Below are 228,812 nucleotides of genomic sequence, written 5' to 3'. Positions count from 1 at the left end.
CCGCGCCACGGTTCGTAGCGCCAGCCGGAAATACCGATGTGAATCGTTGCCATGCCACCCTCCCGTCGAAAGTCCTCGTGTTGCCGGTATCTTTTGATGACTGCGCGCGGTTCGGGAAAGTTTCGATGGCATTACGGACGGTCACACGTCTTTAAGGCAAAGATCAAAAGCGCTCCCCCTCACCCCAACCCTCTCCCCCAGAGGGGGCGAGGGGGAAGGGAGCAGATCTTCAGGGTTTTCAGGGTTTGAGTTCGAAAAACAAGGGGGAAGGGAGCTGGTTTTTATGGTTTTCAGGGTCTGAGTTCGACTCCGGACTTTCAGATCGGTGCAGCCGGATCAGGCAACTCGGTCAGTTCCCTCTCCCTCTGGGAGAGGGCTAGGGTGAGGGGCTCTTGAACTTGCCACACAAAACTTGATCAGTTCCTTACAGGTTCAGCCAAGGGAGATCGGAGTTTTGGGCAAGTTCAGGATCGCTATTCTGCTGGGAGCACTGTTGTTTCTCGGCGCCAGTGAAATCGACGCCGCCGCATTGCCGGGCGTCCCGGCCGCCACCGAAGAAGCGGCTAAACCCGAACCGATTGTGCAGGGCGGGCTGCTCGGTGCGATCAGTTCGAGCATCGATGATGTACAAGACAAACTCGATCTCAACGAACACCTGGTCGATGCCTGGCGCCTGCGCGCTGATCGCGCCGCCGATGAAGTGGACAAACTGGTCAACCAGCCGTCGAATCGCTCGGGCTGGAGCGTCGCCGGGGATTTCCTCTCTTTGTCCGGCACTTGGCTCGGCAGTTTCGCGCTGCTCACCGTGCTCGGCAGCTTGTTGACCAAACGCCTGCGCGAGGGTCGCTGGTTGCGCACCCGTCAGCGTAGTCAGGATCTGATTGGTTACTTGCTGCCTTACACCATTCCAGCGCTGATCTGCCTGCCGCTGACCCTCTACGTCAGCCATTTTCTGCAAGCCTCGGTGGGACGCGCGCTGGCGCTGTGTCTGGCCTACGCCACCAGCAGCGGCATCTTTTCCACCTCGATGTTGTTGTGCGTGGTGGTGATGTTCAACGTCGGCCACAAACGCCCGGCGGCGCGGATCATCCGTAATTACTGCCCGCGACCGCTGTTCCTGATCGGCTTTCTCGCCGCCCTCAGCGATGCGCTGACCAGCCCGCAGATCGCCCGCCAACTGGGCGGCAATATCACCAGCAGCGTCGCGGTATTTACCGGCCTGATCGCCTCGGTGATTTTCGGTCTGCTGGTGATTCGCCTGCGTCGCCCGGTGGCGCATCTGATCCGCAATCGTTCGCTGAGCCAGCGCTTGAAACAACCCTCGTTGCAGGAATCGCTGCGAATCTTTTCCGGGCTGTGGTATTGGCCGATCGTGTTGATGGTGCTGGTCTCGGCGGTCAATCTGATCGGCATCGGCGAGGACAATCAGAAAGCCCTGCGCTGCGCGCTGTTCACCACGGTTTTGTTAATCGGCACGGTATTCCTCAGCACGATCCTGCAGCACTTGTTCAAGTCACGAAAGGCCGAAGCGATCCAGCGCAGCAGCGCCTACAAGGAACGTTTTCTCAGTCTGCTTCACGCGTTGCTGCGTATCGTCATCGCCATTGCCTTCATCGATATCCTCGGACGGATCTGGGGCGTGTCGTTGCTCGATTTTGCCCAGAGCAGCACGGTCGGAAGAGCAATCAGCAACGCGTTAAGCAGCATTGGTTTGATCTTCCTGGTGACGTGGTTGTTGTGGGTGGTACTCGACACGGCGATCCAGGAAGCGCTGAAGCCGCCGCTCAGCAAACGCGCGGCGCGCCAGCCGAGTACGCGGGTAAAAACCATTTTGCCGCTGCTGCGTAACGCGATCAAAATCATCCTCGTGGTGATCTGTGCGATCACCACCATGGCCAATCTGGGGATCAACGTCGCGCCATTGCTGGCCGGTGCCGGGGTGGTCGGTCTGGCCATCGGTTTCGGCTCGCAGCAACTGGTGCAGGACGTGATCACCGGGCTGTTCATCATCATCGAAGACACCCTGTCGATTGGCGATTGGGTGGTGCTCGATTCCGGGCACGCCGGTACAGTCGAAGGGCTGACCATTCGCACGCTGCGCCTGCGTGACGGTAAAGGTTTTGTGCACTCGGTGCCATTTGGTCAGATCAAGGCAGTGACCAACCAATCGCGGCAGTTTGCCTTTGCGTTTTTCTCGGTGCAGTTCACTTATGACACGGATGTGGATAAAGCCATCGAGCTGATTCGAGAAACCGGTGATTCGATCCGCGAAGACCCCTTCCTCAAGTACAACCTGCAAGGGCCGCTGGATGTGTTTGGCGTGGACAGGATGGATTTGAATGGCGTGGTGCTGACGGCGCAGTTCCGCACGGTGTCGGGCGGGCAGTATGCGGTGAGCCGGGCGTTCAACCAGCGGTTGAAGAAACTTGTGGATAACACCGCGACCGTGCATTTCGCGCAGACTTATCCACAGCAGGTTTTGTTGCCGAAACGTCAGCAGGAGGGGACTGTGGTGGCGAGCGAGGTGCCGCAGGAGTCGCGGACTTAACCGGTGGATTTTTTGGTGTTAGTGCTGACCTCATCGCTGGCAAGCCAGCTCCCACAGGGTTTTGGGTGATGCTGGAATAGAAGGCATACCACAAATCACTGTGGGAGCTGGCTTGCCAGCGATGAGGCCAGAACAGTCACCCTCAATGCCGGATCAGCTTGCTGCGCACCTGCTCCATATCAATCTGATCCAGCTCCAGCCAGAATTGTTGCTTGCCGGCAATCTCCGCCGCTACTGGCAAACCATCCCGATACACCAGCCGATTACTCACCAGCGCCGGCACTTTCATCCCCGGCAATAACGTTCCGGCCAGATTCAGCGGATCAACCCCACACACTGCCACCAGACTGCCGTCATGCGGCCGCCGACGGACTTCGCGCAACAACGGAATCGCCTCAGGCAAGGCAAACTGTTCCCCCGCCAAACCACTAACAAACCGCCCGCCACGAATCTCGCCCCGCGCTTCCAGCCGATGAAAGGTACGCAGCAATTCTCGCCAACTCGGCAACCAGTCCGCTTCGCGCTCCAGCAAGCGCCAGAACACCACGCCATAGCGCCGCAACAACGTCATCGCGACGTGCTCCAGCGTCTCGCTGTTATCCACAGCCGCGCCACGCCGCAACAACGCCCAGCGCCCGGCATCGTCCATCCCACCGATAAACGCCCCGCGCCCACGCCTACTGCTGCGCTGCTGGCGCTTGCTTGCCGGGGTGATCAACGCGCGCAGGCCGGCGAAGCTGTCGGCGTTCACCAGGCCGGCGCCGACCAGCTCCTGCAAGGCGATCTCCAGCTCGGTGCGCAGCAGGTGCGCTTCATGAATCAGCTCATCGAAAAACAGCGCACCGTGCTGACTCAAAGCTTCAAATACCTTCTGGGTTTTCGGCGAGAGTTCGCTCACTGGGGTCTGTTCGGCCAACGCGCTCCACAAACCGACCTGACTGCGTGGCAGCAACACGATCGGCGTGCTGCGCAATGCCGTGCCACTGACTTTTTGCCGGGCACTGAGGCGCATCCACACCAGTTTGCCGTTGCGGCACAGGTCATCCAGCCAGCTCGGTGAATAATCCTTGAGACGGGCCGGGAGAAGGTCGCTGTCCCACGCCGAAGCCGCCGCCGCGTAACCTTCGAACTGGCCGACAATCGCAGGCAATACGGCGCTGCCCTGACCGCGAATCGCGGGCGAAAGATGCTGCCAGTCGAACAGAAAGCGCATGAAATCCTGCAACGCCACCGGCTCGATTTCCCGGCGCAGGCGCTTGACCGTGTAGCGATGAATGCGCGCGAGCAGATGCCGTTCGCACCATTCTTCAACGTTGACCTTGGGCGTAAACTGACCGCGCAGCACATAACCTTCGCGTTCCAGTTGCGCGAGGGTTTGATGGACTTGGGCGGTCGGCAGCGCGAGCGGTTCGGCAATCGCGGATAACGGCAGCGGTCCGAAGGCACCGAGGCGTGCGCGGATCACCTCGACCAGCGCCGCATCGAACGTCCAGATTTCAGCGAATCCCGGCAACGCCTCCAGCTCGGGTTGCAGAATCGCCTGTGGATAAAGCGTTTGCAGGCAGGTCAGGCGTTCGCGGGCCAGCCACAAGCCATGCTCGGAGTCGATCTGCAAACGGCAGGCGCGCCCGCTGCGGGCCAGGGTTTCCAGCCATGCGCGCCAGCCTTCGTTCGCTTGCACTTCCTCATCGCTGATGCACGCCAGGCTCATCAGCGCCTCATGCATTTCGTCCACAGCGTTCGGCGTCGGCCAGGCTTCTTCACGCACGGCGGCAATCGCGTCCGCATCCAGTGCACCGAGATCATCGGTCGATTGCGGATCGCTCCAGCGCCGGTTGATCACCGCCTGAGTACGGCGTTCTTCCAGCGGTGCGTCGTCGAGAAAGGTGTACGGCCGCGCACTGAGAATTTCAGCGGCGAGCGGCGAGGGCGCCGGCAGGTCGCGGCTGATCAAACGCACCTCGCCACGCTCCATGCGCCGCAGCAGATTGAGCCAGCCTTCGCTGTCCATCGCCTCATGCAGGCAATCGTCCAGTGTCTGCTCGATCAACGGATGCTCGGGAATTTCGCGTTCACCGGCGAGGTTTTCCAGGCAGGCAATCTGATCGGGAAACACGCTGGCAATCAGGTCTTCGCTTTTCATCCGCTGCAACTGCGGCGCAACTTTGCGCCCGCCGGTGAAACGCGGCAGCGCCAGCGCCACCCCGGCGTTCCAGCGCCAGCGCACGCCGAACAGCGGCGCATCAAGCACCGCTTGAATGAGGATGTGCTCGGCGCTGTTGCTGTGCAGGTAACGCCAGATATCGTCGAGTTCAAAGCTGTGGCTGGTGGACAGCGACAGCACGATGGCGTCCTCGCTGGCGGCGGCCTGCAATTCGAAGTTGAAGGTGCGACAGAAACGCTTGCGCAGGGCCAGGCCCCAGGCGCGGTTGATGCGGCTGCCGAACGGTGAATGGATGATCAATTGCGTGCCGCCGGACTCGTCGAAAAACCGCTCCATCAGCAGCGTGTCCTGCGAAGGCAGGGCGCCGAGGGTTTGCCGGGCGCGAGCGAGGTATTCGACCAGTTGTTCGGCGCTGGCGCGGTTGAGGCCGAGGGTCTGCGTCAGCCAGTCGAGCGCCGGTTGCAGATCGCCGGGGCTGGCACCGAGTAGTTCGTCGAGTTGTGCTTGCAGACGTGCGACAGCGGATGACAATTCATCGCTGCGCCCCGGCGCTTCGCCGAGCCAGAATGGAATGGTCGGCGGCTGGCCGTGGGCATCTTCGACACGCACCTTGCCGGTTTCCACGCGCAGGATCCGGTAGGAGGTATTGCCAAGCTGGAACACATCGCCGGCGATGCTTTCCACGGCGAAGTCTTCGTTGACGCTGCCGATGTTCAGGCCTTGCGGTTCGAGCATGACGCTGTAGTCGGCGTTATCGGGAATGGTGCCGCCGCTGGTAACGGCGGTCAGTTGTGAACCGCGACGGCCACGCAAGGTGCGACTGACGGCGTCGCGGTGCAGGTACGCGCTGCGAATGCCTTGGCGACCGTTGTAGCCTTCGGCGAGCATGCTCAGCAGGGCCTGATAATGTTTTTCGTCGAGGTCGCGATAAGGCGAGGCTTGGCGGAACATCGCCAGTAAGGCGTCCTCCGGCCATTCCTGACAACTGACTTCGGCGATGATCTGCTGCGCCAGCACATCCAGCGGCGCTTCGGGGATGTGCAGGGTATCGAGCTCGCCACGGCGCACGCAGTCGAGCAGGGCGGCGCATTCGATCAGGTCGTCGCGGGTGGTGGCGAACAATCGGCCCTTGGGTGTGCCGCCCACCTGGTGCCCGGAACGGCCAACCCTTTGCAGAAACCCGGCGATGGAGCGCGGCGAAGCAATCTGGCAGACCAGATCGACTTCACCGATATCGATGCCCAGTTCCAGCGAGGCGGTAGCGATCAATACCTGCAGTTCGCCGCGCTTGAGGCGTTGTTCGGCGTCGAGGCGAAACTCCTTGGCCAGACTGCCGTGATGCGCGGCCACCGCGTGCTTGCCGAGGCGTTCGCTGAGGTGCCGGCTCAGGCGCTCGGCGAGGCGCCGGGTGTTGACGAAAATCAGCGTGGTGCGGTGCTCGCGAGCGAGTTCAGCGAGGCGGTCGTAGACCAATTCCCAGACGTCGTTGGCCATCACTGCCGACAACGGCACCGGCGGCACCTCAATACCAAGGTCCCGTGGCCGGGCGTGGCCGATATCGATGATCTCGCAGGGACGCTCATGGCCGACAAGAAATTGCGCCACGGCTTCGACCGGTTTCTGCGTAGCGGACAGACCGATACGGGTCAGCGGTTCGGCGCACAACGCCTGCAGGCGTTCAAGACTGAGGGCCAGATGACTGCCGCGTTTGCCAGCGGCCATCGCGTGGATTTCATCGATGATCACTGTCCGTGTGGTGCCGAGCATTTTCCGTCCGGATTCGGATCCGAGCAGCACGTAGAGTGATTCCGGCGTGGTCACCAGAATGTGCGGCGCCGATTTGCGCATGGCCGCACGTTCTTTCTGCGGGGTGTCACCGGTGCGCACGGCGGTGGTGATTTGCAGCTCGGGCAGACTCATCTGCCGCAGTTGTCCGGTGATCCCTGCCAGCGGGTTTTGCAGGTTGATGCGAATGTCGTTGGACAGCGCCTTCAGTGGCGAGACGTAGACCACCAGCGTTTCGTCGGGTAGACCGTCGGGATTGTCCAGGCCTCGGTGGACGAGGTCGTCGAGCACGGCGAGAAACGCGGTGAGGGTTTTGCCGGAGCCAGTGGGCGCGGCGATCAGCGTCGAACGGCGCTGGCGGATCAACGGCCATGCGCGCGCCTGGGCGGCGGTGACCGTCGGGAACGTGTTGCTGAACCAGGCGCTGACGGCGGGGTGAAAGCCTGCCAGGGCCGCGTCCGTGGGGATGGGCAGATTCATGGCTTAAGTTATGCGGGCGCGGGTGGGAAGATGCAAGTACCGCTGGGATCTTCAGCGTCTGGTAGGGCCTCTTCGCTGGCAAGCCAGCTCCCACACGGATTGATGTCGTTCACAGAATTTGTAATCAGCGCTGGACCCTGTGGGAGCTGGCTTGCCAGCGATGGTGCCAGTTGCCACGACACAAATCCCGGCGATCTACACTTTACGGATGACGGTTGCGCACTAAACCCGCAAAATGCAACGATTCCGGTAATTATCGACGACGGTTCCACGAGATCCGTCGCTAAAGCCATCGTTCCAATCAGACTGGGCCTGCTGACTCTATGCGAATGCGCCTTATGTTACTGGGCGGCGGAAATGCCCTTGGGCAGGCGCTGATTCGCCTCGGTGCAGAGGAAGACATCGGTTTCCTCGCCCCCCGCCCGCCCGAAAACGGCTGGGATGCCGCGAGCCTGACCCAACTGCTCGACGACACCCGTCCCGATGCGTTGATCAACCTCGCCTACTATTTCGACTGGTTCCAGGCCGAGGCCGTCAGCGAAAGCCGCATGGCCGGGCAGGAACGTGCGATCGAGCGTCTGGCCGAACTGTGCCAGCACCACAACATCGTCCTCGTCCAGCCTTCCAGTTATCGGGTGTTCGATGGTTCGCGTGCCACGGCGTACAGCGAAAAAGACGAACCGGTGCCGCTGGGTCTGCGCGGTCAGGCATTGTGGCGCATCGAACAAAGCGTTCGCGCCACGTGCCCGCAACATGTACTGCTGCGCTTCGGCTGGCTGCTTGATGACAGCCCGGACGGCACCCTCGGGCGTTTCCTCGCTCGTGCCGAGCAGCCAGAAGAATTGCTCCTGGCCGATGACCGCCGTGGCAATCCGACCCCGGTCGACGATGCCGCGCGCGTGATCATTTCGGTGCTCAAGCAACTCGATTGCGCCGCGCCGCTGTGGGGCACTTACCATTACGCAGGCCACGAGGCGACCACGCCGCTGGCGCTGGGCCAGGCGATTCTGACCGAAGCGCGCAGCCTGCACGCTCTGGCCATCGAAGCGCCGACCGCCCAGGCTCACGCCGCGCGGCCGGACGCTAGCGAAGAGCCGCAACACGCCGTGCTGGCCTGCAAAAAAATTCTGCACACTTTCGGGATCAAGCCGCGCGCCTGGCGTGCCGCACTCCCGGGCTTACTGGATAGGTTCTACCGTCATGGCTGAAGGGACTGTTTTAATCACCGGCGGAGCCGGTTTCATTGGCTCGCACCTGACCGATGCCTTGCTTGCTCAAGGCCATTCGGTGCGCATCCTCGACGATTTGTCGACGGGCAAGCGCAGCAACCTGCCGCTGGACAATCCAAAGGTCGAGCTAATTGTCGGTGATGTCGCCGATGCGGCGCTGGTGGCCAAGGCCATGCAGGGCTGCAGCGCGGTCGCTCACCTGGCGGCGGTGGCGTCGGTGCAGGCGTCGGTGGATGACCCGGTGAAGACACACCAGAGCAATTTCATTGGCACGCTGAATGTCTGCGAAGCCATGCGTCTGGCCGGGGTCAAACGTGTGTTGTATGCCTCCAGTGCAGCGGTGTACGGCAACAATGGCGAGGGCGAGTCGATTGATGAAGACACGCCCAAAGCGCCGCTGACGCCCTATGCCTCGGACAAACTGGCGGGCGAGCATTATTTCGATTTCTATCGCCGCCAGCATGGCCTGGAGCCGGTGATTTTCCGCTTCTTCAACATCTTCGGCCCGCGTCAGGATCCGTCCTCGCCGTATTCCGGGGTGATCAGCATTTTCAGCGAACGTGCGCAGAAAGGTTTGCCGATTACCGTGTTCGGTGATGGTGAGCAGACGCGCGATTTCCTGTACGTCGAAGATCTGGTCGATCTGCTGGTGCAGGCGATCGAAAAGTCTGAGGTCGAAGTCGGTGCGGTGAACGTCGGCTGGAATCAGTCGATGAGTCTCAAGCAGATGCTTCAGGCGCTTGAATCGGTAGTCGGTGAGCTGCCGCCGATCAGCTATGGCCCGGCGCGTTCCGGTGATATCCGGCATTCGCGGGCGAACAACGCTCGTCTGCTGGAACGCTTCAAGCTGCCACAGCAGACGCCGATGAGTGTGGGTTTGGCGCGGTTGCTTGGTCGCTCCTGAAAAGAGCCCCTCACCCTAGCCCTCTCCCAGAGGGAGAGGGGACTGACCGTAGCGTTTGTGAGAAATGCGCCGACGTGAGATACCGGGTTGAGCTCAGATTTTGAAGAGCACACAAATCGGCTCCCTTTCCCCCTCTCCCTGAGGGAGAGGGCTGGGGTGAGGGGGATGATCCAACTCACGCTACACTTTGCGGCAGACATGAAAAAGGCGCCCTTTGACAGGCGCCTTTTTCACGGCCGGAATATGTCGCTACTCCTGTGGCAAGGGGATGTTATCCCCCGATCAACTGCGTACGGTCGCCGTCAGTTCTATGCCTGCTCACCACCAAGCCTCATCCACCACCACGTGAACGTTCGATAACTCGACTTAGAACTTATAGCCCAAACCAACCATGTAGATGAACGGATCCACATCGACGTTGACCCGTGCGCGAGTGCCCGGTGCAACCGCGTTGTTCTCGACGGTGGCGCGGGTGTCGATGTCGATGTAACGCACTTGGGCGTTGAGCATGATGTTGTCGGTCAGCATGTAGTCGGCACCGACCTGCCAGGCCAGACCCCAGGAGTTTTTCGCCTTGAAGTTGCTGAAACCGTTGGCACTCGCTTCGCTGCCGACGTGTTCGTCATAGATCCAGGTGTAGTTGATACCGCCACCGACATACGGCTGGAACGGCGACTTCGAGTCCAGCGGGTAGTACACAACGCTGAGGGTTGGCGGCAGGTGTTTCAGGGTGCCGAGCTTGCCATTGGCCGCTGGCAGGGCAGTGCCCTTGAGCTTGACGTCATGCTCGAACGGCGTCGCCGCGAGCAATTCGAGGCCGACGTGGTCGGTGAGCATGTAGGCGAAGTTGAGACCCAGTTGTGTGTCGCTGCTCATGGTCGCCTTGCCGCCCAGATTGGTGCCGCTCAACGGACCCTGATCGACCTTGACGCTGGAACTGTCGGCCTTCGGGTTGACGGTGATCGCACCGGCGCGGATGAGGATGTCACCGGCTTCGTGGGCGTGGGCGAGCGGGGCTGCGAGCGCGAGGGCAAACAGCGAGGCGCTGAGCAAGGACTTGTTCATGGGGGCTCCGAAAGGACGTTAGAAATGTCTGATGTCCTATGGTACGAAGCCAACTGATACGGTCTTTTGACTCAGCTCAATGAAACAGTGAAGGGGCGGGTTTCTGTGCAACCTTGAGGGCCCCATCGCTGGCAAGCCAGCTCCCACAGGTTCCGTTGGTGTTCACGAAATATGTGAACGATCCCCGTGGGAGCTGGCTTGCCAGCGATGGGGCCCTTACAAACAGCATAAAATTATCGGGATTCACTCCGGCAGCTCATACACATAAATCTTGTCGGCATCCATCTGATACCCGGCATCCGCCAGTTCGCTGCTCGACGCCTTGACCTGCAACGGTCCCTCGACCCAATACGGCTGATACAGCTCATCGAGCTTCACGCCCAACTCGCTTTTCACATGCACAATCTGGTTCGACGGCGGTGGCGGCACGTGGATGCAGGCGCCGAAATACGGCACCAGCAAAAAGTCCGTGGTGCGTCCTTCTTCATTGACTTCCAGTGGCACGATATAACCCGGCAAACGAATGTTCTGCCCGTCGAGTGCCTGCACCACTGGCGCGTCCGGCAGGTCCTGCTTCGCCGCTGGCGCGGACTCGGCAGACAACGCATCGCCCATCTTCGACAGGTCGTGCAGCGGCGTCATGTTCGGCACTTCCGGCGCGGCGTCCGGTGGAATCATTTCCGACCACGTCAGGTCTTTCGGCGCTGCTGCCCACACGGGCAGGGCGATCAGCAACAGCAGCGCGAGTGCAGCGCGGGGCATGGTGAACATCCTCATAAACGGATCGACAGGCCATCGGCCAGGGATTGGCGATAAGCGCGCCAGGCCGGCACGCTGCCCATCAGCAGCGCGGCCGCCAGAATGCCACCGAGCAGCGTCCATTCATACTCGCTCGGCCACGCCAGCGGCAGGTACAAACCGTAATTGGCCTGTACATAACCCTGCGCAGCGGCGATACCGATGTACAACAACGCAACGCCGGCAATCACCCCGGTCAGCGCCAGGGCAAACGCCTCTAGCACCAGCAGACTCGCGATATGCCACGGCCGCGCCCCGACCGAACGCAGAATCGCCATCTCGCGGCGACGCTCGTTGAGGCTGGTGAGAATCGCTGTGAGCATGCCGATCAACCCGGTCAACACCACAAACAACGAGACCACGAACAGCGCTTTTTCAGCGGTACTCATCAGGCTCCACAACTCTTGCAACGCCACGCCCGGCAGAATCGCCAGCATCGGTTCGCCACGGAATTCATTGATCTCGCGTTGCAGCGCAAACGTGGAAATCTTGCTGTTGAGGCCGAGCATAAACGCGGTGATTGCTTGCGGCGTCAGGTCCATGTTGCGTGCCTGATCGGCGCTGATTCGGCCGTTACCTCGCGCCGGTACGCCGTTATGCCAGTCGATGTGAATCGCCTCCATGCCGCCGAGGCTGATGTGCAGCGTGCGATCGACCGGGGTGCCGGTGCGCTTGAGAATGCCGACCACGGTGAACGGTTTGTCGTCGTGCTTGACCAGACTGATCGCGGCCACGCCGTGGGCCAGCACCAGTTTGTCACCGAGCTTGTAATGCAGCGCATCTGCGACCTCGGCACCCAGCACCACTTCAAACGGGTCCGTCGCAAACGCGCGGCCGTCGGCCAGTGCCAGGTGTTGCTGGCGACCGTACTGGTAATGCTCGAAATAGGCTTCGGTGGTGCCCATCACGCGATAACCGCGATGGGAGTCGCCGAGGGACATCGGAATCGCCCACTTCACTTTCGGGTTACTGGCGAAGTGTTCGAAGCTGTCCCAGCGGATGTTGTTGGTGGCGTTGCCGATACGGAACACCGAGTACAGCAGCAGATTTACCGAGCCGGAGCGTGCGCCGACGATCAGGTCGGTGCCACTGATGGTGCTGGCAAAACTGGCTTTGGCTTCGGTGCGCACTCGTTCAACGGCAAGCAGCAAACAGACCGACAGAGCGATCGCAAATGCGGTGAGCAGAGCAGTAAAGCGGCGGTTGGCCAGGCTGGCCATGGCCAGACGAAACAGATACATCTCAGACCTCGGCAGACGTGGCGGCGCGATTGAGTTCGGCCAGGGACAGGTGACGGTCGAACAGTGGCGCCAGGCTCTGGTCATGGCTGACGAACAGCAGACTGGAACCGGCCTCGCGGCATTCGGCGAACAGCAGGCGGATGAAGTTTTCCCGGGCGTCGTAATCCAGCGCCGAGGTCGGTTCGTCGGCGATCACCAATTCAGGCTGGCCGATCAATGCGCGTGCGGCAGCGACCCGTTGTTGCTGGCCGATCGACAGCGAGTCGGCGCGGCGGCTGAGGATGCTTTCATCTTTCAATCCCAAGTGGGCGAGCAGGGTAGCGGCGGCTTGATCGACGCTGCCGTGGCGCTGTTTCGCTCGTTGCGCACGCAGTTTCGAGAAGTGGCACGGCAGCTCAACGTTCTCGCGCACCGAGAGAAACGGTAGCAAGTTGAACTGCTGGAAAATGTAGCCGGTGTGATCGACACGGAAGGTATCGCGAGCGCCGGCGGAGAGTTCGGTGAGTTCCTGGCCGAGCAGACGAATGCTGCCGCGACCGGGTTTCTGCACGCCACCGAGCAGGCCGAGCAGGGTGGTCTTGCCGCTGCCGCTGGGGCCTTTGAGGAACAGGGTTTCACCAGCTTCCAGACGAAACGCCGGGATGTCCAGCAACGGCGGATGACCGGGCCAGTTGAAGCCCAGGTCGGACAGTTCGATGAGTGCTTGGGTCATGGCACCAGTTTCATGAGGTGAACACATTTCCCCCTGTAGGAGCTGCCGAAGGCTGCGATCTTTTGATCTTGGTTTTTTACAATCAAAAGATCGCAGCCTCGTTTCACTCGACAGCTCCTACAGGGGATTTACGGTGTGATCAGAATTTCAGCGCGGCAGCCTTGGCCGTCACTTCGGTACCTTGCTGGCCGCTGGCGCTGATCAGTTGTACCTGAATTTTCTGCGTCGCCGGGAAGGTCTTGAAGACGTTCGCCAGATCGAGGGTCTTCAGCGCGCCCGGTGTGGCGCAGTTGAACTGATAGTGCGCGTGGATTTCGCTGTGGTCGTGGTGATGCTCGTGGCCGTCCTTGTCCGCTTCATCGTCGTCATGATCATCGGCATCCGGCTTGTCGCCGAACAACGGGCTTTCCAGTTCCTGACTGACCACTTTGCAACCGGCAGCGGCGGGCAGGCTGAACAGGGCCAGCGGTTTTTCCAGTTGCGCGCGGGCGGCAGCGACTTTGGCCTTGTCGGCATCGCTGGTGGCGACGTGTTCGAAACCGACGAGGTTCATCGCCGGGCTTTCCAGCTCAAGCTCCAGGGTTTGACCATCGAGCGCCGCGTTCAATCGACCGACGCCGTGTTCATGCGCGCCGAGGCTGCCGTGTTCATGGTCGTGATCGTGGTCATGCTCATCGGCAGCATGGGCGATGGCCAGCGGCAACAGGGCAAACGGCAAAGCGAGCAGCAGACGACGCATGGCGGTCTCCGGGAAGTAAAGTGAAGAGTTTGTTATGTAATCTTATAACGAAAGTGCGCAGAGTTTGCCCGTGCGCTTGGCGTTGCACAAGTCCCGTGGGAGCATGCAGGTCAGAAAAGTGCAGGAGCGAACTCAATGTTGCGGATACGCGGAACCGTCGGCGAAGTGCCGGTCGACTTGACGGTGGAATTGGATGACGGCGATTGGGCGAAGCTCGGTTCAGCGCTGAATGGGCAGGCGCCGGTCGCTCAATCTGAGGCGGCCGCATCAGCCCCGGCGGCGAAACCGCTGAATCAGGACGATGCCTTGTGGCAGGTCGCCAAGGACCTGTTGCGCAAGGCCGGGCAACTGAGCGGGCCGGATCTGCTCGATCAGCTGGAAGGGCTGACCGGCAGCGCGGCAGCGGGCAAGCGCTTGCTGGTGCGTTTGCGCCATAGCTCGGACGTGAAAGTGGTGAGCGGCGGGGATACACCGCTCTACAGCTGGATCGAGTGAGTTGCAAAAGATCGCAGCCTGCGGCAGCTCCTACAAGGGTGTACACGATCCCAATGTAGGAGCTGCCGCAGGCTGCGATCTTTTGATCTTAATAAAGCGCAGCAAACATCTTGCGGCGGTACACCGTCACCAGCGGATGATCATTGCCCAGCAACTCGAATACCTGCAGCAAGGTTTTGTGCGGCAGACCTTCGCCATAGTTGCGGTTGCGGATGAACAGCTTCAGTAGTGCATCCAGCGCCGCCTCGTATTGCTGACGCGCCAGTTGCTGGATCGCCAGTTGATACACCGCTTCATCGTCCTGCGGATCTTTCGCCAGGCGCGCTTTCAGGTCGGCGGCATCCGGCAGATCACGCGCCAGGCCAAGGAATTTGATCTGCGCCTTGGCGCCGGCCAGTGCGGCTTTGTGCTCATCACTCTTGACCGCATCCAGCACGGTTTGCGCTTCGTCCAGCTCGCCGCGTTCAGTCAGGCAGCGCGCGTAGAGGATTAGCGCCTTGGCGTTAGTGTTGTCTTCGGTGAGCATCACCACCAGCGCCGCTTCGGCGTCGGCGTAACGACCGTCATCGAACAATGCCTGAGCCTGCTCGAACGGATCGGCCGCGGCCGGTGGCGGCATTTGCACGTGCGGCTCAAGCAAGGCACGCACGGCGGATTCCGGTTGCGCACCGGCAAAACCGTCGACCGGTTGACCGTCCTTGAACAGCACCACGGTTGGCAGGCTGCGAATACCGAAACGGGCGACGATGTCCTGCTCGATATCGCAGTTGACCTTGGCCAGCAGCAACTCGCCCTGATAGCTCTCGGCAATGCTTTGCAGCATCGGCATCAGCGCCTTGCACGGCGCACACCATTCGGCCCAGAAATCCACCAGCACCGGTTTGTTGAAGGAAGCCTCGATCACCGACTGGTCGAAATCGGCCGTCGTGGCGTCGAAGATGTATGGCGTTTGCTCGCTCATGGGGGATCTCGTCAAAGCGTGGATGGGGCAACTCTACGGCTTGGCGGGGTGTGGCCGGAAGCGGGGCAGATTTGAGAGGTGTATCGCTAGGCAGGACGCCATCGCTGGCAAGCCAGCTCCCACAGGGTTCTGTGTCGTATACGAAATGTTGGTTCGACTCGGTCACTGTGGGAGCTGGCTTGCCAGCGATGCTTTTGGCTAGCGCCGCGCGTGGTACAGGCTGACATGCCTAAATTCCTCAGGCTCCGCCAGATCCGGCAAGGTCAACGCCTCAAGCATTTCAATGCGCTCATACAACGGATGGCGAAAATCCCTGACCCGCGAATCCGCCACCAACGCCTCTCGCCCACGGCTCAAAAACGCATCGAGCAACGGCAGATTCGCCCGGTCATACAACACATCCGCCACCAGAATCAGATCAAACCGATCGGCTTCGGCAAAGAAATCCGTCGAATAACTCATCTGCACATCATTCAGCTCGGCATTCGCCCGGCAGGCGGAAATCGCCAGCGGATCGAGATCGCACGCCACCACCTCCAGAGCCCCGGCTTTCACCGCCGCAATCCCGGCAATCCCGGAACCTGCGCCGAAATCCAGCACGCGTTTTCCGCGCACCCACTCGGGAAACTCCGCCAGATAGCGCGCCACCGCCAGACCGCTGGCCCAGCAGAAACCCCAATACGGTGGCTCGTGCAGAATTCGCTGAATTTCTTCCTGACTGAATTCGCGATCCATGTTGTCGCCATCGATCAGCCACAACTGCAAATCAGTGTCGGGCAAGGCACAGACCTTGAGTCTGGCGTCGCCGAGCAATTCACCCAGCGCCTGTTGCAGGTCGAGCGGTGCATTCATGGTGCTTTGACAAATTGCAGTTGGCCCAACGCCTGAGTGGTTGGCTGGCTGATGGTTTGCGACGGCAAATGCAGGATCAGCTGGCCGGACTGGCTGGCGCGGCCACGCAGCTCGACCCGCGCACCGGCCGGAAAAGCATCCGGGTTGAAGCGCAGGCGGAATGGCAGGATCTGGTTGTTGCCGATCAGGCTGGAACTGGCGAGCAATTGTTGCGGGCGATCCTTTTCGTCGATCACCAGCAGCGCCAATTCCACTTCGGCACCGGCCGGCACGCCTTGCAGGGTGCCGCTCAGTTCGCGTTGATAGGCCGGCAGCGGACCGAGGTCGGCGGCTTCCTTGGCTTTTTTCTGTGCCTGTTGCGGCGCAGGGCCCGGCGTTGGCGGCTGAGGCTTGGGTGCATCGCTGCCACAGGCCACCAGCAGGCTGAAAAGACTGAGCAAAACGAGCGGACGTAACGGCATTGGATGCTCCGGCAAAATGAAATCCATAGATCAAACGATCATGCCGTTCTGTATACCGCAAAGCCTATGGCTTGTCTTGCCACCGGGATGCGCTACCATGGCCCTCCCTTTTTTTGTTGCCAGCCACCATGCACTGTCCCTTCTGCGGTGCCAACGACACCAAGGTCATCGACTCGCGTCTGGTCGCCGAGGGCGAACAGGTGCGCCGCCGGCGTGAATGCCTGGCCTGCGGCGAACGTTTCACGACGTTCGAGACGGCCGAACTGGTGTTGCCGCGCCTGATCAAAACCGATGGCAGCCGCCAACCGTTCGACGAAGAAAAACTCCGCGCCGGCATGCAACGCGCGCTGGAGAAACGTCCGGTGAGCGTCGAGCGCCTCGAATCCTCTCTGGTTCACATCAAGCACAAGCTGCGCGCCACCGGCGAGCGCGAGGTCAAATCCCTCGTGGTCGGCGAACTGGTCATGGCCGAGCTGCAAAAGCTTGATGAAGTTGCCTACATCCGTTTCGCTTCGGTGTACAAGCGCTTCCAGGACCTCAACGAGTTCCGCGAAGAAATCGACCGCCTCGCCCGCGAACCGGTGAAAGAATGACCACCGCCGCCGAGCAGGCCATCCTCGACGCCCACTTCATGGCGCGCGCGCTGGAACTGGCGCGCAAAGGTCACTACACCACCCATCCCAATCCTCGGGTTGGCTGCGTGGTGGTGCGTGACGGGCAGATTGTCGGCGAAGGCTGGCATGAACGCGCCGGCGAACCGCACGCCGAAGTCCATGCCCTGCGCGCCGCCGGTGAGCTTGCCCGGGGCGCGACCGCTTATGTAACTCTCGAACCGTGCAGCCACCATGGCCGCACACCGCCGTGTGCCGATGCGCTGGTGAATGCCGGTGTTGCTCGTGTGGTGGCAGCGATGCGAGATCCCAATCCGCAAGTCGCCGGACGTGGTTTGCAGCGCTTGACCGATGCCGGCATCGCCACTGAAAGCGGTGTGCTCGAAGCCGAAGCGCGCAAGCTCAATCAAGGTTTTCTGAAACGCATGGAACACGGCTTGCCGTTCGTGCGGGTCAAGTTGGCCATGAGCCTCGATGGTCGCACGGCAATGGAGAGCGGCGAGAGTCAATGGATCACCGGTCCCGCTGCTCGTTCGGCAGTCCAGCGTTTGCGCGCTCAGGCCGCCGTGGTGCTGACCGGCGCCGACACAGTGCTGGCCGATGGCGCGCGGTTGACTGTGCGGGCCGACGAGTTGGGTCTGGATGCCGAACAAACCGCATTGGCCATGAGCCGTCCACCACTGCGCGTGCTGATCGATGGACGCCTGCGGGTGCCGCTCGATGCGCCGTTCTTCAAGGCCGGCCCGGCGTTGGTCGCCACCTGTGTCGCGATCGAAGAGCAATACGCTCACGGCCCCGAGTGCCTGATCGTGCCGGGTGATGACGGTCAGGTCGATCTGCATCAGTTGCTGATTGAACTGGCCAACCGTGGCGTCAATGAGGTGCTGGTTGAAGCCGGCCCGCGTCTGGCCGGCGCTTTTGCTCAGCTCGGTCTGGTCGACGAGTTCGTGATCTTCATCGCCGGCAAGTTCCTCGGTTCCACGGCGCGTCCATTGCTGGACTGGCCGCTGGCCTATATGAAGGACGCTCCCGAGTTGAAAATCACTGAAATTCGCGCGGTGGGCGATGACTGGCGAGTCACTGCCATCCCTGCTCGACCGGCGAGCGTATAATTCCCGGCCATCGCGTTAGCGCTGGCTCAGTTCTCAAGGAGAACCCCATGTTTACCGGCATCATCGAATCCATCGGCAGTATCCGCGCACTGACCCCAAAGGGCGGTGATGTGCGGGTCCACGTCGCGACCGGCAAGCTCGACCTGAGCGACGTCAAACTCGGCGACAGCATCGCAGTCAACGGCGTTTGCCTGACTGCCGTTGAGCTGCCGGGCGACGGCTTTGCCGCCGACGTCAGCCGTGAAACACTTGACTGCACCGCCATGAATGACCTGAAAAGCGGCAGCCCGGTCAATCTGGAAAAAGCCCTGACCCCGACCACCCGTCTCGGCGGGCATCTGGTCAGCGGTCACGTCGACGGCGTCGGCGAAATCGTCTCGCGCAGCGACAACGCCCGCGCCGTGGAATTTCGCATCCGCGCGCCGAAAGAATTAGCCAAGTACATCGCCCATAAAGGCTCGATCACCGTCGACGGCACCAGCCTGACCGTGAACGCCGTCGATGGCGCCGAGTTCATGCTGACGATCATTCCGCACACCCTGAGCGAAACCATTATGGCGTCGTACACGCCGGGTCGCCGGGTGAATCTGGAGGTCGATTTGCTGGCGCGCTATCTGGAGCGCCTTCTGCTTGGCGACAAGGCTGCAGAATCGGGCTCGTCACAAAAGCCTGGCGGCACCATCACCGAAAGCTTTCTGGCCGCCAACGGCTACCTCAAATCCTGACTGAAGGGGGTGCCTTGTGGCGCTCAATAGCATCGAAGAACTGGTTGAAGACATCCGCCAAGGCAAGATGGTCATCCTCATGGATGACGAAGACCGCGAGAACGAAGGCGACCTGATCATGGCCGCCGAATGCTGCCAGGCCGAGCACATCAATTTCATGGCCAAGCACGCCCGTGGCCTGATCTGCATGCCGATGAGCCGCGAGCGCTGCGAACTGTTGAAGCTGCCACTGATGGCGCCACGCAACGGTTCCGGTTTCGGTACCAAGTTCACCGTTTCGATCGAAGCCGCCGAGGGCGTGACCACCGGCATCTCCGCCGCTGATCGTGCGCGCACCGTGCAAGCGGCTGCCGCCAAGGATGCCAAGGCTGAAGACATCGTCAGCCCGGGCCACATCTTCCCGCTGATGGCGCAGGCCGGCGGCACCCTCGCTCGCGCCGGCCATACCGAAGCCGCTTGCGACCTGGCGCGCATGGCCGGTTTCGAGCCAAGTGGCGTGATCTGCGAAGTGATGAACGACGACGGCACCATGTCTCGTCGTGCCGAACTCGAAGAGTTTGCCGCTGAACACAACATCAAGATCGGCACCATCGCCGACCTGATTCACTACCGGATGATCCACGAACGTACCGTTCAGCGGATTGCCGAGCAGCCACTGGACAGCGAACTGGGCCAATTCAACCTGGTGACCTATCGTGATTCCGTGGAGGGCGACGTGCACATGGCGCTGACCCTGGGCACTGTTTGCGCCGAAGAACCAACGCTGGTTCGCGTGCACAACATGGATCCGCTGCGCGACCTGTTGATGGTCAAGCAACCGGGCCGCTGGAGCCTGCGCGCCGCCATGGCTGCGGTTGCCGAGGCGGGCAGCGGTGTGGTGCTGTTGCTCGGTCACCCGCTCGACGGCGACGTGCTGCTGGCACATATCCGTGAAACCGGCGATCAGGCCGCGCCGAAAAAACCGACGACTTACAGCATCGTCGGTGCCGGTTCGCAGATCCTGCGCGACCTCGGTGTGCGCAAAATGCGTTTGATGTCTGCACCAATGAAATTTAATGCGATATCCGGTTTCGATCTGGAAGTTGTAGAATACGTGCCCTCCGAATAATGACCGGTTGTTTCCGGACCCGAATTCGCGGCAAATAAATCACTGAGGGACGCGTAGCAGACGCGTCCCGGCTCTTTAAGAGAACTGACGAATGACCCTGAAGACCATCGAAGGTACCTTCATCGCCCCTAAAGGCCGCTACGCTTTGGTAGTGGGCCGCTTCAACAGCTTCGTCGTTGAAAGCCTGGTCAGCGGTGCAGTTGATGCCCTGGTTCGCCACGGCGTGAGCGAAAGCGACATCACCATCATCCGCGCACCTGGCGCCTTCGAAATCCCGCTGGTTGCGCAGAAAGTCGCCCAGAAAGGCGAGTTCGCTGCAATCATTGCGCTGGGCGCGGTCATTCGTGGCGGCACCCCGCACTTCGAATACGTGGCAGGCGAGTGCACCAAGGGTCTGGCCCAGGTCTCCATGGAGTTCGGCGTTCCGGTTGCTTTCGGCGTCCTGACCGTTGATTCCATCGAGCAAGCCATCGAACGTTCCGGCACCAAGGCCGGTAACAAAGGTGCCGAAGCTGCCCTGTCCGCTCTGGAAATGGTCAGCCTGCTGGCGCAGTTGGAGGCCAAGTGATTAGCGACGAAAGCGATCGTTTCAACCCGCGCGATCCGAAACCTGCGGATGCCGGCAAGCCCTCGAAAAGCGTCAAGCGTCGCGAAGCCCGTCAGCTCGCGACTCAAGCGCTGTACCAGTGGCACATGGCCCGGCAATCGCTGAACGAGATCGAAGCGCAGTTTCGCGTTGATAACGATTTCACCGATGTCGACGGTGCTTACTTCCGCGAAATCCTCCACGGGGTTCCGCAGTTCAAGACTGAAATCGACACCGCTCTGACGCCTTGCCTGGATCTGGCGATCGAAGAGCTCGACCCGGTTGAACTGGCCGTTCTGCGCCTGTCGACCTGGGAGCTGCTCAAGCGCGTTGATGTGCCGTACCGCGTGGTGATCAACGAAGGTATCGAGCTGGCGAAAGTCTTCGGTTCGACCGACGGCCACAAGTTCGTCAACGGCGTACTCGACAAGCTGGCCCCGCGCCTGCGTGAAGCTGAAGTGAAGGCGTTCAAGCGCTGATCGGCGCTTGAATCCTTTGTCTCAGCCATGGGCGAGTTTGAGCTGATCCGCAATTTCTTCGCCGCCGCGCCTTGTGCGCAGGGCGGCGAAGGCGTTGCTCTGGGAATCGGCGATGACTGCGCCTTGCTCGCTGTTCCCCCTGGGGAACAGCTGGCGATCTCCACCGATACGCTGGTGGCCGGCGTGCATTTTGCCGACCCCTGCGATCCGTTTCTGCTCGGTCAGCGCTCGCTGGCCGTTGCGGTCAGCGATCTGGCCGCCATGGGCGCCGCGCCCGTTGCCTTTACCCTTGCCCTGACTGTACCGACGGTGACCGCCGATTGGCTGCAAGCCTATGCCCACGGTTTGAACCGCATGGCGCAGAGCTGCGGCATTGCGCTGGTGGGCGGCGATACCACGCGTGGACCGTTGAGCCTGACGCTAACCGTGTTTGGTCGTGTGCCTGCGGGTCAGGCGCTGACTCGCAGCGGCGCGCAACCGGGTGACTTGTTATGTGTCGGTGGTGAGCTGGGCAATGCGGCCGGCGCCTTGCCACTGGTGCTCGGTCAGCGTGAGGCCGAAGCACACATCGCCCAACCGCTGCTTGATCATTACTGGTCGCCACAACCGCAACTGGCCCTCGGCCAGACCCTGCGTGGCAAAGCCACCTCGGCGCTGGACATCTCCGACGGCTTGCTCGCCGACTGTGGCCACATTGCGCTGGCGTCGCAGGTGCGACTTGAGATTGAACGCGAGCGCGTACCGCTGTCGGATGCATTAGTAGCGTTTCTCGGTCAGCGCGGCGCCGAGCGTGCCGCGCTGAGCGGTGGCGATGATTACGTGCTGGCGTTTACGCTACCGTCCGTCGAGTTGCCGTCGCTGCTGGCCAATGGCTGGCCGATCCATGTGATCGGTCGCGTATCAGAAGGTCAGGGCGTGGTTCTGCTGGATCGCGAAGGGCACGACATCACCCCGCAAATTCGGGGTTATCAACATTTTCAGGAGACACCGTGACAGATCACCCGAAACAGGTTCCGGCCGAATTCGTTCCGCCGTCGGTCTGGCGCAATCCCTGGCATTTTCTTGCGTTCGGCTTCGGTTCCGGCACCTTGCCCAAGGCGCCGGGCACGTGGGGCTCGCTGGTTGCGCTACCCTTTATCCCGTTGTGGCAGATGCTGCCCGACTGGGGTTACTGGCTGATGCTCGGGATCACCATGCTGTTCGGCTTCTGGCTGTGCGGCAAAGTGGCTGACGATCTGCGGGTCCACGACCACGAAGGCATCGTCTGGGACGAAATGGTCGGCATGTGGATCACCCTGTGGCTGGTGCCGGAAGGCTGGTACTGGTTGCTCGCGGGTTTTCTGGTGTTCCGTTTCTTCGACATTCTCAAGCCATGGCCGATTCGCTGGATCGACCGGCATGTCCACGGTGGTGTAGGGATCATGCTCGACGACGTACTGGCCGGTGTGTTCGCCTGGCTGGCGATGCAGGGTCTGGTGTGGATTTTCGCCTGATTCCAAGGGATATCAGGGGCAAGTGAGGGGACTAGGGATGGCTCGACGCTGGTTGGCGCTAGTGGTTTTGGCTTTGCTGAGCACCGTGGCCGGTGCGCAGGACGCCGCGCCGACGCCGACGGTCATCCATCTGGCCAGCGAAGACTGGGAAGACTACACCGCCGCCGACGGCCATGGCCTAGGCTGGGACGTGCTACGCAAGGTGTTCGAGCCGGCTGGGGTCAAGCTCGATATCCGCAGCGTGCCTTACACCCGTTCGGTCGGGCTGGTGCAGTTGAAGGAAGTCGACGCGCTGGTCGGTTCCTATCGCGACGAAGCCGAGCAGGTGTTGTATCCGCGCTGGAATTTCGATTCCGACCACATCTACGCGTTGGGCCTGGCGAGCAATCCGGTGCCGACCCAGGCGACGCTGGGCAAGTATCGACTGGCCTGGGTGCGCGGTTATCGCTACGAAAACTACTTGCCCAACATCAAGCGCTACAACCAGATCGAGCGTCGCACCGGGATTCTGTCGATGCTCAAGCAGGGGCGGGCGGATTACTACATCGATGCGCTGACCGAGATTGAAGCGGTGGTGAAAACCGCAGCCGATCCGGCACAGTATCGCTATTCGCACCTGGCCGAGCTGCCGTTGTTCCTCGGCTTTGCCGACACGCCACAGGCACGGGCGCTGATGGCGCTGTTTGACCAGCGTATGGAGCAGTTGGTGAAGAGCGGCGAGTTGAAGCCGATCTTTGAGAAGTGGCAGCAGCCGTATCCCTTCACTAGGGGCGCGACGAATCCCCTGTAGGAGCTGCGGCACGCTGCGATCTTTTGATCTTGATTCTAAAACCAGATCAAAAGATCGCAGCCTCGTTTCACTCGACAGCTCCTACAGGGATCCATGTCGACCGGGTAGTTATCAAACTTTTTGATCGTTATGCCCGATAATTCAGCCTAAGCGCCGGTAGGAACCTGCTGTTACAATGCCGGCCTGCGAATTTTCAGACTCTTTAGATCAGGAGCACACCGGTGCCTGTCGTCTTTGTCGCCGCTTCCAAGCTGCCAACGCCTTTTGCGCAATTCACCATGCACGGTTTTCTCGATGAAGCCACCGGCCGTGAGCACGTCGTGCTGAGCCTGGGTGAAATTGCCGACGGTGCCCCGGTACTCGGCCGTTTGCACTCCGAATGCCTGACCGGCGACGCCTTGTTCAGCCAGCGCTGCGACTGCGGCTCGCAACTCGAAGGCGCCCTCAAAGCCATCGCCCGTGAAGGCCGTGGCGTGTTGCTCTACCTGCGTCAGGAAGGTCGCGGCATTGGTCTGCTGAACAAGATCCGTGCTTACGAGTTGCAGGACGGCGGCGCCGACACCGTTGAAGCCAACGAACGTCTGGGCTTTGCCGCCGACCAGCGCGACTACGCCATGTGCCTGCCGATGCTCGAGCATCTGGGCGTGAAATCCCTGCGCCTGATGACCAACAACCCGCGCAAGGTCAAAGCCTTGACCGACATGGGCATCACCGTCGCCGAGCGCGTGCCGCTGCACACCGGCCACAACCCGCACAACAAGCTCTACCTGGCGACCAAGGCCAGCAAGCTCGACCACATGATGGGCAATGAGCATCAGGGCGAGGTTGATCGCGCGTGACTCGCGGTCAGGTGCGGCGCCGATTGTCGGTCGATTGGTGGAAATACCTCGCGCTGGCGCTGGTGCCGTTGTTCGTGCTCAACGCGCTGTTTGGTCAGGGCGAAGGGATTCTGCCAGTACTGGCGATGCCGTTTTTCATTGCCGGCGTCGCGTCGATGTTTGTCAGCCTGAAGTTTTTCGGTCGCTATAAACATGCGCTGATCGCCACGCAAAAAGCCCTCGATACCCCGGATGAACCGGCCGCGTGGATCGCCCTCGCAGCCCGTCGTCGTGCGGCTTTTCTCGCGGCAGCTTTGCCGGCGTGGATCGGCGCACTGGCGGTGTTTGTTGGTCTTGAAGCCGTACCGTTGATGTTGCTGGCGTTGTCCACGGCGGTGCTGTTCTACCTCTACCGTATTCCGCGTCAACTCGGCTGATGCGTCGTCTGTGGCTGGCGCTTCTGCTGCTGGCCGTCAGTGGCCCTGCGCTGGCGCAACTGCGGGTGGTCAGCCTCGCACCGTCGCTTTCTGAAATTGTCGTTGAGCTGGATTCGGCTGACCTGCTGGTCGGTGTGCTCGATGCCGGGGAGCGTCCTGCTGAAATTGCCAACGTCCCCTCTGTCGGCCGCTATGGCCAACTCGATATGGAACAGCTGCTGAGCCTCCAGCCTGATTTGTTGTTGCTGTGGCCCGGGAGTGTCGGCCCGGCGCAGCGCGATCAATTGAACCGTCTGGGTATCCCGACCTTCGTCGCCGAGCCGCATTCCTTCGAGCAACTCACTACCCAGATAGAAGCCATAGCCACGCAATTGGGGCGACCTGAACGTGGGGTGATACGGGCGGCGGCGTTGCGCCAACAACTCGCGGAGTTGCGCCAGCGCTATCGCCGGGACGTGCCGTTGCGGGTCTTCTATCAGGTCTGGGACAAACCGCTGTACACCGTCGGTGGCGGGCAAATCATCAGTGATGCGCTTGAGGTATGCGGGGCGAGTAATGTGTTCGCTGATTTGAGTCTGCCGGCGCCGCAGGTGAGTATTGAGGCGGTGTTGCAGCGCGATCCAGAGGTGATTCTGGTGAGTGATCAGGCGCAGTTGGATGCGTGGAAGGCCTGGCCTCAAGTAGCAGCGGTGAAGCAGGGGACATTACTGTTGGTCACCGACAAAGGCCTTGAGCGCCCAAGCGGCCAAATGATCGATGCCACCGCCAAGCTCTGCCAAGTCATCCAGCCGCACCGATAACTTGTGGCGAGGGAGCTTGCTCCCGCTGGGCTGCGAAGCGGCCCCAAATCCTGTCGATTCAATTCTATTTTTGTATCGCACAGGTCGGTTTGCGACTGCTGCGCAGCCGAGCGGGAGCAAGCTCCCTCGCCACAGTTGATTGAGGCTAATCGTCAGAGTTGCGGGGTCCAGGTCAGCCCAAACATCCACACCCGACCTTCCTCACGATACCCATACTGGCTGCCGTCATAGCTGTAATTCGCCCGGCTGTAGCCTTTGTCGAAAACGTTATCGACCTTCAGATCCAGCTTGATCTCGCGGTTCAACGCCCAACTGCTGCGCAAGCCGAACAACGCGTAGCCACCCAGCGGGTTTTCATTTTTCAGATCGTCATAACTGCTGCTCACCGCCTGCCAACTGGCACCGAGGCCGATCTGGTCAAACTGCCGATCCAGATCCCAACTCAACGTCCGCCGCGCACGCCGTGCCAAGGTGTGTCCGGTATCGCGATCGCGCGGATCGATGATCGAAACGCCAAGATTGCTCTGCCAGCCGAACAGTTCCTGCTTCAGTGCCGCTTCGAAACCGTTGATCCGCGCGGAAGCGACGTTCTCGGGAGGCCTGCCGTCGGCGGAGATAATCGCGTCCTTCAAATCCGTTTGATAGAGGGACGCCTCCAGACGACTACTGTCGCTTAACTGACTGCGCCATTGCAGTTCGTAGCTTTTCGAGGTTTCCGGTTTCAGATCCGGGTTGCTGTATTCGGGGTAATACAGGTCATTGAAGGTTGGGGCGCGGAAACCTTCGCTGTAGCTCAGCAACAGATCGTTATCCGGGTTCAGCGGCAGGGTGAAGGTGCCGCTCCAGGTGTTCTGGCTGCCGAATTGCTGGTTGTCGTCGCGACGCAGGCCCAGTTCAGTAAAGAAACTGTCGGCCTGATAACGATGCTGGATGAATGCGGCGCGGTTCCAGCGGCTGTCCTCGTCCAAGGAATTACGGCTACCGAAATCGTCAAAATCACTGTTAATTCGATCTTCGTACCAGTCTCCACCCAAAATCAGGCTGTTGCGCGAATTCAGGGACACATCGTTCTGCCAGTTCACCGAGTCGCGGTATGTATTAAATACGCTGTGCTCGTCACTGAGTCTGTCTTTGACTTGCTCGCGGTTTTCGCTGTGACCGAGTTCGAGGCGGGTTTTCCAGCGTTCGTTGATCCGAGCATCCATGTAGCCGCTGAAGCTGCTGATATTGAAGTCGCTATATGGCTGCTGTTGGTAGGTGCCGAACGGACTGTCGAACTGGCTCCTGCCCCGGTTATCCAGCAGATTGGCGCCGACTTCGATGTCATCGGTCAGCGCATGGCTGAGGCTCAGGCTTACGGATTTATTGCGGTAGGCGTCATGATCGCCATCACTTGGATACGACTCGTGAGTGCGGTCAATTCCGGCGGTTTCATCCAGGCTGGCGCCGAGGTTGAAGCGGGTTTTGTCATCGCCCCCGGACAAGCCGAGACTACGCTCCCACGTCTGGTTGCTGCCGAAACCAACGTGCATCCGTGGCTGCAAACCCTGCTCGGTACCGCGTCGGGTGAAGATCTGAATCACCCCGCCAATCGCGTCGCTGCCGTAAATCACCGAACGCGAACCGCGCAGCACTTCCACCCGCTCGATCTGCTCGATGTTCAGATGCTGCAGGTTGCTGTCGCCGGACGTCGAACTGCCAATGCGCTGGCCGTCGACCAGCACCAGACTCTGCGCCGACTGCGTGCCGCGAATGTAGATCCCTGGCAGACTGCCGCGCCCGCCGGCCTGCGCCACTTGCACACCGGGAACGCGCCGCAGCAGGTCCGGCACATCGCTCGGTTGCAGGCGGTCGATGTCTTCACGGGTGAATACCGTGTTGGCGGCGCTGCTGTCGTTGCGGGCTTCGACCTGGCGGTTGGCGGAGATCAGCATGTCCGGCAGTTTCAGTGCCTGATCACGCTCGAAGGTGTCGGCGAGGGTGTTGGCGGTTGGCAGCAGGAGGAAGGGCAGGGCGAGGCGCGAGAGTTTCATGGACAGTCCACTGGTGTTTCAGGTGTACACAAATCAAATGTGGGAGCGAGCCTGCTCGCGAATGCGGTGTATCAGTCAGCAATGTATTGACTGACAGTCCGCTTTCGCGAGCAGGCTCGCTCCCACAAGGGTAATGCGTTTATTTGTCGAGTAAGGCCAGACGCTCACGAATCGACGCTTCGATCCCGGCCTCATCCAGCCCGCACTCGGCCAGCATCTGCGCTGGCTTGGCGTGCTCGACGTAGATATCCGGCAAGCCCAGATGCAGCATCGACTTGAGAATGTTCTCGCGCGCGAGGAACTCGCTGACCGCGCCACCGGCGCCGCCCATGATCGCGTTCTCCTCGATGGTCACCAGCAATTCGTGGCTGTCGGCAATCTCGCGCACCAGCGCTTCATCCAGCGGTTTGACGAAACGCATGTCGACCACTGTCGCATCAAGCTTCTCAGCAACTTTCAGCGCCTCGGCCAGTTGTACACCGAACACCAGCAAAGCCACTTTGCTGCCCTGACGACGTACGATGCCTTTACCGATTTCAATCGGCTCAAGATCTTTGTCGATGGCCGCATTCGGGCCGCTGCCGCGCGGGTAACGCACCGCCGCCGGGCCGTGGTACAGGTGGCCGGTGGTGAGCATCTTGCGCAGCTCGTTTTCATCGCTCGGGGTCATGATGACCATGCCCGGGATGCAGCGCAGGTACGACAGATCGAAGCTGCCAGCGTGTGTCGGGCCGTCTTCGCCGACCAGACCGGCGCGGTCGATGGCGAACAGCACGTCGAGGTTCTGCACCGCGACGTCATGTACCAACTGGTCGTAACCACGTTGCAGGAATGTCGAGTAGATCGCCACCACCGGTTTTGCGCCTTCGCAGGCCATACCGGCAGCGAACGTCACGGCGTGTTGTTCGGCAATCGCCACGTCGAAATAGCGCAGCGGAAAACGTTCGCTGAACGCCACCAAATCCGAGCCTTCCTTCATCGCCGGGGTAATCCCGACCAGGCGTGGATCGACGGCAGCCATGTCGCACAGCCACTCGCCAAACACCGCTGAGTATTTCGGCCCGCTGGCCTTCTTCGGCGCGGCGGCCGGAGCGTCCAGTGGTTCGAGTTTGGTGATGGCGTGGTAACCGATCGGGTCGACTTCCGCCGGGGCGAAGCCTTTGCCTTTCTTGGTGACGATGTGCAGGAACTGCGGGCCTTTGAGGTCACGCATGTTGCGCAGCGTGGCGATCAGCGTTGGCAGGTCGTGGCCGTCGATCGGGCCGATGTAGTTCCAGCCCAGCTCTTCGAATAGCGTGCCGGGGACCAGCATGCCCTTGGCGTATTCTTCGGTGCGACGAGCGATTTCCCAAGCGCCGGGCAGGCGCGACAGGACTTTCTTGCTGCCCTCACGCATGCTCGCGTAAGTGCGGCTGGAAAGGATCTTCGCCAGATAATTCGACAGACCGCCGACATTGCGCGAGATCGACATATCGTTGTCGTTGAGGATCACCAGCATGTTGGCGTTGACTTCCGGCGCGTGGTTCAGCGCCTCGAAAGCCATGCCGGCGGTCAGTGCGCCGTCGCCAATCACCGCGATTGCCTTGCGATCACTGTTCTGCAGGCGGGCGGCGATGGCCATGCCCAGTGCAGCGCTGATCGAAGTGCTGGAGTGGCCGACGCCGAAGGTGTCGTACTCGCTCTCGGCGCGACGCGGGAAGGCTGCAATGCCGTCCTTCTGGCGCAGCGATTCCATGCGCTCACGGCGACCGGTAAGGATCTTGTGCGGATACGCCTGATGACCCACGTCCCACACCAACCGGTCGTCCGGCGTGTCGAAGACGTAATGCAACGCGATGGTCAGCTCGATCACGCCCAGGCCTGCACCGAAATGCCCACCGGTCTGGCCGACCGTGTAGAGCAATTCCAGGCGCAACTCATCGGCCAGGGTTTCCAGCTCGGCTTCGCCTAACCGGCGCAGGCCGTCCGGCGTGTTAGCGCGGTCGAGCAGGGGCGTGGTCGGGCGCTTGCGGGGAATCTCATGAAACGTCGTGGGCATCAGGCGAATCGTTATAGGTATAGAAGATGCGGCAGTTTACCTGATGCATCGCCCCCTGCCCACGCGTTGGTCTTTTTTGACCGATTGCTGATCAGTGACGCCGCTCGACGATATACCGGGCCAGCTCGCGCAACGGCTCGGCGGCCGCGTCAAACGGTCGCAGGGCGTGCAGGGCCTGATCGCGCAGTTCCAGCGCGTAGGCCTTGGCGGCGTCGAGACCGAGCAGCGCCGGGTAGGTCGGCTTGTCACGGGCAATGTCGGCGCCCTGGCGTTTGCCGAGGGTGACGGTATCGCTTTCGACGTCGAGGATGTCGTCCTGCACCTGAAAGGCCAGGCCGATGGCCTGTGCATAAGTCTGCAGGGCACGGAGTTCATCCTGCTCGGCACGGCCGCTGGCCAGAGCACCGAGTTTGACGCTGACTTCGATCAGCGCGCCGGTCTTGTGCCGGTGCATCTGCTCGAGGGCTTTCTGATCGAGCTTGAGGCCGACCGATCCAAGGTCGATCGCCTGACCGCCGACCATGCCTGCCGGGCCCGCAGCCTGGGCGAGTGCGGTGACCATTTGCAGGCGGATGTCGCTGCTGCAATCGCTCAGGCGCGGGTCGAGCAGGGCGCTGAACGCCAGACTCTGCAAACCGTCACCGGCCAGGATCGCGCAGGCTTCATCGAATTTTTTGTGAGTGGTCGGCTGGCCGCGACGCAGATCGTCGTCGTCCATCGCCGGCAAATCATCGTGAACCAGCGAGTAGGCGTGGATCAGCTCAACCGCGCAGGCCGCACCGTTGGCTTGCTCAGCCTTGCCACCGAGCGCTTCGCACGCCGCGTAGGCCAGCAACGGTCGCACGCGTTTGCCGCCGTTCATCACGCTGTAGCGCATGGCTTCGTAAAGCCGCGCCAACTCCGGCAACGGTGCGTTGAACAGGGTTTCCAGCGCTGCGTTAACCCGGGTCTGACTGGTCGCCGTATACGCTGCAATCATTCTGGCTGTTCCGCGTCGAAGGGTTCCTCGGCGAGTTCGCCATCGCGCTCCAGCAGCACCTGCACCTTCTGCTCGGCTTGCGCCAGCGCTGCCTGGCAGTCACGGGTCAGACCGATGCCCTGCTCGAAAGCGGTCAGCGAGTCTTCCAGCGACAATTCACCGTTCTCCAGACGCTCGACCAATGTTTGCAGGTCGGCGAGGGACTGTTCGAAATCCAGTGCAGCTTTTTTGCGGGCCATGGCGGCGATTTCCGGTTGACGTTAAACCGGCGCGACACTAGCAGATAGGGGGGTTATGGGCAAATGAGCGGGCCGGCTCCCAAGGACAGAAATGGCTCTGTGCTGGGTGAGATTAATGTGTAGCTCTGTCGGGATAGTTGATCTGATAGCGGGTGCTACGACCCCCACCCGGCAAGCGTTGCAGGCAACCTTTCTCCAGCAACTCCGCAAGGTGTCGGGTTGCTGTGGCCTTCGACACTTTCGCCACCGCTTGATATTGCCCGGCACTGATGCCGTGCTCAAAGCCCCGCTCGCCGCCGTCGAGCAGACGATTGAGCGCTTTGACCTGCTCCGCCGAAAGTTCGGACTCGCGGTGTGCCTGCCAGAAACGCGTCTTGCCCAGCACGCTTTCAATGCGGGTGATGGCTTGTTGCAGACTGCGTAGCAAGGTTTGCAGGAACCATGTAAGCCATTCAGTGATGTCCAGTGTGGCTTTTTGACTCGATTCCAGAATCCGATAGTAGCCGGACCGATCATCCAGAATGCTCGCCGACATGGCGTAGAAACGGATGGCTTGCGCTTCGCCCTGTGCCAGCGCCAGATCAGTGATGGTGCGGGTCAGACGGCCGTTGCCATCGTCGAACGGATGCAAGGTGACGAACCAGAAATGGGCGATGCCCGCACGAAGCATCGGGTCCAGTGCTGTCTGATGCTGGCTGGCCTCGAACCATTGGAGAAATTGGTCGAGCTGCTGCTCAATACCTTGGCGAGGTGGCGCCTCGAAATGAACCGTTGGACGATCAATGCGACCCGATACCACCTGCATAGGCTCGTCACCGCGTAGTGCACCCACATGCATGCGGCGTGCAGTAAGGTCAGCCTCTTGATCGGGAAACAGCCATTGGTGCCATTCCAGAAGGCGTTCCAGCGTCAACGGTTCGGCAAATCGACGGGTGACATCCAGCATAAGCTGCGCCAGACCTTCACTGCGTTGGCTGACTTTATCGCCGTCGATCAACTCCAGGCCCAAACGTCGCGCCAACGATGACCGCACGGAGCCGACATTCAGTTGCTCTCCTTCGATGGCCGAAGACGTCACGATATTCTGCAAAAGGGCGTCCAGTTCGGTCTGAGCCCCCAAAGAGTCACCTACTGAACCGGCCATCCCCATCAACTGACCTTGGGCCTGTACACACTCGCGCAACAACGGTGCCAGGCGTTCCGCCTGCCAGTTGAAGTCGGGCCAATCGGGCTGCTGCCAGATCCAGTAAGTTGCCATTCGTTGCCTGCCTTGCGTCCGTGAGCCGAATAGAAATGCCATTCGGCTCATTTTGTGAGCCGAATATGACGCCTATTCGGCTCACCGTCCACCGGATTGGCTTGATTCCTACAGCAATAGCACATGTATCCGATTGTTAAAAAACCGCCGAATCGCTAATCTTCGCGCCTTCTACGACCCCTTAGTCACGGGTCTTTCAGACGAAACGCAGTTTTCACCGCTGTGAAGTACCGAGGATCGGGTGCAAGGTTTCGTTCAGGCATGGCAGGAGGCATTACATGCGTTCATTTCTTTGGCTGCTGATCGGCCTGGCCTGCGCGCCCGCGCTGCTGGCGGCGCCGACGGCCGAGGTATCGGAGCCGGTGGGTGGCTGGCGCTATCACGGCTTGCTCGATCGCACGGAAAACCCGCAAGTCGCCTACCCGACGCCGCCGATCGATCGCGGCATCCAGCGCAATCGCACGATGATCCAGGGCCAGCTCAAGGCCATCGGCCATATGCGCCCGCCGCACAGTCTCGCGGTGAATGGCAATCCACTGAATCTGTACACCGACGACCAGGGCCGTTTTGCCCGGCCGTACGCGTTCGGCGCCGGCTCCAACAGTGTCGAAGTGATCAGCGCCGAAGGCCAGTCGCTCAAGCGTGTGCAATTTTATGAAGCAAACAATTTGCGCCCGCCGGCGCGAATTCGTCTTGTCTTGGGCTGGGACGATCCGAAAGCCGAACTCGATCTGCACATTGTCACGCCCGACGGTCAGCATGCGTTCTGGGCGCGTCCGGCGCTGAGCAATGGCGGCGGTCTTGACCCGGATGGCGTTGATGGCCCCGGCCCGGAAATGTTCACCATGACCGCGCCGCTGCACGGCACCTACCTGGTTTACGTCAACTATTGGGGCAACTTCGGCAACGGCGGCTATAACTTCGAGGAGACCAGCAACCAGAACGAGGTGATCACCTCGCAAATCACGCTGGTGCTCAACGAAAACACCGTCGACGAAAAACGCGAAACGTTCATCGTGCCCCTGCGGGCAATCGGTGATCTGCTGCTGGTCAAGACTTTCAACTATTAAGCATCCCGCCACGGATGAAATCGGGTTTTGTTAACGATGAGTGATAACACTGTGACTCCAGCTGCCGATACGCCAGCGACTCAACCTTCCCGGAAATGGCCGTTGCTGCTGGCCGGGCTGTGCCTGGTGGCCGGTGTAGCGGGTGGTTTTGGCTGGCTGCTGCTCAAGCCCAAGGCACCGCCGGCGGAATTGGCCAGTGACAAACTTGGCCTGAGCCGCCCCGATGCACTGCTGGAAACCCGCTCGCTGAGCCAGTTGCCCAAGGACTTGCTGACGGTGCCGTTCCTCAAGGCCACGCTCACCGAAGATTTCGTCTTCTATTACGAGACCCATGCGGATCGCCTCGGCTTGATCGGCAGTCTGCGCCGGATCATCTACGAGCATGATCTGAAGTTGCAGGACAGCCTGATCGAGCAACTTTTCGATCAGCCAGCCGATGTCGCGCTGTGGCGTGGCGCGGATGGTCGCTTGAAGGATTTCCTGCTGGTGATGGATCGCGGCGGGCTGGCGAAACTGCTGGAGCCGCTGGCGAAAGTCGCGCTGGATGACACGCAGCTCAGTCAGATGGGCGAACTCAAAGTCGGCGGCGATAGCGTACCGCTGTTCCAACTGACTTATAACGCCAGCAAAGCCCTGTTGTTCGCCTCCCACGGCGACAAACTGGTGGTGCTGTCGAACCCAGCCAAGTATTACGACCCGGAAAGCGGCGTGTCCGAAGAGTCCGGCCACGTTTCACCGCAAGCGCTGGCGGCGCTGCTCAATGGCGAAAAACTGTTCCCTGAAGCCTTCGGTCTGCCGGCGAAAACTGCGGAAACCAAGCAACGCCTGTCGGTCAACTCCAGCGTTCTCGCCATGGGCTATCAGCGCTTCATTCCGAACTTCGCCGGGCTGCGCTTCGATATGGATGACAAGGGTTGGCACAGCTACCTCGCCATGGACGAACTGGAAAACCAGCCCGACTTCGATTTCAAACCGGTCTGGCAAGCCATGCCACTCGGCGCCAGTGCCTGCGTAACCCTGCCGGTCGCGGCCGAACCGCAAAAACCACTGCTGGTAAAACTCGGCGCCGAAGAAGCCGTGGCGCAAACCCTCACCGAACACGTGGCCGGCGCGGCGGGCCTTTGCTGGTACGCCGATTCGCGTTTGTACACGCCGCTGTTGGTCGCCAGCCTTAAAGACGAAGACAGCAGCAAGCTCGACGGTGATCTTGGCAAACTGTTCGGTTCGATGGTCGGTGCATTCGAAGCCAACGTTGACGAAAACGTCTTCCCTGTGGTCGAGAAACAAGAAGGCCAGAAACATGTCTGGCAGCGTCAGGTCAGCTCCAATTTCGGCGCGTATGCGGCGAAGACTGCCGAGAATCCAGATGCGATTTCCGGCAAGGCGTTCATGAAAGTCAGCCTCGCCCGTCACGGTTCGACGCTGCTGTTTTCCCTCGACGACAAACTGGTCGACAAGGCCCTCGGCACCCTCGACAAACGCTTCCCGCCGATGGCTGACGTGCTGCCCAAAGACGTGCTGATGCCGATCTACTTCGGCCCGGACTCGATGGCGCAACTGATGCAGCAGGAAACCCTCGACAGCCTGCCGCAGGACATGGAACCGGTGTTTTACAACGCCGCGCAAACCTATCTGATCCCGAAATTGCGCACCCTTGGTGGCTACGGCAAATACGCGCTGACCCTGCCGGAAGGCAGCGAGCCTGACGGCCACTGGCAGTGGTTGCCGCTGGAATGGAAAGCGCTGTGACCACACTGATCCGCAGCCTCGGCCTGCTCGCGCTGTTACTGAGCGCGGGCGCCCGAGCCGTTGAAGCGCCGGCGCTGGATCCGGCGCAATCCCAGGTGTTCCGCGCCTGGTTCGTGCGCATCGCCCAAGAGCAACTGAGCCAAGGGCCGAGCCCGCGCTGGTATCAGCAGGACTGTGCCGGGCTGGTGCGTTTCGCCGCCAACGAAGCGCTGAAAGTCCATGACGACAAATGGCTGCGCAGCAATGGCCTGTCCAATCGCTATTTGCCGCCGGAGCTGTCGCTCAGCGATGACCAGCGCAAGTTCGCCCAGCAATGGCAGCAGGGTGGCGGCAAGGTCGGGCCGTACGTCAACGCGATCAAACTGATTCAGTTCAACAGCCATCTGGTCAGCCGCGACGTGTCGCAGGCGCGGCCCGGTGATCTGATGTTTTTCGATCAGGGCGACGACCAGCACCTGATGATCTGGATGGGCCGTTACATCGCCTATCACACCGGCACCACTACCCCGACTGACAACGGCATGCGTTCGGCAAGCCTGCAGCAACTCATGACATGGAAGGACACCCGATGGATACCCGACGCAGCCAACCCCAACTTCATCGGCGTCTATCGACTGAACTTTCTCTCCCAATGACCGGTGCCCGCATGTTGCGACTCTGTTCCCGAATTCCTTTGCTGCTGGCGCTGTTGCTGCCAGTGGCTACCGTCAGCGCCGAAGATTCGGTCGAGCCGAGCGGCTACACGCCGGTCTCCGGTGAAAGCTTCTTCCTGCTCGCCGATAGCAGTTTCGCTGCCGACGAACAGGCGATGGTGCGCCTCGAAGCGCCGGGCCGTGATTACCGTCGTTTCCGCATGGAACCGTATGGCGGCGCCGACATTCGTGTGTACCGCATCGACAAGCCGCTGGATTTCCTCAAGCGCCAGAAGAACCTGCACCGCGTGGTCAGCGATGGCCAGTTCAAGGGCGAAGGCCTGTCCAACACCCTCGCGTACCTGTGGGACAACTGGTACCGCAAATCCCGGCGGGTGATGCAGCGCGCGTTCTCCTATGAATCGCGCAAACAGGTCACCGAAGAAGTGCCGGAACTGAAGATGGGCAACGCCATCGCCGCGCCGACGCCGTACGACGCGCAGCCGCAATTTGCGCTGATCCCGGGTCTGCCGGTGGTCAGCCAGTTCCGTTATCCGCTGTGGCAGGCCAAGCCGATTCAACCGCCGGCCGGGGTCAATCTGGCCGGGTCTTCGAGCGATTTCGTCAGTGTCGCGCCGGGTAACGTTTACATCCCGCTGGGCAATCTGAAGCCGGGTCTGTATCTGGTTGAAGCGCTGATCGGTAAATACCGCGCGACCACCATGGTTTTCGTTTCCAACACTGTGGCGGTGAGCAAGATTGCCGGCGATGAATTGCTGGTCTGGGCCGCACGCAAACACGAAGGCAGCTCGGTGCCGAAGGTCAATGTGCTGTGGACTGACGGCCTCGGCGTGATGAGCAGCGGTGCGACTGATACCGATGGTTTGCTGCGTCTGAAACACGTCAGTCCGGAGCGTTCGTTCGTGATTGGCGAGGATGAAGAGGGCGGCGTCTTCGTCTCGGAAAACTTCTATTACGACAGCGAAATCTACGACACCAAACTCTATGCCTTCACCGACCGGCCGCTGTATCGCCCAGGTGATTGGGTATCGCTGAAGATCGTCGGTCGCGAATTCAAGAATGCGCGGGATTCGGTGTTGCCGGGCGCTGCAGATGTCACGGTCAGCGTGCTCGATGCCACCGGTACCGAGTTGCAGCATCTCGACCTGAAACTCGATTCGAAGGCTGGCACTCAGGGCCGCTTCCAGTTGCCGGACAACGCCGTCGCGGGCGGTTACGAGATTCGTTTCAACTACAAGGATCAGGCTTACAGCAGCGCCTTCCGTGTAGCCGAGTACATCAAGCCGCACTTCGAGATTTCGCTGAATCTGGCCAAGCAGGATTACCGCACCGGCGAACCGGTGAAGGGCAGTCTGGTGCTGCTCTACCCTGACGGCAAACCGGTGGCTAACGCCAAACTGACCCTGAGCCTGCGTGCCCAGCAACTGTCGATGGTCGACAACGAGCTGCAATACCTCGGGCAATTCCCGGTGGAGCTGACCAGCACCGAACTGACCACCGACAGCAAAGGCAACGCGAGCCTCGACCTGCCGGCCGCCGACAAACCGAGCCGCTACATGCTCACCGTGTTCGCCAGCGATGGCGCGGCGTATCGGGTCAAGACCACCAAGGAAATCCTCATCGACCGTGGCGCGGCGAGCTTTCGTTTGAGCGCGCCGCAACGCTTCAGCGCGGTCGGCGACAAGGTTGCGTTCAGCTACGCCAATGAGGGCGGCAGCGAGCCAGGCAAAGCGGTGACGCCGAGCACGTATGGCTGGGTGCGTCTGGAAGACCAGAGCACGGGCGAAGGCAAACTTGCGGCGACTGATAAAGGCTTCAGTCTGGCTTTCGAGCGTCCAGGCACTTACAACCTGACCTTGAAAGATCAACACGGTCGCGTACTCGGTGCCACCGGGCATTCGGTCACTGGTGACGGTGTGAAAGCGGTGCCGGGCACTGTGGAAATCGTCCTCGACAAGCCTGAGTACAAGGCCGGTGATGAAGCGCTGGCGCTGATCACCTTCCCGGAACCTGTCAGCGATGCGCTGCTCTCGCTGGAACGTGACAAGGTCGAAGCCACCGCGCTGCTGGCCAAGGGCGCCGACTGGCTGAAACTGGAAAAACTCAGCGACACCCAATACCGCGCACGCATCCCGGTGAAGGACAACTTTGCGCCGAACCTTACGTTCTCGGTGCTGTACACCAAGGGCGGTCAGTACAGCTTCCAGAACGCCGGGATCAAAGTGACCGCGCCGCAAATCGACGTGGCGATCAGCACCGACAAAGCGGTGTATCTGCCGGGCGATACGGTCACGGTTGACCTGAGCACGCAGTTCGCCGGCAAAGCCGTTCCGGCGCATCTGACGGTCAGCGTCGTCGACGAAATGGTCTACGCGCTGCAACCCGAAGTTGCGCCGACCATCGACCAGTTCTTCTATCACCCGCGCCGTAACAACGTGCGCACCAGTGCGAGCCTGTCGTTCATCAGTTACGACGTGGCGTTGCCGGGCAGCCCCGGCGCACCGGGCAAAGCCAACCGCAGCGAGCGCGGGGTGAAAGTGCTGGAGCGGCCGCGTCGTGAAGACGTCGACACCGCTGCGTGGCAGCCGGAGTTGTTGACCGGTGCCGACGGCAAAACCCGCTTCACCTTCAAGATGCCGGACTCGCTGACCCGCTGGCGCATTACCGCCCGCGCCATCGCCGATGACGGTCAGGTCGGGCAGAAGAAGCAGTTCGTGCGTTCGGAAAAACCGCTGTACCTGAAGTGGAGCGGGCCGAGCAAATTCCGCAAGGGCGATCAGCCGCAACTCGGTGTGTTTGCGTTCAGTCAGGCCGAAAAGCCGGTCAAGGCTGAACTGGTCACTCACTATGCGGGCGCCGAACAGCGTCTGCTGGTGACCCTGAACAACGGCATCAACTACCTGCCGCTGCCGGCGTTCGCCTTGGCCTCCGGTGAGTGGACGGCGGAGCTGGTTCAGGACGGCAAAACCGCGGACTCTCTGGCCGTGCGCCTGAGTGCGACCGGTGATGGCTGGCAGGTGACGCAGACGCAAAGCCTTGATGTCGCCAGCGGTGACACACCGTTGAGTCTGCCGACCGATGCCACCGATATTCGTCTGCGTCTGGATGACAGTCCGCAAGCGTTGTTCCGCTCAGCCCTCGACGATCTGCTCAGCTATCCGTATGGAGGCGTCGAGCAGACTGCCAGCCGTTTGCTGCCGTTGAGCATTGCCTATCCATCGCTGGCATCGAATCCGCAGATTCGTGATCGCTTGCGCCTGATCATGCAGAACAGCCGGTTGCGGCTGGTGCAAATGGCCGGACCTTCGGCGAGCTTCACCTGGTGGGGTTACGACGGTGAGCCGGATGCGTTCCTCACCGCTTACGCCTACTACGCCGACTGGAATGCCAGCCAAGTGTTGGGGCTGACCTTGCCGCCGGAGCACTGGCAGCGGGTGCTGGAGGTGTACGCCAAGCAAGCGCCGAACACGCCATTGCTGCAACGGGCGCTGATTCTGTCGTTTGCCAAGCAGATGCATTTGCCGGTGAACACCTTGCTCAGCGGGTTGATGGAGGATCTGGCCAAGGCCGGTGAAGGTAACGCCGAAACGCTGATGGACGATGGCGAAGACAGTCTGGTGATGAGCGATCCGGATTCGGCACTCGGTCTGGCGGCGGCGCGGGTGTTGACCGCTTCGTTGGCCACTCAATCGAAAGTGGCCTTGCCTGACGCGTTCAATCGTCAGCTGGCTGCGGCGCAACAGCGTCTGTCGGTCAGCTCGCAGCCGTTTGCCGAAGCGCTGAACCTGTCGCTGCAACCGTTCGATCAGGCCCGTGCGCAAGCGCTGTTGCAACGACTGTTGCCGCAGCAATCGACCCTCGAACGTGCGCTGGCGCTGACCTGGCTGCAACGCAGCATCGCCCAGGCTTCGCCAACTATTGCCCTGGCGCCGGGTGAAGGCTGGAAGAAAAACTACGGTGCTACCGGTGAGATGTACTGGACTTGGCAAGGCGCCACTCCGGTGCCGAGCGTGTTGACGGTGTCCGGTACGCAAGAGCGTCCGCTGCGCGCGGCGTTGAGCTTCCAGACCCAGCAACCGGCGGTCGATCCGATGGCCGTGACCATCACTCGTCGCCTGTCGCGACTGGTGCCGGGCGATGAAGCCTTCACCTTCAAACTGGAGCCGGTCGGGTCCAAGCCGTTGTCCAGTGACAGTCTGTATCTGGACGAAGTAATCCTCACCAGCAAAGCGCCGAAACCACTGCGCTACGGCATGCTTGAAGTGCCGCTGCCACCGGGCGCCGATGTCGAGCGCACCACCTGGGGCATCAAGTTACAAGGCAAGGACGGCACCGAGCCGACCGCGCTGGAGAAGGCGCGATTCGAACCGGGCCAGTTGGCCTACGCCGTGCCGGTCGATGCGCTGAGCGGCGAGTTGCGCCTGCGCCATCTGGTGCGCTTCTCGCAGAAGGGCCAGTTCAGCCTGCCGCCGGTGCGTTTCAAGCAAGTCTACGCACCGCAGCATCAGGCCCAGGAAGCGAAAGCCGCCCTCGGTCAGGTCACGGTCAACTGACATGAGCCGGCCGCTGCTGTGGCTGCTGATGTGTGTGATCCCTGCGCTGGCAACGGCGCAGGACGAGCCGTTGCGCGTGGCCTACAAGGGCGAATTGTTGTCGTTGAGTCAGACGCAACTGATCAAGCGTGAACCGTTGCCGTCATCGCTGGATACGCCGCTGGGCAGTCTGTGGAAGTTGTTTGTCTACGCATGGCTGGTGGATACCGGAGCGCGGGAGCCGGCGTATGAATGTCGCGGGCAATCGAAAGACGAGATTTATTGCTGCTCGGCGGGTGGCAAGATCGAGCGTGATCAGGCGTTGGTGAAATCCTGCGGGTTGTATTTCGAGCCTGCGCGGTTAGGGATTTCGGCGGCGGATTGGCGAACCTATTGGCAGGCGCGGAGGGCGCCGTCCTGGTTGCTGGATCTGCCTTCGGTGCAACCGGCTCAACGGGTTTCCGTGGTTGAACTGCTGAAGGTTATGGCCTCGTTGCCGGCGCAGGATCAGGCGCGTCGAGTGCTACTCGACGTGGTGCTGAACGCGGCGGACGGCAATGTCGTTGGTGAACTGGGCGGGCGCTTGCGGGTGAAAACCTGGAGCTGGCTCGGTGATCAGGACCCACAATCGCGGCAGGGCGGGTTTGCTGGTTGGACGGCGGATGATGCTCCGATCTGGGCGGGCGGACGTGGCACCAGCCAGATGGTCTTGCGCCATTATGGACAGGCATTGGCGACGGTGTTGCCAGCGGCATGGCCAGCAGAGGCGGGGCGTTGTGTTGAAGTCAGATTGTTCTCGCGCTATCCGGTTTCGCGGGTTTTGACTGGCGAGCGGGTGGTCACTTCCGGCCCGTTGCAGGGCGACTACCGCGTCGAATTCGCCAACGGCAACGCGCTGGATATCCACAGCGACGGCGAACTGTTTCTGCTCAACGACAAACTCGTCGCAAGGCTTGATCGCGAAGAATACGTCGCGAGAGTACTGGAACGTGAAGCCAAACCCGAACCTGCCGAAGCCGCCAAGGCGTTGGCCGTGGCGATTCGCACGTATCTGCTGCAAAACGCCACGCGCAACGGCGACTGCCTGAGTATCGACGACAGCAGCAATCGCCAGCGCGTTGCACCGCGCCCGGCCTCTGCTGAATCCCGAAGCATCGCCGCATGGACCGCGGATCTGGTTTTGGCCGGCAGCACCGTCACCTATCACTCCGATCAACCCGGCCCGGACAAACTCGCCTGGCAAAAAGCTGTCGAGCAAGCCAAGGCCGGTCAACGTTACGACGCGATTCTGCTGCACGCCTATCCGCGCGCCAGCCTCAGCCGTTGGGACAACCCCGTCGCTTCCTGCGAAGCGCTGCCCGCCGCACAAGACTGGCTGCAGAAACAGCGACGCGGCTGGCGTCCGAAGCTGGAAAGCGAAACCGGCTACAACGAAGTCAGCACATTCGCCGTGTGCAAACTGGCGTTCGGTCGCCCGTTTGTCGACCGTGAACGACAACGCATCTACGTGCGCGGCGTGCTGACTCTGCAGGATCGCCTCGATCTGACCCACGAATATCTGCACCTGGCTTTTGAAGCACATCCCAACGGCCAGGATGAAACCTACATCGAAGGGCTCGCCCGTCACCTTTTGCTGGAATAGACCATGACACTCCGTTATCCACAGGTCTTGCTGCTGCTCTGCACGTTGACCGCGCTCTCGCCGGCCATCGCCGCCGGTGGCGTCAAACTCGACACCCCGGTCGGCGGCTGGCGCAGTGGCGCTCCCGAAGGCGAGGGCGAAAGCTTCCGTCAGACCGTCAACTACCCGGCCTCATCGGTCAACACCCCGATCGGCCAGTCCTACACCGCGCGCATCAGCGGCGAGATAAAAGCTGCGCGGAAGGACAACGAACCCGGTCGTTTGATCGTCAACGGCGTGAGCATGCCGCTGAAAATCGACGACAGTGGCCGCTTCGACCGCCCGTTTTCCTTCCCCAACGGCAGCAACAGCGTCGAAGTGCGCAGCCCCGACGGCCAGCAACGTCACCGCACGCAATTCCTCAACACCAGCGGCGGCGCCACCCCAGCGAAATTGCGCGTACTGCTGGCATGGGACAGCGACGGCACCGACCTCGATCTGCACCTCGTCACCCCCGACGGCGCGCACATCTGGTACGGCAACCGCAGCGCCGCCAACGGCGCGGCGCTCGACGTCGACGTCACCACCGGCTACGGCCCGGAAATCTTCGCCATGCCGGCGCCGATCAAGGGCCAGTATCTGGTGTATGTGAATTACTACGGCGGTGGCTATCGCGGGGATGAGGATGGCGGCGATGAGGCGGTGCAGCCGCTGACCACGGCGCAGGTGACGGTGATTACTGAAGAAGGTACGCCGAGCGAGAAGATGGAGACGTTTCTGATCCCTATGCGCGCGGTGGGAGAGCTGACGCTGGTGAAGTCATTCAGTTATCCCTGAGCAGTTACTCGCTCAGGGATAGCACTAGAAACCGGGCGGAATGTAACCGGGTACGAACGGAACGTTGATGCATTTGCCATGAATGATTTTTCCGTCCTCGATCCTGAACAGTACGATCTTTTTGGCTTTATTGACGGTCGCTTCCAGTTTGCAGTCAGAGCTATGCCCGACCGTCTCGTAGTACTCGGTGTACACCATGCCGTTGCCGGTGTGATTCATTGAAGTGCCGGCCGCTTCGGTGGTGGTCCAGCTGGAGGATTTGAACCAGGTCAGGACGGCCAGATTTTCGCCGTTGGCACCGGTCTGTTTTTTCATTGAGTCAGGTTTACCGAACAGATCGAGTGCTTCCTGAACATCCCGTCCTTCCCAGCGCGACTGTGCAATCAGGTGGCAGCCATTAATCATTGAGACTGTGGCTGTTATCAGCAACGTCAGTAACGTTTTAGTCCATTGATTCATCATGACTCCCGGTGTCATGTGAGAGACGAAATAGCGCGCTGCAGCGCCCAGAAATCAGGCTGTTACTTGTTGCCCAGTATCGAGTCGAGGTTGTCCATCATCTGGCCTTTCTCTTGAATCGGTGCAAGTTTGAAGAACATCTGCTGCATGCCCTGAATCATCTGCAAGTGCTCCATCTTGCCCAATGCAATCATGTCTTTTTTCTCTGGAGTGCAAACGAAAGCCAAAGCGCGCTGGACCCAGAATTCTTTCGGCTGTTGCCATTGCTCGTTTACTTTCAGGTGCCGCAGCATGTAGGCAATTCGATCCACCGACTGGCCATTAACAAACCGCACCTTGTTGGTCTTGCACTGAACTTCCAGGTTGTAGGCATCGATCATTGGCTTGCCCGGCTCTTCATACACCAGCGTCACCGCCAGCATTTGCGCACCCTTGGTAAGCGTCGACGGCACAACTGATGTGCTGTCGGCGACATACATGATGTTCTTGTGCGGAACGCCGTTGCCGTAAATGATCCACCAGTCGCCGACGGGGTTCGGCTCTTCCGCTGACGCTGAGGTGGCAGTCAAGAGTGCAGTCAGTAGAGCGAGGGATTTACTCAATCTGAAAAATGATGACATGGTGTTGCTCCATTCCTTGGCGCTTTTGTAATGCACAAAAACAGAATGGAAATTTAGTGGCGGGTGCCGGCTGGGGCAATTAGGGCGGATGTGCTAATGGCTTATTGAAATGGCCGTTTGTTGGGCATTAATTATCGGCAAGGCTCAAGTACAGCGAACGCAAAGTCTGTACACGATTACGCCCCTTGTCTTTGGCGCCGTACAGCGCCTGATCCGCTTCCGATAGCAGGCGTGACAAGTCGTAGCCGGATTCACGGGTAGTCACAACTCCGATGCTGACGCTGAGCAGCCCCGGCTCAAGAATCGACAATTGCGAGAACGAACGGCGGATCCGTTCGGCAATTTCCAGTGCAGTCTGCTCATCGCAATCGTTAAGCAGGCAGGCAAACTCCTCACCGCCAATCCGCCCGCAAACATCGTCCTTGCGCAGGCTCTCGGCCACGATCCGGCCGAACGCGATCAACGCCTGATCCCCAACGGGATGGCCATAGGTGTCATTCAGACGCTTGAAGTTATCCAGATCACAAAGCAGCAACGCCGCCGGTTCTGCGTGTTGCTGGCTTTCAGTAAGCAACTGGCCGGCGTTCATCATGAACGCGCGACGATTGCCAATGCCCGTCAGCGGATCGCTGAACGCCGCCGCTTTGAGCTTGAGCTCTGCACGTTCCTTGACCATCGCTAGGGTGATGTAGGCAATGCCGATGACATACAGCATCGACTCGAACAGCATGAACGAGAAAAACGGCACACCCTCGCCAGTGCCCAGCAGCGCCTTTGTCACCGGCAGCCCTTCATCGGTCGCACTGCGAACGGCGTAGAACACAGTGTGCAGAACGGTCAACACCAGCGCCGGCATAAACGCGACGTCCAGAGTGTGGCGGCTGCGCCAGAGCTCCAGCGTTGTCAGCACGCCGTAACCGAATGCCAGCAAGGAGTAGATCAGAACCCGATTTGGCATCGACTCGTAGAAGGCGGGAATCAGACACAAGGTCAGCCAGGCGAACGCGCCTGCCAGAATGCCGGACACTGACGGTCTGCGCCCGACCAGCGTGCGCATGGCCGTCCAGTTCATCGCTGCACTGAGTAACAGAACAACATTGCCGAACACAATGGGAATGAAGTCGACCCCTCGATCACGCCAACTGACCAATACCACGCCCAAGGCGCCCAGCAGCATCATGCTTCCGAGGTACGCCAGTGGCGGCTCGCGGGTTTCGCGATACCAGGCGTGCAGCGTCAAAAGCCCCATCAAAAAGAAGACGAAGACCGAAACGACCAGCAGGGTCGGGATATGCAGGACCATTCCATGGATTCCCGTGAGGCTCAATACCGGAATCCGGCCGGTGGCGGGAATGCGGGTAAAAACAGAGGGGGTGGTTATAAGGCGGGATTTAGCACTGTGGGGGTTGGGTTTTGCAAGTGTTGGCGCATTGACCTGAGGATTGCCTAAGCCATCGCGAAAGGCAGCGGGGCAATTGTGCAGCAGCAATTGCCCTGTTTCGCTCCGGCGTCAGGCCGCTATGTTTGGACTGAAACTGCTGGAAGTAAGGCGCTCAATTGCGATAGTCAGAGCTTGATCGTCGAACAGCTTGTTTTTCCGCGCTGCAGCGCTGGAGCCACCATCCCATTTCATCAGTGCTTCGCGTAAAGCCGGAACGGTTGGCGCAACACCATCATGAATCAGCAACCAGTCGACCGTCGCTAGCAGCTCCATGCCAAAAGGAGATTCAAAACCATCGATCAATTCGGCCGTGCGCTCCAAAGCCTGGGAGTATTCCTTGGCTTCAGTCTTGAGGTAGGTCTGCAAAAAGGCTTTGCGATCCTGGTCAAACCAAATCACATCGGTGATTCCCGCATCACTGATGCGCTTGTCGCAATGCAGATAGCTGCCATCCAGATTGTTGAGCAGATGTTCCAATCGATTAGCGTACGGTCCGAATTTATGGGCGACGAATTTAAGATTCAGCGGGTTCTCAGTACTAGGAAGTTTTTCGATTGCACGCTCAAGAAACCACGCCAGTTTCTGAATCTCGAGCAGGCTGCATTCCATCCCCAGAACCCAATAACGTCGTACCAACTCTGCAATCAGCGCCCGTGCCGGAGTGAGTTGCTCAACTCCGTTGCGTTTAGCGACATTCAGATACTGATTGGAGGGTTCGAACACCAATACATCCACGTCCAGATCGTCCAGTACTTCAACAATTTGCTCACGCACTTCAGGCCACTTCAGCCCACCGTTACCAACACCTAGCGGCGGGACAGCGACAGACTTCACATCGTTTTCTATCAAGAAACGACGCAGATCATGCAAACCCTCGGTAATCCACGCCATTTGCGAGGGAGAGCGCCAGTGGCGTTTGGTAGGGAAGTTCACGATCCAGCGCGGGCCATCGAGTTCATTGGTGGCCGTCACGTGCATTTTGCCGGTTTCTACTTCACCGGCCTTGCACGCTGCTGCATACAGACGGTAATTCTGCGCAAAGCGTTCTTTGAACATCAACGCGATGCCTTTACCCATCACACCCACGGTGTTCACCGTGTTGACGAGGGCTTCGGTTTTGGCTTCCAGCAGGTTGCCCTGGGTGAATCTGATCATTGGAAATACTATTTGGGGCGCGCATGGACTAGCAGAGCAAGAGCCAGATCAGAGAGCGGCAAACCTTATTCCTCATCAAAGTAATCGCGATCCAGCGTCGGCAACCGCAACAAGCGCGATGTCACGCCAACCTCATGATCCATCATCAGATGCACCAGTCGCGTTCCGTCTACCAACACAATGCCATCCACCGATTTAGCGAAGTCAACAGCGTGCGCGGTAAAGCCAGACGTGGTGATGAATACGCCGCGCTTAGCTTTTTGCCCGGCGAGTGCTCCGTAGAACGCCTGCAGTTCAGGCCGGCCAACCGTGTTTTGCCAGCGTTTGGCCTGAACATAAACCTTCTCCAGCCCTAATTTATCGAGCGAGATAATGCCGTCGATACCCGCATCACCGGAACCGCCGACACGTTGCAGATCATTGCGACTGGCGCCATACCCCAGTCGATGAAGCACATCCAGCACGATCACTTCGAAACGGTTGGGGCTAACTTGCAGCAAGTTGTCCAAAAGGTCCGCCGCCGTGGCATCGCGCAATTCCTTTAGCGCTCGCTCCAGTCGGTCGTCAGGGCTTTCGGTGGCGGAGGTCAGGTCTGGCTCAATGTTTGGTTGGTCGTCTAGTGGTTCAGCATCAGGCGCGACCTTCAGCTTCACATTCATGTAGCCGATTGCCAAATGCTCCACGTCCTTGGCCGACAATGGAAATGCATGCTCCTTGGCGTACTGCGCGCCTGCATCAGTCAATTTCCAGTAACCGCGTTTGGCACTGCTGGAAAGACCGGCACGTTTGAGTCGATCGTGCGCCCAACCTGAACGGTTTTTGTAGGTAGCCTGACCACTGGCGATCAATTCTTCGCGCTGTGCTTCGGTCAATTGCAGTGTTTTTGCTGCCGCTTCGTGAGCGTCCCGAGCAATCGCACCCTCGGGTTTTGTGGCGAGAAAACGAAGGATCGGTTCGATGAACTGATCGTAGGTTGGAACGGACATAGGCGCATCCCTGTGCTGAAGGTTTTTTAACTAACCGGCGGGCGAGTATAAATTAACGCTCGCTGAGGATGCCTTGGAGAGTAAGCACTGTTTGCGTGAAAACGTAAGTCGCTATGTCTCGGTTCGCACATATGTCGAATATCTGGCTGGTTCACTTTCTCACAGGCATTAAAAAGCCGGCTTGTGGCCGGCTTCTCGGGGACTGGCTTGGCCTATTTTTGGTAAGCCTTGCCAGCCTTCAAAACGTACATCCGGATCTGCGTCCGGCTGTGGGACTTGGTCAGACGTTGGTCTGCCGCGTCGGGCGCTGTCTGAGCCGCGGGGCGGGTCGATGCGCAAATGTGGGGCGCAGGATACTGAGTTTTGCTGTGGATTCCCAGCCTGAAGTGCGGTTTAGAGCGACCGCAGTCGAACAAATTCGAGATTTGTACCGATTATCAGGGCCTCATCGCGAGCAGGCTCACTCCTACAGGGGGCTTTGCGGGCCGTGAGATCAAAGAAACGGCACCACCGGCCGCCGCTTGCTCACCGTCGACCACCAGAACACCCAGCCCAATATGTGAATCCGTTGCTCTTCAATCTGCGCCGGGTGGAACACTTCGTCCGGGTATTCGGCGCTGTTGTGGCTGCGCAGGCGCAGGCCGTTGCCGGGCATACGGTGCAGGTATTTGATGCGCAGCATGCCGTCGTGTTCGATGGCGTAGATTTCGCCGTCCACCACTTTTGTCAGGCCGCGGTCGATGGCGACGATGGAGCCGTCTTCGATGCGTTCGGCCATGCTGTTGCCGATCATGTGCGCGCAGATGGCGTCGGCGTGGCGGATTTCCAGTTGATCCAGTGGTGCACGCAGCAGGCGGATGGACAGGTCCGGGTCCTGAATGACGTGGGTTTTGTCGGAGCCGTTGGTCAGGGGTGTTTCCTTGAAGAAGGCCAGTTCAATGTCGTTGGGATGGATAAAACGGTAGGCGCCCTGGGGATCGTGGGCGTCGAAGCTGTCGCCGTTGCTGGCAGGCGGAGTCAGGCTTGGCAGCTCTTTTGTGCCTTCGCCGGTTTTCAGCCATTCGCTGTTGACGGACAGCAGGCGTGAGACTTCTTCCATGCGATACGCCGGGACGCCCCGGGTGTACCAGTTGTGGACATTTTGGGCTTCCGTGCCCCAGAACTTTGCGAAACCCGTCGTCGAGATGTTCGCAGCTTCCAGGAGTGCCTTGAATCTTGGACCGCTAGTGTTCTTTCTCATAAACACGGAGTCTACGGCCGTGCCAGAGCGGTTTGAATAAACCGGACGTTCAAAAACGGGCTGAATTTTGCGACGGGATGTAAGACGATCTTGTGGGAAATTACACAGGCTAAAACTTTTCTGTAGTCCGCCATAAACACTCTGTTTAAGACGGCTTTTGCCGAGCACAAAAAACCCCGGATCAACCGGGGTTTTCTTCAAGCCTCGCGCGTAGCGCAGGTGCTTAGCCTTTGTAGGCGGCAACCGACTTGGTGATCGCTTCGCGGGCGGCGTCTGCACCGGCCCAGCCTTCGATCTTGACCCATTTGCCTTTTTCGAGATCTTTGTAGTTCGCGAAGAAGTGCTCGATCTGCTGGATCAGCAGTGGCGGCAGGTCGGTGTATTCCTTCACATCGACGTACAGCTGGGACAGCTTGTCGTGTGGCACTGCGATGACTTTGGCATCGCCGCCGCCGTCGTCAGTCATGTTCAGGATGCCGACTGGACGCGCGCGGATCACCGAGCCTGGCGCAACCGGATAAGGGGTCACAACCAGCACGTCGAGGGGATCACCGTCGTCAGCCAGGGTGTTCGGGATGTAACCGTAGTTGGCCGGGTAGAACATTGGGGTGGCCATGAAACGGTCAACGAACAGGCAATCGCTGTCTTTGTCGATTTCGTATTTGATCGGCGCGTGGTTGGCCGGAATCTCGATCGCGACGTAGATGTCGTTCGGCAGGTCTTTGCCAGCCGGAATCTTGCTGTAGCTCATTGGGCGTTGCCCCCGTAGTTGACCAAAAACACTTGGCCGGATTGACCAAAAAGTGGCGGCGATTATAGGCATATTCTGCCGTCGGCGCCATGTACCGAAAGTCGTGCAGAGCTTAGTCGTGCGCCTGATAGACCGGGTCTGTGGCCTGAAGTTGCCGTAACCGGCTCAACGGGTCCTGACGGTAGAAAAGCTGTAGCTGCGCATAGACCTGTGGATAAGCCTCGTGCAGCAGATCCGGGGCGCTGAAAAAGTACTCGCTGGTAACGGCAAAGAATTCGGCCGGGTTCTCGGCGGCGTAGGGATCTATGGCGGTTTCGGCGTCAGGATTGCGATCGAGCTGACGGTTGAGATCGTCGTAGGCGTGTTGCATCACTTCGGCCCAGTCGCTGACGCGCATGTCAGCATGCAGCGGCGGCAGGCCGTTGGCGTCGCCATTGAGCATGTCGAGTTTGTGCGCCAGTTCGTGGATCACCAGGTTATAGCCTTCCCAGCCACCACTGGCCATCACGCCCGGCCAGGCGAGGATGATTGGCCCCTGTTGCCAGGCTTCGCCGCTGTGTTCACCGTCCCATTCGTGCTCGATACCGCTGGCGTCGCGATGACGTTGCGGGCTGAGAAAGTCGTCGGGGTAGAGGACGATTTCGTGGAAACCCTGATACCAGTTCAGATCGCCAAGGTTGAGCAGCGGCAATTGCGCCTGGGCCGCGAGCAACAGGCGTTGTTCCTGATGCAGTTCGACGCCGGGCAGGGCGCTCAGGTGTTTGTCTTCGAGGAACAGCACGCAGGCTTCGCGCAGCCACTGGTCTTCGGTAGCGCTGATACCGTCAAGGAAACTCAGGTGATGGCGCACCCGCTGCCACATCTCGTCGGCAATCGGGTGCCTGGCCAGAATGCGCCGGCGACGCCAGGCGCTCAGCGACCACATCGGCTTAGTGCGATTGGGCTTTGGTGCCGCCGAAACGGCTGCGAACCACGCCGAGGATCATCGGCACCAGCGACAACAGAATGATCGCTACCACCAGCAACGACAGGTTTTTCTTGATGAACGGTACGTTGCCGAAGAAGTAGCCCAGCGTCACCAGACCGCCGACCCAGAGGATGGTGCCCAGCACGCTGAAACCGAAGAAGCGCGGGTATGGCATCTTCGCTACGCCGGCGACGAACGGCGCAAAGGTACGGATGATCGGCAGGAAGCGCGCCAGCGTTACGGTCTTGCCGCCATGCTTGTCGTAGAAGTCGTGGGTTTTTTGCAGGTAATCGCGACGGAAGATTTTCGAGTTCGGGTTGCTGAACAGTTTCTCGCCAGCCGTTCGTCCGATCACGTAGTTGGTGCTGTCGCCAAGGATCGCCGCGAGCATCAGCAGGCCGCCCAACAGCACCGGATCCATGCCACCGCCAGCCGCAACGGCACCGGCAATGAACAGCAACGAGTCACCCGGCAGGAAGGGCATCACTACCAGACCGGTTTCACAGAAGATCACCAGAAACAGGATGGCGTAGATCCATGGCCCATAGTTGTTCACCAGCAAATCGAGGTACACATCGAGATGCAGGATAAGGTCGAGCGGGTTGAAATCCATGGGGGCACCTGTGTGACGGCCCGACTCGGCAGGCCTGTGCGGATGACTTCGTGTAAGCCTACAGCGGGGTGTAGTTTTTCTTACAAGCCGGAAAGCTCGGGATTATACGGTCTGAAGGATGAAAAGCGCGTTGGTTTTGTAGCGGGGGATGTCGGGATGTGAGGATTTGTCAGACAGATAATCATTGTGGCGAGGGAGCTTGCTCCCTCATCACAGGCAAACCGCGCGATCAGAGTTCTTCGCTGATCGGCAGCACGTAGTTCTTGAACTCGGTGTCTTCCTTGAACCCGATGGACTCGTAGGTTTTCTGCGCGACTTCATTGTTGCTGCTGGTGGAGACGCGCATACGCACGGCCTGGGTTTCCTTGGCCATTTTTTTTGCGGTGCGGATCAGGTTATCGGCGACCAGTTGGCGGCGGGCGTCTTCGGCGACATAGATGTCGTTGAGGATCCAGACGCGCTTGAGTGACAGCGAAGAAAAGCTTGGGTACAGCTGACAAAACCCCATCAGCTTCTTGTCGTCATCATCGGCCAGCGCCAGATAGATCACCGACTCCTTGCGGCGCAGGCGTTTTTCGAGGAAGGCGCGGGAGGAATCCGGGTAAGGCAGGGAACCGTAGAACTCGCGATATTTGACGAACAACGGGGTCAACAAATCCAGATGTTCGAGGGTCGCTTGAATAATCCGCATGATAGGTCTCGTCTTCAAGTGGCTGTCTTCAACTGCTCTGACGGCGATGGGAAACCCGTGCGGCCGTGCATCGATCCTGCCTGAAACCTGCGCAGAAACGCAATGCGGAAACGGTTCAGGCAGGGGGCGGGCTGAGTAGGAAGTTTCCTTTCATGTCCGCACCGGCGTCCGACTCCAGCGTCTGAACCTGTGCTTCGTCCTTCAGATTCACGCCCGACAGCTGTCTGCGACAAGCTTCCCGCATCAAGTACAGCAAGCGATGCGCCGCCATGCCGTAGCTCAAGCCTTCGAGCCGTACATTGGAAATGCAGTTGCGGTAGGCGTCGGTCAGACCGATCTTTGGATTGTAGGTGAAATATAAACCGAGGCTGTCTGGCGAACTGAGGCCCGGGCGTTCGCCGATCAGCATCACCAGCATTTTTGCGCCGAGCAGTTGGCCGATCTCATCACCGACGGCAACGCGGCCCTGTTCCACCAGGACAACGGGCGCCATCGACCAGCCGTCGTCGCTCATTTGCTCTTCCAGTCGCGTGAGAAACGGCAAGGTATGCCGATGTACCGCCAGTGCCGACAAACCGTCAGCCACGACAATTGCCAGATCGACACCGCCCGGATGCGCCACTGCGTACTCGCGCAAGGCCTGCGCCGATTCTTCGCTGAGCTTGCGCCCCAGATCCGGGCGTTGCAGGTAGCTGTTGCGATCCACGGCGGCGCTGTGCAGCAACAAGGATTCGCGTCCGCGCTCGTTCAGTTGCGCGCTGAGTCCGGCATGATCAAATGGCAGATGCACGGCATCACGTGCCTGGGCATGGGCAAATTGGAAATCCAGTTGCGCGCTGGTCGGCAGGCTGGTGCCGGTGCGGCCGAGAGCGATGCGTGCCGGGGTCAGGCGGCGCAGTTCCAGCCACGGGTTTTGCGGGTCGATGGGCGGTTTTTCCATGTGACTCATCCCAGTTGCGCCAGCGCCTGGCGGAAGGCCGGCGGCAAGTTGTTGCCAAAGCGAACCTTGCCGTCCGCTTGCGTGAAGATGCCCATGTTGGCCAGCCATTGCTCGAACTCCGGCGCCGGTTTCAGGCCCAGGGTCTGCCGGGCGTAGAGCGCGTCATGAAACGAAGTGGTCTGGTAATTGAGCATGATGTCGTCGGAGCCGGGGATGCCCATGATGAAGTTGATCCCGGCGACCCCAAGCAACGTCAGCAAGGTGTCCATGTCGTCCTGATCGGCTTCGGCGTGGTTGGTGTAGCAGATGTCGCAACCCATCGGCACGCCGAGCAGCTTGCCGCAGAAGTGGTCTTCGAGGCCGGCGCGGATGATCTGTTTGCCGTTGTAGAGGTATTCCGGGCCGATAAATCCTACGACGGTGTTCACCAGAAACGGCTTGAAATGTCGTGCTACGGCGTAGGCCCGCGTCTCGCAGGTTTGTTGATCGACGCCGTGGTGGGCGTTGGCCGACAGTGCGCTGCCCTGACCGGTTTCGAAATACATCAGGTTCTGCCCGAGAGTGCCGCGGTTCAGGCTCAGACCGGCGTCGTAGCCTTCCTGCAACACGTTGAGGTTGATGCCGAAACTGGCGTTGGCCGCTTCGGTGCCGGCGATGGACTGGAACACCAGATCCAGCGGCACGCCACGGTTGATCGCCTCTATGGAGGTGGTGACGTGGGTGAGCACGCAGGCCTGAGTCGGGATGTCGTAGCGCTGGATGATTGCGTCGAGCATCTCCAGCATCGCGCAGATCGAGGCGATGCTGTCGGTGGCCGGGTTGATGCCGATCATCGCGTCGCCATTGCCGTAGAGCAGACCGTCGAGAATGCTCGCGGCGATGCCGGACGGTTCGTCGGTCGGGTGATTGGGTTGCAGGCGCGTCGACAGCCGTCCGCGCAGGCCGAGAGTGCCGCGAAACTTGGTTACCACGCGAATCTTCTGCGCCACCAGCACCAGATCCTGCACGCGCATGATCTTTGATACCGCCGCGACCATTTCCGGGGTCAGGCCGGGGGCGAGGTTGCGCAGGCTGGTTTCGTCGGCGGCGTCGCTGAGCAACCAGTCGCGGAAACCACCCACGGTGAGGTGGCTGACCACGGCGAAGGCTTGCTTGTCGTGGGTGTCGATGATCAGCCGGGTGACTTCATCGGACTCGTAAGGAATCAGCGCTTCTTGCAGGAAATGCGTAAGCGGAATGTCGGCCAGCGCCATTTGCGCAGCCACGCGCTCGCCGTCATTGAGCGCGGCGACGCCAGCGAGGAAGTCCCCGGAGCGCGCCGGGCTGGCCTTGGCCATGACGTCCTTGAGACTGTCGAAGCGATAGGTCTGGGCGCCGACCGTGTGAGCGAAACTGGCCATACACAATTCTCCGTGACGGCGCAGACCGAGCCTGCGCCGGGATTGTCGGCACTCAGTGCAAGGCTTGTTCAGCCTTCTGGATCGCCGCGAATTCTTCTTCCGGCGTGCCTGCTACCAAGTGATGTCGACTGTAGAACGCAAAGTAAGCAATTAACACTCCATAGATGACGGCGGCACCGATTACCACCCGTGGATCGACCAGGAAACCCGCGACCACGGCGATGCACGCCAGCACCAAGGCCACGCCGGAGGTGAAGATGCCGCCCGGTGTGCGGTACGGCCGGTCCATTTTGGGGCGGCGAATCCGCAAGGTGATGTGCGCGGCCATCATCAGCACGTAGGAAATGGTTGCGCCGAACACCGCCACCAGAATCAGCAGATCGCCCTGGCCGGTCAGCGACAGCCCAAAACCGATGATGCCGGGAATCACCAGCGCCAGGACCGGTGCCTTGCTTTTATTGGTTTCGGACAGTTTGCGTGGCAGGTAGCCGGCCCGTGACAGCGCGAAAATCTGCCGCGAGTACGCGTAGATGATCGAGAAGAAACTCGCGATCAGTCCGGCCAGCCCCACAAGGTTGACGAAACTGCCCATCCACGTCGAGCCGCCATAGGCTTTGCTCAACGCTTCGACCAACGGGTTACCGGAGGTCAGCAGCGAGTTGGCGCCCGCACCGCCGGGGCCGACGATCAGAATCAACAGGGCAAACATGAGCAGCACCAACATGGCGCCGATCAAGCCGCGCGGCAGATCACGTTTGGGGTTCTTGGTTTCCTCGGCGGCCAGCGGCACGCCTTCAACGGCAAGGAAGAACCAGATCGCATAGGGGATCGCCGCCCAGACGCCGACATAGCCGAATGGTAGAAACGGACTGGCACCCGCTGCGGCAGTCACCGGAATGTCGAGCAGGTTGGCGACGTCGAAGTGCGGCACCATGGCCACCAGAAACACCCCCAGCGCCAACGCGGCGACGGCGGTGATGACAAACATCAGCTTGAGCGCTTCGCCGACCCCGAATATGTGGATGGCAATGAAAATGATGTAGAAGGCCAGATAGATCATCCAGCCGCCGATGCCGAACAGCGATTCGCAGTAGGCACCGATAAACACCGCGATAGCCGCAGGGGCAATGGCGTATTCGATGAGAATTGCGGTGCCGGTGAGAAAACCGCCCCACGGCCCGAATGCACTGCGGGCAAAACCGTAGCCACCGCCAGCGGTGGGGATCATCGAAGACAACTCGGCCAGAGAAAAGCACATGCACAGGTACATGGTGGCCATCAGCAGCGTCGCCAGGAACATGCCGCCCCAGCCACCCTGAGCGAGGCCGAAGTTCCAACCGGCATAGTCACCGGAAATCACGTAGGCAACGCCCAGACCCACCAGCAGTACCCAGCCGGCGGCACCTTTTTTCAGTTCGCGTTGTTGAAAGTAATCCGATCCGACTTTTTCAAAGTCGACGGAGGCGCCGGTCGCCGGAGCGCCAGCCGGGGATTCGCTAGGCATAGGGTTTACCTTTCTTATTGTTGTATTGGCCCGGCTTTTTTGCCGGTGGGTAGCATGATCGTCCCCACGCTCTGCGTGGGGATGCCTCAACGGACGCTCTGCGTTCGACTTTGGTAGGACGCGGAGCGTCCCGGGCGGCATTCCCACGCAGAGCGTGGGAACGATCAGTGCTGCAGGTTTAGAAGAAGCCCAACGGATTGATGTCGTAGCTCACCAGCAGGTTTTTCGTCTGCTGATAATGATCGAGCATCATCTTGTGCGTCTCACGGCCAACGCCGGACTTCTTGTACCCGCCAAACGCGGCATGCGCCGGATACAGGTGGTAGCAGTTGGTCCACACGCGACCGGCCTTGATCGCGCGGCCCATGCGGTAGGCGCGGTTGATGTCGCGGGTCCACAGACCGGCGCCGAGGCCGAACTCGGTGTCGTTGGCGATGGCCAGGGCTTCGGCTTCGTCCTTGAATGTGGTGATGCTCACCACCGGGCCGAAGATTTCTTCCTGGAACACGCGCATCTTGTTGGTGCCCTTGAGCAGGGTCGGCTGGATGTAATAGCCGGTCGACAGGTTGCCCTCGAGTTTTTCCACCTTGCCGCCAGTCAGCAGCTCGGCGCCTTCGCCCTTGGCGATTTCCAGGTACGAAAGAATCTTGTCGAATTGCTGCTCGGACGCCTGCGCGCCGACCATGGTGTCGGTGTCCAGCGGATCGCCACGTTTGATTTGCAGGACTTTCTTCATCACGACAGCCATGAACTCGTCGTAGATCGATTCCTGTACCAGTGCGCGGGAAGGGCAGGTGCACACCTCGCCCTGGTTGAAGAACGCCAGCACCAGACCTTCGGCGGCTTTCTCAATGAACGTCGGTTCGGCCTGCATGATGTCTTCGAAGAAGATGTTCGGCGATTTGCCGCCCAGTTCCACGGTGGACGGGATGATGTTCTCGGCGGCGCATTTCATGATGTGCGAGCCGACCGGCGTCGAGCCGGTGAAGGCAATCTTGGCGATACGTTTGCTGGTCGCCAGCGCTTCCCCGGCCTCTTTGCCATAGCCCTGAACAATGTTCAGCACGCCCGGTGGCAGCAGGTCACCGATCAGTTCCAGCAACACGGTGATGCCCAGCGGGGTTTGCTCGGCGGGTTTGAGTACTACGCAGTTGCCGGCGGCCAGCGCTGGTGCAAGTTTCCACGCGGCCATCAGGATCGGGAAGTTCCACGGGATGATCTGGCCAACCACGCCCAGCGGTTCATGAATGTGGTACGCCACGGTGTTGCCGTCGATTTCGGCAGCGCTGCCCTCCTGCGCGCGCAGGCAGCCGGCGAAGTAACGGAAATGGTCGGCCGCCAGCGGGATGTCGGCGTTGAGGGTTTCGCGGATGGCTTTGCCGTTGTCCCAGGTTTCGGTGATCGCCAGCAATTCGAGGTTGGCTTCGATGCGGTCGGCGATTTTCAGCAGGATCAGCGAGCGCGCCTGCACGGAGGTCGCGCCCCACGCATCGGCAGCGGCGTGGGCGGCGTCCAGTGCCTTGTCGATGTCTTCGGCAGTGGAGCGTGGGAATTCGGCAATTGGCTGGCCATTCACTGGCGAGGTGTTGGTGAAGTACTGACCTTTGACAGGCGCGACGAACTCGCCGCCGATGTAGTTACCGTACTTGCTCTTGAACGAGACTTTGGCGCCTTCAGTACCGGGGTGAGCGTAACGCATGATGATGTTCTCCTTGGCTTTGTACTTATTAGAGAAACGCGCAAGTGCGCTTGCTATAAGCGTAGAGCAAAGGTCGGGCCACTGCCGTGCAGGGCAGGTAAATCAAGGTGTTGCGTGATTTCTGTCGGACGAGTGGATCGCGCCTGTGATGGTTTCGGTACAGAGGGGGTGACAGTTTGTACCGCTTTCGGCACAGCCGGTGACCGGGCAGTCTTGCCAGCATTGCAATGCGGCGGTGGCTGGAGGATGCTGGGCGTCACCTCAGCATTGGGCCGTCGAGCCTCGGGGAGAACAATAAGAAATGCACGACAACCATTTGAGTCGCCATGCCCAACAGGTTCTCACCGCTACCCAGGGCAAACCGCACCTGCACGGTCCCGGTGCCGATCCATCAATTGCCCGTTCGTGGCTGCGCTGCCTGGAGGACTATCACCTCGACCCGGCGCTGAGCATGGCGCCGACCGTGCTCGAACATGGCCGCGTTCTCGAAAGTCGCGAACGGCTGCAACAGGTGTTGCAGATCGCCGGCAATGAAATGAGCAGCCTGCATCAACAACTTTCCGGCGCCGGCCATGCTGTGCTGTTGACCGACGCGCGCGGGGTGATCCTCAACTGCGTCACCGCGCCGGCCGAACGCAAGATCTTCGAACGCGCCGGCCTCTGGCTCGGTGCAGACTGGAGTGAGGCTTGCGAAGGCACCAACGGCATCGGCACCTGTCTGGTCGAACGGCAGGCGCTGACCATTCATCAGGATGAGCACTTTCGCGGTCGCCACACCGGCCTGACCTGTTCGGCGAGCCCGGTGTTCGACCCGCATGGCGAACTGCTCGCGGTGCTCGACGTGTCGTCGGCGCGCCACGATGTCTCGCGACAGAGCCAGTTTCACACCATGGCGCTGGTCAATCTGTCGGCGAAGATGATCGAGAGTTGCTACTTCCTGCGCTGTTTCGATAACCAATGGTTGTTGCGTTTTCATTTGCAGGCCGAATCGGTCGGGTTGTTCAGCGAAGGTTTGCTGGCGTTTGACGGCGAAGGGCGGATCAGCGCAGTCAACCAGAGTGCACTGAATTTGCTTGGGCATATTCGTGGCGGCTTGCTCGGTAAACCGGTCGAGGCGTTTTTCGATTGTTCGCTGGATGAATTGCTTGGCCGCGCCAGTGCCCATGCCAGCGCCAGTTGGCCGCTGCGCACCCGTGACGGCCGACATTTGTTTGCGGTGTTGCGCGGGGAATCGCGCAAGCCTTTACCGATGGTATCGGCGCCAGTCGTGGCTGAAGCGCCGCGCCTGTCGGGCATCTGCCTCGGTGATGAGGCGCTGCAGGCAGACTTCCGTAAAGCCTTGCGCGTATTCGAGCGGGATGTGCCCTTATTGATCAATGGCGAAACCGGTTCCGGCAAGGAGGCCTTCGCCAAGGCTGTGCATCAGGCCAGTCAACGCTCGAGCAAAGCCTTCGTTGCGCTCAACTGCGCGGCAATCCCCGAGAGCCTGATCGAGAGCGAACTGTTCGGCTATCGCGGTGGCAGTTTCACCGGCGCACGCAAGGAGGGCATGCGCGGCAAGTTGCAGCAGGCTGATGGCGGGACGTTGTTCCTCGATGAAATTGGCGATATGCCGCTGGCCTTGCAGACTCGTCTGTTGCGCGTGTTGGAGGATCGTCAGGTGGTGCCAATTGGTGGCGAGCCGGAGTCGGTCAACGTGCGGATCATCAGTGCCACCCACCGTAATCTGCTGGAGCGGGTCGCGGACGGCAGCTTCCGTGAGGATTTGTATTACCGGCTCAACGGGCTGGAAGTGGCGTTGCCGGCATTACGCGCGCGCAGTGATAAATCGCAGTTGCTGGATTTTCTGCTGGCCGAAGAGGCGGGTGGTGAAACGATCCTGATCGATGAGCCGGCGCGTCAGGCTTTGCTGGCGTTCAACTGGCCGGGGAATGTGCGGCAGTTGCGCAATGTCCTGCGCACGTTGGCGGCGTTGTGTGATGAGGGGCGGATCGGGGTGGAGGATTTGCCGGTGATGATTCGGCAGGGGCGGGTGCCGATTTTTCAGCCTGATTCATCTGAACATCCACTGGAAGACGCCGAGCGGATTGCGCTGCTTAAAACGCTGGAGCAGACGCGGTGGCACATGACGCATACGGCGGAACAGCTTGGGGTCAGCCGTAATACGCTCTATAGAAAACTGCGTAAGCATGGCATTGAGCGGCGAGTCAGTTAGAAGGCCCTCACCCTAGCCCTCTCCCAGGGGGAGAGGGGACTGACCGGGTCGCTCACTGATTTACGCCGACCTGAAATATCGAGCCGAACTCAGAATTTGAAAGCGACCGAGATCGGCTCCCTCTCCCGGGAGGCGAGGGGACTGATCGAGGTGTTTTGGCGATTTACGCCGACCTGAGTTATCGAGCCGAACTGCGGATTTGAAAGCAACGTAGATCGGCTCCCTCTCCCTCGGGAGAGGGCTGGGGTGAGGGGCCGCAATCTACAGCGGAGCCTGAACCCCAAGCCCAACCATCCCCGCCCCTCACCTAAAGAGTGCGATTTCCCCCTCCCTACGCTAACCTGCGGCCATGTTTTACGAGGTCGACTATGCACATTCATATTCTGGGTATCTGCGGCACTTTCATGGGCTCGATGGCGGTGTTGGCCAAAGAGCTGGGCCATCACGTGACCGGCTCCGACGCCAACGTCTATCCACCGATGAGCACGCAGCTGGAAGCCCAAGGCATTCAACTGACGCAGGGCTATGACCCGGCGCAGCTCGATCCGGCACCGGATCTGGTGGTGATCGGCAACGCCATGTCGCGCGGTAACCCGGCGGTGGAATATGTCCTGAACAAAGGCCTGCCGTACGTCTCCGGCCCGCAGTGGCTGGCTGACCACGTGCTGCAAGGTCGCTGGGTACTGGCGGTAGCTGGTACGCACGGCAAAACCACCACCAGCAGCATGCTCGCCTGGGTCCTGGAACATGCCGGCATGAGCCCGGGCTTCCTGATCGGCGGCGTGCCGCAAAACTTCTCGGTCTCTGCTCGCTTGGGCGGTACACCGTTCTTCGTGATCGAGGCTGACGAATACGACAGCGCCTTCTTCGACAAGCGCTCGAAGTTTGTTCATTACCGCCCACGCACCGCGATCCTCAATAACCTTGAGTTCGATCACGCCGACATCTTCCCGGATCTGCCGGCGATCGAGCGGCAATTCCATCACTTGGTGCGCACCATCCCAAGTGAAGGTCTGGTCATCCACCCGACCACCGAGCCGGCCTTGCAACGTGTGATCGAAATGGGCTGCTGGACCCCGGTGCAAACCACCGGTGCCGGCGGTCAGTGGCAGGTCAAACTGCTGAGCGAAGACGGCTCGGCGTTCGAAGTGATGTTCGAAGGCGTGTCGCAGGGCACCGTCGAATGGGAGCTGACCGGTCAGCACAACGTCGCCAACGCCTTGGCTGCTTTGGCGGCTGCGCGTCATGTTGGCGTGGTGCCATCGATGGGCATTGCCGGGTTGAGCGCATTCAAGAACGTCAAGCGCCGCATGGAGAAAGTCGCCGAAGTGCGCGGCATCACCATCTACGACGATTTCGCTCACCACCCGACGGCGATTGCCACCACTCTCGACGGTTTGCGCAAACGCATCGGCGACGCACCGCTGATCGCGATCATCGAACCGCGCTCCAACTCGATGAAGCTCGGCGCGCACCGTGATGGTTTGCCCGACAGCGTGGTCGATGCCGATCAGGTGATCTGGTACGCCCCGGCCAACCTCGGCTGGGACCTCGCCGGCACCGCCGCACTGTGCACCGTGCCGTCGATTGTCAGCGATTCGCTGGAAGGCATCATCGAGCGCGTGAAGAGCCAGGCCCAGCCCGGCAAGACTCACGTGGTGATCATGAGCAACGGCGGCTTCGGCGGCCTGCACGGCAAACTCGCCGAGGCGCTGCAATGAACACTCGTTTTGAGAGCAATGGCCCGGAACGCATCACACTGGCCATGACCGGTGCCTCCGGCGCTCAGTACGGCTTGCGCCTGCTCGATTGTCTGGTGCGGGAAGATCGCGAAGTGCACTTCCTGATCTCCAAGGCTGCACAACTGGTGATGGCCACCGAGACCGATGTGACGCTGCCGCCGAAGCCGCAGATGATGCAGGCCTTCCTGACCGAATACACCGGGGCCGCCGCCGGGCAGATCCGCGTATACGGCAAGGAAGACTGGATGTCGCCGGTAGCTTCGGGCTCCGGCGCACCGGCAGCAATGGTCGTGGTGCCGTGCTCTACCGGGACGTTGTCGGCGATTGCCACCGGCGCCTGCAATAACCTGATCGAGCGCGCCGCCGACGTCACTTTGAAAGAGCGTCGCCAGTTGATTCTGGTGCCGCGCGAGGCGCCGTATTCGAGCATTCATCTGGAGCATATGCTCAAGCTGTCGAACATGGGCGTGACGATTCTGCCGGCCTCGCCGGGTTTCTATCACCAGCCGCAGACCATCGATGACCTGATCGATTTCGTTGTGGCGCGGATTCTCAATCTGCTCGGCATTCCTCAGGACATGCTGCCGCGTTGGGGTGAGCATCATCTGAGCAGTGATGAATAAGCTGCTGGCGATTTTGCTGGCGCTGCAACTGACCGGTTGCGCCACTGCGCGCACCCTCGACGCCGCCAAACCGGGCGCGCCTGTGGTGTACTCCGGGACGCGGCTGGATTTGTATGCATTGAATGGCGGGTGTTGCGCGATGGATCGGTTCGGGGCTGAGGCGCCGAGCTATCCGGGGGTGGACCTGCCAGCGAGTGCGTTGCTCGATACGCTGCTGTTGCCATTGTCATTGCTGACGGTGATCGGTGTGAGCTTCCAGGCAACGGGCGGATTGTAGTTAGACAGATCGTTGCCACGCTCTGCGTGGTAACGCCTCCGGCGACGCTCTGCGTCATGCTTTGGGATGCAGAGCGTCCGTGGCTGCATTCCCACGCAGAGCGTGGGAACGATCATGCGGCGGAAGATTATTTGCCGAGCTTGCGCAGCTCATCCGACTCGATCACCCGCACCCCATCCTGCTCTTCCAGGGCCAGGCGCCACATCGCCCGCGCCAAATGGCAAGCTTCGATGCCTCGGTATTTACCCGGAATCAGCTTCGACAACGGTCCGGCCAGTTGTTCGGCAAGACGCGGTTCAGTTCGCTCACCCAACAACAGCGATGGCCGGCAAATGGTCAGTTGCGGCCAGTCCTGCGCACGCAATGCCTGCTCCATTTCGCCTTTGACCCGATTGTAGAAGACCGACGATTTCGGATCGGCGCCAATCGCGCTGATCACAATCAGATGCCGCGCGCCCATCTCTCGCGCGCGTTTGGCGAAGGCCACGACCATGTCCAGATCCACCGCGCGAAACGCCGCTTCCGAGCCGGCCTGTTTGATGGTGGTGCCGAGGCAGCAATAGGCGATATCGACGCGACCACTGAGCTGCGGCAGAAATGCCTGCGGATCGCCCACCGGATTTTCCAGGTGCGGATGTTCCGCCAAGGGTCGACGCGAAGGGGCGAGCACGCGTGAAATCGTTGGCTCGTTGAGCAAACGGTCGAGTAGATGTTCACCGGTCAAACCGGTGGCTCCGGCAAGCAATACGTGCTGAGGCGTCAAGTACATAGTGTCTCTCCCTTGATACTGTTCAGCTTAGTTGCTCTTTATCGCTCCGTCGTTCAACGCAGCACTTTGCAATGCTTTTCTGGCTTGCTGTTTGCGCAGCAGTTGCCAGTGCGAGAGCACGGTTTTCGGCGCCCAGATCTGCGGCTCCGACGCTTCGAAATTGTCCGCCAGTTCACGCTCGGCGACGGTGGCTTTGGCCAGTTTGAAGGCCTGCTCCAGATCGTCGGTCTGATTCAGAGCCTGGGCGAACAGCGCGTCGCCGAAGTAGGTGAAGTTAGCTTCTTCCGAGCAGCCGAAGGACACCCGGTCAGCGCGCGAGGCGGTCATGATCAGCGTGCGTTCGTCTTTCAGCGCGGGGATGAAACCGCCGGAGTAGCAGGCCGAGATCACGATGATCTTGTCGCGATTCTTCAGCGGCGCGAGTACGGCGGCGAGTTCGTCGGCGGGCAGGTCGGCCAGTTCCATACGCGGCTGGTCGAGCACCAGTTCATGTTCGGCGGTGCCGTGGCTGGTCAGGTAGATGAACAGCAGATCTTCCGGGCCACTGCGTTCGGCAAGGGTTTGCGCGGCGCGACGCAGGTTCTCGCGGGTAGCCATCGGCCGGTCGCCGAGGTGGTCACGGTGGTTGACCAGACGGATCTGGCCATAAGCGCCGAAGCGCGTGTTGAGCATGTTGGCAACATAGTCGGATTCGCGCAGGAACACGCTTTGCTTGCCATCACCGCCGAGGGTCAGGGTGTACAGCTCGACTGCCGGGGTCGACGCGGGAATGGCGGCCAGTGCGTCCTCGAGCAGGCGACCCTGAGCGAGCAAACCGAGTTCGAGCGTATCGGGCAGCAACTTGCCGTCGGCGTCGCGCACGCGCTGGCCGTTGATCCAGGTGCCGCTCATGACGCTGCCATCGGTGAGCACCAGGGTGCCGCGTCCGGAGTAACTGTCGTTGTCGAAACCGCCGATGTAGAAACTGCCATCAGGCAGGTTCAAACGACCCTGACCGCTGAAGCGCCAGTCGCTGAACACGCCGATGTAATGGCTGCCATCGGCGCCGATCAGTTCGCCCTTGCCGGTCAGCGCGCCTTCCTTGAACTGGCCGAGCCAGACATCGCCGTCGGCGTTTTCGTAGCGACCTTTGCCGTGCAGTTGATTGTTCTTGAAGCCGCCGACGTAGATATCGCCGTCCGCGCTGTTGAAGGTGCCGTTGCCTTCCAGCTGACCGTTGACGAAATGCCCGCTGAACGAGTTTCCGCTGGCGTCGCCGCGCTGACCCTCGCCGTTCGGTTTACCGTGGGCGAACTGGCCTTGATAGGAGCTGCCGTCGTCCATTTCCAGGCGACCGAGCCCGGAGTACTGGTCAGCCTTGAACTCGCCACGGTAGGTCATGGCGTTTTCTTTCAGGGTGCCTTCGCCTTCGCGGCGGCCCTGCTTGAAGCCGCCGGTGTAACTGCTGGCGTTGGTGGCCAGGCTGCCCTGACCGTCGAACAGACCTTGCTGAAACTGCCCGCGATAAACCTCGCCATTGCTGCCATGCCATTCGCCCTGACCATGCCACTGGCCCTTGTCGAACTGCCCGGCATACCAACTGCCGTTGGGGTAGTCGACGCGGCCCTGACCTTGCAGCAAGCCATCGACCAGTTCACCGCGATAGCGTCCGCCGTCGGGCAGGCGCGCATCCGGCGGCAACAGCGATTCGCCGTCGCCGCACGCGGTGAGCATCAGGGTCAAGGCAAGGGGTGCAAGACGAGCGAGTGAGCGCATAGCGGGATCCGGGCAATTAGGCGACCGAGTATGCCGCAGCTATGCGTCGCATATATAGAGACGTGACGCGAAACAGCGTGCGCTGCTTCGCATCCGGAACCATCAGACGAAGCAGAGCGACAGTGGTTCGGCGATATAGGCCGGTTTGTCCGAGCCTTCTATCTCCAGGGTCGCGGTGGCTTTGAGCAGCCACTGCCCGGGTTTTTTCTCGGTGACTTCACCCAGATCGACCTTCAGGCGAACTTTGGAATTGACCTTCACTGGCTGGATGAAACGCACGCTGTCCAGACCGTAGTTGACGACCATCTTCACGCCTTGCGGCAGGATCAGGATGTCTTCCATCAATTTCGGGATCAGCGACAACGACAGGAAACCGTGGGCAATGGTGCTGCCAAATGGCGTTTGCGCGGCTTTGACCGGGTCGACGTGAATGAACTGATAATCACCGGTGGCTTCGGCGAACAGGTTGATGCGTTCCTGATCGATGGTGAGCCATTCGGAACGTCCGAGTTCCTTGCCGACATAATCTTTGAGCTCTGCAACGGGAACATAGGGCATTGAGACTCTCCTTGGGTTCATCGGTTTTATAGTTTTTCAGGTGGGGGGATTTGACCTCCCTGCGAACCACTGTAGATCATCATGGCGATTTGCTCCGGTCAACCGACCATGCTTTTGGCGAATGCCGATCCATAGCGCAGGCGTGCTTATAATGCCGAGCCCCTGCTGGGCAAAAAGTAAGACGGAGATGTCGGATGTTGCTACGTGGCCTGACCTTGCTGGTGCTGTTTCAATTGCTCGGCACGGCGCTCAATCATTTGCTGTTGCCGGTGCTGCCGGGGCCGATCATCGGCCTGCTGCTGTTGCTGGTCTTCCTGATCATTCGCGGTGAAGTCGGCGAACCGCTGAACCTTGCGGCCGGCAGTCTGCTGCGTTATCTGCCATTGCTGTTGGTGCCGCCAGCCGTCGGCGTGATGGTTTACGCCACAGCCATTGCCGCCGATTTCTGGGCGATTGTCGGCGCACTGGTGCTGTCGCTGCTGCTGTCGATGGCGTTCGCCGGGGTATTGATGCAGCGCCTGGTTAAACGGCACGCGCCAGCGTCGGAGGAATCCTGATGCTTTTCGATTGGCAGGGCGCCTGGGCTTCGGTCATTCATCATCCGCTGTTCGGCATCGGCATCACCCTCGGTGCCTATCAACTGGTGCTGGCGGCGTTCGAGAAAACCCGCTGGATCTTTCTGCAACCGGTGCTGGTCTCCATGCTGTTGGTGATTGGCATTCTGGTCGGCTGCGGCCTGACCTACGCCGAGTATCGCAAGAGCACCGAGATCCTCAGCATTCTGCTTGGCCCGGCGACCGTGGCGCTGGCGGTGCCGCTGTATCTCAATCTGCGGCGTATTCGCCAATTGTTCTGGCCGATTTTTACTACGCTGGTGATAGGCGGGGTGGTGGCGACGGGCATGGGCGTGTTGCTGGGCTGGTGGTTCGGTGCCGAGCACATGATCCTGATGACCATGGCGCCGAAGTCGGTGACTTCACCGATCGCCATGCTGGTGGCCGAGCAGATCGGTGGCGTTGCGGCGCTGGCGGCGGTGTTCGTGCTGATCACCGGGGTAATCGGTGCGATCTTCGGTCCGGCACTGCTGACCCGCCTCGGTGTGCACAGCCCCGAAGCGCGCGGCATGGCGCTGGGCATGACCGCGCATGCGGTCGGCACGGCGGTGGCCATGCAGGAGAGTGATGAGTGCGGTGCCTTCGCGGCGCTGGCAATGAGTCTGATGGGCGTGGCCACGGCAGTCTTCCTGCCGTTGGCGGTGTCGATGGTGGTGTAAGGAAATGTCTATGAGTCTGCCGCTTTTCCCGCTGAACACAGTGCTGTTTCCCGGCTGCAACCTCGACTTGCAGATCTTCGAAGCGCGCTACCTGGACATGATCGGCCGCTGCATGAAACAGGGCGGCGGTTTCGGCGTGGTGTGCATCCTCGACGGCCAAGAAGTCGGCGTCGCACCACAAGGTTTTGCCTTGGTCGGCTGCGAAGCACGCATCACCGACTTCCAGCAGCAGGACAACGGCTTGTTGGGCATTCGTGTCCAAGGTGGGCGGCGTTTCACGGTGTCGCGTACCGAGGTGCAGCGCGACCAGTTGATCCTCGCCGATGTCGACTGGCTGGATGACGAGCCCGAGCAACCGCTTCAGGACGAAGACGCTGACCTGGTGGCGCTGCTCAAGGCGTTGGCCGAGCATCCGATGGTCGAAGCGCTGAACATGGGCACCGATGCGCTGGGTCAGCAATCGCTGGCTAATCAATTGGCCTATCTGCTGCCGTTCGCAGAAGAAGACAAGATCGACCTGCTGCAACTTGACGATCCCCAGCAACGGCTGGATGCGATTCAGGCATTGCTTGACGAGCTACAGGGTGAATTGTTCGCCTAGTTGCACTTTGAATTAACTCATTGCATCTGCCAGCATTGTTTGCTTTCGTCTTTGTCTTGATTTCAAGTTGCCCGCAGGAGACGGGCGACTTGAATAAAAATAAGGATGAAATCATGACTGTATATGAAGACGAGTGGGAGTTTTGGGATAACATTGCCGGCAAGTATATTCTGAAGCATGCCGAAACGGATCATTCCTCAATGTCGACCCTCATCTGACGGGGCATAACGCGTTCAATAGCAAACCGGCAACATTCGTGATCAAGGTGATCAAATAACGTCCAGCCGCTGATTAATACAAAGGCGCCATTCATTTTTAAATGAATGGCGCCTTTTGTCAGGCTCGGTAATGTTCGGCCACTGGCCAGGTCACATCGTTAGAGTAGGTGCTTTCGCCTTTTGGCAACTTCAACACGACACCGCCGGAGTTGGCTATTTGATCTATCAATTTGTCGTAAGCAGTGAGTCCATAAGAATAGACATCGTGCCCGTCGGTACCTGCCCATGTGGCTTTCTCGATAGCCTCAGCTTTGTCACCGGCCTGCCGCAAGATATCCTCGACTCTGGCTGCCTGGCTCAGGTCCGATCTCACCAGCCAGATTCTTTCTGCGCTGATACCTCGCGTCGGCATTGATATCCGGCCTTCCAATGGATCACCGTCAAAATCCATGTCGTTCAGGTAAATGTTTTCATCTCGGGGGACCACTTCGATGCCGCGGGTGTCGATGACGTAACGGAAGCCAAGAAGTTGTTTGCGCCGCAGCAATGGATAGTCACGCGAGTTGTCCATTTCAAACGATGTATCAGAATCGTTAGCTGAGCTGTGTCGATTCCCGCTCGACGAATCGCTGTCAGAGAAATGCCCCGGATAACGGTTAGCCTGGCTGTTGTAATGCCGAGGGTTGGAGTAGTAATCAAAAAACATGTAGGACTTGAGCTTGGCCGCAGAGAATGTCGCACTGAAAGCCGATTTGTTCGTGGAGTCTGAAGGGTTGCCCCTCAATTTCACCAGTCGTTTGTCCCGCGCCAGTTCGAAAGGCGTGCGCAAATCGGCGCGGAACATGGCCGGGATGTCCGTTCTGAAAAGGTAGCCATGCCTGGTGAACTGGTAGCCGGCATATTCCAGATAACTTTTCAGAAAACTTTCTTCATAGCGTTGTTCAACGGGATGTGAGTCGAAATCAGGCAGCTCGCCTTCTTCTCTTATTCTTAGAATCAATGGCTGCATTTCCTCTGCAATCTGATCGAAGCGGCGTTCGTCCAGCGTGTTCTGAGTTAATCGTTTGTGCTGTTCGGTCCATTCGGGAAAGCCGTTATCCATGTCCGGGAGCAAGCGTTTTTGCTGGGCGATGGTCAAGTTGTAGCTGCGCAGAAGTTCGGCGCATTCGCTCCGGGATTTCTGCGGATAGGACCATCTCATGGAGTTCATGAGGGATTTGTGGTGATCGTCATTATCGGTGCGTCTTGCCCAGTCCGGTGCTCTGCCGCTGGCTTGGGCCTCGGCTCGGAAGGCCACAACTTCTGCACCGTGGATGTTGTAAACGTCCCATATTTCGCGATCGGTCCAGTGCGCGAGCTTCAAGGGTACGGATGCATCTCCGCGAGCCTCGCTCGGGTCGACTTTAACCAGCTGGCCGTGTCGATCCTTGAAGGCAAAGCCGACATCACGGCGCATGATAAAGTCGCCGTGATGCGGCACATGTTTCCATTCGTGTACCGCGTAGTAGCCCTGTGCATCTGGCACATATACAGAGTAGGTATTACCCTTTTCATGCACGGTGTAGCGATCAAGAGGGTAATACGCAATGGGCTTTTTCAAGCTCCAGAGGTTGCTGTCAGCGACTCGATAAAGCGGAGGTCCGGATGGCATCCGCTCACTCGGCAACCTGGCCCGGTAGGCTTTCATCAGATCGTGGAACGCCACCATCACCGTCAGCCCGGCGGCTGATCCATCTTCCTGGGCGATGTCCGCGAACGTGCGACCCTTGTGAATCTTCATCCCGTCTGCGTCGTGGCTCAAAGACGCATCGACGTTCTGCAAATAGGGCTCGAGGGGCGAGGTTGTTGTATAAGGCAGGGGCGTTTGCGTTTCGAGCATCTGCGTAATCGAAATGGCGGATTCCACTTTTGAGGTGCTGCTGTGAGGGCCGTCGGCGTTAATGCCCGGTGATTCGTTTGTCCCGTCCGGTCTGATGCGGCCAGGCAAACGGGGATCCAGATCGACTGGACGATCGGAGGGCGCAGGACGGGGTGTCGAGGTGGCGGGTGTCTCTGTGGTTGGGGATGGGCGCAGTGGCCCGGGTTTTTGGCGCATAAAAGTCACTCCATGTGATTAGTCAGCCATCCATTGGCTGAATGAGTCAGGGCCGGTCATGCTCGGGAGCCGGCCAGACGATGTCGTCGGCGAACGTCTTGTCGCCCTTGGGGAGTTCAAGAATCAGGCCGCCTGAACCGGCGATTCCATCGATCAGGCTGTCATAAGCGTTGCTGCCAAAATAGTTGCCTGTTTGACTGTCGGTTCCTGCCCAGGTGGCCTGTTCGATTGCCGCGACTCGGTCAGCGGCCTGCTCCAGCACATCCTTGACCCGGGCGGCGCGCGTCAGATCGGAACGAACCAGCCAGATACGCTCGGCACTGATGCCGCGTGTGGGTGTCGAGATATGCCCCTCCAGTTCGTCGAAGAAGAATTTACTGTTGCCGGGGTTAAATGCCTTGTTCTCCGCCCCCGGCACCACTTCCAGACCGCGTGTGTCGATGACATACACAAAGGACGTGTTTTGCTGGCGGCGAGTGGATTCATAACCTTTCGAGTCATCGAAAACGAAGGAGCTGTCGGAGTCGGCTTCGTCGCCGGTCCGTTTACCGTCCGACACTGAACTGTCGCCGGAATCCGAGATTTCGCCGCTACGTCCTTTGGAACTCTGTAGATTTACGCCGGGAAAGCGATTGGCCTGCGAGTTGTAATGCAGCTCGTGATAGAAGCCGCCCCTGGTTGCCGCATAAGCAGTGGCGTCATGCAGCCCGAACGTTGCACTCAGCGCACGCTTGTTCGTGGTGCCCGTGGGATTGCCTTTGCGGTACATCATCCGCCCGTCCCTGGCCAATTCGAAGGGTAATCGGGTTTCGCCCCGGAACATCGCCGGAATGTCCGTGCGGTAGAGCATGTTGTGTCGGGTTCGCTGGTAGCCAAGGTGGGTCGCGTAATCGGCTAAAAAAACATCGCTGTACCGGGTGGCGGGCCAGTGATGGTCGAAGGCCAGCCCTTGGGTTCTCAAGTCTTGAACGTAGTTTTCCAGTTCGTCGGCGATCAGTTTGAAGCGCTGGTCATTGCTCGGGTCAAGGCTCAGACGTTTATGCTGTTCAGCCCATTCCGGTATCTGGCCGTCGCCCGATTCTGTACGCAGACGACACAGTTGGTCCTGGGTCAGGTTATAGCTGCGCTGTAATTCCAGACGCTGGGCAAGAGGCAGTTGTGGATGCAGCCACTTCAATGACTCGGCGACAAACAGATAGTCTTCGCTGTTCTGCGCCCGGGGTGCCCAGTCCGGTGCCTTGCCGGAGGCTTGCGCTTCAGTGCGGAAGGCGGCAATCCGGGTGTCATCCAGAATGTACATTCGCTGGATGTCTTGATCCGACCATTGCACCAGCGGCCTGTCGGCCAGTCTCTCGTGTTTTGCTTGCGCCGGATCGATGGCAATCCAGTGATGCTCCGGGTGATTGATGGCATAGCCGAGAATGGCTGAATCACTGCTCGATCCGAGTGCGCGGAATGCGTAGTGGCCATCAGCGTTTGCGGTCGCGGAGAACGCATAATCATCGCCATTCAGGAACGTGCGGTGACGATTCAGGCTCCACAGATTGTCCTGCGTGGTTCGGTATATCGGTGGGCCAGGGGCCAGGCGTCTGAAGGACATCACTCGATATGCCTTGAGGTCGGCATCGTATTTAACGCAAACGTGCTGCCGGCCTTGCGTGCCTGGAAGCTGGACATCGACCCACTCTTTGGTGAGATAACGCCTGATACCGGTTGCATTGGGTGCAGGCAGATCGCCGAAGTAGGGTTGCACGAAATCTTCGAGTGAGGTTGCCGAAAAAAATGGCATGTCGGCACGGTCGGGCGACATGACGCTGACTTCGATTGGCGAGGTTTCTTGTCGGGAGCTGCCTGGCTCATCCACACGGGGCCGCTTGGAGGAAGAAGGCGATTGGAGTGGAAAATGGCCGGGAATGTTTTCCAGTGTGGGAGTTGCCGATTTGTTCGCCGAGTGATCTGCAGACGCGGGTGTTGTGGTGGCCGGCGTGTCGACTGTCGGTGAGGGGGGACGTGACCCCTGCTTTTGTCGCATGCAGTGAATCTCCTTTATGTTTGACACAGCCTTTCCTTGGCTGAGTGATGCACGCACCCGGACAATGAGTGGCATCGTCCGGGCTTGTTGATCATTGGCTGAAAATGTTCAGAGAGTGACGGCCGCTTCGATCAGCAGGTCTTCGGGTTTGATTCGCGCTGCCGGATCGCCAACACGCCCCCAATACTTCCTCTTCGAGTTGTATAGCACTGTGCCGCTTTCTCCAGACGTCGGAGCGATGTGGGTGACATAAACGACTGCCGCCAGTTCGTTCCGTTGCTGATGTGCAGTGATCTCGGCCAGGAGCGCCTCGACGCTGGCATGACTGCGGGCGTCTATGACGTAAAGCTGAAACACTTCAAACAGCAGGGAAACCTCATAAATGTTGCCGGATGAAGTTGCTACGCTGATGAACTCCACCGGCACGTCGTCTTCGATATCGGGCAATTCAATTGTGACGCTGGCGACTCGCAAGTGGTTGGCGTTCAACTGAATGTCGTTGCGTGACACGGTTTCTTTCAGCGTATGGCTGAAAAGATTCCAGGTAGACGCATTGCTTGTTTTTGCCGTTGCGCCGGGAGTGGAGAGGCGAATGATCGAGTTGCTCGCAAGGTGGATGTCGTAAGTGGCACCTTTTCCTTCGAGCAGATAAATGCCGGTATGAGGCCTGGCGTCGATCACAACGGTGCTGTTATACGCCGGAAGCGGAGTCTTCTCGCCGGGTTGTGGTCGGGTAAACAGATATCTGCCATTGCGCTTTATCAGGCAACTGCGGGTGCGACGTACCCTGCGGCCGGGATTTTTTACATCGTCTTCGTAGTCCAGGTCGGGCACTTGAAGTCGGTATGAAACTTCATCCTGCAGGATCAGGGCGATGTTTTGTGCAAGGTGTGCAGTGGTGACTTTCAGGCTGTTTCTCCCGCCGTAGCCCGTAGCGGCAGCGATTGGCTGGATCACCCCTTTGAATGCCACGACTTTTTCCGGCAGCCGGATTGAAAGATCGATGTCTTTATAAATCAGGTAGGTGTAACCCGAAACGCCTTTGCGCACTTCAACCTCATAGCTGACGACGACGTCGACAATTTCCGAATCCGTGAAATCCAGGTAAACGTTTCTGGAGGTTTCAGGTGTATTGCGCTTGGCCACAAAATCGACATTGCGCTCAGTGCGTGACACGAAATGCCGCTTCAACCCTTCTGCGGCAATGATGACGGTGCCGTCGTTGACGATTTGGGGGAGCAGGGCGGCCTGACCACTGACGGTTATTGCCATCTCGATGCGTTGATTCACCGTGTCGTCCGGTTGCGCTGGCAGCAGCGCCATCAGCTCATAACCGTCCTCCGTCATGAATCGCCACTGGCCGTTCCTCAGGTGGCGTTTGTTCTCGATCCATTGGTAGACATTTTCGATGGTCAGGACATGTTCGGGATCTCTGCCATCTTCGTCGCGCAAGGAGCGCACGATCAACGAGGTGCCGACGATCTCCCATTGCTGAATGACCTCCATTGGCCAACCGAACTCGATCAGGCTCGACTGCTCGCCATCCTCGACAATCGTCGTCCGTGCATTGGTGTTGGCAATGTAGTACCGATCTGTGCCGGCCCCGCCCTCAACCCGGCAGTCAGTTCCGTAGATGGCAATGGTGTCGTCACCGGCGCCGGTGCTGATGCGGTCGTAACCGTTGGCGACAATCCGGTTGGCCTCATCAGTCCCGATGACCCGGCTCGTCCCCTTGTGCAATGTCGAGACGTTTTCAAACGAGGTGAGGTGTGCGACTTCCATCGCATCAGCAGCGAGATCAATTCCTCGCAAAGCCACTCGGCCCGTTTGCAGATTGATGTCGTGGCCAATGTGACGAGTATCAGAACGCGGGCGAATGCCTTCAAAGGCCAAGGTGTCTGAGCCGCCGCCACCATCCAGCACATTGAGATGAGCCGGTGGTGTAGCAAGATTCAAAGCCTGTTCGTTGATCTCCTGATGAAACGCATCGTTCCTGTCACCCCCGGTCAGCGCTTTGTGTCCTTCGCGGTAGGTGAAGAGGTTGGTTTTGGCCTTGACGCCGACGACCCGGTCATTTCCATCCCCGAGGCGCCAGAACACACCTTTGTCATCGCCTGCACTACCACTGACCTTGCCTTTGAGATCGGCGGGCAAGCCATTACTGGCATCCACGATGTCGTCACCGCCGACGATGACCGCCTGACTGTCGAGTTTGAACGGCTTCTCGCCGGTGCTTTCATTCCATTGATAGCGCCACAGTTCAACCGGCTTCAATTCGACGCTGAAAATGCCATTCACTACGTGCTCGATGGCGTTTTTGTAGGCGCCTTCAAGCAGGTCCTTAGCCGACAGTTCCAGCTGCTTCTCGTGATCAATAAAGCCTTTGGAAAGTTTGAAGCGATCCATGACTTGCGTGTCCAGGTCCTGGCGGGTGAAGGCGAACCAGCCAGAGCGCAAGCGTTCGTGGAAAGTCAGTTCAATGTAATCATCAATGTCATCCACCACCCTTGCGGCCTGGTAAATCACCGAGGCGGCGATGAGCAAACCGGCGGCGGCAAGGCCGAGCGGCCCGGCGGTACTGCCGAAGCCTGCCAGTGCAGCGATGCCCAGCACCAGGCTGATACCTGCGCCGGCGACGCTCAGGCCACCACTGACATAGTGATCCTGAGCTTCTTTACCTTGCGCTGCAGCGGCGGCGTTGAACGATTTGACCGCATCGATGATGTCGAACGGAAGGGTGATCACGCTGGCGAACAATCCGGCGCCCCGGCTCATGTATTTGCCTACCGAAGTCAGCGGGAAATACTTGAACGCGGTCGCGCCATTCGTGAGCATCGCCTCACCGGTCTTGGTCAGGCCTCGTTCGATGATCAATGAGCCGAATTCGGCAGCGATCGAACCTCCCTGGAAAATCGCTTCCAGCGCATCGCCTTGTCTGATCGCGTCGATCATTGCCCTGTAGCCGCTGTAGATGCCGAATGCCTGCATGCCTACGCCTGCGCCGCTCATCAGATAGCTTTTGTTTTTACTGATCCAGCCAGGGGCGTTTTCGAAAGAGTCGGCACGGTGGATATCCAGTTTCTGCGCGGCCTTGCCCAACTGATTCATGCGATCCATCGCGCTGCCTGGAGCCTGCGGTGTATCGCTGATGAACAGAGGAGGGGCGTCTACCGAACGCATCAAGGCGATCTCGAAGAACAGCATGGCCGGGGTGTCGCTGTCCGGGGTATGCGCCGAACGCAGTCGGTCCTTGACTCTGGTCTCCTCGAAATTGAGCCCGTCGAGAAATGTTTGATCCGGTGTTTGCATGCCTGCGTTCGCAGGGCTGATGGGCTGGCCATGGACCGTCGCGCCCAATGCCTGAAGTTCGACGCGGCTGGTCAGTATTTCGCCGAAACGTAGCCGCCCGAAATGCTTGTCGAGGGATTTGAGCGTGCGTCGATAGGGGGCGTCAGCGTCGTCTGACGGCGTGACGTCGTGGAGCGTGCTCGCCAGCGGTGTATGAGGATTGGCCGAAACGTCGAGAGGCACGACCTGAACGGGGCTGACGTTGGCAATCTGCATAGGTGGGGAGATGATTTTTGACATGTCATTAATCCTTTAATGTAAAGCCCATGGATCCGGTGTCCTTACCGGCGTATCACTGGCCTTGAGTTGGCGGTTTGTCCGTTTCGGGCCAAGTGATGTCGTAGGCGAATTCGTTGCCGTTGCCGGACAGTCTGAGCACGGGCTTGCCTGCGGCCTCGACCTGGTCGATCAGCAGGTCGTATTCGAATTTGTTGGCGTGCCCGGCATGGGTGGCGGCCTCGATCCGTTCAGCGCGATCTCCGGCCTGGTACCTGATGTCGTCGACTTTCACCCCTTTGGTCAGGGCGGTGTTCAATAGCCAGACGCGGTCGGCATTCAGCCCGCTTCGGGTGACCGAAATCAGCCCTTCGAAATCATCGGAGGGAAACCAAGTCGTGGAGGTATCGCGGGCCGCTGAGTTGAAGCGAATGTTTTCTTCATGGGGGACCACCTCAAGACGGCGGGTGTCGAGCGCATACAGAAACATGACTGTCTGGCGCGTACGTGTGGACTCGTAGTGACGATCGTGATCCCACGGGATCGGGCTTGTGGCTTCGGACCACTCGGAAGACGAGGTACTTGGCGTGTCACTGGCATCGCTGTCTGTGGCCTGGCCGTCAACGTCCCCTCCCGGGTGCTTGTTGGTCTGGCTGTTGAAGCGCAAGTACTCGGGGTCGGGTGCCCGGGCATACACCTGACCTTCATTCAGGCTGAAGGTGGCGCTCATCGGTTTGTGAGTCGTCGCGCCGGGTTCGTGGTGGTAGCGCGGGAGCATCGCCTCGTCATTGGCGAGTTCGAAAGGCGTACGATCATCACCGCGGAACAGGGCCGGCACGTCCGTGCGGTACAGGCAATTGTTCTGGTTGCGCTGATAACCGAGTTTATTCAGCAGTGCTTCGAGCACTTCAGGGGTCATGCTGGCTTTGGGGTTGTACCAGTCATGTTGAGCACCGCGTTTGAGATTGAGTTCTTCGCTCGCATCCCGACTCAGTTGCTCCAGACGCTGCGGGTTATCGAGGTTCTCTGTCAGGTGCTTGTGTTTCTGAGCCCATTGCGGGATGGCCAGTTCGCTGAGCAGGTCATCTCGCAAGCGCGTCAATTGACTCGGCAGCAAGTTGTAGGACTGCAGTAGGGTTTCGCGCTGCTGGAGATTCATGTCGGGATGTAGCCAGCGCAGGGAGTCGCCCAGCAAATCGGTGAGCGGATTGTTCGTGGCCACGGATTCGACCCACTGCGGCGGTTTGCCAAGTGCTTGGGCTTCAGTTCGAAATCGCACGATCTCCTGACCATGAATGCCGTATGTCTGCCAGATCTCGTGATCGGTCCAGTGCTTTAACAGGGCGTGTTGTGCGCCGAATCCGGCGGCGGGTGGATCGACTTGAACCCAGTTGCCGAATTGATCCCTGAAGGCAAATTGTATGTCGGCGCTGTGGCGATCGAGAGACGGTTTGAGTTCGTAATAGCCCTGAGGGTCCGGTGAGCGCGGTGTTGCCGCGTAATGGCTTTGGTTGAGATAGGCGGGGGCGGGGCGCGGTCGCTTGGCAACGGGAGCAAGACCGGAGTGCTCGGCCGTTGGCAGGGCGGGGCGCTTTGTCGATAGCGCGGGCTCTGAGGGGCGTTCTGTCAGGCGCCAGGTCGCCTGGCCTTCGTTTTTGTAAAGCCGCGGGCCGGACGGCACGCGTTCGAACAGCGACTTGCTTCGATAGTGGCCCGCTTCATCAAGGCCGACGTGGGTGGTTTGCAGGCCACCTGCATATTCGACGTCGACAAACTGGCGATTGACGATCCAGCGGAAACCGTTGTCGTCAGCCGGTCGCATGCCTACCAGAAATTCATCGGAAAGCCAGTAGCTTTCCACCGAACCGTCATTCGCGAGATGGGCCGGATTTTGCGTCGGCATGGCATGAATGACCACGGAGGGGGGAGTGATGCTCTGCGAAGTTGAATGCGTGCCGGTGGGGCGAGCGGGATCCGATGGGTGCGCAAAACCCGGCAATCGGTAGGCTGGCGGAATGCCCGGAGCAACGTGCTGATGGTGTAGGGAGACCGGATCAGGTTGTTGCGAGGAAGACAGGGGCGGTTTGCGGGGAATCTTCGGACTCATGGAATGCTCGAAATAATATTAAAGAGTTTAAAAGCCTGATGTAAGTGGTGAAATTTTTGTAACAGCAATGCGGCCCGTCGAATTGAAGTTGAAGGGGTGAGTTTGACGGATTTTAATGTTTGTGAATTTAATCTAGCGCATTTTCGGCGTGGCGAAAGTTATTGTTGTTCTGATTCTTGTTGGAAGTGTAACTTTTGTTATAGCGTCTTTTAAATGTAAGAAGTTGTCGGTTGGTCAGGCGGGAAGTTTTACCGGCTGCGAGAAAGTTTGAATGGGAGAAGTGCGCCGCTCATGTCGGAAGTTTCTTAAAAGAGCAGCGCGAAGGAAATAAGCCTTGTGTATTGCCTCGTTCAATAGGCGTAACGCAACAGCGTATGAGGCAGATGCCTGAGGACGAAAAAGCCAAACAGCGCCAACATGGCCGGCAAGATCAACCACCAGATCTTGTACGGCATGGGATTGAGTGCGGTTTTGCGTTGACTCAGCCACAGGGCGGCAGCGCAGACACAGGCGGCGAGCATAGCGCCGGCCAATACGTCGGTTGGCCAGTGAGCCCCCAGATAGACCCGCGACAGTGCGATGGAAAGAGCCGGAATACAGGCGATCAGCAACCAGGTCAGGCGCATGCGTGGCGGCTGGCCACGGCCGGCGAGTACTGCCAGGGTCAGAAACAGCGCGAACGAACCTGAGGCATGGCCACTGGGCATGCTGTAGGTGGTCAATGGATCGGTCAGCACTTCCGGGCGCACCCGGGCAAAGAAATATTTGGTTCCGGTGTTGGCCAGTGCGGTCACCAGGAGCGTGCCGCCGACGAAGATCGCCTGGCGCCATTGCCGGCACAGCAGCAACAGACCGGTCAGCAGGGCGCTGAACAACAGCATGTTGCGGAACTCGCCGACCAGGGTCAGCGTGACCGCAATTTCATCCAGCATTGGCTGGCGATGTTCCTGCACCAGCGTCATTACGCCTTGATCGAGCGCGGTCAGGTACGGGTAGCCGATGAACAGGCCAATCAGAATCAACAGGCTCATGCTGCTGATCCAGATCGTCGCGCGGCGGTGCCGGCGCAGGCTGCTGTTGACGCTGAGGCCGACCATCACGGCGATGCTGCCGACGACAATCCCGGCTTCCAGCCAGAACCCTTCTGGCAATGGCAGGCGGAAGGCCGCGCCGGTGGCCCAGCCCGGCAGCAAATAGGCCAGACTCCAGCCGGCAGCCGCCAGCAGGCTGACAGCGGCGAAACGCGGGAAGGGCATGTCGCACATGCCGGCGACCATGGGCAGCATTGGCCGCAACGGCCCGATGAAGCGGCCGACCAATAGACTGGCGATGCCGTAGCGCTGGAAATACGACTCGGCACCGGCCATCCATTCCGGATGATGCCGTAACCCCGGCAGGCGTCGAATGTTCTGGTGGAAATGGCGGCCGAGGAAGTATGAAACGGCATCGCCGAGAATCCCGCCGAGGAAACCCAGCAACAGCGTCTCGCTCAGCGAAAGAGCGCCGCTCCCGGCCAGTACGGCGACGGCAAACAGCAGCACGGTGCCCGGCACGATCAAACCGGCAATCGCCAGGCACTCCACAAAGGCAACAATGAACACCGCCACAGCCAGCCATTGTGGATTCGCCGCCAGCCACCCGGTAACGCTATCGAGCCATGGGCCCATACAGAAAAACTCCAATCGTTGATTAACCCTGTGGGGGTTACAGCAAGAAATAATCCCGGCCTTCGACCTGACCGCGTCGCAGCGGGTTCCGCGTGCACCATTGCGCATGGTTTGCGTCGACAAAGCGGTACATCAGGTGTTCGTCGCGGCCGCGGGGAATGCCCAGGCGGGTGGTTTGAATGATGTGCGAAGGTGCCGGCCCGGTGTCTTCTACCAGAAGGACTTCATGATCGAAACGCTTGGCGTCCCACACTGGCACTTTCAGTCCCAACGCTTTGCACAAGAGGGTTTGCCCGGCGCAGAGTTTTTGCGAAGGACGCGCACGTCCCTGTGCGTCGGGATTGTTCAGCAGCATTTGCGCCAGACTCGCCGGCCCGCTGACTTCATCGACCCACGGATAGGCGGATTTGATCAGTACCGCATTGCCCGGCCCCTGCGCGCTGAAGTTCAGCGAATCACCGCCTCGGGCGTAATACATATAGATGTGACCGCCATCCAGAAACAAAGCCTTACGTTTTTCTGTGTAGCCCAACGAGGCATGGCTGCCTTTTTCGGCACAGTAATAGGCTTCGGTTTCGATGATTCGCGCGCTCAGCCACAGATCGCCGACCCGGTGCCGGATGACTTTGCCGAGCAGGTCCTGCGCCAGCACTTGCGCATCTCGGTCGAAAAAGGCGTCGGGCAGCCCCAGCGGCAGGCGTTCGGCGCGGTTGCGAACGGTCAGATCGGACATGGCAGGCAATGATTATCCAGGCTCAGGAGGTCGTGATGATAACAACGCGTGGCTTAATTGGGCCTGAACACCGGCGAATCCGCGTTCATTTCGACCATCCGCCCGTCACCGCTGTTAGTCCCGGGACGCGACAGCTATAATCTGCCGCTTTCCTCTTTGCCAAGACCCCAGCAGACCATGACTGAGTCCGTTCTTGACTACATGACCCGATTGGGTCGCGCCGCCCGTGAAGCCTCCCGGGTCATCGGCCGTGCCAGCACCGCGCAGAAAAACCGCGCCTTGCAGGCTGCTGCCAATGCCCTGGACGCCGCGCGTGCCGAGCTTGCCGCCGCCAATGAGCAGGATCTGGCTACCGGCCGCGCCAATGGTCTGGAACCGGCATTGCTGGAGCGTCTGGAACTGACCCCGGCGCGTATCGACGGCATGATCGTCGGTCTGCGTCAGGTCGCTGCACTGCCGGACCCGGTTGGTGCGATCCGCGACATGAGCTTCCGTCCGTCGGGGATTCAGGTCGGCAAAATGCGTGTGCCGCTGGGCGTGATCGGGATCATCTACGAATCCCGGCCAAACGTGACCATCGATGCCGCGAGCCTGTGCCTGAAGTCCGGCAACGCGACCATCCTGCGCGGCGGCTCCGAGGCGATTCATTCCAACCGGGCGATTGCCGCGTGCATTCAACGCGGTCTGGCCGAGGCCGAATTGCCCGCCGCCGTGGTGCAAGTGGTCGAAACCACTGACCGTGCCGCCGTTGGCGCGATGATCACCATGCCCGAGTACGTCGATGTGATCGTGCCGCGCGGTGGCCGTGGCCTGATCGAACGCATCAGTCGCGATGCCCGTGTGCCGGTGATCAAGCATCTGGACGGCATCTGCCACGTTTACGTCAGTGCCCATGCCGACTTGCCGAAAGCCCAACGCATTGCGTTCAATGCCAAGACTTATCGCTACGGTATTTGCGGTGCGATGGAGACGTTGCTGGTCGATCAAACTGTTGCCAAGGATTTCCTGCCGTCGATGGCCGCCCAGTTCCGCGAAAAAGGCGTCGAACTGCGTGGTTGCGAACGTACGCGGGCGATCATCGACGCCGTTGCCGCCAGCGAAGACGACTGGAGCACCGAGTATCTGGCGCCGATTTTGTCGATTCGCGTGGTCGACGGTCTGGATCAGGCCATTGAACACATCAACCATTACGGCTCCCATCACACCGACTCGATTGTCAGCGAAAACCTCGCCGACACCCGTCGGTTTGTCGCGGAAGTCGACTCGGCGTCGGTGATGATCAACACCCCGACCTGTTTCGCCGATGGATTTGAATACGGATTGGGTGCCGAGATCGGCATTTCTACTGATAAGCTGCACGCCCGCGGCCCGGTGGGCCTCGAAGGACTGACTTGCGAGAAGTACGTCGTGGTCGGTGATGGCCAGTTGCGCGGCCAGGCGACGGTCTGACTTGACCGACCTCGACCTGACAGCGCCGGCACCCGGCAGCGAGTCCCGCCCTCGGCGCATTGGCGTTCTGGGCGGCACGTTCGATCCGGTGCACATCGGTCATCTGCGCGGTGGGCTGGAAGTCGCCGAAGCGCTGGCGCTCGACGAGTTGCGCCTGATGCCGAACGCGCGCCCGCCCCATCGCGGTACGCCGCAGGTGTCGGCGCAGGATCGGCTGGCGATGGTCGAGTGTGCGGTGGCCGGAATGCCGCCGCTGGTGGTGGACGCCCGCGAATTGCAGCGGGACAAACCGTCCTGGACCATTGATACCCTGGAGTCGATGCGGGCTGAAATGCCCGCCGAGACCCAGGTTTTTCTGCTTTTGGGCTGGGACGCATTTTGCGGCCTGCCCACTTGGCATCGCTGGGAGGAGTTGCTCCAGCATTGCCACATCCTGGTGCTACAGCGCCCGGACGCCGACAGCGAACCGCCGGATGCCTTGCGCAACCTGCTGGCAGCGCGTTCGGTGAGCGACCCGCTGGCCCTGAAAGGGCCGAGCGGACAGATTGCATTCGTCTGGCAGACACCGCTCGCGGTTTCCGCCACCCAGATCCGTCAACTGCTGGCCAGCGGTAAGTCGGTACGTTTCCTGGTGCCCGACGCGGTCCTGGCCTACATCGATGCGCACGGTCTGTACCGTGCGTCGAACTGAGCAAGGCGTGCTTCACTGATACGAATCCACGTATCGCCAAGCCGCCGAATATATGAGCAAAACGAGTTTTATATGACTGACAACGAAAAGAAAGTTAAGCGCAAAGGTACATTCAAGAGCGCTCCGCTGCCTGAGCCGATCAACACCAATGAGCCACTGACTGGCGATCAGCTGGTCAAGCTTGCCGAAGCGGCACTGGAAGACGTCAAGGCGCAAGATATCCAGATCATTGATGTCCGCGACAAGCAGAGCATCACTGACTACATGATCATCGCTACCGGTACGTCCAACCGCCAGATCAACGCGATGCTCGACAAGGTTCGCGAAGAAGTCAAAAAGCAGGGCGCCAAGCCGCTGGGCGAAGAAGGCAAGGGCGACAGCGACTGGGTGCTGTTGGACCTGGACCTGGTGATCGTGCACATGATGACCGCCTCGGCACGTCAGTTCTACGACCTGGAGCGCCTGTGGGCCGGTGCCGAGCAAAGCCGTGCGGCCGACGCCAAGCACCACAGCCCGGAAAACACCCACGAGCACTTCACCAAGCTCAACAAAGACCAGCTGTAAGGGATTGCTGTGCGACTGCGCCTGATCGCCGTCGGTTCACGCATGCCCAAGTGGGTGGAAGAAGGCTGGCATGAATATGCCAAGCGTCTTCCGTCCGAGCTGGCGCTGGAACTGGTGGAAATACCGCTCAATACCCGTGGCAAGAATGCCGACGTGGCCCGTTTCATCCGCCAGGAAGGCGAAGCCATGCTGGCCAAGGTCGGGCCGAACGAGCGGATTGTCACGCTGGAAGTCCATGGCAAACCCTGGAGCACCGAGCAGTTGGCGGTCGAACTTGATCGCTGGCGGCTGGATTCGCGCACGGTCAATTTCATGGTTGGTGGCCCGGAAGGGCTGGCGCCGGAAGTCTGTGCCCGGGCCGATCAGCGTTGGTCGTTGTCGCCGCTGACGTTGCCGCACCCACTGGTGCGGATCCTGATCGGCGAACAGTTGTATCGTGCCTGGACCGTGCTGTCCGGTCACCCTTACCACAAGTAATCCAGCCCTCATGTCTCAGCCGATCCGCATCAAGGACCACGAAAAGGACGCACGCCTGGTGCGTAGCCGCGTCGTGTTCGGGGCCATTGCGATCATGTTGCTGATCGGCGTGCTGATCGCGCGCCTGTATTACTTGCAGGTGATCCAGTACGAGTACCACTCGACGCTCTCGGAAAACAACCGCGTCCACGTGCAGCCGATTCCGCCGACCCGTGGGTTGATTTTCGACCGCAACGGCGTGGTGGTGGCGGACAACCGTCCGAGCTTCAGCCTGAGCATGACCCGCGAGCGCTCCGGCGACTGGCAGCAAGTGCTCGACGTTATCGTCGAAGTGCTGGAGCTGACGCCTGAAGACCGGGTTATCTTCGAAAAACGCATGCGTCAGGGGCGCCGGCCGTTCGAGCCGGTGCCGATCCTGTTCGAGCTGAGCGAAGAGCAGATTGCCCGAATCGCGGTGAATCAGTTCCGCCTGCCGGGCGTGGAAGTGGTTGCACAATTGGTTCGTCACTATCCGCAGGGCGCGCATTTCGCGCATTCGGTGGGATACATGGGGCGGATCAACGAGAAAGAGCTGAAGAGCCTCGATCCGGTCAATTACAGCGGCACCCATCACATCGGCAAAACCGGCATCGAGCGTTTCTACGAGCCGGAATTGCACGGTCAGGTCGGTTACGAAGAAGTCGAGACCAACGCCCGTGGCCGCGTACTGCGAGTGCTCAAGCGCACCGATCCGATTCCCGGCAAGGACATCGTCCTGAGTCTGGACATCAAGTTGCAGGAAGCGGCCGAGGCAGCGTTGGGCGGGCGTCGTGGCGCGGTGGTTGCGCTGGATCCGAAGACCGGCGAGGTGCTGGCGATGGTCAGTCAGCCGAGCTTTGACCCGAACCTGTTCGTCACCGGCATCAGCTTCAAGGCCTACGCCGAGTTGCGTGATTCCATCGACCGGCCATTGTTCAACCGCGTGCTGCGCGGTCTGTATCCGCCGGGTTCGACGATCAAGCCTGCGGTGGCGATTGCCGGTCTTGATTCCGGTGTGGTGACGGCGTCCAGTCGAGTGTTCGACCCGGGCTACTACATGCTGCCCAACTACGATCACAAATACCGTAACTGGAACCGCACGGGCGACGGCTTTGTCGACCTCGACACGGCGATCATGCGGTCCAACGACACCTACTTCTATGACCTGGCGCACAAGCTCGGCATTGATCGGCTGTCGGCCTACATGAACAAGTTCGGCATCGGCCAGAAGGTCTCGCTGGACATGTTCGAAGAATCCCCCGGCCTGATGCCGTCCCGTGAATGGAAGCGGGCGACGCGCAAGCAGGCGTGGTTCCCCGGCGAAACCCTGATCCTCGGAATCGGCCAGGGCTACATGCAATCGACTCCGCTGCAACTCGCCCAGGCGACTGCGCTGGTCGCCAACAAAGGCATCTGGAATCGCCCGCACCTGGCCAAATCCCTCGAAGGGGTGAAGCCGGTGGACGAGAATCCGATGCCGGACATTGTCCTGCGTGATCCGTCGGACTGGACCAAGGTCAATCACGGCATGCAGCAAGTGATGCACGGCGCTCGCGGTACCGCGCGCAAAGCGGCCATCGGCGCGCAATACCGTATCGCCGGCAAATCGGGTACGGCGCAGGTCGTCGCGATCAAGCAGGGCGAGAAGTACGACCGCTCCAAGGTTCAGGAGCGTCACCGCGACCACGCTTTGTTCGTCGGATTCGCTCCGGCCGATGACCCGCGCATCGTCGTGTCGGTGATGGTCGAGAACGGTGAGTCCGGTTCCGGCGTTGCCGCACCCGTGGTGCGTCAGGTCATGGACGCCTGGCTGCTCGATCAGGACGGACGTTTGAAGGCCGAATACGCCAGCCCAATCAGTGCGGAGGCTACGGCCCGTGATGAATAACTTTGATCGCATGCTCTCCAGTGAGGATGTGATGCGTCGCCGCGCGACGCTGCTGCAAAGGCTGCATATCGATGGCCCGTTGCTGATCCTGCTGCTGATCCTCGCCGCCGGCAGCCTGTTCGTGCTGTATTCGGCGAGCGGCAAGAGCTGGGACCTGCTGGCCAAACAGGCGACCTCGTTCGGCATCGGTCTGGTGTCGATGATCGTCATCGCCCAGTTCGAGCCGCGTTTCATGGCGCGCTGGGTGCCGCTTGGTTATGTGATCGGCGTGGTGCTGCTGTTGGTGGTGGACATCATGGGCCACAACGCCATGGGCGCCACACGCTGGATCAACATCCCCGGAGTGATCCGCTTCCAGCCCTCGGAGTTCATGAAAATCCTGATGCCGGCGACCATCGCCTGGTATCTGTCCAAACGCACGTTGCCGCCGCAACTCAAGCACGTCGGCATCAGTTTGATGCTGATCGGCGTGCCGTTCATCCTGATCGTCCGCCAGCCTGATCTCGGTACTTCGCTGCTGATTCTCGCGGGCGGTGCGTTCGTGCTGTTCATGGGCGGGCTGCGCTGGCGCTGGATTCTCAGCGTGCTGGCGGCGGCGATTCCAGTGTCGGTGGCGATGTGGTTTTTCATCATGCACGACTACCAGAAGCAGCGAATCCTGACCTTCCTCGACCCGGAAAGTGATCCGCTCGGCACGGGCTGGAACATCATTCAGTCGAAAGCCGCGATCGGTTCCGGCGGCGTGTTCGGCAAAGGCTGGCTACTCGGCACCCAGTCACACCTGGATTTTCTGCCGGAAAGCCACACCGACTTCATCATTGCCGTACTCGGCGAAGAGTTCGGCCTGGTGGGCATCTGTGCGCTGTTGCTGATCTATCTATTGCTGATCGGCCGAGGACTGGTGATCACCGCTCAGGCCCAGACGCTGTTCGGCAAATTGCTCGCCGGTGCGCTGACCATGACGTTTTTTGTTTACGTTTTCGTCAACATCGGTATGGTCAGTGGCCTGTTGCCGGTCGTAGGGGTGCCGTTGCCGTTCATTAGCTACGGAGGAACTTCGCTGGTGACGCTGCTGTCAGCGTTTGGGGTTTTGATGTCGATCCATACCCATCGCAAGTGGATCGCACAGGTTTGAATAAGGTGAAGAGTTCAATGCAAGTAATGCGTGGCTGGGCGACTCGATGCGCGCCGCTGGTTGGCCTGATGGGCCTGCTGGGCAGTGTGCAGGAAGCGCTGGCTGGCGAATACGAAGGCTCGCCTCAGGTGGCCGAGTTCGTCGGTGAAATGACCCGCGACTATGGTTTCGCCGGTGAGCAATTGATGGCGGTGTTCCGCGAGGCTCAGCGTAAACAGGCGATTCTCGACGCCATTTCCAGACCTGCCGAGCGCGTGAAGCAGTGGAAAGAATACCGCCCGATGTTCATCACCGACGCGCGTATCGCCCGTGGTGTGGATTTCTGGCGTCAGCACGAGGCCACGCTGGCCCGTGCCGAGCAGGAATACGGCGTACCGGCACAAGTCATCGTGTCGATCATCGGCGTTGAAACCTTTTTCGGACGTAATACCGGTAATTACCGGGTGATCGATGCCTTGTCGACGCTCGGTTTCGACTATCCTCCCCGTGCCGAATTTTTCCGCAAGGAACTGCGTGAGTTCCTGCTGCTGGCGCGTGAAGAACAGGTCGATCCATTGACCCTCAAAGGCTCGTACGCCGGGGCCATGGGCCTGCCGCAGTTCATGCCGAGCAGCTTTCGTGCGTATGCGGTGGATTTCGACGGTGACGGCCACATCAATATCTGGAACAACCCGGATGATGCGATTGGCAGCGTAGCGAGCTATTTCAAACGTCATGGCTGGGTTGCCGGTGAGCCGGTAGTCAGCCGTGCCGATGTGCGTGGCGAGCAGGTTGATGAAGGCCTGACCACCGGCATCGAGCCGACGAAAACCGTTGGAGAGTTGCGGGTGCTGGGCTGGTCAAGTCATGATGCGCTGCGCGATGATATGCCGGTGACTGCATTTCGCCTCGAAGGCGACAACGGCCCTGAATACTGGATGGGCCTGAAGAATTTCTACGCGATCACGCGTTATAACCGCAGCGTGATGTACGCCATGGCCGTACATCAACTGTCTGAACAGCTGGTACAAGCACGGGGCGTCAAGTAATGCGGGCATTGCCTAACAATAAACCCCTGAAGCTGGTGGCATTCGCTGCGTTGGCGGTATTGGTCGCCAGTTGCACGACCAGCCGTTCCCCGACGCCGAAAACCTCCAATACCGCTGTGCGAGCGCAGCCGGGTCTGGATATCAACCGCGCGCACAAAGATGGCGCGCCGTGGTGGGACGTCGATGTTTCGCGCATTCCTGATGCCACGCCAACCCTGCACACCGGTCCGTACAAGGCCAACCCGTACACCGTACTGGGCAAAACCTACTTCCCGTTGCAGGAATCCAAGACCTACGTCGCCTCCGGCACGGCGTCCTGGTATGGCACCAAGTTTCACGGCCAGAACACCGCCAATGGCGAGGTTTACGACCTGTACGGCATGAGTGCCGCGCACAAGACATTGCCACTGCCAAGTTACGTTCGGGTGACCAACCTGGACAACAACCGCACGGTGATCCTGCGCGTCAACGACCGTGGGCCGTTCTATTCCGATCGCATCATCGACTTGTCGTACGCCGCCGCGAAAAAACTCGGTTACGCCGAAACCGGTACTGCGCGCGTCAAGGTTGAAGGCATCGATCCGCAGCAATACTGGGCCGCCAAGGGCCGTCCGGCACCGTTGATGCTCAACGAGCCACAGGTCGCGCAGAACAGCGCTCCGGTGATCACGGCTTCGGCTGGCACCGTCGAGCAATGGACGCCACCGCCGCAGCAACATGCCTCCGACACCGTCCCCGTGCCGATGAGTGCAAAAAAAAACGCTTCTGCAACAGCAACTGGCCAGTATCTGCAGGTGGGCGCGTTCGCCAACCCGGACGCTGCAGAACTCCTGAGGTCGAAGCTCAGCGGGATGGTGAGCGCTCCGGTGTTCATCAGTTCGATCGTGCGCAATCAGCAGACCCTGCACAGGGTGCGACTGGGGCCGATCGGCTCGCCGGGTGAAATTGCCCAGGTGCAGAACAGCGTGCGCCTGGCCAACCTTGGTTCGCCAAGTGTGGTCACCGAGTAATACGTAGAACTTGATTGACGGTTCACTTGCAGTATTGGGGGGTGAACCAGGTTGTTGGCTCGTCGAAGAACAAAAGCCCGGCAAGGGTGACTGGAGTGAGCAACTGAACACGCGATGGCTCGTTAGAAAGTCATCTGATTAAATTTTGTCCGCAAGGACAGTTTCCATTAGCGATTTCGAGAGACGGATGAACATCACCACCTTTGCCAAACGCCTGTGTCTGCTAGTCCCGCTGCTCCTCTCGCCAGCCGCCTTCGCGGCCGAGATGATGCCGTCGCCACCGCAACTGGCCGCCAAAGCCTACGTCCTGATGGATGCCAGCAGCGGCAACGTGCTGGTCGAGAACAATGGCGACCAGCGTCTGCCACCGGCCAGCCTGACCAAGCTGATGACCGCGTACATCGCGACCCTGGAAATCCGTCGTGGCCAGATCGGTGAAAACGATCCGGTGACCGTCAGCGAAAACGCCTGGCGTACCGGCGGTTCGCGGATGTTCATCAAAGTCGGCTCGCAGGTCACTGTCAGCGACCTGCTGCACGGCATCATCATCCAGTCCGGCAACGACGCCAGCGTCGCGCTGTCCGAGCACATCGCTGGCAGCGAAGACGCGTTCGCCGACCTGATGAACAAGACTGTCGCTGATCTGGGCATGACCAATTCCCACTTCATGAACCCGACCGGTCTGCCAAACCCTGAGCACTACTCGTCGGCTCACGACATGGCGATCCTGGCCCGTGCGATCATCCACGAAGACCCGGCTCACTATGCGATCTACTCGCAGAAAGAGTTCTTCTGGAACGGCATCAAGCAGCCTAACCGCAACCTGCTGCTGTGGCGCGACAAGACCGTCGACGGTCTGAAAACCGGTCACACCGACGAAGCCGGCTACTGCATGGTGTCCTCGGCTGTACGTGACGGCCAGCGCCTGATCGCCGTGGTGTTCGGCACCAACAGCGAGGTGGCTCGCGCCGCTGAAACCCAGAAGCTGCTGACTTACGGCTTCCGCTTCTTCGAAACCCAGACCTTCTATCAGAAGGGCACCGAACTGGCTCAGGCCCCGGTGTGGAAAGGCACCACCAATCAAGTCAAGGCCGGCCTGGCTGAAGACCTGACCATGACCCTGCCAAAAGGCCAGCTGAAAAAGCTTGCTGCGAGCATGACCATGAACCCGCAACTGACCGCGCCAATCGCCAAGGGCGACGTGATCGGTAAAGTCGAAGTCAAACTGGAAGACAAGGTCGTGCACAGCGCCGACCTGATCGCTCTGGATGGCGTCGAGGAGGGTGGTATCTTCCGCCGCATGTGGGATAGCATCCGTCTATTCTTCTACGGCTTGTTCAACTGATTTGTGTTGACCTGCATGGCCCCGCCCCGATCCGGTGCGGGGCCATGTGCGTTACCACGGCTTGCGCTCTAGAGGCCGTTACGCCATGACCGATACCGAAGTAAAGGCGCCAAAGATCGAATTTCCCCAGGTTGATTATCCCGTTAAGGTGATCAGCGATACCGGCGTTGGCAACAAAGACAAGATCATCGACATCGTCAAGAAACACGCGACCATCAATGATGAACGCATCGACGAGCGTCAAAGCACCAACGGCAAATACACCACCATTCAGTTGCACATCGTCGCGACCGATCAGGATCAGCTGTACAACATCAACAGCGAACTGCGGGCGACCGGCTTCGTGCACATGGTGTTGTGATGCCGGGCACGCTGGGCTTTCGTGAGCTCGGCCAGATGGCTTACGAGCCGGTCTGGCATGCCATGCAACGTTTTACCAACGAACGCGGCAGCGATGCCGCCGACGAAATCTGGCTCGTCGAACACCCGCCGGTGTTCACTCAGGGCCAGGCCGGCAAGGCCGAACACCTGTTGCTACCGGGCGATATCCCGGTAGTGCAGGTCGATCGCGGCGGGCAGGTGACTTATCATGGTCCCGGCCAGTTGGTGGCCTACCTGCTGCTGGATGTACGCAAGCTGGGTTTCGGCGTGCGTGATCTGGTCAGCCGCATGGAGCTTTGCCTGATCGAACTGCTGGCCAGCTACGGGGTAACCGCAGCGGCCAAGCCAGACGCTCCCGGCGTGTACGTCGATGGAGCGAAAATCGCTTCTCTGGGTTTGCGGATTCGCCACGGTTGTTCCTTTCATGGCCTGGCCCTGAACGTGGATATGAACCTGGAACCGTTTCGACGGATTAATCCCTGCGGCTACGCCGGGCTGGCGATGACCCAGCTGAGCGACCACGCAGGATCGATTGAATTTGCCGAGGTAAGTGCCCGGCTGCGTGCGCAGCTCGTCAAACACCTCGACTATGCTGAGCAGACGACCCTGACGGGCGGAATCGACTGATATGACTACTGATGCAGTGCAAACCATGATCCCGACGCTCGACGTGACCGAGCGCCCGGCCCCGCGTCCCAAGGTAGAAGCCGGCGTCAAGCTGCGCGGCGCCGAGAAGGTTGCACGCATTCCGGTAAAGATCATTCCGACCACCGAGCTGCCGAAGAAACCTGACTGGATTCGTGTGCGCATCCCGGTTTCCCCGGAAGTCGACCGGATCAAGAGCCTGCTGCGCAAACACAAGCTGCACAGTGTTTGCGAAGAAGCGTCCTGCCCGAACCTCGGCGAGTGCTTCTCCGGCGGCACCGCGACCTTCATGATCATGGGTGACATCTGCACCCGTCGCTGCCCGTTCTGCGACGTTGGCCACGGTCGTCCGAAGCCACTGGACGTCAACGAGCCGGAAAGCCTGGCCATCGCCATCGCCGACCTCAAGCTCAAGTACGTGGTGATCACCTCGGTTGACCGCGACGACCTGCGTGACGGCGGTGCCCAGCACTTTGCCGACTGCATCCGCGAAATCCGCAAATTGTCGCCGAACGTGCAGCTCGAGACTCTGGTTCCGGATTACCGTGGACGTATGGACGTCGCGCTGGAAATCACCGCCGCCGAGCCGCCGGATGTGTTCAACCACAACCTGGAAACCGTGCCGCGCCTGTACAAGGCTGCGCGTCCGGGTTCGGATTACCAGTGGTCGCTGACCCTGCTGCAACGCTTCAAGCAGATGATGCCGCACATTCCGACCAAATCCGGCTTGATGCTGGGTCTGGGCGAGACCGACGAAGAAGTCATCGAAGTGATGAAGCGCATGCGCGAACACGACATCGACATGCTGACCCTGGGCCAGTACCTGCAGCCCTCGCGCAGCCACTTGCCGGTGCAGCGTTTCGTGCACCCGGACACCTTCGCCTGGTTCGCCGAGGAAGGTTACAAGATGGGCTTCAAGAACGTTGCCTCGGGCCCGCTGGTACGATCTTCGTACCATGCCGACGAGCAAGCGAAGTTGGTCAAGGCTGAGCTGCTGGGTTCCTGATCCGGCGCTGAATGAAAAACTGCCCGCCGAGGTTTAACGCCCGGCGGGCATTTTTTTGCCCGTCTTACATTCGATGCTGATTTTTCCTGCAACCTGCGGCGTGGCCGACCCTCTTCTGTTTGCCGCCGTTCCTGACTACTGTGTGTGCATGACTCACAGGGAGATCCAAGGATGACCGTTCGACCGACCCATACTCTTTGCCCACACAGAGCCGTGCCTGCACTGCCCTCGGAAGGGTTGATCGGCGTGATTGCGCCGGCGGGCCCCGGAGCTCTGGACACCGAGAAAGCGCTGCAATGGATGCGCGCCCGTGGTTATGGGCTGAAGGTGTTTCCCGGTGTTTATGAAAAGGACGGCTATCTGGCCGGCAGTGACGATATACGCCTGCGTGACCTGCACGCAGCGTTCGCTGATCCCGAGGTCGATGCGATCATTTGCTTGCGCGGCGGTTACGGTACGCCGCGCTTGCTCGACCGCATCGACTATGACCTGCTGAGCCGCAACGCCAAGCCGTTCATCGGCTACAGCGATATCACCGCGCTGCACCTGGCTATCAGTCGATACGCAGGATTTGTGACCTTTCACGGGCCACTGCTCAACGCCGACTTGTTGGGTGACAAGGAGCCGCCGACCGTTACTTCGTTCTTCGCCATGCTGCGTGGGCAGTTGAAGGCGGGGAGTGTGTTCAGCCATCCGGTGGCGTATCCGTTGACCACTGTCGAGCCTGGTATCGCGCACGGCCGATTGCTCGGCGGTAATCTGGCGATGATCGCTGCGACGTTGGGTACGCCTTACGAAATCGATGTCGAGGGGGTAATTCTGCTGATCGAGGACATCAACGAGCCGCTGTATCGCATTGATCGCTTGCTGACCCAGATGCGCCTGGCCGGCAAGTTGGCGAAGTTGCGGGGGGTGTTGGTCGGGGACATTGCCGGCGTGGATGTCGCAGCGCTGAACCGCCTGCTCAAGCAGACGTTCGAGCCTTTACGAATTCCGGTGTTGTCGGGGTGGCGCAGCGGGCATTGCGATCCGAACCTGACGTTGCCAATGGGCGCGCTGGTGCGGCTGGATGCGGGGAAGCAGGAGTTGATGCTGGAGCAGGATGTCGTCACCCGATAGTGTGTGGGTGAAGCAAAAAGATCGCAGCCTTCGGCTGCTCTTACAGGGGATTGATATTTGCCCTGTAGGAGCTGCCGAAGGCTGCGATCTTTTGATTTTTACTTTATTGGTTGCGCAGGCTTTCCAGCAACTTGTGCGTCGGATACCCATCCGCCGGCCAGCCAAACGACTGCTGGGCACTGCGAATCGCTTTGCGCGTATTGGCGCCGATGATCCCGTCCGCTGTGCCGGCATCGTAATTGCGAGCGCTCAGCAATGTCTGCAATTCCATACGCTCGGTGCGGCTCAGCGGCAGGTCATCTTTCGGCCAACTGCCGTTGATCAAACCGCCACCGCTGAAACGCTCGGACAACAGGCTCACTGCCAGCGCGTACGACGAGGAGTTGTTGTACTTGAGGATCGCGCGGAAGTTGTCGAGGATCAGGAACGCCGGCCCACGATAACCAGCCGGCAGCAGCAGTGCGGCAGAAAGCTGTTCAGAACCTGCTGGCACCTGACCGCCATTCGGCAGAGTCACGCCCAACTGACGCCATTCGGCGACGCTCTTGCGAATCGCACCATCAGCCAGTGTGTAGTTGAAGCTGCTCGGCAACTGCACTTCAAACCCCCACGGCTGACCACGCTGCCAGCCGGAGCTTTGCAGGTAGTGCGCGGTCGATGCCAGTGCGTCAGCAGGGCTGCCCCAGATATCGCGGCGACCGTCACCGTCGAAGTCCACGGCATGAGTGTTGTAGGTGGTCGGAATGAACTGGGTCTGACCCATCGCGCCAGCCCAGGAACCGAGCATCTTCTCCGGCGTGATATCGCCTTGTTGCAGGATCTGCAGGGCGGCGATCAGCTGTGCATGAGCAAAGCCCGGGCGGCGGCCTTCGTAGGCGAGGGTGGCCAGCGAGTTGATCACCGACTTGCTGCCCTGAAACTGGCCGAAGTTGCTTTCCATGCCCCACACCGACACTAGCGCCTGGCGGTCGACGCCATATCGCTGTTCGATGCTTTGCAGAATATCGGCGTACTGACTGATCAGTGCCTGGCCTCTACGCACACGCAGTGGCGACAGGGCGCCGTCGAGGTATTCCCACACCGGGCGGGAGAACTCCGGCTGACTGCGATCGGCACGAATCACACTGGCGTCGAAGCTGACATTGGCAAACGCCTGATCAAACAGCTCGGCACGAATCCCGGCGGCCAGGGCATCTTTGCGAAAGCTCGCCTGCCATTCGGCAAAGGTCTGCGTTGGCTGCAGATCGAGAGGGTCGGCGGACGGCACTACCGGCGGGATGATCGCTGGGGCCGTGGCGACAGGAGCGGCTTGAAGAGGTTGCGCATCGGCTGCGGTCGGTTTTTCCGCACAAGCGACAAGCAGAATGAAGCTGGAGGCAGCGATCAGTTGGCGAACAGGCCAACGACGGGAAAGACTTAGGGGCATGCACAGTTCCAGGAAAACGAATCAGGTGCAGACCTTAACATGACCGGGGGGTACTGCGCTTTAAGCGGCCAGAAAGTAAGAAGCCTCCCAGCTGTCAGACTGGAAGGCTTCGCGGCGGTAGCTGCCTTTACCCTTGATTGGTCGTTCCTGGCGGCTGCGGAACAGGGGTTGGGCGACAATGGATTTGGCCTTGTTGGGGCCATGTTTCGATGGCTTTTTGCTCATGAGGGTTCTCTCGAGTGAGTGGGTTTTGCGGGGGAAATAATCTGCCGATGTTGGGCATCTGTCTATAGTGCAAATGCAGGCGTGCATTGTAGGAAACAAGATCAAAAGATTGCAGCGTGCCGCAGCTCCTACAGGGATTGGTGTAGGAGCTGCCGAAGGTTGCGATCTTTTGATCTTATTCGGCAGGCAGTGAAAGTCGCTGGCCAGCCATCAATAGAGCCAGACGACTCAAGCTCATCCACGGCGACCCGGCAGCCTGGCCCTTGATCTGCGCGTCAATACGCTGAGCCTCAAGCAACAACTGCGCCCAGCGTTGTGCCGAGTAGCGTTGCAGGGCTTTGCTCATCAACGGTTTGCGCTTGTCCCAGACCGGCGGTTTCGCCTGACTGAAGCACTTGTCCAGCGGCGTGCCCTGGCTGTACTGCAACGAGATATTGGCCAGCAGACGCAACTCCCGCGCCAGTGCCCAGAGAATCACCGGTGGCTCGACACCCTCGCCACGCAAGCCTTCCAGCATGCGCAAGGCATGGGCCGGCTCGCCGTTGAGCACGGCGTCGGTCAAACCGAACACGTCAAAACGTGCACTGTCCGCCACAGCGGCCTGCACGGTTTCGACTGTGATCTGGCCACCCTCGGCCATCAACTTGAGCTTTTCGATTTCCTGCGCGGCAGCGAGCAAGTTGCCCTCGACACGTGCAGCAATCAATTCGACCGCGTCCTGGCTGGCCGACAATCCGGCCTGAGACAAGCGCTGACGAATCCAGTTCGGCAGCTGATTGGCATCCACCGGCCAGATCTGAATGAACTGGGTCTGTTGGCCTTCAACCAGCGCCTTGCCCCACTTGGTCTTCTGCGCGCTGCCATCGAGTTTGGGCAAGCTGATCAGCAGCACAGTGTCTTCAGCCGGACGCGAGCAATATTCGATGAGTGCGGCAGCGCCCTTGTCACCAGGCTTGCCCGAAGGCAGGCGCAGTTCCAGCAGACGCTTTTCTGCGAACAACGACATGCTGGCGCCGGCCTGCAACAACGTGCCCCAATCGAAATTGGCGTCGGCGGCAAAGACCTGGCGTTCGTCGAAACCTTGCTGGCGCGCAGCACTGCGGATGGCGTCGGCGGCTTCCTGACACAACAGCGGGTCATCGCCGCTGATGATGTAGACGGGGCCGAGAGCACCTTGCAGGTGTTTACCGAGTTGGGCGGGAGCGAGCTTCATAAGAAAGGTCGAACGGGGCGCCTGAGCGCCCCGAACGTCTTACTGCTGCGGTATTTCGAGCGGCGACTGACGCGGGGTTTCCGCTTCAGCCTTTTGCGCCGCTTGCAGTGCATCGGCTTCTGCCTTGGCGCGATCATTGGCCGCTTGCTGCAGTTGTTGCAGTTGGCCCGGCGTCAGTTGCTGCAGACGCAGCATCATGCGCTGAACCAGTTCGCGGCGGGTTTCGCGGCGGGCGTCGTTGGCTTCCTGATCGGAGCCCACGAGGTTGTTACCGTCGTGAATGAACACTTTCTGCACTTCCAGCTTGTCGCTCAGCAGTTGCAGGTTCTTGTCGCCACGGATCTCGTAGTTCAGGACTGTATTGACCTGATATTCGCCCGTACGGCCGGCACCGGCGTAGCTGAGGATGCGCTGGCTTTCCTGCTCGTCAGCCAGGAACAGCTTGTACGGAGCGCCGCTGTAAACCTTGACGCCGCTCGACTCCAGGACCTGACGCAGTTGCGTGACCGTCTCGCCGTAGGCGTTGCGGGCGCTCAGATCAAGTTCCTTGATTGACAGCTCGTTGGTGCCGGTGCCGCGCAGCTGGAAACCGCAGGCGCTCAAGAGAACGGCGAGGCCCATCACCAGCAGATTGCGTTTGATCATTGTGTTGCTCCCCTTGAAACCAGGTGGGCCGATCGAGCGGCCCGAAAGGTTTTACTTGGCGCCAGGCGAACCTGACGCCCGATCCAATTAGCTGGCGACGATATTGACCAGTTTCCCGGGCACTACGATCACTTTACGAATGGTCAGACCGTCGACGAAACGCAGTACGTTTTCGTTGGCGCGTGCTGCCGCTTCCACTTCTTCACGGGTTGCGCTGGCTGGCATGTCGATCTGGCCACGCAGCTTGCCGTTGACCTGGATAACCAGGGTCAGGCTGTCTTGCACCAAGGCGCTTTCGTCCACTGCTGGCCAACCGGCGTCGATCACTGCGTCGGCGTGACCCAGTTGATTCCACAGGTTGTGGCTGATGTGCGGCGTGATCGGTGCGAGCAACAGCGTCACGGCTTCCAGGCCTTCGTGAATCAGCGCGCGATCCTGCTCGGTGCCTTGTGCGGCTTTTTCCAGCACGTTCATCAGCGTCATCACCTGAGCGATGGCGGTGTTGAATTTGTGGTTCTGGCCGACGTCGTGGCTGGCCTGCTTGATGGCCAGATGGATCGCGCGGCGAACGGCTTTTTGTTCGTCGTTCAGGCTGGCGATGTCCAGTTTGCCCGGCAAGCCCTGTGTCACGTGGGCTTGCGCCAGACGCCAGACGCGCTTGAGGAAGCGGTGCGAGCCTTCAACACCGGAATCGGACCACTCGGCGCTCATGTCTGGCGGCGAAGCGAACATCATGAACAGGCGGCAGGTATCGGCGCCGAACTGATCGATCATCGACTGTGGGTCGACGCCGTTGTTTTTTGACTTGGCCATTTTCTCGGTGCCACCGATTTCCACCGGCAGACCGTCGGATTTCAGTTTGGCGCTGATGACCTTGGCTTTGCTGTCGCGCTCGAGTTCTACGTCCGCCGGGTTGAACCAGGTGTAAGCACCATTGGCTTCGCGACGGTAGTAGGTTTCGGCGATCACCATGCCTTGGGTCAGCAGGTTCTTGAACGGCTCGTTGGAGCTGACCAGACCTTCGTCACGCATCAGTTTGTGGAAGAAGCGCGCGTAGAGCAGGTGCAGAATCGCGTGTTCGATACCGCCGATGTACTGATCGACCGGCAGCCAGTGATCGGCTGCGGATTTTTCCACCAGGCCGCCTTCAAAGTGCGGCGAGGCGTAACGGGCGTAGTACCACGACGACTCGACGAAGGTGTCCATGGTGTCGGTTTCGCGCTTGGCAGGCTGGCCGCATTTCGGGCAACTGCACTCGTAAAACTCAGGCATGCGTGCCAGCGGCGAACCGGCGCCGTCCGGCACCACGTCTTCCGGCAGGACGACAGGCAGTTGATCTTCCGGCACCGGCACGTCACCGCAGGCATCGCAGTGGATGATCGGGATCGGGCAGCCCCAGTAGCGCTGACGGCTGATGCCCCAGTCGCGCAGGCGGAACTGAGTGCGCGAGGCGCCCAGTTCTTTCTTGATCAGGGCGACTTCCATGGCGTCGAACGCGCCCGCGAAGTCGAGACCGTCGAACTCACCGGAGTTGATCAGCGTGCCGTGCTCGCCGTAGGCGTCTTGCCACGGGGCCGGGTTGCTGTCGCCGGAGCTGGTACGTACGACCGATTTAACCGGCAGGTTGTACTTGTGGGCGAATTCGAAATCGCGCTCGTCGTGCGCCGGTACTGCCATGACCGCGCCGTCGCCGTAGTGCATCAGCACATAGTTGGCGACCCACACCGGGAGTTTTTCACCGGTCAGTGGGTGCTCGACGAACAGGCCGGTCGGCAGGCCTTTTTTCTCTTGAGTGGCAACGTCGGCTTCAGCCACGCTGCCGCCCTTGCATTCAGCGATGAACGCTTGCAGCTCGGAGTTGTTTTTCGCGGCCAGGGTGGCCAGTGGGTGCTCGGCAGCCACGGCGACATAGGTCGCGCCCATCAGGGTGTCCGGACGGGTGGTGAAGACTTTGAGGGTACCGGCTTCGCCGATCGAGTCGACGTTGTACGGGAACTGCACTTCCATGCCACGGGATTTGCCGATCCAGTTGCGCTGCATGGTCTTGACCTGTTCAGGCCAGCCAGTCAGTTCGTCGAGGCTCTCCAGCAGCTCATCCGCGTAAGCGGTGATCTTGAAGTAGTACATCGGGATTTCGCGCTTTTCGATCAGCGCGCCGGAACGCCAGCCGCGACCGTCGATTACCTGCTCGTTGGCCAGAACGGTCTGGTCGATCGGGTCCCAGTTCACGGTGCCGTTTTTACGGTAGATCACGCCTTTTTCGAACAGGCGAGTGAACAGCCATTGTTCCCAGCGGTAGTAATCCGGTTTGCAAGTGGTGACTTCGCGCGACCAGTCGACCGCCAGGCCCAGGCTGCGCAGCTGGGTTTTCATGTAGGCGATGTTTTCGTAGGTCCACTTGGCCGGGGCGACGTTGTTCTTCATCGCGGCGTTTTCCGCCGGCATGCCGAACGCGTCCCAACCCATTGGTTGCAGAACGTTTTTGCCAAGCATGCGCTGGTAGCGGGAGATCACGTCGCCGATGGTGTAGTTGCGCACGTGCCCCATGTGCAGCTTGCCGCTGGGGTAAGGGAACATCGACAGGCAGTAGTAAGTTTCCTTGCCTGGCTGTTCACTGACTTCAAAGGACTTTTGCTCGTCCCAGAACGACTGGGCGGCGGCTTCGATTTCACGGGGCTGATATTGTTCGTGCATGGCTACTTTTGTACTGGATAGGGGTGGCCTAATCCTCTTCAACGCAGGTTCCGGGGTTGGCCCGGACGAGCTGGAAGTGGAATTACAGGAAGCGCCGTAGCATACATGACCGCGCTTGGCCTAGGGAAACCCTGATTACAGCAGTTTGGCCCGGTCAATCCTTGGCGAGGGCCGTTGGTCGCGGCGTGCAGCCGGTTTGTGCAGCGAAGCTAAGCTCTAACTGGGGAGTGAGTCTTATCTTCAATGAGGTGAGGGATGGTGGAGCAACGGCAAAAAAACGTGACGAAACCCGAGTTGTACGAAAGGTTGATCGATCGTCTGGGCATGGCCCTGGACGCTGTAAAAACCGCTGACCGGCTGCGCGACGAGCGCCCCCTGGAACTGGAATTGCGTGGCTTGAGCCCCGCCGAGTTCAAACTGGTCAAGGCCTATCTGGATCGTAGTGAACGTGAATCGCATGGATGCCTGTCACAGGCAGTGAAGCAGCTCGATGCAGCACATTCGGCCAAGGTCATCTGGCTCAAGGACAAGGCGCCCGGCAGAGACACCGTCAAAGTACGTGCTTTGCAGGCCAAGTAAGCGCATGGCAGGTCAAGAACCGGATCTTTTTCAACAGGATCCCACCTATTGGTTGTAACGCTTTATTAACACTCTTAGGCTTCGGGCATCTCTGGAGATGCTCGATGCCCTTTCGTTATTTCATCAAACAACTTTTATTGCCGCCCGGCATTCTTTTGCTGCTGTTGCTGGCTGCGTGGTGGTTACGCCGCTCACGGCCGCGACTGGCTGGCGTGTGTTTTGCCCTTGGTTTTGGCGGGTTGTGGCTCATGAGCCTGCCTGTCGTCGTGCAATGGGGCGCCAAAGCGCTGGAGCGCGAGCCGCCGCTGGCACGTGAAGAATGGGCGACGCTGGCGCAGCGCGCGGACGCGATTGTGGTGCTGGGCTCCGGGCGCGAGCGCGGCGATCTGGCCTGGGGTGAGGATCAGCCGACCGGCGTGGGGCTTGAGCGTCAACGTTACGCGGCGCGGCTGGCGAAAGCGTCCGGTTTGCCGATTCTGACCACGGGTGGCTTGCATTACGGTACACCGCCGACCGAGGCGAAACTGATGTCGGATTCATTGCGCGACGATTTTGGCGTGATGGTGCGTTGGCAGGAAGGCGAGAGTCGTACAACGTGGGAAAACGCCAAGTTCAGCGCTGACATTCTATTGCCGCAGGGGATCAAGCGCGTGGTTGTGGTGACGCAGGCTTGGCACATGCCGCGATCAGTCTGGAGTTTTGAACAGGCAGGATTTGAAGTGGTGCCGGCGCCGGTCGGCTTCTTGGGCACGGATAACGCAAGACCGTTTGGTGGCTGGCTTCCGGAGTTCAAGTCGATCTGGCAGAGCGGGCAACTGTTGAATGAAGCGGTGGGGCAGGTGGGGTATTCGTTGTTTTATCGCTGAAGATCAAAAGATCGCAGCGTGCGGCAGCTCCTACATTGGGATTTGCGTTTTCCCTGTAGGAGCTGCCGCAGGCTGCGATCTTTTGCTTTAAAGGGTTTTCGACATCCGGCTGGCCATCAGTGCCGAGCCAAACAACAGCACGCACAGGATGATCAGCGGCCACGAACGCCATTGCAGGTAGGGCGTCAGGTTATGCATCGGCACCACTTCGCCGTACAGAATGCCCTGTTCAAACTGCGGAATCTGCTCGGTGATCTGACCGAACGGATTGATCAACCCGGTCACGCCGTTGTTGGTCGCGCGGATCATCCAGCGCCCGGCCTCAAGTGCGCGCATCTGCGCCATCTGCAGATGTTGCAGCGGGCCAATCGAGGTGCCGAACCAGGTGTCGTTGCTGATCGTCAGCAGCAGATCACTGCGCGCCGACAGGCTGGCGGCAAACTCCGGATACACCACTTCGTAGCAGATAAACGGTGCGATCTGATAACCCTTGGCCTGCAACAGTGCCTGATCCGCCGGGCCACGGGCAAAGTCGGACATTGGCAGGTCGAAGAAGGCGATCAGCCCGCGCAATACATCCTGCAGTGGCACGTATTCGCCGAAGGGCACCAGTTTCTGTTTCAGATAAGTACCGTCGCCTTCGCCGACCACGGTAATACCGTTGAAGAAGCGTTTTTCATGACGAACGGTTTCGCGAATCGGTACGCCGGTGATCAGCGCCGATTTACGCTCGGCGGCGAAGGTGCCCATCATGTTCAGGTAGCCCTCGGCGGACTCCTTGAGCACGGGCACGGCGGTTTCCGGCCAGATCAGCAGGTCCACCGGTTTCGAACGGAAACTCAAATCGCGGTACAGGGCCAGCTGCGCGTTGAGCTCGGCCGGGTCCCATTTCATGCTTTGTGCGACGTTGCCTTGAATCGCGGCAACACTCAGCGGCGCGCCGGACGGACTTGTCCAGGCATGGCCCTTGAGCGCAATGCCGGCCACCCAAGGGCCAGCCAGCAGCACCAGACCGGCAACGACAAAACCTTTGCGGCCGGTTTGCAACAGACGCGGCGCGTTGTAAATCAGCGCCGCAGTCAACGCCAGTACGAACGACACCAGCCACATGCCACCGACTGGCGCGAGTCCGGACAATGGGCCGTCGAGCTGGCTGTAACCTGAGTACAGCCACGGGAAACCGGTGAGGAACCAACCACGAAATGCTTCCTGGCCGACCCACAACGCAGCAAATGCCAAGGCATCGGCCACCGGCGCCTCGTTACGGCGCAACCAGCGCGCCCATAACCAGGCGGGCAGGGCGAAGAACCAGGCAATCGCCGCCGTAAACAGCAGCATCAGGAACCCGGCCAGCAGCACCGAAGCGCCGCCGAAATGATGAATGCTGTAATAGATCCAGCTGGTACCGGCGCCGAACAGGCCGAAACCGAAACACCAGCCTCGGCCCAGCGCCTGACGCGGGCTCAGCTCGCGCAAACCGGCATAGAACAAGCCGACCGCCAGCAAAGCCAGCGGCCAGATGTTGAAAGGTGCCAGAGCGAAGGTGGTGATTGCACCGGCCGCCACGGCCAGCAGGTTACCGGGCCAGCCGGGGCGGGTTGTCCAGCGCATTTCAGTCCTTAGGATTAACGAGCAATTGGCGTCAGTCGCAGCAAATGAATCCGACGGCTGTCGGCGTTCAGGATGCGGAAACGATAGGCGCCGATTTCAGTGATTTCGTTGCGTTTTGGCAAGTGCCCGAACGCGCTCATCACCAGACCGCCGACGGTGTCGAATTCGTCATCGGAGAACTCGCTGTCGAAGAACTCGTTGAAGTTCTCGATCGGGGTCAGGGCCTTGATCAGGAAGTCACCGCTGGGCAGCGGCTTGATATAGCTGTCTTCTTCGACGTCGTGCTCGTCTTCGATGTCGCCAACGATCTGTTCCAGCACGTCTTCAATCGTTACCAGGCCGGCCACACCACCGTATTCGTCGATGACGATGGCCATATGATTGTGGTTGGCGCGGAATTCTCGCAGCAACACGTTCAGACGCTTGGATTCCGGCACGAAGGTGGCCGGGCGCAGCAGATCCTTGATGTTGAAGCTGTCGCCGTTCTCCTTGAGGATCAGCGGCAGCAGATCCTTGGCCAGCAGCACGCCCATCACGTCGTCATGGCTTTCACCGATGACCGGATAGCGCGAGTGGGCCGAGTCGACCACGGCCGGGAGAAATTCACGCGGTGTCTGGGTCGCCTTGATGCTGATCATCTGCGAGCGCGGCACCATGATGTCGCGTACTTGCAGGTCAGCCACCTGAATGGCACCTTCGACGATGGCCAGCGCTTCGCTGTCCAGCAGTTTGTTCTGATGTGCATCACGCAGTAGCTCAAGCAGCTCCTGACGGTTCTTCGGCTCGTGGGCAAGAGCCTGGGTCAGTTTGCCCAGCCATGACTTCTGCCCGTTGCTCGATCGATCTTCGCTCATAGCGATTACTCTGAATCCTTTGTTGTAACGATAGGGGATGTTTCGGGTTCGTCGTCCGCGTACGGATCGGGATAGCCCAATTCGGCAAGCAACTCGCGTTCCAGTGCTTCCATTTCTTCGGCTTCCTCGTCATCTATATGGTCGTAACCCAGTAGATGCAAGCAGCCGTGAATGACCAGATGTGCCCAGTGGGCCTTTAGTTCCTTGCCTTGTTCGGCGGCTTCACGCTCGACCACGGCCACGCAGATCACCAGATCGCCGAGCAACGGGATATCGAGAAACTCGTCGGGTACTTCCGCCGGGAACGACAGGACGTTGGTCGCGTAATCCTTGTGACGCCAGGTGTGATTGAGCTCGCGACCTTCTTCCTCGTCGACCAGACGAATGGTCATTTCCGAGTCGGCGGTGCGCTGGCGCAGGGCCAGTTCGCACCACAGGCGGAAGTCGGCTTCACTCGGCGCGCTCGCTTCAGTCGCGATTTGCAGGTCTAGCTCAAGCATTTCGCGAAGTGTCCTTGGGGGCGTCATCACGGTTTTCGAAGCGCTCGTAGGCTTCGACGATCCGCTGGACCAAAGGATGGCGCACGACGTCTTTAGGCTGGAAGTGCGTGAAGCTGATGCCCGGAACGTCTTTGAGCACTTCAATCACGTGGTGCAGACCCGACTTGGTGCCTTTCGGCAGGTCGACCTGGGTGATGTCACCGGTGATGACTGCTGTAGAGCCGAAGCCGATTCGGGTCAGGAACATCTTCATCTGTTCGACGGTGGTGTTCTGGCTTTCGTCGAGAATGATGAAGCTGTTGTTCAGCGTGCGGCCGCGCATATAGGCCAGTGGCGCCACTTCGATGACCTGACGTTCGATCAACTTGGCCACGTATTCGAAGCCGAGCATCTCGTAGAGCGCGTCGTAGAGCGGGCGCAGGTACGGGTCGATCTTCTGCGACAGGTCGCCGGGCAGGAAGCCGAGTTTTTCACCCGCTTCAACCGCCGGACGCACCAGCAGGATGCGGCGGATCTGCTCGCGCTCCAGGGCATCGACAGCGCACGCCACGGCCAGATAGGTCTTGCCGGTACCGGCGGGGCCGATGCCGAAGTTGATGTCGTTACCGAGAATTTCCTTCACGTAGCGCAACTGATTCAAGCCGCGCGGGCGAATCATGCCTTTCTTGGTGCGCAGGGCGACGGAGGCTTCGGCGGGGGCGTGATTGTCCAGCTCGACCACGGCTGATTCCTGCAGGAACAGGTGAACCGTATCTGGCGACAGCTCTGAACCTTTGGTTTCCCGGTACAGGCGACGAATCAGATTTTCCGCAGACGTGGTGTGTTTGGGGTCGCCGATCAGCTCGAACTGGTTTCCGCGGTTGCGGATCTCGATGGTCAGGCGCTGTTCGATCAAGCGCAAATGCTCGTCGAATTGCCCGCACAGATTGGCGAAGCGGCGAGCCTCAAAGGGCTCGAGGATAAAACGATGTGGTTCTATGGGAGCGTTCAAGGTCGTATTTAGCCGCCCTGGGGCAATTAAGATGAAATCAAGGATAACGCCAGAGGCCTGGGTGCGAAAGCTCTTAAATATTCTTGGCGTCGACACCGTCAAGATCGCAGCCTTCGGCAGCTCCTACAGGGGAATGTAATCCATGTAGGAGCTGCCGAAGGCTGCGATTTTTTGCATTTATTGGATCAGCGAGCCGCGCAGCGAGTGCGGCTGTGCCGCGTCGATGTGCACGTCGGCGAACTGACCGATCAGGGTTGGATTGTCGCAGCGGAAGTTGACGATACGATTATTCTCGGTGCGCCCTTGCAGCTCGCCAGGGTCTTTCTTCGAGTAATCGGTGACCAGAATGCGCTGGATCGAACCGACCATTTGTCGGCTGATCTCGAAACCTTGCTGATTCAAGCGATGTTGCAGCGCGTTCAGGCGTTCCTTCTTCAGCTCTTCCGGGGTCTCGTCGGCCAGATCGGCCGCCGGCGTGCCCGGGCGCTGGCTATAAACGAAGGAATAAGAGAAGTCGAAACCGACGTCGGCAATCAGCTTCATGGTCTGTTCGAAATCTTTCTCGGTCTCGCCGGGGAAACCGACGATGAAGTCCGAGCTGATACAGATTCCCGGCACAGCGGCGCGCAGTTTGCGCAGCTTGGATTTGTACTCAAGCGCGGTGTGGTTGCGCTTCATTGCCGCGAGAATCCGGTCGGAGCCCGATTGCACCGGCAAATGCAGGTGTTTCACCAGTTCCGGCACGTCAGCGTGGGCCTGAATCAGGCTGTCGGAGAATTCCAGCGGGTGCGAAGTGGTGTAGCGGATGCGGTCGATGCCGTCGATGGCGGCGACAACGCGAATCAGCTCAGCGAGATCCGCCAGGCGCCCGTCATGGGTGGTGCCGCGATAGCCGTTGACGTTCTGCCCGAGCAGCGTCACTTCACGCACACCGTTTTCGGCGAGGTGGATGACTTCGGCGATCACGTCATCGAACGGCCGGCTGACTTCTTCGCCGCGGGTATAAGGCACCACGCAGAACGTGCAGTACTTGCTGCAGCCTTCCATCACCGACACATAAGCGCTCGGGCCATCGATACGCGGCTCGGGCAAGTGGTCGAATTTTTCGATTTCCGGGAACGACACGTCGACTTGCGGCAGCTTGGTGATGCGCGCGGCGTCGATCATTTCCGGCAGGCGGTGCAGCGTCTGCGGGCCGAACACGACATCGACGTATGGGGCGCGATCACGAATCGCTGCGCCTTCCTGACTGGCCACGCAACCGCCAACGGCGATCACCATCTCCGGGTTGGCCAGTTTCAGTTCGCGCCAGCGGCCGAGCTGCGAATACACGCGATCCTGGGCGCGCTCGCGGATCGAGCAGGTGTTGAGCAGAATCACGTCGGCGTCCTCCGCGCGAGCGGTGACTTCCAGGGCCTGATGTTCACCCAGCAGATCGACCATGCGCGAGCTGTCGTACTCGTTCATCTGGCAACCGTGGGTTTCGATGTAAAGCTTCTTGGCCATGGATTAGTGTCGTCACGTGATTCAAAGAACCCGGCATTATAGGGAACAAGCCCGCAGGTTCCTACCGCTGTGCGTCCGGAGGCTATGCTATAGTTTGCGCCCTCATTTTTATCCCCGATGTTATCCCCCCGCCATGACCAAACGCGAAGCTCCAATCTATAAGGTGATTTTCCTCAACCAGGGCCAGGTGTTCGAAATGTACGCCAAGCAGATCTATCAAAGTGATCTGTGGGGTTTTCTGGAAGTGGAAGAGTTCGTCTTTGGCGAGCGCACGCAAGTGGTCGTCGATCCGAGCGAAGAAAAGCTCAAGGCGCAGTTCGAAGGCGTGGTGCGCAGCTTTGTGCCGATGCATTCGATTGTGCGCATCGACGAGGTTGAGCGTCTGGGTACCCCGAAAATCAGCGAAGCACGTGGCGCGGTCGGCAACGTGATGCCGTTCCCGATGCCGATGCCTGAGAAGTAAAACCGGATCTGGATTTTTGATCGTTCCCACGCTCTGCGTGGGAATGCCGCCTTCGACGCTCTGCGTCGGTGACGCGGAGCGTCACGGGATGAGTTCCCACGCAGAGCGTGGGAACTATCGGCGGTCAGGGAAGAGGCGAGAACGGCGTACGCCCATCGGCGCTCTGCAGTTCCATCAGGTATTTACGGAAAATTTGCCCAAGCACCTGGGTGGCAGTCTCAAGGTCTTCGCGGGACATTTTTTCGGAGACTTCGTCGGCCGTGTCCAGCGCATCTTCAGCGCCGTTGACCGCCGCCATCTTCAGCACGATATACGCCTGAATGTTGTTGGCCTGCACGCCTTCACCGTGGAAGAACATCGTGCCGAGTTTGAACTGTGCCTGAGCGTGGCCTTGCAGCGAGGCCTTTTCGAAGTAGCTCAGGGCTTGATTGAGGTCGCGCGGCGCATTCTTGCCGTCGTAGTAGAACTCACCCAACTCGTATTGCGCTTGCGCATCCCCTTCGTCCGCCGCTTTCTGGCAGGCGGCCAGTGCCTGCGTGACGTCTTGCGGCTGAGTATTGAGGGTGCAACGACCCATCGCCGGGATCAACAACGAGTTGCCGCCTGCTTGTGCATGCGCGAGCAGGGGCTGAAGGAGCAACAGGCAGCCCAAGGCAAGGGTGCGGCCGGTGCGGTTCATGGGAATCGACTTACCTCTGAAGGGCACGCGGACCCATCGAGGGATCCAATAAGCGCGCATTATGAAATAAGCAGGGCCAACCTTACAAAGTCTTTACTCGTTTTTCTGCTGCACGGGGAATATATCGCCCACTTTAGGGGAGATTTTTAGCAGGAGCATCGGAAAAACAGCGCGGATGTAGGTGAATGCTGACGCTGGCGATAGCCAACGTCAGCGGCAGTGCGATTATTTCAGTGCGGAGAAGGCGCGCTCGGCAGCGTCCAGCGTCAGTTGCAACTCGGCTTCACCGTGGGCGATCGAGGTGAAACCGGCTTCGAAGGCGCTCGGTGCCAGGTAAACGCCACCTTCCAGCATCAGGTGGAAGAAGCGACCGAACAGGGCAGCGTCGCTGGCCATCACGTCTTCAAAGGTGACGATGTCATCGGCGCCGCTGAAGTACAGACCGAACATGCCGCCGGCCTGAGTGGTCACGAACGGAATGCCCGCGGCATCGGCGCGTTGTTGCAGACCGTCGAGCAGACGCGTGGTGTAGTCGGTCAACTCGGCGTGAAAGCCTGGACGACTGATCAAACGCAGCGTGGTCAAACCGGCGGCCATGGCCAGCGGGTTACCCGACAGCGTACCGGCCTGATACACCGGACCCAACGGCGCGATGCGTTCCATGATTTCACGCTTGCCGCCGAAGCAGCCGACCGGCATGCCGCCGCCGATGATCTTGCCGAAAGTGGTCAAGTCAGGATTGACCCCGTAGTACGCCTGGGCACCGCCGAGGGCAACGCGGAAACCAGTCATCACTTCGTCGAAAATCAGCACTACGCCATGCTTGTCGCACAGTGAACGCAGACCTTCGAGGAAACCTGGCGCTGGCGGCACGCAGTTCATGTTGCCGGCCACCGGTTCAACGATGATGCACGCCACGTCCTTGCCAACTTCAGCGAGCATCTTTTCAAACGCGTCGATGTCGTTGAACGGCAGGGTCAGGGTGTGTTTGGCGAATGCTGCCGGTACGCCGGCGGAGCTCGGCACGCCTTGGGTCAGTGCGCCGGAACCGGCCTTGACCAGCAGGCTGTCGGAGTGACCGTGGTAGCAGCCTTCGAACTTGATGATGCTGTCGCGGCCGGTGTAACCACGGGCCAGACGGATCGCGCTCATGGTCGCTTCGGTGCCGGAGCTGACCATGCGCACCATGTCCATCGAGGGCACCAGCGAGCAGACCAGGTCGGCCATCTCGGTTTCCATCGCCGTCGGCGCGCCATACGACAAGCCGTGTTGCAGCTGATTGCGCACCGCGTCGAGCACGTCCGGGTGGCTGTGGCCGAGGATCATCGGACCCCACGAGCCGACGTAATCGACATAACGCTTGTCGTCTTCGTCGGTCACGTAAGCGCCTTCGGCGTGTTTGAAGAACAGCGGGGTGCCGCCAACGCTCTTGAACGCACGAACGGGCGAGTTCACGCCACCGGGAATGTGTTTCTGAGCGTTGGCAAACAAAGTTTCGGAACGAGACATGATCGGGCTCTCAAATCAGACTTTCAGTAATTCATTGAACGCGCGGGCGCGGCGGGTCACTTCGGCGGTGCTTTCGGCACCAAACAGACCGTGAACCACGGCCAGCAAGTCGACCCCATGGGCCACCAGCGGCGCGGCGTTGTCGAGGGTGATGCCGCCAATCGCGCAGACCGGCAGATGCAGCGTGCGCTTGGCTTCGTCCAGCAGATCGAGGCTGCAGGTCGGCGCGCCGGGCTTGGTGTTGGAGTTGAAGAAGCGGCCGAAGGCGACGTAACTCGCGCCTTCTTTTGCCGCTTGTTCGGCCAGCGCGATTTGCGCGTGGCAGGTCGAACCGATGATCGCTTTCGAACCGAGCAGGGCGCGGGTCGGCGACAGTGGACCGTCGGTCTGACCCAAGTGCACGCCGACGTTGAGGCGTGCGGCCAGTTCAGCGTCATCGTTGATGATCAGCTGCGTCTTATAGCGCTCGCACAAATCGCGCAGTGCCTCGGCCTCGCGCAAGCGGCGGGCCTCGTCGCTGCTCTTGTCGCGGTATTGCAGCAGGGTGACGCCGCCTTCCAGCGCCGCCTCCACGTAAGACAGAAACTTGCCCGCCAGCAGTTGGCTGTCGGTGATGGCATACAGGCCACGTAGTTTCATCGGGCAGACCTCACGACGTTACGAGCAGAAATCCAGCGGCAGGCGACGCGGGACGAACTGGCCTTTGCCCAGTTGTTCGGCATCGCGCAGGGTGCGCCAGGTGTAATCCAATGCACTGCGCACGGCGCTGGCGAGGTGTTCGCCCTGCGCCAGACGACCGGCCAATGCGCTGGCCAAGGTACAACCGGAACCGTGATAACTGCCCGGCAGACGCTGGCAGATAAAGGTTTCGCGCAGACCGTCGCGGCTGTACACGCGGTTATGGATTTCAGTTTCGTCGCCGTGGCCGCCGGTGATCAGCAGGTTTTTGACGAACGGCAGGAGTTTTTCTGCGCACTCGTCCGCGGTGCCTTCGGGCAGTTCGGCGAGGATGCGCGCTTCGGGAAGGTTGGGGGTGGCAATGATTGACAGCGGCAGCAGACGCTCGCGCATCGCATAACCGACTTCGTCCTTGCCCAGGCGACCGCCGCCACCGGCGCGCAGCACCGGGTCGCAAACCACTGGCAAATGCGGGTGCGCTGAAAGCAGTTCGACAACAGTGTCGACCATTTCCAGCGAACCGAGCATGCCCAGTTTGACCGCCGCGACTTCGGAGTCGTTGAGCACGGCATTGGCTTGAGCCAGTACCCACTCACGGTCGAGGACGCGGAAGTCAGTGACGTTGACGGTGTCTTGCACGGTCAGGGCGGTGACGGCCGGAGCCGCATGGCAACCCTGCGCGAGCAGGGCTTCGATATCTGCCTGCAAGCCGGCGCCACCACTGGGGTCGTGGCCGGAGAGACAGAGGACAACGGGGCGGGAGCTGTAGATATTCATGGTGCGCGAGCTTACCACCAAAGCTGATTTTCGGGTGTGGGTGGAACAGCAAGATCAAAAGATCGCAGCCTGTGGCAGCTCCTACTAGGGAGCGCATTCAAGTGTAGGAGCTGCCGCAGTCTGCGATCTTTTTGTCTACCTGACCGATCCAACAGCTCTAGCTCGCCGCTTTGCTCTGGAACGCCCGTTCTAGAGCCTTTGTAGGAAAAATTTCAATGGTGCTCAATGGCCATCAACGGCTATGCTAGTCTGGATCCAAACCAATAACAGGTAATACCGGTTTTACGTCTACTCAAAGGGAATGGGGGGCTTCCTGACACAACCGGACGAGCCACGCTGGGGCTTCAATGCGCTATTTGCTGATGTTGCTGTTCTGCTTGCCCTTTATGGCGAGCGCCGTCGAATTCGACGAATTTACCCAGAGCCTCCCTCTGGGCCGATCACTGCAAGTGTTCGAAGACCCCAGTGGTCAGGCGAGCATTGCCGATGTTCGCGCGCAGGCTGCCGCCGGTAATTTCAAACCTCACGATAAAGCCACGCTCAATGCCGGATACTCGCGCTCGGCGTTCTGGCTGAAGATCGACCTGCACTACCGTCCGAGCAATCCCGCCGCCCAACGTACCTGGCTGCTGGAACTGGCGTATCCACCGCTCGACCATCTCGACCTCTATATGCCTGACGCCAGTGGCGACTACCGCCTCGTCCGGCAAACCGGCGACGCCCTGCCGTTCGCCAGTCGCGAGATCCGCCAGAACAACTATTTGTTCGACCTTTCATTCACGCCGAATCAACAGCAAACCGTGTACCTGCGACTGGCCAGCGAAGGCTCGATTCAGGCACCGGTGACGTTATGGTCGAGTACTGCGTACCTCGAAGACCAGCCGGTGCGCCTGTATGTGCTGGGCATCATTTATGGCGTGCTGTTGGGGATGCTGGTTTACAACCTGTTCATCTTCCTCAGCGTGCGCGACACCAGCTATCTCTATTACATCTTCTATATTGCCTCGTTCGGCCTCTATCAACTGTCGGTGAACGGTGCGGCAGTCGAGTACTTCTGGCCTGACAACCCATGGTGGGCCAACGCCGCGACGCCATTCTTCATCGGCTGTGCGGGGCTGTTCGGCAGTCAGTTCGCCCGCAGCTTCCTGCAGACCAAAAACCACAGCCGTTGGCTCGATCGCTTGCTGATTGCGCTGATCGCGTTCGGCGCGCTGGTGGTTGGTTTGTCGCTGATGACCAGTTACGCGTTGTCGCTGCGTCTGGCGACGATACTGGCGCTGACCTTTACGGTCGTGATTTTCGCCGCAGGGATTCTGGCCTGGTGGCGCGGCTTGCGGGTGGCACGTTACTTCATCATTGCCTGGTCGGCGTTCCTGCTTGGCGGCATCGTCAACACCCTGATGGTGCTCGGCCTGCTGCCGAACGTGTTCCTGACCATGTACGCCAGCCAGATCGGTTCGGCCATCGAAGTGGCGCTGCTGTCGCTGGCGCTGGCCGACCGTATCAACGCGATGCGTGAGCAACAGGCGCAGACGTTGTACGACGCCGGGCAGAAACTCGAAGTGCTCAACCAGCAACTGGCCCACAGCAACAAGCTCAAGGATGAATTCCTCGCGACCCTGACGCATGAACTGCGCACGCCGATGAACGGTGTGATCGGTTCGCTGGAACTGATGCAGACCGTCGATCTGGATCCGGAGCTTGAGCAATATCAGCAAACCGCCGCCGGTTCCGCGCGGGACATGATGCGCATGGTCAACGGCATCCTCACCCTCACCGAATTGCAGGCCGGCAAACTCAAGGCTGCTCCGGGCAGTTTCAGCCTGCGTGCGGTGGTCGAAGCATTGCGCGTGCAGTTCGACGGCAACGCGGCGAGCAAGTCGCTGGATTTCAAGGTTGAAGTACTGCCGACCTTGCCGGATCGCTTGTATGGCGACAGCGCCAAACTCGCGCAATGCCTGGAATGCCTGCTGGATAACGCGATCAAGTTCACCCGCGTTGGTGGTCTGGCACTGCGGGTTACCGGCAAACCGTCGACGGGCAATCGTTTGGCCCTGTCGTTTGCGGTGATCGACACCGGCATCGGTTTCACCGATCTGGGCGAGGCGACGATGTATCAGCGCTTCTTCCAGCTCGACGGCTCGATGACCCGCGAATATGGCGGATTGGGCGTCGGCCTGGCGATCTGCCGACAGTTGGTCGAGCTGCTCGACGGCAAGCTCACGCACCGCTCGGAACCCGGGCGTGGCAGCCGCTTCCAGCTGGATGTCGAGTTCGAACTACCGGTAATTGAACCGGCGTCGATCCCGGCGCCTTCGCGCCATTTTGTGCGCGCACCACAGGACTGCACGGTGTTGCTGGTGGACGACAACAGCGTCAACCAACTGGTGATGCGCGGCATGTTGCTCAAGCTCGGCTTCCGCGTGCGTACCGCCGATAACGGCGCGGCGGCGCTGGATTGCTTGCAGCGTGAGGCCTTCGATGCTGTGCTCATCGATTGCCAGCTACCTGCTCAGGAGGGCGCAGCGTTGTGCTGCCAGATTCATGCATTGCCGGGCTGCGCGAATCTGCCGGTGTTTATGCTGGCGCTGACCGCCGAGCGGGAACTTTGCACGCCTGGCGCGCCCATCGATTACTTGAACAAGCCGGTGAAATTCGAAGAGTTGCAGTCCGCGCTGGAGCGCCGGGTGCTGTGTTGCTGACAGGGTAAAAGCGCCGCAAAATCGGCGGATATGACACTTTGATCGATCTTGGGGCGGTGCTTAACTGACCTTCTGGATGACCAAGGAGCCCCGTCATGAACCTGCATCAGTTCGCCGAAACCCACGAAGTCACCAACCAGCCGCCGTCGCTGGACGGCACCAATCTGTATCGCATCGACCTGCCATTGCAGGAGTGGTCGCGGCGCTTTGGTGCCGGGTGGGCGGAGTCGCGGATCGATGCCTACGGCGCGCTCGCCGGTGGCCCGCTGATGGAAGCCGGGTTCCTCGCCAACCAGAACAAACCGGTGTTTGCCAGCCATGATCGCTACGGCCATCGCATTGATCTGGTGGAATTTCATCCGGCTTATCACCAACTGATGCGCACCGCGATTGAACATGGTCTGACCTCGCTGCCATGGACTCATCCGCAGGACGGTGCTCACGTCGCCCGCGCGTCCATGAGCTATCTGCACAGCCAGGCAGAGGCGGGCAGCGGCTGCCCGTTGACCATGACCTTCGCCAGCGTGCCGGCCCTGCGTTTGCAGCCGAATATCGCTGAACAGTGGCTGCCGAAAGTCCTCGCCACTGAGTACGATCCGCGCAACGTCGGTATGGCGCACAAGGCCGGCGTGACCATCGGCATGGCCATGACCGAGAAACAGGGCGGCACCGACGTGCGCGCCAACACCACCAAGGCGTATCCGGTCGGCGCCAGTGGCCCGGGCGAGGCCTATGAACTGGTCGGGCACAAGTGGTTCTGCTCGGCGCCGATGTGCGATGCCTTCCTGACGCTGGCGCAGACCGACAAGGGTTTGACCTGCTTCCTGCTGCCACGCCATCGCCCGGATGACACGCGTAATCAGTTCTATATCCAGCGTCTGAAAAACAAACTCGGTAACCAGTCCAACGCCTCCAGCGAAGTGGAGTTCCGTGGCGCGCTGGCGTGGATGGTTGGCGAGGAAGGGCGCGGTGTGCCGACCATCATCGAAATGGTCGCCATGACCCGATTTGATTGCATGGTCGGTTCCAGCGCGCTGATGCGCCAGGCGCTGACCCAGGCCAGCCACCACTGCGCGCACCGCAAGGTCGGCGGCAAACTGCTCAGCGAACAGCCATTGATGCAGAACGTACTGGCAGATCTGGCCCTGGAAAGCGAAGCCGCGCTGGCCCTGAGTTTACGCATGGGCAAGGCGCTGGATCATCTGAATGATCGCCACGAAGCGCAATTCGCGCGGCTGGTGACAGCGGTGGGCAAGTATTGGATCTGCAAACGTGCGCCGGGGATGATCAATGAAGCGGCCGAGTGCATGGGCGGCGCCGGGTATGTCGAGGACAGTATCCTGCCGCGCCTGTACCGCGAGGCGCCGGTGAATTCGACGTGGGAAGGTTCGGGGAATGTGCAGTGCCTCGACGTGCTGCGCGCGTTGTCGAAAGAGCCGGGTGTGCTGGATGTGTTGTTCAGCGAACTCGGTGATGGACATGGTGACAAACGGCTGGCCGCGCATATTCAGCAATTGCAGGCGCAGTTCAAGGACACCAGTGATATTCAGTACCGGGCGCGGCAACTGACCGAAGACATCGCGCTCGGTTTGCAGGCCAAGCTATTGCTGGAAGCCGGCAACTCGGCGGTCAGCGATGCGTTCATTGCCAGCCGTCTGAGCAGTGGCGGTCGCGTGTACGGCGCCTTGCCGCGTGGGCTGGACGTCGAAGCTATCGTCGCCCGCTCGACCCCGCAAGGTTTCTGACCGCAATCTCCCCAACACTACAAAACCCTGTGGGAGCTGGCTTGCCAGCGATGGCGGCCTGTCAGTCAACACTGATGTTGCATGTGCCGGCCTCATCGCTGGCAAGCCAGCTCCCACAGGGGTTCGCTTTGTCTGAAAGATTTGGGTACACCCACAACGCCACTGTTCCCGTGACGCCACGATGCAGGCAAGATGAAGCTCTGCAAGTCAGAACACAGGAAGCTGATCGTGACCGAAGCGTTTATTGTCGTTCAAACCGCCGAACAAGCCGTGGATCGTCTGGCCGAGTTGCACGAGCGGGCCACCACTGCGCTGAACTCGGCGCTCAAGCGTTACCTCAAGGATCGCGTCGAACCCGACGCTGCGCAGCGTGCTCTGTTTCGTTATCCCGAACTGCGTCTGACCTACCATTGCCAGGGCGAAGTCCCACAGACCACCCGCGCTTACGCCAAGGTGCAATTGCCGGGCACTTATAGCGTCACCGTCACCCACCCGGCGGCGTTCCGCAAATACCTGCTCGAGCAGCTTGTGCCGCTGATGCACGACTTCACCGTGACTGTGGAAGTCGGCGTCAGCCAGCAGAACATTCCGTATCCATATGTAGTCGAGCAGGGCGATGAACTGGCCGGCTCCGGCGTCACCGCTGCCGTGCTGGCGCGGGTGTTCCCGAGTACTGACCTGTCCGCCGCCACCGATGGCATCGCCGACGGTCTCTACGACTGGGAAAACACCGATCCGCTGCCGCTGGCCTTGTTCGACGCCGCGCGCGTGGATTTCTCCCTGCGCCGTCTGGTGCATTACACCGGCAGCGACTGGCGCCATGTGCAGCCGTGGATTCTGCTGACCAACTATCACCGCTACGTCGACCAGTTCATCGTCCATGGTCTGGAGCAATTGCGCAGTGACCCGCGTTTCGTGCGCATGGTCTTGCCGGGCAACGTGATCATCGAGAAGGGCATGGATCACGGCGAAGCCTCGGCGATCGCCGCCGGTGTGGTCTGGCACCGTTATCAGATGCCGGCCTATCACCTGATCGCCAGCGATGGCCACGGCGTGACCCTGGTCAACATCGGCGTCGGCCCGTCCAACGCCAAGAACATCACCGATCACCTGGCGGTGCTGCGTCCGCATTGCTGGCTGATGATCGGCCACTGCGGTGGCCTGCGTCAGTCGCAGACCATTGGCGACTATGTGCTGGCCCACGCTTATATGCGTCGCGACGGCATTCTCGACCGCGTGGTGCCGCCGAACATTCCGATCCCGGCACTGGCCGAAGTGCAAATGGCGCTGCAACAAGCAGCGGCGAATGTCACCGGCGAGAAGGGCGATGACCTGAAAAAACGCCTGCGCACCGGCACCGTGCTGACCTACGACGACCGTAACTGGGAATTGCGCTGGGCGCAGGAGCGGCCGTTGATCAACCTGTCCCGCGCCGTGGCGGTGGACATGGAAAGCGGCACGATTGCCGCGCAGGGTTATCGCTTGCGGGTGCCGTACGGCACGTTGCTGTGCGTTTCGGACAAACCGCTGCACAGTGAAATCAAGCTGCCGGGTTCGGCCAACGCCTTCTATGAGCGTGCGGTCAGCCAGCACTTGAAGATCGGCATCGAAGCGGTGGACCTGCTGCGCACTGAACTCAACTCGCTGCACTCGCGCAAACTGCGCAGCTTCGACGAACCGCCGTTCCGTTAACGGTTAGTCGTGGTCATTTGGCGGTCGGGGCACTAGCATTGTCAGCCTCGACCGTTAGATGTTCTTTTCGCCATGTCCCGTCCTCCACGTCCACCTTCCCGCCGCCCTGGCGCGAAGCCTCAGTCGTCTTCCCCGCGCCGTGTTGCCAAGGCACCCCCGGCCGAGCCGAAATTGATCCTGTTCAACAAACCGTTCGATGTGCTGACGCAATTCAGCGACGGCGAAGGGCGGGCGACCCTCAAGGATTTCATTGATGTGCCCGGCATTTATCCGGCCGGTCGCCTGGATCGTGACAGCGAAGGGTTGTTGCTACTGACCAACGACGGGCAGTTGCAGGCGCGCATCGCCGATCCGAAACACAAACTGGCGAAGACTTATTGGGTGCAGGTCGAAGGCGTGCCGACGGCCGAGCAGTTGCAGCGTCTGCGGGATGGTGTTGAGTTGAATGACGGCATGACCTTGCCGGCCGAAGCGCAACAACTGGACGAGCCTGAGTTGTGGCCGCGCAATCCGCCGGTGCGCTTTCGCGCGACCATACCGACTTCATGGCTGGAGCTGGTGATTCGCGAAGGGCGCAACCGTCAGGTACGGCGCATGACCGCGGCAGTCGGGTTGCCGACATTGCGGCTGGTGCGGGTGAGAATTGGCGACTGGTCGATCGAAGGGCTTGATCAGGGCCAGTGGAAGGAAGTGCCGGCGCGCTTATAGAGCGCCGGATTCGATCAGGCCGATCACCACACTCTTGATGATGAACGCGGCCACGCCCAGGCCCAGCACGAAGAACAGAATGAACGAGCCAAAGCGCCCGGCCTTGGACTTCTTCGCCAAATCCCAGACGATGAAACCCATGAAAATGATCAGGATGCTGACCAGGCCGGTCATCATCCACTCTTCTAATAATGCTGGATCCATTGGGTTTCTCCGGCGCGCATGGGGCAAAAAGGGCGCGGCGAGTATACGCCAAGGTGTGTGGGGTGGCATTGATCTGGGTCTGATCTGAAGCCTTTGCCCTCACCCTAGCCCTCTCCCGTAGGGAGAGGGGACTGACCGAGGTGTCTGGCGTCATACATCGACCTGAAAGATCGAGTCGATTATGAATTCACAGCAGAACGCTCAGGTCGGCGTACTTCTTCAGCATCTCACGGTCGGCCCCCTCTCCCTCCGGGAGAGGGCTGGGGTGAGGGGCTTTTGATCAGTTGCGCAGGTGGGTCAGCGGCAGTTCCGTGCTGTTCAACACCTGATTCAGCACAAAACTAGAGCGCACGCTGGTTACCCCTTCAATCCGCGTCAAATGCCCCAGCAACAGCTTCTGATAGTGATCCATATCCGGCACCACCACTTTCAATTGGTAATCGGCATCCACACCGGTCACCAGACTGCACTCCAACACCTGCGGCAACGTACGAATCGCCGCTTCGAAATTTTCGAAACGCTCCGGCGTATGCCGGTCCATGCCGATCAGCACATACGCCGTTAGGCTCAGCCCAAGCATCTTGCGATCGAGCAACGCCACCTGACGCGAAATATACCCGTCGTCTTCCAGTTGCTTGACCCGGCGCGAGCAAGGGGAGGGCGACAGACCGATGCGCTCGGCCAATTCCTGGTTGGAGATGCGGGCGTCGCGCTGCAATTCCGCCAAAATGCTCAGGTCGTAACGGTCGAGTTTGCTCATCAATCTGTCCTTGGTTGTAACTATTGCGGCGGATTATCTATCCAGGGTTAAAAATTGCGCAAGTGGTGTTTATTTCAGCAATCTTCGCAATCCTCTGCCGCCGTCTCAGGCCTATTCTTATCACCAGAATCACTGCTCGGTAACACAGTCCACGCGGCCCGCCCTATCCGGCCTGCCGCGGCCGCCACCCCCACCGGGGTTGTGCCGGCCCCCGAGCTGCACACTGTCCAGAAGACGGCGTGAGGTGAGCCGACGTCAAAAGCGTCGAGCCAGGACGAAGTTCTCTAGAAGGGAGGCCGACGGGTCTCCCTTTTTTCTTGCCTGCGATTTCATGCCGGACGCTCAATAAATAAGTTGCGTGACTGATAACCTGTTGCAGAACCCGGTGTGTGTAATCCCGGTCTTAGCTACAAGTCCTCTTACATTTACAGGCCCCGCAGTGAGAAAAAGCATGAATTCGCGCATTTGGCGTCTGGCCAGTGTTGGTTTGCTGTGTGTGAGTGTCAGTGTGCAAACGCTCGCCGATGAGCCACAGAATCGCGGCCCGGAGGGCGGAGGCCACGGCCAGGATCATCAGGGCAACAATCAGGGCCGTGGCGGCAACAATCAGCCGCGTCCGCAGAACAATCCATCGCAGAATCAGCCGCAACAGAATCAGCCGCGTGCGCAGAACAACGAGATCATTCGTGGCGACAACAGCCGCCAGTTCGAGCACAACGGCAACAACAATGGCCAGTGGCAGGACCGCGATCAGAATCGCCCGGCCTACAACCCCAACCCGGTACGTCAGCCGCCACCACCGCCGCAACTGCCGGCCAACAGCCTACCGATCCAGCCACGGCCCGACGCCGTACGCCAGACTCAAGAGCCGCGTCAGGGTTACTACCGCGACGAGCGTCCGCAGAACGGTTACCACAACCAGCAATGGCAGACCGGCAACCGGCCCAACGACAATCGCTGGCCGGGGCGCCCCGACGGGCATGGCAACGGTTGGGGTCCAGGCCCGCAATACCGGCCAGGACATGTGATCGACCGCTTCCCGGATCGCGATTACCGCGTGCCGTATCGTGGTCAGGATTACTTCTTTTCCGGCGGCTACTGGTATCGCCCGCAAGGCCCGCGCTACATCGTCGTGCAGCCGCCGCGCGGGATTCGCATCCAGTATTTGCCGGATTACGCCCGTGAGGTGTGGATCGGTGGTTCGCTGCTGTTCCTCGCTGCCGGTTCCTACTACGCGTATCAGGAAGCGACGCAGGATTACGTGGTGGTCGAGCCGCCGGTGCAGCAACAGCCGCAGCCGCAATCCCAAGGCTATGACGTCGAAGCGTATCCGGCCAACGGCCAGTCGCCGGAGCAGGTGCAGCAAGACGGTTATCAGTGCTACCAGTACGCGGTGCAGCAAAGCGGTTTCGATCCGCGCACCGCGACGTATCAACCGGCGCCCGAAGTGGTGCAGGCGTACCGTCAGGCGCAGGGCAATTGCCTGAGCAGTCGCGGTTATCAGGTCAGTTACTGAAGCCGGGTTTGCGCCCGCTCTGACTTGACCACTTCCTGCGGGTCGGCGTGCACCAGCACTTCGGCCCGCGGGTAGGCCTTGTGAATGGCATCGGCGGCTTGGTCGCTGATGCCGTGCGCCACTGACAGGGTCAGCTCCCCCGGCAACTCCAGGTGCAACTGCACGAACCAGTGGTTGCCGGAAATCCGCGTGCGCAAGTCATGCGCGCCCAATACGCCCGGCACACTGCACGCCAGTTCGAGCATGTGCTGACTGACATCTGTTGGCAGTTCTTCATCCATCAACACCGAAAAACTTTCCCGGGCGATCTGGATCGCACTCCACAGGATATAGGCGGCAATGCCAAGTCCGAACCACGCATCCAGTTGATGCCAGCCGAACCCGGCCAACATCAGCGCCACCAGAATACTGCCGTTGAGTAACAGATCGGATCGGTAATGCAGTGAGTCGGCACGCACGGCATTGGAACCGGTCTGCTTGATCACTCGATGCTGCAGCACCAGCAAGGCCACCGTCAGCAGCAATGAGAAAATGATCACGCCAATGCTGATCCACGGCGCGCCAAGCGGTTCCGGATGCTGGATGCGTTCATAGGCCTGAAGCGCGATCAACACCGCACTGCCGCCAATGAACAGCGCCTGCGCCATGCCCGCCAGCGATTCCGCCTTGCCGTGACCATAACGGTGATCGTCATCGGCCGGGCGCAGCGCGTAATGCACCGCCAGCAGATTGAGTAGCGAAGTGACGCCATCCAGCGCCGAGTCGGTGAGGCCGGCGAGCATGCTCACCGAACCGCTGAGCCACCAGGCGATGGCTTTAGCGATGATCAGCGTGCACGCCACCGCCACCGAGGCGCGGGTCGCCAGCCGTAGCAGGCGGGCGTGTTCGGGGCTGGATGTCATTTAACTTCCTTTTTAAGCGGCGGGTTGCAGGCCGAACATCGCCAGTTGTTGAGTGCTGCCCTTGTGTTGAATCAGGCGCGGGTCATCCAGTGGGAAATCTCGGCCCAACTCGCTTTCGAGAATAGCCTGCAACTTGTGATTATCGACTTGACCGTCCGGACCGATGGCTTGCTTGAGCTTGGCCGGATCGATCTGCGCGGTGTGGCCCGGTTCGAAGTAGATCGCGCCGGTGGCGAAGTCGACGGCAAACGCGATCAGCCCGGGAATGACGTAGAACAGCAGGCCCACGGCGTCGAGCACGGCAATCGCCGGGTCGATCTTGCCGTCGATCTGACCGCGCCGGTCCGGGTAGAAAATCGAACCGCACGCGGTGATTTGCGTGAGCAGGGTGGCGACCAGTACACCGCCGATCAGGCGAAAAGGTAAGCGCATGGGGAAATCTCCTGATTGATCTAAGAACGAAGCGTCGTCGTGTGAAGTTAAGACCCTGACGAACGCCCGCCAGTTCGCCGTTATACTCGGGCCTGGCAGGGCATGCCCACAGTAAATTGCGGCCTCGTCTCACCCCTACCGAAATATGTTGAGGATTGAAGTTGTTTTCTCCAGATCGACACCGCGTGAAGGCTGATGAATCCTGTCGGGGTTCGGCCCTCCGGGCTAAAGCTGTGAGCGCGCCATGCTGCGTTGCGGGACTTGGCAAGGAAACGACCCTTACCTGCGTCCCGCGCCTTGCCTGGCACGCTCACAGCTTTAACGCGACTCGCAATTTACTGTGGGCACGCCCTGAGGAGCCAGCATGAATTCTTTGCCAATCGATGAAGTTTTACCCGCCCTGCGTGAAGCCTTGGCGACGCGCCACGAAGCCGTGCTCGAAGCACCGCCCGGTGCCGGTAAAACCACCCGTGTGCCCTTGGCCTTGCTCAATGAAGCGTGGCTGGCCGGGCAGACCATTCTGATGCTCGAGCCGCGCCGTCTCGCCGCGCGTGCGGCGGCAGAACGTCTGGCCAGTGAGCTGGGCGAGAAGGTCGGTGAAACCGTCGGTTATCGCATCCGTCTCGACAGCAAGGTCGGCCCCGATACGCGTATCGAAGTGGTCACCGAAGGCATTCTCACCCGGCGTCTGCAGGATGACCCGGCGCTGGAAGGCGTGGGTCTGCTGATCTTTGACGAATTTCACGAACGCAGCCTCGACGCCGATCTGGCGCTGGCCTTGAGTCTGAACGGTCGCGAGCTGTTTCGAGCTGAACAGCCGCTGAAGATTTTGCTGATGTCGGCCACGCTCGAAGGTGAACGTCTGTCCGGGTTGCTGGATGATGCGCCGATCCTGCGCAGCGAAGGCCGCATGTATCCGGTGACGATGCGCTGGGGCCGTCCGTTTCAGCCCGGCGAATACATTGATCAACGCGTCACCCAAACCGTGCTTGAAGCGCTGCACGACGAAACCGGCAGCCTGTTGGTGTTTCTGCCGGGGCAGGCCGAGATTCGTCGCGTCCACCAGCAATTGGCCGATGCCATCGGCTCACGCAGCGATGTATTGCTGTGTCCGTTGCACGGTGAACTCGACCTCAATGCGCAACGTGCGGCGATCGATCCGGCGCCGGCCGGGCAGCGCAAAGTGGTGCTGGCGACCAATATCGCCGAGACCAGTCTGACCATCAACGGTGTGCGCGTAGTCATCGACGCCGGGCTGGCGCGGGTGCCGCGTTTCGATCCCGGCAGCGGCATGACGCGTCTCGATACCCAGCGGATTTCCAAGGCCAGTGCCACTCAGCGCGCGGGCCGGGCGGGGCGACTGGAACCGGGTGTTTGTTATCGCTTGTGGTCGCAGGATCAGCACGAACAATTGGCAGCGTATGGCAGCGCAGAAATTCTTTCGGCGGATCTTGCCAGCCTCGCCCTGCAACTGGGGCGCTGGGGCGTGACGCCGGGCGAACTGGTCTGGCTGGATGTCCCGCCAGCGGCAGCTTATGCGCAGGCGCAGGATTTGTTGCAAAGGCTTGGCGCGCTGGAAGGTGAGGCGCTGACCGCTCATGGTCAGGCCATGGCTGAGTTGCCGGCGCATCCACGCATCGGCCATTTGCTGCTGCGGGGGCAAGCGTTGGGTCTGGCCAACATGGCGTGCGATGTCGCCGCGTTGCTCGGCGAGCGCGATATCTTGCGTGGCGCCGGGGCCGATCTGCACAGTCGGCTGGTACTGCTCTCGGGTGAAGAACGTGCGGCTCGAGGTGCGCAGGGTGGTGTGCAGCGCGCCAAGCAACTGGCGCGGCAATATCGCGGTTACTTGCGCGGCAAGGCCAGCGAGCCGGTCAGCGATCCCGACCATCCGCGTTGGCTCGGCGCCTTGCTGGCGCTGGCGTATCCGGATCGCGTCGCGCAACAGCGGCGTGCCGGTGGCGCCGAATATCGCCTAGCCAATGGTCGTGCGGCGCTATTCGCCGAAGCCGACAGCCTGATGAAAGAGCCGTGGATCGTCATTGCCGACCTCGGCAGCCGTCAGGGCCAGCGTGAAGAACGGATTTATCTGGCGGCGGATTTCGATCCGGCGCTGTTCGATTCAGTGCTCGCCGAACAGGTACGCAACGTCGATCAACTGGACTGGGACGAGCGCGAAGGCGTGTTGCGCGCCGAGCGTCAGCGCAAGGTCGGCGAGCTGATTCTCAGCCGTGAGCCGTTGACCGGTCTCGATGAAAATGCGCGCAGTCAGGCGCTGGTCAATCTGGTGCGGCGCAAGGGGCTGGAGCTGCTGCCGTGGACGCCGGAGCTGCGCCAGTGGCAGGCGCGCGTGGCGTTGTTGCGGCAGTTGGAATTGAACAATCAGGACGACAGTCAATGGCCGGATGTCAGCGATGCGACGTTGCTCGATACCCTCGAAGACTGGCTGATGCCGTATCTGGGCAAGGTCTCGCGACTCAGTCATTTTGCCAATCTCGATCTGTCGAGCATCGTCCGCAATCTGCTGCCATGGCCGCTGCCGCAAAAGCTCGATGAGCTGGCGCCGCATCATCTGAGTGTGCCGTCGGGGTCGTCGATTCGTCTGGACTACAGCGAGTTTCCGCCGATTCTGGCTGTGCGTTTGCAGGAGTTGTTCGGGCTGGCGGATACGCCGCGCATTGCCGGCGGGCGGCAGGTGGTCAAGTTACATCTGCTGTCGCCGGCGCGGCGGCCGGTGCAGGTGACGCAGGATTTGGCCAACTTCTGGCGCAGCACCTATGCCGAGGTGAAGAAGGATTTGAAGGGCCGCTATCCGAAGCACTATTGGCCGGATGATCCGCTGGTGGCCGAAGCGACCGCGCGAGCCAAACCGCGCGGGACCTGAAGAGCAAAAGATCGCAGCCTTCGGCAGCTCCTACCGAATTGAAGTCGGCCACAGAATGACGGTACGACACCGACAAACTGTAGGAGCTGCCGCAGGCTGCGATCTTTGCTGTTAAAGGTGAGTCTTTGCGGTCAGTTGTTCGCGGCAATAATCGGCGAACAACTGCGCCGGTTTGGTCAGTTGCCCGCGCTTGAGCCATGCCGCGACCAAACCCGAACCGGTGACATCTTCGACGATGTCCACGCACACGACTTTCTTGCCGTCGTAGGTGCATTCCGAATGCGGTTTGGTCACCAGAATCGAAAAGCCGAAACCCTGGCCGACCATCCCGCGTACCATTTCAATCGACGGCGAGCTGAACTCGATGCGCGGCGTCAGCCCCAGTTCTTCAAACAGGCTGACGAAGTAAGTCCGGCTCGGCTGCACGTCGAGCAGGATCATCGGATCCAGACACAGATCGCGCAGCGACACTTGTTTGTATTGGGCAAAACGGTGGTCGGCGGGCAACAGCGCATACGGGCGTTGCGCCGGCATCAGCGGTTCGGTCTGGATGGTCGCGTCGAGTTCGTGTTCATAAAGAATCACCAGATCGAACGTGCCTGACGTCAGGCCTTGCACCAGCTCTTGCTGTTCACCGTCGCGAATGCGGATTTTCACGCCCGGATACAACGCCGAGAACCCGGCGATCAACTGCGGCAGGTACAACGGCGCGACCGTTTCGAAACAACCAATATCGATCTGCCCGGCGATCACGTCGTTGTCGGCGAGGGCGTTCTGTTCGAACTCCTTGGCCATGCGCAGCAACTCTTGAGCCTTGCGAAAAAACCGCGCACCGCTTGGCGTCAGTGACACACCTTGGGCGTGATGACGGATCAGCAGTTGCACACCGAAGCTGTCTTCCAGTCCTTTGATCGCGGTGGAAATCGCCGGCTGCGCGATGTACAGCTTGCGTGAAGCCTCGGCAACGCTGCCGCATTCGACGGTGGTGATGAAATACTTCAGCTGACGCAAATTGTAGGCGGCCACGGCAAACCTCAGGACGAGCGGACTCGACTTCAAAGCAATTTGTGCGCCGCCACGTCCATTGCACGACGATGTTTTTATCCTTCAACCATAGCCACCTGTGCAGCGTTTGGGGGAAGTCATTGCCCAGTGTTTTTATTGCCTGCGAAGACATTTTTACTATTTTTAGCCCGTGCGGGCCTGAGCGACCATCGAGGCACAATAACGTCTCAGGAGCATCCGTCGTGTTCGAGCTTGCAGAGTGGCAGCGCCGCGCCGTTGCATTGAAGTTTCCCGATCAGGCCGTGATCGACGGCAAACATTGCGCTGCGCAATCGGGGCAGACCTTTGCCGCGATCAACCCGGCGACCGGGCAATGCCTGGCGAATGTCGCTGCGTGTGGCGAGGCGGATGTCGACGTCGCAGTGCGCAATGCGCGGCAAGTGTTTGAGGCCGGTACGTGGTCGCAACGATCTCCAGCCGAGCGCAAGCAAGTGCTGCTGCGCTTGGCTGATCTGCTGATGAGTCATCGCGAAGAGCTGGCCTTGCTTGACTCGCTGAACATGGGCAAACCGGTGATGGACGCTTACAACATCGACGTGCCGGGCGCCGCCGGGGTGTTTCGCTGGTACGCCGAAAGCATCGACAAACTTTACGATCAGGTCGCGCCCAGTGCGCCGAATGTGCTGGCGACCATCACCCGTGAAGCACTCGGTGTAGTCGCTGCTGTGGTGCCGTGGAATTTCCCATTGGACATGGCCGCGTGGAAACTCGCCCCGGCGCTGGCGGCGGGCAATTCGGTGATTTTAAAACCGGCCGAGCAATCGCCGTTTTCGGCCTTGCGTCTGGCTGAGCTGGCGCTGGAAGCGGGGCTGCCAGCGGGTGCGTTGAACGTGTTGCCGGGGCTTGGCGAACAGACCGGCAAGGCGTTGGGTTTGCACGCGGATATCGATTGTCTGGTGTTCACCGGCTCGACCCTGGTCGGCAAATATTTCATGCAGTATTCCGCGCAATCGAACCTCAAACAGGTGTGGCTGGAATGCGGTGGCAAGAGCGCCAATCTGGTGTTCGCCGATTGTCAGGATCTGGATCTGGCGGCGGAGAAAGCGGCGTTCGGGATCTTCTTCAATCAGGGCGAAGTCTGCTCGGCCAATTCGCGCTTGCTGGTGGAGCGTTCGATTCATGATGAGTTCGTTGAACGGCTGAAAGCACAGGCTGAACGGTGGTTACCCGGTGATCCGCTGGATCCGCAGAGCAGCGCTGGCGCCATCGTTGATCACAGGCAGACGGCGGGCATCATGCGCTTCATTCGCAACGCCGAGCAGTCGGGGGCGACCCGGGTTTGTGGCGGTGGGCAGCGGCGCTTGAATGGCTCTGACAACTTCATTGAACCGACGATTTTCACCGGTATAACCGCCGACATGCCGCTGTTTCGCGAAGAGGTATTCGGGCCAGTGCTGGCGGTGATGCCGTTCGATGATGAGGCCGAGGCTATTCGGCTGGCCAATGACAGTGTGTATGGACTGGCGGCGTCGTTGTGGACCGATGACCTCAACCGCGCGCATCGTGTGGCGCGGCAGTTGCGAGCGGGTACGGTGTCGGTCAACACGGTGGATGCGCTGGATGTGACGGTGCCTTTCGGCGGCGGCAAGCAATCGGGCTTTGGCCGCGATTTGTCGCTGCACTCGTTCGACAAATACACCCAGTTGAAAACCACCTGGTTCCAGTTGCGCTGAGACCGAGTTGCCCCCTTCGCGAGCTTGCTCGCGAATGCGGTGGGTCAGCAGCATGGATATTGACTGCTTCGGCACCATCGCTGGCAAGCCAGCTCCCACAGGTTTCAGCGTTGTTCACACAATCCAGGCACATCCACGATCCCTGTGGGAGCTGGCTTGCCAGCGATAGCATTCTCCCCGCCGCCGAAAATCCCCAATCTGCACCCACCTCGCGCATCCCCGCAATCCCCGCCCTTTAGCAGTGCGCACTACCCAGTTTTTTCATCATTTACAGCCAACAATTTCCTGATTTTCCTCACCGCGCACATGGGCCACCATCGATCTTGCCCGCCAGCCGAATGTTGTCCGCCCAAACGTCCGCGAGAGACCCATGGCAGCAACTGCACAACGGCCGGCGACCGTACTGCCCATGACAAAACTAAATCAACAGCGTCGGGAGTGCTCCATGATCAAGTCCTTGTGTATTCGTCTCACTCACCCTCTGGCAATCACTGCCCTGGCCGCCACGGTTGCGACCAGCGCCCAGGCCGGGACCCTGTCCATCGGCCACACCACGTGGGTCGGCTACGGCACCCTCTATCTGGCTCAGGACCTGGGCTACTTCAAGGAAAACGGTCTGACCGTCGAATTGCCGGTGGTCGAAGAGGCGTCGATGTACATGGCCGCGCAGGCGTCCGGGCAACTGTCCGGCTCGGCGTCGACCATCGATGAAGTGCTCAAATACCGCCCGCAGTTCTGCTTCAAAGCAGTCGCGGCGCTGGATGACAGCCATGGCGGCGATGGCGTGCTGGTCGGCAAGGATGTGAAAAGCCTGCAAGAGCTCAAGGGCAAATCCGTGGCCGTCAACGAAGGTTCGACCTCGCAGTTCTGGCTCTCCTATTTGCTGAAAAAGAACGGCATGAAGATGAGCGACATCACCGTGCAGAACATGACCGCAGATGATGCCGCCACCGCGTTCATCGCCGGTCGCGTGCCCGCTGCCGTGACCTGGGAGCCGCACCTGTCGATGGTGCGCGACAAGCAGCAGGGCAAAGTGCTGATCGACAGCAGCAGCACCCCCGGCGTGATCGTCGATGTGGTCGCGCTCAATTGCAGCGTTATCGAGAAGCAGCCGGAAGACGTCAAGGCTTTGGTCGCCGGGTTGTACAAAGCCGTGCAATACACCAAGGATCATCCGGAAGACGCTTACAAAATCATGGCCAAAGGTGTCGGCGGTTACCTGTCCGATCCGAAGGAACTGGCCGCCGCCGCGCAAGGCGTGCGTTTCTACGATCAAGCCATGAGCGAGAAGCTCTTGGGCTCACCGGGCAAACCGGGTGACAGCGCAGCGCTGATCAAACTGGCCAACGAAACCGCCAGCGAATTGCAGGGCAAACCTTACAACGTCAGCAACGACGAGCTGGTCGACAACCGTTTCGTCAGCCCGCTCTAGGAGGTGTGCAATGTTCAAGCGCAATTCGTGGCTGAGCCGCAGCCTCACGCCAAAAACCGCGTTGCCGGTGCAAGTGGTGTGGAGCGCCAGCGCTCTGGCCTGGGTGTTGTTGGTCGGCCTGTGGGCCGGGCTGTCTTACGGCGGCATCGTCCCAGGGATGTTTTTGCCGACGCCGGGCGCGGTGGTTGAAGCCGCCGTGCGCCTGGGCCGCGACGGCACACTCGGCACACATGTGTGGGCGAGTGTCGAAGTGGTGATGGTCGGCTTCATTGTGTCGTCGTTGGTGGCGGTGCCGTTGGGGTTGCTGATGGGCAGCTTCCGTATCGTTCAGGCGTTCCTTGAACCGCTGGTGAACTTCATTCGTTACCTGCCGGTGACCTCGTTTGTGCCGCTGTTCATCTTGTGGATCGGCATCGGTCTGGAGCAGCGCGTGTCGGTGATTATCTTCGGTGTGTTCTTTCAGCAGTTGGTGATGATCGCCGACGTCTCGAAAGGCATTTCCAAGGACCTGATCAACGCCTCCTACACCTTGGGTTCCAGTCGCCGCGATGCGGTGTTGCATGTGATCGCGCCGGCCTCGGTGCCGGGCGTGCTCGATACCCTACGGGTAACTATGGGCTGGGCCTGGACGTATCTGGTGGTGGCTGAACTGGTCGCCGCGTCCAGCGGTTTGGGTTACCTGAGCCTGAAGGCCATGCGCGGTTTTCAGGTCGACGTGATTTTCCTCGCCATCGCGATCATCGGCCTGCTCGGTCTGGTCACCGATCAACTGTTCCGTTTTCTCCGCCTGAGGGTTGCCGCATGGGCTCAGTGACTGCTGCCAATCATCGTTTTATCGAACCCGTTGCGACCCCGGCACAAGCCGCGCCGCGCTTGCAGGTGGACAAGGTCAGCCTGCGTTACAGGAAACCTGACGGCGGCACGTTTACCGCGCTGGAAGAAGTTTCGTTCGAGGTGCCGGATCAGCAGTTTGCCGTGCTGGTCGGGCCATCGGGTTGTGGCAAGTCGAGCCTGTTGTACCTGACCGCCGGTCTGGCTGAGCCGACCTCCGGTGAGATCTACGTCGGCGGCCAGCAAGTGCAAGGCCCCGGTGCGGATCGCGGCATGGTCTTTCAGAGTTACACGCTGTTCCCGTGGCTGACCGTGCGGCAGAACGTCGAGTTCGGCCTCAAACGCCGCGGCATGCCGGCGGCGCGGCGCAAGGAGATCGTCGATTATTACGTCAACGAAGTCGGCCTCGGCGGGTTCGCCGACAACTACGCCAAGCAACTGTCGGGCGGGATGATGCAGCGCGTGGCGATCGCCCGCGCGCTGGCCAATGATCCGCAGATTCTACTGATGGACGAACCGTTCGGTGCGCTCGATAGCCAGACACGTCTGCAGATGCAGCAGTTGTTGCTGCGGGTGTGGGGCAACAGCAAGAAGACCGTGTTGTTCGTCACCCATGACATCGACGAAGCCATTCTGCTCGGCGATCGGGTCTATGTGATGGGCGCGAAACCGGGGCGGATCAAGCAGATTCTCGACGTGCCAATCGAACGTCCGCGCTCGCTCGACATGGTCATGGAGCGCTCGTTCATTGACATGAAGCGGCAGATCTTCGGGTTGCTGCATGATGACCTGGAAGAAGTGCATTGATCCAACGGTCATGTCACCTGGCCATTGTGGGGCAGCCGGCGATGTGATTTCACTGCTGGGCAAACACGGTTTTGACCCAGCCCTGCAGGGTGTATTGCTGGTAGATGTGTTCAGGCACATCGACATACGGATCAGTAATGAACCGTTCAGGAATCACCGGGTTGGCCTCATCAATGACCAGGATGTTCGCCGGGTTGTAAAAGTCATAGTCGACCACGCTCTTGTTGGTGGTGATGACTTTTTTCGTGAAGCCATGGCTTCAAAGAAACGGAAGCTCAACCCGGCCTGGCCAGGCTTGGAAATGTCCAGAATGATGCGCGAGCGCTTTACCAGTTCGCCAACAGACGCCAGTGACATTCTCTGCTCGAAGAACGTGATACCCGGATGCGCGCCCGGGATCGGTTTGCACTGCACCAGAAACTTGTAATCGGTCACCCCGAGACGATCGAATGCCTGCGCCAGGCCTTCAAGTGCCGGCACCCGATCCTTGCCCGCCATTACCACAAACGCCGAGTATTCACCGGGTTCGCCGTCTGCGGTGTAGTCGTCGTAAATGAAGTTGTGGAGCTTTTTCAGGCCGTAGCTTTCAGCATTCTGCGGGTCGAAAGAAAACACCTCGTCATAACCGGCAAGTTCTTCCCGGGTCATCGGCCAGCGACTGAAACTGTCGTAGAGGTAGGCGATCTTGCGCTCGCTGGCATTGAGGCCGGCGGTCAGTTGCTTGGGCTCGATTTGCGCCGGGTTGATGATCAACGCAACGTCAAAGCGCCCTGAGGCACCGATACTCTTCTTGAACTGGCGTAACTGCGCCCAGCGTTTAAGCGGGCGGCGCAGGATCTTCGGCGCTCGATCAAAGCTGTTCTGCATCGCTGACGTATCGATGAAACACACGTCATTGTCGATCATCAGGTAGTCCGCCAGTTTGCGCGCGTAACCACCAATGTCCTTGCACACCAATAAGATTTTCATGAGATTCCATATCGTCAATTCGGGCGACGGGTCGATGTTCCTCGGCCCTGCCTAGGGCGCCGCCGGCAGCAGGAAGCGCGCAATCATCGGCAGATGATCGGAGATGCGCAGCGTATCGTCCTGGCGCACCCTCGCTTCCACCCGTTTGATCTTCGGGCTGTAAAACAGATAGTCGACCGTGCGATCCGGGCCATTCAGGCCGGGGTCGTTGGGGTAGTGGGTCAGCCACTGCGCACGGTCGATGCCGCTGGCTTCGTTGTTGGTCGGGATCATCGGGTACTTGTCCCACAGCAGATGCAGTTCGCTGTCGGCGGAGTAGGGCGTGCGCTGCTCGGCAGGCAGGCGGCGGAACTGGCCGAGCGGCAGCAGATTGAAATCGCCACCGATCAACCATGGCAGGCCCTGACTTTCGTACTTGTCGAGCACTTTGGCCACGGCGCTCACTTGCGCCTGCAACGTGTCATCGGGCTGGCTGGCACGCTCCAGATGGGTATTGAAAACGGTCAGTTGCCCACCATCGCTCAGGGGCAGTTTGGTCGCGAGCAGGGCGTCTTTTGGCTGGAATTGACGGCTGATGAAATTGGCCGCAGCAACCGGCAATTGCAGGCGTTCGGCGTGTTCGATGCGATAGCGGCTCAGGGTTGCCAGTTGCCGGCCGACGCTGCCGAAAATGTGTCGATCAGGGACGAAATCGGCTTTCCAGTCGAATGCGCTGGCGCTGCACGGGTACAGGTCGGCGACGCGTTCCTGCAACAGTTTTAGCTGGTTCTGATAATCGCTGGCCTTGGCGCCGTCATCGAGCTCCTGCAACAGCACCACATCGGGCTGCTCGTCGCGGATCACCCGCGCCACTTCGTCGAGGCTGAAGGCCATGTCTTCCTGTGTCGGCGCTTCATCGTTGCCCTGGGCCAGATCATTCCAGAACACGTAACGCTTGCCGGCCAGATACTGCACGTTCCAGGTCATGACTTTCAGCGCCTGGCCCGGCACCAGCGTCGGTGGCGTTCCCGTGCAACTGACTGGCAGGGTTTCGCGGGCGTCCGGGCGCCAGGTCAGGCTGAAGATCAGCGCGCCAATCAGCACAAGGGCGAGCACAGAAAGAAACAGGGTGTAGCGCAGTAGACGGGTCATGGCTCGGCTTATAGCGTTACAGAAAGTGGCCCGAGCATACCTGACGGCCGTCTCGAAGCCCAAGCGCAGTGCTGTCAGACCACTCTGTCGCGTTTGTCAGGCAATTCGCTGATCAGCATGAACAGGCGGAACAACACCACGCTGGTGAACAGTTGCAGGAAGCTGTGAGCACTGTCGATCAGTACGGCAATCAGCGGATTCTGCGGCTCGGGGTACACCGCCAATGTCGCGCCTTTGAGCAACCACAGTGGCGTCATCACAAAGAGAATGCACAGCAGGATCCGCCAGAAGTGTCCACGGGTCAGGCGCAGGCTTTCTTTCATCGCCTGCAAAGGCCCCATGCCGCGCAGCACCAACAGGTATTCGCCGAACGCGAGCATGACCATCAGCATCAGGCCTGGCAGGAAATACAGCGACAGGCCCAACAGAATCAGCAAGGTATTGAGCGCCGTGAGCAACGCGAAGCGCGGCCACAGAGTGGCGGCCATTGCCAGCAGGTCACGGTTGCGCGGCGCTTCGCCACGGCTGCGCGCATCGAGGAACAGGATCAGCGCTGCGGTGTACAGCGGATACACCAGCAGACCGACGACGATACTGATGGCCGAGATATTTTCCGGCCCGCTGGCGCGATCGACCACTTGTTGTAAAAACGCTTCGAAAATCACCAGCGGCAGGCACAACCGTACGATGCTGCCCAAATGGCGTTTAAAAAAATACAGAGAGTCGCGCAGCACTTCGAGGGCATTCATCAGTCGGTATCGCAGGTCGAAAACAGTGGCTCACTTTAACCGATGATGGCTGGCGCGACACAAACGTAAACATTCGGTAAAGGTCATTGAAACGTTTTGTCACCGTCTCCATTACAGGAGAGCACCTCGGCCAATGTGGACGAGGGCAATGTTATCCCCGGCAATCTACGAGGTCGCCATGAACAGCGAAGAGCAAACCCTGATCGATGGACTGTTTTCCCGGCTGCAACAGGCCGAAACGGAGGCAGCCCCGCGCGATGCCCAGGCTGAGGCGCGGATCAAGGAACACCTGACCCGCCAGCCAGCGGCAGGTTATTTCATGACCCAGGCGATTCTGGTGCAAGAGGCGGCGCTCAAAAGCCTCGATGAGCAGAACAAGCAACTGACTCAACAGGTCCAGCAGTTGCAGGCTGAACTGCAATCGGCCAAAGCGCAGAGTGCCGCACCGGCGCCGAGCGGTGGTGGCGGTTTCCTGTCGAGCATTTTTGGTGGCAGCCCGCGTCCGGCGCCGACCCAGAGCGCCGCCCCGGCGTCCACTGGCGGTTGGCGTGAGCCGGCACCGCAGCAGAACTTCGGTGCTCCTGCGCCACAACAGAACTTCGGCGCAGCGCCGCCTAACTATGCGCAGCAAGCCGCTCCGGCGGCCGGCAGCAGCTTCCTCGGCGGCGCCTTGAAAACCGCCGCCGGTGTGGCCGGTGGCGTGATGCTGGCGCAGGGCATCAGCAGCTTGTTCCATCACAATCAGCAACCGGAAGAAATCGTTGAAGTGATCAAGGAAGAGCCGGCGCAGGTCGCCGACCAGAGCAGCAACGGCTGGGGCGATGATCAGCGTGTGGCCGATAACGGCTTCTCAGGCAATGACCAGGGCGGCTTCACCGACACCGACTACGGCAACGACAATTCCTCGTTCTTTGATGACGACGATTCCTTCGTCTGACTCACCATTCGTCCGGAGCCCTTGAGGGCTCCGGGCCGATTATTCGCGGAACCCTCCTGATGGCTGGCATACTGAGCGCCTTTTTCGGGCCTGGCGCCTGATCCCGCTTCGTGCGCTTGCGCGCCCACAGGAACTCCGGTGAAAAAAATCGCAGTGTTCGCCGACGTGCAGAACCTCTACTACACCGTGCGTCAGGCCTATGGTTGTCACTTCAACTACGCCGCATTGTGGGCAGACATCAGCAAGGACGGACAGATCGTCGAGGCCTACGCCTACGCGATCGACCGTGGCGACAGCAAGCAGCAGCAGTTCCAGCAGATCCTGCGCAACCTCGGCTTCACCGTGAAACTCAAACCTTACATCCAGCGCAGCGACGGCTCGGCCAAGGGCGACTGGGACGTGGGCATCACCCTCGACATCATGGACGCCGCCGACCACGTCGACGAAATTGTCCTGGCCTCCGGTGACGGTGATTTCGACATGCTGCTCGAACGCATTATCAGCAAACACGGCGTGCAGGCAGTCGCCTATGGCGTGCCCGGCCTGACGGCCAACTCGCTGATCCGCGCCGCCAGCCGTTACGTACCGATCGAAGGCGCGCTGCTGTTAAAAAATTAAGCTGAAGAATTGATTTGTACGGAGTTGAACCCGGTTTGGAACGCATTGCAGTCATCGACTTTGAAACCACCGGCCTGTCGCCGAACAGCAACTGCCGCGCCACGGAAATCGCCGTGGTCATGCTGGAGAACGGCCGCATCGTCGAGCGTTACCAGAGCCTGATGAACGCCGGCGTCCGCGTTCCGGCGTTTATCGAGCAACTGACCGGCATCAGCAACGCCATGCTGCGCACCGCGCCGCCGGCGGAGCGGGTGATGGAAGAGGTCAATGAGTTTGTCGGCTGCACGCCGCTGGTAGCGCACAACGCATCCTTCGACCAGAAGTTCTGGGATTTTGAGTTGGGACGGATCAAACGCACGCGGTTGCAGAACTTTGCCTGTTCGTTGCTGCTGGCCCGGCGTCTGATGCCGGCGGCGCCGAACCACAAGCTCGGTACGCTCACCACGGTTGCGCGTTTGCCGCACACAGGCCAGGCTCACCGGGCCATGGCCGATGCCGAGATGGCGGCCAATCTGATGGCGCATCTGGCTGATGAGTTGCGTCACAAGCACGGCGTCAGCGAGCTATCGCATGACCTGCTGTGCAAGTTGCAGAAAGTCCCTGCCGCCAAAGTCAGCGAGCACCTGCAGCGCTATCGCTGATCCCAAGCCCAACACAGACCCCCTGTAGGAGTGAGCCTGCTCGCGATGACGGTGTGTCAGTCAACATTCGTTTCGACTGACGCGCCGCTATCGCGAGCAGGCTCACTCCTACAGGGAGGAATCATCATCCTCAGGATTTGCCGTTGCCTTCGATCTGGCTGAGTGGCACGCGCTTTTCGATGGCGCTCGACAGCACAATCGAGGTCTTGCTGAAACCAAACTTCGCCACGCGATTGATCAACTCCTCCAGCTCCGTCATCGATCCCACCGCAGCCTTCATCATCACGCACGGATCACCTGTCACTCGAAAGCATTCGGTCAGTTGCGGGATTTTCACCAGTTCGTCGTAAACCTTCTGACTGCCGTTCTGGTGCAGGCGCAATTCGATCATGCACTGGATCGGCAGGCCGATTTTCGACAGGTCAATTTTCGCCTCATAGCCGGTGATCACCCCCGATGCCTCAAGCTTGGCCACGCGCTCGGCAACTGCCGGGGCGGAGAGGTTAACTTTGCGCGCCAGATCGGCGTAGGACGCACGGCCTTTTTCCAACAGGGCGCTGAGCAGCATGCGGTCGTATTTATCCAAGGCCGGACTCCTGAAAATGCCAGACTTTCGAAATCACGGCTTAAGCCGTCGATCTCCGTTCTTTCCAAAGTGTACCGGCGCTATAAACAGGTTTTGTAACTTATTTTTAGTCGTGGGCCTTTCTAGAATAATCCATCCCCTGCCCAGACTTTCGAGCTGCCCATGCCTGCCTTGCGCCGTTTTTCCTTGCCGCTGATCGCCGCGTTTTTTGCGTTGTATGTGATTTGGGGATCGACCTATCTGGTGATCCGCATCGGCGTCGAGTACTGGCCACCGCTGATGCTCGGCGGTGTGCGCTTTGTGATCGCGGGTACGTTGATGTATGCCTTTCTGCGCTGGCGCGGGGCACCGGCGCCGACCTGGGCGCAGTGGAAAGCGGCGGGGATCATCGGGATTTTGCTGTTGAGTTTTGGTAATGGCGCGGTGAGTGTGGCTGAGCACACCGGTGTGGCCTCCGGCGTGGCGGCGTTGGCGGTGGCAACGGTGCCATTGTTCACCTTGCTCTGTGGATATTTCTGGGGCGCGCGCAATACCCGTCTGGAGTGGGCCGGGGTGGCGTTGGGGATTATCGGTATCGCCATGCTCAACATGGGTTCCAACCTGCAATCGAGTCCGCTGGGCGCGGCGTTGCTGATTTTCGCAGCGGCGACCTGGGCGTTCGGTTCGGTATGGAGCAAGCATCTGCCATTGCCGCAGGGGGCGATGGCCAGTGCGGTGGAAATGCTCGTTGGCGGTGTGGTGCTGCTGATTGGTAGCGCCGTCAGTGGTGAACACTTGCAAGCTGTGCCGCCGATTGAAGGCTGGCTGGCGCTGGCGTACCTGATCTTCTTCGGCTCGATCATCGCCTTCAACTCTTATATGTACCTGCTCAAGCACGTGCGTCCGGCGGCGGCGACCAGTTATGCCTACGTCAACCCGGCGGTGGCGGTGTTGCTGGGGATCGTGTTCGTTGGCGAGACCATCGGCATCGAAGAAGCGCTGGCGATGCTGGTGATCATCAGCGCCGTAGTGTTGATTGGCTTGCCACAGTGGCGCCGGCCAGCACAGCCGCCAGTCGTGGCGCCGACAGCCGTTCCCACAGAAACGCGTACGAATTAGGGTAAACTGCGCGGCATTGCATGCCTGCGTCATTTTTTCCTACGGTACTTCCATGACTTTCGCCACCCTTGGCCTGATCGAACCCTTGCTGCGCTCCCTCGAGAAGCTCGGCTACCAGACCCCGACGCCGGTTCAGGCGCAAGCCATTCCGGCCGTGCTGGCCGGTCGTGACCTGATGGCTGCGGCGCAGACTGGCACCGGCAAAACCGCCGGTTTCGCCTTGCCGCTGCTGCAGTTGCTGGCCATGGAAGGGCCGAAAGTCGCCGCCAATTCGGTGCGCGCGCTGATTCTGGTGCCGACCCGTGAGCTGGCCGAACAAGTCCACGAAGCCGTGCGCCAGTACGCCGAAAACCTGCCGTTGCGCACGTACGCGGTGTACGGCGGCGTCAGCATCAACCCGCAAATGATGAAGCTGCGCGGCGGCGTCGATCTGCTGGTGGCGACGCCGGGCCGTCTGCTCGACCTGTTCCGCCAGAAGGCGCTGAAATTCAATCAGCTGCAAACCCTGGTGCTCGACGAAGCCGATCGCATGCTCGATCTGGGCTTCTCCGAAGAACTGTCGAACATCTACCGCGCACTGCCGAAGAAACGTCAGACGCTGCTGTTCTCCGCGACCTTCTCCGATGACATCCGCCTGCTGGCCGGGCAGATGCTCGACGATCCGCTGACCGTCGAGGTCAGCCCGCGCAACGTGGCTGCCAACACGGTCAAGCAGTGGATCGTGACGGTGGACAAGAAGCGCAAGGCTGAGCTGTTCGTGCACTTGATGCGCAAGAACAAGTGGAAGCAGGTGCTGGTGTTCGCCAAGACCCGCAACGGTGTGGATGCGCTGGTGGAAAAACTTCAGGGCCTTGGTGTGAATGCTGACGGTATCCATGGTGATAAACCGCAGGCAACCCGTCAGCGAGCGCTGGATCGTTTCAAGCTCAGTGAAGTGCAGATTCTGGTTGCGACTGATGTAGCGGCGCGGGGGCTGGATATCGAAGATCTGCCGTTGGTGATCAACTTCGATCTGCCGATCGTGGCTGAGGATTACATTCACCGTATTGGCCGTACCGGCCGTGCTGGCGCAACCGGTGAGGCGATTTCGCTGGTGTGTGCGGATGAAGTGAACATGTTGTCGGCGATCGAGATGCTGACGCGGCAGACCTTGAAGCGTCAGAACGAGCCGGATTTCGAACCTGAGCACCGCGTGCCGGACACCGACGCCAGCGGTCAGGTGATCAAGAAGCCGAAAAAACCGAAGAAGCCGAAAGCTTCGGGTGGTGGTGGCAAGCGCAATCTGGGTAAGTGGGTCGATAGCGGCGAGACGCAGGCGCCGGAGCCTTCGGTCAAGCCTGTGCGCAAGGTGCCGGTGTTTAACACTGGACCGCGCAAGCGTAAGCCTTAAGGTCAAAAGCCCCTCACCCTAACCCTCTCCCCAAGGGAGAGGGGACTGATTGGGGGATGCTCGCGAAGTACGCCGACTTGATCCTATGGCTGTGAATCCATAATCGACAAAGCTTTCGCCTGACACCTAGGTCGTCTGACCAAATCCATAATCGACTCGGTGTTTCAGGTCGATGTATGGCGCCAGACACCTCGGTCGGTTGACCAAATCGATAATCGACTCGGTGGTTCAGGTCGATGTATGGCGTCAGACACCTCACCCCAGCCCTCTCCTTCTGGGAGAGGGCTGGGGTGAGGGTTCAGGCAGACGCCTCGGACTTGAACCACTGCACAATCCCCAACCCTGCCGCCCGCCCGCTGGCAAAACACCCCGTCAGCAAATACCCGCCCGTCGGTGCTTCCCAATCCAGCATCTCCCCCGCGCAGAACACCCCCGGCAACGCCTTGAGCATCAAACGCTCATCCATCGCCTCGAACGTCACGCCACCAGCGCTGCTGATCGCTTCGTCCAGCGGACGGGTTTTCACCAAGGTCAGCGGCAACGCCTTGATCGCCCGGGCCAATAGCGCCGGATCGGCGAAAGTCGCAGCATCGGTCAGCTCACGCAGCAATGCCGCTTTCACCCCATCAATCCCGACCTGACTGTGCAAATGCTTGGCCATCGAACGCGAACCGCGAGGCTTGCTCAACGCTGCCTGCAATTTATCCACAGGCCGGCCGGGCAGCAGATCGATGTGAACGGTCGCTGCGCCGTACTGATTGATCGCCTCACGAATCGGCGCCGACAGCGCATAAATCAGACTGCCCTCGATCCCTGTAGCGGTGATTACACATTCGCCCAAGCGCGGTACATCATCGTTCAAACCAATGGCGATATTTTTCAGCGGTGCGCCGGCGAATTTGCTGACCATCAACTCGCTCCAAGCCTGCACCTCGAAGCCACAATTACTTGGCTGCAACGGCGCAAGTCCTACACCGCGTTGCTCCAGCGGCAGCATCCAGGCACCGTCGGAACCAAGGCGCGACCAACTGCCGCCGCCGAGGGCGAGCAGGGTGGCGTCGGGTTTGACGGTGATTTCACCTTCCGGGCTGTCGATGCGCAGCGCGCCGTGTTCATCCCAGCCGAGCCAGCGATGGCGGGTGTGGATAACTACGCCGCTGTCGCGTAAGCGTTTGAGCCAGGCGCGCAGCAGCGGCGCGGCTTTCATGTCGGTGGGGAATACGCGGCCGGAGCTGCCGACAAAGGTTTCGATGCCCAGATCGTGAATCCATGTGCACAACGCATCGGCGTCGAAGCCGCGCAGCAGCGGGGCGATTTGTGGCGCGCGTTCGGCGTAGCGCGAGAGAAACGCCGGGTACGCTTCAGAGTGGGTGATGTTCATGCCGCCGACGCCGGCCAGCAGAAACTTGCGTCCCACCGAGGGCATGCCGTCGTAGAGATCGACGCGGATTCCGGCCTGGCTCAGTACTTCAGCGGCCATCAGGCCGGCGGGGCCACCGCCAATGATGGCGACGTGAGCGGGGGAGGAGGCGGAAGTCTGGGTCATGGCGTGCGCTGCGGTATGGCGGGATAAGGCGCGCATTCTAACAGCGCAGATCTTTTGTAGGAGTGAGCCTGCTCGCGATAGCGGTGTGTCAGCCAAATTAATGTTGAAGGTGCTGACGCATCGCGAGCAGGCTCACTCCTACAGGGATTTGAGGTGGCCTTGAGTTGTTGGTTGAAAAGTGATCAGTGCTCTGTAGGCCCTGTCGGATATGGCCTGTAGTCCCTTTCACTCAGGTTATCCACAGGCCGTTCCACAGCGATTGTGGGTAACGCAGCACAACTCAATGACAACCGTGTGACTGCCAGACCCGTTGCGCGCTGTGATGCAGGATGCCGTGGCGACGGGCGAGGGCGTGGCGATCCTTGCTGTAGCCGCCGCCAATCACGCCCATCACCGGAATATCGCGGCCCAGGCAATGGCGCATCACGCTTTCATCACGGGCGGCGACGCCTGCGTCGGTCAGTTGCAGATAACCGAGGGCATCGTCCTTGTGCACATCGACGCCGGCGTCGTATAGCACCAGATCCGGTTGATACAGCGGCAGCAAATAGCTGAGCGTGTCATCGACCACCTTCAAATAATCGCCATCGCCCATGCCTTTGGGCAGCGGGATGTCCCAGTCACTTTCCGCTTTACGTGCAGGAAAATTCTTCTCGCAGTGCAGGGAAACGGTAATCGCCTCCGGCGTGTCATGCAGGATTCGCGCGGTGCCATCGCCCTGATGCACATCGCAATCGAAGATCAGCACGCGATTCACGCGACCGCTTTGCAGCAGGTAATGGCTGATGATCGCCAGGTCATTGAAAATGCAGAAGCCCGCCGGGTAATCGTAATGCGCATGATGGGTGCCGCCGGCCAAGTGGCAGGCGAGGCCATGCTCAAGGGCTTTTTCCGCCGCCAGTATCGAACCGCCGACGGCCCGCACCGTACGCCTTGCCAACGCTTCGTTCCAAGGCAGGCCGAGGCGCCGCTGGTCTTCGCGGGACAACTCGCCGCTCATGTAGCGTTCGATATACGCACGGTCATGGGCGAGGGCGAGGATGTCGTTGGGGCAGATCTCCGGGCGCAGCAGGTCGGCATCGCGGGTCAGACCGCTGTCGACCAGGTGATCGCGCAGCAGGCGAAACTTGTCCATCGGGAAGCGGTGATCCGCCGGAAACTCAGGGCTGTAGTCTTCGTGGTAGATCAGCGGCAGTGGCATGGCTAATTCATGTAGGAACGTAGGAAAGAGTGAAGGATCCTACCAGCGATGTAGACTTGCGGCATGGAAACGGAGGGGCACGATGGAGCCGATACTGGAACTTGAAAGCGCGCGCTTGCTGATGCGTCAGTGGCAGGACGAGGATTTGCCGGCATTTGCCGCGATGTGCGCCGATCCTCAAGTGATGCGTTATTTTCCGGCCCCGTTGAGCCGACTGGAAAGCGCTTCAATGATCGGCCGCGTGCGCGGGCATTTTGCCGAGCACGGTTTTGGCTTGTGGGCGCTGGAGCGCAAGGACAGCGGCGAATTTATCGGTTTCACCGGGCTCGGCGTGGTCGGGTTCGACACGCCGTTCACCCCGGCGGTGGAAATTGGCTGGCGCCTGGCCAAGGAACATTGGGGCCTCGGTTATGCCAGCGAAGCGGCATGGACCGCTCTACGCTGCGGCTTTGATCGCTTGGCCTTGAAGGAAATCGTCTCCTTCACCGCGCAATCCAATCTGCCGTCGGAGAAAGTCATGCAGGCGATCGGCATGCATCACGCCCCGGACGATGATTTCGATCACCCCAAGCTTGCCGCCGATCATCCGTTGCGCCGGCATGTGCTCTACCGCATCACCCGCGAACAATGGCTGCAAACCTTGCATGGATAAGCCGACACGGACGTTTACAATGGCCGCCATATCATTGGCCCGCGCCAGAATCTGAATCGGCCGCCGCAGCCAAGACTGCGCGGCATAGCTTTGTGTGAGGAGAGTCTGAATGAGCCAAGTGTTGGAAGATCTGGTTGACCTGCTGACCCTGGAACCGATCGAAGAAAACCTGTTCCGTGGCCGCAGCCAGGATCTGGGTTTCCGTCAGTTGTTCGGTGGCCAGGTGCTCGGCCAGTCGCTGTCGGCGGCCAGTCAGACCGTTGAAGAGGCGCGCCATGTGCATTCGATGCACGGTTATTTCCTGCGTCCGGGCGATGCCAAGTTGCCGGTGGTCTACTCGGTTGATCGCGTGCGCGATGGCGGCAGCTTCAGCACTCGTCGGGTCACGGCGATCCAGAAGGGCCATCCGATCTTCACCTGCAGCGCTTCGTTTCAGTATGACGAAGCAGGCTTCGAGCACCAGAGCCAGATGCCGGTGGTGGTCGGCCCGGAAAACCTGCCGTCGGAGCTGGAACTGACCCAGCAACGCGCGCACCTGATCCCGGAACACATGCGTGAAAAACTGCTGTGCCCGAAGCCGATCGAAGTGCGCCCGGTCACCGAAAAGGATCCGTATAACCCGCAGCCAGCGGATCCGGTGAAGTACGTGTGGTTCCGTGCTGATGGCGCACTCGCCGACATCCCGGCGCTGCATAAATACTTGCTCGCCTACGCTTCTGACTTCGGTTTGTTGACCACCTCGATGTTGCCCCACGGCAAGTCGGTCTGGCAGAAAGACATGCAGGTCGCCAGCCTCGATCACGCGCTGTGGTTCCACAACGATCTGCGCGCCGATGACTGGTTGCTCTATGCGATGGACAGCCCGTGGGCCGGCAATTCCCGTGGTTTCTCCCGTGGCAGCGTGTACAACCGCGCCGGGCAATTGGTGGCTTCGGTGACGCAGGAAGGCTTGATCCGCCATCGCAAGGATTGGGCATGAGCCTGAAGGATGTGAAGCACTGGGTGTTCGACATGGACGGCACGCTGACCGTCGCCGTGCATGATTTTGCAGCGATTCGCGTGGCGCTGGCGATTCCGCCGCAGGACGACATCCTCACTCATCTTGCGGCATTGCCGGCGGATGAGGCAGCAGCGAAACATGCCTGGTTGTTGGAGCACGAGCGCGATCTGGCGCTGGGTTCGACCCCGGCCAACGGGGCGGTAGAGCTGGTGCGTGATCTGCACGCACGCGGTTATCGCCTCGGCATTCTGACCCGCAATGCGCGGGAATTGGCACATGTGACGCTGGAGGCCATTGGTTTGGCTGACTGTTTTGCGGTGGACGATGTGTTGGGCCGTGATGAAGCACCGCCGAAGCCGCATCCGGGTGGTTTGCTGAAACTGGCAGACGCTTGGGACGTGCCGGCGAGTGAGCTGGTGATGGTCGGTGATTACCGCTTTGATCTGGATTGCGGCCGCGCGGCGGGCGCGCGGACAGTGCTGGTGAATCTGCCGGAAAACCCGTGGCCGGAGCTGACCGATTGGCATGCGAAGGATTGTGTCGAGTTGCGGCGGATGCTGCTGGCCTGAAATCTTGGCTGCTTTAGCGGGCCTCATCGCGAGCAGGCTCACTCCTACAATTGAATGCGTTCCCCTGTAGGAGTGAGCCTGCTCGCGATGGCGTCAGATCAATCAGCACAAAACTTATTCGAACAACGCCTTCTGCCCCTCCGGCGAGGTCAGCATTCCATCTCCGTTATGCCCAACCCCGGGCACTTCAACCAACCGCTGATTCACCCCTTCCGGATGGCGACGCAGCAAATAGCCGAAGTAAAACTTGCCACGCTCCAGGCGATACGCCCCTTGCGCTTCGGCTTCACAACGCTTGTCCAACGCCGGATGGTTAGGATCGGTGTCCTGCTGCCCAAGCAGATAAATCACCTCGCGTTTGACGTAACCGCTCTCAAGCTGCAACGGCGTTTGCCCACCGGCGTACACCGGCATGTCTGACAGACCGTACTTCCAGCGATTGAAACCCGCGCACTTGGCGTGATCGAACGCCACCGGCCGTTGCTCATTGAAATACGCATAGGACGACGGATTGGCCACCACATAACGCAAGCGAATGCCGTTGGCCTTCAGCGCTGGCTGATCCTTGGCGAGCAGGGCATAACGCTGCACCACTTGACCGCCACCGGAATGACCGAAAATCACGATCTGCTTCACGTCCGGAAACTGTTTGCGGTCGCTGATCCGCGCGACGATCTCATCGAGCGCCGCATAGGAACTCAACGGATTCGGTCCTGTGGATAACCCGCCGCCCATCCACTCGTTGCCTTGCCAGCGCAGCAGCGTGGTGGGGAGCGAGTACAGCGCGACATCGCTTTCATTGAGGAACTGCGGCGCAATCACCAGCGTGTGGGGGCTTTGTCCCGCCAGCTCGGCCGCGCTCTCGGCGCTTTTGCGATAGGTCTCGGCGTTGCGCAACCGGCCATGAATGACGATCAGCACACGCTCGATCTTCTCCGGCGCAGGACCAATGCCTACCGCCATTTCCCCGGCCTTGAGTTGCAAACGACCGGGGCTGATCGCATCGACACCTGCGGCGTGCGCGGTGCTGCCAACCATCAGTAACGCTAAAAGCCATTTATGCATTTACAGGTTTTTCGCCGCGAAGGTGTCGCACTGGCCGACCTGGCCCTGTGCGAATCCGGTTTTGAACCAGCGCACCCTTTGCGCCGACGTACCGTGGGTAAACGAGTCCGGCACCACACGGCCCTGACCTTGTTGTTGCAAGCGATCATCACCGATGGCGTTGGCCGCATTCAAGGCCTCTTCGATGTCGCCCGGTTCCAGCCAGTTCAAGCGCTTCTGTGCGCTGTAGGCCCAGACGCCGGCGAGGCAATCGGCCTGCAATTCCTGACGCACCAGCAAACCGCCGTCGCCTTCCATTTGCCGACCTTGTTGACGGGCTGTCTGAATTTTCGCCGAGACGCCAAGAAGCGTCTGCACATGGTGTCCGACTTCATGCGCGATGACGTAGGCCTGAGCGAAATCGCCGGCAGCCTTGAAGCGTTGCGACATCTCCTGGAAGAACGCCATGTCCAGATAAACCTTCTGGTCCGCCGGGCAATAGAACGGGCCAGTGGCCGAGGTCGCCAGACCGCAGGCGGAATTGACCCGGTTGCTGAACAGCACCAAGGTCGGGTCCTTATATTGCCGGCCAGCCTGCTGGAAAACCGCGCCCCAGGTGTCTTCGGTGTCACCAAGGATCGAGCGGACGAACTCGGCCTGTTCATCATTGGCCGGCGGCGCCTGACGGGTTTGCGAAGTCGGCGCGGCTTGTTGCCCCGATTGCCCGGCGAGCTGACCGAGGATCTGCAGCGGATCCTGCCCGGTGATCCAGCCAATGCCGACAATCAGCAGGATGGCCCCCAGGCTCAGGCCTTTGCCGCCGCCGAAACGCATGCCGCCACCGCCGCCGGCATCATCACCACGGGCATCGACGACGTTGTCACTGCGTCGGCCTTTTTTCCATAGCATGTGGGAATCCTCTGTGTGTATCGGGTGATGATGAGTGTTGCTGCTGTGTGAGTGTGGCGCCAGTCCGGTCGTCCGTCTATTGGCCACACGCAAACAGGCCCGGCCTCGTACTGACGAGGTCGGGCCTGTTATTGACGATCACCCGCCCTGGGAATTCAATCCCTTGGCGGGTTTCTTTCAGCAGGTCATCGATCAGCGATCAAACGCATCCCACTGCGGTGCGAAATCCGGGCTGACCTGGCGTTGATTTTTCGGCAGTGCGGCAATCAAAGCACGGTCCTCATCGTCCAGTTCGACCTTCAGTGACGCCAGGTTGGCCAGTTGATTGGTCTGGCTGCTGGCCTTGGGAATGGCCGCAACGTTGGGCTGATCGAGCAACCATTTCAGTGCGACCTGCGTCGGCAATACGCCGTGCTTTTTGGCGATCTGTTGAATCTGCGGGATGTCCGAGACCTTGTTGCGTGCCAGTGGGGTGTAGGCCGTCAGTGCCATGTCGTGTTGACGGGCGTAGTCGAGCAGGGCGTTTTGTCCGAGCAGGACGTGGTACTCGACCTGAATCGCTGACAGATCAATCCCATATTCCTCGATGACTTTGCGTAGCAGGGGCAGCGGAAAATTCGCCACGCCGATGTTGCGCGCCAGGCCCTGCTCCTTGAACGATGCCAGCGTCTCGAGGGTACGCGGCAGATCCCAGTCGGTGGCTGGCCAGTGGATCATGAACAGATCGACGTAGTCGCTGCGCAAAGCGCTAAGGCTGCGGTCCATGGAATGGCGCATCGCGTCGGGTTGCAGCTGATCCCACCAGACCTTGGTGGTGACATGAATCTGTTCGCGCGGTGTCGGCGTATTCGCCAGTGCTTGTCCGACCGCGTCTTCGTTGTTGTAGGCCGCCGCGGTGTCGATGTGTCGATAACCCAATTCCAGCGCTTGCTCGACGGCGCGGGTGCATTCGGCGCCGAGCATCGGCCAGGTGCCGAGACCGAGTTTCGGCATGTTCAAACCTTGGGCGTTAACGATGTGCTGCATGGTCGATCTCCTGTTCGAAAGCAGTCATGCCGGCAATGTGCCGGGCGGCGATGTAGCCGAAAGTCAGTGCCGGGCCGAGGTTGATCCCGCCCGCCGGGTAGTGGCCACCCATGATGCTGGCCATGTCGCCGCCCGCTGCGTAGAGGCCGGTGATGGGCTGTTCGTGGGCGTCCAGCACTTGTGCGTGTGGGTTGACCTTGAGCCCGGCAAACGTACCGAAGCAGCCCGGTTGGACTTTTACGGCGTAGTACGGGCCGGTATCTATTGGGGCAACGCAGGGGTTGGGAAGGTTCGCCGGATCACCCTGTTTGCGGTTGTAGGGTGTTGCGCCGCGACCGAACTGCGGGTCTTCGCCGTGACGGGCATGGCGGTTGTAGTTATCCACAGTCTGGCGCAAGCCGCTCGGGTCGATGCCGCAGGCGAGGGCCAATTCTTCAATACTGTTACCGCTTTTCAGATAGCCGCTGCGGATAAATTCTGACACTGGCAGCGGAAATGGCCGCGATATGCCGAGGCCATAACGGCGTTGAAAAGCGTGGGTGCAGATCAGCCATGAGGCGACTTCTTCACCTTCAGGCGCGGCGGCAACCATGGCGCTGACGTAGTCGAAATAGCCGTTGGCTTCGTTGACGAAACGCTGACCGTTGCTGAGCACGCCGATGATGCCGGGTTTGCCGCGCTCGATGATGTGTGGGAAATGGCCGATGCTGCCGTCGGAATGTGGCACTTGCGAAACCGGTGCCCACGCCACGGGCGAAGCCACATCGGTATTGACCCGTGCACCGACGCTTTCGCCCAGGCGCAGGCCATCGCCGTTGATGGCCTGCGGTGGCAGCGCCCAATGCTCGTGACCGGTCGGCGTGCGCGGGAACAGGGCTTTGCGCCGCTCGATGTCATTGGCAAAACCACCGGCGGCGAGTACTACGGCTTTGCGTGCATGAATGCGGATCGGGCCCTTGCGGGTGCTGACCTGCGCGCCCGAGACGCGCGAGCCATCACGCAGCAGTTCCGTTACGGGCGCCGATTCCCAGAGCAGAACGCCAAGGTCTTCGGCGGACTTCGCCAGCCTTGCCACCAGCGCCACGCCGTTGACCAGTTGCATCGCCCGGCCATGCACCGCGAAGTCGAACAAGTGCCGAGTGAATCGTCGCGTCACGTGCCACGCGGCTTTCAGCGAACGGGTCAAGTTGAGGAACGCCGACAGATCTGCGCCCGCCATGATCGGCATGCCCATGAAGGACGTTTCGCGCATGGTCGTGCGAAGTCGCTTGAGCAAGCGTCCGACCTTGCGGCCATCGTAGGGTGCGGCGATCACCGATCGACCACCGGTGCCTGCGCCCGGTGTGTCGCCATGGATGTCGGCGATCGCATTGCCGTCGGCGAATTGCAAGGCAGTGTGCTGCTCGAAAAACGCAACCATGCGTGGCCCGGCTTCCAGGAAAGCGTCGATCATCGCCGGATCGAAATGCTCGCCCAGTTCATGGCGCAAATAGGTGCGCGGTTGTTCGACGTCTTCGATGATGCCGGCGCGACGTGCCAGCGGATTGCACGGCACCCACGCCCAGCCACCCGACCACGCGGTGGCGCCACCGAACACCGAATCCTTTTCGACGACGATGACTTTCAGGCCATGCCATGCAGCGGTGACGGCTGCTGACAATCCGGCGGCGCCGGAGCCGATGATTAAGACGTCGCAGTCGATAGCGGGAAGTTCGGCAGGCATCAAACAAGGCTCCAGCATTGGTTTTTTTTGGAATTTGATTCCAGAAAGTAACCATTGCTACCATCGGCCTACAAGCCTTGATACGACAAACCGGGCGGTTATCGAACGCGCAGTTCCGGATTTCGCTTTGCGGTAGATGTCTTCTAGAATCGGCGAAATTTCATTTGGATTTCCCTATGGCCGGCAGTCAAATCGAACGGGTTTTCAGCGTGCTGGAAAGCCTCACCAGTGATCCGCGCGGGCTGCCGATGCAGACGCTGGCCGAGCAATTGGACATCCCCAAGAGTGCAACGCACCGCTTGCTCGCCGAGCTGATCCGCCTGGGCTACGTGCGGCAGAATGCGGAAACCTTGCGTTATCACTTGTCGACCAAACTGGTGGCGATGGGCTTCCAGTATTTATCGAGCAGCGGCGCCGATATTGTCCAGCCCGTGCTGGATCGACTGGCGCAGGAAACCGGTGAACTGGTGCGTCTGGGCGTGATCGATGGCGAGCGGCAGACCTGGATCGCCAAGGCGCAGGGCGCGCGTACCGGCCTGCGTTACGACCCGGACATGGGCCGCGATGCGCCGCTGTTTTACACCGCGTCCGGGCACGCATGGCTGGCGTGCATGAGCGATGCCGAGGCGCTGTCGCTGGTTGAGCGTCAAGCGGCGGAAGTGCCTGTGGGGATTGGGCCGAATGCGCCGCGCTCTAATATCGAATTGCTGGAACGCCTGCGTCTGGCGCGCGAGCAGGGCTATGCCTGGGTCGAGGAGAGCTCGGCAGTCGGCACTTCGGCGATTGCTGCGGTGGTGAAGCACCCGGCGGATGGACGGGTGATCGGTGTACTCAGTATTGCCGGGCCGAGCGCGCGGATGCCGGGGGCACGGTTGCATGAGCTGGCGCCGTTGTTACTGAAGTCTGCCGAGGAAATGTCAGCGGCGAGCCTGGCCTCAGAACTGTTTATCTAATCCGCCGCAAATCCTCCTACATGGATCTTCGTTTGGCGTGAAATTGTGCGGTGTTCGCACGGTTTTAGAATGGATGGGTGTTTGATTCTGGAACTCGGTTCTAAATTGTTGCTGGAGTGATATTCCAACAACAATCACAAAAGGACCACACCTTGAATTCGCCCCTTCGAATCGCCCTGATCGGTGCCGGCAACATGGGCCAGCAACATTATCGGCATCTGCAATCTCTCACCGAAGCGACGCTGTGCGCGGTGGCTGATCCCGGGCCGCAATCAGCAGGGCTTGCGGCTGAGTGGGGTGTAAGGCATTTCGCTGATCATCATCAGATGCTCGAGCACATTAGGCCCGACGCGGTGATCGTCGCCAATCCGAATAACCAGCACGTCGCTACGGCGCTCGATTGTCTGGCGGCAGGCGTACCGGTGCTGTTGGAGAAACCGGTCGGCGTGCAACTGGATGAAGCGCGCGAGCTGGTCGCGGCGGTTAAACGCAGCGGTGTGCCGGTGCTGGTCGGCCACCACCGGCGCCACAATCCACTGATCGTGCGCGCCCATGAGCTGTTACAGCGCGGAGCGCTCGGGCGTCTGACCACGGTCACCGCGCTGTTTCAGTTGCGCAAACCGGACAGCTATTTCGAGGTCCCGTGGCGCCGTGAAACGGGGGCGGGGATGTTGCTGACTAATCTGATTCACGATCTCGATCTGCTGCGTCACCTGTGCGGCGAAGTGCGCTCGGTACAAGCGATCACTGACAACTCAGTGCGCGGTTTCGCCAATGAAGACAGCGCGGCGGTGTTGCTGCAATTCGAAGGTGGCACATTGGGCACGTTGAGCGGGTCCGATGCGGTGGCTGCGCCGTGGAGTTGGGAACTGGATTCCGGTGAGAACCCGGTGTATCCGCGTCAGGCCGATCAGCCGTGTTATCTGCTGGCCGGGACTGCCGGCGCCTTGAGCATTCCGCAGCTCAAGCGTTGGCATTATGCCGCTGATCAGGTCGATGCCGGTTGGCATGAACCCTTGTTGATGGTCGAAGAGTCCTACAGCGGTGACGAAGCTTTGCGCTTGCAGTTACAGCATTTCGTACGCGTGGCACGGCGTGAAGTCGCGCCACTGGTGAGTGCGGCCGACGCTGCGCGCACTTTGGCGCTGATCGAAGCCATCCGCGAGGCCGCCGCCACTGGCCGCGCCTGCGCCCCTGCACTGATCGAGGCTTGAACATGAGCGAACGAATCCTGTCCCTGGCCAGCCTGACTGTGCTGGAGTTATCGCCACCGCAAATGGTCGAGGTGGCGGCACGTGCCGGATACAGCCATGTCGGTTTGCGCCTGGAACCGGCAACGCCCGAGGAGCATCACTTCCCGTTGGTCGCCGATGCTGAATTGCGCCGTCAGACGTTGCAGCGTCTGCGCGCTACCGGCATCCGTGTGCTCGACGTGGAAATCCTGCGCTTGAAGCCGCAAACCATCGTTGCCGATTTCGAGAAACTTTTAACGGTCGGTGCAGAATTTGGCGCTACCGAATTGCTGGTCGCCGGTAACGATCCTGACGAGCAGCGGCTTACCGATAACTTTGCGGCGCTTTGCGATCTGGCCAGGCCTTACGGGTTGCACCCGCACCTGGAGTTCATGCCCTGGACCGATGCGCGCGACCTTGAACAAGCGCTGCGAATTGTCGAGAGCGCGGATCGGGAAAACGCTGCGGTGCTGGTCGATGCCTTTCACTTTGATCGTTCGGCTTCACGGCTTGAGGATCTGCAAACGGTGTCGCCGGCGAGGCTGCGTTATGCACAATTATGTGATGTCGCGGGTCCGCGACCGTCAGACATGGCCGAGATCTTGCGTCAGGCGCGCAATGAGCGGCGGTTTCCCGGCGAGGGTGATTGTGATCTGCTCGGGCTGCTGAAAGCGCTGCCGGCTAATATCCCACTGAGTCTGGAAATTCCCACGGTTAAACTGCTGGAGCAGGGCGTGAGCGGATTGCAGCGGGCGCAGATGGCGATTGATCGAACGCGCAAGTTGTTGGCGCACCTGTAAGCGCGGCTGCGCACCTGTCGCGGGCAAGCCCGCTCCCACAGGGGGAGGCGAGACTGCCTGCGAAGCTTTTGATCTTTTACGGCACCACAAGGAAACCCGATGACTGTCAGCACTCCGCTCTCTGGTGTCAACCAACCCTTCAAGGGGATCTTGCTGATTGTCGTGGCGACCTTCCTGTTCTCCAGTCACGACGCATTGTCGAAATATCTCTCGGGTTTCTATCCGATCGTGATGGTGGTCTGGGCGCGCTATCTGGTGCACACCTTACTGATGGCGGGGATTTTTCTGCCGCAGTCCGGGTTGCGCGTCCTACGCACCAAGAAGCCGTTATGGCAGTTGACCCGAGCACTTTGCCTGCTCGGTACCAGCCTGTTTTTCACCACGGCCTTGCTGTATATCCCGCTGGCGGAAGCCACGGCGGTCAACTTTCTTGCGCCGGTATTGGTGACCGCGTTGTCGGTGCCGCTGCTCAAGGAGCGAGTGACACGCGGCCAATGGATCGCGGTGATCTGCGGCTTTATTGGCGTGCTGATCATCGTTCACCCGGGCGGTGAATTGTTCACTCCGGCGGTGTTGCTGCCGTTCTGCTCGGCGCTGTTTTTCTGCTTCTATCAACTGCTGACCCGCAAGCTCGCCGAAGTCGACAGCCCGACCACCAGCAACTTCTTCGCCGGGCTGTGCAACACATTGGTGATGAGTGCGCTGGTGCCGTTCTTCTGGCAAGTGCCGACGTTGACCCATGCCGGGTTGATGCTGGCGCTGGGCAGTTGCGGGATGACTGCGCATTTGTTTCTGACCCAAGCCTTCCGCCATGCCGCACCGGCGCTGCTGGCGCCGTTCGGTTATTGCCAGATCGTGTTTGCCGGGTTGTTGGGTTGGCTGCTGTTCAATCACACGCCGAGTCTGCTGACGATCATTGGCATTGCGGTGATCTGTTGCAGTGGACTGGCGGCAGCGTGGCAGCAGAGCCGCCGCTGAAGAGACCGCAACCCCCTGTGTAGGAGCTGACGAGTGAAACGAGGCTGCGATCTTTTGATCTTCAACATCAAGATCAAAAGATTGCAGCGTGCCGCAGCTCCTACAAGGGAGCCGGGTGTAGGCAGGTTATTCGGTGACGGTCGGGATCTTGCGCGGGGCCATGAAGTACATCCACGTCAGCGCAAGGAAATACATCGCCGGAATCAGGGTGAACAACACGGTGTAGTTGTTGTTGGTCACGGTCAGGATGTGGCCGACGATCTGGGTCATGAACATCCCGCCAATCGCTGCGCACATGCCGCCGAAACCGAACACCGTGCTCATCATGTGCTTGGGCGTGTAGTCCATCACCAGGCTCCAGATGTTCGCCGTCCACGCCTGGTGCGCACCGATGGCCAGAGAGATCGCAGCGACTGCAACCCACAGATTGGCTGAACCGGCCGCCATGACCACGCCGATGATGCAGCAGGCGAACAGCAACATCGACAGCAGCCGCGCCTTGATCGAGTTCATGCCGCGACCGATCAGGAACGAAGACAGAATGCCGCCGCCGACGCTGCCGAAGTCAGCCGTGACGTAGATGATGATCAGCGGAATACCCATCTGGGTGACGTTGATGCCCAGGCTGTATTGCTGATTGAGAAACGGTGGCAGCCAGTACAGGTAGAACCAGAACACCGGCGCGGTCAGCGCATAAGCGATGGCGAAGGCCCAAGTGCCGCGCATCCGCAGGATTCTCGAGAACGGCACGCGAGCCTGTTCCGGTTCAACTTCCTGCTGGATGTAGTCCAGTTCGGACTGTTTAACGCTCGGGTGATCTTCCGGGTTGAAGTACTTCAAACCCCAGAACAGCAACCAGATGCCGCCCAGTGCCGCCATGCACAGGAACGCCGCTTGCCAGCCCCAGACGTGCAGAACCAGTGGCAGCAGCATCGGTGTGAACATCGCGCCGACGTTGGTGCCGGCGTTGAAAATGCCGGTGGCGACCGCACGTTCGCCGGCCGGGAACCACAGGCGTGTGGTTTTCACGCAGGCCGGGTAGTTCGCTGCTTCAGTCAGACCGAGAATAAATCGGCAGACCATAAAGCCGACCGCCGATGTCGCCAGGCCGTGAGCACCGGTGGCCAGGCTCCACAGCAGCACGGCGCAGAAGAACACGCGTTTGACGCCGACCCGGTCGATCAAGCGACCTTGCAGAACGAAACCGATCGCGTAGCCGACCTGAAACCAGAAGTTGATGTTGGCGTAATCCATCGCCGTCCAGCTCATTTCCTTGGCGAGGATGGGTTGCATGACGCCGAGGGCGGCGCGGTCGATGTAGTTCAGGGTAGTGGCGAAAAACACCAGCGCCAGCATGCCCCAACGGGTTTTGCCGACAGCCATGGCGCCGCGGATCTTGTCGCCGATGCCACCCGTGGCAGTGCTCATGGCCGGAGCCATGCGGGAAGTCTGTGAAGGAATCATGTGTTCCACCCGTTTTTGGATTTGTTATTTGGTGTGCTTGTTACTTGCACGCTGCGACCGGTGGTTCAGATCCGGACTCAATGTGCGGTCGATGTTGGGCAGTGGACGAAAAATCGTCAATTCGCCAAACCGCCATTGTGTTCGATAATCGCACGCAAAACTAACCGGGTAGTACACTTTAAATTGCTGCCGCGATCGATGCAGCCAATAATTTCCCTACTATAAAAACCATCCCATGTAGGAGCTGCCGAAGGCTGCGATCTGTTGATTCTGTTTTCACGAATAAAGATCAAACGATCGCAGCCTGCGGCAGCTCCTACAGTAAAGATAAAGCGGCGCAGTCCGGGAGTTGAAACATGCAGCGTTCCATTGCCACCGTTTCCTTGAGCGGCACCCTGCCGGAAAAACTCGAAGCCATTGCCGCCGCCGGGTTCGACGGGGTGGAGATTTTCGAAAACGACCTCCTGTACTACGACGGCAGTCCACGGGAAATTAAACAGATGTGCGCCGACCTCGGCATCGCCATCACTCTGTTTCAGCCGTTCCGCGATTTCGAAGGCTGCCGTCGTGATCGCCTCGCGCGCAATCTCGAGCGGGCCGAGCGCAAGTTCGACCTGATGCAGGAACTGGGCACCGATCTGGTGCTGGTCTGCAGTAACGCCTCGGCCGACAGCGTCGGCGATCAACAAATTCTAGTCGATGACCTGCGGCTGCTGGCTGAACACGCCGGTGCGCGTGGCTTGCGCATCGGTTACGAAGCACTGGCCTGGGGCCGTCACGTCAACACTTATCAACAGGTCTGGGACATCGTGCGCCAAGCCGATCACCCGAGCCTGGGCGTGTTGCTCGACAGCTTTCATACGTTGTCGCTGAAGGGCGATCCCCGCGCCATCGCCGACATTCCCGGTGACAAGATCTTCTTCGTACAGATGGCAGACGCGCCGATTCTGGCCATGGACGTGCTGGAGTGGAGCCGGCATTTCCGCTGCTTCCCGGGACAGGGCGAATTCGATCTGCCGGGCTTCCTCGCGCCGATCATCCAGAGCGGTTACACCGGGCCGCTGTCGCTGGAAATCTTCAACGACGGCTTCCGCGCCGCGCCGCCACGGGCCAATGCTGCTGACGGTTTGCGTTCGCTGCTGTATCTGGAAGAGAAGACCCGCCAGCGTCTGGAGCAGGCAGCCCAACCTGTGGCCAACCGTGAAATCCTTTTCGAAACACCGAAGGCCAGCGAGTACAACGGCATCGAGTTTCTTGAGTTTGCCGTAGACGAAAGCCTCGGCGCCAAACTGTCGAACTGGCTGGAGCGCCTCGGGTTCGTCAAGGCCGGGCAGCATCGTTCCAAGAGTGTGAGCCTGCTGCGTCAGGGCGACATCAACCTGATCCTCAACTCCGAACCGTATTCGTTTGCTCACAGCTTTTTCGAGGCTCACGGCCCGTCGCTGTGCGCCACCGCCGTGCGGGTCAAGGACAGCGCCAGTGCGCTGGCCCGCGCTGTCGCCTACAAAGGTCAGCCTTATCGCGGACTGGTCGGCCCCAATGAACTGGAGCTGGCAGCGGTGCGCGCGCCGGACGGCAGCCTGATTTATCTGGTGGATGAACAGGCCGACGTCTACGGCACCGATTTCAATCTGCTGGCAGATGCGCCGGCCCGTGGCGGCCTTAAACGTATCGACCACATGGCCATGGCGCTGCCGGCCGACAGCCTCGACAGTTGGGTGCTGTTCTACAAGAGCCTGCTGGATTTCGAGGCGGACGATGAAGTGGTACTGCCCGACCCGTACGGTCTGGTGAAAAGCCGTGCACTGCGCAGTCGCGACAGTTCGATCCGCTTGCCGCTGAACATTTCCGAGAACCGCAACACCGCCATTTCCCATGCGCTGTCGAGTTATCGCGGCTCCGGTGTGCACCACATCGCCTTCGATTGTGACGACATCTTCGCCGAAGTGAGTCGCGCCAAAGAGGCTGGCGTACCGTTGCTGGATATCCCGCTCAACTATTACGACGACCTTGCTGCGCGCTTCGATTTCGACGACGAATTTCTCAGCGAACTGGCCTATTACAACGTCTTGTACGACCGTGATGCGCAGGGCGGTGAGCTGTTCCACGTCTACACCGAACCGTTCGAAGGGCGCTTCTTCTTCGAGATCATCCAGCGCAAAAACGGCTATGCCGGGTATGGCGCGGCGAACGTCGCGGTGCGTCTGGCGGCGATGGCCAAATCACGCAGTGGCGCTGTGCGCCAGGCGAAGTTGTAGGAAATTCGTAAACGCGGGATTAAACACAGGTCCCGCAGCTTCCTTCACTGTGCTGCGCGGCCCATAATCGCCGCCTGTGCAGTGATGGCCGTGAGCCCGCAATGACGATGAATACAGAACTTTCCGCAGCTCCTGAAGTGTCCGCCGTAGAGCCGCGCAAGAGTCGCAAGAACAACCCGGAAAAGACCCGCGAGAATATCCTGCAGGAGGCGATCGTCGAGTTCGTCCAGCAGGGTTTGTCCGGCGCTCGCGTTGATGCGATTGCCGAGCGCATCCACACCTCAAAACGCATGATCTATTACTACTTCGGCAGTAAGGAGCAGTTGTACGTTGAGGTGCTGGAGAAGCTTTACGGTGATATCCGCAGCACTGAAAGCCGTCTGCACCTGGCCGAGCTGGCGCCGGTGGACGCGATTCGCCGACTGGTCGAATTCACCTTCGATCACCATGATCGCAACGTCGATTTCGTGCGCATCGTCAGCATCGAAAACATCCACAACGCTGAATACGTGAAGCGTTCCGATGCGATCAAGGCGATGAACAACACCATCCTCGATTCGCTCGGCGAGATTCTGCGTCGGGGCGCTGAAGAGGGTGTGTTCCGTGCCGGGCTGGATGCTCTGGATGTGCATTTGCTGATCAGTTCGTTCTGCTTCTATCGCGTATCGAACCGGCACACGTTTGGCGAGATTTTCCAGATCGATCTACCGGATGAAAGCATCAAGCAGCGGCATCGCGAGATGATTTGCGAGTCGGTGTTGCGCTACCTGCAAGCCTGACACAGCTCCCCTGTAGGAGTGAGCCTGCTCGCGATGGCGTACCGTCAGCTAACACATTAGTTGCCTGACACACCGCTTTCGCGAGCAGGCTCGCTCCCACAGGGGAAAGCGTTCAGCCATTCATGCTTTGAAAATGCGCGAGCATCCGCTGCGCATCCGGCACCATGCCACTGAACAACTCAAACGCCTTCACCGCCTGAAACACCGCCATATTGCCGCCGTCCAGCGTCCGGCAACCGAGCGCGCGGGCATTGCGAAGCAGTTCGGTTTCCAGCGGGAAATACACAATCTCCGCCACCCACAATTCCTTGCGCAGCAGTTCGACCGGTACCGGCATGCCCGGCAGTTTGGCCATGCCCATGGGCGTGGTATTGACCAGACCGTCGGCCAGATTCAGCGTGCTCGGCAGATCCCGACCGGCCACCGCACGACCAAAACCGAAATGCTGATTGAGATTGTTCGCCAGGCTCTCGGCGCGCTCACTGTCGACGTCAAAAATGCTCAGTTGCTGTACGCCTTCGCTCAACAGCGCGTGGGCCACTGCCGCGCCAGCGCCGCCAGCGCCCATCTGCACAACGCGCTCACGGGCAGCGTCGTTCAAACCTCGACGAAAACCTTCGGCAAAACCGAGGCAGTCGGTGTTGTGGCCAACACGCTTGCCGTCCTTCAGCACCACTGTGTTCACCGCGCCGATGCCCTTGGCTTCCGGCGACAGCTCATCGAGCAGCGGGATGATTGCCTGCTTGCACGGGAAGGTGATGTTCAGCCCGGTGTAATTCATCCGCTCGGCCGCCAGCAACAGGTCGGGCAGGGCGGTGCTATCCATTTTCAACTGATCGAGATCGATCAGTCGGTACAGATAACGTAGGCCTTGGGCATCGCCTTCGTGCTCATGCAGCGCCGGCGTGCGCGAGGCCTGAATGCCGGCGCCGATCAGTCCTGCGAGTATTACGTTAGAGCGAGACATGCGCGTTACCCCTTCAGCCGCTGGCTGAAATGTTCCAGTGCCAGTCGATAGCCGTGACTGCCAAAACCGGCCATTACCGCTGTGGCAATCGCCGAGACAAAAGAGTGATGACGAAACGGTTCGCGGGCGTGGACGTTGGACAGGTGTACTTCGATCACCGGCAACTCACTGGCCACCAGCGCATCGCGAATCGCTACCGAGGTGTGCGTCCACGCCGCCGGATTGATCACGATCCCGGCGCAGCGACCACGGGCGGCGTGTATCCAGTCAAGCAGTTCGCCTTCGTGATTGGTCTGGCGAAATTCCACGGCCAGGCCGAATTCTTCGCCAGCGCGACCGCACAACGCCGAGATGTCCGCCAGGGTTTCGTGACCATAAGTCGCCGGCTCGCGGGTGCCGAGCAGGTTCAGGTTCGGGCCGTTGAGCACCAGAACGATAGGGGGCATGAGGGGTAACTCCACTTATTGTTTTTAGCTTTGGCCGAGGGTTTCAGCCTGTGGAGATAAAATGTACTAGATGGTTACCATGGTCAATTGAACAAAAATGGCCTTGGTGTTTTATGTTCGGTGATCGCACAAACAAATGAGCACGCACAAAAAAGCCGTCAATCACGACGGCTTTTCGTATCTGCTATCCCGCCATCAACGCCGGGTCAGCAACACACCGGATTCCATGTGATGCGTCCACGGGAACTGGTCAAACAACGCGCACGTGGTAATGCGGTGCGTGTCGTGCAACTGAGCAATGTTCGCTGCCAGGGTTTCCGGGTTGCAGGAGATGTACAGGATGTTGTCGAAGCGCCGGGTCAGCTCGCAGGTGTCCGGATCCATGCCAGCGCGCGGCGGGTCGACGAAGACGCTGCCGAATTCGTAGCTCTTCAGGTCGATACCCTGCAGGCGGCGGAACGGGCGCACGTCGTTGAGCGCTTCGGTCAGCTCTTCGGCGGACAAACGCACCAGGGTGACGTTGTCCACAGCGTTTTCGCTGAGGTTGCTCAGTGCGGCGTTGACCGAGGTCTTGCTGATTTCGGTGGCCAGCACTTTGCGCACGCGCGTGGCGAGTGGCAGGGTGAAGTTGCCGTTGCCGCAGTACAACTCCAGCAAGTCATCGGTACGATCGCCCAGTGCTTCGTACGCCCAGTTGAGCATCTTCTGGTTCACCGTGCCGTTAGGCTGGGTGAACGCGCCTTCCGGCTGGCGATAGCTGAAGGTGCGACCGCCGACGTCGAGCTTCTCGACCACGTAATCGAGGCCAAGTACTTCGCGTTTGCCCTTCGAGCGACCAATGATGCTGACGCCCAGATCTGCCGACAACTGGGTCGCAGCGGCATGCCAGTGCGCGTCCAGCGGGCGGTGATAGCACAGGGTGATCATTGCATCGCCGGCCAGCGTGGTCAGGAACTCGACCTGAAACAACTTGTGGCTCAACGCTGAACTGGCCTGCCACGCCGCTTTCAGCTGCGGCATCAACTGGTTGATGCGCAGGCTGGCGATCGGGAATTCTTCAATGAGGATCGGCGTGCGTTTGTCGTCCTGAGCGAACATCGCGTAATGCCGCTCGCCACCCTCGCGCCACAGGCGGAATTCGGCGCGCAGACGGAAGTTCTGCAGCGGCGAATCGAACACCGTTGGCTCGGGGGCATCGAACGGCGCCAGCAGATCACGCAAGCGCGTGACCTTGGCTTCTAGTTGCTCGGCGTAAGCCTGGGAATCGAAAGTCATGCGTTGAACCAACCCAACTTGATCACAAACAGAATCGACAGAATCACCAGCGCCGGGTTCAGCTCACGAGCGCGGCCGGACAGCAGCTTGATCACGGTCCAGGCGATGAAACCAAACGCGATGCCGTTGGCGATCGAGTAAGTGAACGGCATGGCCAGCGCGGTCACGACAACCGGTGCGGCGACGGTGATGTCGTCCCAGTCTATTTCCGCCAGACCGGAAGTCATCAACACGGCGACGAACAGCAGCGCTGGCGCGGTGGCGAAGGCCGGAACGCTGGCCGCCAGTGGCGAGAAAAACAGCGCCAGCAGGAACAGAATCGCCACGACGATGGCCGTCAGACCAGTACGCCCGCCCGCACTCACGCCGGCAGCGGATTCGATGTAACTGGTGGTGGTCGACGTACCCAGCAACGAACCGGCCATGGCCGCAGTGCTGTCAGCGATCAGGGCGCGGCCCATTTTCGGCATGTGGCCGTCCTTGCCCATCAGGCCGGCGCGTTTGGCGACGCCGATCAGGGTGCCGGAGTTGTCGAACAGGTCGACGAACAGGAAGGCGAAGATCACGCTGACCAGACCGATGTCCAGTGCGCCTTTGATGTCCAGTTGCATGAAGGTCGGCGCCAGCGAAGGTGGCATCGAAGTCACGCCGTTGAACGGGGTGAAGCCCATCGCGATGGAAATGATGGTCACTGCCAGAATGCCGATCAGTACCGCACCGCGCACTTTCAGCGCTTCGAGCGCGACGATCAGAGCGAAGCCGAGGGTGGCGAGGATTGGGGCCGGGGCTTTCAAGTCACCGAGGCCGACCATGGTCGCCGGGTTGCTGACCACGATGCCAGCGTTGTGCAGGGCGATCAACGCCAGGAACAGGCCGATACCGGCGGCAATCGCCGAGCGCAGCGGCAGCGGAATGCTGTTGATGATCCATTCACGGATGCGGAAGATCGACAGCAGGAAAAAGCACACCGCCGAGATGAATACCGCGCCCAGCGCCACTTGCCAGGTGTGACCCATGTGCAAGACCACGGTGTAGGTGAAGAAGGCGTTCAGGCCCATGCCCGGAGCGAGGGCAATCGGGTAGTTGGCGATCAGGCCCATGATCGTCGAGCCGATCGCGGCGGCCAGGCAGGTGGCGACAAACACCGCACCTTTGTCCATGCCGGTCTCGCCGAGAATGCTCGGGTTGACGAACAGAATGTAGGCCATGGCCAAGAAAGTCGTGATGCCCGCGAGAATCTCGGTGCGCACGTTGGTGTTGTGTGCCTTGAGTTGAAACAGCCTTTCCAGCATGTCTGCTCCCCGTGGCGCGCGTGGCGCCGTGAATGTATCGACCTCAACAGCAAAGCACAGACCGTCGCAAGCGCCTGGAAAATTGTGGTGGGCCGGAAAAAGCCGCGCATCATACCAGCAGCGTGAGGAATATGGCGGTTGTTGGTGTCGATCGTCGGCGAAGTTTTGCGTTGACGCCAACTGCGCCATACTGCGCGCTGATTTTTTCGGGGCGGGAAGCGCATGAGCAAGTGCTGGATGAAGGTTTTGGGTTTGATTGCCGTACTGATGGCCGAGATGTCGACAGCCTGGGCGGCATCGGCGCCACCGTTGACGCAAGTGAAAGTGATCAAGGTGCAATCGCCAGCCTGTGGTCTTGAAGACATCGCCGATGGCCAGGCGCAGACCCAGTGCATTCACAGCGGACCGAATATCAAGGTCTACGTGCTCGAAGTCGGCTACGGCAAGAGTCAGCCTCAGGTCGCACTGGACGGCTTTGAAGTGAACGGCACCCGTGCCCCGGTGTGTGCCTTTGATAACGGCAACCTGACCGAATGCACCCCCGGAAATAAAACCGTCGGTTCTCTTTATACCTTCGATCTGGCGGGCAAGCAGGAAGGCACCTTCACCTTCAGCAACACCTCGATCAATGCGCCGCGCAACACGATGTCGACTCAGCTTTACATCAAGTAACGGCTGCTGCAGCGCGATCCGGTTGAAGCTGACTACGCTTCAAGCATCACCCAGCGGATAACGCCCATGACCTTTAGAGCCCTGATTACCCTCGCCGAGGGCATCGATGATCTGCAAAGCGTGACCCTGATCGACGTGCTGCGCCGCGCCGGTATCGAAGTGGTGGCCGCCAGTATTGAAGGACGACGCATGCTGACCTGCGCGCGTGGCACACGCCTGACCGCCGACGGCATGCTGGTCGATGTGCTGGCGCAAACCTTTGACCTGATCGTCCTGCCCGGCGGTGTTGTCGGTTCACAACACCTGGCCGCGCACCAACCTCTGCAACAGTTGCTCAAGGATCAGGCCAGCGCCGGACGCCTGTTCGCCGCCATCGCCGAATCCCCGGCCGTCGCCCTGCAAACCTTCGGCGTGCTGCGCCAGCGGCGCATGACCTGCCTGCCCAGCGCCAGCCATCAACTCTCGGGCTGTACGTTTGTTGATCAACCGGTGGTGGTCGACGGCAACTGCATCACCGCACAAGGCTCCAGCGCTGCGCTGGAATTTGCCTTGACGCTGGTCGAGCAACTGGGCGGCAAGGCCTTGCGGGGGAAAGTGGCGGGGGAGTTGTAGGTCTGGATCGCTTCAGACCTTCACCTCTTCCACCGGCACATGCATCCGATCGCGGTTAGCCAGTGTCGGAAACAACTTGATCCACGTCCCCGTCACCACCAGCGTGCCGATCCCGCCCATCACCACCGCCGGCACCGTGCCGAACCAGTGGGCGGTGACGCCGGATTCGAATTCGCCCAACTGGTTCGAGGCGCCGATGAACAGCCCGTTCACCGCGCTGACCCGGCCACGCATTTCGTCCGGGGTTTCCAGCTGCACGAAAGACGCGCGGATGACCATGCTGATCATGTCCGCCGCGCCGAGCACCACCAGCACCGCCAGCGAAAACCAGAACGAGGTCGACAGGCCGAAGGCAATGGTCGCGACGCCAAACACCCCAACCGCGGTGAACATCACCCGGCCAACATTGCGTTCCACGGCAAATCGCGCGAGGAACAGCGACATGCCCAATGCGCCGACCGCCGGTGCCGAACGCAGCAACCCGAGGCCCCACGGCCCGGTCAGCAGAATGTCTTTGGCAAATACCGGCAGCAGCGCCGTGGCGCCGCCGAGCAACACCGCAAACAGATCCAGCGAAATCGCCCCGAGAATGTCCGGGCGGCTGCGAATGAAACGAATCCCCGCGAGCAACGAATCCAGTGTGGCTTTGCCTTTATTCAGCGGCGTTTGCCGCGCGGGCAGGTTGAGCATCAGCGTGCAAGCGATCACATAGAGCAGCACTGTCGGGCCATAAACCCAGACACTGCCGAATGCATAGAGCAAACCGCCCAGCGCCGGGGCGACGATCGTTGCCGACTGCTGCGCTGACTGCGCCGCCGCCACTGCCCGAGGAAACAGCGCGCTGGGCACGATGCTCGGCAGCAGTGCCTGCGTGGTCGGCATCTCGAACGAACGCGCCGCGCCGAGCAGGAAGGCGAGGATGAAGATCATCTCGCGGGTGACGTGATCGGTGGCGCTGCCGATGGCCAGCGCCAGGGCGATCAACGCCTGCAAACACTGACAGATCGCCGCGACTTTGCGCCGGTCGTAGCGGTCGGCGACATGCCCGGTGTGCAGCATGAACAGCACGCGCGGGGCGAATTCAACCAGCCCGACCAGACCCAGATCGAGGACGTTACCGGTCAATTGGTAGAGGTTCCAGCCAATCGCCACGGTGAGCATCTGGAAACCGCTGGCGGTAAAAATCCGCGCGAACCAGAAAGCGAGAAACGGACGATGGTGACGTAACAGCAGGGGCTCTTGACTGGGCATCTGAAGGCAGGTCTGGCTCGAGGGGAACCGCGAGGTTATCACCAGTCTGTAACAGGAAGTTGCTATGACAAAAAATTTAGTTAGCCAGACATCGATTTCCACAAGCTCGCCGCAAGAAATCCATTGCAGAGCATTGCCACGCCGATGAGGCAACTTGTCACGCGGCAAACGACCACGCAGTTCATCGGCAAAAATGGGACTACTCTTTTAACGTTGCTTGATCCAGATCAAGACCTAGAAGGAATTGATCCGGTGGCCAGTTGGCCAGACTCCCTGCGTTGCGATGGTTGTTTAAAAAGAACGAATCAGAATTCGCCGCACTCCATATCCGTGGGGGCAGTGGGTGCAGGCCTCCGGGTCCGCAGCCGGTATTACCTGACAGAGGAAGCCATATGTTCGGTTTAGAGGCACTAGATCTCGCCCGAATTCAGTTCGCGTTCACCATTTCGTTCCACATCCTGTTCCCGGCCATCACCATCGGCCTGGCGAGTTACCTCGCGGTACTCGAAGGCCTGTGGCTGAAAACCCGCAACGACACCTACCGTGACCTCTACCATTTCTGGTCGAAGATTTTTGCCGTCAACTTCGGCATGGGCGTGGTCTCGGGGTTGGTCATGGCCTACCAGTTCGGCACCAACTGGAGCCGTTTCTCGGACTTCGCCGGCGCCGTCACCGGGCCGTTGCTGACTTATGAAGTACTCACGGCATTCTTCCTTGAGGCCGGTTTCCTCGGGGTGATGCTGTTTGGCTGGAACAAGGTCGGGCGCGGGCTGCACTTCTTTTCCACCGTCATGGTGGCGATCGGTACGCTGATTTCGACGTTCTGGATTCTCGCTTCCAACAGCTGGATGCAGACCCCGCAGGGCTTCGAAATTGTTAACGGGCAAGTCATTCCCACCGATTGGCTGGCGATCATTTTCAACCCTTCGTTCCCGTATCGCCTGATGCACATGGCGACGGCGGCGTTCGTCGCGACGGCATTCTTTGTCGGCTCCTCGGCGGCCTGGCACTTGCTGCGCGGCAAGGACAACCCGGCGATCCGCACCATGCTGTCGATGGCAATGTGGATGGCGCTGATCGTCGCGCCGATCCAGGCCGTCATCGGCGACTTTCATGGTTTGAATACGCTCAAGCACCAACCGGCAAAAATCGCTGCGATCGAAGGTCACTGGGAAAACCACGGTGACGAGGCAACGCCGCTGATCCTGTTCGGCTGGCCGGACATGAAAGAAGAGAAGACCAAATACGCCGTGGAGATTCCGTACCTCGGCAGCTTGATCCTCACCCACTCGCTGGACAAACAGGTGCCAGCGCTCAAGGAATTCCCGCCGGAAGACCGGCCGAATTCGACCATCGTGTTCTGGTCGTTCCGGATCATGGTCGGCCTCGGTTTCCTGATGATCTTCACCGGTCTGTGGAGTTTGTGGCTGCGTAAACGCGACACGCTCTACACCTCACGTCCGTTCCTGTATCTGGCGTTGTGGATGGGGCCGTCCGGTCTGATTGCGATTCTCGCTGGCTGGTTCACCACCGAAATCGGTCGTCAGCCGTGGGTGGTCTACGGGCTGATGCGCACGGCGGACGCGTCCTCCAACCATAGCTTCATGCAGATGAGCATCACCCTGATCATGTTTGTGGTGGTGTACTTCGCCCTGTTCGGCGCAGGTCTGGGCTACATGATGCGTCTGGTGCGCAAAGGGCCGAAGATCAGCGAGGGCACGGAAACGCCCGACGGTGGTCCAGGCAAGAAACGCACACCGGCCCGTCCGTTGTCCGCTGCCGACGACTCGGCCGATGCCGATCACGGCGACGACGACATTCGCGTGACCAAGGAGATTTGAATCATGGGTATTGATCTTCCGCTGATCTGGGCCGTGATCATCATCTTCGGCATCATGATGTACGTGGTCATGGACGGCTTCGACCTGGGGATCGGGATTCTCTTCCCGTTCATCCCCGGCAAAGTCGACCGTGACGTGATGATGAATACGGTCGCACCGGTCTGGGACGGCAACGAAACCTGGCTGGTATTGGGCGGCGCGGCGTTGTTCGGCGCGTTCCCGCTGGCCTATTCGGTGGTGTTGTCGGCGCTGTACCTGCCGCTGATTTTCATGCTGATTGGTCTGATCTTCCGCGGTGTAGCGTTCGAATTCCGCTTCAAGGCCAAGGATGACAAGCGTCACCTGTGGGACAAGGCATTCATCGGCGGCTCGGTGGCGGCGACTTTCTTCCAGGGTGTGGCGCTGGGCGCGTTCATCGACGGCTTGCCGGTGGTCAACCGGCAGTTCGCCGGCGGCTCACTCGACTGGCTGACGCCGTTCACAATGTTCTGCGGCGCCGCGCTGGTGGTGGCCTATGCCTTGCTTGGCTGCACCTGGCTGATCATGAAAACCGAAGGCAAGCTCCAGGAACAGATGCATGACCTGGCAAGGCCATTGGCTTTCGTACTGCTGGCCGTGATCGGTATTGTCAGTATCTGGACGCCGCTGGCTCATCCGGATATTGCCACCCGCTGGTTCAGCATGCCGAACCTGTTCTGGTTCATGCCGGTGCCGATTCTGGTGCTGGTGACGATGTACGGTCTGATCCGCGCCGTGGCACGCAACGCCAACTACATGCCGTTCCTGCTGACGCTGGTGCTGATCTTCCTCGGCTACAGCGGTTTGGGCATCAGCCTGTGGCCGAACATCGTGCCGCCGTCGATCTCGATCTGGGACGCCGCCGCACCGCCGCAAAGCCAGGGCTTCATGCTGGTGGGCACGCTGTTCATCATCCCGTTCATCCTCGGTTACACCTTCTGGAGCTACTACGTGTTCCGCGGCAAGGTTACCCATGAAGACGGTTATCACTAAACCTGTGGGAGCGTGCTCGCTCGCGATGGCGTCGGCAGCGGCGCCATCGATCTGACTGAGGATCGAAACAATGCCCGGCAAACATTCCCTGCACGACATTGAAGAAGCCGAAAAAAAACCGCTGTGGCAGCGGCTCGGCTGGTTGGCCCTGATCTGGGTCGGTAGCGTCGGCGTGCTGTTTATCGCCGCCAGCCTGATGCGCATGTTCATGAACGCAGCAGGCTTGACCACGCACTGAATCATCCCCGTCCCGGCGCCTTCGGGTACGGCTTTGCAACCCTCCTCACGGAGGGTTTTTTTTGTCTGAAGGTTACTTGCGGGCCTTGAGGATCACGAATTTCGGCGTGGCAGCCACTTGCTCGACGCCGCGGAACAGCCGCGCCAGTTTGCTGTGGTAACCCAGATGGCGGTTGCCGACGATGTACAGCGCGCCACCCACCACCAGCGCTTCGCGCGCCTGCTGGAACATGCGCCAGGCGAGGAAATCGCCCACTACCTGCTGCTGATGGAATGGCGGATTGCACAGCACCACGTCCAGTGATTGCGGGTCCTGGCCGGCCAAGCCATCGCCGGCACGCACGATGACCTCGCGATCGCCCAGCGCTGCCTGCCAGTTCTCGGCAGCCGATTGCACGGCCATGAACGATTCGTCGACCAGTGTGTAATGCGCATCGGGGTTTTGTAGTGCACTCGCGATGGCCAGAACACCATTACCACAGCCCAGATCGGCGACTCGGGCACTGCCAAGGTTTTTCGGCAGGTGCGGGAGGAAGGCACGTGTGCCGATGTCCAGACCTTCGCGGCAAAACACGTTGGCGTGGTTGAGCAATTCGATCGACGGCTCGTCGAGGCGATATCGCGAAGGGTAGGGCGACACGGCGGGGGCTTTGGCTTCTGGCGTGGCGATCAACAGCCGTGCCTTTTTTACCGCTAGCGAGGCTTGTACCGGACCGATGTAGCGTTCAAGCAGATCACCGGCAGCGCGTGGCAGGTGTTTGACCATGGCCGCTGCAATCACTTCGGCGCCGGGTGCGAGTTGCCCTTGTAAGCGGATCAGTTGTTCTTCCAGCAGCGCGAGGGTTTTCGGCACGCGGATCAGTACCCGGTCGAACGGTCCGACCAATGGCTCGCTGGCGGGTATCCCGCGAACAGCGTCAAACGCCTGGCCATTGCGCAGCAGGTTTTTCTCCAGCCCCTGAAAACCCAGGAATGAGTCACCACTGCTACTGACCTTGACCTTGCCCGACAGACTGGCAGCCAAAGCACCGAAGCTGTCGTTGAGCACCAATACGCGGGTGTCGGCCGTCGGTTGCTGCGCCGCCAGATGGTTGAGCAGGTATTCGTCGGCGGCATCGAAGGCTTGCAGCGGTTCATTCTGCTGTTCAGGCTGGCGGATCAGATCGAGCTGGGCAAAGGGCGTATCAAGCAAAGGCATCGGGTGGGAACTCAGGGTAATCAACGGGGTGTTCCGCAGCCCTGACATTGTGCAGCGGAACCGACCGAGTGTAATGCAACGCTTAACGTTCGCGTCATCACTCTGGAGGGTCTCGAATGGTACGTTTTTTTCTTCTTTATTACCCGCAAGTTTTCTATGGGAGGCAAGGCTGGATCGACTAGATGATCCCGGCTCTGGCGGCCGCTATGACAGCGGAAATCTTGTTGCAGACGTTGAGCTTCTCGATGACGTTCTGCACGTGGTAGTTCACGGTGCGCTCGCTCAGGCTGAGGATCTTCGAGATTTCATAGGCTGTCTTGCCTCCCGCGGACAATTGCAGAACCTCCAGCTCTCGCGGCGAAAGGTGTGGTTGGCGGGGTTTGAGGGACTCTGCCGGCAGGGTTCGGGCAAACAGCTCACTCAGGTGACTGGTGGCGTAGAACATATAACCAAAGTGCTCATACAGCTCCAGAGGACTGATCGGACAGTGTTTGCGCGCCAGGCTGATAATGCTGCACAAACCGCTTTGCTCATGATGGAACGACTGGGACCAGCCATGTTGCATACCGTGATGCTGTAATCCTTGCCATAACGGTCGAGTATTTGCGAATACCGACTCGCACCAGACAATAGGTGACATCGAGTGATTGCAGTGTGCTATTAGTGGGTCAACTTTGCTGTAATTGTTTTTCTCGTATTGTGAATTCCATTCGTCAGGATAGTTGTTGATTTGAAAGGTTTTAAGAGGCATATCGCGATGTAGTGAAACAACTGAAATTGCACAAAAATTGAATCCGAGATTTTCTGCGAATTGCAATAATATCGGATAGGCAGTCTCTACTCCGTTGGCAAAAGTCAGTCTTTTTAACTGTGACTCCTTCCACGTTTCCATCTCTGAACACTCCATTGGCGTTGCGGGGGGCGCCGAATGGATCCAAAGGATCCGGCACGAAACGAAGTGTAGGATGTTTCTTACAATAAGCTTTAAATTTTTTCGAGATTGCAGATAGCCAAATATCCATAAAGCGTTCTTAGGATGCGCGATTTTTATATTGATCTTGTCATCTGATAATACTGCCGACTTGCTTAATTGATTGAATGTCATTACCAATCATCAGTGTTTAGACCAGTTAATTTGCGCGACACTGTCGGCAATCGTTCAATGGAGTGCCCCATGACTGCCAGCGCAGAGAAGTACACCACGCAGACGTTGCTCGATGTCCAACCCCTGACCTCGAGCCTGTTTACCCTGCGCACCAGCCGGGATGCCGGTTTCCGCTTCCGCGCTGGGCAGTTCGCCAGGCTGGGTGTGAGCAAAGCCGATGGCAGCATCGTGTGGCGCGCGTATTCGATGGTGTCGTCGCCTTTTGACGAGTTTCTCGAGTTCTTTTCCATCGTCGTGCCGGGCGGGGAGTTCACCAGTGAGCTGAGCCGGTTGCAGGTCGGCGACACCTTACTGGTGGATCGCCAGGCATTCGGCTACCTGACGCTAGATCGCTTTGTCGACGGGCGCGATCTGTGGCTTTTGTCCACAGGCACCGGGGTGGCGCCGTTTCTGTCGATCCTGCAGGACTTCGAAGTCTGGGAGAAATTCGAGCGCATCATTCTGGTGTACAGCGTGCGCGAAGCGCGGGAGTTGGCTTATCAGGAGTTGATTGCCGGACTTACGCAGCGTGAATACCTCAGCGAATACGCGCACAAATTGCAGTTCATCGCCACGGTGACGCGTGAAGCGCACCCCGGTGCACTGCACGGGCGCATCACCACATTGATTGAAAGCGGTGAGCTGGAGCGCGCAGCGGGCGTGGCGCTGTCGGCGGAGCACTCGCGGGTCATGCTGTGCGGCAATCCGCAGATGATCGATGACACGCGCGCGTTGCTGAAAAAGCGCCACATGAGCCTAAGCCTGACGCGTCGGCCCGGTCAGGTGGCGGTGGAAAACTACTGGTAAACAAACGGCGCCTCGAAGGCGCCGTTGTTACTATCGTGCAAAGGATCAAGGCCGAGTGTTCTGGGCCTTGAGCAAGTCGCGGATCTCGCCGAGCAACTCTTCTTCCTTGGTCGGAACCGGTGGCAGGGTAGGGGCCACGGCTTCTTCGCGTTTGAGACGGTTGATGGCTTTGACGCCCATGAAGATCGCGAAAGCGACGATCACGAAGTCCAGAACACTCTGGATGAACTTGCCGTAAGCCAGCATGACCGCAGGGGCATTGCCCTCGGCGGCCTTGAGCGTGATGGCCAAGTCACTGAAATCCACCCCACCGATCAGCAGGCCGATTGGCGGCATGATCACGTCACCGACAAACGACGAAACAATCTTGCCGAAGGCCGCACCGATGATGATACCGACGGCCATGTCGACCACATTGCCTTTGACCGCGAAGGCCTTGAACTCACTTAGCACGCCCATAGTTATTTCCTTGTTACAGATGAGTTTGGTGTACGCAGTGTAAATCAGCAAAACGCGTCCTGCGCGAAACACCTTCTTACAATGCCCGTTTTTATCGACACATCAATCGGCGATTAGTTTGCAAAGTGCCATCAATCGCGCGCGAAATATACGGTAACTCGCTGATCGAACAGCCAATTTTCTCAATCATGGCGTTACGTTCTTTCTATTTATGTTCGACGTCGCAGGCCTCTAGCCTTGGCTTGGCGCATCTGGATGCGCCCCAAAATAACCAGAGGATCCTGATATGAACTCCGCACTTGGACTGGGGGCTTTTCCCCGTCGCCGCACCCTCGGTGTACTCACCGCCAGCCTGTTGACCTTCTCCGTAAACGCCGCGCCCCTGACCCGCGATAACGGGGCTGCGGTCGGCGACAATCAGAACTCGCAGACCGCCGGCGCCAACGGCCCGGTGCTGCTGCAGGATGTACAGCTGATTCAGAAGCTGCAGCGTTTCGACCGTGAGCGCATTCCCGAGCGTGTGGTTCACGCCCGCGGTACCGGCGCCCATGGCACCTTCACCGTGACCAACGATCTCAGCGACCTGAGCAAGGCCAAGGTCTTTGCCGCCGGTCAGACAACGCCGGTATTCGTGCGTTTCTCTGCGGTGGTGCACGGCAATCACTCGCCGGAAACCCTGCGTGATCCGCGAGGTTTCGCCACCAAGTTCTACACCGCCGACGGCAACTGGGATCTGGTCGGTAACAATTTCCCGACCTTTTTCATCCGCGACGCGATCAAGTTTCCCGACATGGTGCACGCGTTCAAACCGGACCCGCGGACCAACCTTGATGACGATTCGCGCCGATTCGATTTCTTCTCCCATGTACCGGAAGCCACCCGTACCTTGACCGAGTTGTATTCGAACTCGGGAACGCCTGCCAGTTATCGAGAAATGGACGGCAACGGCGTACACGCTTACAAGTTGATTAATGCCAAGGGCGAAGTTCACTACGTCAAGTTCCATTGGAAGAGTTTGCAGGGACTTAATAACCTTACGCCAAAGCAAGTCGCGAAAGTTCAGGGTCAGGACTACAGTCACATGACCAATGACTTGGTGAGCAACATCAATAAAGGTAACTTCCCGAAATGGGACTTGTACATTCAAGTGCTGAAACCACAAGATTTGTCCAAGTTTGATTTTGATCCATTAGACGCGACCAAGATCTGGCCAGGTATTCCTGAGCGAAAAGTTGGACAAATGGTATTGAACCGTAATCCGGCAAATGTATTCCAGGAAACCGAACAAGTGGCCATGGCGCCGGCGAATATTGTTCCGGGTATCGAACCCTCTGAAGACCGTTTGTTGCAAGGCCGAGTGTTTTCTTATGCCGATACACAAATGTATCGCCTGGGTGCCAATGCCCTGCAATTGCCGATCAATGCGCCGAAAGTTGCCGTGAACAATGGCAACCAGGATGGCGCGATGAACTTCGGCGCCAGCAACAGTGGTGTGAACTACCAGCCAAGCCGACTGCAACCCCGTGACGAGACGCCAGGCGCGCGTTACAGCCAGTTGGCGCTGTCGGGCAGCACGCAGCAGGCGAAGATCCAGCGTGAGCAGAACTTCAAGCAGGCCGGCGATCTGTATCGCTCGTTCAGCAAGAAGGAACGCCGGGACCTGATCGACAGCTTCGGTGGCTCGCTGGCGACCACCGATGACGAGAGCAAGCACATCATCCTGTCCTTCCTTTATAAGGCCGATCCGGAATACGGCACCGGCGTCACGGAAGTGGCCAAGGGTGACCTCAGCCGGGTCAAGGCGCTGGCGGCCAAATTGGTCGACTGATACCGACATAGCGCACACGGGGCCTGAGCCAGGCCCCGTTCCGTGCAAGGAGACTACGATGCGAACCTGTCTTTTACTGTTGGCCAGTTGTCTGTCGTTCGCGGCATGGGCGGCACCGGTCGAGCAGACTCCCGAGGCGATCAAGGCCCAGTTACAGGACTACTATTTCGACGCGGCCCGGCGCGGTGATGTGCCGATGCTCGACACGTTCATCGAGTCCGGCTATTCCCTCGACACTCGTGACAGCAAGGGTTACACCGCGCTGATTCTGGCGGCCTATCACGGTCAGGCACCGGCGGTGGAACGTTTGCTCGCTGCTGGCGCCGATGCCTGTGCCCAGGATCAACGCGGCAACACCGCGCTGATGGGGGCCATTTTCAAAGGTGAACTACAGATCGCCCGACGCCTGATGGCCACCGATTGCAGCCCCGACCAGCGTAACGGTGCCGGGCAGACGGCGGCGATGTACGCCGGGTTGTTCAAGTGTCTGGAATTGCTCGATGCACTGAAGGCCAAGGGCGCGGACCTGAATGCCGAAGATCCGCTGGGCAACAGCGCCGCGCGTCTGGCCAACGGCGAAATCCGCACCGCCACGCCGCGCTGAGCGGTGGCTGCGTTATCATCGCGGTTTTTGCCGGGGGATCCAGATGGCCAAGGCCAAGCGCATGTACGGCTGCACTGAGTGCGGCGCAACCTTTCCCAAATGGGCGGGCCAGTGCGGCGAGTGCGGCGCCTGGAACACCCTGACTGAAACCATGATCGAAAGCGGCGGGGCCACGGCGCCGACCGGCCGCACCGGCTGGGCCGGGCAGCAGGCGCAGATCAAGACCCTGGCCGAAGTCAGCATCGAAGAGATTCCGCGCTTCTCCACCGCGTCCGGTGAACTGGACCGGGTCCTTGGCGGCGGTCTGGTCGACGGTTCGGTGGTGCTGATCGGTGGTGATCCGGGGATCGGCAAGTCGACGATCCTGTTGCAGACCCTGTGCAACCTCGCCAAAAGCATGCCCGCCCTGTACGTCACCGGCGAAGAATCCCAACAGCAAGTGGCCATGCGTGCCCGGCGCCTCGGCTTGCCGCAGGATCAACTGCGGGTGATGACCGAAACCTGCATCGAAACCATCATCGCCACGGCCCGTCAGGAAAAACCCAAGGTGATGGTGATCGACTCGATCCAGACGATCTTCACCGAACAGTTGCAATCGGCTCCCGGTGGCGTCTCTCAGGTGCGTGAGAGCGCGGCGCTGCTGGTGCGGTATGCCAAGCAGAGCGGTACGGCGATTTTCCTCGTCGGCCACGTCACCAAAGAAGGCGCACTGGCCGGTCCGCGGGTTCTCGAGCACATGGTCGATACCGTGCTGTATTTCGAAGGCGAATCCGATGGGCGTCTGCGTTTGTTGCGTGCGGTGAAAAACCGTTTCGGCGCGGTCAACGAATTGGGTGTGTTCGGCATGACCGACAAGGGTTTGAAAGAAGTCTCCAACCCTTCGGCGATTTTTCTCACCCGTGCGCAGGAAGAAGTCCCGGGCAGTGTGGTCATGGCGACGTGGGAAGGCACTCGGCCGATGCTGGTGGAAGTGCAGGCGCTGGTCGATGACAGCCATCTGGCCAACCCGCGACGGGTGACGTTGGGCCTGGATCAGAACCGTTTGGCGATGTTGCTTGCGGTTTTGCATCGCCACGGCGGAATTCCGACTCACGATCAGGATGTGTTCCTCAACGTCGTGGGTGGGGTGAAGGTGTTGGAGACGGCTTCAGACCTGGCGCTGATGGCGGCCGTGATGTCGAGCCTACGCAACCGGCCATTGCCGCATGATTTGTTGGTATTTGGTGAAGTGGGGCTGTCCGGTGAGGTGCGGCCGGTGCCGAGCGGGCAGGAGCGTTTGAAGGAAGCGGCCAAGCATGGCTTCAAACGGGCGATCGTGCCCAAGGGCAATGCGCCGAAGGAATCTCCGCCAGGCCTGCAGATCATTGCCGTGACCCGCCTCGAACAGGCTCTCGACGCGCTCTTCGAATAACTTGAACCCACTGCATAACCTGTGGAGCTGGCTTGCCAGCGATTGCGTTCTGTCCGTCGACATATTCGTCGAGTCTGAAATCGCTATCGCTGGCAAGCCAGCTCCCACAGGGTTCAATTGTGGATTCTAGATTTCGATCAGGGCAGCCAACTCGCGCTCCAGTTCGGCCTCATCCGCCAGATTCAACTCGATCAGGCGCCGCAAGCGCTGGATCGATTCCAGGCTTATATGTCGGCAGACAAAGCCCAACTGGTTATTTTCTTCGTGTGCCAGATGCACATCCATCTTGATATCGACGTCATCGCTCAGGTGAATGTCGACGAAAAAATCCTTCTCCGCATCCCCCAACCACGGCTCCGGCCTTTCGATCAGCAATCCTTTGAGCGACAGGTCGATCAGCTTGACCGGCCAGATGTAATCGCCCTGACTCAGCTCGGTTCTGGCATCGAACGCAATACGTTTGAAGCGACGACGGTTGGCTGGGTGTTCGCTCATGGCGCAATCCTCATGAAGGTTCGCTGACTATAGACCGCGAATGCGGGCGCCAGCCAATCGCTAAAGCGTCTAGACCAACGTCGGGGTATGGCCTTTGGCGCCGTAAGCGCTAAACTCGGGGTGGCTGTCTTTCTTGTCCACCCTGGCTGGAATAATAAAATGAAAAATAATAATAGCCTGCTACGCCACTTACCCTGGCTAGTGCTGGCAATCGTAGGAGCGTGCGCCCTGGGCGTAGTGGCATTGCGCCGCGGCGAGGCGATCAACGCCTTGTGGATCGTGGTCGCAGCCGTGGCCATTTATCTGGTTGCGTACCGTTACTACAGCCTGTTCATCGCTAACAATGTGATGCAACTCGATCCGCGTCGGGCGACCCCCGCCGTGCTCAACAATGACGGTCTGGACTATGTGCCGACCAACAAACACATTCTTTTCGGTCACCACTTCGCCGCGATCGCGGGCGCCGGACCTCTGGTCGGCCCGGTGCTGGCGGCGCAGATGGGCTATTTGCCCGGCACGCTCTGGCTGATTGCCGGTGTGGTGCTGGCGGGCGCGGTGCAGGACTTCATGGTTCTGTTCATGTCGACCCGGCGCAACGGCCGTTCCCTGGGCGACATGGTGCGTGAAGAAATGGGCCGCATTCCCGGTACCATCGCCCTGTTCGGCTGCTTCCTGATCATGATCATCATCCTCGCGGTGCTGGCGCTGATCGTGGTTAAAGCGCTGGCCGAGAGCCCGTGGGGCATCTTCACCGTGATGGCGACCATCCCGATCGCGATGTTCATGGGCATTTACATGCGCTACATCCGCCCGGGCCGTATCGGCGAAATCTCCGTGGTCGGCGTGTTGCTGCTGCTGGGTTCGATCTGGCTCGGTGGGCAGATTGCCGCTGATCCGGTGTGGGCCAAGGCGTTCACCTTCACCGGCGTGCAGATTACCTGGATGCTGGTCGGTTACGGTTTCGTCGCTGCATCGCTGCCTGTTTGGCTGATTCTGGCACCGCGTGACTATCTGTCGACGTTCCTCAAGATCGGCACCATCGTCGCCCTGGCGATCGGTATTCTGATCACCATGCCCGAGCTGAAAATGCCGGCGCTGACCCAGTTTGTCGATGGCACTGGCCCGGTGTGGAAGGGCGGTCTGTTCCCGTTCCTGTTCATCACCATTGCTTGCGGTGCGGTTTCCGGTTTCCACGCGCTGATTTCTTCGGGCACCACGCCGAAGCTGCTGGATAACGAAACCAACGCCCGTTACATCGGTTACGGCGGCATGCTGATGGAGTCGTTCGTCGCCATCATGGCGATGGTTGCCGCTTCGGTGATCGAGCCTGGCGTGTACTTCGCCATGAACAGCCCGGCCGCTGTGGTTGGCAGTGACGTTGCTTCGGTTGCGCAAGTGGTCTCCAGCTGGGGCTTCGCGATCACGCCGGAAGCGCTGCAAGCCGTGGCGCATGACATTGGTGAAACCACCATCCTCGCCCGTGCCGGTGGTGCGCCGACCCTGGCGGTCGGTATCGCGCAGATCCTGCACAGTGTCCTGCCGGGTGAAAACACCATGGCGTTCTGGTACCACTTCGCGATCCTGTTCGAAGCGCTGTTCATTCTGACCGCAGTCGACGCCGGCACTCGTGCCGGTCGTTTCATGCTGCAGGATCTGCTCGGCTCTTTCGTGCCAGCGCTCAAGCGTACTGAATCGTGGACCGCCAACCTGATCGCCACCGCCGGTTGTGTGGCAATGTGGGGCTGGTTGCTTTACCAGGGCGTGATCGATCCACTGGGCGGCATCAACACCCTGTGGCCACTGTTCGGTATCTCTAACCAGATGCTGGCCGGTATCGCGCTGATGCTCGGCACCGTGGTGCTGATCAAAATGAAGCGTCAGCGCTACATTTGGGTCACCTTGCTGCCAGCCACCTGGCTGTTGATTTGCACCACGACGGCGGGCTTCATCAAACTGTTCGATGCCAACCCGGCGATCGGCTTCCTGTCGCTGGCCAAGAAGTACAGCGATGCGCTGGCCAATGGTCAGGTGCTGGCCCCGGCAAAAAGCGTCGAGCAGATGCAGCACGTGATCTTCAACGCTTACACCAACGCAACGCTCACCGCGCTGTTCCTGTTCGTGGTCTTCAGTATCCTGTTCTACGCGCTCAAGGTCGGCATCGCCGCCTGGGGCAAAAAAGAGCGTACGGATAAAGAATCGCCATTCCAGGCTCTGCCGGATGCGTAACCAGAGGATTGCAGCATGTTCAATGACCTGAGTCGCCTCGGTAAATACCTCGGTCAGGCCGCGCGCCTGATGGTCGGCATGCCCGACTACGACACCTACGTCGAGCATATGCAAACCAAACACCCGGACAAACCGGTGATGAGCTACGAGATGTTCTTCCGCGAACGTCAGGAAGCCCGTTACGGTGGCAAGGGTGGGCCGAAGTGCTGTTGAGCTGACAGCGCAAGGTTGAGGTAATCCCCCTGTGGGAGCGAGCCTGCTCGCGAATACGGAGTGTCAGTTGATGAATGATTTGACTGGTACACCGCTTTCGCGAGCAGGCTCGCTCCCACAGTTGTTTTTGTGTTGTTCATTCATTTTGTAAAGGAGATCGAGTTTTGTCCTCTCCCATTCCGGTCACGGTACTCAGCGGTTTCCTCGGCGCCGGCAAGACCACTTTGCTGCGCCATATCTTGAAAGCCGAGCACGGCCTGAAAATCGCCGTGATCGAAAACGAATTCAGTGACGCCGGTATCGACACGCAGCTGTTGGGTGACGAACCGGTGCAAGTCATGACCCTGGCCAACGGCTGCGTGTGCTGCACCATTCACACCGACCTGACCAAAGCGCTTTATCTGCTGCTTGAACGGCTGGACAGCGGCGAAATCGCCTTTGATCGCTTGGTCATCGAGTGCACCGGTCTGGCCGATCCGGCGCCGGTGGCGCAGACCTTCTTTATTGACGAAGAACTGCGTGAGCGTTACCTGCTCGATGGCATCATCACCCTGGTCGATGCCGCCCACGCGGACGTGCACCTGACCCAGACCATCGCCCAGGCGCAGATTGGTTTCGCCGACCGCTTGCTGGTGAGCAAGACTGATCTAGTGGACGAGGCGACTTTCAACGCGTTGAGCGAACGCCTGACGCGAATCAACCGTCGCGCGCCAGTCCGCGTGGTTGAACATGGCAACATTGATCTGGCTGAACTGCTGGATGTGCGTGGCTTCAACCTCAATGCCGATCTTGGCGGCGGATTGAGCCTTCGCCCAGTGAGCAAGGCACCGTCGATTGATCGCATTTCCAGTCTGGTGTTGCGCACCGATCAGCCGCTGGATATCGATCAGCTCAGCGAGTTCATGAATGAACTGCTGGAAGAACACGGCAAGCAATTGCTGCGTTACAAAGGCGTGTTGAACATTGCGGGTGAGGATCGGCGCTTGGTGTTTCAGGGTGTGTTGAAGCTTTACGGTTTCGACTGGGACACTGAATGGGCCGAGGGTGAGGCGCGGGAAAGTGTGATTGTGTTTATTGCCGATGACTTGCCGGAAGAAAAGATTCGGGCGGGGTTTGCCAGGGTGGCTTCTGCCTGATGGGTTTGTAGTGTCAATGATGACGCCATCGCGAGCAGGCTCACTCCTACAGGGGAACGCGTTTCAAATGTAGGAGTGAGCCTGCTCGCGAAAGCGATCTAACCGACAGCACAATGTTCACGATCTGAACCCAGCAACGTCTGCTCAAGATGATCCAGATGCCGATTCATCAGCATCCCGGCCTTGGAAGCATCCCGATTTTTCACCGCTTCAACCAATGCCAAATGCTCTTGCCATGCGCAACAGCTGTGCGTTTGACGCTCACTTCGCGCAACCGCCAATGACGTCAACGGCACCAGACTGCCGAGAAAATGCGCCAACGGTGCATTCCCCGCCATCTGCGCCAAGTGCAGATGAAACTCCCCGGACAAGCGAATCGCCGCACCACGCCGATCCTGCTCGACAGCCTGACGCTCACGCTCGATCAACCCGCGCAAGCGTTTCAACCCTTCCGCTTGCGCGCGCTGACAGGCCAAATGTACCAGCGTGCTTTCGGCCAGCCGCCGCGCATGCAGGGCCTGTCGTGTCTGCTCCCGATCAGGTGCTGCCACACGCGGCCGATGGTTGGCCCGCAGCACAATGACGTGCTCAAGCGACAACTGCGTCAACACCCGCCGCACATCGGCGCGGCTGGCGCAGAACATCTCTTTCAAGCTGTCCTCGGTAAATCGGCTGCTCGAATCGATGCGCTGTTCCAGAATCGCATCGAACAATCGCGGATAAAGACCCTCTGCCGTTTCGCGCAGGCGGGAGAAGGGCAGGGGCGTCGTGGTCTGGCGAGTGTGTGACGCTGAGGCGAAACTGTTCATGGCCTGTCTCCAATAGAAATCAGCGACTCAAGTTGTCGTCCGGGATGTTCAACTCGATGCCCATCCGTTGACCTTCGCGCAGAATGTGCCGACGCATTTGCGCACTGGCCTGTGCGCTGTTCTTGCTACGAATGGCGCGGACCACCGCTTCGTTTTCTTCGAGGCGCTCGGCCAGATGTTCTGGAGAATTACGCAGCACCTCGGCGCTCTGCTTGAGGGCGTTGCTGGTCTGCTGCACGACGCTCTGGAAAATCGGGTTCGAAGTCAGGGTGAACAGCTCTTCGTGAAAGGCGATGTAGGCGCTGACTCCGGCTTCACTGTCGCCAGCCTCAAGGGCTTCGCGCATGTCCATCAGGGTCAGGCGCAACTGGCCGACTTCCTTGCTGCTGATCGACTGCGCAACCAGACCGACAATGAACGGCTCGAGGGTATAACGCAGTTGCAGCACGTCTTCGAGGCTGGCGCCGGCCACCGCGCTGTCGTGGCTCTGGTTATCGCTCAATTGCGCGTCGAGCACGACCACGCCTTTGCCCGGCATCGAACGGACGAGGCCGAGGGTTTCCAGAACGATCACTGCTTCGCGCAGGCTCGGGCGGCTGATGCCCAATTGTTCGGCCAGTTCGCGCTGGCCCGGCAGCATGTCGCCGGAGCGCCACTGGCCACGGGCCAATGCGGCGCGCAGTTTTTCTACGACTGAGTTGACGACGGTTGATGTGGTTATCAAGGGTCTTGCTCCATTTGCCTGGGGGGAGATAGCCGCAAACTCAAGATCAAAAGATCGCAGCCTGCGGCAGCTCCTACAGGAGTTAAATCAGAACTCCTGCTGGTGCGCCGGAGTTGCTGTTTTACGCGGCTGAAAGGTGTAGCCCTGCTGACCGCTGAGTACTTTGTTGGCGCGTTGTACGTCGATGTCTTTTTCCCAACGGGCGATCGCAACCGTGGCGACGCAGTTGCCGATCAGATTGGTGAGTGCCCGGCCGATGCCCATGAACCAGTCCACTGCGAGCACGAGCACCAGACCGACCACCGGGATCGCCGGAATCGCCGTCAGCGTGGCCGCCAGAATCACCAGTGCCGAACCCGGAATACCGTGGGCGCCTTTTGAGGTAATCAGCGACACCAGCAGAATCGTCAGCAAATCGGTCATGGCCAGTGGTGTGCCGGTGGCATTGGCAATGAACACGATGGCCAGGGTCAGGTAGATCGAGAAACCGTCGAGGTTGAACGAGTACCCGGTTGGAATCACCAGACCCACGGTCGAGCTGCCAATGCCGAGGTGTTCGAGTTTGCGCATGATCTGTGGCAGCACGGCGTCGGACGATGCCGTGCCCATGACGATCAGCAGTTCTTCGCGCAGATACTTCAATAGCGGCCACATGCGCAGGCCGGAGGCACGCATCACCAGACCGAGAATCACACTGACGAACGCGATGCAGGTCAGGTAGAACAAACCGACCAGGCTGCCCAGGTGTTGCAGGGAATCGAGGCCATATTTGCTGGTGGTGAAGGCGATGGCGCCGAACACGCCGATCGGCGCCAGACGCACGATCATGCCCATGATCCGGAAGATCACGTGGCTCAGTTCGTTGATCAGGCGCGAGATCCCGGAAGCTGCTTCGCCGACCAGATTCAACGCGCTACCGAACAGCACCGAAAACAGCAGCACTTGCAGGATGTTGTTGTCAGCGAAGGCGCCGATCACCGAGGTCGGGATCAGGTCCATCAGGAACTGCGTGGTGGTGTGCATGTGCTGGCTGCGTTCGGCGAGATCGCCCATGTCGGCGGTCGACAGCTGCTCCAGATGGATATTCGCGCCGCTGCCGATGCCGGTACTGAAGGCGAACACCAGACCGATCACCAGTGCGATGGTGGTCAACACTTCGAAGTAGATCACCGATTTGAGACCGATGCGCCCGACCTTCTTCAGATCGCCGGCGCCGCTGATGCCGCTGACCACCACGCAGAACACGATGAGGCCGATGAGCATCTTGATCAGTTTGATGAAGCCGTCGCCGAGCGGTTTGAGCTGGGCCGAGTATTCAGGAAGGGTCAGCCCGCAGACGATGCCGAGCATCAGTCCGAGAACCACTTGGAGGAAGATTGAACGCGAGCACCATCTGAGCATGGGAGGAATCCTGGTCGGTGTCCTGGCTGCCGTGCGCTTGAACGCATCAGATTCAGAACTTAATTATTGTGGTCTTACCGGTATGTCCAGTGCAGGCGCAGTCTAGGCGCTGGATTTCTTTGATCGCAAGTGAAAAATGACGAATTGGCATGACCGGTCTGACCAGTTGTGCGGCAAGTCCCATTCTTGAGCGGTTCAGGCGTTTGAAAATATTCAGGCGAAAAAAAACCGGCCAATCACTTGGCCGGTTTTTCATGGTGCAGATTTAACGTCGCAATTAAGCGCCGTATACCGGCAGCTTCTTGCAGATGGCTTTGACTTTCTCACGAACGGCGTCGATCACCGCTTCGTTGTTCAGGTCAGCCAGGATGTCGCAGATCCAGCCGGCCAGCTCTTTGCACTCGGCTTGCTTGAAGCCGCGAGTGGTTACAGCCGGAGTACCGAAGCGCAGGCCGGAAGTGACGAACGGCGAGCGTGGATCGTTTGGCACGGAGTTCTTGTTCACGGTGATGAACGCTTTGCCCAGAGCGGCGTCGGCGTCTTTACCGGAGATGTCCTGCTTGATCAGCGACAGCAGGAACAGGTGGTTCTTGGTACCGCCCGAAACCACGTCGAAACCGCGCTCGATGAACACTTCGGCCATGGCCTGGGCGTTCAGCACCACTTGTTCCTGGTAGGCCTTGAACTCTGGCTGCAGCGCTTCCTTGAAGCAGATCGCTTTAGCGGCGATCACGTGCTCCAGCGGGCCACCCTGGGCGCCCGGGAATACCGCGGAGTTCAGCTTCTTCTCGATGTCGGCGTTGGCGCGCGCCAGGATCAGACCGCCACGTGGACCGCGCAGGGTCTTGTGCGTGGTGGTGGTCACGACGTCAGCGAAAGGCACCGGGTTCGGGTAAACACCCGCGGCAACCAGACCGGCTACGTGAGCCATGTCGACGAACAGGTAAGCACCGACTTTGTCAGCGATGGCGCGGAAACGCGGGAAGTCGAGAATTTGCGAGTAGGCAGAGAAACCGGCCACGATCATTTTCGGCTTGTGCTCAACTGCCAGACGCTCGACTTCGTCGTAGTCGATCAGGCCGTTGGCGTCGATGCCGTACTGCACAGCGTTGTACAGTTTGCCCGAGGAGGAAACGCTGGCGCCGTGGGTCAGGTGACCGCCGTGGGCCAGGCTCATGCCCAGAATGGTGTCGCCACCTTGCAGCAGGGCCAGGTAAACAGCGGCGTTGGCTTGCGAACCGGCGTGCGGCTGAACGTTGGCGTAATCGGCGCCGAACAGCTCTTTGGCGCGGTCGATGGCCAGTTGCTCAACGATGTCGACGTACTCGCAACCACCGTAGTAACGCTTGCCTGGGTAGCCTTCAGCGTACTTGTTGGTCAGGACCGAGCCTTGAGCTTCCATCACCGCTGGGCTGGTGTAGTTTTCCGAAGCGATCAGCTCAATGTGTTCTTCCTGGCGCTGAGCTTCTTGCTCCATGGCGGCAAAAAGGTCGGCGTCGTACTTGGCAATAGTCAAATCACGGCTGAACATGGCGGTCCTCAAGGATCGGGGGCAGAAAAGGGGGGCATTCTAACCCAATGGGTTTTGGATGGCATATGAAACGACATCATGTCGCAGACAAGTGGCGTTCATGCGCAGATAGATGGTGATTGTGCTGGCCTCAAAAGATCGCAGCCTTCGGCAGCTCCTACAGTAATCCGAGCTGATCCCGAATACTGTGACCGACATCAATCCTTGTAGGAGCTGCCGAAGGCTGCGATCTTTTCGGTCGCGCCGCCGATGTTCAGTCGAACATGAACAGCGCGTCATTGCTGAACTGCGCCTCAAACCGCCCCGCCGGCATCGGCCGCCCGAACAGATAGCCCTGAACCTCATCGCAACCATGTTCGCGCAGGAAGTCCAACTGCTCATGGGTCTCCACACCCTCGGCGATCACCGCCAGATTCAGACTGTGCGCCATGGCGATGATCGCCCGGGCAATCTGCGCGTCCTGCTCACCGGACGGCAGGCCATCGACAAACGTGCGGTCGATTTTCAGCACGTCGATCGGGAATTGCTTGAGGTAGTTCAGCGATGAGTAACCGGTGCCGAAGTCATCGACTGCGATGCTCAGGCCAAGGTTTTTCAGCCCGGCAAGAATCTGCATGGCCTCGCTGACTTCACGCATCAGGATACTTTCGGTCAGTTCCAGCTCCAGGCATGCCGGCGGCAGGCCGGTTTCGCGCAGGATCGTGGCGATCCGCGTGCCGAGCTGGCCATCGGAGAACTGCCGCGCGGAAATGTTCACCGACACCTTCGGCACGCGTACACGATTCTGGTGCCAGGTCTTCAACTGACGGCACGCTTCGCTGATCACCCAATCGCCAACGTCGACCACCAGACCAAGCTCTTCGAGCACCGGAATGAAATCCCCCGGCGGCACCAGTCCACGACGTGGATGGCGCCAGCGCAACAGCGCTTCGGCGCCGGTCAGACGCTTGCCGTCGCCGCTGAATTGCGGTTGGTAATACAGGACGAATTCGTTTTGTTCCAGGGCGTGGCGCAAGTCGCTTTCCAGCTCCAGACGCTCCAGCGCACTGGCGTTCATGTCGGCCTGATAGAACTGGAAGTTGTTCTTGCCGCGCTCCTTGGCGTGGTACATCGCGGTGTCGGCGTTCTTCATCAACTGGCTGAGTTCGTTGCCGTCCTGCGGACTCAGGGCGATGCCGATACTGGCGGTGACGAAGAACTCGCGACCTTCGAGCACGAACGGCCGCACCAGGCTGCCGAGGATCTGTTCGGCGACATGAATCGCCCGGTTCAACGCCATTTCGCGACTGGAGCGATGTTGCAGCAGCAGCGTGAATTCATCGCCGCCCATGCGTGCCACGGTGTCGTCATCGTCGACGCAGGCCAGCAGGCGCGTGGCCATGTCTTTCAACATGCGGTCGCCGGCAGCGTGGCCGAGGGAGTCGTTGATCGGTTTGAAACGGTCGAGGTCGAGGAACATCAGCACCACCCACGACTTCTGCCGCTCGGCCGATTGCAGCGCGGTGTGCAGGCGATCCTGGAACAGCGTGCGGTTCGGCAAATGGGTCAGGGCGTCGTAGTAGGCGAGGCGGTGAATCCGCTGCTCGCTGGCCTTGCGCTCGCTGATGTCGCTGAAGAAACACACGTAACTGGCCAGATCGCCTTCGTCGTCGAGCACCGCGGTGATGCCGACCCACGCCGGGTAGTGCTCGCCGTTACGGCGCTTGAGCCAGACTTCGCCTTCCCAGGTGCTGTGCTGATGCAGTTGTTTGAGCACGTAACGCAGGTGCGCGTCCTGTTGTTCGTCGACGGTAAGCATGTTCGGCAACTGATCAAGCACTTCGCTCACCGCGTAACCGCTGACGCGGCTGAAGGCTTCGTTGGCTTGCACGATGTAACCGGCCGGGTCGGTGATCAGAATCGCCGAGGTCGAATGCTCGAAAACCGTAGCGGCCATGCGCAGGTCTTTTTCGGCGCGGCGCTGCTGACTGATGTCGCGACCGACACCGAGCACGCCTTCGAACGCGCCGTGCTCGTCCCACACCAGCACCAGACGCAACTCGATCGGGATCTTGCGGCCATCGGCGCGCAGGCAGTCGAACAGGAACAATTGCGTTTGCACCTGATTGCGCAACACCGCCAATTGCTCGGGCTTGTCCAGCGCCTTGCTGACCCGATCCATCAGCGTGTAAATGCCGCTCAGTTGCTGCGGGTTGGCGATGGTCGATTGCCAGCCGTTCTGGAAAATCCACTCGGCGTCATAACCCAGCACGGCCTGCACCGACGGGCTGACGTAGTTCAGCGAGAGCTTGCTGTCGGTGGAAAAAATCACGTCACTGATGCTTTCGGCGAGCATGCGATAACGCTGCTCGCTGTCGCGCAGGGATTCGCTGGCTTCGATCTGTTCGGTGATGTCCTTGGCCACGCCGATGATTCGCGTCACCTGATCGTGTTTGTCGCGAGCCAACGCCTGTTCGCGAATGTCGAAACGCCGCCATTTGCCGTCGCGATGGCGGAAGCGCAATTGGCACTGGAGCAACTGACTGTAACCGGCGTGCCGCTGCATCTGCCGCGAGCGATGGTAGTAGTCGGCGTCTTCCGGGTGCAGGAGGATTTCCCAGAAATACTCGCCCATCTGATGCAGTTCAGTGCGGTTGTAGCCGAGGGTTTGACCGAGGTGGTGGTTACTGAAAATCATCCGCTGGCTGATCACGTCCTGCACGTACAGATGATCCGGCACGGTGCGCACCACGTCCGACCAGAAGCCTTCGCGTTCGAGCAGCGACAGTTCGATCAGCTTGCGGCTGGTGATGTCGTTGATGCTGAGGATCACCGCTTTGTAGTCGTGCTGCTCGGTCGGCAGGCGCAAGACCATCCACAGGTGCTGGTCGCGGCCATTGATGTCCGGCAGTTTGATTTCCAGTTCCAGCTGCTTCTGTTGCTGCAGGACGGCGTCGAGCACTTGGTTGCCGATGGCGCACTGACGGTGTGGGTGGCCATCGATCAACAGTTGCCAGGCGTGCTCGCAAGAGTTGACGTTGAGCAGTTGCAACGCGACCTGGTTGACCTCGGTGACGCGCAATTCCTGCAGCAGTTGCTGACGTTGCGCCGGCTGGTCGAGCCAGGCTTTGAGCTGGTCGCTGGTCTGGATCTGCGCCTTGTCGAACACCTGCTTGAGGCCGGACAGATCAAGCACACACAGCGCCACGCCGGTGCCTTCGAAAATGTCTTGATAGCGTCGGCGACCTTCATGCAGCTGACGCTGGCGGCGGCGCATGTTGAGCAGGGCGATCACCGGCAACATCGAGAACGCCAGGCCCAGCAGGCATTTGCCGATGAACGCCGGCAGCAGTTCTTCGAGCACGCGCTGGCGGTCGAACAGGCCACGCAATTGCCAGTCGCTGCTGCTCAGTGGCACGGTCAGCACGGTGTTGGCCAGGTCGTCCGGGCTCAGCACGCCGGGCTTGGCCGAGGGTAACGCTTCATCGCGGCTGATGATCTGATGGTTGATGCGGTTTTCCACCAGCCACAACGGGCGGATGCCGGTTTCGCCCTGTTTGGTCAGCGAGTCGAAAAAGGTCGGGGTCAGGCGCAAGGCCCAATAACCGCGCGTGCTGCCGCTGGCTTGATGCAGCAATAGATGCACCACCGAGCCGTCGTCGGCGTTACTGAAATAATGTGCCTGGGCACGGCTGCGGCGCACCAGTTCGGTGAGGTAGTCGGCATCGTGACTGTCGACGGCGCTGTCGTTGATGATTCGTCCGGAAGGGCTGAGCAACGCCAGGCTGCGCAAATCGGGCAGCGATTGCTGGAGCTTGCGCAGCAACGCCTGCTGTTCGTCGGCTGATTGCGGTTGTTCGACGATCGGTAGCAGGTTGAGGGCGATTTGCGCGTTCAGCGCCATGTTCAGGCTGACCTGCGAGGCGAGGTCGGCGGTGTAATCGATGGTGTACTGGCGCTGGTTTTTCTGGGTTTCGCGCAGTTGATCGAGCAGTTGCCAGAACAGCAATGCGAGCAACAAAAGCACAAGCGTCGCCAGCGCACCCTTTAATGTACCGCGCAGGGACGAGCCGGGCGCCGGTGGGGTGCTGCTCACAGAAGCTGGCGGAGTGACATTGGACAAGCTGTGATCCTGCGATTTGGCTGGACTGGCGCGACGTGCACTATAAGCCGGACGCCCAAAGGGCGGCTAGCATGCCTTGAGTCGTGGCGAAGTGCCAGCCCCGCGCGGCTGGACTGCCACCGGTCATTCAGGTAGCTTTGCCGGTTACGCGGGAGCGTTCCAGCTCCTAGACTCAGACTTTTTCAGCGCGCACGCATTGATAACCATCAAGTGAACGACGCGCATGGTCTGGCCGGGCTTCGCCTGCGCTGCAATCATTCATCTGTCACTGACCCAAGGTTCTCCATGGCTCAATACGTCTTCACCATGCATCGGCTGGGCAAAGTTGTTCCGCCGAAGCGGGAAATTCTCAAAAATATTTCGCTGTCGTTCTTCCCCGGCGCCAAAATTGGCGTACTCGGCCTCAACGGTTCGGGTAAGTCCACGCTGCTGAAAATCATGGCCGGCGTCGACACCGAGTTCGAGGGCGAAGCCCGTCCGATGCCGGACCTGAACATCGGTTATCTGCCACAAGAGCCACAACTTGACCCGACCAAGACCGTGCGTGAAGTGGTCGAGGAAGCAGTCAGCGTGATCAAGGATGCGCAAGCGCGTCTGGACGAGGTCTACGCCGCTTACGCCGATCCGGATGCCGACTTCGACAAGCTCGCCGCCGAGCAAGCCAAACTCGAAGCGATCCTGCAGGCCAGCGATGGGCACAACCTTGAGCGTCAACTGGAAGTCGCTGCCGACGCCCTGCGTCTGCCGGCCTGGGACGCAAAAGTAGAACACCTGTCCGGTGGTGAAAAGCGTCGTGTGGCCCTGTGCCGTCTGCTGCTGTCCGCCCCGGACATGCTGCTGCTCGACGAACCGACCAACCACTTGGACGCTGACTCCGTGGCGTGGCTGGAGCACTTCCTGCACGACTTCCCGGGCACCGTGGTAGCGATCACGCACGACCGTTACTTCCTCGACAACGTCGCCGGCTGGATTCTCGAACTCGACCGCGGCGCGGGCATCCCGTACGAAGGCAACTACTCTGGTTGGCTCGAAGCCAAGTCCGATCGTCTGGCGGCGGAATCCAAGCAGCAGTCGGCCCACGAAAAAGCCATGAAGGAAGAACTGGAGTGGGTGCGCAAAGGCGCCAAGGCCCGCCAGTCGAAATCCAAGGCACGTCTGCAACGCTTCGAGGAAATGCAATCGCAGGAATTCCAGAAGCGCAGCGAAACCAACGAGATCTACATCCCGGCCGGTCCGCGCCTGGGCGACAAGGTCATCGAATTCAAGAACGTCACCAAGGGCTACGGCGATCGCGTGCTGATCGACAACCTGTCGTTCTCGATGCCGAAGGGCGCCATCGTCGGCGTGATCGGCGGTAACGGTGCCGGTAAGTCGACCCTGTTCCGCATGCTGATGGGCAAGGAAACACCGGATTCGGGCAGCATCGAAGTCGGCGAAACCGTGCAACTGGCCTGCGTCGATCAGAGCCGTGACGACCTGGACGGCAGCAAGACTGTGTTCCAGCAAATCTCCGACGGTTCCGACCAGATCCGCATCGGCAACTACGAGATTCCGTCGCGTACTTATGTCGGTCGCTTCAACTTCAAGGGCGGCGATCAGCAGAAGTTCGTCAAAGACCTGTCCGGTGGTGAGCGCGGTCGTCTGCACCTGGCGCTGACCCTGAAGGAGGGCGGCAACGTCCTGCTGCTCGACGAACCGTCCAACGACCTCGACGTTGAAACCCTGCGTTCCCTGGAAGAAGCCCTGCTGGACTTCCCGGGCGCTGCGATTGTGATCTCTCACGATCGGTGGTTCCTTGACCGTGTGGCGACACACATCCTGGCGTACGAAGACGACTCGCAAGCGATCTTCTTCGAAGGTAACTACACCGAGTACGAAGCCGATCGCAAGAAACGCCTCGGCGAAGCGGCTGCCCAGCCGCACCGCGTACGTCACAAGAAACTGGCCTGATATCGGGTTGGTTGCATGAAAAAGCGGAGCCTTCGGGCTCCGTTTTTTTTTGCCTGGTTTTTCAGGGATACCGAGTTGGATTCATCGCTGGCAAGCCAAGCTCCCACAGGGTTTTGTGGGGTGTTCGAGATAGGTGTTTCACCGATGTCCGATGTGGGAGCTGGCTTGCCAGCGATGGCGGTATAACTGTTGGTGCATCACTTGAATTTGATCTCACCATTCAGGTGCAAAACTGGGCAAAAACCAGCCGGATTTATATCCTGTGCACCATTTAATTTCATAACTGCGACATTTTGCTCTGTTCCTGTGCGCATTTCGTTTGTTACAGTCCGGCCCAATCTCCTCCAACGACAATAAATTTGCCGAGACTTTTGCCATGATCGAATCCGTTGAATCCTTCCTCGCCCGCCTGAAAAAACGCGATCCGGATCAACCCGAATTTCACCAGGCCGTCGAAGAAGTCCTGCGCAGTCTGTGGCCGTTCCTCGAAGCCAATCCGCATTACCTGAACTCGGGGATTCTGGAACGTATCTGCGAGCCGGAGCGTGCCGTGGTGTTCCGCGTGTCATGGGTCGACGATCAGGGCAAAGTGCAAGTCAATCGCGGTTTCCGCATCCAGATGAACAGCGCCATCGGCCCGTACAAGGGCGGCTTGCGCTTTCACCCATCGGTGAACCTGGGCGTGCTGAAATTCCTCGCCTTCGAGCAGACCTTCAAGAACTCCCTGACCTCGTTGCCGATGGGCGGCGGCAAGGGCGGTTCCGACTTTGATCCGAAGGGCAAGAGCGACGCTGAAGTCATGCGCTTCTGTCAGGCGTTCATGAGCGAGTTGTATCGCCATATTGGCGCCGACGTTGACGTGCCGGCCGGTGATATCGGTGTCGGTGCGCGCGAGATTGGCTTCCTCTTTGGCCAGTACAAACGCCTGAGCAACCAGTTCACCAGCGTACTGACCGGCAAGGGCATGACCTACGGCGGCAGCCTGATTCGTCCGGAAGCCACCGGTTTCGGTTGCGTGTACTTCGCGGAGGAAATGCTCAAGCGCCGCGAGCAGACCGTCGAAGGCAAGCGCGTGGCGATCTCCGGTTCCGGCAACGTTGCGCAATACGCGGCGCGCAAAGTGATGGATCTGGGCGGCAAGGTGATTTCCCTGTCCGACTCCGAAGGCACGTTGTATTGCGAAGCCGGGTTGAGCGAAGAGCAGTGGCTGGCGCTGCTGGAACTGAAAAACGTTAAACGCGGGCGCATCAGTGAATTGGCGGCAGCGTTCGGTCTGGAATTCCGCGCCGGCCAGTTGCCGTGGTCGCTGCCGTGCGACATCGCGCTGCCGTGCGCTACGCAGAATGAGCTCGACGCTGAAGCCGCACACGCGTTATTGCGCAATGGCTGCGTGTGCGTGGCTGAAGGCGCGAACATGCCGACCACACTGGAGGCTGTGGATATCTTTATCGAGGCCGGGATTCTGTTCGCCCCGGGCAAAGCATCCAACGCCGGCGGTGTCGCGGTGAGCGGTCTGGAGATGTCGCAGAACGCCATGCGCCTGCTGTGGACGGCAGGTGAGGTGGACAGCAAGCTGCACGCGATCATGCAGTCGATCCACCACGCTTGCGTGCATTACGGTGAAGAGAACGGCCGGATCAACTACGTCAAAGGCGCGAACATCGCCGGCTTCGTCAAAGTCGCCGATGCAATGCTCGCGCAGGGTGTGGTTTAAGCCGGTTCGATGCGGATCACTTCAATCATTTGATCGCCGGCGGGGCGCTGCCACAGCACCTCGTCATTGAGTCGGGCACCGAGCAGCGCCCGGCCCAAGGGTGAGCCCCAATTGATCAGGCCTTTGCTGGCATCGGCCTGATCTTCGCCGACCAGTTGCACCCGGCGTTCGGTGTCGTGCTCATCGGCGTAGGTCACCCAACTGCCGATCTGCACTTTGTCTCTGGACGTTGCTGCTACGGCGACTTGTGCGCTGCTCAGGCGCTGATTGAAATAACGCAAATCACGTTGCAGATCCGCCAGCCGTTGCTTGTCGGCCTGCTCACCTCTGGCTGATTGTTCGGCATGCAGGCTTTGCAGCTCGGCGACTTTGGCCTGCAACTGCGCCAACCCTTGCGGCGTGACGTAATTGGGCTGCTCGCTGACCTGTCGTTCAACCGGCTGATCGGCTTGTGCGGCGGCGTTGTCTTCGTTGACGAATGCGCGACTCATGGTGTCCTCCTCGTATGAGGTTTGGGCCATGCTCGCAGGCATTTGGTTTCACTGGATGTCTGGAAGCGACCTATTGCGAGCGATAAGCCCGTCCGGCGTCCTGATCTTTCTGCTGCTGCCAGGCGCGTTCTCGTTCGTCCCAGTGTTCGTTGCGATACTCTTCGCGTCCCTTGTTTTCCAGCATCGCCTGACACTGGCGGAAGCCGTCGGTCCAGCCTTCGGCGTATTGCTTGTCTTTAAGATAGCGCGGCACGTTCTTGCGAAACTCGCCGCTGATCGAACCGGCCGCCTGGCGACCGCTGATGCAACCGTCATCGAAGCCGTCGGCGAAGGCCGGTGGATAACCCTTGGCGATCAGATCTTCATGGGTGGTCTGGCAACCGCCCAGCAACAACACAACACCCAACAAACCCGCACACCGCCACATCGCACTCTCCCGCGCCGGTTCTCGGCTTATGGGAAAGTCTAGAAGCTGATTCGTCGAGCGTTGGTGAAAGGCATGTGAGTAATTCGTTGAGCACCACAAATCCCCTGTAGGAGTGAGCCTGCTCGCGATAGCGGTGTATCAGTCACCGCACCAGTGACTTATGAATTGCTATCGCGAGCAGGCTCACTCCTACAGGGGGATGTGTTCGGGATCAGTAGTGATACCACTTCACTTCAAGCATGACTTCGGTTTCCGGCGTGGCGAGATGGCTGAACTCACGCTGCGCACTCAGGCGCAAACCAAGATTACGCGACAACTCCCACTGCTGATTCAAACTCAGGCTGCGGCGCACTTCGCCATTGAAGAAGTAATCGCCCTTGGCCTCCAGGCTGAGATTGCCCAGCGGATTTTTCCACAACACGCCGGTATTGAAACCGCCGGCCGGGGACACGAACTCGGCGAAATCATTGTTGTGTTCAACGCGCACGGTGCCGAGGGCAAAACCCAGCACATCGTCACCCAGCGCCCACGTGCCACCGCCACCACCGTTGACGTGGCTGACCAGCGTCTCGTCATCATGCTTGCCCGGTACGCGCTCCAGACCACCAGTGACCTGCCACGACAGCGGTTGCAGCAGCTCATTACGCGGCGTCAGCGAACGAATCGTCGCCAGATCCAGTTGCTGGAACTGCCAGTGATTGCCTTCGTACTGACGCAACTTCATCTGCAGGATCTCGATTTGTGCGCCGAGCGGGAAGCTTTCGGCGTTGTCGTTGAGATCGTGATAAGCCATGCGCAAACCGTACTCACCGAATGCACGATCACCACGGGTGCCGAGACCGGCCTGCCAGGTGCGGGATTCGTGGCCGTCTTCCGGCAAGCCTGGCTGCGGAATGTCCAACTCAGGCGCCGGGTTCTTGTTGATCGCCCGCAGCAATTCGAAACTGCGTTGCGCCCGTTGCGGATCACGCTCCTGACCGTTGGCGCGGTAGCGCTCCAGACGATACGCCGCGTCGATGATCAACGCCTGACGGTCGCGTGGCAGGGCTTTGAACGCCGGATCCTGCAACTGCTGCTGATCGGCGCTGACGTTCAGCACCCATTGCTGTTCGTCACTGTTCAATGGCTCGGCGCGGCTGAGCAATTCGCGCTCACGGGACGGACGATATTCGATGCTTTCCACCAGCCCGGCTTCTTTCACCGCTTTAACGGTATCGGTAGGAATGGCGGTCAGCGGGAATTGTTCGGTCAGGCGCAGACTCGGCCGGGCGACTTGCAGCAACTCCAGCAGGCGATACGAGCAGTTTTCGTCGAAGAAGAAGTAGTCGAACTGGATCTGCTTCAACTCCCACACATGCTCGACCATGCGTGCGGTTTCTTCTTGCGTCAGATTGAGCCGGTATTCCCACAGATCGCGGTTTTCCAGGCTGCGGTATTCCGAGAGTTTTTCCTGATACGGCACCAGGGCGAACAATCCCGGATAACCGCCCATCAAACCTTTCCAAGCGTAGAGAATGCTGTTGTCCGAGCCTTCGATGTAGGCGCCAAAGTTGATCGCATAACTGAGCAGCGACGTCTTGTCGGCCTGCACGTCAGCCTGATCGATACGCAGCAGGGTGTGGCCGAACATCGATGACGGGCTATTCAGATAGGCCGCCGGGAAGATCATCACCGCGCTGTGCGGCGAGACATCCTTGAACCACTTCTTGTATTCAGCGCATGCCGGTGTCGGTAGATCCCCGAGATTGAGCTGCGCTTTCAGCCAGCGGGTGCGCGCCGGATAAACGCATTGCGCATGTTGCTCGCCGAGACTGGCCGGGGCGTACAGCGCTTGCACGGTGGCCGCCAGTTCATGATCGGGATGTTCGTTGCCATCGGGCGCCAGAAAAAACTTCTTGTCGCTGACATAGCTGCGCCAGCCGCCAAGCTTGGCGGTTTCGTAGTGACCGAGGGAAATCCAGAAGCGGTCGTTGGCCAGTTGCTGCAAACGTTGAGGGTCGATGGTTGGCGCGGCGGACAGCGGGGCGCAGACACAGAGCGCCAGCCAGGCAAGGCGTTTGAGCATAGTCGGCAACTTGAACAGGAAAGAAATAAAGACCCAAGGAGGGCGGGCCGAAAAAATAAAACCCGCTTCCCGAAGGAAGCGGGCGAGGTCGAGCTTAAGCCTGAGTTGCGTACTTGGCCAGACGAGGATCCGATTTCAGTACGGCCAGGGTGTTGGTATGCACGTCTTCAGCGGTCACGTCAGCCTTGCTGAAGATCTGCTGGAAGTGCTCGTGAGTCACAGCTGCGAAGTGCGCGCGATCTTCCGGCGCCACGCCCAGTACCACGGCATAAGTCGTCAGCGCTTCGCCGTTGCCTTTGGCCATGTCTTCGGACAGCTCGTTCATCATGCCATTCATGGCAAACCAGGATTTGCCGCCGTAGGTCAGCGATGCGTTGGTCGAGCAACCGTTGGTGCCGGACGTCATCCCGAAGGTGGCGTTACCGGAAGTGCCGTTGGTGGTGGAAGCGAGGAAGTGAGCAGGGGTGCCACGCTGACCTTCGAACAGCATGTTGCCCCAACCGCAATCCGGGCCGCCTGGAGCTTGCGCCATTGCGTTGATGGATACAGCGGTGAAGAGAGTACCGAGAAGAATCCGTTTCATAGCTTTTTTCTCTTTGTGTGCATACCAATGGACAGGGTTCTGGCCCCCCAAGCTCTGTACGAGACAGACCCAAACGAAGCCAGTGGGCCGGTATTAGTTCCAGCCGCGCAGTTTGGAGTTTAGGCACGTTCCAGGGGTTCCGTGGTTTTTTGCAAAATATTTGGAATAAACCCCGGTTTCAGGGGGCGGGCCGCCGGCTTGGCCGGTTGTCTATGCTTTGTGGTGTGGCGCGCCTTGCCAGTGGGGCACGGGCAGCGCCAGAATGCCGCTATCTGCCCCGCCTGATTGTTAAGGAAGCCCGATGCCTGATCCTGTTGCTGCCAGCTTGCGTCTCGCGCCCGAAGCGCTGACCCGTCCGTTTTCCGCTGAACAGTTCAGCTTCACTACCACCAATGATCTGGAGCCCTTTCGCGGTGTGCTCGGCCAGGAACGCGCGGTCGAAGCCTTGCAGTTCGGTGTGGCCATGCCACGCCCCGGTTACAACGTATTCGTGATGGGCGAGCCCGGCACCGGCCGCTTCTCGTTCGTCAAACGCTACCTGAAGGCCGAAGGCAAGCGCCTGCAGACCCCGGCCGACTGGGTCTACGTGAATAATTTCGACGAGCCGCGCGAACCACGTGCACTGGAATTGCCTTCGGGCACTGCCGGCGTCTTTATCGGTGACATCAACGGCTTGATCGACAACCTGCTGGCAACGTTTCCAGCGGTGTTCGAGCACCCGTCCTACCAGCAAAAGAAAAGCGCCATCGACCGCGCTTTCAACCAGCGCTATGACAAGGCCCTCGACATCATCGAGCGTCTGGCCCTGGAAAAAGACGTCGCCCTGTACCGCGACAGCAGCAACGTTGCCTTCACGCCGATGCTCGACGGCAAGGCTCTGGACGAAGCGGAATTCGCTCAGTTGCCAGAGGCTGATCGCGAGCGTTTTCACGAAGACATTTCCGGCCTCGAAGAGCGCCTGAACGAAGAACTCGCCAGCCTGCCGCAGTGGAAGCGCGAGTCGAACAATCAACTGCGTTCGCTCAACGAAGAAACCATCACCTTGGCGCTGCAGCCATTGCTGTCGCCGCTGTCGGAGAAGTACGCCGAGAACGCCGCGGTCTGCGGTTACCTGCAAGCCATGCAGGTCTACTTGCTGAAAACCGTGGTCGAGCAATTGGTCGATGACAGCAAGACCGACGCCGTCGCGCGCAAGCTGCTGGAAGAGCAATACGCGCCGAGCCTGGTGGTCGGCCATCCGGTGAGCGGCGGTGCGCCGGTGGTGTTCGAGCCGCACCCGACTTACGAAAACCTCTTCGGTCGCATCGAATACACCACCGATCAGGGCGCGCTTTACACCACCTATCGGCAGTTGCGTCCCGGTGCCTTGCACCGCGCCAACGGTGGTTTCCTGATTCTTGAAGCGGAAAAAATGCTCAGCGAGCCGTTCGTGTGGGACGCGCTGAAACGCGCCCTGCAATCGCGCAAGCTGAAAATGGAATCGCCGCTGGGCGAGATGGGCCGTTTCGCCACGGTCACGCTCAACCCGCAGCACATTCCGTTGCAGGTCAAAGTCATCATCATCGGTGCGCGGTCGCTGTATTACACGCTGCAGGACCTTGATCCGGACTTCCAGGAGATGTTCCGCGTCCTCGTGGATTTCGACGAAGACATCCCGATGGTCGACGAGAGCCTGGAACAATTTGCCCAGCTGTTGAAAACCCGCACGTCGGAAGAAGGCATGGCACCGTTGACCGCCGATGCGGTGGCACGTCTGGCGACGTACAGCGCTCGTTTGGCCGAGCACCAGGGGCGTTTGTCGGCACGTATCGGTGATCTGTTCCAACTGGTCAGCGAAGCGGATTTCATCCGTCATCTGGCCGGCGATGAGATGACCGATGCCGGGCATATCGAACGTGCGTTGAAAGCCAAGGCCACACGCACCGGTCGCGTGTCGGCGCGGATTCTCGACGACATGCTCGCCGGGATCATCCTGATCGACACTGATGGTGCGGCGGTCGGCAAATGCAATGGCCTGACCGTACTCGAAGTCGGTGATTCGGCATTCGGTGTGCCGGCGCGGATTTCCGCCACGGTGTATCCGGGCGGCAGCGGCATCGTCGACATCGAGCGTGAAGTCAACCTTGGGCAGCCGATTCACTCCAAAGGCGTGATGATTCTCACCGGGTATCTGGGCAGCCGTTACGCTCAGGAATTCCCGCTGGCTATTTCCGCGAGCATCGCGCTGGAGCAGTCGTACGGTTACGTCGATGGCGACAGTGCGTCGCTGGGTGAGGCGTGCACGCTGATTTCGGCGCTGTCGAAAACCCCGTTGAAGCAGTGCTTTGCGATCACCGGTTCGATCAATCAGTTTGGCGAAGTGCAGGCGGTGGGCGGGGTCAACGAGAAGATCGAAGGCTTCTTCCGTCTCTGCGAAGCACGCGGGCTGACGGGCGAGCAGGGCGCGATCATTCCGCAGGCCAACGTCGCTACGCTAATGCTCGATGAGAAAGTCCTGGCGGCAGTGCGTGCCGGGCAGTTCCACGTGTACGCGGTGCGTCAGGCCGACGAGGCGTTGAGCCTGCTGGTCGGTGAACCGGCCGGTGAGCCGAATGCCGATGGCGAATTCCCGGAAGGCAGCATCAACGCGCGGGTGGTGGAGCGCTTGCGCGACATCGCTGAAATGATCAGCGAAGAAGACCTCAAGGAAGCCGAGAAGGAACTGGCGCAAGAGGCCTTGGCCGAAGCCAAGCCGGCTTAAGCCTGGCGCGGTCAAACTGTAGGAGTGAGCCTGCTCGCGATAGCGGAGTGTCAGTCGGCGAATAAGTCGACTGGTTCACCGCTATCGCGAGCAGGCTCACTCCTACATTTTTTTTTGTGGGGATCTTCGGGAAATCGCCACTACTCTGGCGCCAATATTCACACAATGACCATTCGGCGCCTTCTGGTTTCATTCGGCTTGCGCAGCGGACTTTTCTTCTATTCTCAGCTCAAGGATATCGACAGTATCACTGGATCGAGCCAGTCCTCCCGTGGGGGCTGAATACCGGCTTCACCGAGGGTCGCCGCCATGTCGCGCAACCTCTGTCTCACCCGTCAATGCCTGGGTCTTGTGACCCGTATCGAATGCGCCATCAAGCCGTTGGCCGGCGATAACGGTATGTGGACGCTGCTCTTCGCGGCCGGCATGGCCGGCGAACAACCTTCTGCCATCAAAGCCCAGGGCCCGTTTCATGGGCCGGTCGCCGCCGAATCGATACTCGACACCATTGTCGAAAGTCTGACCTTGCATGGCTACGAACTGGCTGACGATCCGCAGATCTGGAGCCTGCACCTGCAAGCGCAGTTGCGGCAGATCAACGGTGGTCGCGGCCGCGCCCTGTAGGAGCTGCCGCAGGCTGCGATCTTTTGATCTTGCCCTTCAAGGCGCAGTCTCAGGCATCGGCGCCTTGTCGAGCTTGACCTCAAAACCGTATTGCACGGTGGCGAGGTCGGTTCGCTGATAGGCTTCGACGTGGGTCGGGCGGCCATAGAAATAATGCACGCCAAACAACGCCGGGCCTTCTGCGCTTGCATCGTGGCTGACCGAGAGAATCTGCTTGAGGTAGTTGCCACTGTCGTCTTTGACGAAGAAACGCCACTCGTTGGGCGGGAACAGTTTCAGATCCACCACCAATTGGTTGTTCTTGATCTCCAGGCCTTTGGGCAAGGATTTGGCGTCGTATGCCTGTTTGGCCACCGTGGCGAGAAACAGCGGCATTGAGCCTACCGCAATCGCCGGGGTTTCCGGGAACAGGTTCAGGTCGTAGGTGATCGTCGCGCGCAGCGGATCGACTTGATAGGCCTCGGGCGGCAGTTCGATCGGTTCATCGAGCTTGCCACTGCGCTTTTCGGTAAAGAACGTGACCGGACTGACGCCCGGACTGAAGTCATCGCCCAGCAACTCATCGTTGAACGTACGGCGATGGGAAAACTCGATGCGCGCTGCGCTCGGTTCTTCCACGGACTGATGGACGCGGATGCCAGCCTTCAATTGCTCTTCGGTCAGGCTCGCGCCCTTGAGCCAGTTAACCGCCAGATCGTCGTACACCGTCACCGAGGGATCCAGCGGCTGGATGGTTTTCTCCGTGGTGTGCTGATTGAACGTACGAATCGGCAGATCCAGCGATTTGCGGGTCACGGTCGCCGAAGAAAAATCCAGCACGCTGACTTCCAGCGTTTCGATCGGGCCATTGAAATAGACCTTGTTGTAGCGACGCGGGTGTTTCTGCTCGAAATCCTGTTGTTCCTGGGTCAGCTGCTTTTCCAGCGTAGCGCTCCAGGCTTTCTGCTGTTGCAGGTACGTCAGTTGTTTTTCGTAGAAGGCTACTTGCTCCGGACTCTCGTTGATCGAACCGGCGCGTACCAGATATTGCCCGGTTTTATCGCGGGCCTGGACGATCAGCGGATTGAGCTGCGCCTCTGCGACTTCCGCAGCCAGTGGCAGGTTGTTGCTGAATTCGACTTCGGCGTAGTTGTTTGCAAGTTTCAGCAGTTTGACGCTGAGGTTGTCATTGCTGCGGGTCTGGCCGACGTCCTGTTGTGTCAGGTCGAAGCTGTACAGGCGGCGCGGGGCGATGACTTCGATCTGGCCTTGCAGGCTGACCGGTTGCGGCAGGGACTTCTTGTCCACGTTCAGCCCATCAATGAACGGATAGGTCACGGTCAGGTCATCGGGGTTGGTGACGTTGGAGCTGGAAGGGCTGAGCTGAATGCCAGGATCGGTTTCTGACCATTCCGGCTGATAGGCGATCACACGTTTGTTGCTCAAGGTCACTGACTGCCATTCCACGCCATGGGGGAACAGGAAACCGCCGGGAATGTTCAGGTTGAACGGGAACACCGGTTGCAGATCGGTGAGGTAATCGGAACTGGCGTCCTTGTGCAGCACGAACAAGCCATTGATAAACGTGTCGACCAGCGTCTGCGGGGCAGGGTAGTGCTTGAGCACGGCGAGGGCGTCTTCACCGTATTCGGTGTGCGGTGGGTTGTCGTCGAGTTTGATCTGCGCCCGTTCGAGCAGCAGCAGCGAGCCGCCGAGTTCAGTGATGGCGTCCTTGAGTTTTGGATCGGTGATGGCGTCCAGTGACTGTTCGAACTTTGCGGTTTTTTCTTCAAGGCTGGCGGCGTGTTTCTCGTCGCCGGGCGAGCAACCGCTGATCAACAGAGCAAGGCAGATTCCGGCCGTCATTATCGGTAATCGCACATCCATTTCCACACGTCCTGTCTACAGTCACTGGGCTGTCAATGGTTTGGACACTAGCAGAAAAAAAACACCCACACGCGCAGGTGGCGGATTTTCGGGCAGTTTCTGGCTGTCATGGGGGGCTGGTATACTCGCGGCCATTTCCAGCCCCCTGTGTGAGATTCAATGGAACGCTTTATCGAAAATGCAATGTACGCCTCGCGCTGGCTGCTGGCGCCGATCTATATCGGGCTGTCCCTCGGGCTGCTGGCGCTGGCACTGAAATTTTTCCAGGAAGTTTTTCACATCCTGCCCAACGTGTTCTCGATGGCCGAGTCGGAACTGATTCTGGTGCTGCTGTCGCTGATCGACATGGCGCTGGTTGGCGGCCTGCTGGTGATGGTGATGATTTCCGGCTACGAGAACTTCGTCTCTGAACTGAACATTGATGAAGGCAAGGAAAAACTCAGCTGGCTCGGCACCATGGACTCTTCGTCGCTGAAGATGAAAGTGGCGGCCTCGATCGTGGCGATTTCCTCGATCCACTTGCTGCGCATCTTCATGGATGCCAAGAACGTCGATCCCGAGCACTTGATGTGGTACGTGATCATCCACATGACCTTCGTCGTCTCGGCGTTCGCCATGGGTTACCTGGACAAGGTCACCAAGCACTGATCAACCGTTGATCGCTGCAAAAACACCGCCCGTCTGTTGCGAAACAGACGGGCGGTGTCATTTGTGGCTTGTGCTTTGATGCGTGCGGGCATATCCCTGTAGAGGTCCTGATTCGCCACTGTCTGAGGTGCGTTCATGAACCTGCAAGAGTTGAATGCGTATGCCATCGCCAAGAAGGTCGATGAGTTGAACCTGATCTCCATGGAAGGCGGGATTTATCTGCTCGAAGCACGGATGCATGGTGCGGCATATCCGTTAAGTGATCTCAAAGGCAACATGCTGACACTGCGTTCGGTGGAGCATGCGCGGGATTTGCTGCATGCCTTCCCGGTGCTGCCGTTCAATCTCGTACACACCTCGGTACACGATGAAATGTGTGGCCTGGGCCCGAGCAGCGAGGAAAGTCTGAAAGTGCCACTGGCCTGGGGTTCGGCGCTGTAGGCCTTGCGCGCCATCGCCTGAGCATCTGTGCTAGTCTGCTCGCCCTTTTGGTTCCGGGCGCGCCGGGACGCGCTGTGCACGCACGGCAAGTCTTGTGGCCGTCCGCACAGCGGAGCAGTGTCATGTCCGAAGTAAATCTGTCCACCGACGAAACCCGCGTCAGCTACGGCATCGGCCGTCAGCTGGGTGACCAGCTGCGCGACAACCCGCCACCGGGCGTGAGCCTGGACGCGATCCTGGCTGGCCTGACCGACGCGTTCGCCGGTAAGGAAAGCCGTGTTGGCCAGGAAGAAATGTCCGCCAGCTTCAAGGTTATCCGCGAGATCATGCAAGCCGAAGCGGCTGCCAAAGCTGAAGCCGCTGCTGGCGAAGGCCTGGCCTTCCTGGCTGAAAACGCCAAGCGTGAAGGCATCACCACCCTGGCTTCCGGCCTGCAGTTCGAAGTGCTGACTCAGGGCGAAGGCGCCAAGCCGACCCGTGAAGATCAAGTACGTACGCACTACCACGGCACACTGATCGACGGCACTGTGTTCGACAGCTCCTACGAGCGTGGCCAGCCTGCAGAATTCCCGGTTGGCGGCGTGATCGCCGGCTGGACCGAAGCCCTGCAACTGATGAATGCCGGCAGCAAATGGCGTCTGTACGTGCCGAGCGAACTGGCTTACGGCGCTCAAGGCGTTGGCAGCATCCCGCCGCACAGCGTTCTGGTATTCGACGTCGAGCTGCTGGACGTTCTGTAAGACCGGGCCTGCCTTGATGGCGGGCTAATGTAGGAGTGAGCCTGCTCCGGGCGGCGATCCGCCGATGGCGTCCTTTCAGTCAGCAAATCTGTTGCCTGATACAACGATTTCGCGAGCAGGCTCACTCCTACAGTTTTTTCCGCGTTTCATAGTTCTATCTTGTGCTGCAGCTCACTGGTCGGGCGCAAGGCCCGGGCATAGCAGAACAGGAACAGATTGCGCACCAGTTCCTTGAGCACCAGCGGCTCGCTGGAATTGAGGCTGCTGACGTCCAGATCCCCTTGATCCTGCAGTTCATGCAGAGCCTCTTCTTCAAGCACCGCGCAGACTTCACCGGTTTCCCGATGGAGGATTCTGAGGTAAGGGTGTGGGCGATCCAGCCACGCGTCGATCAAATAAGTCATGGTTCTCATCTCCTTGAAGGGGTTCAATGAGAATAATTCTTATTCATTAAATAGCAAGCGTCTATTGGCGGATTCTGAGATTTTCCGGGTAAAGATTGCGTAAGGTCAAAACGGCTGGCGTTTGGCTATTGCGTGATTTTATTGGGGCGGAGCGCGGAGGGCGAAGCTCCATCCCACGTCTGGCGCGGGATGGATGACAACAGATTCAGACCTTTCTGACGAACTCGGATTTGAGCTTCATCGGGCCGATACCGTCGATCTTGCAGTCGATGTCGTGGTCGCCATCGCACAGGCGGATGTTCTTGACCTTGGTGCCGACCTTGACCACCAGCGAGGTGCCCTTGACCTTGAGGTCCTTGATCACGGTGATGGTGTCGCCGTCCTGCAGGACGTTGCCGACCGAATCTTTCTTCACGGCATCATCGGACGCCACTTCGGTTTCGCCGCTGGCGGACCACTCGTGGGCGCACTCCGGGCACACCAGTTGGCTACCGTCTTCGTAGGTGTATTCGGAATTGCATTTTGGGCAGGGTGGCAACGTGCTCACTAAGGCTCCTTGGGTATGGATCGCTAAAAGTCGCACATTGTATAGGGTTTTAGCTTTTCAGGCAGTCAAAAGCAAAAGATCGCAGCGTCGACAACCCCTGTAGGAGCTGCCGAAGGCTGCGATCTTTTGACCTTGCTTCAGCGATATCAGTGCGTACGGGCGACCGCAAACTCGCTCAGTTCAACCAGTGCATCCCGATATTCACTGGCTGGCAGCGCCTCAAGGCACTTGATCGCACGGGCTACATAATCACGGGCCAGTTGCGCGGTGTACTCCAGCGAACCGGAAGCTTCTACGGCAATACGGATGCTTTCCAGGTCTTCGATCCCGCCTTTCTGGATCGCCTGACGTACCAGTGCAGCCTGTTCCGGCGTGCCTTCGCGCATGGTGTAGATCAGCGGCAGGGTCGGCTTGCCTTCGGCCAGATCGTCACCGACGTTCTTGCCCAAGGTTTCGGCGTCACCCTTGTAGTCAAGCAGGTCGTCGACCAACTGGAACGCCACACCGAGGTGATCACCAAACGTGCGCAGCGCTTCGCTCTGTTCGGCGGTAGCGCCGGCCAGTGCGGCAGCACTGTGGGTTGAGGCTTCGAAGAGCATCGCGGTCTTGCCGCGGATGACTTCCATGTAGGTTTCTTCGGTGGTGCTGGCGTCGCGCACCTTGGACAGTTGCAGCACTTCGCCTTCGGCGATGATGCGCGTGGCCTGGGAGAGGATCTTCATCACCGGCATCGAGCCCAGTTCGACCATCATTTCGAACGAGCGCGAATACAGGAAGTCGCCGACCAGCACGCTCGGGGCGTTGCCCCACATGGCGTTGGCGGTCGAACGGCCACGGCGCATGCCGGACATGTCGACCACGTCGTCATGCAGCAGAGTGGCGGTGTGCAGGAATTCGATGGTGGCGGCCAGCAGACGCATGTCGTCGCCTTCGCGACCCAGGGCCTTGCCACACAGCAACACTAATAAAGGACGCAGACGTTTGCCGCCGGCCGAGGTAATGTAATCGCCGATTTTCGATACCAGCGGTACTCGGGAAGTCAGCTGCTTCTTGATGATGCCGTCGACGGCGCTAAAATCGTCCGCCACCGCGCGGTAGAAAGCTTGGGGTTGCATCAGCGAGAGTCGCTCCAGAAGGGTTGCGCGGCATGCTAGGACCCCCGTCCAGACCTGTCAAGGCGCGATGGACGGCTACTTGCAAGGCTGCCGCGCCTTGCGTACAATCGCGCACCCTGAACTTCCTGGGCAGCACCTGCCTTACGCAATTGCAACGGGCCTTCCAGCCTAATGCAGCCATGCCAGCCAATACCTCTTCTTATAAAGAGCTGGGTGAGCAGGATTATCGGAGAAATACCATGTCTTATGCAGTAATCGTTACTGGCGGCAAGCAGTACAAAGTCGCCCCAGGTGAATACCTGAAGATCGAAAAACTGGAAATCGCTACCGGCGAATCCGTTACCTTTGATCGCGTTCTGTTGGTTGCCAATGGCGACGACGTGAATATCGGCGCTCCAGTTGTTGCTGGCGCTACCGTTGTGGCTGAAGTGATCTCCCAAGGTCGTCACGATAAAGTCCGCATCATCAAGTTCCGTCGCCGTAAGCACCACATGAAGCGTATGGGCCACCGCCAGTGGTACACCGAGATCAAAATCACCGGTATTCAGGCTTAATTTCAGCCTAATTCCTCACTAGGAGAATTGACTCATGGCACACAAAAAAGCTGGTGGTAGTACCCGTAACGGTCGCGACTCAGAAGCCAAACGCCTTGGCGTGAAGATGTATGGCGGCCAGGTCATCAAGGCCGGCAACATCATCGTGCGTCAGCGCGGCACCCAATTCCACGCTGGTTACGGCGTTGGCATGGGTAAAGATCACACCCTTTTCGCGAAAATCGAAGGCGTGATCAAGTTTGAAGTAAAAGGCGCTTTCAACCGCCGTTACGTGAGCGTAATCGCGGCTTAATCGCGAGATCGCTGGAAGAGCCCTGTCTTGCGACGGGGCTTTTTCGTTTGTGGGGTGAGTCTCTTGCAAAACTGTTTGTATGGGCTGTCGGCGTGCGATACATGTCGTGTTTTGGGGTCGCTGCGCTCATTTTTGCAAGAGTCTTATGTCTTGATTGTTTTTCGGCTCGTCCGTATGGCGAGAGGCGTTGGTTATGAAGTTTGTTGATGAAGTATCGATTCGCGTAAAGGCTGGTGACGGCGGCAATGGCGCCATGAGTTTCCGTCGGGAAAAGTTCATCGAAAACGGTGGCCCGAACGGCGGTGATGGTGGTGATGGCGGTTCCATCTACATGATGGCCGATGAAAACCTCAACACCCTGGTCGACTACCGTTACACCCGGCACTTCGATGCCGAGCGTGGTTCCAACGGCGGCAGCACTGACTGCACCGGTAAAAAAGGCGAAGACCTGATCCTGCGCGTGCCGGTCGGCACCACGGTGATCGACTCTGCTACCCAGGAAGTGATTGGCGACCTGACCAAGGCTGGCCAGAAGCTGATGGTCGTGCAGGGCGGTTGGCACGGTCTGGGTAACACCCGTTTCAAATCCAGTACCAACCGTGCGCCGCGTCAGACCACTCCGGGTAAGCCGGGTGAGCAGCGCGACCTGAAGCTGGAAATGAAAGTCCTGGCTGACGTCGGTCTGCTGGGCTTGCCGAACGCCGGTAAAAGTACCTTTATCCGTTCCGTATCGGCCGCAAAGCCGAAAGTCGCCGACTACCCGTTCACCACGCTGGTGCCGAACCTCGGTGTGGTCAGCGTTGATCGCTGGAAGAGCTTCGTCATTGCCGACATTCCGGGTCTGATCGAAGGTGCTTCCGACGGTGCCGGTCTGGGTATTCGCTTCCTCAAGCACTTGGCGCGTACGCGTCTGCTGCTGCACCTCGTCGACATGGCGCCGCTGGATGATTCCAGTGCACCGGACGCGGCGGAAGTGATCGTCAACGAGCTGATCAAGTTCAGCCCGTCCCTGGCTGAGCGTGATCGTTGGCTGGTACTGAACAAGTGCGACCAGATCCTTGAGGAGGATCACGATGAGCGCGTCAAGGAAATCGTTGATCGCCTCGAGTGGACCGGTCCGGTCTACGTGATCTCGGCCATCGCCAAGATCGGTACCGAGCGTCTGTGCCACGACATCATGCGTTACATGGAAGATCGCGCCGATCGCCTGGCCAATGACCCGGCTTACAAGGAAGAACTGGCCGACCTCGATCAGCGCATCGAAGACGAAGCGCGCGCGCAACTGCAGGCGCTGGATGACAAGCGTGCCCTGCGTCGCAGTGGCGTGAAGTCGGTCCATGACATCGGCGACGATGATTGGGACGAAGAAGATGTGGATGACGAAGACGGTCCGGAAATCATTTACGTGCGTGACTGATTCGTTGGGTATGAGCTGCCGCAGGCTGCGATCTTTTGACCTTCAGAAGATCGCTGGTGTCTGCTGAGTCTTCATCTCAGGGCGGTGTTATCATCGCTGCAAGCCGTTTTTCTATGGCGCCGCTCAATCGAGCGGCGTTTTAGTATCTGGAAATCGCAAGTCACAAATAACGTCATGGGCAGCGCTGGGTCGCGCTGCCCTCAAGCTAAGGTTGAAGATGATGCGGAGCAAGGTGACAGGTGCGCAGCGTTGGGTCGTGAAGATCGGCAGCGCTTTGCTGACAGCTGATGGCAAAGGGCTGGATCGCGCGGCAATGAGTGTCTGGGTCGAGCAGATGGTGGCTTTGCATGAGGCTGGCGTCGAGTTGGTGCTGGTGTCCTCCGGGGCAGTGGCCGCCGGCATGAGTCGTTTGGGCTGGACCGCACGACCCAGTGCGATGCACGAGCTCCAGGCGGCCGCTGCTATTGGTCAGATGGGCCTGGTGCAGGCGTGGGAGTCGAGCTTCGCCGAGCATGGCCGGCACACTGCACAGATTCTCCTGACGCACGACGACCTGTCCGACCGCAAGCGCTACCTGAACGCTCGCAGCACCTTGCGCGCACTGGTCGAGCTGAAAGTCATCCCGGTGATCAACGAAAACGATACTGTGGTCACTGATGAAATCCGTTTCGGCGACAACGACACGCTGGCGGCGTTGGTGGCGAATCTGGTCGAGGCGGATCTGCTGGTGATCCTGACCGATCGCGACGGCATGTTCGACGCTGATCCGCGTAACAACCCTGAAGCGCAGCTGATTTACGAAGCGCGCGCCGATGATCCGAGCCTCGATGCGGTAGCGGGCGGCACGGGTGGTGCGCTGGGGCGCGGCGGCATGCAGACCAAGCTGCGTGCGGCGCGACTGGCTGCGCGTTCCGGTGCGCACACCATCATTGTCGGTGGGCGTCTTGAGCGCGTGCTTGATCGCCTGAAAGCGGGTGAGCGCATTGGCACCTTGCTGTCGCCTGAGCGCGGCATGCTCGCGGCGCGCAAGCAATGGCTGGCCGGGCATCTGCAAACTCGCGGCACCCTGGTGCTGGATGAGGGGGCGGTGTCGGCGTTGTCCAAGGGCAATAAAAGCCTGCTGCCTGTCGGTGTGAAGTTGGTGCAGGGCAGTTTCCGCCGCGGCGAAATGGTCGTCTGTGTGGCGCCTGACGGTCGTGAGATTGCCCGGGGCCTGGCTAACTACAGTGCGCTGGAAGCGCAAAAAATCATCGGTCAGTCGTCGGATGCGATTGTCGGTTTGCTCGGTTACATGGCGGAGCCGGAACTGGTTCACCGTGACAACCTGATTCTGGTCTAAGGAAAACTCGATGCGTTTAGCGAAAGGATTGTTGGGCTTGCTGATGGCAATGCCATTGCTCGCCTCGGCCGAGGAAATCGGTCAGGTGTCGACGGTGTTCAAGTTTGTCGGCCCGAACGACCGCATTGTGGTCGAGGCTTTCGATGATCCGAAAGTCGAAGGGGTGACCTGTTACCTGTCGCGCGCCAAGACGGGCGGTGTGAAGGGCGGTCTCGGTCTGGCTGAGGATCGCGCCGAGGCGTCGATCGCCTGTCGCCAGGTTGGTCCGATCAAGTTCAAGGGTGATCTGAAGGATGGCGATGAGGTGTTCAAGGAGCGCACTTCGCTGGTATTCAAGACCATGCAGGTGGTGCGTTTCCTCGACAAGAAGCGCAACACGCTGGTGTATCTGGTCTACAGCGACCGCTTGATCGAAGGCAGTCCGCAGAATGCCGTGACCGCCATCCCGATCCTGCCGTGGGTGCCGGTCCAGCAATAACGCCGCGAAACCAACTGTAGGAGTGGGGCTGCTCGCGATAGCGGTGTGTCAGTCGATGCAATTATTGACTGTGACACCGCTATCGCGAGCAGGCTCACTCCTACATTTTTTTTGCGCTGGGATTTGTTAAATCACAGGCAATAAAAAACCGACCCTAAGGTCGGTTTTTTAATGACTACGTCGGATTAAGCAGCTTCTTTCAGTGCTTTGACGTGGCCATTCAGACGGCTCTTATGGCGAGCAGCCTTGTTCTTGTGGATGATGCCTTTATCGGCCATACGGTCGATAACTGGCACAGCCAGAACGTATGCAGCTTGAGCTTTTTCAGCGTCTTTTGCGTCGATGGCTTTAACTACATTCTTGATGTAGGTGCGAACCATGGAACGCAGGCTGGCGTTGTGGCTGCGACGCTTCTCAGCCTGTTTTGCACGTTTTTTGGCGGAAGGTGAGTTGGCCACCGTCGAGCTCCTCGAAAGACTTTTTAGGAAATAGCAAACAAAATAGGCCGCGAATCATGCCGATGAGTTGAAGTCTTGTCAAGGGCACTTGAAACGTTCCGCTAAGTGGTAGGTATAAAGAGGCGGGATATTTATTTCCGGCGCTTGACCTGTAAACTCGCGAGCTTTGGCTCTGTGCTGCTGCGGCGCGGAGTATCGCACAAGTAGGCGCTTTGTTCGCCTGCTGTTTATCGACAGGCACAAATTCCCTCAATGAATCTGCTCAAATCGTTGGCCGCCGTCAGCTCTATCACGATGCTTTCCCGGATTCTGGGCTTTGTTCGTGACACGCTGATTGCCCGTACATTCGGCGCCGGGATGGCGACGGATGCCTTCTTTATTGCCTTCAAACTGCCCAATCTGTTGCGACGAATCTTCGCCGAGGGTGCTTTCTCTCAGGCTTTTGTGCCGATTCTCGCTGAATACAAAAGCCAGCAAGGTGAAGAGGCAACCCGTACGTTCATTGCCTATGTCTCGGGTTTGCTGACACTGGTGCTGGCGGTGGTGACTGCGCTGGGCATGATTGCCGCACCCTGGGTGATCTGGGCTACGGCTCCGGGTTTTACCGACACGCCGGAAAAATTCCAGCTCACTTCTGATCTGTTGCGGGTGACCTTCCCTTATATATTGCTGATCTCCCTGTCCTCACTGGCGGGCGCGATTCTCAATACCTGGAACCGTTTCTCCGTGCCGGCCTTCGTGCCGACTCTGCTTAACGTCAGCATGATCGTGTTTTCGCTGTTCCTCACACCATACTTTGACCCGCCGGTGATGGCGCTCGGTTGGGCGGTGCTGGTCGGTGGTCTGGCGCAATTGCTCTACCAACTGCCGCACCTGAAAAAGATCGGCATGCTGGTACTGCCGCGTCTGAATCTGCGCGATACCGGCGTCTGGCGCGTAATGAAGCAGATGCTGCCGGCGATTCTCGGCGTCTCGGTCAGCCAGATCTCGCTGATCATCAACACCATCTTCGCCTCGTTTCTGGTCGCAGGCTCGGTGTCGTGGATGTATTACGCCGACCGCCTGATGGAGTTGCCATCCGGCGTACTGGGTGTGGCGCTGGGCACAATCCTGCTGCCGACCCTGGCGAAAACTTACGCGAGCAAAGATCGCCACGAATATTCGCGGATTCTCGATTGGGGCCTGCGCCTGTGCTTTGTGCTGGTGCTGCCCTGTGCGCTGGCGCTGGGGATTCTCGCCGAGCCGCTGACGGTTTCGTTATTCCAGTACGGTCAGTTCAGTGGCTTCGACGCCGAAATGACTCAGCGCGCATTGATTGCTTACTCTGTCGGTTTGCTCGGGATTATCGTGATCAAGGTTCTGGCGCCGGGCTTTTATGCGCAACAGAACATCCGTACGCCGGTAAAAATCGCAATATTCACCCTGGTGGTTACTCAGTTGTTCAACCTGGTGCTGATTGGCCCGTTGGCGCACGCGGGGCTGGCACTGGCGATCAGTGCCGGTGCCTGTCTCAACGCCGGATTGCTGTTCTATCAACTGCGCAAGCAGCAGATGTATCAGCCGCAGCCGGGCTGGGCCAAGTTCGGTTTCAAACTGGTTATCGCGGTGGCGGTGATGTCGGCAGTGCTGTTGCTGGGCATGCATTTCATGCCGGCGTGGGATCAGGGGCACATGCTTGAGCGCTTTCTGCGTCTGGGCGCATTGGTCGCGGCGGGCGTGGTCGCTTATTTCGGTATGTTGCTGCTGCTCGGTTTCCGCCTGCGAGACTTCAATCGCAAGGCCTTGAGCTAAGGTTTTACCCTTTATAAGCAGGCCCGGGCCGGCAGTTTTGTCGGCTCGTTCACTTTGCGTTACGGTGTTGCCTGTCGTCGACCGTCGGGTGTGGTTATAATCGACCACTTTATGAGCAAGAAGCGCGTTATGCAGCTGGTTCGAGGCCTCCACAACTTGCGCCCCCAGCATCGGGGCTGCGTCGCCACTATTGGCAACTTTGACGGTGTTCACCGTGGTCACCAGGCTATCCTGGCCCGACTGCGTGAGCGTGCGCTCGAGTTGGGCGTACCCAGCTGCGTGGTGATTTTCGAGCCGCAGCCACGGGAGTTCTTTGCCCCCGAGACTGCGCCGGCGCGTCTGGCAAGGTTGCGCGACAAGCTGCAACTGCTGGCGGCCGAAGGCGTTGACCGGGTCTTGTGCCTGGCGTTCAACCAGCGCTTGAGCAAGCTCAGCGCCAGCGAATTCGTCGACACCATCCTCGTCGATGGCCTCGGCGTGCAGCACCTGGAAGTCGGTGATGATTTCCGCTTCGGCTGCGACCGCCTCGGCGATTTCGATTTTCTGATGCAGGCCGGGCAGATGCACGGTTTTACCGTCGAAGCGGCACAAACCGTCGAGCTGGACGGCATTCGCGTCAGCAGCACACAAGTGCGCAACGCCTTGGCCGCCGCCGATTTTGCCTTGGCCGAACGTTTGCTCGGCCGCCCGTACCGCATCGCCGGTCGCGTGCTGCATGGCCAGAAGCTGGCCCGGCAACTGGGTACGCCGACTGCGAATATTCAACTCAAGCGTCGTCGCGTGCCGTTCACCGGGGTGTACCTGGTGGATGTCGATATCGACGGCAAGACCTGGCCCGGTGTCGCCAATATCGGCGTACGGCCTACGGTGCAAGGTGATGGCAAGGCCCACCTTGAAGTCCATCTTTTAGATTTTGCCGGCGATCTGTATGACCGGCGTTTGACGGTGGTTTTCCACCAAAAGCTGCGTGAAGAGCAGCGCTTCGCCTCCCTGGAGGCATTGAAAACGGCGATCAATGCGGATGTCGCCACCGCCCGTGCACTAGCCGCACCTAGCGCCCATCGCTAATGAAGAGCCTTAAATGACCGACTATAAAGCCACGCTTAACCTTCCGGACACCGCCTTCCCAATGAAGGCCGGCCTGCCACAGCGCGAACCGCAGATCCTGCAGCGCTGGGACAGTATTGGCCTGTACGGAAAGTTGCGCGAGATTGGCAAGGATCGTCCGAAGTTCGTTTTGCATGACGGCCCTCCGTATGCTAACGGCACGATCCACATCGGTCACGCACTGAACAAGATTCTCAAGGACATGATCATCCGCTCGAAGACCCTGTCGGGCTTCGACGCGCCGTATGTTCCGGGTTGGGACTGCCACGGCCTGCCGATCGAGCACAAGGTTGAAGTGACCCACGGCAAAAATCTGGGCGCGGACAAGACCCGCGAACTGTGCCGTGCCTACGCCACCGAGCAGATCGAAGGGCAGAAGTCCGAATTCATCCGTCTCGGCGTGCTGGGCGATTGGGCCAACCCGTACAAGACCATGGATTTCAAGAACGAGGCCGGTGAAATCCGCGCTCTCGCGGAAATCGTCAAGGGCGGTTTCGTGTTCAAGGGCTTGAAGCCTGTGAACTGGTGCTTCGACTGCGGTTCGGCTTTGGCTGAAGCGGAAGTCGAGTACGAGAACAAAAAGTCCTCGACCATCGACGTGGCCTTCCCGATCGCTGACGAAGCCCAACTGGCTGCCGCGTTCGGTCTGCCGTCGCTGGGCAAACCTGCCTCGATCGTGATCTGGACCACCACCCCGTGGACCATCCCGGCCAACCAAGCGCTCAACGTTCACCCGGAATTCAACTACGCGTTGGTTGATGTCGGCGACAAGCTGCTGGTACTGGCTGAAGAGCTGGTCGAGGCCTGCCTGGCGCGTTACAGCCTGGAAGGTTCGGTCATCGCCACCACCACCGGTAAACAGCTGGAACTGATCAACTTCCGTCACCCGTTCTACGACCGTCTGTCGCCGGTGTACCTGGCTGACTACGTCGAACTGGGCGCTGGCACCGGTGTGGTTCACTCCGCTCCGGCCTACGGCGTGGACGACTTCGTGACCTGCAAGAAATACGGCATGGTCAACGACGACATCCTCAACCCGGTGCAGAGCAACGGCGTGTACGTGCCGTCGCTGGAGTTCTTCGGCGGTCAGTTCATCTGGAAGGCCAACCCGGCCATCGTCGACAAGCTGACCGAAGTCGGTGCGCTGATGCACACCACCGTCATCGAACACAGCTACATGCACTGCTGGCGCCACAAGACCCCGCTGATCTACCGCGCCACCGCGCAGTGGTTCATCGGCATGGATAAAGAGCCAACCAGCGGTGACACCCTGCGTGTGCGCTCGCTCAAAGCCATTGAAGACACCAAGTTCGTTCCGGCCTGGGGCCAGGCGCGCCTGCACTCGATGATCGCCAACCGTCCGGACTGGTGCATCTCGCGTCAACGTAACTGGGGCGTGCCGATCCCGTTCTTCCTCAACAAGGAAAGCGGCGAACTGCACCCACGCACCGTCGAGCTGATGGAAGAAGTCGCCAAACGCGTTGAAGTCGAAGGCATCGAAGCCTGGTTCAAGATGGACGCTGCCGAACTGCTCGGCGACGAAGCGCCGCTGTACGACAAGATCAGCGACACCCTCGACGTCTGGTTCGATTCGGGCACCACGCACTGGCACGTCCTGCGCGGTTCGCACCCCATGGGCCACGAGAGCGGCCCGCGTGCCGACCTGTATCTGGAAGGTTCCGACCAACACCGTGGCTGGTTCCACTCGTCGCTGCTGACCGGTTGCGCCATCGACAACCACGCGCCGTACCGCGAACTGCTGACCCACGGTTTCACCGTCGACGAAGCCGGCCGCAAGATGTCCAAATCGCTGGGCAACGTGATCGCGCCGCAGAAGGTCAACGACACCCTGGGCGCCGACATCATGCGTCTGTGGGTGGCTTCGACCGACTACTCCGGCGAAATGGCGGTTTCCGACCAGATCCTGCAGCGCAGTGCGGACGCCTATCGTCGTATCCGTAACACCGCGCGCTTCCTGCTCTCGAACCTGACCGGTTTCAACCCGGCCACCGACATCCTGCCGGCTGAAGAAATGCTCGCGCTGGATCGTTGGGCGGTCGACCGCACCCTGCTGCTGCAACGCGAGCTGCAAGAGCACTACGGCGAATACCGTTTCTGGAACGTCTACTCGAAGATCCACAACTTCTGCGTGCAGGAGCTGGGCGGTTTCTACCTCGACATCATCAAGGACCGTCAGTACACCACTGGCGCCAACAGCAAGGCCCGCCGTTCGGCGCAAACCGCGCTGTTCCATATCTCCGAAGCGCTTGTGCGCTGGATCGCGCCGATCCTCGCCTTTACTGCTGACGAACTGTGGGAATACCTGCCGGGCGAGCGTAACGAATCGGTGATGCTCAACACCTGGTACGAAGGCCTGACCGAACTGCCGGCTGACGTGGAACTGGGTCGCGACTACTGGGAACGCGTGATGGCGGTCAAAGTAGCGGTCAACAAAGAAATGGAAATCCAGCGCGCAGCGAAAGCTGTCGGTGGCAACCTGCAAGCCGAAGTGACGCTGTACGCCGAAGACGCCCTGAGCGCCGATCTGGCCAAGCTGAGCAACGAACTGCGCTTTGTCCTGATCACTTCGACCGCAAGCGTTGCGCCGTTCGTTCAGGCACCGGCTGATGCGGTAGTGACTGAAGTCAGCGGCCTGAAGCTGAAGATCGTCAAATCGGCCTTCCCGAAGTGCGCCCGTTGCTGGCACTGCCGCGAAGACGTCGGCGTGAACCCGGAGCATCCGGAAATCTGCGGTCGTTGCGTCGACAACATCAGCGGCGCTGGCGAGGTTCGTCACTATGCCTAATGCCGTTGGCCGTTTCGGACGGTTGAGCTGGCTGTGGTTGAGTTTGCTGGTTCTGGTCATCGACCAGGCCAGCAAGTTCTACTTCGAAGGCAAGCTCGAAATGTTCCAGCAGATCGTGATCATTCCCGATTACTTCAGCTGGACCCTGGCTTACAACACCGGCGCTGCTTTCAGCTTTTTGGCTGACAGCTCCGGCTGGCAGCGCTGGCTGTTTGCCCTGATCGCGATTGTGGTCAGTGCGGTGCTGGTGGTCTGGCTCAAGCGTCTGGGCCGCAACGAAACCTGGCTGGCCGTCGCGCTGGCGCTGGTATTGGGCGGCGCGCTGGGCAATCTGTATGACCGCATTGCCTTGGGCCATGTGATCGATTTCATTCTGGTGCACTGGCAGAACCGCTGGTACTTCCCGGCGTTCAACTTCGCCGACAGCGCGATTACCGTTGGCGCGGTGATGCTGGCACTGGATATGTTCAAAAGTAAAAAGACCGGAGAAGCCGTTCATGACTGAACAGGTATTGGCTGAGCAACGCATCGGCCAGAACACGGAAGTCACCTTGCACTTTGCATTGCGCCTGGAGAACGGCGACACCGTCGACAGTACGTTCGACAAAGCCCCGGCGACCTTCAAGGTCGGCGACGGCAACCTGCTGCCGGGTTTCGAAGCAGCGCTGTTCGGCTTCAAGGCCGGCGACAAGCGCACGCTGACCGTCGAGCCGGAAAACGCCTTCGGCCAGCCGAACCCGCAGAACGTGCAGATCATTCCGCGTTCGCAGTTCGTCGACATGGAGTTGTCACCGGGTTTGCTGGTGATCTTCAACGATGCGGCCAATACTGAGCTGCCGGGTGTGGTGAAAGAGTTCGACGACACGCAAGTGACCATCGACTTCAACCACCCGCTGGCGGGCAAGACGCTGACCTTTGACGTCGAGATCATCAACGTTAAAGCGCTGTAAAAATGTGGGAGCGAGCCTGCTCGCGAATGCGGTGTGTCAGGCGACATCAGTGTTGAATGTCAGTCAGCTTTCGCGAGCAGGCTCGCTCCCACAATTAGTAATTCATTGTTTTCGCGCGCAAGACACGAGGCACAGCATGCAAATCAAACTCGCCAACCCCCGTGGCTTCTGCGCCGGCGTGGACCGGGCGATCGAAATCGTCAACCGCGCCCTGGAAGTCTTCGGGCCGCCGATCTACGTGCGTCACGAAGTGGTGCACAACAAGTTTGTCGTTGAAGACCTGCGTAGTCGCGGGGCGATCTTCGTCGAGGAGCTGGATCAGGTGCCGGACGATGTCATCGTGATTTTCAGTGCTCACGGTGTTTCCCAAGCTGTGCGCACCGAAGCCGCCGGCCGTGGCCTGAAAGTATTCGACGCCACTTGCCCGCTGGTGACCAAGGTGCACATCGAAGTGGCGAAATACAGCCGCGACGGTCGTGAGTGCATCCTGATCGGTCACGCCGGTCACCCGGAAGTCGAAGGCACCATGGGCCAGTACGACGGCAGCAATGGCGGCGCGATCTACCTCGTTGAAGACGAGAAAGACGTCGCCGAATTGCAGGTACACAACCCGGACAAACTGGCTTTCGTCACCCAGACTACGCTGTCGATGGACGATACCAGTCGTGTCATCGATGCGCTGCGCACGCGCTTCCCGGCTATCGGCGGCCCGCGCAAGGACGATATCTGCTACGCCACGCAAAACCGTCAGGACGCGGTCAAGCAATTGGCTGACGAGTGCGACGTGGTGTTGGTGGTCGGCAGCCCGAACAGCTCCAACTCCAATCGTCTGCGTGAACTCGCCGAGCGCATGGCCACACCGGCCTACCTGATCGACGGTGCCGAAGACCTGCAAAAGAGCTGGTTCGATGGCGTTGAGCGTATCGGCATTACCGCCGGTGCTTCCGCGCCGGAGGTACTGGTGCGCGGCGTGATTCAGCAATTGCAGGCCTGGGGCGCTACCGGTGCCGATGAACTGGCCGGGCGTGAAGAGAACATCACGTTCTCGATGCCTAAAGAGCTGCGCGTGCGTTCGATCTGACGTTTTCGGTTTTTTGACACAGCGCCTGCTCAGTCTCTTGACTGTTCAGGCGCACGCGACCGGTCGCCGCCAGTACTATCTGGCGCTGACTGACCGGCTCGCGAGCCGAGCAGACATGTAATGTCCCAGCCTGAAACGCCCGCCCGGGCATCAGTGGTTGCCCCAGACTGCTGAAACGTACGTAACGACTCACCGACCAATTGCCGACAATCGGCACCTGCGTGTCACTCGCACGCTCTTGCAGCAGCGGATTGCTGCTGTCCTTCGGCCCTTTGCCGCTGATATCCAGAATGATCCGCCAGCCCTGACTCCAGTCGCCGTTGATGCCATGAATCACCACGCTCTGATTGCGCGTGATGGCCAGTGTGCGAGCGTTACGCAGGCCATCGAGCAGCGATTGCGCCGCTTGATCCCGATGGCTCGATTCTCTGAGCGTGGCGAACGCCGGACTGACCAGCAGCAGAACAATTGCGCCAATCGCCAGTCCCATAAGCAGTTCTATCAGGCTGAAACCCTGTTGCGGCATGAAAACACCCTCCGTGGAATGTGATGAACGGCGCGCTCCGTGCGCCGGGCAGGGCAAATCAGCCGACGCGGGCCGGTTGAATGTTCTAGCGTGTAGAAGCAGGTATAGCCGACGGCAACGGAGGGCATCGATGGATCTTCGTACAAAAGGTTTCACGCTGATCGAGTTGTTGGTTGCGATCGCGATCTTTGTGATCCTGATTACCCTGGCGGTGCCGGCGTTCACCCGTTCGGTACAGGGCAGCAGGGCTGATACCGAGATGGGCGATCTGCAACGGGCGATCAATTTCGCCAGGCTCGAAGCCATAAATCGAGGTACTACCTTGCGCCTGCGCCCGACTGCCGGCGGCAGCGTCTGGACCGGTGAACTGGCGGTTTATGACAGTACTGGCACTCCGGCCAATGTGTTGCGGGTTGTTCCCGCGATGAGCAGTGGTGCGACTCTGACGCTACCCTCAGGAGTGACCGCACTGGATTTCAACAACCTTGGCGGTCTGGCGGCGCCGTCGACGGCGGTGGTCATCAGTTACACGTTGGGAACGCAAAGCAGGACGCTGAGCGTGTGTTTGAACGGACGAATTCAATTGGGTGGAAGTTGCGGATGAGGGCAGGGAGCAAAAATGCACAGCACGGCATGACGCTGATCGAGGTGCTGGTCGCGTTGCTGATTCTGACGGTCGGGCTGCTGGGCGCGGCAGCGGTGCAACTGAATGCGCTGAAGTACACCGATAGCTCACGGATGACCAGTCAGGCCAGTTTCATTGCCTACGACATGATGGACCGCATCCGCGCCAACTCCGGCGCCGACTACACCGCCACGCCGCCGACCTCGGGCAATCTGAGCGTTGCCCGCGATCAGGACCTCTACGATTTCACTACCAACATCACCAACTTCGGTGGGCCGACCGCGACTGGCAGCATCACCCTCAATCAGCGCGTCTACACCATCACCATCAACTGGAGCGATGCGCGAGCCGCCAACACCGCCAGCGCCCAGCGCAGCTTTGTCCTGACCAGCCGCGCTGCGGTTGATCCGGTGGCCACGCCATGAAGCAGCAAAACCGTGGATTCGGTCTGATCGAATTACTTATTGCTTTGGCACTGGGGCTCATCGTGGTGCTGGGCGTGGTGCAGATTTTCATCGCGGCGAAAAATACTTATGTCAGCCAGAACACTGCCGCGGCGATGCAGGAAGACGCACGGTTTGTGTTGAGCAAGATGATTCAGGAAATTCGCATGGTCGGGATGTTCGGCTGTCTTGGCACCATTACCGATTCGAGCAGTGCGGGCGACTTCAACGCTGCGCAGGTGACGCCGATCAACTGGGACAATGCCAACCTCAAACTGACGCTGGTCACTGCCGATATCGGCAGCGGCGGGGGCACGCCAACCTGGACCGTGGTCTCCGATTGCCGCAACAGCGCAACGGCCTATACCGGCTTGCGCTCCCCGGCGAGCGGGCAGATCGCGTTCCCGATCCGGCGTCTGATCTACAGCTTCAGCAACAATCAGATTCTCATGGGCACCGGCAGCGGCAATCCTGCGCAGCAGGTGCTGGTGAACAACGTCAGTGCGTTCACCGTGATGTTCGGTCTGGCCAGTTCGGCAACGGATGTGGCCGCTTCGACTTACAGCGCCAATCCCAGTGATCCGGCGCGCATCCGCAGTGTGCGCCTGAGCCTGACCCTCACCGACCCGAACAACCGGGTGCGCAATCAAACCTTCAACGTGGTTGCCGCTTTGCGCAACCGCTTGCAGTGAGGGGCGCGGCGATGAGGATGACTCTCCACACCCGTCAGGCGCAGCACGGCATGGTCTTGCTGGTCAGTCTGGTATTCCTGTTGTTACTGACCCTGATTGGTCTGTCGTCGATGCAGAGCGCCAACCTGCAGGAAAAAATGGCCGGCAGCGTGAGCCTGCGCAATCAGTCGTTCCAGACTGCCGAGGCGGCGTTGCGCATTGGCGAAAGTGCGGTGCAACTGGACAGTTATTCGCTGGCTGTATGCAGCGGTACCACGCAATGCGCGCCGCCGGCGGAGTCGTCGGTGGTCAGCGCGGCGGGACTCAATTCGACTTCCGGGGTGACCTGGATTGCGGCCGGCAATGGATTCTATGGAGTACAGAACATCGGTACGACTCTGACGGCCGTGAACGTACCGAGCAACACCTCGGCGACGTTGTATCGGGTTACAGCGGTCGGCATCGCCGGCACTTCGCGTAGCGTGGTGGAGAGTGTTTATGCGAAGTATTGAGCGCTGCATATCACTATGGATCGGCATGCTGCTGAGCTGTTATCTGGCCGCGCCGGCGTATGCGTTCACGCCTTCCGATTCGCCGCTGTTGAGTGCGGCAGCGGTACCACCCAACGTCATGCTGCTGATCGACGATTCGGGGAGTATGAACAGCATCATCTATGCGACCGGTTTTGACCCCACCGACAATTTCACCCCGGCCCGGCAATGCAACGCCTTACTTGGCCTGTGCCTGAGTTCGACAGCGATTACCGGCGATACGATCTTTCTGTCCAGCCTGCCGACATCAGGTTGCTCCGGCGGCGCCTATGCGTTCTATAACAACAGTCTGGCGCCGTTGTGCCTGAAGCTGCCGGATCCGGTCGGCAGCGGCAATACGCGTTACTCAGGGGATTACATTTCCTACGTATTCGGCCTGGCCATCAACAACGGCACACGCGATTTCACCACCGGGGCGATTCCCAACGACTACCGCATCAACGTCGCGCGCAACGTCTCCACGGCATTGGTCAGCAGCAACCGCACGTTGCGTATGGGGCTGTCGACATTCAATCCGGCCACCAGCAACAACTCCGGCAATGGCGGTTTCATTGCCCGTGCGATCAGCGATTTGTCGCCGGTGTCCGGCAGCGTGACTCAAGCCCAGGCCGACACCAATTACAACGCACTGATCTCTTCCATCAACGGTTTGAGCGCCGTGGCCAACACGCCGTTGGCGGAAACCTATTACGAAATCACTCGTTACATGCGTGGCATGGCGCCGTACTACAACAGCACACCGACCACCTACACCAGCCCGATTCAGTACCGCTGCCAGAAAAACTATGGTGTGGTGATCACCGACGGCTTGCCGACCTTCGACCGTACTTTCCCCACCAATGACCCACTGGGCGGCAGCCGTTTGCCGAACTGGGATGGCGTCAACAATGACGGCAACAACCTTAACGGTGATGGTGAAGGGGATACGCTGTATCTGGATGACATCGCCAAGTTTGCCTTTGACATCGATATGCGTTCGACCGGCACCGACGCAGCGGGTAAGAGCTGGAATGCGGTGGATTTTCCCAAACAGAACATGAACACCTACACCGTGGGTTTCACCGCCGATAATGACATGCTGTCGGACGCCGCCAGTTATGGACAGGGCAGGTATTACCAGGCGACCGACAGTACCGGGCTCAACGCCGCCTTATCCTCGGCGCTGAGCGACATCACGTCCAAGGCCGGCTCCGGCGGCGCGGGAGTCACCAGCGGAACCACACTGACGTCCAGCAGCAGCTTTTATCAAACCACTTATGACCCCAAGGACTGGCGCGGCACGATCAAGTCGTTTGGGTTCACCTCGACCGGGACGGTCAATACCTCGGCGGCGCAGTGGACGACCGACACCACCATCGTGCCAGCCGCCACCGCCGCGACCTTTCAGTCATGGAATACCCTGAGCAACGCAGCGGTAACCCTGGCTTACGGCAACTTTTCCCCGGCCCAGCAGACCACGCTGAGTCAGGGATTGCCCACCGGTATCAGTGGCATTGATCTGGTGGAGTGGAGCAAGGGCACGAACAAGGCCGGGCTGAAAGTGCGCAGCGTGCTGCTCGGCGACATCATCAATTCGCCGCTGGTGCTGGCTTCGCCATCAGACAAAACCGCCTCCGATCTTTCCGGTGACACCAGCTACAGCACTTACCTGGCCACCAAGGCTGCGAATATGAACACCAGCCTGGTGGTCAACGCCAACGATGGTTTCGTCAACGTGATCAATTCGGCGAACGGTACTCGCCGTTACGCCTACATGCCGTCCAGTGTGCTGCCGTCATTGCGCCTGATCGCCGATACCAACTACGTCAACGGTGTGAGCCACAAATTTTTGGTAGACGGTCAGGTTGGGGTGTTCGACGCGCAGTCCGGCACCGCGTGGAAAACCCTGGCCATTGGCGGCACCGGTGCCGGGGGTAAAACCTTCTACGGGCTGCAACTGTTTGATGCGTCTGCGGGCAATGTGATCAAGGCCTTGTGGGAGGTCAGTGCGCCGGCCACCGCCAGTGCTGCGAACGCATTCAATGATCTGGGTTATGCCTACGCCCGTCCGGAAGTGGCACGCTTGGCCAATGGTCGCTGGGCGACATTCATTGCCAATGGCTACGGCAGTAATTCGGGCGTGGCGGCCCTGTATGTACTGGATGCGCTGGACGGTTCGCTGATCAGGAAAATCGTTATCGACAGCACGGAAACCACCAACGGTTTGTCGTCGGTGAAACTCAAGGTCAACTCTTCGAATGTGGTGCAGGCCGCTTACGGTGGCGACTTGAAGGGGCGGTTATGGAAGTTCGACCTGAGTGCCACGTCCTCCGATAGTTGGGGCGTGGCGTTTTCCGGCAAGCCACTGTTCACCACGGCGGGCGGGGCGACTCAACCGATCACCGCGCAGCCGTTACTGGCGGATAACGCGCTGGGCGGCAAACAGGTCTTCGTCGGTACCGGCAAGTTCAATGAAACGGCCGATAAGACCAACAAGGATTTGCAGGCGTTCTATTCCGTGTGGGACGCCGATGGTGGTTCTGGACAGTTGACCGTCAGCAGTTTGCAGCCGCAGGCGATCACCGGATCATTCTCCGGCAGCTCTGGACAGTTTCTGACCACAACGCAGAATGACACGACGTATCCGGCGGAGAAGGGTTGGTATCTTCCGCTGGTGTACAACAACGTGCTGACCGGCGAGCGGGTGATCAATCAGGCGAGTATCGTGCTGGGCCGTGTTGTCTTTACCACGGCGAGTGTTGATACCACTGATCCCTGTGCGAGTTTTGGTACCGGCAAACTGGTCGAACTGGATGCGTTCAGCGGTAAGATGCTCAATTACGCCGTGCTCGATACCAGCTCTGACGGTTTGGTCGACAGCAATGACTCGATCTCCAGCGGCGTGATATTCACCGGTGGCATTCCGACCCTGAACTTCGTCTCCAGCGATGGCAAGCGCAAGGGTACGACCGACACCAGTGGCACCATCACGATCATTGTAGAAAAGGGCGGTGGCGGCAGCCGTCGTATCATGTGGCGACAAATACAGTAAGCGAGAGTTTGAGGCATGCGCAGATCCAACCGAGGCTTCACCCTGATCGAAATCATGATCGTGATTGCGATCATCGGGATCGTCATCACCATCGCCGCACCGAGCTATACCGAATATGTGAAAAAGGGCCGTCGCGCCGAAGTGGTGTCGCTGCTCTCGGAGCAGGCGCAGACCCTTGAACGTTTCTACACCAAGAGCAATGTCTACACCGGCGTTACCGGGCTCAGCACGGGCACTGATTTCTACACCATCACCCCGACCATCGCTGACCAGACCTTCCTGTTGACCGCCACCCGCAAGACGGGCACGGCCATGGCCACCGACAAATGCGGGGATTTCACCCTGACCAACACCGGTGTCAGAAGCATGAACAACGCGACTACCGGGCTGACCACCAAGGATTGCTGGGGCCGCTGAGGCGCTTTCTTTCGGGTGCCTTTTGCGCCCACTGTCTTTTTTACGGTTGGATCAAACATGACCAGGCAACAGCAAGTGGTGATTGTCGGTGGCGGGGTGATTGGCCTGCTGACCGCCTACAATCTCGCCTCCGAAGTACGCAGCGTGGTGCTGCTCGATCGCTCGAACCTCGGCCAGGAATCGTCCTGGGCGGGCGGCGGTATCGTTTCGCCGTTATATCCGTGGCGTTATAGCCCGGCGGTCACGGCACTGGCGCACTGGTCGCAGGATTTTTATCCACAGCTCGGCGAGCGTTTGTTCGCTGACACCGGGGTGGATCCTGAAGTACATACCACCGGCCTGTACTGGCTGGATCTGGACGATGAAGCCGAAGCGCTGGCCTGGGCCGTGCGGGAAAACCGGCCGCTGCGGGCTGTGGATATCTCGGCGGCGCATGATGCGGTGCCGGTGCTCGGTGGCGGTTTCTCCCGAGCGATCTACATGGCGGATGTCGCCAACGTGCGCAATCCGCGTCTGGTGAAATCACTGAAAGCGGCGTTGCAGGCACTGCCTAACGTGACGATTCACGAACAGTGCGAAGTCAGCGGGTTTGTCCGTGAGGGCGGGCAGGTTGTTGGCGTCGAGACGTCGAAGGGTGTGATCAACGGTGATCAGGTCGTACTGACCGCGGGGGCGTGGAGCGGTGATCTGCTCAAGACGCTGGATCTGACATTGCCGGTCGAACCAGTCAAAGGCCAGATGATTCTCTATAAATGTGCGGCAGATTTCCTGCCGGGCATGGTGCTGGCCAAAGGGCGTTATGCGATTCCGCGTCGTGACGGTCATATCCTGATCGGCAGCACGCTGGAGCACGAAGGTTACGACAAGACCCCAACCGACGTTGCGCTGGAAAGTCTCAAGGCTTCAGCGGTGGAATTGTTGCCGGCGCTGGCAGAGGCCGAAGTGGTAGGGCACTGGGCAGGGTTGCGTCCGGGGTCGCCGGAGGGCATTCCGTACATTGGCCGTGTGCCGGGGTTTGCCGGGTTGTGGCTGAACTGCGGACATTACCGCAATGGGCTGGTGCTGGCGCCAGCGTCGTGTCAGTTGTTTGCCGATGTGATGCTGGGAAGGGCGCCGATTATTGATCCGGCGCCGTATGCGCCTGAAGGCCGCATTTAGTCTGATATTTCTCTGTAGCCTGGCAGATCGCTTTCGCGAGCAGGCTCGCTCCCACAGTTGATCTTTGTCGGTCACAAAATCCAATGTGAGAGCGAGCTTGCTCGCGAAGGGGCCCTCAGTCCAAACCGAGTTTTTTCAGCCTGTAACGCATCGACCTGAACGATAGACTCAAGCGCTGCGCCGCCGCCGTACGATTCCAGCGCGTCTCCTCCAGCGCTTGCAGAATCAGCTTCCGCTCGACGTTCTCCAGGTAATCCTCAAGATTATCGATCTGCGTCAGATCGGCAATCGCGCCATCCGCCGCGCAGTTCCCCTCGCTCAAGCGCAAATCCTCTGCCTCGATCGTGCGGTTTTCACACAAGGTGTGCGCCCGTTCGAGCACGTTTTCCAGCTCCCGCACATTCCCCGGAAACCGGTAATTCTTCAGCGCTTCCAACGCCTGCGGATGCAAGCGTGCTGCCGGTTGGCCGGTGTCCTTGGCGAGGCGCTTGAGCATATTGGCTGCCAGCACTTCAATGTCATCACGGCGCTCACGCAGGGACGGCACGCGCAATTCAATCACGTTCAGGCGGTAATAAAGGTCCTGACGAAAGCGTTCGGCCGCGACCTCGGCATCGAGGTCCTTGTGCGTGGCACAGAGGATCCGCACATCGACCACGCTTTCCTGCTGACCGCCAACACTGCGCACAGCTTTTTCCTGAATTGCTCGCAGCAGTTTCACCTGCATCGACAACGGCAAGTCTGCCACTTCATCGAGGAACAACGTGCCGCCATGGGCCGCCTGAAACAGCCCCGGCTTGTCTTCGATCGCGCCGGTGAAACTGCCTTTGCGATGGCCGAAAAACTCGCTTTCCATCAGCTCCGAAGGTATTGCCCCACAGTTCACCGGCACGAACGGCTGGCTGGCGCGTGGCCCTTGTTCATGGATCAGCCGCGCGACCAGTTCCTTGCCACTGCCCGACTCGCCACTGATGTACACCGGCGCTTGGCTGCGAGCGAGTTTGTCGATTTGCTTGCGCAGACTGCGCATCGGCTGCGAATCGCCCAGCAAGCGCCGTTCTATCGTTGTAGAGCTGCCTCCTGCCGCCGGCATGCGCAGGGCCGTGCCGACCAGTTCGCGCAGGCGCGTGAGGTCGACCGGTTTGGTCAGGAAGTCGAAAGCACCTGCTTTCAAAGCGTTGATGGCCGTTTCCAGGCTGCCATAGGCGGTGATCATCGCCACCGGCAGTTGTGGATAACGTTGCTGGATGTGCTGCACCAGTTCCAGCCCCGTACCATCGGGCAGGCGCATGTCGGTCAGGCACAGATCGAAGTTCTCGCGGTTCAGCAGCGCCTGGGCTTCAGCCAGATTGCGTGCGCTGTAGGTGTCGAGCTTCATCCGTCCCAGAGTGATTTCCAGGAGTTCGCGGATGTCCGGTTCGTCGTCGACGATGAGGATTTTTTGCCGTGGGCTCGTATTCAACTTTGTTTCCGTCCGTGAGCAAAGGTGATGCGAAAGCAGCCGCCGCCTTGGCGTGATTGAAAGTCTAGGCGCGCTTGGTTGCTTTCGCACAGCTCACGGGACAGATAAAGCCCAAGGCCGGTGCCCTGGCTGCTGGTGGTGAAGAACGGTTCGAACAGATGCGACTGTTCATCGGCAGGCACGCCGGGGCCGTTGTCCTGCACTTCAAGGACCGCCAACTGGCTCTCGGGGTCGATGAACAGGGCCAGCCAGACTTGCGCCTGATCGTGCAGCAGGGCGCTGTGGCGCCAGCCGTTGCGTAACAGGTTGTCGAGAATTTGCGTGAGCTGGTTGGGGTCCATCAGCGTGGTGAAATCCCCCGAATTGATTCGCAGGTGAATCTGCTGGCGCTCACTGGCTTGTTCGCGGCTTTCAACAACGAAGTTTTCCAGCCACGGCTTGAGATCCAGTCGTTGCGGGGCGCTCTGTTGGCGGCGAGACAGTTGCAGGACGTTTTCGATGACTCGGTTCATGCGCTGGGAGTGGTCTTGAATGATCTGCGTCAGACGCCGATCGGCGCTATCGAGTTCCTCGGATTCAGCCAATAGCTGTGCGGCGTGACTGATGGCACCCAGCGGGTTGCGGATCTCATGGGAGATGCCAGCGGTCAGTCGCCCCAACGCAGCGAGTTTCAGTTGCTGAGCTTGTTGGGCGATTTGCGCGAGGTCTTCGAGAAATACCAGGGTTTGCTGGTTTGGGCTTTGTTCGAGGGCGATGAAACTCGGTTGCAGCTCCAGGCCGTTGCCGGGGATTTTCAGGCTCTGTGGGCGCAGGGTCGGGTTGTTCATCCACAGTTGCAGGCGATCAACCAGCGCCATCGAATAGTCATCGATCAGATGTCCCTGAAGTTGCGATTGCGCGAGCAGGGTTTGCGCGCTGTGGTTGGCCAGTTGCACCCGACGCGCCTCGTCGAGCACCAGAATGCCGGTGCGCATGCGTTGCAGGATCAGCGCGTTGAGGGCTTCGAGCCCCACCACTTCGCTGGCGCGTTGCTCGGCCAGGGTTTCGCTGACCTCCAGGCGTCGGATCAAGCCTTGCACCAACAGCGAGGCGGCAAAGCACAGAGCGCCGAGGGTGCCGGCCTGCAAGTATTCATTGGCGCTCAGGGGATGGTTGAAGCCGAGCAGGAAACTCGAGCCGACGATGCCCAGCGCACCGATAGCGGCGATCAACAGGCCGATGCGTCGCCGTAGCAGGGTGTTGCTGATCGCCACCGAGACAATCAGCAAATTACCCAGCGCACTGCCGACGCCGCCCGCAGCAAAGAACAATGCGCATAAAAGCAGGATATCGACGAGGGCCAGGCTGAATAGCTGCGCCGGCCGTCGTGTGTTCTCCAGGAACACCACCAACAGAATATTGAGGATCAGGTACAGCCAACTGCCACCGCGCAGCAATTCGTCATTGGCCGACGTCAGCAGGCGGTTGTCCATGTTGCTGGAGATCAGCAGCACCAGGGTGATGCCGATGCTTAAGCGGTAGAGATGATAAAGGCGCAGCAGGCGCTGCGCCTGTTTGCTGTCGGCGTGGGTGGCCTCAGCGATCACTGGAGCCCGGGCCTTGCTCGAGGTGAGCCTGGCTGCAATACCACTGTTGTTGCACGCTCAGCGCCCGGTCGCGCGGCAAATGTACGCCGCAATGGGCGCAGCGCACCATCGGTGGCGCGTCCTGTTCGCGATTTGGGCGATTGGATGGGGTGGACGCGGCAGGCGCCTTGAATTTACGCCACAACCATATCGCGGCAAAAATCACGACGATCCAGAACAATAAACGAAGCATGATGAGCGGCTTTTCGACTGATGATCCGGCAGTTTAGCCAAGGACCTGACGAGCGCACAGCGGATTAAAGCGCAGAAATGAAAAAGGGAGATCCGCAGATCTCCCTTTTCTGTACCGCCGGTGTGATCAGTCGAACACGCCGAAAGTCATGTAGCTGAACCACGAGCGGTCGGTGTTGCTCGACTCTGGTTCCGGCTCTTCGATCACGTCGCCGTTTTCGTCTTTAGGCTTGAGCTCGTTCGGGATCGCGTCTTTCGCATCCTGGAACTGCTTCTGCACGTCCTGGTTGGCGCGGGTTTCGCCCGGCGGCAGCGGTGGACGCGACTCGATCAGACCCAACGTCGCCTTGCTCAGGAACGAACGGTTGTCGGCTTCGGCAACCCGTGGCACGAACTGGCCGTCTTGCAGGCTCGGGTGGTTCGGGTAGTTGAGCTTCAGGGTTTCCAGGCTGGTGGCCGCCAGTTCGTCCAGGTGCAGACGCTGGTAGGCTTCAGTCATCACTGCCAGGCCGTCGCCGACCGATGGGGTTTCCTGGAAGTTTTCCACTACGTAACGGCCACGGTTGGCAGCGGCTACATACGCCTGACGGGTCAGGTAGTAGTCGGCCACGTGGATTTCGTAGGCGGCCAGCAGGTTGCGCAGGTAGATCATGCGCTGCTTGGCGTCCGGCGCGTAGCGGCTGTTCGGATAACGGCTGGTCAGCTGTGCGAACTCGTTGTACGAGTCGCGGGCGGCGCCCGGGTCACGCTTGGTCATGTCCAGCGGCAGGAAGCGCGCCAGCAGGCCGACGTCCTGGTCGAAAGAGGTCAGACCTTTCAGATAGTAGGCGTAATCCACGTTCGGGTGCTGCGGATGCAAACGAATGAAACGCTCGGCGGCGGACTTTGCAGCTTCCGGCTCGGCGTTCTTATAGTTGGCGTAGATCAGCTCCAGCTGTGCCTGATCGGCGTAGCGACCGAACGGATAACGCGACTCCAGAGCCTTCAGCTTGGCTGTGGCGCTGGTGTAGCTGTTGTTGTCCAGGTCAGTCTGAGCCTGCTGATACAGCTCGGCTTCGCTGAGGTTTTCGTCTACGACTTCCTTCGATGAGCAAGCAGCGGTCAATGCGAGGATGGCGATCAGCAGCAGGTGTTTCACTTGCATGGCGGCTTGCGTCCCTATGACGGCCGCTGTCTTGGGCGGGGCCGTCCTGTTATGATGAGCGCCCCGTTGAAAAGCCTCGGGGCAAAAGACGCCGTATTTAACCACAAGCGCGCAGCCGAAACCAAAAGCTGTGCCGACGCACAGTCAGAGCATGTCCGATAAAATTGAACTTCGCGCAGAGGTGCCGTCCGAATTGGGCGGCCAACGCCTCGATCAAGTCGCTGCCCAACTCTTCGCTGAGCACTCACGCTCGCGCCTTTCCGCCTGGATCAAAGAAGGTCGCCTGACTGTGGACGGGGCGGTCATCCGCCCTCGCGACATCGTGCACGGCGGTGCCATCCTTGAGCTGACTGCCGAGCAGGAAGCCCAGGGTGAATGGATCGCTCAGGACATCGAGCTCGACATCGTCTATGAAGACGACGACATTCTGGTGATCAACAAGCCTGCGGGCCTGGTGGTACACCCGGCTGCCGGTCACGCCGATGGCACCTTGCTCAACGCCTTGCTGCACCACGTGCCGGACATCATCAATGTCCCGCGTGCCGGCATCGTGCATCGTCTGGACAAGGACACCACCGGTCTGATGGTGGTGGCCAAGACCATTCAGGCGCAGACCAAGCTTGTTACTCAACTGCAGAGTCGCAGCGTCAGCCGCATCTATGAGTGCATCGTGATTGGTGTCGTGACCGCCGGGGGCAAGATCAACGCCCCGATCGGTCGTCACGGCCAGCAGCGCCAGCGCATGGCGGTGATGGAAGGTGGCAAGCCTGCCGTCAGCCACTACCGCGTGCTGGAGCGCTTCCGCTCCCACACCCACGTACGGGTGAAGCTGGAAACCGGTCGTACTCACCAGATTCGCGTGCACATGTCGCATATCAACTTCCCGTTGGTCGGTGATCCGGCGTATGGCGGCCGTTTCCGCATTCCGCCGGCGGCAAACCCGACGATGGTTGAGTCCCTCAAGCATTTCCCGCGTCAGGCCCTGCATGCGCGCTTCCTTGAACTCGATCATCCGACGACCGGTGTGCGCATGAGCTGGGAATCGCCGCTGCCAGAAGATTTCGTCTGGCTGCTGACCCTGCTCAAGCAGGATCGCGAGGCCTTCGTCGGATGAACTGGCTGACGCCGGACTGGCCTGCGCCGGCCAGCGTCAAAGCCTGCGTCACCACCCGCGAGGGCGGTGTCAGCGAGGCGCCGTTCGACAGCCTCAATCTGGGCGATCATGTCGATGATCGTCCTGAGGCTGTTGCCGAGAACCGACGGCGCCTGACCGATCACTTCTCTATACAGCCTGCCTGGTTGCAGCAAGTGCACGGGATTGCCGTGGCGCATGCTGATCCGGGCATTGTTGCGACCGCCGATGCCAGCTGGACGGCAACGCCGGGCATTGCCTGCGCGGCGATGACGGCAGATTGTCTGCCAGCATTATTCTGCGATCGTGTCGGTACTCGCGTCGCAGCGGCTCACGCCGGTTGGCGTGGTCTGGCGGCGGGTGTGCTGGAAGCGACCCTCGACAGCCTCAATGTTCCGGCTGAAGACGTTTTGGTCTGGCTCGGCCCGGCGATTGGCCCGAAGGCCTTTGAAGTCGGCCCGGAAGTGCGGGAAGTCTTTATTGATCAATTGCCCGCAGCGGCAGATGCCTTCGTGCCGAGCCACAATGCCGGCAAGTTCATGGCTGACATCTACTTGCTGGCGCGCCTGCGCCTGGCGGCTCGTGGTGTCACAGCGGTTTACGGCGGTGGCTTCTGCACCGTGACCGATCCACGCTTCTTCTCCTATCGCCGTGCTTCACGCACCGGTCGCTTCGCCTCCTTGGTTTGGCTCACCCGCTAGACTGTCTGATCTGCATCAACTGCCTGACGCTTGAATCTTGCAGAATCGACCGCATCTACAGTGGTATCTGGCAGGTTTCTTTATTCAGGATGGTTTTTTAGGTCCGGCCTGCTCAAAAGGAAGGTGACCCATGCGTATAGACCGTTTAACCAGCAAATTACAGTTGGCCTTGTCCGACGCCCAGTCGTTGGCTGTCGGCCACGATCATCCGGCCATCGAGCCGGCGCACTTGATGCAAGCCATGCTTGAACAGCAGGGTGGTTCGATCAAACCTCTGCTGATGCAGGTGGGCTTCGACGTCAACAGCTTGCGTAAAGAGCTGACCAAAGAGCTCGACCAATTACCAAAAATCCAGAACCCCACTGGCGACGTCAACATGTCGCAGGATCTGGCGCGCCTGCTTAACCAGGCTGACCGGCTGGCCCAGCAGAAGGGCGATCAGTTCATTTCCAGCGAACTGGTGTTGCTCGCGGCGATGGACGAGAACAGCAAGCTCGGCAAGTTGCTGCTCGGCCAGGGCGTGAGCAAGAAAGCTTTGGAAAACGCGATCAATAACCTGCGTGGCGGCGAAGCGGTTAACGACGCCAACCACGAAGAGTCGCGGCAGGCGCTGGATAAATACACCGTCGACCTGACCAAGCGCGCCGAAGACGGCAAGCTCGATCCGGTGATCGGTCGTGATGACGAAATCCGTCGCACCATTCAGGTTCTGCAACGCCGCACCAAGAACAACCCGGTGCTGATCGGCGAGCCCGGCGTGGGTAAAACCGCAATCGCCGAAGGCCTGGCGCAGCGCATCATCAATGGCGAAGTGCCGGACGGCCTTAAAGGCAAGCGTCTGCTCTCGCTGGACATGGGCGCGTTGATTGCCGGTGCCAAGTATCGCGGTGAGTTCGAAGAGCGCCTGAAATCGCTGCTCAACGAGCTGTCGAAGCAAGAAGGGCAGATCATTCTGTTCATCGACGAACTGCACACCATGGTCGGCGCCGGTAAGGGCGAAGGTTCGATGGACGCCGGCAACATGCTCAAACCAGCACTGGCGCGCGGCGAGTTGCACTGCGTCGGTGCGACCACGCTCAACGAGTACCGCCAATATATAGAGAAGGACGCGGCGCTCGAGCGACGCTTCCAGAAAGTATTGGTGGATGAGCCAAGCGAAGAAGACACCATCGCCATCCTGCGGGGCCTCAAAGAGCGTTACGAGGTTCACCATAAAGTGGCGATCACCGACGGCGCGATCATCGCCGCGGCCAAGCTCAGCCATCGCTACATCACTGACCGGCAGTTGCCGGACAAGGCCATCGACCTGATCGACGAGGCCGCGAGCCGTATCCGCATGGAAATCGATTCCAAGCCGGAAGTGCTCGATCGTCTGGAGCGTCGCCTGATTCAGTTGAAGGTGGAATCCCAGGCGCTGAAGAAAGAAAGCGACGAAGCGGCGATGAAACGTCTGGAAAAACTCCAGGAAGAAATCGTCCGTCTGGAGCGCGAGTACTCGGACCTGGAAGAAATCTGGAACTCGGAGAAAGCCGAGGTGCAGGGTTCTGCGCAGATTCAGCAGAAGATCGAACAGTCGCGTCAGGAGCTGGAAGCCGCACGCCGTAAGGGCGACCTTAACCGCATGGCCGAGTTGCAGTACGGGGTGATCCCGGATCTGGAGCGTAGCCTGCAAATGGTCGATCAGCACGGCAAGAGCGAAAACCAACTGCTGCGCAGCAAAGTGACTGAAGAAGAAATCGCTGAAGTTGTATCGAAGTGGACCGGCATCCCCGTGTCGAAAATGCTCGAAGGCGAGCGCGACAAGCTGATGAAGATGGAAAGCCTGTTGCACAAACGCGTGATCGGCCAGGAAGAAGCGGTGGTTGCCGTCGCTAACGCTGTACGCCGTTCGCGTGCCGGGTTGTCCGATCCGAATCGTCCAAGCGGCTCGTTCATGTTCCTCGGCCCGACCGGTGTCGGTAAAACCGAGCTGTGCAAGGCGCTGGCCGAATTCCTCTTTGATACGGAAGAGGCGATGGTGCGGATCGACATGTCCGAGTTCATGGAGAAACATTCCGTGGCGCGTCTGATCGGTGCGCCACCGGGATACGTCGGCTATGAAGAGGGCGGTTACCTGACCGAAGCGGTGCGTCGCAAGCC

The 228,812-nt window shown here is 59.8% G+C and carries 206 protein-coding genes (2 of these 206 running past the window's edge); 110 read left to right on the top strand and 96 right to left on the bottom strand.

Features of this window, described 5'->3' with window-relative positions; genetic code table 11:
- On the bottom strand, positions 1-53 hold the beginning of the coding sequence (locus ACZZ0A_RS22210; protein ID WP_095113990.1) for a DUF72 domain-containing protein. 874 nt of this gene lie to the left of the window's left edge; only the first 53 of its 927 coding nucleotides appear in the window; it begins with the start codon at positions 51-53; its stop codon lies off the left edge, out of view.
- Between the two features lie 401 nt (positions 54-454).
- On the opposite strand from ACZZ0A_RS22210, the gene ACZZ0A_RS22205 reads away from it, so the two are divergent.
- On the top strand, positions 455-2,548 hold the full coding sequence (locus tag ACZZ0A_RS22205; protein ID WP_463543749.1) for a mechanosensitive ion channel family protein: 2,094 nt from the start codon (positions 455-457) through the stop codon (positions 2,546-2,548).
- Positions 2,549-2,690: 142 nt separating this feature from the next.
- On the opposite strand, the gene ACZZ0A_RS22200 is transcribed toward ACZZ0A_RS22205, so the two are convergent.
- Positions 2,691-6,977 carry a DEAD/DEAH box helicase gene (locus tag ACZZ0A_RS22200; protein ID WP_463543748.1) on the bottom strand — a complete coding sequence of 1,429 codons (4,287 nt, stop codon included), beginning with the start codon at positions 6,975-6,977 and terminating at the stop codon, positions 2,691-2,693.
- A gap of 323 nt (positions 6,978-7,300) precedes the next feature.
- Between ACZZ0A_RS22200 and ACZZ0A_RS22195 the strand changes: the two genes are divergently transcribed.
- Both ACZZ0A_RS22195 and ACZZ0A_RS22190 read left to right on the top strand, forming a co-directional pair.
- A complete protein-coding gene (locus ACZZ0A_RS22195) occupies positions 7,301-8,185 on the top strand; it encodes a sugar nucleotide-binding protein (RefSeq protein ID WP_095113992.1) in 885 nt (294 codons plus the stop codon).
- Complete coding sequence (locus tag ACZZ0A_RS22190) at positions 8,178-9,110, top strand: NAD-dependent epimerase/dehydratase family protein (RefSeq protein ID WP_007910966.1); 933 nt, start codon at positions 8,178-8,180, stop codon at positions 9,108-9,110. Before ACZZ0A_RS22195 ends, ACZZ0A_RS22190 begins: the two co-directional genes overlap by 8 nt.
- A gap of 366 nt (positions 9,111-9,476) precedes the next feature.
- Here ACZZ0A_RS22190 and ACZZ0A_RS22185 read toward each other — a convergent pair whose 3' ends face one another.
- From ACZZ0A_RS22185 to ACZZ0A_RS22165, 5 genes are all read right to left on the bottom strand, one after another.
- Positions 9,477-10,175 (bottom strand): OmpW/AlkL family protein, encoded by a 699-nt coding sequence (locus ACZZ0A_RS22185; RefSeq protein WP_007910962.1) that lies wholly within the window; start codon positions 10,173-10,175, stop codon positions 9,477-9,479.
- Positions 10,176-10,418: 243 nt separating this feature from the next.
- Positions 10,419-10,937, bottom strand: a complete 519-nt coding sequence (locus ACZZ0A_RS22180; RefSeq protein WP_007910961.1) for a DUF3299 domain-containing protein — start codon at positions 10,935-10,937, stop codon at positions 10,419-10,421.
- Between the two features lie 11 nt (positions 10,938-10,948).
- Positions 10,949-12,214, bottom strand: a complete 1,266-nt coding sequence (locus tag ACZZ0A_RS22175) for an ABC transporter permease (RefSeq protein ID WP_095122172.1) — start codon at positions 12,212-12,214, stop codon at positions 10,949-10,951.
- 1 nt (position 12,215) lies between these two features.
- Entirely contained in the window at positions 12,216-12,926 is a 711-nt protein-coding gene (locus ACZZ0A_RS22170; RefSeq protein ID WP_016984101.1) for an ABC transporter ATP-binding protein, read from the bottom strand.
- A gap of 139 nt (positions 12,927-13,065) precedes the next feature.
- A complete protein-coding gene (locus ACZZ0A_RS22165) occupies positions 13,066-13,665 on the bottom strand; it encodes a DUF2796 domain-containing protein (RefSeq protein WP_007910957.1) in 600 nt (199 codons plus the stop codon).
- 135 nt (positions 13,666-13,800) lie between these two features.
- Between ACZZ0A_RS22165 and ACZZ0A_RS22160 the strand changes: the two genes are divergently transcribed.
- Positions 13,801-14,160, top strand: coding sequence for a hypothetical protein (locus ACZZ0A_RS22160; RefSeq protein ID WP_463543747.1), 360 nt, complete (start codon positions 13,801-13,803; stop codon positions 14,158-14,160).
- An 88-nt stretch (positions 14,161-14,248) separates the two neighbouring features.
- Here ACZZ0A_RS22160 and trxA read toward each other — a convergent pair whose 3' ends face one another.
- From trxA to ACZZ0A_RS22145, 3 genes are all read right to left on the bottom strand, one after another.
- Positions 14,249-15,121 carry a thioredoxin gene (gene trxA / locus ACZZ0A_RS22155; protein ID WP_463543746.1) on the bottom strand — a complete coding sequence of 291 codons (873 nt, stop codon included), beginning with the start codon at positions 15,119-15,121 and terminating at the stop codon, positions 14,249-14,251.
- A 198-nt stretch (positions 15,122-15,319) separates the two neighbouring features.
- Positions 15,320-15,973 (bottom strand): class I SAM-dependent methyltransferase, encoded by a 654-nt coding sequence (locus ACZZ0A_RS22150; protein ID WP_447787294.1) that lies wholly within the window; start codon positions 15,971-15,973, stop codon positions 15,320-15,322.
- Positions 15,970-16,434 carry a YbaY family lipoprotein gene (locus tag ACZZ0A_RS22145; RefSeq protein WP_123375935.1) on the bottom strand — a complete coding sequence of 155 codons (465 nt, stop codon included), beginning with the start codon at positions 16,432-16,434 and terminating at the stop codon, positions 15,970-15,972. Before ACZZ0A_RS22145 ends, ACZZ0A_RS22150 begins: the two co-directional genes overlap by 4 nt.
- Positions 16,435-16,562: 128 nt before the next feature.
- Here ACZZ0A_RS22145 and nrdR point away from each other — a divergent pair, with 128 nt between their 5' ends.
- The 12 genes from nrdR (at position 16,563) to ACZZ0A_RS22085 (ending at position 25,393) form a co-directional block, all read left to right on the top strand.
- Complete coding sequence (gene nrdR, locus ACZZ0A_RS22140) at positions 16,563-17,027, top strand: transcriptional regulator NrdR (protein ID WP_007910946.1); 465 nt, start codon at positions 16,563-16,565, stop codon at positions 17,025-17,027.
- Positions 17,024-18,157, top strand: coding sequence for a bifunctional diaminohydroxyphosphoribosylaminopyrimidine deaminase/5-amino-6-(5-phosphoribosylamino)uracil reductase RibD (gene ribD, locus ACZZ0A_RS22135; protein WP_463543745.1), 1,134 nt, complete (start codon positions 17,024-17,026; stop codon positions 18,155-18,157). The genes nrdR and ribD overlap by 4 nt, the downstream gene beginning before the upstream one ends.
- 47 nt (positions 18,158-18,204) lie before the next feature.
- Entirely contained in the window at positions 18,205-18,882 is a 678-nt protein-coding gene (locus ACZZ0A_RS22130) for a riboflavin synthase (RefSeq protein WP_007910941.1), read from the top strand.
- Between the two features lie 16 nt (positions 18,883-18,898).
- Positions 18,899-19,990: a bifunctional 3,4-dihydroxy-2-butanone-4-phosphate synthase/GTP cyclohydrolase II gene (ribBA, locus tag ACZZ0A_RS22125; RefSeq protein ID WP_007910939.1), complete on the top strand. Its 1,092-nt coding sequence runs from the start codon at positions 18,899-18,901 to the stop codon at positions 19,988-19,990.
- A gap of 91 nt (positions 19,991-20,081) precedes the next feature.
- Complete coding sequence (ribH, locus tag ACZZ0A_RS22120; RefSeq protein ID WP_003228649.1) at positions 20,082-20,558, top strand: 6,7-dimethyl-8-ribityllumazine synthase; 477 nt, start codon at positions 20,082-20,084, stop codon at positions 20,556-20,558.
- A complete protein-coding gene (nusB, locus tag ACZZ0A_RS22115; protein ID WP_007910937.1) occupies positions 20,555-21,055 on the top strand; it encodes a transcription antitermination factor NusB in 501 nt (166 codons plus the stop codon). The genes ribH and nusB overlap by 4 nt, the downstream gene beginning before the upstream one ends.
- A 27-nt stretch (positions 21,056-21,082) precedes the next feature.
- The gene (gene thiL / locus ACZZ0A_RS22110) at positions 21,083-22,048 is read left to right on the top strand and encodes a thiamine-phosphate kinase (protein WP_463543744.1); all 966 of its coding nucleotides are present in this window, start codon (positions 21,083-21,085) and stop codon (positions 22,046-22,048) included.
- Positions 22,045-22,548: a phosphatidylglycerophosphatase A family protein gene (locus tag ACZZ0A_RS22105; RefSeq protein ID WP_007910933.1), complete on the top strand. Its 504-nt coding sequence runs from the start codon at positions 22,045-22,047 to the stop codon at positions 22,546-22,548. Before thiL ends, ACZZ0A_RS22105 begins: the two co-directional genes overlap by 4 nt.
- 37 nt (positions 22,549-22,585) lie before the next feature.
- On the top strand, positions 22,586-23,338 hold the full coding sequence (locus ACZZ0A_RS22100; RefSeq protein WP_007910931.1) for a substrate-binding periplasmic protein: 753 nt from the start codon (positions 22,586-22,588) through the stop codon (positions 23,336-23,338).
- A gap of 221 nt (positions 23,339-23,559) precedes the next feature.
- Positions 23,560-24,177: a GTP cyclohydrolase II gene (gene ribA / locus ACZZ0A_RS22095; RefSeq protein ID WP_016984117.1), complete on the top strand. Its 618-nt coding sequence runs from the start codon at positions 23,560-23,562 to the stop codon at positions 24,175-24,177.
- A complete protein-coding gene (locus tag ACZZ0A_RS22090; protein ID WP_122661425.1) occupies positions 24,174-24,593 on the top strand; it encodes an MFS transporter in 420 nt (139 codons plus the stop codon). Before ribA ends, ACZZ0A_RS22090 begins: the two co-directional genes overlap by 4 nt.
- Positions 24,593-25,393, top strand: coding sequence for a cobalamin-binding protein (locus ACZZ0A_RS22085; RefSeq protein WP_463543743.1), 801 nt, complete (start codon positions 24,593-24,595; stop codon positions 25,391-25,393). The genes ACZZ0A_RS22090 and ACZZ0A_RS22085 overlap by 1 nt, the downstream gene beginning before the upstream one ends.
- Positions 25,394-25,545: 152 nt before the next feature.
- Here the strand turns inward: ACZZ0A_RS22085 and ACZZ0A_RS22080 are convergent, their stop codons facing one another.
- From ACZZ0A_RS22080 to ACZZ0A_RS22060, 5 genes are all read right to left on the bottom strand, one after another.
- Positions 25,546-27,426 carry a TonB-dependent receptor domain-containing protein gene (locus tag ACZZ0A_RS22080; protein ID WP_463543742.1) on the bottom strand — a complete coding sequence of 627 codons (1,881 nt, stop codon included), beginning with the start codon at positions 27,424-27,426 and terminating at the stop codon, positions 25,546-25,548.
- A 139-nt stretch (positions 27,427-27,565) separates the two neighbouring features.
- Positions 27,566-29,464: a 1-deoxy-D-xylulose-5-phosphate synthase gene (gene dxs, locus ACZZ0A_RS22075; RefSeq protein WP_463543741.1), complete on the bottom strand. Its 1,899-nt coding sequence runs from the start codon at positions 29,462-29,464 to the stop codon at positions 27,566-27,568.
- A 91-nt stretch (positions 29,465-29,555) separates the two neighbouring features.
- Positions 29,556-30,443 carry a (2E,6E)-farnesyl diphosphate synthase gene (ispA, locus tag ACZZ0A_RS22070; RefSeq protein WP_447787280.1) on the bottom strand — a complete coding sequence of 296 codons (888 nt, stop codon included), beginning with the start codon at positions 30,441-30,443 and terminating at the stop codon, positions 29,556-29,558.
- The gene (locus ACZZ0A_RS22065) at positions 30,440-30,682 is read right to left on the bottom strand and encodes an exodeoxyribonuclease VII small subunit (protein ID WP_003228627.1); all 243 of its coding nucleotides are present in this window, start codon (positions 30,680-30,682) and stop codon (positions 30,440-30,442) included. Before ACZZ0A_RS22065 ends, ispA begins: the two co-directional genes overlap by 4 nt.
- A gap of 112 nt (positions 30,683-30,794) precedes the next feature.
- Entirely contained in the window at positions 30,795-31,940 is a 1,146-nt protein-coding gene (locus ACZZ0A_RS22060) for a Fic family protein (RefSeq protein WP_447787277.1), read from the bottom strand.
- Between the two features lie 278 nt (positions 31,941-32,218).
- Here ACZZ0A_RS22060 and ACZZ0A_RS22055 point away from each other — a divergent pair, with 278 nt between their 5' ends.
- From ACZZ0A_RS22055 to ACZZ0A_RS22030, 6 genes are read left to right on the top strand one after another with little or no spacing between them, the layout of a single operon-like run.
- Positions 32,219-33,010 (top strand): YfaP family protein, encoded by a 792-nt coding sequence (locus tag ACZZ0A_RS22055; protein ID WP_463543740.1) that lies wholly within the window; start codon positions 32,219-32,221, stop codon positions 33,008-33,010.
- A gap of 36 nt (positions 33,011-33,046) precedes the next feature.
- A complete protein-coding gene (locus tag ACZZ0A_RS22050; protein ID WP_007910914.1) occupies positions 33,047-34,759 on the top strand; it encodes a DUF2138 domain-containing protein in 1,713 nt (570 codons plus the stop codon).
- Positions 34,744-35,394, top strand: coding sequence for a DUF1175 domain-containing protein (locus ACZZ0A_RS22045; RefSeq protein WP_123375859.1), 651 nt, complete (start codon positions 34,744-34,746; stop codon positions 35,392-35,394). Before ACZZ0A_RS22050 ends, ACZZ0A_RS22045 begins: the two co-directional genes overlap by 16 nt.
- Entirely contained in the window at positions 35,391-39,965 is a 4,575-nt protein-coding gene (locus ACZZ0A_RS22040) for an alpha-2-macroglobulin family protein (RefSeq protein WP_463543739.1), read from the top strand. The genes ACZZ0A_RS22045 and ACZZ0A_RS22040 overlap by 4 nt, the downstream gene beginning before the upstream one ends.
- 1 nt (position 39,966) lies before the next feature.
- A complete protein-coding gene (locus ACZZ0A_RS22035) occupies positions 39,967-41,586 on the top strand; it encodes a DUF2300 domain-containing protein (protein ID WP_463543738.1) in 1,620 nt (539 codons plus the stop codon).
- A 3-nt stretch (positions 41,587-41,589) separates the two neighbouring features.
- Positions 41,590-42,402 carry a YfaP family protein gene (locus ACZZ0A_RS22030; protein WP_463543737.1) on the top strand — a complete coding sequence of 271 codons (813 nt, stop codon included), beginning with the start codon at positions 41,590-41,592 and terminating at the stop codon, positions 42,400-42,402.
- A 24-nt stretch (positions 42,403-42,426) separates the two neighbouring features.
- On the opposite strand, the gene ACZZ0A_RS22025 is transcribed toward ACZZ0A_RS22030, so the two are convergent.
- The 14 genes from ACZZ0A_RS22025 to exaC form a co-directional block, all read right to left on the bottom strand.
- The gene (locus tag ACZZ0A_RS22025; RefSeq protein ID WP_007910907.1) at positions 42,427-42,861 is read right to left on the bottom strand and encodes a hypothetical protein; all 435 of its coding nucleotides are present in this window, start codon (positions 42,859-42,861) and stop codon (positions 42,427-42,429) included.
- Between the two features lie 62 nt (positions 42,862-42,923).
- Positions 42,924-43,481: a hypothetical protein gene (locus ACZZ0A_RS22020; RefSeq protein ID WP_463543736.1), complete on the bottom strand. Its 558-nt coding sequence runs from the start codon at positions 43,479-43,481 to the stop codon at positions 42,924-42,926.
- Between the two features lie 127 nt (positions 43,482-43,608).
- Positions 43,609-44,784, bottom strand: a complete 1,176-nt coding sequence (locus ACZZ0A_RS22015) for a GGDEF domain-containing protein (protein ID WP_463543735.1) — start codon at positions 44,782-44,784, stop codon at positions 43,609-43,611.
- Positions 44,785-44,991: 207 nt separating this feature from the next.
- Positions 44,992-46,077 (bottom strand): type II toxin-antitoxin system antitoxin DNA ADP-ribosyl glycohydrolase DarG, encoded by a 1,086-nt coding sequence (gene darG, locus ACZZ0A_RS22010; RefSeq protein WP_463543734.1) that lies wholly within the window; start codon positions 46,075-46,077, stop codon positions 44,992-44,994.
- Positions 46,078-46,142: 65 nt separating this feature from the next.
- Positions 46,143-47,063, bottom strand: a complete 921-nt coding sequence (locus ACZZ0A_RS22005) for a restriction endonuclease (RefSeq protein WP_150706812.1) — start codon at positions 47,061-47,063, stop codon at positions 46,143-46,145.
- Positions 47,064-47,556: 493 nt separating this feature from the next.
- The gene (locus ACZZ0A_RS22000) at positions 47,557-48,303 is read right to left on the bottom strand and encodes a S24 family peptidase (protein ID WP_042704877.1); all 747 of its coding nucleotides are present in this window, start codon (positions 48,301-48,303) and stop codon (positions 47,557-47,559) included.
- Positions 48,304-48,526: 223 nt separating this feature from the next.
- Positions 48,527-49,054: an inorganic diphosphatase gene (gene ppa / locus ACZZ0A_RS21995; RefSeq protein WP_003205933.1), complete on the bottom strand. Its 528-nt coding sequence runs from the start codon at positions 49,052-49,054 to the stop codon at positions 48,527-48,529.
- Positions 49,055-49,166: 112 nt separating this feature from the next.
- A complete protein-coding gene (locus ACZZ0A_RS21990) occupies positions 49,167-49,979 on the bottom strand; it encodes a M90 family metallopeptidase (protein WP_095114014.1) in 813 nt (270 codons plus the stop codon).
- Between the two features lie 4 nt (positions 49,980-49,983).
- Entirely contained in the window at positions 49,984-50,634 is a 651-nt protein-coding gene (locus tag ACZZ0A_RS21985; RefSeq protein ID WP_007910892.1) for a DedA family protein, read from the bottom strand.
- A 229-nt stretch (positions 50,635-50,863) separates the two neighbouring features.
- Entirely contained in the window at positions 50,864-51,325 is a 462-nt protein-coding gene (locus ACZZ0A_RS21980) for a GNAT family N-acetyltransferase (protein ID WP_007910890.1), read from the bottom strand.
- A gap of 115 nt (positions 51,326-51,440) precedes the next feature.
- Positions 51,441-52,265: an ethanolamine ammonia-lyase subunit EutC gene (gene eutC, locus ACZZ0A_RS21975; RefSeq protein WP_463543733.1), complete on the bottom strand. Its 825-nt coding sequence runs from the start codon at positions 52,263-52,265 to the stop codon at positions 51,441-51,443.
- Positions 52,266-52,270: 5 nt separating this feature from the next.
- Positions 52,271-53,665 (bottom strand): ethanolamine ammonia-lyase subunit EutB, encoded by a 1,395-nt coding sequence (locus ACZZ0A_RS21970; protein WP_038361972.1) that lies wholly within the window; start codon positions 53,663-53,665, stop codon positions 52,271-52,273.
- Positions 53,666-53,717: 52 nt separating this feature from the next.
- Complete coding sequence (gene eat / locus ACZZ0A_RS21965; RefSeq protein ID WP_007910884.1) at positions 53,718-55,169, bottom strand: ethanolamine permease; 1,452 nt, start codon at positions 55,167-55,169, stop codon at positions 53,718-53,720.
- A 178-nt stretch (positions 55,170-55,347) separates the two neighbouring features.
- Positions 55,348-56,868 carry an acetaldehyde dehydrogenase ExaC gene (gene exaC, locus ACZZ0A_RS21960; protein WP_007910882.1) on the bottom strand — a complete coding sequence of 507 codons (1,521 nt, stop codon included), beginning with the start codon at positions 56,866-56,868 and terminating at the stop codon, positions 55,348-55,350.
- A 301-nt stretch (positions 56,869-57,169) separates the two neighbouring features.
- Between exaC and ACZZ0A_RS21955 the strand changes: the two genes are divergently transcribed.
- The 4 genes from ACZZ0A_RS21955 (at position 57,170) to ACZZ0A_RS21940 (ending at position 61,725) form a co-directional block, all read left to right on the top strand.
- Positions 57,170-59,083, top strand: coding sequence for a sigma-54-dependent Fis family transcriptional regulator (locus ACZZ0A_RS21955; RefSeq protein WP_007910880.1), 1,914 nt, complete (start codon positions 57,170-57,172; stop codon positions 59,081-59,083).
- A gap of 368 nt (positions 59,084-59,451) precedes the next feature.
- On the top strand, positions 59,452-60,804 hold the full coding sequence (gene mpl / locus ACZZ0A_RS21950; RefSeq protein ID WP_463543732.1) for a UDP-N-acetylmuramate:L-alanyl-gamma-D-glutamyl-meso-diaminopimelate ligase: 1,353 nt from the start codon (positions 59,452-59,454) through the stop codon (positions 60,802-60,804).
- Positions 60,801-61,448: a flavin prenyltransferase UbiX gene (gene ubiX / locus ACZZ0A_RS21945; RefSeq protein ID WP_007909567.1), complete on the top strand. Its 648-nt coding sequence runs from the start codon at positions 60,801-60,803 to the stop codon at positions 61,446-61,448. The genes mpl and ubiX overlap by 4 nt, the downstream gene beginning before the upstream one ends.
- On the top strand, positions 61,441-61,725 hold the full coding sequence (locus ACZZ0A_RS21940) for a YceK/YidQ family lipoprotein (protein ID WP_007909569.1): 285 nt from the start codon (positions 61,441-61,443) through the stop codon (positions 61,723-61,725). The genes ubiX and ACZZ0A_RS21940 overlap by 8 nt, the downstream gene beginning before the upstream one ends.
- Before the next feature lie 127 nt (positions 61,726-61,852).
- Here the strand turns inward: ACZZ0A_RS21940 and ACZZ0A_RS21935 are convergent, their stop codons facing one another.
- From ACZZ0A_RS21935 to ACZZ0A_RS21925, 3 genes are all read right to left on the bottom strand, one after another.
- The gene (locus tag ACZZ0A_RS21935) at positions 61,853-62,494 is read right to left on the bottom strand and encodes an oxidoreductase (protein ID WP_007909571.1); all 642 of its coding nucleotides are present in this window, start codon (positions 62,492-62,494) and stop codon (positions 61,853-61,855) included.
- A gap of 27 nt (positions 62,495-62,521) precedes the next feature.
- Entirely contained in the window at positions 62,522-64,249 is a 1,728-nt protein-coding gene (locus tag ACZZ0A_RS21930) for a C13 family peptidase (RefSeq protein ID WP_463543731.1), read from the bottom strand.
- Positions 64,250-64,351: 102 nt separating this feature from the next.
- Positions 64,352-64,807: a MaoC family dehydratase gene (locus tag ACZZ0A_RS21925; protein WP_007909575.1), complete on the bottom strand. Its 456-nt coding sequence runs from the start codon at positions 64,805-64,807 to the stop codon at positions 64,352-64,354.
- Positions 64,808-65,001: 194 nt separating this feature from the next.
- Between ACZZ0A_RS21925 and ACZZ0A_RS21920 the strand changes: the two genes are divergently transcribed.
- The 4 genes from ACZZ0A_RS21920 (at position 65,002) to ACZZ0A_RS21905 (ending at position 66,899) form a co-directional block, all read left to right on the top strand.
- Positions 65,002-65,364, top strand: coding sequence for a CidA/LrgA family protein (locus tag ACZZ0A_RS21920; protein ID WP_007909577.1), 363 nt, complete (start codon positions 65,002-65,004; stop codon positions 65,362-65,364).
- Positions 65,364-66,080 carry an LrgB family protein gene (locus ACZZ0A_RS21915; protein ID WP_463543730.1) on the top strand — a complete coding sequence of 239 codons (717 nt, stop codon included), beginning with the start codon at positions 65,364-65,366 and terminating at the stop codon, positions 66,078-66,080. Before ACZZ0A_RS21920 ends, ACZZ0A_RS21915 begins: the two co-directional genes overlap by 1 nt.
- Positions 66,081-66,090: 10 nt before the next feature.
- Positions 66,091-66,681, top strand: a complete 591-nt coding sequence (locus ACZZ0A_RS21910; protein WP_007909580.1) for an LON peptidase substrate-binding domain-containing protein — start codon at positions 66,091-66,093, stop codon at positions 66,679-66,681.
- An 89-nt stretch (positions 66,682-66,770) separates the two neighbouring features.
- Positions 66,771-66,899: a hypothetical protein gene (locus ACZZ0A_RS21905; protein ID WP_463543729.1), complete on the top strand. Its 129-nt coding sequence runs from the start codon at positions 66,771-66,773 to the stop codon at positions 66,897-66,899.
- Between the two features lie 118 nt (positions 66,900-67,017).
- Here ACZZ0A_RS21905 and ACZZ0A_RS21900 read toward each other — a convergent pair whose 3' ends face one another.
- The 6 genes from ACZZ0A_RS21900 to ACZZ0A_RS21875 all read right to left on the bottom strand — a co-directional run bounded on the left by ACZZ0A_RS21900 (position 67,018) and on the right by ACZZ0A_RS21875 (position 79,097).
- Positions 67,018-68,886: a hypothetical protein gene (locus ACZZ0A_RS21900; protein WP_463543728.1), complete on the bottom strand. Its 1,869-nt coding sequence runs from the start codon at positions 68,884-68,886 to the stop codon at positions 67,018-67,020.
- Positions 68,887-69,040: 154 nt separating this feature from the next.
- Positions 69,041-71,026, bottom strand: coding sequence for a hypothetical protein (locus ACZZ0A_RS21895; protein ID WP_463543727.1), 1,986 nt, complete (start codon positions 71,024-71,026; stop codon positions 69,041-69,043).
- A 108-nt stretch (positions 71,027-71,134) separates the two neighbouring features.
- Positions 71,135-74,614 carry a calcium-binding protein gene (locus ACZZ0A_RS21890; protein ID WP_463543726.1) on the bottom strand — a complete coding sequence of 1,160 codons (3,480 nt, stop codon included), beginning with the start codon at positions 74,612-74,614 and terminating at the stop codon, positions 71,135-71,137.
- A gap of 52 nt (positions 74,615-74,666) precedes the next feature.
- On the bottom strand, positions 74,667-76,697 hold the full coding sequence (locus ACZZ0A_RS21885; protein ID WP_463543725.1) for a hypothetical protein: 2,031 nt from the start codon (positions 76,695-76,697) through the stop codon (positions 74,667-74,669).
- 350 nt (positions 76,698-77,047) lie between these two features.
- Positions 77,048-78,364, bottom strand: coding sequence for a bifunctional DedA family/phosphatase PAP2 family protein (locus tag ACZZ0A_RS21880; protein ID WP_463543724.1), 1,317 nt, complete (start codon positions 78,362-78,364; stop codon positions 77,048-77,050).
- A gap of 37 nt (positions 78,365-78,401) precedes the next feature.
- A complete protein-coding gene (locus tag ACZZ0A_RS21875) occupies positions 78,402-79,097 on the bottom strand; it encodes a DNA-3-methyladenine glycosylase (protein ID WP_007909587.1) in 696 nt (231 codons plus the stop codon).
- Between the two features lie 177 nt (positions 79,098-79,274).
- Here ACZZ0A_RS21875 and ACZZ0A_RS21870 point away from each other — a divergent pair, with 177 nt between their 5' ends.
- The 13 genes from ACZZ0A_RS21870 to ACZZ0A_RS21810 all read left to right on the top strand — a co-directional run bounded on the left by ACZZ0A_RS21870 (position 79,275) and on the right by ACZZ0A_RS21810 (position 91,853).
- A complete protein-coding gene (locus tag ACZZ0A_RS21870; protein ID WP_463543723.1) occupies positions 79,275-80,546 on the top strand; it encodes a glutamate-5-semialdehyde dehydrogenase in 1,272 nt (423 codons plus the stop codon).
- Positions 80,515-81,237, top strand: a complete 723-nt coding sequence (gene nadD, locus ACZZ0A_RS21865; RefSeq protein ID WP_007909589.1) for a nicotinate-nucleotide adenylyltransferase — start codon at positions 80,515-80,517, stop codon at positions 81,235-81,237. The genes ACZZ0A_RS21870 and nadD overlap by 32 nt, the downstream gene beginning before the upstream one ends.
- A 72-nt stretch (positions 81,238-81,309) precedes the next feature.
- Positions 81,310-81,801 carry a ribosome silencing factor gene (gene rsfS, locus ACZZ0A_RS21860; protein WP_007909591.1) on the top strand — a complete coding sequence of 164 codons (492 nt, stop codon included), beginning with the start codon at positions 81,310-81,312 and terminating at the stop codon, positions 81,799-81,801.
- A gap of 9 nt (positions 81,802-81,810) precedes the next feature.
- Positions 81,811-82,278 (top strand): 23S rRNA (pseudouridine(1915)-N(3))-methyltransferase RlmH, encoded by a 468-nt coding sequence (rlmH, locus tag ACZZ0A_RS21855; protein WP_003185785.1) that lies wholly within the window; start codon positions 81,811-81,813, stop codon positions 82,276-82,278.
- Positions 82,279-82,288: 10 nt separating this feature from the next.
- Positions 82,289-84,184 (top strand): penicillin-binding protein 2, encoded by a 1,896-nt coding sequence (mrdA, locus tag ACZZ0A_RS21850; RefSeq protein WP_007909593.1) that lies wholly within the window; start codon positions 82,289-82,291, stop codon positions 84,182-84,184.
- A gap of 31 nt (positions 84,185-84,215) precedes the next feature.
- Positions 84,216-85,319, top strand: coding sequence for a rod shape-determining protein RodA (rodA, locus tag ACZZ0A_RS21845; protein ID WP_042704880.1), 1,104 nt, complete (start codon positions 84,216-84,218; stop codon positions 85,317-85,319).
- 17 nt (positions 85,320-85,336) lie between these two features.
- Positions 85,337-86,347 carry a lytic murein transglycosylase B gene (gene mltB / locus ACZZ0A_RS21840; protein ID WP_007909597.1) on the top strand — a complete coding sequence of 337 codons (1,011 nt, stop codon included), beginning with the start codon at positions 85,337-85,339 and terminating at the stop codon, positions 86,345-86,347.
- On the top strand, positions 86,347-87,357 hold the full coding sequence (locus tag ACZZ0A_RS21835; RefSeq protein WP_007909599.1) for a septal ring lytic transglycosylase RlpA family protein: 1,011 nt from the start codon (positions 86,347-86,349) through the stop codon (positions 87,355-87,357). The genes mltB and ACZZ0A_RS21835 overlap by 1 nt, the downstream gene beginning before the upstream one ends.
- A gap of 187 nt (positions 87,358-87,544) precedes the next feature.
- Complete coding sequence (locus ACZZ0A_RS21830) at positions 87,545-88,702, top strand: D-alanyl-D-alanine carboxypeptidase family protein (protein ID WP_007909601.1); 1,158 nt, start codon at positions 87,545-87,547, stop codon at positions 88,700-88,702.
- Positions 88,703-88,787: 85 nt separating this feature from the next.
- The gene (locus tag ACZZ0A_RS21825) at positions 88,788-89,063 is read left to right on the top strand and encodes a DUF493 domain-containing protein (protein ID WP_007909603.1); all 276 of its coding nucleotides are present in this window, start codon (positions 88,788-88,790) and stop codon (positions 89,061-89,063) included.
- Positions 89,063-89,710, top strand: coding sequence for a lipoyl(octanoyl) transferase LipB (gene lipB, locus ACZZ0A_RS21820; protein ID WP_008087909.1), 648 nt, complete (start codon positions 89,063-89,065; stop codon positions 89,708-89,710). The genes ACZZ0A_RS21825 and lipB overlap by 1 nt, the downstream gene beginning before the upstream one ends.
- A gap of 25 nt (positions 89,711-89,735) precedes the next feature.
- On the top strand, positions 89,736-90,734 hold the full coding sequence (gene lipA, locus ACZZ0A_RS21815) for a lipoyl synthase (RefSeq protein WP_161986515.1): 999 nt from the start codon (positions 89,736-89,738) through the stop codon (positions 90,732-90,734).
- Between the two features lie 171 nt (positions 90,735-90,905).
- Complete coding sequence (locus ACZZ0A_RS21810) at positions 90,906-91,853, top strand: S66 peptidase family protein (protein ID WP_414916739.1); 948 nt, start codon at positions 90,906-90,908, stop codon at positions 91,851-91,853.
- 103 nt (positions 91,854-91,956) lie between these two features.
- On the opposite strand, the gene ACZZ0A_RS21805 is transcribed toward ACZZ0A_RS21810, so the two are convergent.
- The 5 genes from ACZZ0A_RS21805 to leuS form a co-directional block, all read right to left on the bottom strand.
- Positions 91,957-93,279 carry a lytic murein transglycosylase gene (locus ACZZ0A_RS21805; RefSeq protein WP_463543722.1) on the bottom strand — a complete coding sequence of 441 codons (1,323 nt, stop codon included), beginning with the start codon at positions 93,277-93,279 and terminating at the stop codon, positions 91,957-91,959.
- A gap of 60 nt (positions 93,280-93,339) precedes the next feature.
- The gene (gene arfA, locus ACZZ0A_RS21800; protein WP_007909612.1) at positions 93,340-93,504 is read right to left on the bottom strand and encodes an alternative ribosome rescue factor ArfA; all 165 of its coding nucleotides are present in this window, start codon (positions 93,502-93,504) and stop codon (positions 93,340-93,342) included.
- Between the two features lie 175 nt (positions 93,505-93,679).
- Positions 93,680-94,717: a DNA polymerase III subunit delta gene (gene holA, locus ACZZ0A_RS21795; RefSeq protein ID WP_007909614.1), complete on the bottom strand. Its 1,038-nt coding sequence runs from the start codon at positions 94,715-94,717 to the stop codon at positions 93,680-93,682.
- 39 nt (positions 94,718-94,756) lie between these two features.
- Positions 94,757-95,362 carry an LPS-assembly lipoprotein LptE gene (locus tag ACZZ0A_RS21790; protein ID WP_007909616.1) on the bottom strand — a complete coding sequence of 202 codons (606 nt, stop codon included), beginning with the start codon at positions 95,360-95,362 and terminating at the stop codon, positions 94,757-94,759.
- 87 nt (positions 95,363-95,449) lie between these two features.
- Complete coding sequence (leuS, locus tag ACZZ0A_RS21785) at positions 95,450-98,056, bottom strand: leucine--tRNA ligase (protein WP_095114028.1); 2,607 nt, start codon at positions 98,054-98,056, stop codon at positions 95,450-95,452.
- Positions 98,057-98,311: 255 nt separating this feature from the next.
- Here leuS and ACZZ0A_RS21780 point away from each other — a divergent pair, with 255 nt between their 5' ends.
- A complete protein-coding gene (locus ACZZ0A_RS21780) occupies positions 98,312-98,635 on the top strand; it encodes a hypothetical protein (protein ID WP_007909621.1) in 324 nt (107 codons plus the stop codon).
- Between the two features lie 104 nt (positions 98,636-98,739).
- Positions 98,740-99,501, top strand: coding sequence for a YdcF family protein (locus ACZZ0A_RS21775; protein WP_095114029.1), 762 nt, complete (start codon positions 98,740-98,742; stop codon positions 99,499-99,501).
- Positions 99,502-99,588: 87 nt separating this feature from the next.
- On the opposite strand, the gene lnt is transcribed toward ACZZ0A_RS21775, so the two are convergent.
- The 5 genes from lnt to miaB all read right to left on the bottom strand — a co-directional run bounded on the left by lnt (position 99,589) and on the right by miaB (position 104,963).
- Positions 99,589-101,112: an apolipoprotein N-acyltransferase gene (lnt, locus tag ACZZ0A_RS21770; RefSeq protein ID WP_463543721.1), complete on the bottom strand. Its 1,524-nt coding sequence runs from the start codon at positions 101,110-101,112 to the stop codon at positions 99,589-99,591.
- A gap of 14 nt (positions 101,113-101,126) precedes the next feature.
- Positions 101,127-101,966, bottom strand: a complete 840-nt coding sequence (locus ACZZ0A_RS21765) for an HlyC/CorC family transporter (protein ID WP_463543720.1) — start codon at positions 101,964-101,966, stop codon at positions 101,127-101,129.
- Between the two features lie 5 nt (positions 101,967-101,971).
- Complete coding sequence (gene ybeY, locus ACZZ0A_RS21760) at positions 101,972-102,466, bottom strand: rRNA maturation RNase YbeY (protein WP_007909643.1); 495 nt, start codon at positions 102,464-102,466, stop codon at positions 101,972-101,974.
- On the bottom strand, positions 102,459-103,457 hold the full coding sequence (locus ACZZ0A_RS21755; protein ID WP_042704951.1) for a PhoH family protein: 999 nt from the start codon (positions 103,455-103,457) through the stop codon (positions 102,459-102,461). Before ACZZ0A_RS21755 ends, ybeY begins: the two co-directional genes overlap by 8 nt.
- Before the next feature lie 177 nt (positions 103,458-103,634).
- Positions 103,635-104,963, bottom strand: a complete 1,329-nt coding sequence (miaB, locus tag ACZZ0A_RS21750) for a tRNA (N6-isopentenyl adenosine(37)-C2)-methylthiotransferase MiaB (protein WP_007909647.1) — start codon at positions 104,961-104,963, stop codon at positions 103,635-103,637.
- A gap of 133 nt (positions 104,964-105,096) precedes the next feature.
- Between miaB and ACZZ0A_RS21745 the strand changes: the two genes are divergently transcribed.
- Positions 105,097-105,426, top strand: a complete 330-nt coding sequence (locus ACZZ0A_RS21745; protein ID WP_003185742.1) for a DUF1820 family protein — start codon at positions 105,097-105,099, stop codon at positions 105,424-105,426.
- Between the two features lie 124 nt (positions 105,427-105,550).
- Here ACZZ0A_RS21745 and ACZZ0A_RS21740 read toward each other — a convergent pair whose 3' ends face one another.
- The 4 genes from ACZZ0A_RS21740 to ACZZ0A_RS21725 all read right to left on the bottom strand — a co-directional run bounded on the left by ACZZ0A_RS21740 (position 105,551) and on the right by ACZZ0A_RS21725 (position 109,069).
- The gene (locus tag ACZZ0A_RS21740) at positions 105,551-106,105 is read right to left on the bottom strand and encodes a tetratricopeptide repeat protein (RefSeq protein ID WP_003228518.1); all 555 of its coding nucleotides are present in this window, start codon (positions 106,103-106,105) and stop codon (positions 105,551-105,553) included.
- A 225-nt stretch (positions 106,106-106,330) separates the two neighbouring features.
- On the bottom strand, positions 106,331-107,614 hold the full coding sequence (gene hemL, locus ACZZ0A_RS21735; RefSeq protein ID WP_463543719.1) for a glutamate-1-semialdehyde 2,1-aminomutase: 1,284 nt from the start codon (positions 107,612-107,614) through the stop codon (positions 106,331-106,333).
- Positions 107,615-107,629: 15 nt separating this feature from the next.
- On the bottom strand, positions 107,630-108,253 hold the full coding sequence (gene thiE, locus ACZZ0A_RS21730; protein ID WP_095114032.1) for a thiamine phosphate synthase: 624 nt from the start codon (positions 108,251-108,253) through the stop codon (positions 107,630-107,632).
- A gap of 18 nt (positions 108,254-108,271) precedes the next feature.
- A complete protein-coding gene (locus ACZZ0A_RS21725; protein WP_007909650.1) occupies positions 108,272-109,069 on the bottom strand; it encodes a hydroxymethylpyrimidine/phosphomethylpyrimidine kinase in 798 nt (265 codons plus the stop codon).
- 347 nt (positions 109,070-109,416) lie between these two features.
- Here ACZZ0A_RS21725 and ACZZ0A_RS21720 point away from each other — a divergent pair, with 347 nt between their 5' ends.
- The 4 genes from ACZZ0A_RS21720 to ACZZ0A_RS21705 all read left to right on the top strand — a co-directional run bounded on the left by ACZZ0A_RS21720 (position 109,417) and on the right by ACZZ0A_RS21705 (position 115,916).
- On the top strand, positions 109,417-111,771 hold the full coding sequence (locus ACZZ0A_RS21720; protein ID WP_447787236.1) for a hybrid sensor histidine kinase/response regulator: 2,355 nt from the start codon (positions 109,417-109,419) through the stop codon (positions 111,769-111,771).
- 95 nt (positions 111,772-111,866) lie between these two features.
- Entirely contained in the window at positions 111,867-113,516 is a 1,650-nt protein-coding gene (locus ACZZ0A_RS21715; RefSeq protein WP_463543718.1) for an acyl-CoA dehydrogenase family protein, read from the top strand.
- 192 nt (positions 113,517-113,708) lie between these two features.
- On the top strand, positions 113,709-115,208 hold the full coding sequence (amn, locus tag ACZZ0A_RS21710) for an AMP nucleosidase (RefSeq protein ID WP_161986511.1): 1,500 nt from the start codon (positions 113,709-113,711) through the stop codon (positions 115,206-115,208).
- A 72-nt stretch (positions 115,209-115,280) separates the two neighbouring features.
- A complete protein-coding gene (locus ACZZ0A_RS21705; RefSeq protein WP_095114036.1) occupies positions 115,281-115,916 on the top strand; it encodes a pseudouridine synthase in 636 nt (211 codons plus the stop codon).
- On the opposite strand, the gene ACZZ0A_RS21700 is transcribed toward ACZZ0A_RS21705, so the two are convergent.
- Both ACZZ0A_RS21700 and ACZZ0A_RS21695 read right to left on the bottom strand, forming a co-directional pair.
- Positions 115,911-116,120: a DUF2788 domain-containing protein gene (locus ACZZ0A_RS21700; protein ID WP_007909655.1), complete on the bottom strand. Its 210-nt coding sequence runs from the start codon at positions 116,118-116,120 to the stop codon at positions 115,911-115,913. The genes ACZZ0A_RS21705 and ACZZ0A_RS21700 overlap by 6 nt on opposite strands.
- A 280-nt stretch (positions 116,121-116,400) precedes the next feature.
- On the bottom strand, positions 116,401-116,880 hold the full coding sequence (locus tag ACZZ0A_RS21695; protein ID WP_008081091.1) for an Lrp/AsnC family transcriptional regulator: 480 nt from the start codon (positions 116,878-116,880) through the stop codon (positions 116,401-116,403).
- A gap of 451 nt (positions 116,881-117,331) precedes the next feature.
- Between ACZZ0A_RS21695 and ACZZ0A_RS21690 the strand changes: the two genes are divergently transcribed.
- Positions 117,332-118,396, top strand: coding sequence for a DUF6515 family protein (locus ACZZ0A_RS21690; RefSeq protein ID WP_463543717.1), 1,065 nt, complete (start codon positions 117,332-117,334; stop codon positions 118,394-118,396).
- Here ACZZ0A_RS21690 and ACZZ0A_RS21685 read toward each other — a convergent pair.
- Both ACZZ0A_RS21685 and ACZZ0A_RS21680 read right to left on the bottom strand, forming a co-directional pair.
- The gene (locus ACZZ0A_RS21685) at positions 118,390-119,298 is read right to left on the bottom strand and encodes a cation diffusion facilitator family transporter (RefSeq protein WP_123375878.1); all 909 of its coding nucleotides are present in this window, start codon (positions 119,296-119,298) and stop codon (positions 118,390-118,392) included. The two genes, ACZZ0A_RS21690 and ACZZ0A_RS21685, sit on opposite strands and share 7 nt — an antisense overlap.
- 12 nt (positions 119,299-119,310) lie before the next feature.
- Entirely contained in the window at positions 119,311-119,730 is a 420-nt protein-coding gene (locus ACZZ0A_RS21680) for a hypothetical protein (protein ID WP_007909665.1), read from the bottom strand.
- Positions 119,731-120,094: 364 nt separating this feature from the next.
- Here ACZZ0A_RS21680 and hrpB point away from each other — a divergent pair, with 364 nt between their 5' ends.
- Positions 120,095-122,614, top strand: coding sequence for an ATP-dependent helicase HrpB (gene hrpB, locus ACZZ0A_RS21675; RefSeq protein ID WP_463543716.1), 2,520 nt, complete (start codon positions 120,095-120,097; stop codon positions 122,612-122,614).
- 111 nt (positions 122,615-122,725) lie between these two features.
- Here the strand turns inward: hrpB and ACZZ0A_RS21670 are convergent, their stop codons facing one another.
- On the bottom strand, positions 122,726-123,640 hold the full coding sequence (locus ACZZ0A_RS21670; protein ID WP_007909669.1) for a LysR family transcriptional regulator: 915 nt from the start codon (positions 123,638-123,640) through the stop codon (positions 122,726-122,728).
- A gap of 221 nt (positions 123,641-123,861) precedes the next feature.
- Between ACZZ0A_RS21670 and ACZZ0A_RS21665 the strand changes: the two genes are divergently transcribed.
- From ACZZ0A_RS21665 to ACZZ0A_RS21650, 4 genes are all read left to right on the top strand, one after another.
- Positions 123,862-125,352, top strand: a complete 1,491-nt coding sequence (locus ACZZ0A_RS21665) for an aldehyde dehydrogenase (protein WP_463543715.1) — start codon at positions 123,862-123,864, stop codon at positions 125,350-125,352.
- A 445-nt stretch (positions 125,353-125,797) separates the two neighbouring features.
- Complete coding sequence (locus ACZZ0A_RS21660) at positions 125,798-126,784, top strand: ABC transporter substrate-binding protein (protein WP_123375882.1); 987 nt, start codon at positions 125,798-125,800, stop codon at positions 126,782-126,784.
- Positions 126,785-126,794: 10 nt separating this feature from the next.
- The gene (locus tag ACZZ0A_RS21655) at positions 126,795-127,598 is read left to right on the top strand and encodes an ABC transporter permease (protein ID WP_123375883.1); all 804 of its coding nucleotides are present in this window, start codon (positions 126,795-126,797) and stop codon (positions 127,596-127,598) included.
- Positions 127,586-128,422 (top strand): ABC transporter ATP-binding protein, encoded by an 837-nt coding sequence (locus ACZZ0A_RS21650; protein ID WP_007909677.1) that lies wholly within the window; start codon positions 127,586-127,588, stop codon positions 128,420-128,422. Before ACZZ0A_RS21655 ends, ACZZ0A_RS21650 begins: the two co-directional genes overlap by 13 nt.
- A 153-nt stretch (positions 128,423-128,575) precedes the next feature.
- Here the strand turns inward: ACZZ0A_RS21650 and ACZZ0A_RS21645 are convergent, their stop codons facing one another.
- The 3 genes from ACZZ0A_RS21645 to ACZZ0A_RS21635 all read right to left on the bottom strand — a co-directional run bounded on the left by ACZZ0A_RS21645 (position 128,576) and on the right by ACZZ0A_RS21635 (position 131,271).
- The gene (locus ACZZ0A_RS21645; RefSeq protein ID WP_463543714.1) at positions 128,576-129,391 is read right to left on the bottom strand and encodes a CgeB family protein; all 816 of its coding nucleotides are present in this window, start codon (positions 129,389-129,391) and stop codon (positions 128,576-128,578) included.
- 51 nt (positions 129,392-129,442) lie between these two features.
- A complete protein-coding gene (locus ACZZ0A_RS21640) occupies positions 129,443-130,522 on the bottom strand; it encodes an endonuclease/exonuclease/phosphatase family protein (protein ID WP_463543713.1) in 1,080 nt (359 codons plus the stop codon).
- A 74-nt stretch (positions 130,523-130,596) separates the two neighbouring features.
- The gene (locus ACZZ0A_RS21635) at positions 130,597-131,271 is read right to left on the bottom strand and encodes a YciC family protein (protein WP_463543712.1); all 675 of its coding nucleotides are present in this window, start codon (positions 131,269-131,271) and stop codon (positions 130,597-130,599) included.
- Between the two features lie 178 nt (positions 131,272-131,449).
- Here ACZZ0A_RS21635 and ACZZ0A_RS21630 point away from each other — a divergent pair, with 178 nt between their 5' ends.
- The 3 genes from ACZZ0A_RS21630 to ACZZ0A_RS21620 all read left to right on the top strand — a co-directional run bounded on the left by ACZZ0A_RS21630 (position 131,450) and on the right by ACZZ0A_RS21620 (position 133,467).
- On the top strand, positions 131,450-132,208 hold the full coding sequence (locus ACZZ0A_RS21630) for a DUF2076 domain-containing protein (RefSeq protein WP_007909684.1): 759 nt from the start codon (positions 131,450-131,452) through the stop codon (positions 132,206-132,208).
- A gap of 138 nt (positions 132,209-132,346) precedes the next feature.
- Complete coding sequence (locus ACZZ0A_RS21625) at positions 132,347-132,826, top strand: LabA-like NYN domain-containing protein (protein WP_007949802.1); 480 nt, start codon at positions 132,347-132,349, stop codon at positions 132,824-132,826.
- 35 nt (positions 132,827-132,861) lie between these two features.
- Positions 132,862-133,467 carry a 3'-5' exonuclease gene (locus tag ACZZ0A_RS21620; RefSeq protein WP_463543711.1) on the top strand — a complete coding sequence of 202 codons (606 nt, stop codon included), beginning with the start codon at positions 132,862-132,864 and terminating at the stop codon, positions 133,465-133,467.
- 130 nt (positions 133,468-133,597) lie between these two features.
- On the opposite strand, the gene ACZZ0A_RS21615 is transcribed toward ACZZ0A_RS21620, so the two are convergent.
- A complete protein-coding gene (locus tag ACZZ0A_RS21615) occupies positions 133,598-134,053 on the bottom strand; it encodes an Lrp/AsnC family transcriptional regulator (RefSeq protein ID WP_463543710.1) in 456 nt (151 codons plus the stop codon).
- A 162-nt stretch (positions 134,054-134,215) separates the two neighbouring features.
- Between ACZZ0A_RS21615 and yedA the strand changes: the two genes are divergently transcribed.
- Positions 134,216-135,151 (top strand): drug/metabolite exporter YedA, encoded by a 936-nt coding sequence (yedA, locus tag ACZZ0A_RS21610; RefSeq protein ID WP_095114045.1) that lies wholly within the window; start codon positions 134,216-134,218, stop codon positions 135,149-135,151.
- A gap of 52 nt (positions 135,152-135,203) precedes the next feature.
- Positions 135,204-136,541, top strand: a complete 1,338-nt coding sequence (locus ACZZ0A_RS21605; protein ID WP_007909704.1) for a DEAD/DEAH box helicase — start codon at positions 135,204-135,206, stop codon at positions 136,539-136,541.
- A gap of 298 nt (positions 136,542-136,839) precedes the next feature.
- Here the strand turns inward: ACZZ0A_RS21605 and ACZZ0A_RS21600 are convergent, their stop codons facing one another.
- The gene (locus ACZZ0A_RS21600; RefSeq protein WP_414916753.1) at positions 136,840-138,087 is read right to left on the bottom strand and encodes a TIGR03862 family flavoprotein; all 1,248 of its coding nucleotides are present in this window, start codon (positions 138,085-138,087) and stop codon (positions 136,840-136,842) included.
- Between the two features lie 280 nt (positions 138,088-138,367).
- Positions 138,368-139,288, bottom strand: a complete 921-nt coding sequence (locus ACZZ0A_RS21595) for a histone deacetylase family protein (RefSeq protein ID WP_007909706.1) — start codon at positions 139,286-139,288, stop codon at positions 138,368-138,370.
- An 82-nt stretch (positions 139,289-139,370) separates the two neighbouring features.
- Here ACZZ0A_RS21595 and ACZZ0A_RS21590 point away from each other — a divergent pair, with 82 nt between their 5' ends.
- From ACZZ0A_RS21590 to ACZZ0A_RS21580, 3 genes are all read left to right on the top strand, one after another.
- Positions 139,371-139,940 carry a GNAT family N-acetyltransferase gene (locus ACZZ0A_RS21590; protein WP_007909707.1) on the top strand — a complete coding sequence of 190 codons (570 nt, stop codon included), beginning with the start codon at positions 139,371-139,373 and terminating at the stop codon, positions 139,938-139,940.
- Positions 139,941-140,049: 109 nt separating this feature from the next.
- Positions 140,050-140,919, top strand: a complete 870-nt coding sequence (tesB, locus tag ACZZ0A_RS21585) for an acyl-CoA thioesterase II (protein ID WP_003228466.1) — start codon at positions 140,050-140,052, stop codon at positions 140,917-140,919.
- On the top strand, positions 140,916-141,509 hold the full coding sequence (locus tag ACZZ0A_RS21580) for an HAD family hydrolase (RefSeq protein ID WP_007909708.1): 594 nt from the start codon (positions 140,916-140,918) through the stop codon (positions 141,507-141,509). Before tesB ends, ACZZ0A_RS21580 begins: the two co-directional genes overlap by 4 nt.
- 114 nt (positions 141,510-141,623) lie before the next feature.
- Here ACZZ0A_RS21580 and ACZZ0A_RS21575 read toward each other — a convergent pair whose 3' ends face one another.
- The 4 genes from ACZZ0A_RS21575 to ACZZ0A_RS21560 form a co-directional block, all read right to left on the bottom strand.
- Complete coding sequence (locus ACZZ0A_RS21575; RefSeq protein WP_042704932.1) at positions 141,624-142,574, bottom strand: alpha/beta hydrolase family protein; 951 nt, start codon at positions 142,572-142,574, stop codon at positions 141,624-141,626.
- Positions 142,575-143,462: a KPN_02809 family neutral zinc metallopeptidase gene (gene ypfJ, locus ACZZ0A_RS21570; protein ID WP_123375888.1), complete on the bottom strand. Its 888-nt coding sequence runs from the start codon at positions 143,460-143,462 to the stop codon at positions 142,575-142,577.
- Positions 143,463-143,654: 192 nt separating this feature from the next.
- Positions 143,655-144,488 carry an aldo/keto reductase gene (locus ACZZ0A_RS21565; RefSeq protein ID WP_463543709.1) on the bottom strand — a complete coding sequence of 278 codons (834 nt, stop codon included), beginning with the start codon at positions 144,486-144,488 and terminating at the stop codon, positions 143,655-143,657.
- Positions 144,472-146,211, bottom strand: a complete 1,740-nt coding sequence (locus tag ACZZ0A_RS21560; RefSeq protein WP_414916756.1) for an FAD-dependent oxidoreductase — start codon at positions 146,209-146,211, stop codon at positions 144,472-144,474. The genes ACZZ0A_RS21565 and ACZZ0A_RS21560 overlap by 17 nt, the downstream gene beginning before the upstream one ends.
- 176 nt (positions 146,212-146,387) lie before the next feature.
- Here ACZZ0A_RS21560 and ACZZ0A_RS21555 point away from each other — a divergent pair, with 176 nt between their 5' ends.
- The 4 genes from ACZZ0A_RS21555 (at position 146,388) to ACZZ0A_RS21540 (ending at position 150,174) form a co-directional block, all read left to right on the top strand.
- Positions 146,388-147,164: an IclR family transcriptional regulator gene (locus ACZZ0A_RS21555; RefSeq protein ID WP_123375891.1), complete on the top strand. Its 777-nt coding sequence runs from the start codon at positions 146,388-146,390 to the stop codon at positions 147,162-147,164.
- Between the two features lie 152 nt (positions 147,165-147,316).
- Complete coding sequence (locus tag ACZZ0A_RS21550) at positions 147,317-148,378, top strand: Gfo/Idh/MocA family protein (protein WP_463543708.1); 1,062 nt, start codon at positions 147,317-147,319, stop codon at positions 148,376-148,378.
- Between the two features lie 2 nt (positions 148,379-148,380).
- A complete protein-coding gene (locus ACZZ0A_RS21545; RefSeq protein ID WP_463543707.1) occupies positions 148,381-149,196 on the top strand; it encodes a sugar phosphate isomerase/epimerase family protein in 816 nt (271 codons plus the stop codon).
- A gap of 99 nt (positions 149,197-149,295) precedes the next feature.
- Positions 149,296-150,174, top strand: a complete 879-nt coding sequence (locus tag ACZZ0A_RS21540) for a DMT family transporter (RefSeq protein WP_007909717.1) — start codon at positions 149,296-149,298, stop codon at positions 150,172-150,174.
- Positions 150,175-150,300: 126 nt separating this feature from the next.
- Here ACZZ0A_RS21540 and ACZZ0A_RS21535 read toward each other — a convergent pair whose 3' ends face one another.
- Positions 150,301-151,638 carry an MFS transporter gene (locus tag ACZZ0A_RS21535; RefSeq protein WP_463543706.1) on the bottom strand — a complete coding sequence of 446 codons (1,338 nt, stop codon included), beginning with the start codon at positions 151,636-151,638 and terminating at the stop codon, positions 150,301-150,303.
- A gap of 356 nt (positions 151,639-151,994) precedes the next feature.
- Between ACZZ0A_RS21535 and quiC the strand changes: the two genes are divergently transcribed.
- Both quiC and ACZZ0A_RS21525 read left to right on the top strand, forming a co-directional pair.
- Positions 151,995-153,896: a 3-dehydroshikimate dehydratase QuiC gene (quiC, locus tag ACZZ0A_RS21530; protein ID WP_007909724.1), complete on the top strand. Its 1,902-nt coding sequence runs from the start codon at positions 151,995-151,997 to the stop codon at positions 153,894-153,896.
- Positions 153,897-153,997: 101 nt separating this feature from the next.
- Complete coding sequence (locus ACZZ0A_RS21525; protein ID WP_007909725.1) at positions 153,998-154,675, top strand: TetR/AcrR family transcriptional regulator; 678 nt, start codon at positions 153,998-154,000, stop codon at positions 154,673-154,675.
- A gap of 112 nt (positions 154,676-154,787) precedes the next feature.
- Here ACZZ0A_RS21525 and ACZZ0A_RS21520 read toward each other — a convergent pair whose 3' ends face one another.
- The 4 genes from ACZZ0A_RS21520 to ACZZ0A_RS21505 all read right to left on the bottom strand — a co-directional run bounded on the left by ACZZ0A_RS21520 (position 154,788) and on the right by ACZZ0A_RS21505 (position 158,655).
- A complete protein-coding gene (locus ACZZ0A_RS21520; protein ID WP_463543705.1) occupies positions 154,788-155,642 on the bottom strand; it encodes a shikimate dehydrogenase in 855 nt (284 codons plus the stop codon).
- A 5-nt stretch (positions 155,643-155,647) separates the two neighbouring features.
- Positions 155,648-156,088, bottom strand: coding sequence for a type II 3-dehydroquinate dehydratase (gene aroQ, locus ACZZ0A_RS21515; RefSeq protein ID WP_007909727.1), 441 nt, complete (start codon positions 156,086-156,088; stop codon positions 155,648-155,650).
- 195 nt (positions 156,089-156,283) lie between these two features.
- Complete coding sequence (trmA, locus tag ACZZ0A_RS21510; protein WP_007909731.1) at positions 156,284-157,363, bottom strand: tRNA (uridine(54)-C5)-methyltransferase TrmA; 1,080 nt, start codon at positions 157,361-157,363, stop codon at positions 156,284-156,286.
- Positions 157,360-158,655: an NCS2 family permease gene (locus ACZZ0A_RS21505; protein WP_007909733.1), complete on the bottom strand. Its 1,296-nt coding sequence runs from the start codon at positions 158,653-158,655 to the stop codon at positions 157,360-157,362. The genes trmA and ACZZ0A_RS21505 overlap by 4 nt, the downstream gene beginning before the upstream one ends.
- 222 nt (positions 158,656-158,877) lie before the next feature.
- Between ACZZ0A_RS21505 and ACZZ0A_RS21500 the strand changes: the two genes are divergently transcribed.
- Positions 158,878-159,327 carry a DUF4879 domain-containing protein gene (locus tag ACZZ0A_RS21500; RefSeq protein WP_463543704.1) on the top strand — a complete coding sequence of 150 codons (450 nt, stop codon included), beginning with the start codon at positions 158,878-158,880 and terminating at the stop codon, positions 159,325-159,327.
- 66 nt (positions 159,328-159,393) lie between these two features.
- Complete coding sequence (locus tag ACZZ0A_RS21495; protein ID WP_447787208.1) at positions 159,394-159,939, top strand: DJ-1 family glyoxalase III; 546 nt, start codon at positions 159,394-159,396, stop codon at positions 159,937-159,939.
- Between the two features lie 12 nt (positions 159,940-159,951).
- Here the strand turns inward: ACZZ0A_RS21495 and ACZZ0A_RS21490 are convergent, their stop codons facing one another.
- Positions 159,952-161,190, bottom strand: a complete 1,239-nt coding sequence (locus tag ACZZ0A_RS21490; protein WP_463543703.1) for an MFS transporter — start codon at positions 161,188-161,190, stop codon at positions 159,952-159,954.
- 392 nt (positions 161,191-161,582) lie between these two features.
- Between ACZZ0A_RS21490 and ACZZ0A_RS21485 the strand changes: the two genes are divergently transcribed.
- The 3 genes from ACZZ0A_RS21485 to ACZZ0A_RS21475 all read left to right on the top strand — a co-directional run bounded on the left by ACZZ0A_RS21485 (position 161,583) and on the right by ACZZ0A_RS21475 (position 164,280).
- Complete coding sequence (locus ACZZ0A_RS21485) at positions 161,583-163,031, top strand: cytochrome ubiquinol oxidase subunit I (protein ID WP_007909747.1); 1,449 nt, start codon at positions 161,583-161,585, stop codon at positions 163,029-163,031.
- Positions 163,032-163,034: 3 nt separating this feature from the next.
- The gene (cydB, locus tag ACZZ0A_RS21480; protein ID WP_007909749.1) at positions 163,035-164,042 is read left to right on the top strand and encodes a cytochrome d ubiquinol oxidase subunit II; all 1,008 of its coding nucleotides are present in this window, start codon (positions 163,035-163,037) and stop codon (positions 164,040-164,042) included.
- Positions 164,043-164,112: 70 nt separating this feature from the next.
- Entirely contained in the window at positions 164,113-164,280 is a 168-nt protein-coding gene (locus ACZZ0A_RS21475; protein ID WP_007909751.1) for a DUF2474 domain-containing protein, read from the top strand.
- A gap of 72 nt (positions 164,281-164,352) precedes the next feature.
- Here ACZZ0A_RS21475 and ACZZ0A_RS21470 read toward each other — a convergent pair whose 3' ends face one another.
- A complete protein-coding gene (locus ACZZ0A_RS21470; protein ID WP_447787204.1) occupies positions 164,353-165,477 on the bottom strand; it encodes a methyltransferase in 1,125 nt (374 codons plus the stop codon).
- A gap of 178 nt (positions 165,478-165,655) precedes the next feature.
- A complete protein-coding gene (locus ACZZ0A_RS21465; RefSeq protein ID WP_176472365.1) occupies positions 165,656-166,369 on the bottom strand; it encodes an autoinducer binding domain-containing protein in 714 nt (237 codons plus the stop codon).
- Between the two features lie 282 nt (positions 166,370-166,651).
- Between ACZZ0A_RS21465 and ACZZ0A_RS21460 the strand changes: the two genes are divergently transcribed.
- Positions 166,652-167,428 carry a ferredoxin--NADP reductase gene (locus tag ACZZ0A_RS21460; protein ID WP_007909769.1) on the top strand — a complete coding sequence of 259 codons (777 nt, stop codon included), beginning with the start codon at positions 166,652-166,654 and terminating at the stop codon, positions 167,426-167,428.
- A 45-nt stretch (positions 167,429-167,473) separates the two neighbouring features.
- Here the strand turns inward: ACZZ0A_RS21460 and mscL are convergent, their stop codons facing one another.
- A complete protein-coding gene (mscL, locus tag ACZZ0A_RS21455) occupies positions 167,474-167,887 on the bottom strand; it encodes a large-conductance mechanosensitive channel protein MscL (protein ID WP_007909770.1) in 414 nt (137 codons plus the stop codon).
- A 286-nt stretch (positions 167,888-168,173) separates the two neighbouring features.
- Between mscL and katB the strand changes: the two genes are divergently transcribed.
- The 3 genes from katB to radA are packed head-to-tail and all read left to right on the top strand — an operon-like array spanning position 168,174 to position 171,730.
- Positions 168,174-169,715 carry a catalase KatB gene (gene katB, locus ACZZ0A_RS21450; RefSeq protein WP_007909771.1) on the top strand — a complete coding sequence of 514 codons (1,542 nt, stop codon included), beginning with the start codon at positions 168,174-168,176 and terminating at the stop codon, positions 169,713-169,715.
- A gap of 58 nt (positions 169,716-169,773) precedes the next feature.
- Complete coding sequence (locus ACZZ0A_RS21445; protein ID WP_463543702.1) at positions 169,774-170,319, top strand: ankyrin repeat domain-containing protein; 546 nt, start codon at positions 169,774-169,776, stop codon at positions 170,317-170,319.
- 43 nt (positions 170,320-170,362) lie between these two features.
- Positions 170,363-171,730 (top strand): DNA repair protein RadA, encoded by a 1,368-nt coding sequence (radA, locus tag ACZZ0A_RS21440; protein WP_007909773.1) that lies wholly within the window; start codon positions 170,363-170,365, stop codon positions 171,728-171,730.
- Positions 171,731-171,856: 126 nt separating this feature from the next.
- Here radA and ACZZ0A_RS21435 read toward each other — a convergent pair whose 3' ends face one another.
- Positions 171,857-172,225: a PilZ domain-containing protein gene (locus tag ACZZ0A_RS21435; protein WP_007909775.1), complete on the bottom strand. Its 369-nt coding sequence runs from the start codon at positions 172,223-172,225 to the stop codon at positions 171,857-171,859.
- A 159-nt stretch (positions 172,226-172,384) separates the two neighbouring features.
- Here ACZZ0A_RS21435 and ACZZ0A_RS21430 point away from each other — a divergent pair, with 159 nt between their 5' ends.
- The 3 genes from ACZZ0A_RS21430 to yjiA all read left to right on the top strand — a co-directional run bounded on the left by ACZZ0A_RS21430 (position 172,385) and on the right by yjiA (position 175,800).
- A complete protein-coding gene (locus tag ACZZ0A_RS21430) occupies positions 172,385-174,451 on the top strand; it encodes a carbon starvation CstA family protein (protein ID WP_007909776.1) in 2,067 nt (688 codons plus the stop codon).
- Positions 174,452-174,466: 15 nt separating this feature from the next.
- On the top strand, positions 174,467-174,664 hold the full coding sequence (locus ACZZ0A_RS21425) for a YbdD/YjiX family protein (RefSeq protein WP_003228401.1): 198 nt from the start codon (positions 174,467-174,469) through the stop codon (positions 174,662-174,664).
- A 164-nt stretch (positions 174,665-174,828) separates the two neighbouring features.
- Entirely contained in the window at positions 174,829-175,800 is a 972-nt protein-coding gene (yjiA, locus tag ACZZ0A_RS21420; protein ID WP_150775718.1) for a GTPase, read from the top strand.
- Positions 175,801-175,898: 98 nt separating this feature from the next.
- Here the strand turns inward: yjiA and ACZZ0A_RS21415 are convergent, their stop codons facing one another.
- The 5 genes from ACZZ0A_RS21415 to morA all read right to left on the bottom strand — a co-directional run bounded on the left by ACZZ0A_RS21415 (position 175,899) and on the right by morA (position 184,367).
- The gene (locus ACZZ0A_RS21415) at positions 175,899-176,609 is read right to left on the bottom strand and encodes a GntR family transcriptional regulator (RefSeq protein ID WP_463543701.1); all 711 of its coding nucleotides are present in this window, start codon (positions 176,607-176,609) and stop codon (positions 175,899-175,901) included.
- Between the two features lie 19 nt (positions 176,610-176,628).
- A complete protein-coding gene (locus ACZZ0A_RS21410; protein ID WP_007909780.1) occupies positions 176,629-177,333 on the bottom strand; it encodes a FadR/GntR family transcriptional regulator in 705 nt (234 codons plus the stop codon).
- A gap of 87 nt (positions 177,334-177,420) precedes the next feature.
- Positions 177,421-178,734 carry a C4-dicarboxylate transporter DctA gene (locus ACZZ0A_RS21405; protein ID WP_095114065.1) on the bottom strand — a complete coding sequence of 438 codons (1,314 nt, stop codon included), beginning with the start codon at positions 178,732-178,734 and terminating at the stop codon, positions 177,421-177,423.
- A gap of 277 nt (positions 178,735-179,011) precedes the next feature.
- Positions 179,012-180,265 carry a serine hydroxymethyltransferase gene (gene glyA, locus ACZZ0A_RS21400; protein WP_007909785.1) on the bottom strand — a complete coding sequence of 418 codons (1,254 nt, stop codon included), beginning with the start codon at positions 180,263-180,265 and terminating at the stop codon, positions 179,012-179,014.
- Positions 180,266-180,518: 253 nt separating this feature from the next.
- Complete coding sequence (gene morA, locus ACZZ0A_RS21395; RefSeq protein WP_463543700.1) at positions 180,519-184,367, bottom strand: cyclic di-GMP receptor MorA; 3,849 nt, start codon at positions 184,365-184,367, stop codon at positions 180,519-180,521.
- A 285-nt stretch (positions 184,368-184,652) separates the two neighbouring features.
- Between morA and ettA the strand changes: the two genes are divergently transcribed.
- Positions 184,653-186,317, top strand: coding sequence for an energy-dependent translational throttle protein EttA (gene ettA, locus ACZZ0A_RS21390; RefSeq protein ID WP_007909789.1), 1,665 nt, complete (start codon positions 184,653-184,655; stop codon positions 186,315-186,317).
- A 376-nt stretch (positions 186,318-186,693) separates the two neighbouring features.
- The gene (gdhA, locus tag ACZZ0A_RS21385; RefSeq protein ID WP_095114067.1) at positions 186,694-188,031 is read left to right on the top strand and encodes an NADP-specific glutamate dehydrogenase; all 1,338 of its coding nucleotides are present in this window, start codon (positions 186,694-186,696) and stop codon (positions 188,029-188,031) included.
- Here gdhA and ACZZ0A_RS21380 read toward each other — a convergent pair.
- The 4 genes from ACZZ0A_RS21380 to ACZZ0A_RS21365 all read right to left on the bottom strand — a co-directional run bounded on the left by ACZZ0A_RS21380 (position 188,028) and on the right by ACZZ0A_RS21365 (position 191,597).
- Complete coding sequence (locus ACZZ0A_RS21380; RefSeq protein ID WP_123375906.1) at positions 188,028-188,522, bottom strand: GreA/GreB family elongation factor; 495 nt, start codon at positions 188,520-188,522, stop codon at positions 188,028-188,030. The two genes, gdhA and ACZZ0A_RS21380, sit on opposite strands and share 4 nt — an antisense overlap.
- Before the next feature lie 70 nt (positions 188,523-188,592).
- Entirely contained in the window at positions 188,593-188,949 is a 357-nt protein-coding gene (locus ACZZ0A_RS21375; RefSeq protein ID WP_016986195.1) for a hypothetical protein, read from the bottom strand.
- Positions 188,950-189,160: 211 nt separating this feature from the next.
- The gene (locus tag ACZZ0A_RS21370; RefSeq protein WP_447787187.1) at positions 189,161-191,014 is read right to left on the bottom strand and encodes an Lnb N-terminal periplasmic domain-containing protein; all 1,854 of its coding nucleotides are present in this window, start codon (positions 191,012-191,014) and stop codon (positions 189,161-189,163) included.
- A 94-nt stretch (positions 191,015-191,108) separates the two neighbouring features.
- A complete protein-coding gene (locus ACZZ0A_RS21365) occupies positions 191,109-191,597 on the bottom strand; it encodes a DUF3015 domain-containing protein (RefSeq protein WP_007909797.1) in 489 nt (162 codons plus the stop codon).
- 301 nt (positions 191,598-191,898) lie between these two features.
- Here ACZZ0A_RS21365 and ACZZ0A_RS21360 point away from each other — a divergent pair, with 301 nt between their 5' ends.
- Positions 191,899-194,337, top strand: a complete 2,439-nt coding sequence (locus ACZZ0A_RS21360; RefSeq protein WP_007909798.1) for a Lon protease family protein — start codon at positions 191,899-191,901, stop codon at positions 194,335-194,337.
- Between the two features lie 309 nt (positions 194,338-194,646).
- The gene (locus tag ACZZ0A_RS21355; protein WP_007909799.1) at positions 194,647-194,961 is read left to right on the top strand and encodes a PA4575 family protein; all 315 of its coding nucleotides are present in this window, start codon (positions 194,647-194,649) and stop codon (positions 194,959-194,961) included.
- 36 nt (positions 194,962-194,997) lie between these two features.
- Here the strand turns inward: ACZZ0A_RS21355 and ACZZ0A_RS21350 are convergent, their stop codons facing one another.
- Positions 194,998-196,827: a hypothetical protein gene (locus ACZZ0A_RS21350; protein WP_007909800.1), complete on the bottom strand. Its 1,830-nt coding sequence runs from the start codon at positions 196,825-196,827 to the stop codon at positions 194,998-195,000.
- A 159-nt stretch (positions 196,828-196,986) separates the two neighbouring features.
- Here ACZZ0A_RS21350 and ACZZ0A_RS21345 point away from each other — a divergent pair, with 159 nt between their 5' ends.
- From ACZZ0A_RS21345 to ACZZ0A_RS21335, 3 genes are all read left to right on the top strand, one after another.
- Positions 196,987-197,475: a TIGR00645 family protein gene (locus ACZZ0A_RS21345; protein WP_007909801.1), complete on the top strand. Its 489-nt coding sequence runs from the start codon at positions 196,987-196,989 to the stop codon at positions 197,473-197,475.
- A gap of 135 nt (positions 197,476-197,610) precedes the next feature.
- Positions 197,611-197,916 carry a DUF6482 family protein gene (locus ACZZ0A_RS21340; RefSeq protein WP_007909802.1) on the top strand — a complete coding sequence of 102 codons (306 nt, stop codon included), beginning with the start codon at positions 197,611-197,613 and terminating at the stop codon, positions 197,914-197,916.
- A gap of 122 nt (positions 197,917-198,038) precedes the next feature.
- Positions 198,039-198,656: an FKBP-type peptidyl-prolyl cis-trans isomerase gene (locus ACZZ0A_RS21335; RefSeq protein ID WP_034153844.1), complete on the top strand. Its 618-nt coding sequence runs from the start codon at positions 198,039-198,041 to the stop codon at positions 198,654-198,656.
- A 146-nt stretch (positions 198,657-198,802) separates the two neighbouring features.
- Here ACZZ0A_RS21335 and ACZZ0A_RS21330 read toward each other — a convergent pair whose 3' ends face one another.
- The 3 genes from ACZZ0A_RS21330 to ACZZ0A_RS21320 all read right to left on the bottom strand — a co-directional run bounded on the left by ACZZ0A_RS21330 (position 198,803) and on the right by ACZZ0A_RS21320 (position 200,722).
- Entirely contained in the window at positions 198,803-199,060 is a 258-nt protein-coding gene (locus ACZZ0A_RS21330; RefSeq protein WP_007909813.1) for a PA4570 family protein, read from the bottom strand.
- A gap of 205 nt (positions 199,061-199,265) precedes the next feature.
- Positions 199,266-199,607 carry a zinc ribbon domain-containing protein YjdM gene (locus tag ACZZ0A_RS21325; RefSeq protein ID WP_007909815.1) on the bottom strand — a complete coding sequence of 114 codons (342 nt, stop codon included), beginning with the start codon at positions 199,605-199,607 and terminating at the stop codon, positions 199,266-199,268.
- Positions 199,608-199,753: 146 nt separating this feature from the next.
- Positions 199,754-200,722 carry a polyprenyl synthetase family protein gene (locus tag ACZZ0A_RS21320; protein WP_007909817.1) on the bottom strand — a complete coding sequence of 323 codons (969 nt, stop codon included), beginning with the start codon at positions 200,720-200,722 and terminating at the stop codon, positions 199,754-199,756.
- A gap of 239 nt (positions 200,723-200,961) precedes the next feature.
- Between ACZZ0A_RS21320 and rplU the strand changes: the two genes are divergently transcribed.
- The 5 genes from rplU to ACZZ0A_RS21295 all read left to right on the top strand — a co-directional run bounded on the left by rplU (position 200,962) and on the right by ACZZ0A_RS21295 (position 204,802).
- Entirely contained in the window at positions 200,962-201,276 is a 315-nt protein-coding gene (gene rplU, locus ACZZ0A_RS21315) for a 50S ribosomal protein L21 (protein WP_003176051.1), read from the top strand.
- Positions 201,277-201,310: 34 nt separating this feature from the next.
- Positions 201,311-201,568 (top strand): 50S ribosomal protein L27, encoded by a 258-nt coding sequence (rpmA, locus tag ACZZ0A_RS21310; protein WP_007909818.1) that lies wholly within the window; start codon positions 201,311-201,313, stop codon positions 201,566-201,568.
- A gap of 193 nt (positions 201,569-201,761) precedes the next feature.
- Positions 201,762-202,985, top strand: a complete 1,224-nt coding sequence (gene cgtA, locus ACZZ0A_RS21305; RefSeq protein WP_007909819.1) for an Obg family GTPase CgtA — start codon at positions 201,762-201,764, stop codon at positions 202,983-202,985.
- A 220-nt stretch (positions 202,986-203,205) separates the two neighbouring features.
- Complete coding sequence (gene proB / locus ACZZ0A_RS21300) at positions 203,206-204,324, top strand: glutamate 5-kinase (RefSeq protein WP_042704923.1); 1,119 nt, start codon at positions 203,206-203,208, stop codon at positions 204,322-204,324.
- 10 nt (positions 204,325-204,334) lie between these two features.
- A complete protein-coding gene (locus ACZZ0A_RS21295) occupies positions 204,335-204,802 on the top strand; it encodes a CreA family protein (RefSeq protein WP_007909822.1) in 468 nt (155 codons plus the stop codon).
- Between the two features lie 185 nt (positions 204,803-204,987).
- Here the strand turns inward: ACZZ0A_RS21295 and rpsT are convergent, their stop codons facing one another.
- Positions 204,988-205,260 carry a 30S ribosomal protein S20 gene (gene rpsT / locus ACZZ0A_RS21290; protein ID WP_003228351.1) on the bottom strand — a complete coding sequence of 91 codons (273 nt, stop codon included), beginning with the start codon at positions 205,258-205,260 and terminating at the stop codon, positions 204,988-204,990.
- Between the two features lie 252 nt (positions 205,261-205,512).
- On the opposite strand from rpsT, the gene murJ reads away from it, so the two are divergent.
- From murJ to ispH, 6 genes are all read left to right on the top strand, one after another.
- Entirely contained in the window at positions 205,513-207,051 is a 1,539-nt protein-coding gene (gene murJ, locus ACZZ0A_RS21285) for a murein biosynthesis integral membrane protein MurJ (protein ID WP_007909826.1), read from the top strand.
- 129 nt (positions 207,052-207,180) lie between these two features.
- Positions 207,181-208,119 carry a bifunctional riboflavin kinase/FAD synthetase gene (gene ribF / locus ACZZ0A_RS21280; RefSeq protein WP_007909828.1) on the top strand — a complete coding sequence of 313 codons (939 nt, stop codon included), beginning with the start codon at positions 207,181-207,183 and terminating at the stop codon, positions 208,117-208,119.
- Between the two features lie 13 nt (positions 208,120-208,132).
- Positions 208,133-210,964, top strand: a complete 2,832-nt coding sequence (gene ileS / locus ACZZ0A_RS21275) for an isoleucine--tRNA ligase (RefSeq protein WP_007909830.1) — start codon at positions 208,133-208,135, stop codon at positions 210,962-210,964.
- The gene (gene lspA / locus ACZZ0A_RS21270; RefSeq protein WP_007909836.1) at positions 210,957-211,469 is read left to right on the top strand and encodes a signal peptidase II; all 513 of its coding nucleotides are present in this window, start codon (positions 210,957-210,959) and stop codon (positions 211,467-211,469) included. The genes ileS and lspA overlap by 8 nt, the downstream gene beginning before the upstream one ends.
- 7 nt (positions 211,470-211,476) lie before the next feature.
- Positions 211,477-211,914: an FKBP-type peptidyl-prolyl cis-trans isomerase gene (fkpB, locus tag ACZZ0A_RS21265; protein ID WP_174245140.1), complete on the top strand. Its 438-nt coding sequence runs from the start codon at positions 211,477-211,479 to the stop codon at positions 211,912-211,914.
- A 136-nt stretch (positions 211,915-212,050) separates the two neighbouring features.
- Complete coding sequence (gene ispH / locus ACZZ0A_RS21260; RefSeq protein WP_007909838.1) at positions 212,051-212,995, top strand: 4-hydroxy-3-methylbut-2-enyl diphosphate reductase; 945 nt, start codon at positions 212,051-212,053, stop codon at positions 212,993-212,995.
- Here ispH and ACZZ0A_RS21255 read toward each other — a convergent pair.
- Complete coding sequence (locus ACZZ0A_RS21255; RefSeq protein WP_095114073.1) at positions 212,967-213,521, bottom strand: GspH/FimT family pseudopilin; 555 nt, start codon at positions 213,519-213,521, stop codon at positions 212,967-212,969. The two genes, ispH and ACZZ0A_RS21255, sit on opposite strands and share 29 nt — an antisense overlap.
- Before the next feature lie 130 nt (positions 213,522-213,651).
- Here ACZZ0A_RS21255 and ACZZ0A_RS21250 point away from each other — a divergent pair, with 130 nt between their 5' ends.
- Genes ACZZ0A_RS21250 through thiO form a run of 7 tightly spaced genes read left to right on the top strand, consistent with a single transcriptional unit; the run spans position 213,652 to position 220,417 of the window.
- The gene (locus ACZZ0A_RS21250; RefSeq protein WP_095114074.1) at positions 213,652-214,125 is read left to right on the top strand and encodes a GspH/FimT family pseudopilin; all 474 of its coding nucleotides are present in this window, start codon (positions 213,652-213,654) and stop codon (positions 214,123-214,125) included.
- Entirely contained in the window at positions 214,122-214,571 is a 450-nt protein-coding gene (gene pilV / locus ACZZ0A_RS21245) for a type IV pilus modification protein PilV (RefSeq protein WP_007909841.1), read from the top strand. Before ACZZ0A_RS21250 ends, pilV begins: the two co-directional genes overlap by 4 nt.
- Positions 214,568-215,281 (top strand): PilW family protein, encoded by a 714-nt coding sequence (locus ACZZ0A_RS21240; RefSeq protein ID WP_095114075.1) that lies wholly within the window; start codon positions 214,568-214,570, stop codon positions 215,279-215,281. The genes pilV and ACZZ0A_RS21240 overlap by 4 nt, the downstream gene beginning before the upstream one ends.
- An 11-nt stretch (positions 215,282-215,292) precedes the next feature.
- Positions 215,293-215,772: a pilus assembly PilX family protein gene (locus ACZZ0A_RS21235; RefSeq protein WP_007909844.1), complete on the top strand. Its 480-nt coding sequence runs from the start codon at positions 215,293-215,295 to the stop codon at positions 215,770-215,772.
- A complete protein-coding gene (locus tag ACZZ0A_RS21230) occupies positions 215,759-218,842 on the top strand; it encodes a pilus assembly protein (RefSeq protein ID WP_463543699.1) in 3,084 nt (1,027 codons plus the stop codon). The genes ACZZ0A_RS21235 and ACZZ0A_RS21230 overlap by 14 nt, the downstream gene beginning before the upstream one ends.
- A 15-nt stretch (positions 218,843-218,857) precedes the next feature.
- Entirely contained in the window at positions 218,858-219,259 is a 402-nt protein-coding gene (locus tag ACZZ0A_RS21225) for a type IV pilin protein (RefSeq protein ID WP_007909846.1), read from the top strand.
- 57 nt (positions 219,260-219,316) lie between these two features.
- A complete protein-coding gene (thiO, locus tag ACZZ0A_RS21220) occupies positions 219,317-220,417 on the top strand; it encodes a glycine oxidase ThiO (protein WP_463543698.1) in 1,101 nt (366 codons plus the stop codon).
- Between the two features lie 115 nt (positions 220,418-220,532).
- On the opposite strand, the gene ACZZ0A_RS21215 is transcribed toward thiO, so the two are convergent.
- From ACZZ0A_RS21215 to ACZZ0A_RS21200, 4 genes are all read right to left on the bottom strand, one after another.
- Positions 220,533-221,879 (bottom strand): sigma-54-dependent transcriptional regulator, encoded by a 1,347-nt coding sequence (locus tag ACZZ0A_RS21215; RefSeq protein WP_463543697.1) that lies wholly within the window; start codon positions 221,877-221,879, stop codon positions 220,533-220,535.
- Positions 221,876-223,465 (bottom strand): sensor histidine kinase, encoded by a 1,590-nt coding sequence (locus ACZZ0A_RS21210; RefSeq protein WP_463543696.1) that lies wholly within the window; start codon positions 223,463-223,465, stop codon positions 221,876-221,878. The genes ACZZ0A_RS21215 and ACZZ0A_RS21210 overlap by 4 nt, the downstream gene beginning before the upstream one ends.
- Entirely contained in the window at positions 223,455-223,697 is a 243-nt protein-coding gene (locus ACZZ0A_RS21205) for a PP0621 family protein (RefSeq protein WP_463543695.1), read from the bottom strand. The genes ACZZ0A_RS21210 and ACZZ0A_RS21205 overlap by 11 nt, the downstream gene beginning before the upstream one ends.
- 126 nt (positions 223,698-223,823) lie before the next feature.
- The gene (locus ACZZ0A_RS21200; protein ID WP_007909854.1) at positions 223,824-224,840 is read right to left on the bottom strand and encodes an outer membrane protein assembly factor BamD; all 1,017 of its coding nucleotides are present in this window, start codon (positions 224,838-224,840) and stop codon (positions 223,824-223,826) included.
- A gap of 151 nt (positions 224,841-224,991) precedes the next feature.
- On the opposite strand from ACZZ0A_RS21200, the gene rluD reads away from it, so the two are divergent.
- From rluD to clpB, 3 genes are all read left to right on the top strand, one after another.
- Positions 224,992-225,954 carry a 23S rRNA pseudouridine(1911/1915/1917) synthase RluD gene (rluD, locus tag ACZZ0A_RS21195; protein ID WP_007909858.1) on the top strand — a complete coding sequence of 321 codons (963 nt, stop codon included), beginning with the start codon at positions 224,992-224,994 and terminating at the stop codon, positions 225,952-225,954.
- Positions 225,951-226,673, top strand: coding sequence for a peptidoglycan editing factor PgeF (gene pgeF / locus ACZZ0A_RS21190; protein ID WP_463543694.1), 723 nt, complete (start codon positions 225,951-225,953; stop codon positions 226,671-226,673). Before rluD ends, pgeF begins: the two co-directional genes overlap by 4 nt.
- 130 nt (positions 226,674-226,803) lie before the next feature.
- Positions 226,804-228,812, top strand: partial view of an ATP-dependent chaperone ClpB gene (gene clpB, locus ACZZ0A_RS21185; protein WP_007909871.1) — the 5' portion only. Its footprint extends 556 nt past the window's final position; the window shows 2,009 of its 2,565 coding nt (coding positions 1-2,009); the start codon lies at positions 226,804-226,806; its stop codon lies off the right edge, out of view.

The sequence above is a fragment of the Pseudomonas sp. AC242 genome, from assembly GCF_979258655.1.
The sequence above is the reverse complement of the archived record's forward strand: the minus strand, read 5'-3'. Positions and strand labels throughout refer to the sequence as shown.

Excerpts from the sequence above, each read along its gene's own strand:
- ACZZ0A_RS21525 (WP_007909725.1), top strand. The coding sequence starts at position 153,998 with ATGACGATGAATACAGAACTTTCCGCAGCTCCTGAAGTGTCCGCCGTA.
- holA (WP_007909614.1), bottom strand. The coding sequence starts at position 94,717 with ATGAAGCTCGCTCCCGCCCAACTCGGTAAACACCTGCAAGGTGCTCTC.
- ispA (WP_447787280.1), bottom strand. The coding sequence starts at position 30,443 with ATGATTGCAGCGTATACGGCGACCAGTCAGACCCGGGTTAACGCAGCG.
- ACZZ0A_RS21775 (WP_095114029.1), top strand. The coding sequence starts at position 98,740 with ATGCCCTTTCGTTATTTCATCAAACAACTTTTATTGCCGCCCGGCATT.
- thiO (WP_463543698.1), top strand. The coding sequence starts at position 219,317 with ATGACCAGGCAACAGCAAGTGGTGATTGTCGGTGGCGGGGTGATTGGC.
- ACZZ0A_RS21225 (WP_007909846.1), top strand. The coding sequence starts at position 218,858 with ATGCGCAGATCCAACCGAGGCTTCACCCTGATCGAAATCATGATCGTG.
- lipA (WP_161986515.1), top strand. The coding sequence starts at position 89,736 with ATGATCCCGACGCTCGACGTGACCGAGCGCCCGGCCCCGCGTCCCAAG.
- ACZZ0A_RS21580 (WP_007909708.1), top strand. The coding sequence starts at position 140,916 with ATGAGCCTGAAGGATGTGAAGCACTGGGTGTTCGACATGGACGGCACG.
- ybeY (WP_007909643.1), bottom strand. The coding sequence starts at position 102,466 with ATGCTTGAGCTAGACCTGCAAATCGCGACTGAAGCGAGCGCGCCGAGT.
- hrpB (WP_463543716.1), top strand. The coding sequence starts at position 120,095 with ATGAATTCTTTGCCAATCGATGAAGTTTTACCCGCCCTGCGTGAAGCC.
- leuS (WP_095114028.1), bottom strand. The coding sequence starts at position 98,056 with ATGCACGAACAATATCAGCCCCGTGAAATCGAAGCCGCCGCCCAGTCG.
- ACZZ0A_RS21565 (WP_463543709.1), bottom strand. The coding sequence starts at position 144,488 with ATGCAGCACATCGTTAACGCCCAAGGTTTGAACATGCCGAAACTCGGT.
- ACZZ0A_RS21980 (WP_007910890.1), bottom strand. The coding sequence starts at position 51,325 with ATGCGGATTATTCAAGCGACCCTCGAACATCTGGATTTGTTGACCCCG.
- ACZZ0A_RS21885 (WP_463543725.1), bottom strand. The coding sequence starts at position 76,697 with ATGAGTCCGAAGATTCCCCGCAAACCGCCCCTGTCTTCCTCGCAACAA.
- ACZZ0A_RS21700 (WP_007909655.1), bottom strand. The coding sequence starts at position 116,120 with ATGGATCCAGCATTATTAGAAGAGTGGATGATGACCGGCCTGGTCAGC.
- rsfS (WP_007909591.1), top strand. The coding sequence starts at position 81,310 with ATGACTGACAACGAAAAGAAAGTTAAGCGCAAAGGTACATTCAAGAGC.
- ACZZ0A_RS22175 (WP_095122172.1), bottom strand. The coding sequence starts at position 12,214 with ATGTATCTGTTTCGTCTGGCCATGGCCAGCCTGGCCAACCGCCGCTTT.
- ACZZ0A_RS21635 (WP_463543712.1), bottom strand. The coding sequence starts at position 131,271 with ATGAATGCCCTCGAAGTGCTGCGCGACTCTCTGTATTTTTTTAAACGC.
- ACZZ0A_RS21555 (WP_123375891.1), top strand. The coding sequence starts at position 146,388 with ATGGCCGGCAGTCAAATCGAACGGGTTTTCAGCGTGCTGGAAAGCCTC.
- ACZZ0A_RS21465 (WP_176472365.1), bottom strand. The coding sequence starts at position 166,369 with ATGGAAACGTGGAAGGAGTCACAGTTAAAAAGACTGACTTTTGCCAAC.
- ACZZ0A_RS21505 (WP_007909733.1), bottom strand. The coding sequence starts at position 158,655 with ATGCTGGAAAGGCTGTTTCAACTCAAGGCACACAACACCAACGTGCGC.
- ACZZ0A_RS21435 (WP_007909775.1), bottom strand. The coding sequence starts at position 172,225 with ATGAGCGAACACCCAGCCAACCGTCGTCGCTTCAAACGTATTGCGTTC.
- ACZZ0A_RS21205 (WP_463543695.1), bottom strand. The coding sequence starts at position 223,697 with ATGCTTCGTTTATTGTTCTGGATCGTCGTGATTTTTGCCGCGATATGG.
- ACZZ0A_RS21805 (WP_463543722.1), bottom strand. The coding sequence starts at position 93,279 with ATGCCCCTAAGTCTTTCCCGTCGTTGGCCTGTTCGCCAACTGATCGCT.
- ubiX (WP_007909567.1), top strand. The coding sequence starts at position 60,801 with ATGAACACTCGTTTTGAGAGCAATGGCCCGGAACGCATCACACTGGCC.
- ACZZ0A_RS21660 (WP_123375882.1), top strand. The coding sequence starts at position 125,798 with ATGATCAAGTCCTTGTGTATTCGTCTCACTCACCCTCTGGCAATCACT.
- ACZZ0A_RS21745 (WP_003185742.1), top strand. The coding sequence starts at position 105,097 with ATGACCAAACGCGAAGCTCCAATCTATAAGGTGATTTTCCTCAACCAG.
- cydB (WP_007909749.1), top strand. The coding sequence starts at position 163,035 with ATGGGTATTGATCTTCCGCTGATCTGGGCCGTGATCATCATCTTCGGC.
- ribF (WP_007909828.1), top strand. The coding sequence starts at position 207,181 with ATGCAGCTGGTTCGAGGCCTCCACAACTTGCGCCCCCAGCATCGGGGC.
- katB (WP_007909771.1), top strand. The coding sequence starts at position 168,174 with ATGAACTCCGCACTTGGACTGGGGGCTTTTCCCCGTCGCCGCACCCTC.
- ACZZ0A_RS21415 (WP_463543701.1), bottom strand. The coding sequence starts at position 176,609 with ATGAACAGTTTCGCCTCAGCGTCACACACTCGCCAGACCACGACGCCC.
- ACZZ0A_RS21890 (WP_463543726.1), bottom strand. The coding sequence starts at position 74,614 with ATGTCAAAAATCATCTCCCCACCTATGCAGATTGCCAACGTCAGCCCC.
- nadD (WP_007909589.1), top strand. The coding sequence starts at position 80,515 with ATGGCCAGTTGCGCGGCCAGGCGACGGTCTGACTTGACCGACCTCGAC.
- ACZZ0A_RS21970 (WP_038361972.1), bottom strand. The coding sequence starts at position 53,665 with ATGGCCAGTTTCGCTCACACGGTCGGCGCCCAGACCTATCGCTTCGAC.
- quiC (WP_007909724.1), top strand. The coding sequence starts at position 151,995 with ATGCAGCGTTCCATTGCCACCGTTTCCTTGAGCGGCACCCTGCCGGAA.
- ACZZ0A_RS22185 (WP_007910962.1), bottom strand. The coding sequence starts at position 10,175 with ATGAACAAGTCCTTGCTCAGCGCCTCGCTGTTTGCCCTCGCGCTCGCA.
- ACZZ0A_RS21765 (WP_463543720.1), bottom strand. The coding sequence starts at position 101,966 with ATGAGCGAAGATCGATCGAGCAACGGGCAGAAGTCATGGCTGGGCAAA.
- ACZZ0A_RS21590 (WP_007909707.1), top strand. The coding sequence starts at position 139,371 with ATGGAGCCGATACTGGAACTTGAAAGCGCGCGCTTGCTGATGCGTCAG.
- ACZZ0A_RS21460 (WP_007909769.1), top strand. The coding sequence starts at position 166,652 with ATGACTGCCAGCGCAGAGAAGTACACCACGCAGACGTTGCTCGATGTC.
- ACZZ0A_RS21405 (WP_095114065.1), bottom strand. The coding sequence starts at position 178,734 with ATGCTCAGATGGTGCTCGCGTTCAATCTTCCTCCAAGTGGTTCTCGGA.
- ACZZ0A_RS21685 (WP_123375878.1), bottom strand. The coding sequence starts at position 119,298 with ATGACATCCAGCCCCGAACACGCCCGCCTGCTACGGCTGGCGACCCGC.
- ACZZ0A_RS22050 (WP_007910914.1), top strand. The coding sequence starts at position 33,047 with ATGAGTGATAACACTGTGACTCCAGCTGCCGATACGCCAGCGACTCAA.
- ettA (WP_007909789.1), top strand. The coding sequence starts at position 184,653 with ATGGCTCAATACGTCTTCACCATGCATCGGCTGGGCAAAGTTGTTCCG.
- glyA (WP_007909785.1), bottom strand. The coding sequence starts at position 180,265 with ATGTTCAGCCGTGATTTGACTATTGCCAAGTACGACGCCGACCTTTTT.
- ACZZ0A_RS21380 (WP_123375906.1), bottom strand. The coding sequence starts at position 188,522 with ATGAGTCGCGCATTCGTCAACGAAGACAACGCCGCCGCACAAGCCGAT.
- ACZZ0A_RS21425 (WP_003228401.1), top strand. The coding sequence starts at position 174,467 with ATGTTCAATGACCTGAGTCGCCTCGGTAAATACCTCGGTCAGGCCGCG.
- ACZZ0A_RS21535 (WP_463543706.1), bottom strand. The coding sequence starts at position 151,638 with ATGATTCCTTCACAGACTTCCCGCATGGCTCCGGCCATGAGCACTGCC.
- ACZZ0A_RS21655 (WP_123375883.1), top strand. The coding sequence starts at position 126,795 with ATGTTCAAGCGCAATTCGTGGCTGAGCCGCAGCCTCACGCCAAAAACC.
- mrdA (WP_007909593.1), top strand. The coding sequence starts at position 82,289 with ATGTCTCAGCCGATCCGCATCAAGGACCACGAAAAGGACGCACGCCTG.
- ACZZ0A_RS21680 (WP_007909665.1), bottom strand. The coding sequence starts at position 119,730 with ATGCGCTTACCTTTTCGCCTGATCGGCGGTGTACTGGTCGCCACCCTG.
- ACZZ0A_RS22150 (WP_447787294.1), bottom strand. The coding sequence starts at position 15,973 with ATGAATGCACCGCTCGACCTGCAACAGGCGCTGGGTGAATTGCTCGGC.
- ACZZ0A_RS22040 (WP_463543739.1), top strand. The coding sequence starts at position 35,391 with ATGACCGGTGCCCGCATGTTGCGACTCTGTTCCCGAATTCCTTTGCTG.
- ACZZ0A_RS21475 (WP_007909751.1), top strand. The coding sequence starts at position 164,113 with ATGCCCGGCAAACATTCCCTGCACGACATTGAAGAAGCCGAAAAAAAA.
- mltB (WP_007909597.1), top strand. The coding sequence starts at position 85,337 with ATGCAAGTAATGCGTGGCTGGGCGACTCGATGCGCGCCGCTGGTTGGC.
- ypfJ (WP_123375888.1), bottom strand. The coding sequence starts at position 143,462 with ATGCTATGGAAAAAAGGCCGACGCAGTGACAACGTCGTCGATGCCCGT.
- ACZZ0A_RS21790 (WP_007909616.1), bottom strand. The coding sequence starts at position 95,362 with ATGATCAAACGCAATCTGCTGGTGATGGGCCTCGCCGTTCTCTTGAGC.
- yedA (WP_095114045.1), top strand. The coding sequence starts at position 134,216 with ATGCCTGCCTTGCGCCGTTTTTCCTTGCCGCTGATCGCCGCGTTTTTT.
- ACZZ0A_RS21940 (WP_007909569.1), top strand. The coding sequence starts at position 61,441 with ATGAATAAGCTGCTGGCGATTTTGCTGGCGCTGCAACTGACCGGTTGC.
- ileS (WP_007909830.1), top strand. The coding sequence starts at position 208,133 with ATGACCGACTATAAAGCCACGCTTAACCTTCCGGACACCGCCTTCCCA.
- ACZZ0A_RS21355 (WP_007909799.1), top strand. The coding sequence starts at position 194,647 with ATGTCGCGCAACCTCTGTCTCACCCGTCAATGCCTGGGTCTTGTGACC.
- ACZZ0A_RS21935 (WP_007909571.1), bottom strand. The coding sequence starts at position 62,494 with ATGTACTTGACGCCTCAGCACGTATTGCTTGCCGGAGCCACCGGTTTG.
- ACZZ0A_RS22165 (WP_007910957.1), bottom strand. The coding sequence starts at position 13,665 with ATGCGTCGTCTGCTGCTCGCTTTGCCGTTTGCCCTGTTGCCGCTGGCC.
- ACZZ0A_RS21955 (WP_007910880.1), top strand. The coding sequence starts at position 57,170 with ATGCACGACAACCATTTGAGTCGCCATGCCCAACAGGTTCTCACCGCT.
- ACZZ0A_RS21835 (WP_007909599.1), top strand. The coding sequence starts at position 86,347 with ATGCGGGCATTGCCTAACAATAAACCCCTGAAGCTGGTGGCATTCGCT.
- tesB (WP_003228466.1), top strand. The coding sequence starts at position 140,050 with ATGAGCCAAGTGTTGGAAGATCTGGTTGACCTGCTGACCCTGGAACCG.
- ACZZ0A_RS21560 (WP_414916756.1), bottom strand. The coding sequence starts at position 146,211 with ATGCCTGCCGAACTTCCCGCTATCGACTGCGACGTCTTAATCATCGGC.
- ACZZ0A_RS21985 (WP_007910892.1), bottom strand. The coding sequence starts at position 50,634 with ATGGATTTCAACCCGCTCGACCTTATCCTGCATCTCGATGTGTACCTC.
- ACZZ0A_RS22025 (WP_007910907.1), bottom strand. The coding sequence starts at position 42,861 with ATGAATCAATGGACTAAAACGTTACTGACGTTGCTGATAACAGCCACA.
- ACZZ0A_RS21545 (WP_463543707.1), top strand. The coding sequence starts at position 148,381 with ATGAGCGAACGAATCCTGTCCCTGGCCAGCCTGACTGTGCTGGAGTTA.
- lipB (WP_008087909.1), top strand. The coding sequence starts at position 89,063 with ATGCCGGGCACGCTGGGCTTTCGTGAGCTCGGCCAGATGGCTTACGAG.
- gdhA (WP_095114067.1), top strand. The coding sequence starts at position 186,694 with ATGATCGAATCCGTTGAATCCTTCCTCGCCCGCCTGAAAAAACGCGAT.
- ribH (WP_003228649.1), top strand. The coding sequence starts at position 20,082 with ATGACCCTGAAGACCATCGAAGGTACCTTCATCGCCCCTAAAGGCCGC.
- ACZZ0A_RS21445 (WP_463543702.1), top strand. The coding sequence starts at position 169,774 with ATGCGAACCTGTCTTTTACTGTTGGCCAGTTGTCTGTCGTTCGCGGCA.
- ACZZ0A_RS21740 (WP_003228518.1), bottom strand. The coding sequence starts at position 106,105 with ATGAACCGCACCGGCCGCACCCTTGCCTTGGGCTGCCTGTTGCTCCTT.
- ACZZ0A_RS22055 (WP_463543740.1), top strand. The coding sequence starts at position 32,219 with ATGCGTTCATTTCTTTGGCTGCTGATCGGCCTGGCCTGCGCGCCCGCG.
- ACZZ0A_RS21690 (WP_463543717.1), top strand. The coding sequence starts at position 117,332 with ATGAATTCGCGCATTTGGCGTCTGGCCAGTGTTGGTTTGCTGTGTGTG.
- nrdR (WP_007910946.1), top strand. The coding sequence starts at position 16,563 with ATGCACTGTCCCTTCTGCGGTGCCAACGACACCAAGGTCATCGACTCG.
- ACZZ0A_RS21320 (WP_007909817.1), bottom strand. The coding sequence starts at position 200,722 with ATGCAACCCCAAGCTTTCTACCGCGCGGTGGCGGACGATTTTAGCGCC.
- miaB (WP_007909647.1), bottom strand. The coding sequence starts at position 104,963 with ATGGCCAAGAAGCTTTACATCGAAACCCACGGTTGCCAGATGAACGAG.
- amn (WP_161986511.1), top strand. The coding sequence starts at position 113,709 with ATGAAGCTCTGCAAGTCAGAACACAGGAAGCTGATCGTGACCGAAGCG.
- ACZZ0A_RS22160 (WP_463543747.1), top strand. The coding sequence starts at position 13,801 with ATGTTGCGGATACGCGGAACCGTCGGCGAAGTGCCGGTCGACTTGACG.
- ACZZ0A_RS21595 (WP_007909706.1), bottom strand. The coding sequence starts at position 139,288 with ATGCCACTGCCGCTGATCTACCACGAAGACTACAGCCCTGAGTTTCCG.
- ACZZ0A_RS21705 (WP_095114036.1), top strand. The coding sequence starts at position 115,281 with ATGTCCCGTCCTCCACGTCCACCTTCCCGCCGCCCTGGCGCGAAGCCT.
- ACZZ0A_RS21725 (WP_007909650.1), bottom strand. The coding sequence starts at position 109,069 with ATGAATATCTACAGCTCCCGCCCCGTTGTCCTCTGTCTCTCCGGCCAC.
- ACZZ0A_RS21880 (WP_463543724.1), bottom strand. The coding sequence starts at position 78,364 with ATGGGCCCATGGCTCGATAGCGTTACCGGGTGGCTGGCGGCGAATCCA.
- proB (WP_042704923.1), top strand. The coding sequence starts at position 203,206 with ATGCGGAGCAAGGTGACAGGTGCGCAGCGTTGGGTCGTGAAGATCGGC.
- trxA (WP_463543746.1), bottom strand. The coding sequence starts at position 15,121 with ATGAGCGAGCAAACGCCATACATCTTCGACGCCACGACGGCCGATTTC.
- pgeF (WP_463543694.1), top strand. The coding sequence starts at position 225,951 with ATGAACTGGCTGACGCCGGACTGGCCTGCGCCGGCCAGCGTCAAAGCC.
- ACZZ0A_RS21470 (WP_447787204.1), bottom strand. The coding sequence starts at position 165,477 with ATGCCTTTGCTTGATACGCCCTTTGCCCAGCTCGATCTGATCCGCCAG.
- ACZZ0A_RS21720 (WP_447787236.1), top strand. The coding sequence starts at position 109,417 with ATGCGCTATTTGCTGATGTTGCTGTTCTGCTTGCCCTTTATGGCGAGC.
- ACZZ0A_RS21895 (WP_463543727.1), bottom strand. The coding sequence starts at position 71,026 with ATGCGACAAAAGCAGGGGTCACGTCCCCCCTCACCGACAGTCGACACG.
- ACZZ0A_RS21650 (WP_007909677.1), top strand. The coding sequence starts at position 127,586 with ATGGGCTCAGTGACTGCTGCCAATCATCGTTTTATCGAACCCGTTGCG.
- pilV (WP_007909841.1), top strand. The coding sequence starts at position 214,122 with ATGAGGGCAGGGAGCAAAAATGCACAGCACGGCATGACGCTGATCGAG.
- cgtA (WP_007909819.1), top strand. The coding sequence starts at position 201,762 with ATGAAGTTTGTTGATGAAGTATCGATTCGCGTAAAGGCTGGTGACGGC.
- rpmA (WP_007909818.1), top strand. The coding sequence starts at position 201,311 with ATGGCACACAAAAAAGCTGGTGGTAGTACCCGTAACGGTCGCGACTCA.
- ACZZ0A_RS22000 (WP_042704877.1), bottom strand. The coding sequence starts at position 48,303 with ATGAGAAAGAACACTAGCGGTCCAAGATTCAAGGCACTCCTGGAAGCT.
- ACZZ0A_RS21230 (WP_463543699.1), top strand. The coding sequence starts at position 215,759 with ATGCGAAGTATTGAGCGCTGCATATCACTATGGATCGGCATGCTGCTG.
- ACZZ0A_RS21640 (WP_463543713.1), bottom strand. The coding sequence starts at position 130,522 with ATGACCCGTCTACTGCGCTACACCCTGTTTCTTTCTGTGCTCGCCCTT.
- ACZZ0A_RS21520 (WP_463543705.1), bottom strand. The coding sequence starts at position 155,642 with ATGTCTCGCTCTAACGTAATACTCGCAGGACTGATCGGCGCCGGCATT.
- ACZZ0A_RS21430 (WP_007909776.1), top strand. The coding sequence starts at position 172,385 with ATGAAAAATAATAATAGCCTGCTACGCCACTTACCCTGGCTAGTGCTG.
- ACZZ0A_RS21500 (WP_463543704.1), top strand. The coding sequence starts at position 158,878 with ATGAGCAAGTGCTGGATGAAGGTTTTGGGTTTGATTGCCGTACTGATG.
- hemL (WP_463543719.1), bottom strand. The coding sequence starts at position 107,614 with ATGTCTCGTTCCGAAACTTTGTTTGCCAACGCTCAGAAACACATTCCC.
- ACZZ0A_RS21630 (WP_007909684.1), top strand. The coding sequence starts at position 131,450 with ATGAACAGCGAAGAGCAAACCCTGATCGATGGACTGTTTTCCCGGCTG.
- ACZZ0A_RS21830 (WP_007909601.1), top strand. The coding sequence starts at position 87,545 with ATGAACATCACCACCTTTGCCAAACGCCTGTGTCTGCTAGTCCCGCTG.
- ACZZ0A_RS21295 (WP_007909822.1), top strand. The coding sequence starts at position 204,335 with ATGCGTTTAGCGAAAGGATTGTTGGGCTTGCTGATGGCAATGCCATTG.
- murJ (WP_007909826.1), top strand. The coding sequence starts at position 205,513 with ATGAATCTGCTCAAATCGTTGGCCGCCGTCAGCTCTATCACGATGCTT.
- ACZZ0A_RS21810 (WP_414916739.1), top strand. The coding sequence starts at position 90,906 with ATGACCGTTCGACCGACCCATACTCTTTGCCCACACAGAGCCGTGCCT.
- ppa (WP_003205933.1), bottom strand. The coding sequence starts at position 49,054 with ATGAGCTACAGCAAGATTCCGGCTGGCAAAGACCTGCCGAACGACATC.
- ACZZ0A_RS21365 (WP_007909797.1), bottom strand. The coding sequence starts at position 191,597 with ATGAAACGGATTCTTCTCGGTACTCTCTTCACCGCTGTATCCATCAAC.
- ACZZ0A_RS21345 (WP_007909801.1), top strand. The coding sequence starts at position 196,987 with ATGGAACGCTTTATCGAAAATGCAATGTACGCCTCGCGCTGGCTGCTG.
- rodA (WP_042704880.1), top strand. The coding sequence starts at position 84,216 with ATGCGTCGCCGCGCGACGCTGCTGCAAAGGCTGCATATCGATGGCCCG.
- ACZZ0A_RS21925 (WP_007909575.1), bottom strand. The coding sequence starts at position 64,807 with ATGCCCTATGTTCCCGTTGCAGAGCTCAAAGATTATGTCGGCAAGGAA.
- ACZZ0A_RS21715 (WP_463543718.1), top strand. The coding sequence starts at position 111,867 with ATGAACCTGCATCAGTTCGCCGAAACCCACGAAGTCACCAACCAGCCG.
- rluD (WP_007909858.1), top strand. The coding sequence starts at position 224,992 with ATGTCCGATAAAATTGAACTTCGCGCAGAGGTGCCGTCCGAATTGGGC.
- trmA (WP_007909731.1), bottom strand. The coding sequence starts at position 157,363 with ATGACTTTCGATTCCCAGGCTTACGCCGAGCAACTAGAAGCCAAGGTC.
- ACZZ0A_RS21340 (WP_007909802.1), top strand. The coding sequence starts at position 197,611 with ATGAACCTGCAAGAGTTGAATGCGTATGCCATCGCCAAGAAGGTCGAT.
- exaC (WP_007910882.1), bottom strand. The coding sequence starts at position 56,868 with ATGCGTTACGCTCACCCCGGTACTGAAGGCGCCAAAGTCTCGTTCAAG.
- ACZZ0A_RS21360 (WP_007909798.1), top strand. The coding sequence starts at position 191,899 with ATGCCTGATCCTGTTGCTGCCAGCTTGCGTCTCGCGCCCGAAGCGCTG.
- ACZZ0A_RS21375 (WP_016986195.1), bottom strand. The coding sequence starts at position 188,949 with ATGTGGCGGTGTGCGGGTTTGTTGGGTGTTGTGTTGTTGCTGGGCGGT.
- thiL (WP_463543744.1), top strand. The coding sequence starts at position 21,083 with ATGGGCGAGTTTGAGCTGATCCGCAATTTCTTCGCCGCCGCGCCTTGT.
- ACZZ0A_RS22180 (WP_007910961.1), bottom strand. The coding sequence starts at position 10,937 with ATGCCCCGCGCTGCACTCGCGCTGCTGTTGCTGATCGCCCTGCCCGTG.
- ACZZ0A_RS22005 (WP_150706812.1), bottom strand. The coding sequence starts at position 47,063 with ATGTCCGTTCCAACCTACGATCAGTTCATCGAACCGATCCTTCGTTTT.
- ACZZ0A_RS22020 (WP_463543736.1), bottom strand. The coding sequence starts at position 43,481 with ATGTCATCATTTTTCAGATTGAGTAAATCCCTCGCTCTACTGACTGCA.
- ACZZ0A_RS22145 (WP_123375935.1), bottom strand. The coding sequence starts at position 16,434 with ATGCCGTTACGTCCGCTCGTTTTGCTCAGTCTTTTCAGCCTGCTGGTG.
- ACZZ0A_RS21255 (WP_095114073.1), bottom strand. The coding sequence starts at position 213,521 with ATGCCGCAACAGGGTTTCAGCCTGATAGAACTGCTTATGGGACTGGCG.
- ACZZ0A_RS21485 (WP_007909747.1), top strand. The coding sequence starts at position 161,583 with ATGTTCGGTTTAGAGGCACTAGATCTCGCCCGAATTCAGTTCGCGTTC.
- eat (WP_007910884.1), bottom strand. The coding sequence starts at position 55,169 with ATGCCTAGCGAATCCCCGGCTGGCGCTCCGGCGACCGGCGCCTCCGTC.
- ACZZ0A_RS22045 (WP_123375859.1), top strand. The coding sequence starts at position 34,744 with ATGGAAAGCGCTGTGACCACACTGATCCGCAGCCTCGGCCTGCTCGCG.
- ACZZ0A_RS22170 (WP_016984101.1), bottom strand. The coding sequence starts at position 12,926 with ATGACCCAAGCACTCATCGAACTGTCCGACCTGGGCTTCAACTGGCCC.
- ACZZ0A_RS21870 (WP_463543723.1), top strand. The coding sequence starts at position 79,275 with ATGACTGAGTCCGTTCTTGACTACATGACCCGATTGGGTCGCGCCGCC.
- ACZZ0A_RS22085 (WP_463543743.1), top strand. The coding sequence starts at position 24,593 with ATGCGTCGTCTGTGGCTGGCGCTTCTGCTGCTGGCCGTCAGTGGCCCT.
- ACZZ0A_RS21875 (WP_007909587.1), bottom strand. The coding sequence starts at position 79,097 with ATGTCCGATCTGACCGTTCGCAACCGCGCCGAACGCCTGCCGCTGGGG.
- darG (WP_463543734.1), bottom strand. The coding sequence starts at position 46,077 with ATGATCAGATTCACCCAGGGCAACCTGCTGGAAGCCAAAACCGAAGCC.
- ACZZ0A_RS21200 (WP_007909854.1), bottom strand. The coding sequence starts at position 224,840 with ATGCAAGTGAAACACCTGCTGCTGATCGCCATCCTCGCATTGACCGCT.
- ACZZ0A_RS21490 (WP_463543703.1), bottom strand. The coding sequence starts at position 161,190 with ATGCCCAGTCAAGAGCCCCTGCTGTTACGTCACCATCGTCCGTTTCTC.
- ACZZ0A_RS22195 (WP_095113992.1), top strand. The coding sequence starts at position 7,301 with ATGCGAATGCGCCTTATGTTACTGGGCGGCGGAAATGCCCTTGGGCAG.
- ACZZ0A_RS21540 (WP_007909717.1), top strand. The coding sequence starts at position 149,296 with ATGACTGTCAGCACTCCGCTCTCTGGTGTCAACCAACCCTTCAAGGGG.
- ACZZ0A_RS21575 (WP_042704932.1), bottom strand. The coding sequence starts at position 142,574 with ATGCATAAATGGCTTTTAGCGTTACTGATGGTTGGCAGCACCGCGCAC.
- rplU (WP_003176051.1), top strand. The coding sequence starts at position 200,962 with ATGTCTTATGCAGTAATCGTTACTGGCGGCAAGCAGTACAAAGTCGCC.
- ACZZ0A_RS22100 (WP_007910931.1), top strand. The coding sequence starts at position 22,586 with ATGGCTCGACGCTGGTTGGCGCTAGTGGTTTTGGCTTTGCTGAGCACC.
- dxs (WP_463543741.1), bottom strand. The coding sequence starts at position 29,464 with ATGCCCACGACGTTTCATGAGATTCCCCGCAAGCGCCCGACCACGCCC.
- mscL (WP_007909770.1), bottom strand. The coding sequence starts at position 167,887 with ATGGGCGTGCTAAGTGAGTTCAAGGCCTTCGCGGTCAAAGGCAATGTG.
- radA (WP_007909773.1), top strand. The coding sequence starts at position 170,363 with ATGGCCAAGGCCAAGCGCATGTACGGCTGCACTGAGTGCGGCGCAACC.
- ACZZ0A_RS22200 (WP_463543748.1), bottom strand. The coding sequence starts at position 6,977 with ATGAATCTGCCCATCCCCACGGACGCGGCCCTGGCAGGCTTTCACCCC.
- arfA (WP_007909612.1), bottom strand. The coding sequence starts at position 93,504 with ATGAGCAAAAAGCCATCGAAACATGGCCCCAACAAGGCCAAATCCATT.
- ACZZ0A_RS22065 (WP_003228627.1), bottom strand. The coding sequence starts at position 30,682 with ATGGCCCGCAAAAAAGCTGCACTGGATTTCGAACAGTCCCTCGCCGAC.
- ACZZ0A_RS21330 (WP_007909813.1), bottom strand. The coding sequence starts at position 199,060 with ATGACTTATTTGATCGACGCGTGGCTGGATCGCCCACACCCTTACCTC.
- ACZZ0A_RS22035 (WP_463543738.1), top strand. The coding sequence starts at position 39,967 with ATGAGCCGGCCGCTGCTGTGGCTGCTGATGTGTGTGATCCCTGCGCTG.
- mpl (WP_463543732.1), top strand. The coding sequence starts at position 59,452 with ATGCACATTCATATTCTGGGTATCTGCGGCACTTTCATGGGCTCGATG.
- thiE (WP_095114032.1), bottom strand. The coding sequence starts at position 108,253 with ATGAAACTACGTGGCCTGTATGCCATCACCGACAGCCAACTGCTGGCG.
- ACZZ0A_RS21335 (WP_034153844.1), top strand. The coding sequence starts at position 198,039 with ATGTCCGAAGTAAATCTGTCCACCGACGAAACCCGCGTCAGCTACGGC.
- ACZZ0A_RS21780 (WP_007909621.1), top strand. The coding sequence starts at position 98,312 with ATGGTGGAGCAACGGCAAAAAAACGTGACGAAACCCGAGTTGTACGAA.
- ACZZ0A_RS21495 (WP_447787208.1), top strand. The coding sequence starts at position 159,394 with ATGACCTTTAGAGCCCTGATTACCCTCGCCGAGGGCATCGATGATCTG.
- ACZZ0A_RS22130 (WP_007910941.1), top strand. The coding sequence starts at position 18,205 with ATGTTTACCGGCATCATCGAATCCATCGGCAGTATCCGCGCACTGACC.
- ACZZ0A_RS21915 (WP_463543730.1), top strand. The coding sequence starts at position 65,364 with ATGCTTTTCGATTGGCAGGGCGCCTGGGCTTCGGTCATTCATCATCCG.
- ACZZ0A_RS21695 (WP_008081091.1), bottom strand. The coding sequence starts at position 116,880 with ATGAGCAAACTCGACCGTTACGACCTGAGCATTTTGGCGGAATTGCAG.
- aroQ (WP_007909727.1), bottom strand. The coding sequence starts at position 156,088 with ATGCCCCCTATCGTTCTGGTGCTCAACGGCCCGAACCTGAACCTGCTC.
- ACZZ0A_RS21600 (WP_414916753.1), bottom strand. The coding sequence starts at position 138,087 with ATGACCCAGACTTCCGCCTCCTCCCCCGCTCACGTCGCCATCATTGGC.
- ACZZ0A_RS22060 (WP_447787277.1), bottom strand. The coding sequence starts at position 31,940 with ATGGCAACTTACTGGATCTGGCAGCAGCCCGATTGGCCCGACTTCAAC.
- ACZZ0A_RS21910 (WP_007909580.1), top strand. The coding sequence starts at position 66,091 with ATGAGTCTGCCGCTTTTCCCGCTGAACACAGTGCTGTTTCCCGGCTGC.
- ACZZ0A_RS21250 (WP_095114074.1), top strand. The coding sequence starts at position 213,652 with ATGGATCTTCGTACAAAAGGTTTCACGCTGATCGAGTTGTTGGTTGCG.
- eutC (WP_463543733.1), bottom strand. The coding sequence starts at position 52,265 with ATGGAAAAACCGCCCATCGACCCGCAAAACCCGTGGCTGGAACTGCGC.
- ACZZ0A_RS22030 (WP_463543737.1), top strand. The coding sequence starts at position 41,590 with ATGACACTCCGTTATCCACAGGTCTTGCTGCTGCTCTGCACGTTGACC.
- lspA (WP_007909836.1), top strand. The coding sequence starts at position 210,957 with ATGCCTAATGCCGTTGGCCGTTTCGGACGGTTGAGCTGGCTGTGGTTG.
- ACZZ0A_RS21235 (WP_007909844.1), top strand. The coding sequence starts at position 215,293 with ATGAGGATGACTCTCCACACCCGTCAGGCGCAGCACGGCATGGTCTTG.
- ACZZ0A_RS22190 (WP_007910966.1), top strand. The coding sequence starts at position 8,178 with ATGGCTGAAGGGACTGTTTTAATCACCGGCGGAGCCGGTTTCATTGGC.
- ACZZ0A_RS21645 (WP_463543714.1), bottom strand. The coding sequence starts at position 129,391 with ATGAAAATCTTATTGGTGTGCAAGGACATTGGTGGTTACGCGCGCAAA.
- ACZZ0A_RS22080 (WP_463543742.1), bottom strand. The coding sequence starts at position 27,426 with ATGAAACTCTCGCGCCTCGCCCTGCCCTTCCTCCTGCTGCCAACCGCC.
- ACZZ0A_RS21350 (WP_007909800.1), bottom strand. The coding sequence starts at position 196,827 with ATGGATGTGCGATTACCGATAATGACGGCCGGAATCTGCCTTGCTCTG.
- ACZZ0A_RS21920 (WP_007909577.1), top strand. The coding sequence starts at position 65,002 with ATGTTGCTACGTGGCCTGACCTTGCTGGTGCTGTTTCAATTGCTCGGC.
- ribD (WP_463543745.1), top strand. The coding sequence starts at position 17,024 with ATGACCACCGCCGCCGAGCAGGCCATCCTCGACGCCCACTTCATGGCG.
- ACZZ0A_RS21240 (WP_095114075.1), top strand. The coding sequence starts at position 214,568 with ATGAAGCAGCAAAACCGTGGATTCGGTCTGATCGAATTACTTATTGCT.
- ACZZ0A_RS21605 (WP_007909704.1), top strand. The coding sequence starts at position 135,204 with ATGACTTTCGCCACCCTTGGCCTGATCGAACCCTTGCTGCGCTCCCTC.
- ACZZ0A_RS21370 (WP_447787187.1), bottom strand. The coding sequence starts at position 191,014 with ATGCTCAAACGCCTTGCCTGGCTGGCGCTCTGTGTCTGCGCCCCGCTG.
- ACZZ0A_RS21930 (WP_463543731.1), bottom strand. The coding sequence starts at position 64,249 with ATGCGCTCACTCGCTCGTCTTGCACCCCTTGCCTTGACCCTGATGCTC.
- ACZZ0A_RS21990 (WP_095114014.1), bottom strand. The coding sequence starts at position 49,979 with ATGTGGTCGCTGAGCGCCTGGCGTCGCCGGCGCATTCTGGCCAGGCAC.
- ACZZ0A_RS22015 (WP_463543735.1), bottom strand. The coding sequence starts at position 44,784 with ATGGTCCTGCATATCCCGACCCTGCTGGTCGTTTCGGTCTTCGTCTTC.
- lnt (WP_463543721.1), bottom strand. The coding sequence starts at position 101,112 with ATGCGCTGGACAACCCGCCCCGGCTGGCCCGGTAACCTGCTGGCCGTG.
- ispH (WP_007909838.1), top strand. The coding sequence starts at position 212,051 with ATGCAAATCAAACTCGCCAACCCCCGTGGCTTCTGCGCCGGCGTGGAC.
- ACZZ0A_RS21825 (WP_007909603.1), top strand. The coding sequence starts at position 88,788 with ATGACCGATACCGAAGTAAAGGCGCCAAAGATCGAATTTCCCCAGGTT.